Consider the following 229,661-nt stretch of genomic DNA (forward strand, 5'->3'; position numbering starts at 1 on the left):
ATGCCGACGACGGTGGCGAGGATGACGACGGAGGTGCGGTCGAGGTAGCCGGGGGTGGGGCCGCCGCGCTTGTCGGCCTCGACGTAGTAGGGGACGTCGGCGCGGGCCGGCGGGTCGAGCAGGACGGCGCGGGAGGCGAGGGCGAAGCCGTAGCCGCCCAGTTCGGTGACCTTGGGCCAGTCGAGGGTGGCGCCGGCGGGGAGCTTGACGAGCCAGCGGGTGGGCGCGTCGGTGCCGGCGTTGCGGCTGCGGTCGGCGCCGGGGAGCTTGGCGAGCTTGCTGATCAGGGTGCCGGGCCGGGCGATGATCTCGGTGGCCGTCAGTTCACCGGGGTACTCGACGACGCCGGTGATGGTGAAGGGGCTGTCCTCCAGGCCGCGGACGGCGGTCCGGTCGCCGATCTTGAGGCCGGAGCGGGTGAGGAAGTCCCGGGTGACGGCGGCTTCGCCGTCGGTGGCGGGGGCGCGGCCCTTGACCAGGTTGACGCGGCCGTTCCAGACCGGGTCGGTGAGGTCCAGTTCGGTGGTCCCGGTGCTGAGCAGGCCCTGGGAGCTGCCGGCGGCGATGTAGGGGCCCTGCCGCTCGGGTACGAGGGTGGCGCCGGGCGGGAGCAACTGCTTCGCCAGTTCGGCGGGCTCGGTGTCGAGGCTGCGCTGCTGGGCGGGGGTGTACTGGGGGGCGGCGCCGTTCTTCGCCTCGTCCTTGGCGCTCTTGGTGGTCATTCCCTTGTCGGGGTCGGGCGCCTGGAGGACGGTGGAGCCGCGTTCGACCATCTGCAGTTCGCCGGCGGCCTGGCCCATGACGCGCACGACGTGTTCGGCGGGTTCGAGGTCGGCGCTGCGGAAGACCACGTCGGCGCCGGTGACGCCGAGGACGGGCAGCGCGACCATGGCGATGACCAGGGCGCTGCGGCCCTTGGCCCGCAGGGCGTCGCGGCGGGCGATGCGCAGGGCGACCCGCCAGGCGCTGAGCTTCACTCGTCCACCTTCATGCTGTTGGTGGCGGCGCTGACGAGCAGGCTGGCGGCGTCCTGGCTGACGCTCTCGTCGACCATGCGGCCGTCGCGCAGGAAGACCACGCGGTCGGCCCAGGCGGCGTGCCGGGCCTCGTGGGTGACCATCATGGCGGCGGCGCCGGCGTCGCAGCGGGCGCGCAGGACGGCGAGGACGGCCTCGCCGGTGGTGGAGTCGAGGGCGCCGGTGGGCTCGTCGGCGAGGACGAGGCGGCGCTCGCCGATGAGGGCGCGGGCGATGGCGACGCGCTGCTGCTGGCCGCCGGACATGTCGTCGGGGAAGCGGTCGGCGAGCTCGGGGATGCCGAGCTCCTCCAGGGCGGCGAGCGCCTCGCGGCGGGCGGCGCGGGCGGAGAGGCCGTCGAGTTCGCGCGGCAGCGAGATGTTCTCGCCGGCGGTGAGGGCCGGTATCAGGTTGTAGTCCTGGAAGACGTAGCCGATGGAGCGGCGGCGGACCTGGGCGAGCCGCTTGCGGTTGAGCCCGCCGAGGGCGACGCCCTCGACGAGGACCTGGCCGGTGGTCGGGGTGTCCAGTCCACCGGCGAGGGTGAGGAGCGTCGACTTGCCGGAGCCGGACGGGCCCATGACGGCGACGAACTCGCCGGGGTGGACCTTGAGGTCGATGCCGCGCAGGGCTTGGACCTCCGCGGCGCCTTGGCCGTGGACTCGGGTGACGTTCTCCAGGTGCAGTACCGGCGTCTGCCGGGCCGGGTCGGTGTGGGACATGGTTCCCCCCTTGTGCTGGTGGTGGGCTCGGCGTCGGGTCCGGGCCGATGGTTCGGGTGGCCGCCGGGGTCAGGTGCGTCAGCGGCGGGCGGGGTCGGGTGCGTGGGCTACGGCGGGCGAGGTCAGGTGCGCGCGGTCAGGCGGGCGCGGTCAGGTGCGCGAGCGTCGGCGGGCGGGCCTGGCGGCCGTGGCGCCGCCGTCGCGGGCGGCTTCGGCGGCGCGGGCCTGTTCGGTCTCCGCGTGCTGGTGGAGCCGGGTCTCGCAGTGGTCGAGCCAGCGGATCTCGGCCTCGGTCTGGAAGATCAGCTGGTCGAGGACGAGCAGCCAGGCCAGGTCGTTGCTCGCGGAGGGCGCGATGCCGGGCCGTGACTCCCCGGCCAGCGCGCGGCCCTTGAGCCGGGTGTAGTCCTGGAGTGCCTTGATGCTGTGGCGGCGCTGGCCCTGGACGACGGCGGAGACGTCCACCCCGGGGACGGTGACGGCCATGGCGAGCTTGATGGCCAGTTCGTCGCGCGGGGGGTTGGTCCGGGGCACCGGGGTGTCGAACCAGGCCCGCAACTCGGTGCGCCCCTCCTCGGTGACGGCGTAGAACTGGTGGCCCTCGTCGTCCTCTCCGGCGGGCTCGACCAGGCCGTCCCGCTCCAGTCGGGACAGCGTGGTGTAGACCTGCCCGACGTTGAGCGGCCAGGTGGCGCCGGTGCGCGCCTCGAACTCGGTGCGCAGTTGGTAGCCGTAGCGCGGGCCCTGGTCGAGCAGGGCGAGCAGACCGTGTCGGATGGACATACTCAGTATGTATACCCGGTATGCCCTACAGGCTCAAGCCGCGCCCCCTCCCCCGGCGAGCGGGTACCGTCGTGCGGTGTGAGCCAGTTGCGCATCGCCACCTTCAACCTGCTGCACGGTCAGCCGCTCGCCCCGGACGGCGCCCCGCGGCCCTACCCCGCCGACGCCGGCGGGCCGCTGGCGGAGGCGGTGGCCGCGCTGGACGCCGACGTACTGGCCCTGCAGGAGGTGGACCGCCACCAGTCCCGCTCCGGCGGCACCGACCAGGCCGCGGTGGCCGCCAAAGCCATGGGGGCCGCCGACTGGCGGTTCGCCGCCGCCCTGCACGGGCGCCCGGCGCCGGTCGCGGGCTGGGTGCCGGAGCCCTCCGTGCCCGGCGGCCTGCGGGTGTACGGGCCCGGCGACGTCGGCGACGGCGCCCCGCCCTCGTACGGCACCGCGCTGCTGACCCGGCTGCCGGTGCGGCACTGGCGGGCCCGCCGGTTCGCCCCGGCTCCGTTCGGACTGCCGCTGCGGGTGGCCGGCCGGCGCGGGCTCACCCCGGTGCCGGACGAGCCGCGGGCGGCGCTGGCGGCCGTGCTGGAGGGCGACCACGGCCCGTTCACCGTGGTGGCGGCGCACCTGTCCTTCGTCCCCGGGTGGAACATGGCGCAGCTGGCCGGCATCCGGCGGTGGATCGCGGACCTGCCACAGCCGTACCTGGTGCTGGGCGACTTCAACCTGGTCGGCGCGGTGCCGCGCACCGTCCTCGGCGGGGCGACCGCGCTGGAGCGCACCGCGCCCCGGGCGCGGGTCCGGGTCCGGGAGCTGCGGGCGGCCCGGCGGGCCCGGCCGGCCCTGGCCGAGCCGCGCCGGCGCCGGGTGCGCGAGCCCCGCCCCCGGCTGCAGGGCTGGTACGACCTGGCCCGCACCCCGACGTACCCCTCGCACCGCCCGGCGGTGCAGTTCGACCACGTGCTGGCGGTCGGTGTGCCGCGCGCCGCGGTCGGCCCGGCGGCGGCGCCGCGCGCGGCGGTGTCGGACCACCGGCCGCTGCTGGTGGAGGTCTCGCTCTAGATCAGCGCTGGCGGGACAGGATGCCGTGCTGGTGCGGTAGTTGGGGGCCGGCGGCGGGGGCCGGCGCGTACTGGAGGAGCAGCATGGCCGCGTCGTCGCCGAGTTGGCGGCCGACGTGGCGCACCACGTCCTCGTGCAGGCGCTGCAGGACGTCCGCCGGGCGGCCGTCGGCGCAGCGCGGGAGGCGTTCGGCGAGCGGGTAGAAGGCGCCGGAGCGGTCGCGGGCCTCGATCACCCCGTCGGTGAACAGTAGGACCCGGTCGCCGGGCCGCAGTGCCACCCGGTGCACCGGCGGCCGGACGTCGGCCGGGTCGAGGACGCCCAGCGGCGGGACGGTCTCGGCGAGTTCGAGCGGCCGGACGTCCCCGCCGCGCAGCAGCAGCGGCGAGGGGTGGCCGCAGTTGACCAGTTCCGCGGTGCCGTCCGCGCCGACGCCGATCAGCACCAGGGTGACGAACTCCTCCTCCACGCCCGGGTGGTCGTTCTCGTGCAGGGCCCGGTCGAGGCTGACGGCCAGCCAGCCGGCGACCCGGTCCAGTGCGGGCTCCTGGTGCGCGGCCTCGCGGAAGGCGCCGAGGACGGCGGCGGCGGTCTCGACCGCGCCGAGGCCCTTGCCGCGGACGTCGCCGACCACGGCCCGCACCCCGTGCCGGGTGTTGACCACCTCGTACAGGTCGCCGCCGATCCTGGCGTGCGCGGCGGCGGCCTCGTAGTGGACGGCCGCCTGGACGGTGCCGACCCGCTCGGGGACGGGCCGCAGCAGCACCCGGCGGGCGATCGAGGCGACGAGCTGGGCGTCGGCCAGCGCCCGCTCCTGGCGCAGCCGAAGGGTGGCGCTGACCCAGCCGATCAGGGCGACCAGCAGGATCGCGAAGACGCTGGCGGCGTGCACGGACTGGTCGAGGGCGTCGCTGCGGAAGGCCATCAGGAAGGCCACCGCCTCGGTGAAGAGGCCGATGGCGAGCGGGTACCAGGTTCGGTGGCTGACCACGGCGGCCAGCGCGGGGACGGCGGTGAGGGCCGGTTCGACCGTCACCTCGGTGTTGCTGACGAAGTCGAGGGCGACGATCAGCGCCATGCCGATGAAGGGCAGCGCGAGCGCCGTCCTCGGCCAGGTGCCGGTCGTGCCCGGAGCGGGTCCCGGGGTCGGCCCGGTGAACCGCTCTCTGATCCATCCGGTCGCGCTCAACGTCGGTTACTCCAGCAGAAGACGCCGATGCCCGGGGGCACCTGCGGTGATGACTGAGGGTTAGGGAATGCGGGCCTCGCTGGCGGCCGGAGCACGGGGGTTGACCGGTTACCGACCCCACAATAGGCACGAAACGTGCATGGCGCACAGGTTTCGGGCGCTGCCGTGATGACTTGAATGCTCTGCGTGACTCATTCTTCACTGTTCCCGATCAGGAGCCGTTCCAACTCTTTTCGGTCGGGAAGTCCTGTCGGACGGACGATCCGCCCGCTGCGGACGTACAGGAAGGAAGCCGTGACCTGCTCCGGCGGAACGCCCGCCTGCTCGGCCCAGGCGATCCGGTAGACCGCGAGCTGCAACGGGTCGGCGGTCTCCTCGCGGTGGGTCTTCCAGTCCACCACTTCGTAGCGTGACGCGCCACCGGTTACTGACGTCACGTCACCGTCCCGGTATACCGCGTCGATCCGGCCGCGCACCACCCGCCCCCCGAGCACCAGCTGGAACGGCGCCTCCACCCGGTGCGGCCGGCGCTGGGCGTACGGGGTGCGCAGGAACGCCTCCTTGAGCCGCTCCAGGTCCTGCTCGTCCTCGATGCCGTCGTCGTCGGCGCCGGGCAGCGCGCCCGGCTCGATCAGCAGCAGCGGTTCGATCCGGGACTGCACCCAGGCGTGGAAGCGGGTGCCCCGCCGGGCGGCCGGCTGCGGCGGGCGCGGCATCGGCCGGGCCAGGTCGCGCGCGAAGCCGTCCGGGTCGGCGGCCAGGCGCAGCAGTTGGGTGGCGGACAGCGCGGCGGGCAGCGGCACGTCGCGGGCGGTGCGCCGGGAGCGCTCCAACTCGCCCAGCAGCGCGGTGAGGTCGCGGTCCCAGGAGGCCGCCTGGCGCTGGTCCTCGGCGGCCATCGGCTCGGGTTCGGGGGCGGGCGCGCCGGCCAGCCGGGCGTGCACCACCTCGGCGACCCGGCGGCGGGCCAGCTGGGCGGCCGGGTCCAGCGGAAGCGGCCAGGGGCGCTCGACGGGATCGGCCAGCGCCGGGTTCTCGGCGCCCTTCTCCGGCTGCTCGGCCCAGTGCTCGACCTCCCCGGCGCCGGGCCGCTCACAGTGCTCGCGCAGCTGCTCCAGGAAGGCGGACGGGCCGCGGACGGTCTTCTGGCTGGGCCCCCACCAGTGCCCGGAGGCCAGCAGCAGCGTGCGCGGGCGGGTGAACGCGACGTAGCCCAGGCGCAGTTCCTCGGTGCCGGAGTGCTCGGCCAGCTGCCGCTTGAACGCGGTCATGGCCTTGCCGTCCCACCCGCCGCGCACGTCGGGCAGGGTGTCCGCGTCGCCGCGCAGGGCGTGCGGGAGCACCCGTTTGCTGCTGGTCCAGCGCTCGCGCGAGGTGGTGGACGGAAACGAGCCCTTGACCAGGCCGGGGACGGCGACGACGTCCCACTCCAGGCCCTTGGACTTGTGCGCGGTGAGCACCTTCACGGTGTCCTCGCCGCCGGGCAGGCTGCTGTCCAGGCCGCGCTCGTACTCCTGGGCGGCGCGCAGGAAGCCGAGGAAGGCGGCCAGGCCGGGATCGCCGTCGAGGTCGGCGAAGGAGGCGGCGACGTCCAGGAAGGCGTGCAGGGTCTCGCGCCGCCGGGCGGCCAGCGCCTGCGGGGAGGCGGCGAGTTCGACCTCCAGGCCGGTGACGGCCAGCACCCGGTGCAGCACGTCCATCAGCGGGTCGGCGAGCGAGCGGCGCAGGTCGCGCAGCTCCTGGCCGAGGCGGGCCAGGCGGACCCTGGCCTCGGCGGAGAAGGGCAGTTCGTCGGGCTGCTCCGCGTCGAGGAAGGTCTCCACCGCGTCGGCGAGCGAGACCACCTCGGTGGGGTCGGCCTCGGCGACGGCCGCCGTCAGCGCCTCCACGCCCTCGGGCCGGTCGGTGCGCACCAGGTCGGCGGCCCGGCGCCCGAGCAGGGCGAGGTCGCGCGGGCCGATCCGCCAGCGCGGGCCGATCAGCAGGCGCACCAGCGCGGCGTTGGCGGTCGGGTCCTGGAGCACCTCGCAGACCGCCACCAGGTCGGCCACCTCGGGCAGTTGCAGCAGCCCGCCCAGGCCCACCACCTCGACCGGCACCTCGCGGGCGACCAGGGCGGCGTGGATGTCCGGGAAGGCCGCGCCGCCGCGGCACAGCACGGCGATCCGGCCGGGCGCGGTGCCGGTGCGCACCAGGTGGGCGATCGAGTCGGCGAGCCAGTCGACCTCCTCGGCGTGGGTGGGCAGCAGCGCCGCCCGCACGTAGCCGTCCTGCTCGGCGCCGGGGGCCGGGCGCAGCGCCTCGACGCCCTCGTGCATGGCCCGCAGCGGCGCGGCGAGTTCGTTGGCGAAGGCGAGCAGCCGGCCGCCGCTGCGGCGGTTCTCGCTGAGCGCGTAGCGGGCGGCGGGACTGCCGTCGGCCTTCGGGAAGTGCCGGGGGAACTCGTCGAGGTTGGCGACGGAGGCGCCGCGCCAGCCGTAGATCGCCTGGCAGGGGTCGCCGACGGCGGTGACGGGGTGGCCGGCAAAAGGATGACCGGGACCGGGGCCGGCGCCGAACAGGCCGGCCAGCATCAGCCGCTGGGCGACCGAGGTGTCCTGGTACTCGTCGAGCAGCACGACCCGGAACTGGCCGCGGAGCAGCGCGCCGACCTCGGGCCGCTGCTGGGCGAGCCGGGCGGCGGCGGCTATCTGGTCGCCGAAGTCCATCAGCCCGGCGGTGTGCTTGCGGCGCCGGTAGTCCTCGACCAGGCGCAGCAGCTCCAGCCGGGCCCGGGCGGTGGCGGGGACGGCCCGCAGGTCGTCGTTGGTGAGCTTGACGGTGGCGAGGGTGTCCAGCAGGTCCTCGTCGTGGGCGCGCAGGGTGTCCGGCTCGACCAGGTGCTCGGCGAGTTCGCCGTCCAGGGCGATCAGGTCGGCGACGAGGTTGGCGAAGGTGCCGGTGAGCGCGGGGAACGGGCCGCGGGCGGTGCGCAGCACCTTGGCGGCGAGCTGGAAGCGGGTGGCGTCGGCGAGCAGCCGCACGTCGGGTTCGATGCCGATCCGCAGGCCGTGCTCCTTGAGCAGCCGGCCGGCGAAGGCGTGGTAGGTGGAGATCTCCGGTTCGCCGAGCGGCTCCGCGCCGTCCTGCCCGGTGACGCCGGCCCGCAGCAGGGCGGTGCGCACGCGTTCGGCGAGTTCGCCGGCGGCCTTGTTGGTGAAGGTGAGGCCGAGCACCTCCTCGGGCCGGACGGCGCCGGAGCCGACCAGCCAGACCACCCGGGCGGCCATCACCGTGGTCTTGCCGGAACCGGCGCCGGCCACGATCACGGCCGGTTCCAGGGGGGCGCCGATGGCCGCCATCTGCTCCCGGTTGAACGGGATGCCCAGCAGCTCCTTGAGCTGGTCGGGATGGCTGAGCACGGCGGTCACCCCGCAACGTTAACCGGAGCGGCGGACAACCTTCACTCGACGAGTTGCGCCCCGTCCCGCTGGGCGGAGCAGCTGCGGCGGAAGGTGCAGCGGTCGCAGCCGCCGCCGGTCTGCGGGACGAAGCGCTCGGCGAGGACCCGGCCGGCCGCGTCGGCGAGCAGGTTCTCGATCCACGGCTCGCCCTCCGGCGGGTCCTGCCGCTGCACCTTGGGGGCGTCCTGGGCGGCCTTGGCGGCGGGCTCGCGCAGGTGGACGAGTTCGGCGCCGCCGGTGGCCGGGGGGCGGTCGGCGAAGCCGGGCAGTTCGTTGAGGGCCCCGGCGCGGACGGCGAGCTGGTAGACGGCGAGCTGCTTGTGCTCGGGCAGCGACTTGTCGGTGGGGATCTGCTTGCCGGTCTTGAAGTCGACGACGTAGGCGCGCCCGGCCGCGTCCTTCTCGACCCGGTCCATCGAGCCGCGGATGCGCACCGAGACGCCGCCGGCGTCGAGGGTGACGTCGAAGCCGTGCTCGGTGGCGACGAGGTCGCGGCCGCGTTCCAGCACGTGCCAGTTGAGGAAGCGCTCCAGGGCGGCGCGGGCCTGGGTCTTCTCCTGGTGGGACTTCCAGGGCGCGTCGAAGGCCAGCGCGTCCCAGACGGTGTCCAGGCGTTCCATCAGGACGGCGAGGTCGGCGGGGGTGCGCCCGGAGCCGACCTCGTCGGCGAGCGCGTGCACGACGTTGCCGAAGCCCTGGGCGGCGGAGCCGGCCGCGCGGGCCTTGACCTCCTTGTCCAGGAACCACTGCAGCGAGCAGTTCTCCAGTTGTTCCAGGCCGCTGCCGGACAGCCGCACCGGCAGGTCGGCGCTGCGCAGCGGGTCGGGGGCGGCGGTGGCGTCGGCCAGGCCCCACCAGCGGTCGGGGCGGGCGGCGGGCACCAGCGGCTGGCCCTCGTCGTCGGTGGCGGTGGCGAGCAGGGCGAGCCGTTCGGCGGCGGCCCGGCGCAGTTCGGGCGAGCGGGCCGGGTCGACGGTGACGGCCCGCAGTTCGGCGACCAGTGCGGCGACGGACAGCGGGCGGCGCGGGCGGTGGGTGACGTCCTCGACGACGACGGGCGGGGTGCGGCGCACGACCCTGCCGGTCCGCGGGTCGACGTCCTCGCGGTAGAGCTCGCGCAGGAAGCGGGAGGGCTCGTCGCCGTCGTCGGCGGGGGCCTTGACGGCGGTGACGATCAGCCGTTCCCGGGCGCGGGTCGCGGCGACGTAGAAGAGCCGGCGCTCCTCGCCGAGCAGGGCGCCCGGGGAGAGCGGTTCGGCGAGGCCGTCGCGGCCGATCCGGTCGGCCTCCAGCAGGGAGCCGCGGCGGCGCAGGTCGGGCCAGAGGCCGTCCTGGACGCCGGCGACGACGACCAGGCGCCATTCCAGGCCCTTGGAGCGGTGGGCGGTCATCAGCCGGACGGCCTCGGGGCGCACGGCCCGGACGGTGAGGGTGTCGGCGGCGATGTCCTGGGCGTCGAGCTCGGCGAGCAGGTCGAGGGCGCCGCGGTGGCCGGTGACCTGCTCCTCGGCGCGGGCTGCGGTCTCGAACAGGGCGCACAGCGCGTCGAGGTCGCGGTCGGCGTTGCGGCCGGCGGCGCCGCCGCGCAGGGCGGCCCGTTCCAGGCGTTCGCGCCAGCGGCGGCTGCCGTCCCACAGCTCCCAGAGCGCCTCCTCGGCGGTGCAGCCGCCGGCGAGGCGTTCGCGGACCTTGCGCAGCAGGGTGCCGAGGTCGCGGGCCCGGCGGGCGTGGGCGGGGTCGAGGGCGATCAGCCGCTCGGGTTCGGCGAGGGCCTCGCGCAGCAGGTCGCCGGCCGGGCGGGGGGCGGCCGGGTCCCCGTCGGCGCGCAGGGCGGCGCGTTCCTCCTCGCGCAGGGCGCGGCCGAGGCGGCGCAGGTCGGAGCCGTCGAGGCCGCCGAGCGGGCCGGTGAGCAGGGCGTGGGCCAGGTCGGTGGTGAGCGGGTCGGGTGTGTCGGGGTCGCCGTGCCGGTCGCGGGCGGCCTGCTCGGCGCAGACCCGCAGGGCGAGCAGCAGGTGGGCGACGGCCGGCTCCTCGCGCAGCGGCAGGTCGTCGCCGTCGATCTCCAGCGGGACGCCGGCCGCGCTGAGCGCCCGCCGCACGCCGGGGATGGAGCGGGCGCCGGCCCGGACCAGGACGGCCATCTCGCCCCAGGGCACGCCGTCCTCCAGGTGGGCGCGGCGCAGCAGGTCGGCGATCGAGTCGAGTTCGGCGCCGGGGGTGGGGTAGGTGTAGACCTCGGCCCGGCCGCCCTCGCGGGAGGGCAGCAGCGCGCGGTGCTGGGCGAGCTTGTCGGCGGGCAGCCGGCCCATCGGCATCCGCCGGGCGAGCTCCCGGGAGGCGGCGAGCAGGACGGCGCCGGAGCGGCGGGAGACGCGCAGCACCTTGACGTCGGCGGGTTCGCCGTCGGCCCGGCGGAAGGTCTGCGGGAAGTCGAGGATGCCGTTGATGTCGGCGCCGCGGAAGGCGTAGATCGACTGGTCGGGGTCGCCGACCGCGACGAGTTCGCGGCCGCCGCCGGCCAGCTGGCGCAGCAGCCGGACCTGGGAGGGGTCGGTGTCCTGGTACTCGTCGACGAACACCACCTCGTAGCGCCGCCGCAGTTGTTCGGCGACCTCGGGGCGTTCGGCGAGCAGGACGGCCCGGTGGACGAGTTCGGCGTAGTCGAGGACGCCGCGCAGGTCGAGCACGTCGAGGTAGTCGGCGAGGAAGTGCGCGGCGGCGGCCCAGTCGGGGCGCTGGACGCCCTGGGCGAAGCGCTCCAGTTCGGCTTCGCCCAGGCCCAGCTCGCGGCTGCGGGCGAGGACGGCGCGGACCTCGTCGGCGAAGCCGCGGGTGGTCAGGCAGGCCCGCAGGTCGAGCGGCCAGTGGATCCGGGAGCTGCCGAGCTTCGCGTCCTCGGCGCCGCCGGCCAGCAGTTCGCGGACCATGACGTCCTGCTCGGGGCCGGAGAGCAGCCGCAGCGGTTCGGCGTAGTCCTGCGGGTCCTGGTGGGCGCGCAGCAGGGCGTAGCTGAAGGAGTGGAAGGTGGTGGCCTGGGGGGCGGCCGAGGAGGAGCCGAGCCGGGCGGACATCCGGTCGCGCAGTTCCGTCGCGGCCTTGCGGCTGAAGGTGAGGACGAGGATGCGCTCGGGGTCGGTGCCGTGCTCGATCCGCCGGGCGACGGCCTCGACCAGGGTGGTGGTCTTGCCCGTCCCGGGGCCGGCGAGCACCAGCAGCGGCCCGCCGCCGTGCTCGACCACGGCGCGCTGGTACTCGTCCAGCACGGGTGGGGCGGGCTGGACGAGCGGGCTGCGCACGAGCCGGTACGGGGAACTCACGGAGGCGGATCCTGGGGTTGTGCTGGAGGCGTGGCCGGGCGGGCCCGCCGGGGCCCGCCCGTATCGAGCCTACGATCCTGCCCCGTCATTCCCGTCCGCGCGGCGGTTTCGCGGCATCCCCGGTCCGCGGCGACCTCACTCCGCGTTCCGCGGCGGCCTCATGGCGTGGCGCCCGGCTCCCGCCCGTCCCAGCGGGCCCGCCGCAGGTCGACCCGGGGCGGGTCGGCGAGTTCGCGCAGCGGGGTGCCCTCCTCGCCGTAGTGGGCGAGGGCGCGGTGCTCGTGTCCGGGCAGGAAGCGGCCGTCGGCGCGGATGACCCGCCACCAGGGGACCGAGCCGCCGTACAGGGCCATCACCCGGCCGACCTGCCGGGGGCCGCCCTGGCCGAGGTACTCGGCAACGTCCCCGTAGGTCATCACCCTGCCGGGTGGAATCCGCTCGGTCAGGTCGAGCACCAGTTCGGCGAAGGGTGGCAGGGTGTCCGGGAGGCCGTCGTCTGTTACGTCCGTCACCTGCGGCATTCTTCCTCACGGGGGCGCACCCGCGGCCCCGTACGAACGATCCGCCGCGCCCGATCCGGCCCCTGTCCAGCACGGGGCGCCGAGGCATGCCACCATCTTCGGGGCGGTGAGTGGTGATACGAGGACAAGACCAGATGACCGGGACGGCTGACGTGGGTGTGGACGAGGACTCCGACGAGTCCGCCGCCGCCGTGCCCTCGGCTCCCGGTGATGGGCCCGCGACCGGGCCGACACCGGAAGTCTCCCTGATCAAGGACCTGACGATCAAGACCCCCGCGCCCGCCGAGGCCTCCGAAGAACCCGCCGAACCCGCCGAAGCCCCCGGGGAACCGGCCGCCGAAGCCCCCGGGGATCCGGCCGCCGCCGCGCCGCCGGCCCGGCGCCCGCTGCCCGACTACCACGACCCGCTGGGCGACACCCCGCACCTGGACGTCGACGAGCCCCTGCTCGCCGCCCGGGCGCACCGCCCGTCCGACCTGATCCGCTTCCTGGCCGGCGTCCTCGGCATAGTCGCCGTCTTCGTGCTGGCGGGCATCGCCACCTCGACCACCACCGGCATCGAACAGGACATCGCCACCAACGCGCCGCACTTCTCCGCGGTGCTCTCCACGATCACCGGCCTGCTCTCCAGCGTCGCGGTGCTCGCCGTACCGCTGGCCTTCGCGGTCGAGCGGCTGATCAAACGCGACGGCCTGCGGGTCGCCGACGGCGTGCTCGCCTCGGTGCTCGCCTACGGCGTCTCGCTGGGCATCGACTGGTGGGTGGCCGAAGGCGCCTCCGACCACATCCGGGACGCGCTGACCAGGCTGCCGATGGACAGCAACGGCACCCTCACCGACCCGGTGCACGGCTACCTCGCCCCGGTGATCGCCTACATGACCGCGGTCGGCATGTCGAGCCGCCCCCGGTGGCGGGTCGCCCTGTGGGTGGTGGTGGTCTTCAGCGGGATCACCGAACTGCTCGGCGGCTACACCACCCCGCTGTCGCTGCTGCTCACCGTCCTGATCGGCTGGTCCGTCGCGTACGGCACGCTGTACGCGATCGGCTCCCCGAACATCCGGCCCACCGGCCAGCACCTGATGATCGGCCTGCGCAAGGTCGGCTTCACCCCGGAGAGCGCCCACCGCGCCCCGGACGCACCCGGCGGCACCCGCCGCTACTACGTCACCCAGCAGAGCGGCCCGCCGCTGGACGTCCACATCATCGACCGCGAGCAGCAGGCCTCCGGCTTCTTCTACCGGGCCTGGCGGCGGCTGCGGCTGCGCTCGGTGGCGGTGCGCCGCAGCCCGCAGTCGCTGCGCCAGGCGCTGGAGCAGGAGGCCCTGATCGCCTACGCGGCGGCCGCCTCGGGCGCCCGCGCGCCGCAGCTGGTCGCCACCTCCGAGCTGGGTCCGGACGCCGCGATCCTGGTCTACGGCAAGGTCGAGGGCCGCATCCTGGACGAGCTCTCCGACGAGGAGGTCACCGACCAGGTGATGGCCTCGCTCTGGGAGTCGGTGGCGGCCCTGCACGAGCGCCGGATCGCCCACCGCCGGCTGACCGGCGAGTCGCTGCTGGTGGTGGACGAGAGGACGGCCTGCCTGGTCAACCTCTCCGGCGGCGACATCGCCGCCACCGACCTGACGCTGCGCATCGACGTCGCCCAGCTGGTCACCACCTTCGCGCTGCGGATCGGCCCGGAGCGGGCCGTCGCCACCGCCAACGCGGTGCTCGGCGCCGACCGGGTCGCCCAGGCGCTGCCGCTGCTCCAGCCGGTCGGGATGAGCCGCTCCACCAGGGTCGACCTCTCGCGGCTCACCAAGGAGCGCAAGACCGTCGCCCGGGCCAGGGCGCTGGAGCAGGTCGCGGCCGGCGAGCGCACCCAGCAGCAGGCCGAGGAGGACATCGCGGTGGCCGGCGAGGACCTGCTGAGCCGCATCCGCGGCCAGATCCTCCAGATCGCCCCCGAGGCACCGATGGAGCCGGCCAAGCTGGAGCGGCTGAAGCCGAAGAGCCTGATCATGGTGATCGCGCTCACCTTCGCCGCCTACCTGGCGCTGACCACCATCAAGCCGGCCCAGCTCAAGCTCTCCCAAATGGACTGGGTCTGGGCGGCGGCGGCCCTGCTGGCGGCCGCGTTCAGCTACGTCGCCGCCGCGATGAGCCTGACCGGCTTCGTCCCGGAGAAGCTGCCGTTCCGGCGCACCGTCGCGGCCCAGCTGGCCGGCTCCTTCGTCAAGCTGGTCGCGCCCGCCGCGATCGGCGGCATCGCGCTCAACACCCGCTACCTGCAGAAGGCCGGGATCCGCTCCGGCCAGGCGGTGGCCTCGGTCGGCGCCTCCCAGCTGGCCGGCCTGGCCGGGCACCTGCTGCTGCTGTTCAGCTTCGGCCTGATCACCGGCAGCCAGACCAACGGCGACCTGTCCGCCTCCCGCGCGGTGATCATCGGCGTGCTGACCGCCGCCGTGCTCGCCCTGGTGGTGGCGGCGGTCGCGCCGCTGCGCCGGTTCGTGCTGGGCCGGCTGCGCTCGCTGTTCTTCGGCGTGGTGCCGCGGATGCTCGACCTGATGCAGACGCCCAGCAAGCTGGTCACCGGCTTCGGCGGCATCCTGCTGCTGACCCTGTCCTTCACCGCCTGCCTGGACGCCTCGGTGCAGGCCTTCGGCGGCGACGTCAGCTTCTCGGCGGTGGCGGTGGTCTTCCTGACCGCCAACGCGGCCGGCTCGGCGATCCCCACCCCGGGCGGCATCGGCCCGGTCGAGGTCGCCCTGATCGGCGCCCTGACGGTCGCGGACGTGTCGCCGGCGGTCGCCACCCCGGCGGTCTTCCTCTACCGGGCGCTCACCTTCTGGCTGCCGGTGCTGCCGGGCTGGATCTCCTACAACATGCTGCAGCGCCGCGGCGCGCTCTGACGTCCACCGGATACGCGGAAGGGCCCGCCGAGGCGGGCCCTTCCGGTACGTTCCGGCGTCTACGTTCCGGCGTCCTAGTAGACGGGCTTGTGCGGCTCGATCTGGTTGACCCAGCCGAGCACGCCGCCGCCCAGGTGGACGGCGTTGGCGAAGCCGGCCGCCTTGACCACGGCCAGCACCTCCGCCGAGCGCACGCCCGACTTGCAGTGCAGCACGATCTTGCGGTCCTGCGGCAGCTTCTCCAGGGCGTCGCCCATGAGGAACTCGTTCTTCGGGATCAGCACCGCGCCGGGGATGTTGACGATCTCGTACTCGCCGGGCTCGCGGACGTCGATCAGGAAGATGTCCTCCTCGTCGTCCTGCCACTGCTTGAGCTGCGCCGAGGTGACGGTCGAGCCCGCGGCGGCGGCCTGCGCCTCCTCCGACACGACGCCGCAGAAGGCCTCGTAGTCGATCAGCTCGGTGACCGTCGGGTGCTCGGAGCAGACGGCGCAGTCCGGGTCCTTGCGGACCTTCACCTGGCGGTAGTTCATCTCCAGGGCGTCGTAGATCATCAGCCGGCCGACCAGCGGGTCGCCCACGCCGGCCAGCAGCTTGATCGCCTCGGTGACCTGGATCGAGCCGATGGACGCGCACAGCACGCCCAGCACGCCGCCCTCGGCGCAGGAGGGGACCATGCCCGCCGGCGGGGCCTCCGGGTAGAGGCAGCGGTAGCAGGGGCCGTGCTCGGCCCAGAACACGCTGGCCTGGCCGTCGAAGCGGTAGATCGAGCCCCACACGTACGGCTTGCCGAGCAGCACCGCGGCGTCGTTCACCAGGTAGCGGGTGGCGAAGTTGTCGGTGCCGTCCACGATCAGGTCGTAGCCGGCGAAGATCTCCATGACGTTGGAGTTGTCGAGGCGCTCCTCGTGGAGGATCACGTCGACGTAGGGGTTGATCTCCTTGACCGAGTCCCGCGCCGACTCCGCCTTGGAGCGGCCCACGTCCGACTGGCCGTGGATGATCTGGCGCTGCAGGTTCGACTCGTCGACCACGTCGAACTCGACGATGCCCAGCGTGCCGACACCGGCCGCGGCCAGGTACATCAGCGCGGGCGAGCCCAGGCCGCCGGCGCCGACGCACAGCACCTTGGCGTTCTTCAGCCGCTTCTGCCCGGCCATGCCCACGTCGGGGATGATCAGGTGGCGGGAGTACCTGCGGACCTCGTCAACGGTGAGCTCGTCAGCCGGCTCGACCAGGGGTGGCAACGACACGGGGACTCCGATGGGTGTCTGGTTCAGGTGGCCTGGGCCAGCCTCATGGTGGTTGCTGCGCCGCCACGCGGGTGGCTCCTAGGCCAACAGTGTCACGCCCCTCCGGTATTCCGAGACAGCTCGTCCGATGGGCGAGACAGCCGGCGTCGGATCGTGGGACCGCCCGCCGGAGCCCGGAAAAGCGCCCCAGGCCTGTGCCGACAGGCCCGGGGCGCCCCCGGTGACCGCTCAGACCCGGCAGGCCGTCTCCAGCCAGACGTCCCCGAGCGACTCCTCCAGCGGCACCTGTGTCCGCCAGCCGAGACGGTCCCGGGCGGTGCGCACGTCCGCCTGCCGCCACGGCACCGGCTCCCCCGTCGCGACCCGGCCCTCCGGCCGGTGGCCCTCCACCCGGTGGCCCGGCAGGTGGTGGCCGGGCAGGTGGTCGCCGACCGGGCCGCCGGCCTGCGCGGGCAGCAGGACCTGCCGGTTCTCCTCGACGATCGCCCCCTCGAAGCCGGACGCCCGGACCAGCAGCTGGGCCGCGTCCCGGGCCCGGACGGCGTGCCCACTGCCGATGTTGACCACCCCGGTGGCGGCCGACACCGCCGCCGCCTGGATCGCCCGCGCGACGTCCCGCACGTCCACGAAATCCCGGTATCCGGACAGGTCCGGCATCCGCACCTGGGCCTCGTCCCGCTCCAGGGCCCGCCGCAGCCCCTCCGCGAGCCGCCCGAACAGCGAGGCGGTCGGCGCCCCCGGGCCCACCACGTCGAACACCCGCAGCACCGCCGCGTCCAGGCCCGACGCCAGCACCAGCTCCGTCCCGGCCAGCTTGGACACCCCGTACGGGCCGACCGGCCGCGGCTCGGCCTGCTCCGACACCGGCACCCCGCCCGGCACCGGGCCGTACTCGGCGGCCGAGCCGACGTGCACCAGCCGGGCCGGCTCCCGGCTGCGCCGGATCGCCTCGCAGACGGTGGCGACGGCCAGCGTGTTCGACCGGATCAGGGTGCGCGAGCTGCCGTAGGTGGCGCCCGCGCAGTTGATCACCACCTGCGGCGCGACCGCGTCCAGGAACCGGGCCAGCGCGCCCGGGCTTCCGGTGGTCAGGTCGAAGCGGATGTCGGCCGAGTCGCGCCGGCCGAGCACCGTCACCTGCAACTCCTGGTCCATGAGCAGACGATCGGTGACCCGGCGGCCGATGAAACCGTCGGCGCCCAGCAGCAGCACCCTCATCGGGGGCGTCCTTCCACGAAGCGAGGTCGGGGACGACCTGGCGGACTGAAATCAAGAGCGGACTGAGTGAGAGCAACGAGAAGGGGGCGGCACCCGGGGCCGCACCGGCGGGCGGGGCTCAGCGGTGCGAACCGGCCCGGCCGAGCACGGCCCAGGCGTACGCCAGCAGCACCGCGGCGACCGCGCCGCCGCCGAGCAGCCCGGCCGTCGGCCCGGAGCGGCCCAGGGCGAGCAGCCCGAGCACCACGGCGGGCCCGGCCAGCGCCCCCGCCGCCGCGGCCGTCGTCCGGCCGCAGCGGGCCAGCAGCGCGGGCAGCACCAGCAGCAGGCCCAGCACGCCCTGCGCCGCCCACTGCGCGGCGCCGGCCCGTTCGGCCGCCAGGTGCAGCAGGCCCCCGCCGTGGCCCGGCCCGGGGCGCGGCGCGAGGACGGTCAGCACCGCCAACGCGGCGAAGGTCAGCACCGCGAGCACCGCCAGGTGCAGGGCGACCGCCACCGGGAGCACCGGCCGCATCCGGGACCGGAACTCGGCCAGCGTGGCCGCCGCGCCGAGATGGCCGCGGCCGACCTGCCGGTACCAGCGGGCCGCCCGCTCGGCCGACCCGGCCGACACCGCCCCGGCCAGCACCAGCGCGGCGGTCAGCCGCCGGTCCCCGTCCGCCGCGGTCAGCGGGAGCAGCAGCAGCGCGGCCAGGCCCAGCCCGTACCCCAGCGCCGCCGGGCGCCACCGGGAGCCGGCCCGCCGCGGCGCCCGCGCCGGGCCCAGCCCGTCCACCGCGCGGCAGGGGCCGGTGCACGGCGGCCCGGGCTCGGCGGCGGGGTCCGCGGCCAGGGCGGGCACCAGCACCAGCGGGACGGCGGCCGGCAGCAGCACCGGCCAGCGGGCGCCGAGCGCGACCACGGCCGCGCAGGGCAGCGCGGCCAGCGCGGCGGCGGTCAGCGTCGCCCGGGTCGCGGCGGCGCACTCCCGGCCCGGCGGCGGCTCCGGCGGGGGCGGGCGGCGGGGCACCCGCGCGTACAGCTCCTCGGCGAGCGAGAACAGGTCGGCGTGCCGGCAGCGTGCGGCGGCCTGCGGGCCGAGCCCGGCCTCCTCCAGTCCGGCGGCGATCTCCAGCGGGTCGACGGCCCGCTCGCACAGCGCCCGGTGCTCGGCCATCACCTCGCGCACCGGATCCCCCACCGGGCTCCCGGGGCCGCCCGGCGCCGCGCCGCCCGCCATCAGACGGCCTCCGCGAGGGCGCCGGGGCGCTCTTGCGCGCCGGCGTCGCCGCCCTCGTCCTCCGACCGCTCGGACCCGGCCGGCCCGGCGCCGTGGCGGCCGTCGGGGCCGTCCGCCGCGTCCGGGGCGCCCTGGCCGTCCGGGCCGTCCGGCGCGCGGCGGCCGTCGGCGAGCCAGTACTCGGCGGGCCGGGCGAACGGGCGCGGCGGCTCCCCCGCCGCGCCGCCGGCCCCACCGCCGGGGAAGGCCGGGTACTGCGAGACCAGTTCCAGGTAGATCTCCCGGAAGGCGCCGATCACCGGCTCCACGGCGAAGCGTTCCTGCGCCCGCAGCCGCCCGGCCAGCCCGAGCCGGGCGCGCCGCTCCTCGTCGCGCAGCAGCGCCAGGCAGGCGCCGGCCAGCGCGCGCGGGTCCCGGGCGGGCACCAGCAGCCCGGTCGGCCCGACCACCTCGCGGGCCACCCCGACGTCGGTGGACACCACCGCCCGGCCGCTGAGCATCGCGTCCGCGAGCAGCCGGGGGCTGCGCTGGGACAGCGCGGAGAAGACGGCCAGCGTGCCGCCCTCCCAGACCTCGGCGAGCGAGCCGGGCCGCCCGGCGAAGTCCACCGCCGCGGCCAGTCCGAGCCGCTCGGCCAGCGCCGCGCAGTGCGCCCGGTAGCCGGGCGCGGCCTCCTCGCCGTGGATCACCAGCCGGGCCCGCGGCAGGTCGGCGTGCACCTGCGCGAAGGCGTGCAGCATCAGTTCGGTGTCCCGCCCCGGCTCCAGCGCGCCCGCCCACACCAGGGTCGGCGCGGCGGGCTCGGGCCCGGCCGCCGGGCGGACCACTGCGGGCGTCCCCTCGTACACCACCCGGGTGCGCGCCGGGTCGGCCCCGCAGCGGCGCTGCCACTGCTGGTCGTGGGCGCTGCCGGGGGTCAGGACGGCCGCCTGCCGGTAGGTCTCCTCGGTGAGCGCCCGGAAGTACGCCAGCAGCAGCGCCCGGACCGGCCACCGGTACGGCGCCTCGCGGTAGCCCAGGTACTGCTCGCGCAGGTGCAGGCCGTGCTCGGTGACCACGAACGGCACCCCGTGCAGGTACCGGGCGACGAGTGCGGGCAGCGCCGCGGGGCCGCCGCCGACCACGTGGCACAGGTCGGCGCCGCCGAGGCCGTCGGGCCCGGTGCCGTACCAGGGCGCGGACAGCGGCCGCAGGCACTGCTCCAGCAGGTCCGCCGCGACCAGCACGTCGCGGACCAGCGGCTGCCCGGCCGAGGTCTCCGCGCCCGGCAGCCGCCAGACCCGCTCCAGGGTGCGCCGGGCGTGCGCGGAGGCGAGGAAGGCGGGCAGCGTGCCGTCCTCCCGGGCGAGGACGGCCAGCCGGTACAGCCCGGCCCCGAAGCCGGCCCGCTTCCCCGGCAGCACCAGGGCTCTGACCAGGTCCTCGTACGCCCGGGCGTACTGGCGTCTGCGCAGCGCGCCGGGCACCCGGCCGCCCGGCCGGCGCCCCCACAGCGCCAGCTCGCGTGCCCCGCGCCAGGCGGGGGACGGCCGCTCGGCGGCGCCCTGGCCGGCCTGGCCGGTCAGCAGGTACAGCCCGAACTCGTGCTCCGGCAGGCCCGCGGCCAGCCGGTCGCACCAGCCTCCGGCGCCGCGCCGGGAATGTGGGCGGGCACCCTCGGTGAGCAGGGCGATGCGCACGGGAGACCTCCAGGGCAGAGCGGATCACGGGCGGGCGGATCACGGGCGGGCGGGATCGGCGGATGGCTTGAGCGGCTTGAGTGGTCACCGGGGCGGCCCCGCACGGCGGCGGGGACGGTCCGGGGGCGAGGAGTGCGGTCGGCCGGGTACGACACCGCGACGCTCCCCCGGGGCGGGGCACCACCGAGCGGTGGTGCGGCCGTCCGGCCCGACGGTCCGGCCGCGCCCCTCCCGCGATCCGTTCCCCCGGGCGCACGCCCGTTCCGGCGGGCCGGGCCCGACCCGCCGGGCCCCCTGGGTGCGGCCGCCCCCGGATTTCCCCGGCGTCCGCGGCCTCCCCCACACCTGTTCGGTCCGACAGCAGAAAGGTAGGACCGGGCCCGGGCAATCCATCGGTCACATGCCTGGTTGCCACCTGAACGAGTGAACGAGCGTGACCTCCCCCGAACCGGGCCGTTACCGCGCGGTCCGCGCGATCGGGCGCCGGTCGCCGACCTCCCCGCTCATGACGGACGATGGGAGTGACCTTGTTCGCCGCCGCGAGGGGTCCCCGGGTCCGCGATGCCCGGCCCGTGCTCCGCGCTCGGTGACACCGCCGGTGCGGTGCGTCACGAGGTTCGGATTCCGGCGGCCGGAACGGCCGTTCCGGCCCCTGTCACACCCCTGCCGACGCCGAGGTCAGCGCCGTATTGTGGGCTCCTGACAAGGAGGCCGAGGTCCTTTTCTCACTCCCGCCGAACGCGGAAGCGGTTACCGAAAAGTAGAATCGGCCCTCTTGCCAGCCCCGAACAACCGAAGTGAGGAGCGCCGTGACGGCCATCCAGGAGGCGCAGGAGCGCCCGCGCGGTGCCCGCCTGCCGCGAAGCGCCCGCCGTGAACAACTGCTCGGTGCCGCCCAGGAGGTGTTCGTCGCGCAGGGTTACCACGCGGCCGCCATGGACGACATCGCCGACCGCGCCGGGGTCAGCAAGCCGGTGCTGTACCAGCACTTCCCCGGGAAGCTGGAGCTGTACCTGGCACTGCTGGACAAGCACTGCGACGCCCTGGTCGAGTCGACCCGCGACGCACTGTCGACGACCACCGACAACAAGCTCCGGGTGGCCGCGACGATGGAGGCGTACTTCAACTACGTCTCCAGCGAGTCCGGCGCGTTCCGCCTGGTCTTCGAGTCGGACCTGACCAACGAGCCGGCCGTGCGCGAGCGGGTCGAGCGGGCCTCCGAGGCGAGCGCGACGCTGGTCAGCAAGGTGATCCAGGAGGACACCGACCTGCCCGAGGCGGAGTCCAAGCTGCTCGCCGCCGGGGTCTGCGGCCTGGCCCAGATCACCGCCCGGTACTGGCTGTCGCAGGGCCTGGACATCCCCCGCGACGAGGCGGTGCGGCTGGTCGCCAGCCTGGCCTGGCGCGGGCTGAAGGGCTTCCCGATGCACCCCGTCTCAGAGGGCGGGGAGGCCCTCTAGCAGGGGTGATCCACCGATCTTCGCCGTCGCGGTGATCCCGTGCTCTATGGTGAAGCCGTACGGCGCGGTCGTCGCGAACGCTTGTCCCAGGCGGTCGGGGTGTCCGCGCGTGGAGGCTGCAACCCCGGAGGGACGGAAGCCGTGGAGGTCAAGATCGGCGTGCAGAACACGCCGCGCGAGATCGTGATCGAGAGCACGCAGAGTGCCGATGAGATCCAGAGCGCGATCGCCAAGGCGCTGGAGGGTTCGGAGAAGCTCTTCGCGCTGACCGACGAGCACGGCCGCCGCGTCATCGTCCCGGCCGAGCGCCTGGCGTACGTGGAGATCGGCGAGCAGGCCGCCCGCAAGGTCGGCTTCGGCACCGCCTGAGGCGTCGTCCGAGCTGCTCACCCGGTGCCCCGCTCCCCCAGGGAGCGGGGCACCGTTGCGTGTACGGCCGGGTCGGCCGGGGTACGGCGACAGTGCGGCCGCCGGCGCCGCGCGCCCGTCCCCGGGGAGGCAGTTTTGCTGGTCGAGTCGATCGCCTTCGCCCTCGTCGGCCTGGCCGCGGGCCTGGCCGCACTGCTGGCGCGGCCCGCGTACTTCCGGGCGGCCCGCACCCTGACCCTGGGCACCGCCCTGGCGGCGGCACTGCTCGGCGGGACGGTGGCGCACTTCTGCCTGGACGGGCGCTACCCGGCGGCGTCGATCGCGGCCGCCGCGCTGACCTCGGCGGTGCTGACCACGACGCTGGCCCGGCCGGACCTCGCCGCCGGGCGGGCCCCGGCGCACCGGCACCACCCGCACCGGGCCGGTGTCCACCGCACGCGGCGCCACCGGCCGGCCTGACCTCTAGCTGGCCAGGCCCAGAGCGGCCATCCGCCGGGTGTGCGCCTCGGTGATCCGGTTGAACATCTTGCCGACCTCGACCAGGTCGAAGCCCTGCACCTGGACGCCGCCGACCAGCAGGTTGGACAGCGCGTCCCGCTCGGCGACCACCCGCTGGGCCTGGCTGAGCGCCTCACCCATCAGCCGCCGGCCCCACAGCGCGAGCCGGCCGCCGGAACGCGGGTCGGCCTCGATGGCCTGACGCACCTTGTCCACCGCGAACTGGGCGTGCCCGGTGTCGGACATGACGCCGAGCACCAGGTCGCGGGTGTCGTCGTCGAGCCGGACGGCGACCTCGCGGTAGAAGTCGGTCGCGATGGCGTCGCCGACGTAGGCCTTGACCAGGCCCTCCAGCCAGTCCGAGGGCGCGGTCATCCGGTGGAACAGCTCCAGCGGCTCGACGAACGGGCGCATCGCCTCCTGCGGGTCGGCACCGATCTCGGCGAGCCGGTCGTGCAGGCGCTGGTAGTGCTGGAACTCGGCGGAGGCCATCCGGGCCAGGGCCGCCTTGTCGGCGAGGTCCGGCGCCAGCTTGGCGTCCTCGGCGAGCCGCTCGAAGGCACTCAGCTCGCCGTAGGCGAGCGCGCCGAGCAGATCCAGCACCGCCGCCCGGTAGCCGGGGTCGGCCGAGCACGCGGCCCAGTCCCCGATCGAGCCGGCCGCGGCGTCCTGCGTCTCACCATGGGTCTCCATGACCCGCCACCTTAGTCCCGCCGGCCCGGGGGACCCACCCTGGCCGACCGTCGGCCGGTCGCCCGGGTGACCGGCCGGAACACCGCTTCCGGCCCGGGTCGGAAGGGGCAATGTCAGACGCGTCACGTGTTCGAGTCGTCGCCTGACTGTATGGTGGTACGGAGCCCCGTCGTGTTCGCACGGTGTCACCGCCGTCTCGGTGTCCCGCGCAAGCCCGCTCCGAAGCGGCACCGTCCATCCGGACGTGTCCGCACCGGAGCCACGGGTACTCACGTACGCGGATGCCCGGTCGGAGAGCCGATCGGCTCCGACCATGGCTTGGACTTCAAGCCTTGGCACCGCATCAGTGGCCGAGCGAGGGCCGCCGAGACCGCGCCCCCTGGCGAAGGTCCCGCGCAGGTCCCTCATGGGAATCCTCCCCGACGCCGCCGGCGACGCGCCCCGCACAGGGCAGCGCGCACCGGCCGGCCGCAGGGACCGGCGCGGTTGTGCGTCCGCTCAGCTGCATCAGGGCCGCCAGGCCCGTACGCAGCCGTGCGGCTGCCCGCCCGCCGCTCGCTCTCGGCCCCTTTCACACGGAAGAGGCAGCACCCTGTCCACCACCGCTGAACCCATCAAGACGACGTTCCGGGATCTGGGAATCCTCCCGGAGACCGCCGAGGCGCTCGAGTCCGTCGGCATCGTCCACCCCTTCCCCATCCAGGAGATGACCCTCCCGGTCGCGCTGACCGGCCACGACGTCATCGGCCAGGCCAAGACCGGCACCGGCAAGACCCTCGGCTTCGGCCTCCCGCTGATCGAGCGGTGCGTCGTGCGCGCCGACGTGGACGCCGGCCGGGCGACCGAGGAGCAGCTCTCCGACGGCCCGCAGGCGCTCATCGTCGTCCCGACCCGCGAGCTCTGCACCCAGGTCACCAACGACCTGCAGACCGCCGGCAAGGTCCGCGACGTGCGCGTCCTGGCCGTCTACGGCGGCCGCGCGTACGAGCCGCAGGTCGAGGCGCTCGCCAAGGGCGTCGACATCGTGGTCGGCACCCCGGGCCGTCTGCTGGACCTGGCCGGGCAGAAGAAGCTGAACCTGTCCAAGGTCCGCTCGCTGGTCCTGGACGAGGCCGACGAGATGCTCGACCTCGGCTTCCTGCCGGACGTCGAGAAGATCATCACCATGCTGCCGGCCAAGCGGCAGACCCTGCTGTTCTCGGCCACCATGCCGGGTCAGGTCATCAGCCTCGCCCGCCGGTACATGAGCCAGCCCACCCACATCCGGGCCGCCGCCCCGGACGACACCGGCACCACCGTCGCCAACATCGAGCAGCACATCTTCCGCGCGCACTCGCTGGACAAGGTCGAGCTCGTCTCGCGCATCCTCCAGGCCGACGGCCGCGGGCTGGCGATGATCTTCTGCCGGACCAAGCGCACCGCCGCCGACGTCGCCGACCAGCTGACCCAGCGCGGCTTCGCGGCCGGCGCCGTCCACGGCGACCTCGGCCAGGGCGCCCGCGAGCAGGCGCTGCGCGCGTTCCGCAACGGCAAGGTCGACGTGCTGGTCTGCACCGACGTCGCCGCCCGCGGCATCGACGTCGAGGGCGTCACGCACGTGGTCAACTACCAGTGCCCCGAGGACGAGAAGACCTACCTGCACCGGATCGGCCGCACCGGCCGGGCCGGCGCCTCGGGCACCGCCGTCACCCTGGTCGACTGGGACGACATCCCGCGCTGGCAGCTGATCAACAAGGCGCTGGAGCTCACCTTCAACGACCCGGAGGAGACCTACTCCACCTCGCCGCACCTGTACGAGCTGCTGAAGATCGCGCCGGGCACCAAGGGTGTGCTGCCGCGTTCGGAGCGGACCCGGGCCGGGCTCGGCGCGGAGGAGGTCGAGGACCTCGGCGAGACCGGCGGGCGCGGTGCGCGCACCGCCCGGGCCAAGGGCCCGCGCAGCGGCGCCGGCCGCACCGGCGCCCCTGAGGCCGCCGTGGCGACCGAGGAGAAGCCGCGCCGCACCCGTGAGCGCCGCCGCACCCGCGGGGGCTCCACGGTCGCCGAGGGCGAGGCCGGGAGCGTCGTCGAGGCCGCCGCGGCCCCGGCCGTCGAGGGCACCGAGGGCGAGGCGGCCCCGCGCCGCCGTCGCCGCCGTTCGCGCGGCGCCGCCGCCGGCGAGGCCGCTGTGGTGGCCGAGGCCGTCGCGGTGACCGAGGCGGCCGTGGCGGCTCCGGTCGCCGAGGCCCCGGCCGAGGTTCCGGCCGCGGTGGCCGTCGTGGCCGCCGCCGAGGCCGTCGTCGAGGCCGTCGTCGAGGAGAAGCCGGCCGCCCGCACCCGGACGCGCACCCGCAAGCCGAAGGCGGAGGCCGTCGAGGCCGTCGTCGAGGCGCCGGCCGAGGCACCCGCCGCCGAGGTCGTCGTCGAGACCGCCGTCGCGAAGAAGCCGGCCACCCGGACGCGCACCCGCAAGCCCAAGGCAGAGGCCGTCGAGGCCGTCGCCGAGGCACCGGCCGCCGAGGCCGCCGTCGCGGAGAAGCCGGCCACCCGGACGCGCACCCGCAAGCCCAAGGCCGAGGCCGCGACCGCCCCGGCGGCTCCGGAGGCTGCGGCCGCCGACGCCGCGACCGAGGTCCCGGCCCCGCGCAAGCGCACCCGGGCCCGCAAGGCCGCCGCCGCGCCGGAGACCACCCCGGAGAGCTGACGCACCCCGCCCCGGAGGGGGCGGGCCGGGCCCCTGGTGGCCTGGCCCGCCCCCTCCGGCGTTCCGGCGTTCCGGCGTTCCGGCGTTCCGGCGTTCCGGCGCAGGCTGGATAGGGTCGGGGTTACCGGCCAGTCGCCCGCAGGAGAGCAGCCCATGAGCACGCCGCCGTTCCTCACCCTTCCCCGCTGCGCCCGCGCGCTGCGGCTGTCGACCAGCCGCGGCGGGTTCGCCGCGCTGCGGGCCGAGCCGGACGGGCCGGTGCGCGGCTCGGCACTGCTGGTGCCGGGCTTCACCGGCAGCAAGGAGGACTTCATCGCCCTGCTGGAGCCGCTGGCGGCGGCGGGCTACCGGGTGACCGCCGTCGACCAGCGCGGCCAGTACGAGACCGGCGGCCCGGACGACCCGGCCGCGTACGCCGTCGAGGCGCTCGGCGCGGACGTCCGGGCGCTCACCGAGGCCGTGGCCGCCGACGGCGGCGGGCCGCCGCACCTGCTGGGGCACTCCTTCGGCGGCCAGGTGGTCCGGGAGGCGGTGCTGGCCGCGGCCGCGGACGGCCCGTCGCCGTGGCGCTCGCTGACCCTGATGTCCACCGGCCCGGGCGCGATCGATCCGGCCGAGGCGGCCCGCACCAAGCTGCTGCTGGACGTGCTGCCGGTCATGAGCCTGGAGGAGATCTGGCAGGTCATGCGGCAGATGGAGGAGGGCAGCGGGGACCAGAAGCAGCGCCCGGAGCCGGCCGTCGCGGAGTTCCTGTACCGCCGCTGGCTGGCCAACGTGCCGCTGTCGCTGAGTGTCACCGGTGGTCATCTGGTCGCCGCGCCGGACCGGGTGGCCGAGCTGGCCGCCGCCACCGCCGGCCTGCCGGTGCTGGTGCTGTCCGGGGTGCGGGACTACGCCTGGCCGGTGCCGGAGCAGACCCGGATGGCGGAGCGCCTGGGGGCCCGCCGGGTGGTCGTCGAGGACGCCGGCCACTCCCCCAACGCCGAACGCCCGGCCGCCACGGCCGGGGCGCTGGCCGCGTTCTGGGCCTGAACCGGGCCGATCCGGAGAGTGGTCTGAACCACTTCTCGAAGTTCGACCGTCTTCAACACAGGACAAAAGTCGTTAGTTACGGTAATCTTTGATTCTGTCCGGGAATCATCGCCGGCCTCCGCGTCGGCGCGAATCAGCCGAAACCTGGACTTCACGGGCGGGCAACGACCCGGAAGCACCACCACGTCACCGTGGTTCACGAGGCACCAGACGCACCGGGCAAGCAGGGGGAGCCCTTGCCGCAGCAGACCGCCGCACGTACGAACCGAGCGATCCGGCCGCACCGCCGGACCCGTAGGACCCCTCAAGGGCTGGTATCCACCCAGCCGCAATCGCCCCGACCGACGGGGCAGGAACAGGAGACGCCCATGACGAAGACCATGCGCTTCGAGATCGTTCGACTGGACGACGCCAACGGCTCCGCCGCCGACCGCCTGATAGCCGACGCCGAGACCGTCCGCGAGTTCGTCCAGGCCGCCGCCCGCACCGGTGAGCGCCTGCTCATCCGCCCGTGCCCGACCGTCTGACCACGCGCGGCGCCTCCGACCGGGAGCCCTCACCCGCCGCCGACGAGCCGGGAGCGTCCGATCCGGACGTTCCGATACCCGACTGACGCCCTGTCACCGCAATCGCCGATGACGGGGCGTCAGTGTGTCCGGGCCCTGCGCCCGTCGACGTTTGCCGCCGCCCGCCACGGGACATCCCCCAACGGGAACCGCCCGTGCCGCGCCGCCCCACCCCGCGCCGAACGGGCCCCGCCACCGACAGGTGCCGCCGAGCCCTCCGTACGGGTGATCGTCCTTGACGCGGCGGTCCGGAGGGAGGAGCGTTGTCGCCTATGAGGGGCGAGCCAAGCTGCCCGAGGTGCGCCGGTCGGGTCCGCGCCCCCGGTCTGTTCTCAGACACCTGGCAGTGCGACCGGCACGGAGCCGTGCACCCGATGCAGCCCGTACTGCCACCGAGCGTCGAAGCCCTGGGCGTCGCCGTCGCCCGCTCGCAGGTCCCCGTCTGGCTGCCCTGGCCGCTCCCGGTCGGCTGGCTCTACACCGGCATCGCCCACGTCGGCGACGACGTCTCCGGCGCCCGGGCCACCGCCGTCGCCTGCTCCGGACCGGCCCCGCTCGGCGGCTTCGGCGAGCTGGTGCTCGTCGCCGAGGAGCTGGGGGTCGGCCTCGGCGCCCGCTACGCCGGGATGCCCGGACCCGATCCGGGCGACTCCGTCGGCCTCTACAAGCCCGCCGACGCCAAGCTGCTGGCCGCCGGCCGGCCCACCCCGATGTTCCACATCCCGGACGCCCCGGCCGACCGCGCGGTGTTCGTCGGCGAGGCCCGCGGCCTCTGGCTCTGGGCGGTCGCCTGGCCCGAGCAGTCCGCCCTGGTGATGTACGACGAACTCGTCCTCACCGACCTGCGCGAGGCCGGCGCCGAACTGGACCTGCTCCCCTGCGGGGCCCTCTCCCCCCGCCTGCTGGGATAAGTCCCGTCCGGCCGGGGCCTGGCGCCCTGTCCTATCCTGGGCGGCACCCCGAGCCCCCAGGAGTCCGCCCCGTGCGCATCGACCTGCACGCCCACAGCAACGCCTCCGACGGCACCGACAGCCCGGCCGAACTGGTCGCGGCGGCCGTGGCCGCGGGCCTCGACGTCGTGGCACTCACCGACCACGACACCGTCGCGGGCCACGCCGAGGCCGCCGGGGCGGTGCGCGCGCTGCCGGCCGGCAGCCGACTGACCGTCGTCCCGGGCGCCGAACTGTCCTGCGTGGTGGGCGGCGTCAGCATGCACCTGCTGGCGTACCTGTTCGACCCGGACGAGCCGGAGTTCGCGCGCGAGCGGGAGCTGGTGCGCACCGACCGGTTCCGGCGCGGGCGGGCGGTCGTCGAGCGCTGCCGCGAACTCGGCGCGGACATCAGCTGGGAGCAGGTGCAGCGGATCGCCGGGGCCGGCTCGGTCGGGCGCCCGCACATCGCCAGCGCGCTGGTCGAGGCGGGCGTGGTGGCCACCGTCTCGGACGCCTTCACCGCCGAGTGGCTGGCCAACGGCGCCCGGGCGGACGTCCGCAAGCACGAGACCGACCCGATCGAGGCGGTCCGGCTGGTCCGGGCCGCCGGCGGGGTGCCGGTGTTCGCCCACCCCGGCGCGGTCAAGCGCGGGCGGACCGTCCCGGACCAGGTGATCGCCGACCTCGCGGCGGCCGGGCTGGCGGCGCTGGAGGTCGACCACACCGACCACGACGAGGAGACCCGGGTGCGGCTGCGCGGCCTGGCCGGCGAACTGGGGCTGCTGGTCACCGGCTCCAGCGACTACCACGGCAGCCGCAAGACCGTCCGGCTCGGCGAGCACACCACCGATCCCGCGGTGTACGAGGCCCTGCTGGCGCAGGCCACCGGCGCGAAGCCGATCGGCGGCTGAGGGCCGCACGCCGGGGTGCGGGGGCGCGGCGGGAGCGCGGGGCCAGGACGGGAGACCCGCGGCCTGAGCCCCGGTCAGTCCAGCCGGACGCCGCGGCGGTCCGGGTCGCGCAGGTCGGCACCCTGGTCCAGCCAGCGCTCCTGGAGCGCGGCCGCGCCGTGCACCCGCTTCCAGCCGGCCTCGTTGGGCGTCATCGGCAGCAGCGGCAGGAAGCGGACCGGGTCGGCCGGCTCGTCCAGCTCCAGGTCCGGCACCAGGCCGCCCGGCTCGGCGGCCAGCACCGAGGTGAACGGCGCGCCGTCCCACAGCGGGGCGCCGAGGTCCAGCGAGCCGCCGGGGGCCACCACCAGTCCCTCGACCTGCGGGGTCGCGGCCAGGGTGGCCAGGCTGCGCAGCACGCTGTCGCGCCCGCCGCGGACGGTCAGCACCAGTTCGGCGCGCGGGCCGCGCAGTTGGTCGGCCACCGGTGCGGTCGGGTCGGCCATCGGCGCGGCGGCCATGCCGAGCGTCGCGTACCGGACCAGGCCGTCCGCATCCGGGCCGAAACGCAGCACCTCGATCCGGTCGGTGCCGAGGAAGGTGACCGCGGCGCGGCCGCTCGGCTCGCCGAAGGTGGTGATCAGCCGGGCCTCGACGGCGGCCAGCACCGCTTCCCGGGAGAGCGCCGGGGAGCTGCCGCCGTGGGGTTCGCCGAAGAGCGGGAAGTCGTGCGCCATGCCGGTGAGCGTAACCCCCGGGGGCGGGCCGGCCGTGTGCGGGCGGCCCGGGCAAAGCCTCGGGAAAGCCCGGGGCGCCGATGGTCGGTCAGATGTTAGGGTGAGCGACTGGCCACCGGGAATCCTCAGGTTCCCGGGGCGGCGGCACGAAGGAGGTGGTTGCGGTGGATACCGGCCGACCATGCAGTACCGGCAGCTCTACCCGGCCCCGACTTCCCCGTACCCCTCGCCACGCAGGCTGAACCGGCTGATCCAGCCGAGGTAGCCCGGGCAGGCCGGACGCGGACGAACCGGCCGGGAGAGCACCCTCACCCCCCTTCACCGGTGTTCTTCGCCGTCGCACCACGGCCGCCCGCTCCTCCCCCGCCTTCCGACCGGGGGGACCCCTACGCCGCTGTGCGGCGGCTCCTGTTCCAGGGAGCCTGCCATGTCGATGATCAACAGCCTGCGCGCCGCCGTCCGCACCAACCGCCGCCGCTCCGCGGTCGGCGCGTACGACGCCGTCCCGGTGGGCGCCGGCTCGGCGGTCGTCGACTGCGCGGTGTACCAGCACGGCAAGCGCCACGGCGAGACCTGCAGCCCCCGCGAGGCCGCCCGCCGGATCAAGGCCGCACACCAACTCCCGGACGGGGACGGCTCGTTCAGCTGGATCGGGCTGCACGAGCCGACCGAGGCCGAGTTCGAGGGCATCGCCCAGCGCTTCGGCCTGCACCCGCTCGCAGTCGAGGACGCGGTGCACGCGCACCAGCGGCCCAAGGTCGAGCGCTACGACGACGTGCTGTTCGCCGTCTTCAAGACCATCCGCTACGTCGAGCACGACCAGCTCACCCCGACCAGCGAGGTGGTGGAGACCGGCGAGCTGATGGTCTTCGCCGGGCGGGACTTCGTGATCACCGTCCGGCACGGCGGCCACGGCTCGCTGCAGGAGCTGCGGCACCGGCTGGAGGCCGACGCGGACGAGTCCGGACTGCTCGCCAAGGGCCCGTCCGCGGTGCTGCACGCGATCGCCGACCACGTCGTGGACAACTACCTGCTGGTCTCCGAGCGGCTGCAGAACGACGTGGACGAGATCGAGTACGGCGTCTTCTCGGCCAAGGGCGGGCGCAGCGCCGACGTCGGCCGGGTGTACCAACTCAAGCGCGAGGTACTGGAGTTCAAGCGGGCCGTGGTGCCGCTGCTGCGCCCGATGCAGCAGTTGTCCGAGCCGCTGCAGCGCCTCGTCGACCCGGACATCCAGAAGTACTTCCGGGACGTCGCCGACCACCTGGCCCGGGTCACCGAGCAGGTGCACGGCTTCGACGAACTGCTGAACTCGCTGCTCCAGGCCAACCTGGCGCAGGTCTCGGTGGCGCAGAACGAGGACATGCGCAAGATCACCGCCTGGGCGGCGATCTTCGCCGTGCCCACCATGATCACCGGCGTGTACGGCATGAACTTCGAGTACATGCCCGAGCTGCACCACAAGTACGGCTATCCGATGGTGCTCGGCGCCATCATGCTGATCTGCGTCGGGATGTACCGGGGCTTCCGCCGCAACGGCTGGCTGTAGCCGCCCGTGGCGCCCGCCGACCGCTACCGCCGGCCGCCGCGGGCGACCAGGACCAGGCCCACCAGGATCAGCACCACCGCCGGATACGCCGCCACCGGGGGCCACTGGCCGAGCCACAGGGCGGCGATCAGGGCCGCGCCCGGCGTCTCCAGCAGGATCGCGGTGGAGGTGATCGACGGGCCGAGGCTGCGCACCACGCGGTTGCTCAGCGAGTGGCCGAGCAGTTGGGCGGCGACCATCAGCAGCACGATCTGCCACCACACCCCGGCCGGCCAGCCGGCCAGCGGCGTCCCGGCGACCAGGCAGATCGCCAGCAGGCCCACCGCCGTGGTGGCGTAGCAGACCAGCGTGTACGCGGTGGTGCTGACGGTCTTGCGGACCTCCGCGCCCAGCAGCATGTACCCGGCGGCGGCCAGGCCCGCGCCGAGGGCGAGCGCGTCGCCGAGCAGCGCGCGCGGGGAGAGCGAGAGGTCGACGCCGGTCAGCACCAGCACGCCGGCGAAGGCCACGCCCGTACCGAGCCAGACCATCCGGGGGGCGCGGACGCCGAGCAGTCGCATCAGCAGGATGGTCCACAGCGGGGTGGTGGTGACCAGGGCGGTCGCCGAGGCCACCGAGGTCATCCGCAGGCTGGGCATCCAGAGCGCGAAGTGCACGGCGAGCAGTACGCCCGCCGCGATCGCGAGCAGCAGCGCCCGCCGGCCGATCCCGCGCAGTTCGGCGCGGTGGCGCAGCAGCGCGTACGGGCCGAGGACGCCGACCGACATGACGTTGCGCCAGAACGCGATCGCCAGCGCGGGCGCGGCGGTGGCGCTGATCAGCGGGCCGGACAGCGAGATGCCGGCGATGGAGACGGCGAGTAGCAGCAGGTCGGCGGTGGGGAGCGGGTGCGCCGGCTCGGTGGCGGTGGCGGCTGGTGCGGGTGCGGTCGCGGGCCGGGCGGCGGGCACGGCGCTCCTCTGCTGGTCACGTGGGCTGGGGCGAGGCGGGGGCCGGACTGAACCGGGCCGGGGCTGGACCGGCCCGGGCCGGGCTGGACCAGGCCGGGGCTGGGCGCTCCTACGGTAAGGCCCGTGGCAAGCCGATGGAACTGTCGCCCGACGGCTGAGACAACTCGTGGACGGCGGAGGTCGTACCCTGGGCGCCATGGACCGTACGCCCGCCGCCGCGACCGCCGACGACCTCCTCGACCAGGCCCTGCTGGAGGAGGCCGCGAAGAAGTCCGGCCTCCTCTGGGTCCGCGCGGACGGCCAGGAGCAGGCCCGCCCGCTCTGGCACGCCTGGCACGACGGCGCCGTGGTGGTGGTCGGCGAGGGCGGCGAGCAGCCGCTGCACGGCCTGACCGCCGGATCCGGCGCGGTGGTGACCGTCCGCAGCAAGGACAAGGGCGGCCGGCTGACCGGCTGGAGCGCCCGGGTCTCGGAGCTGGCCCCGGGCGGCGAGGCCTGGCTGGGCGCCGTCGAGGAGCTCAAGGGCAAGCGGCTGAACGCGCCCGACACCGACACCATCACCGACCGCTGGGCCCGCGAGTGCCGGGTGCTGCGCCTGGAGCCCGCCGGAGCGCTGACCGAGCGTCCGGGCGCGATGCCGGACGGCTCGCACGCCGCCCAGCCGATGCCCACCGCGGCCACCACCCGCCGCCCCGTCCCGGCCGGTCTGCCCAAACTGCTGTTCAAGCGCCGCTAAAGATTCACGCCCGGGACTCCTCGGCTGTGTACCGTGCCTCGTCGGGCCGGGCTCGCGACACGCGGGTAGCCTTGCCCGCAGGTGCGCCCCGGCGTACCCGGCACGGCGTCGAACGAGTAGAGGGAGTTCATGGCAGGGCCAGGCACCCGGGTCTTCATCTCCCACCTCTCCGCCCTCGCCGTCTTCGACCCGAACGGCGACCAGGTCGGCCGGGTCCGTGACGTCGTCGTCTCGCTGCGGCTCGGCGGCCGCCCGCCGCGGGTCCTGGGCCTGGTGGTCGAGGTGGTCGGCCGGCGCCGGATCTTCCTGCCGATGACCCGGGTGACCAGCCTGGAGTCCGGCCAGGTGCTCGCCACCGGCGTGATCAACCTGCGGCGCTTCGAGCAGCGCCCGTCCGAGACCCTGGTGCTCGCCGAGCTGCTGGACCGCACCGTCACCTGGTCCAAGACCGGTGAGGACGTCACCGTGCTGGACGTCGGGATGGTGCAGACCCGGATGCGCGAGTGGGAGATCAGCAAGGTCTTCGTCCAGGTCGGCCGGGCCGGCCGGCTGCGCAAGGGCAAGGGCGAGCGGCTCACCCTGGACTGGCAGGACGTCACCGGCTTCACGCTGCCCGAGCAGGACCAGGGCGCCGCCAACCTGCTCGCCACCTTCGACCAGCTGCGCGCCGCCGACCTCGCCAGCGTCATGCACCACCTGTCCGCCAAGCGCCGCGCCGAGGTGGCCGCCGCGCTCGACGACGAGCGGCTCGCCGACGTCCTGGAGGAACTGCCCGAGGACGACCAGGTCGAGATCATCGGCAAGCTCAAGGACGAACGCGCCGCCGACGTCCTGGAGGCGATGGACCCGGACGACGCCGCCGACCTGCTCTCCGAACTGCCCGACGACGAGGCCGAGCGGCTGCTCCAGCTGATGGAGCCGGACGAGGCCGAGCCCGTCCGCCGCCTGCTGTCGTACGAGGAGAACACCGCCGGCGGTCTGATGACCACCGAGCCGGTCGTGCTGGAGCCGGACGCGACCGTGGCCGAGGCGCTCGCCCGCATCCGGGTCTCCGACCACAAGCCCGCGCTCGCCGCGCAGGTGTACGTCTGCCGGCCGCCGAACGAGACCCCGACCGGCAAGTACCTGGGCACCGTGCACTTCCAGCGGCTGCTGCGCGAGCCGCCGTACGTGCTGGTCGGCTCGCTGGTCGACGACGACCTGGACCCGCTGCCGCCGGACACCCCGCTGTCGCTGATCACCAGCTACCTGGCGACCTACAACCTGGTGTCCGCGCCGGTCGTCGACGAGGCCGACCACCTGCTCGGCGCGGTGACCGTCGACGACGTGCTCGACCACCTGCTGCCGGAGGACTGGCGCGAGTCCGTCCTGCACGGCCACGACGACACGGACGGCACGAGGGAAGAGGTGCACGGTGGACGCTGACCGCAAGGGGCGGCGGGACGAGTCCCCCCGCCAACGCATCCAGAGCGAACTGCGGGAACTGCGCCAGCTGCGCGAACTGCGCGGCCGGGAGGGCGGCCGGGAGCGGCGCGCCGAGATCTCCGTGGCCGGCCCGGCCCGCACCCGGCTCGACCAGCCCCGCACCGCCCGGCCCGGGCTGATCTCGCTGCCCGCCTACGACCCGGAGGCGTTCGGCAAGCTCTCCGAACGGATCGCGCGGTTCCTGGGCACCGGCCGCTTCATCGTCTGGATGACGGTGGTGATCATCATCTGGGTGGCCTGGAACACCCTGCTGCCGGAGAACGTGCGCTTCGACAGCTACCCCTTCATCTTCCTCACCCTGGTGCTGTCCCTCCAGGCCTCCTACGCGGCCCCGCTGATCCTGCTCGCGCAGAACCGCCAGGACAACCGGGACCGGGTCAACATGGAGCAGGACCGGGCCCGCAGCGACCGCAACATCGCGGACACCGAGTACCTGACCCGCGAGGTCGCGGCACTGCGGCACGGGCTCGGCGAGGTCGCCACCCGAGACTTCATCCGCTCCGAACTCCAGTCCCTGCTCAAGGAGATCGAGGAGCGCCGGGAGCCCTCCGGGACGCTGTGACCGGCGGCACGCTACCGGCGGGTTAGGGGATCCCCCGAGCGCCGTACCATCAAGGCATGGCCAACGAGACAGAGGTCGCGGCCGGCGTCACGGAGGAGTCCGTACGCCAGGCGCTGGCGACCGTCAACGACCCGGAGATCAACCGCCCGATCACCGAGATCGGCATGGTGAAATCGGTCGGGATCGCCGAGGACGGCGCGGTGCGCGTCGCGGTCTACCTGACCGTCTCCGGCTGCCCGATGCGCGACACCATCGTCACCCGGGTCCGCGAAGCGGTCGGCCGCGTGCCCGGTGTGACCGGCGTCGAGGTCGAGCTCGACGTGATGAGCGACGAGCAGCGCAAGGAGCTCTCCCAGCTGCTGCGCGGCGGCGCCCCCGAGCGGGAGATCCCGTTCGCCAAGCCGGGCACGCTGACCCGGGTCTACGCCGTCGCCTCCGGCAAGGGCGGCGTCGGCAAGTCCTCCGTCACGGTCAACCTGGCCGCCGCGATGGCCGCCGACGGCCTGAAGGTCGCCGTCGTGGACGCCGACATCTACGGCCACAGCGTGCCCCGCATGCTCGGCGTCGAGGGCCGGCCCACCCAGGTCCAGGACATGATCATGCCGCCGCAGTCGCACGGCGTGAAGGTCATCTCGATCGGCATGTTCACCCCGGGCAACGCCCCGGTGGTCTGGCGCGGCCCGATGCTGCACCGCGCGCTCCAGCAGTTCCTCGCCGACGTCTACTGGGGCGACCTGGACGTCCTGCTGCTGGACCTGCCGCCCGGCACCGGCGACATCGCGATCTCGGTGGCCCAGCTGGTCCCCAACGCGGAGATCCTGATCGTCACCACCCCGCAGATGGCCGCCGCCGAGGTGGCCGAGCGGGCCGGCACCATCGCGGTGCAGACCCACCAGAAGATCGTCGGCGTGATCGAGAACATGTCCGGCATGCCGTGCCCGCACTGCGACGAGATGATCGACGTCTTCGGCACCGGCGGCGGCCAGACCGTCGCGGACGCGCTCACCCGCACCGTCGGCGCGACCGTCCCGGTGCTCGGCTCGATCCCGATCGACGTGCGCCTGCGCGAGGGCGGCGACGACGGCCGCCCGGTCGTGCTCGCCGCCCCCGACTCCCCGGCCGGCGCCGCCCTGCGCGCCGTCGCCGGCAAGCTCGGCGGCCGCCAGCGCGGCCTCTCCGGGCTCTCCCTCGGGCTGACCCCGAAGAACAAGTTCTGACGACGCGTCGCCGAAGGGGCCGGGTGGTTCGACCACCCGGCCCCTTCGGCGTGCTCGGCGTCCTCGCGCCCTACGGGCGGGTGTAGGCGGTCAGGTCGGGGGCGGTGGCGAAGCCGGCGCCGTAGGCGCTGACGCCGCGGCCGTAGGCACCGAGCAGGACGCCGGGGGCCTCGCCGGCGAGCACCCAGCCGTACTCGGACTCGCGGTAGCGGAAGGGCTGCGGCAGGCCGTTCACCGGGAGGCTGAGGGTGGACCAGCCGGGGCCGGCCAGGTCGTCGGCGAGGTCCCACGCGAGGGTGCTCTGCTGGTCCAGCCAGTCCTGGCGCAGCGCGCGGTCGAGCTGGCCGGGCCAGGTCGAGGCGAGCAGGCCCGAGCCTGCCAGCCAGGCGGCGGAGGAGGCGGAGGTCGCCTCCAGGGTGCCGGTGTTGTCGGCGCTGCGGCGGCTGTCCCGGCGGGCCACCGTGACCACGACCGCGAACCTGCGCATGTCGCGCGGCTCGTACTGCCTGGCCGGCTCCTCGCCGTGGCCGAGGCTGCCGTAGTCGACGCTGCCGGGCGCCCCGGCCCGGGGGCCGCCGGCGCCGGCCTGCATCAGGTAGCGGCGGCCGGTCCAGCCGTCGTCCAGGCCGTACCAGGGGAAGTCGGCGGACAGGTAGGGCACCAGCGGGTCCGCCGGGCCGGCCTGTCCGCCGACCACCGGTCCGCCGGCCGTGGCCGTCGTCCCCACCGCCTGACTCGTCGCGTCCATCCCCGGGCCTCCTCAAACACACGTTTGCCTGCCGTGGCGCGCTCCCATCGTGGCGTACCGCGGCGTTCCCGGGAGCCGTTCCTGGTCCGCGACAGCGCGGAATGTGACGGACGGCTCAGCGGGAACAATCAGCACAATAGCGGCGCACACGCCGCCGCCCCGCTCAGCCGGGCGGCCGGGCGGGGCGGTGGCGTGGTCGTACGGGGCGTGACCGGGGGCCGGTCAGGTCGCGTCGGGGTCGAACGGGGGCCGCTCGCCGGGCTGCAACGGCGCCCCGGTGGAGGCCGCCACCGGGGCGGCGGCCTTCTCGAAGCTCACGCTGCCGTTGCGGCCGTTCACCGGCGCCGCCGGCTTGTCGTCCAGGACGGAGCGGATGTCGAGCGAGTCCTTCATCTCCTTGAGGCCCAGCGGGTCCTCTTCGTCGCCCAGGAGCTGCTTGCGGACGAAGGTCTTGGGGTTCAGGTCCTCGAACTCGAAGTCCTTGAACTCGGGGCCCAGCTCGCTGCGGATGTCCTCCTTCGCGTTGTCGGCGAAGGAACGGACCTTCCGGATGAAGCCCATGGTGTCCTGGATCAACTTCGGGAGCTTGTCGGGGCCGAAGATGATGATCGCCATCACGGCCAGGGTCAGGATCTCCAGCCCGCCTACATCGCTGAACACCTAAGCTCCCTAGCTCGTCGGACGACGGTCCCTACAGGGTAATGGCCATCGGCGGGTCCATGGTCCACGCTGCGATGAAGCCGTGGTAAAGACCTGCCGATGGCCGAGATCGTCGCGACCGGGGCGCGAGCGGCGCTCCAGGCCCGGACAGGGCCTAGCGGGTCTGCTGGCGCAGTGCGGGCAGGCCGCCCGAGTTTCGCTCCGCGGCCGGCGGCGGCGTCGCGTCGCGGGTCGCGGCGACGGGGTGGGCCGGGAAGTCCACCGGGATCTGCGCGGTCATCGGGACCAGGCCCCCGCCGCGGCCCGTGCCGCCGCTGTTGCCGACCGTGCTGACCGGGTTGCCGTGCTGGTCCTCGCTCTGCGCGCTGAGGCCGCCGACCCCGCCGAGCGTGACCGCGGCGACCGAGAAGGCGCCCGCGGCAGCGAAGACGAAGCGGCGCCCGCGCGGCGCGGCGGAGCGTACGGAGGCGGCGGCCGGGCGGGGCCGGGCGGGGCTCTCGGGGCGGGCCGCGGCCTCGGGGCGGCCGTTGCGCCGGCCCATCAGGGGCCGCAGCACCGCGCTGCCGCGCCCGAACGCCCGCGGGTCGACCCCGGGCACCGGGGTGTCGGCGCCGAGCGCGCCCGTGCCGAAGGAGGCGCCGGCGCCGCGGCCGAAGGAGCCGCCGGTGAGCCGGCTGCCGCCGAGCGTGCCGCCGGCCGCGACCCCGCCGCCGGGCAGGTCGTCGTCGTCACCGCGGCTGCCGCGCCCGACGGGCCAGTCGGCGTCCGCCGGATCGTCCGCCGGCAGGGCCCCGACGGCCATCAGCCGGGCCATCAGGCCGGAGGACGGGCCGGGGGTGCCGGTGCGGGTCAGCAGGTGCTTGACGGCCCGGCCCGCGTCGACCTCGGCGAGGCACTGCGGGCAGGTCGCCAGGTGGGCCTGGACGCGATCGCGCGAGTCGTGGCCGAGTTCGCCGTCCAGGAACGCGGAGAGGCGCTCACCGAGGTGGTGCTCCTCGGCGGCCGGCTCGGCGGGGCGCACCGGCACCGCGCGCAACGCCGTCTCGCCCGGCAGCGGGAGCGCGGGCAGGACGGGCTCGCCCGGTTCGTCGCCGCCGCGGCGGCCGGGCAGGGCCCAGCCCCGCCTGGCCGCCGACCGGCCGGACGGGTCCGGCTGGCCCGGCCCGGACCGGCCGGTTCCGCTCACGATCGCCTCCGTCCGCGCACACCCGGCGCGAGCGCGCCCTCGACGGCGGCGCCGACCGGCACCGGCTCCTCCGAGCCGCCGCGGCGCTCGCGCCCGGGGGCCGAGCCGGGGGCACGGTGCTTGAGCGCGGCGCGCAGGTGCGAGCGGCCACGGTGGATGCGGCTGCGGACGGTGCCGAGCTTGACGCCCAGCGTGGCGGCGATCTCCTCGTAGGACAGTCCCTCGATGTCGCAGAGCACCACGGCGGCGCGGAACTCCGGGGCGAGGGTGTCCAGGGCGTGCTGCACGTCGGCGTCGAAGTGGGTGTCGCTGAAGTGCTGGGCCGGGCTGGGCTCGCGGGAGGCGAGCCGCTCGGCCGCGTCCTCGCCGAGCGCGTCGAAGCGGATGCGCTGGCGGCGGCGGACCATGTCCAGGAACAGGTTGGTGGTGATCCGGTGCAGCCAGCCCTCGAACGTGCCGGGGGTGTAGGTGGACAGCGAACGGAACACCCGGACGAAGACCTCCTGGGTGAGGTCCTCGGCGTCGTGCTGGTTGCCCGTCAGGCGGTACGCGAGGCGGTAGACCCGGGCGCTGTGCGCCTCGACGATCTCCTCCCAGGAGGGCGGAGTCCAGGTCTGCGCGTCGGGGCCCTCGGTGAAGGTCGCGAGGGCGGGGGCCTCGGTGGTACCGGCGGCCGGCGTTGCGGCGGCGGGCTGGTCCAGGTCGGAGTGCGCAGGCTGGTTCATCACGGGCTTCGGCGTACGGGCCGACGCGGTGCAGCGGGAGTGCCGCCGCACGGGGACGTCGCCCTCGGCCACACCTCCTCGGTCGGCTCTTCTGCCCAGCAGGGCCACCACCATATCCACCTCACCCGTCAAGCCCGGATAAAAGTGCCCGGGAGGTCTCCCGTACCCGGTCCTTCGTGACAACGGCCCGCCGCCGTACGCGGTTCCCGGTCGGCCAGTAATCTGTGCCAGGAAATATCGACTTCCCTCGGCACCGGGCCGTAACCCGGGGCTCCGAAAGAGGCAGCCATCAGCGAGTTCGGGCCCGAGCGTGTGGCCCTCGCCGACACCTACGTCGGCGAGGACGCGGTGCTGACCTACGCCCGGGCGCAGTCCGCGCGCACCGGGATACGGGCGATCGGGCCCAGCGGCGGGGCGTGCCTGCGGCTGCTGGCCGCGGCACTGGACGCCAAGGCGGTGGCCGAGATCGGCACCGGGACGGGCGTCTCCGGGGTCTACCTGCTGCGAGGCATGCGGCCGGACGGCGTGCTCACCACGGTGGACTCCGAACCGGTGCGCCAGCAGCTGGCCCGCGAGGCGTACCACGCGGCCGGGTTCGCGGCCAACCGCTCGCGGTTCATACCGGGCCGGGCGCTGGAGGTGCTGCCCCGGCTCGCCGACGGCCAGTACGACCTGGTGTTCTGCGACGGCGACCCGGCCGAGTCCCGGGAGTACCTGCTGGAGTCGCTGCGGCTGCTGCGGCCGGGCGGGATGGTCTGCTTCGAGGGGGTGTTCCAGGAGGGCCGGCTGGCCGAGCCGGAGCTGCAGGACCCCCAGACGGGCGCGGTGCGCGACCTGGTCCGGGACGTCCGGGAGAGCGAGGCGCTGCTGCCGGCGCTGCTGCCGGTCTCGGACGGGCTGCTCTGCGCCATCAAACGGTAGGACCGTCGAGCGGCAGGGCCGTCAGGCAGTGGGACCGTCAGGTGGCGGTCCCGCCGCCTCAGGCCGCGGCCGCCGGGCGCCTGACGCGCCGGGCCCTTGAACGCCGCAGGGCCCCAAACGCCGCGGGGCCCGGGCCGACATGACGTCGTACCCGGGCCCGGCAGCACATCTCCAGGAGATGACGAGCACCCGCTGCGGTCAGCCGCAGGCCTTCTTCAGGGCCTCGCCGAGGGCGTCGGCCTCGTCAGGTGTGAGCTCCACCACAAGGCGTCCGCCGCCTTCGAGCGGAACGCGCATGATGATGCCCCGTCCCTCTTTGGTGACTTCGAGCGGGCCGTCACCCGTCCGCGGCTTCATGGCCGCCATGCTCGTTCCCCTTCCTGCAACCGCTCAGCTACGCACCGGCAGTCCGTCCACCGCCGGTATCGAACGCATTGATCGGAAGCCATTATCCCGCATGCCACGGGCTGATGACCAACATCACTCTCGGTGCAACATCGGCCGGACCGCCCCCAAGCGCCGCAATTGCCGTCATAAGCCCCGGCGTGGCGGCGGTGCGCGGGCCGTCGAAAGGTGCGATACCTCACACTCCCCACCCGGCCGTCCGCTCCGGCATCCTGGCACTCGACCGACACCGAGCCGACCACCGGGGAGCCCTCGCCCATGTCCGATTCCGTGCTGTACGAGCTGGACGGCGGCCTGGCCGTCATCACCATCAACCGCCCGGAGGCGATGAACGCCCTCGACGTAGCGACCAAGATCGCACTGCGGGACGCCGTGGCCGCCGCGGCCGCGGACCCGGCGGCGCGGGCGGTGCTGCTGACCGGGGCCGGCGAGCGCGCGTTCTGCGTCGGGCAGGACCTGAACGAGCACCTGACGATGCTGAAGCGGGCCGACGAGACCGGCGAGGGCGCGCTGCGCACCGTCGCCGAGCACTACAACCCGCTGGTGCGGGCGCTGGCCGGGATGCGCAAGCCGACCGTCGCCGCGGTCGGCGGGGTGGCGGCCGGCGCGGGCGCCTCGCTGGCCTTCGCCTGCGACTTCCGGGTCCTCTCCGACCGGGCCGGCTTCAACACCGCCTTCGCCGGGATCGCCCTGACCGCCGACTCGGGCGCCTCCTGGACGCTGCCCCGGCTGGTCGGGCACGCCAGGGCCACGGAGCTGCTGATGCTGCCCCGGACGGTCAAGGCCGCCGAGGCGCTGGAGCTGGGCCTGGCCACCAGGGTGGTGCCGGCCGAGGAGCTCGCCGCCACCGCGCGGGCCTTCGCCCAGGAGCTGGCCGCAGGCCCCACGGTGGCCTACGGCGCCATCAAGGAGTCGCTGGCGTACGGCGCCTCGCACTCGCTGGACGAACTGCTCGACAAGGAGGACGAGCTGCAGACCCTGGCCGGCGAGAGCGAGGACCACCGGATCGCGGTCCGCGCCTTCATCGCCAAGGAGAAGCCGCAGTACCTGGGCCGCTAGGGCTTTCTGCCCGACCGGTCAGACCGGGCGCGCGGTGCGGACGTGGCAGTCCGCCAGGTGGTCGTCGACCAGGCCGCAGGCCTGCATCAGGGCGTAGGCGGTGGTCGGGCCGACGAAGCGGAAACCCTCCTTCTTCAGGGCCTTCGCGAGCGCGGTCGACTCGGGCGTGACGGCCGGCACCTCCCCCATCGTGCGGGGGGCCGGCCGGTCCGGGGCTGCGGCGAACTGCCAGATCAGCGCGTCCAGCCCGCCGTCCAGGTCGCGGGCGACCCTGGCGTTGGCGATGGCGGCCTGGATCTTGGCCCGGTTGCGGATGATGCCGGTGTCGGCGAGCAGCCGCTCCACGTCCGCCTCGCCGAACTCGGCGACCTCGGCGATTCCGAAGCCGGCGAACGCGGCCCGGAAGCCCTCCCGGCGGCGCAGGATGGTCAGCCAGGACAGCCCGGACTGGAACGCCTCCAGGCAGACCCGCTCGAACAGGGCGTCGTCGCCGTGCACCGGACGGCCCCACTCGGTGTCGTGGTACGCCCGGTAGTCGTCGGTCGACTCGCCCCAGGCGCAGCGGCGCAGGCCGTCCGCGCCGAGCACCGCGCCCTCGGTGAGGGCGGTCACCGGTCGTTCACCGGTTTCGCGTCCTCGGGCCGCTCCTGCTCGGGCCGCTCCTTGGTGAGCGCGACGGCCGGCTCGACCACCTTCGCGAACTCCTCCAGGCCGGGCAGCGGTTCGGCGCCGGCGTCCGGGCCGTCGGTCGCCTCGACCGCGCCGCGCAGGTGGCCGGCGGCCTCCAGTTCGGCGATCCGCGAGTCGCGGTAGGCGAGTTCGGCGCCGAGGCGGTCCAGGACGTCGTCGACCTCGTCCATCCGGTAGCCGCGGACGGCCATCGGCAGCCGCAGGTCGTCGACGTCCGCCTTGCTCAGCGGACGGTCCTGCGGCAGCCGGGCCGCGAGGCGGTCCTGCACCGCCTCCGGCATCGAGCCGCCCCCGCCGAGCGCCACCAGCGCGGCGCCGCCGACCACCACGGCCATGGCGACCACGATCACCCAGAACACGAGCTGTCCTCCCGAACTCCCGGCCGGCCTGCTGCGAAGTGCCCCCGACCAAACTGATCATGACAGCATGGTCCCTGTGAGGCCGGGGGCCATCATCGCACCCGCAGCAGCTGTGGAGGAGACATCGGTGGCACTGCGCCTGGGACCGCGGGAATTCGGTGACGACGAGCTGGTGATCATGGCGATCGTCAACCGGACGCCGGACTCGTTCTTCGACAAGGGGGCGACCTTCGCGGACGAGGCCGCGTTCGCCGCCGCCGACCGCGCGATGGCTGAGGGCGCGGCGATCCTGGACATCGGCGGGGTGAAGGCCGGGCCCGGTGACGAGGTCACGGTGGAGGAGGAGCTGCGGCGCACCGTGCCCTTCGTGGCCGAGTTGCGCAAGCGCCACCCGGAGGCCGTGATCAGCGTCGACACCTGGCGGCACGAGGTCGGCGAGGCGGTCTGCGAGGTGGGCGCCGACCTGCTGAACGACGCCTGGGGCGGGGTGGACCCGAAGCTCGCCGAGGTGGCCGCGCGCCACGACGTCGGGCTGGTCTGCACGCACGCGGGCGGCGCCGAGCCGCGCACCCGGCCGCACCGGGTCGGCTACCAGGACGTGATGGCGGACATCCTGCGGGTGACCGTCGGGCTGGCCGAGCGGGCGGTGGAGCTGGGCGTGCGGCGGGACGCGGTGATCATCGACCCGGGGCACGACTTCGGCAAGAACACCCGGCACTCGCTGGAGGCCACCCGGCGGCTGCCGGAGATGACCGCGACCGGCTTCCCGGTGCTGGTCTCGCTGTCCAACAAGGACTTCGTCGGCGAAACGCTGGACCGGCCGGTGAACGAGCGGCTGCTCGGCACCCTGGCCACCACCGCGGTCTCGGCCTGGCTGGGCGCACAGGTCTACCGGGTCCACCAGGTCGCGGAGACCCGCCAGGTGCTGGACATGGTCGCCTCGATCCGGGGCACCCGCCCCCCGGCGGTCGCCCGCCGGGGGCTGGCGTAGGCGGCCCGGAGGGCCCAGGACCTAGATCTGGTTGGTCGGCCGGCGGGTGTCGGCGAGGATCTTCATGACCTCGTCGATCTCGTCGGTGATGTGGAACAGCTCCAGGTCGTGCGGGGCCGCCTTGCCCTGCGCGACCAGGGTGTTCTTCAGCCACTCGTAGAGGCCGCCCCAGTACGCGCTGCCGAAGAGGATCACCGGGAAGCGGGTGACCTTCTTCGTCTGCACCAGGGTGAGCGCCTCGAACAGCTCGTCCAGCGTGCCGAGCCCGCCGGGCAGGACCACGAAGCCCTGGGCGTACTTCACGAACATCGTCTTGCGGACGAAGAAGTAACGGAAGTTCAGCCCGAGGTCGACGAACTCGTTGAGGCCCTGCTCGAAGGGCAGCTCGATGCCGAGGCCGACGCTGAGGCCGCCAGCCTCGGAGGCGCCGCGGTTGGCGGCCTCCATGGCACCCGGGCCGCCGCCGGTGATCACCGCGTAGCCGGCCTCGGCGAGGGCCCGGCCGATGGCCACGCCGGCCTCGTACTCGGGCGAGTCGGCCGGGGTCCGGGCGGAGCCGAAGACGCTGATCGCGGGCGGGAGTTCGGCGAGGGCGCCGAAGCCCTCGACGAACTCGGAGGTGATCCGCAGCACCCGCCACGGATCGGTGTGCAGCCAGTCGGTCGGGCCGGTGGTGTCCAGCAGCCGCTGGTCCGTGGTGCTCGTGCCGACCTGGTCCCGGCGCACCAGCACCGGGCCCTTCTGCTTCTCGGGCCAGGCCTTCTTCTTCCGCGGCACGCCGACCTGCTCGGGGCCGTGTCCGTAGTGCTTCTCGTCTCCTGTGCCTGTCATGACGAAACCCTACGTCCGGTGATCCCGGTTTTCAGGCAACAGGGGAAGGTCGGTTGGGCGACCGGAAGATGGCGCTCAGCCGATGATCGGCCGGTCGGACCGGCCGATCATCGGAGCGGCACCTCAGCTGGTCAGCCAGGTCCTCAGCCGGTCCTCGGTCTCCGCGATGGCGCTCAGCGAGCAGTGCTCCTCCCGCTTGTGCGCGAGGTTCGGGTCACCGGGGCCGTAGTTGACCGCCGGAACGCCCAGCGCGCTGAACCGGGCGACGTCGGTCCAGCCGAACTTGGCCCGGGCCTGGCCGCCGGTGGCCTCCAGGAAGGCCTGGGCGGCCGGCTGGGCGAGCCCGGGCAGCGCGCCCGGGGCGAAGTCGGTGACGGTCAGCTCGAAGCCGTCGAAGACCTCGCGCACGTGCTTCTCCGCCTCCGCCTCGCTGCGGTCCGGCGCGTAGCGGAAGTTGACCGTCACGACGCACTCGTCCGGGATGACGTTGCCGGCCACGCCGCCGTCGATCCGGACGGCGTTCAGGCCCTCCCGGTACTCCAGTCCGTCGATCTCCACCCGGCGCGGCCGGTAGTCCGCGAGCCGGGTGAGCACCTCGGCGGCGTGGTGGATGGCGTTGTCGCCGAGCCAGCTGCGGGCCGCGTGCGCGCGCACGCCGGTGAGCCGGATCTGCGCCCGCAGGGTGCCCTGGCAGCCGCCCTCGACGACCGCGCCGCTCGGCTCCATCAGCACCGCGAAGTCGGCGGTCAGCCAGTCCGGGTGCTCCCTGGCGAGGTGGCCGAGGCCGTTGCGGTGGGCCTCCACCTCCTCGCAGTCGTAGAACACGAAGGTGAGGTCGCGGTTGGGCTCGGTCAGGGTGGCGGCGAGCCGCAGCTGGACGGCGACGCCGGACTTCATGTCCGAGGTGCCGCAGCCGTAGAGCAGGTCCCCCTCGACGTGGGAGGGCACGTTGTCGGCGATCGGCACGGTGTCCAGGTGGCCGGCGAGCAGGACGCGCTCGGGGCGGCCGAGGGTGGTGCGGGCGACCACGTTGTTGCCGTACCGGTCCACGGTCAGGTGCGGGTAGCCGCGCAGCGCGGTCTCCACGGCGTCGGCGAGCGCCTGCTCGTCGCCGCTCACCGACGGGAAGTCGACGAGCCGGGCGGTCAGCGCGCCGCCGTCGAGGGTGAGGTCCAGGGGCGTCGGGTTCGGGCTGCTCATGGCGCCAGCCTAGTCCGCGGGGTGTGCGCCCCGCGTGGCGCTTGCGTGACGCGGGACGCGGCGGCCCGCCCCGGAGCGAGCGGGCGGGTAACCGCAACCGGGTGGCGCCGCACACCCGTCCGAGTGGGTACGGTGTCGGATCAAGAAGCAAGGCGCGAGAGGGGCGACGGTGGCCAGGAGAAAGAGCGGCGAGGAGCTGGGCGAGGAGTTGGCGCCCCCCCGCCGCGGTCCACTGCGCGCGCTGTTGCTCGTGATCGTCGGCCTGCTCGGCCTCGCGCTGGTCGCGGGACTGGCCGTGGTCGGCATCTGGTGGTTCGGCTTCAAGCAGGGCGAGCCCGAGGGCTGCACGGTGAAGACCGCGGCCGGCAGCGGCACGCTGGAGCTCCCGCAGGCGGCCAACGCCGCGACGATCGCCGCGGTGGCGCGCTCGCGCGGACTGCCGGACCGGGCGACGGCGATCTCGCTGGCCACCGCGATGCAGGAGTCCAAGCTGCGCAACCTCGCGGGCGGCGACCGGGACTCGATCGGCCTCTTCCAGCAGCGGCCCTCGATGGGCTGGGGCACGGCGCAGCAGATCGGGGACCCGGTCTACGCGACCAACAAGTTCCTGGACGGCCTGGTCAAGGTGCCCGGCTACACCCGGCTGCCGCTGACCGACGCGGCCCAGGCCGTGCAGAAGAGCGGCTACCCGCAGGCGTACGCCAAGCACGAGACCAAGGCGACGCTGCTCACCTCGGCGCTGGCCGGCCGGGAGCCCGGTTCGTTCTCCTGCGTGGTGCGCGATTACGCCAAGCCGGATCCGGCCGACTCGTCCTCCCCCACGGCGAGTGCCTCCGTCTCCCCGGCCGCCTCCCAGCCCACCGCCGCGGACCGGGCCCAGGTGCTGTCCGACCGGGTGCGCCGCGAGTTCGGCCGCACCGTGACCCCGGCCACCGGGTACGCCTCGACCATCAAGGGCGCCGAGAACGCGGTCTCGCTCACCCCGGACCCGTCCGCCGCCGCGCTGACCTCCTCGGCCGACGGAGCCGACGGCGGGATCACCGCCGAGCGGGCGAGCGGCTGGGAGGTCGCCCACTGGGCGGTCGCCCAGGCCCAGCAGCTGGGCATCGCGACGGTCGCCTACGACGGGAAGATCTGGCGCAAGGCCAAGTCGGAGGACGGCTGGCAGTCGCAGACCTCCGGGACGTCGACCAAGCTCGTTCAGGTCACCCTCGCCACGTCCGACAAGGGCTGACGAACCGACGTTCGGGTGGCCGCCGGACGGGTGAACCCGGTCAACCGCGGTGGACCGGGAGCCCGCCGTGGCGGCCCCGCTGGAGAACCGTCACTCCCCTTGCCCGGGGCCGGGTCCACGGGGGCCGTACGGGCCCGCCAGGCACCGTCACGCCGGTCCTACGATCCGATGGTCGGTCAGACACTTTCCTGATCCAGGCCGAAACCTTCTGGCTCCTCAAGCGGTAACACCGTCAGTCCGCCCGGCGGACGTGACGGACCCAGACCCTCCGAGGAGCCCCATGTCTCACCCCCTCACGCGACGGATCGCCAGCGCCGCGCTGCTCGTGGCGGCCGGCGCGACCCCGCTGGTCGCGGCCGGCTCCGCGTCCGCCCTGGGCGGCGACGCCCTGCTGCCCAAGAGCGACCTGGTCGCGCCGCTGGGCCAGCTGACCAACACCGACACCGGTTCCACCCTCCAGCACACCACCCACCAACTGGGCCAGGCCGCCGGCAGCACCGGCGCCGCCACCGTCGCCGCGGGCGTACCGGCCTCCGCCGACGCCGCCGGCAACATCGTCGCCCACCAGCTCCCCGAGGCGAACGAGAAGGCCAGCTCGCTGACCGCCCCGGTCGACCAGACCGCCGCCACCACCGGCCAGCTCTCCGCCGTCACCCCGAAGGTCGCCTCCGCACTGGCCGGCAAGCTCGGCGAGGCCGTCACCGGCAAGGGCGTCGGCACCCGCAGCGCCGCGGCCAGCCCGGTCGGCGGGCTCGCCCAGACCGGCTCCATCGCCAAGGGCCTGCCCGGCGCCGACAAGCTCGCCGGCGCCGTCCCCGGCACCAACGCCGTCACCGACGCGCTGCCGCTCGGCTCCGTCGCACGCGCGCTGCCCGCCCTGCCCGCCACCGACGTCCTGGGCCTGGCCGAGCACGGCTCGGCCAACCGCCTCGGCGGCGCCGACCTCGGCCCGAACAACCCGCTGTCCGGCCTCACCGGCGCGCTCGGCCCGATCGGCGGCCTGCTGGGCGGCGTGAACGGCGGCAGCATCAGCGGCCTGCCGCTGTAACCCGCCCCGGGTACGGCGAAGGGGCCGGTGTTCCGTTCGGAACACCGGCCCCTTCGGCGTCGGTCAGCGGGCCGCGTTCAGCCGCTCCACGGCCGCGGCCACCCGCTCGTCGGTCGCGGTGAACGCGACCCGGACGAAGCGCTCGCCGGCCGGCCCGTAGAAGTCACCGGGCGCCACCAGGATGCCCAGTGCGGCCAGCTCGGCCACGGTCTCCCAGCACGGGCGGTCCTGCGTCACCCACAGGTAGAGGCTCGCCTGCGAGTGCTCGACCCGGAAGCCGTACGCCTCCAGCGCCGCCCGCAGCGCCGAGCGCCGGGCCGCGTACCGCTCCCGCTGCTCCGCCACGTGCGCGTCGTCCGACAGCGCCGCGATCGTCGCCGCCTGGACCGGCGCCGGCACGATCATGCCGCCGTGCTTGCGGACCTCCAGCAGCTCCCTGACCACCACCGGGTCACCCGCCACGAAGGAGGCGCGGTAGCCGGCCAGGTTGGAGCGCTTGGAGAGCGAGTGGACGGCCAGCAGGCCCTCGTGGCCCTCACCGCAGACGTCCGGGTGCAGGACCGAGACCGGCTCGGCGGACCAGCCCAGCTCCAGGTAGCACTCGTCGCTGACCAGCAGCGCCCCGTGCTCCCGGGCCCAGGCGACCGCCCGGCGCAGCTCGTCCCCGCCGAGCACCCGGCCGGTCGGGTTGGACGGCGAGTTCACCCAGAGCAGGCGCACCCGCGAACCGTCCAGCTCGTCCACCGAGTCGTACTCGACCGGCTCCGCGCCGCACAGCCGCGCGCCCACCTCGTACGTCGGGTAGGCCAGCCGCGGGTAGGCGACCTGGTCGCCCGGGCCGAGGCCGAGCTGGGTCGGCAGCCAGGCCACCAGCTCCTTGGAGCCGACGGTCGGCAGCACGGCCTGCGGGCCGATCTCGGCGCCGCAGCGGCGGTGCAGCCAGCCGGCGATCGCCTCGCGCAGCTCCACCGGGCCCCACACCGTCGGGTAGCCCGGCGTGTCGGTGGCGGCGGCCAGCGCCTTCTGGATCACCTCGGGGACCGGGTCCACCGGGGTGCCCACCGAGAAGTCGCAGAGACCGCCCGGGTGGGCCAGCGCGGTCGCCTTGTACGGCTCCAGCTTGTCCCAGGGGAAGACCGGCAGGAGGTCGGAAACGCGGCGCGCCGCCCCCGGGTGACCCGGGAACGGCGCGCGCGTGCTGTTGGTGTTCACAGCTCAGATGCCACCGATCGTCAGTGGTCGGCGTTCTGCGGCGGCAGAGCGGCGATGAAGGGGTGGTCGCGCTCGATCAGACCCAGCTTCGAGGCGCCACCGGGCGAACCCAGATCGTCGAAGAACTCGACGTTCGCCTTGTAGTAGTCCTTCCACTCCTCCGGGGTGTCGTCCTCGTAGAAGATCGCCTCGACCGGGCAGACCGGCTCGCAAGCGCCACAGTCGACACACTCATCCGGGTGGATGTAGAGCGATCGCTCGCCCTCGTAGATGCAGTCAACCGGGCACTCTTCGATGCACGCCTTGTCCTTCACGTCGACACAAGGCTGCGCGATGACGTAGGTCACGCTGTCGTTCCTCCTCGGAAGGGCCGTGGCGGCCCGTTCTGTTCTGCTCGCGTGCGCGGTGAGCGCGGCGTCGTCGATGCCCGCCCCTAGTATCGCGGGTCGGAGACCGCAAATGCACAGGAGGTGCCCAGATGACGGCAGGCGGCCCGGCCCAGGACCGTCCGGAGGTCCGGATAGATCGCTCTGACGTGGGACGACGCGTGTCCGTCCGCCGCCTCTCGGGGTTCGTGGACGACCGTCCGGTGTTCCGGGATTCGATCGGCGTGCTCACATCGTGGGACGATCATGGACTGACGGTCGCCCCGCGGACCGGCGACCCCGTCTCCTTCGCCGAGAAGCTGCTGGTCGCGGGCAAGGTCGTGCCGCTCTTCCCGGCCCGGCGCGCGCCGCTGCCCGCCGCCACGCCCGTCGAGCTCCAGCGGATCGCGGCCCGCGGCTGGCCCGCCGTCGAACAGGAGCCGCTCGGCGCGTGGACGCTGCGCGCCTCGGCCGGGTTCACCCGGCGCGCCAACTCCGTCCAGGCGCTCGGCGACCCCGGACTGCCGCTGCCCGACGCGCTCGCCGCCGTCCGCCGCTGGTACGCGGCGCGCGGCCTTCCCGCGTACGTCGAGGTGATCACCCCGGGCTCGCCGGACGAGCTGCGGGCCGAGCTCGACCGGCTGGGAGCCGGCTACGCGCCCACCCTGGTGCGCACCGCCCCGCTGGCCGGGCTCGCCCGGGTCGGCTCCGGGCCCGAGCGGGTCCGGCTCGCCCGCACCGCCGACCCGGCCTGGCTCTCGCTCTACCGCCGGGTCGGCGAGGACGAGGCGCTGGAGCAGGCCGCCCGGCAGGTGCTGCACGGCGGGCCGTCGGTCTGGTTCGCCACCGCGCCGGGCGCCCCCGGACAGCCGCCGCTGGCGATCGGACGCTGCGTCATCGACGGGCCCTGGGCCTGCTTCGGCGCGATCGAGGTCGCGCCGTACGCCCGGCGGGCCGGGCTGGCCACGACCGTCATGGCGGTGCTCGCCGCCCGGGCCGCCGAGGAGGGGGCGACCGGCGGGTACCTCCAGGTCGAGGCGGACAACACCGGGGCGATCGCGCTCTATGACGGACTCGGCTTCACGACCAGTCACACTTACCACTACGCCCTTCTCCCCCAGGGGTAGCACCGCCCGCCCGCACCGCCGCCCCGCCCGCCCGCCCGCCGCTCCTCGCCCGCCTTTGCCCGCCCGCCGTACGAAAGCCGTCGCCGTCACCGTGACCGAGCAGAGCAGAGACCGCTTCCGGACCGCCGCCCGCGCCGAGCATCCCGACCCGGTGCTGCTCTGCCTGCTCGCCGCCGCCGAACACGGCCCGGTCCTCGACCCGGACGACCCCGGGGAACCGCCCAGCGTGGACGCCCTGCTCGCCGCCTGCGAGGCCGCCCTCGACCGGCACGCGAGCGCCGTCCGGCTCGCCGTCGCCGAACGCGCCCCCGCCGGCCCGGAGGAGACCGCCGCCCTGCTCGCCGCCGTCCTCGGCGGGCGGGAACGCTTCCACGGGCGGCAGTCCGACTACCGGCGGCTCGAATCCTCGCTGCTGCCCGACGTGCTGCGGCGGCGGCGCGGACTGCCGATCATGCTGTCCCTGGTGTGGATGGCGGTCGGGCGGCGGGCCGGGCTCGCCGTCCACGGCATCGCGCTGCCCGGCCACGTCATCGTCGCCGTCGGCGGCCCGGCCGGCGGCGACGAGTACGTGCTCGCCGACCCCTTCCACGGCGGGCGGCTGCTCGACCCGGACGACGCCGAACGCCTGGTCCGCGGCGCCGGGCAGGAGTTCAGCCCCGACCTGCTCACCCCCGCCCAGCCGCTCGACCTCGTGCTGCGCGTGCTCGGCAACATCCGCGCCTGGGCCGCCGACCGCCCCGAACACGCCCGCACCCAGCTCTGGGCCACCGAACTCGCCCTCCTACTGCCCCGCCACCCCGCCCAGCTCCGCCTCGAACGCGCCGAACTCCTCGTCCGCACCGGCGACTTCCTCGGCGGCTCGGCCGAGATGGACGCCTTCGCGCAGATCCTCGACACCTTCGACCCCGACACCGCCGCCAAGGTCCGCCAGGAGGCCCGGGCCGCCCGGCACCGGCTCAACTGACGACCGCCCGAGAACGCGCTCGGAGCTGGCTGGGGGCGCGCTCGGAGCCGGCCGGGGGCGCGCTCAGAGCCAGCCCTTCTCCCGGGCGATCCGCACCGCCTCGGTGCGGTTGCGGGCCTCGGTCTTCTGGATCGCCATCGACAGGTAGTTGCGGACCGTCCCCTCCGACAGGTGCAGCCGCCGCGCGATGTCCGCGTTCACCGCCCCGTCCGCCGCCGCGCCCAGCACGTCCCGCTCGCGCGCCGTCAGCGGGTTCGCCCCCTCCGCCAGCGCGGCCGCCGCCAGCACCGGATCGATCACCCGCTCCCCGCGCAGCACCCGGCGGATCGCCTCCGCCAGCTCCGAGGCCGGCGCGTCCTTCACCAGGAACGCGTCCGCCCCCGACTCCATCGCCCGCCGCAGGTACCCCGGCCGACCGAAGGTCGTCGCGATCACCACCCTCGTCCCCGGCGCGTTCCGGCGCAGCTCGGCGGCCGCCTCGATACCCGTCATCCCCGGCATCTCGATGTCCAGCACAGCCACCTGCACCTCGTGCGCCAGCACCGCCGCCACCACCTCGTCCCCGCGCCCCACCTGCGCGACGACGTCGATGTCCCCCTCCAGCCCGAGCAGCGCCGCCAGCGCCTCCCGGACCATCCCCTGGTCCTCGGCGAGCAGCACGCGGATCAGGGCCCCGTTCTGAATGTCGCTCATGCCCACGACCTTAGAGGGGCGCCGGAGAGGCTGCGGGCGGTATTCGCCTGGCTCGCCGAAGCCCTGCGGGCCAGACTGGCCGCATGCTGAACCTGGAGCGCCTCCGCCCGGACCACGCCGACGCCCTGCTGGCCTTCGAGCGCGCCAACCGCGCCTGGTTCGCGCGGACCGTTCCGGACCGCGGCGACGCCTACTTCGCCGAGTTCCCGGCCCGCCACGCCGCCCTGCTCGCCGAACAGGACTCCGGTGTCTGCCGGTTCCACGTCGTCCTCGACGCGGCCGGCGCCGTCCTCGGCCGCGTCAACCTCGTCGACATCGCCGACGGCACCGCCGAACTCGGCTACCGCGTCGGCGAACACGCGGTCGGCCGGGGCGTCGCCACCACCGCCGTCGCCCACCTCTGCCGGCTGGCCTCCTCGGACTACGCCCTCACGTCGCTGACCGCCGTCACCACCCTCGACAACCTCGCCTCCCAAGCCGTCCTCACCCGCAACGGCTTCACGGTCGTCGCCGAACTCACCCTCGACGACCGCCCCGGCCTCCGGTTCAGCCGCTCCCTCACCGACGGCCGGCCCTCGGAGTAGGAAGTCGGCCCGGCCGACTTCCCACTCCGGATGCGGGTCAGAGCCAGCGCTGGGCGGCCTCGACACTGTCGGAGCCACTGGTGTTGAAGGCGATGGCGGCCTGCGGGGCGTGGCGGCGGACGAGGTTGACGACGAGCTCGAAGAAGGGCAGGGCGGGTTCGGGCTTGCGGATGCCGCCGCCGATGACGACGACGTCCCAGTCCCGGCCGGCGAGGGCGGCGGTGATCGCGGGCCCGGCCGTCTCGTCGGGAGCGACCAGGGCCATCGCCGCGTCGATGCCGTGGTCGGCGAAGCGGGCGAGTTCGGCGTCGAGAACGGCCCGCAGGCCGTCGCCGTCCATGCCGGGGACGGTGTGCGGGTCGAAGCCGAGGATGAGTGCGGTAGCCATGCCGGGGAGGACGGTCAACCCGACCGGCCGGGTTCCGTGCCGGCCGGCGCGGTGACCGTCCGCAGCGGGACGAGGGCCCGGAGCCGGAAGCCCCGGCCCCGCTCGCCCGGCCCGGCCTCCAGCCGCCCGCCGACCAGGGCCAACCGCTCCTCCAGGCCCGAAATCCCGTTGCCCGGCTGGGACTTGCCCGGTCCGCGCCCGTTGTCGGCGATCTCCAGGACGGCGTAGCGCTCGCCGCCGCCCTCCCAGCTCTCGTCGGCCGTGACGGTGCAGACGGTGGCGCCCTCGCCGTGCCGGACGATGTTGGTGACGGCCTCGCGCAGGGCCCAAGCCAGCGCGCCCGCCTCCTCGTCGGCGAGCCCCGGCCAGGTGTCGGCCAGTTCCGGCGCGGCCTCCAGCCGGACCTGTGCGGCGGCCAGCGCGGTGCGGGCGGCGGCGAGTTCGACCGGCAGGGTGGGGCGGCGGAAGCCGGTCACCGCCTCCCGGACGTCGATCAGCGACTGCCGGGCGACCTGCTCGATGTCGGCGACCTGCGCCCGCGCCGCCTCGTCCTTGCCGGCGTCCATGAACCGCCCGGCCAGTTCGCTCTTCAGCGTGATCAGCGACAGCGAGTGCCCGAGCAGGTCGTGCAGGTCGCGGGAGAGGCGCAGCCGTTCCTCGGACGCGGCCAGGTGGGCGACGGCGGCGCGGGCCTCGCGCAGCTCCTTCATGGTGGCGACCAGCCGCTGCATGCCGGTCATCGCGGCGCCGGCGAGGAAGGAGGTGAGGGCCAGGGTGGGGATGGTGTCGCCGCCGGCGTGGCTCAGCACGCCGACGGTGGCGGTGAGCACGGCCATGGCGGCGACGCCGGGCAGCGCGTAGCGCACCGGCAGGACCACGGCGACGCACACCGAGGCGTAGGTGAAGAGGGTCAGGAAGGACTCGCCGAGGACGAAGGCCGACACGGTCGCGAGCACGACCATCGTCGCGACGATCAGCCGACAGGCCCGGGGCCGCATCCCGACCATCGAGCGGAAGATCACCAGCAGGATGTAGCCGCCGACGAAGACCGCCAGGCAGAGCCAGCCGAACACCCGGGCGGCCGTCCCGTGCCCGCCGTGCAGGAGGTTGCCCACCGGGTAGGCCAGGTAGATCGTCCACAGCAGCATCCAGCTGACCTTGACCAGCAGTTGCCGCCTGTTCTCGATCGGCGAGCCCGGGACGGTCATGAACGACGTGCGCGCCGGACCCGCCTCCGGCTGCTCGTCGGATCGGCGGGTCTGGCGCGGCTCGGTCATGTCGGTCATCATGCCTGGCGGGTGTCGCGGCGGTACAGCGCCGCCGCGGCGACGACGAACACCACGAGGAAGGCGGCCAGTCCGGCGACCGCGCCGGTGTCCAGGGAGTGCCCGGGCCGGGTGAACGCGGCCAGTTGGTTGTACAGGTACACCGGGTTGAACCGGGCGAACTTCTCCAGCGAGCCGCTCACCGGGAACCACGTCCCGCCGAACAGCGCCATCACCATGTAGGTGATCATCACGATGGTCTGCACCGAGTCCGGCGCCGCCGCGTACCCGAGCGCCACCCCGAGTGCCGCGAACACGAAGCTGCCCAGCCACAGCGCCGCCGCCAGACCGGCCCACTGCGCCGCGCCGAGCGACACGCCCTGGACCGCGCCGAGCGCGAAGACCACCAGGATCGCCGGCAGCGTGGTCACCGAGCTCGCGGCGATCTTGCCGAGGGTGTACGCCCGGCCGGGCAGCGCGGTGAGCCGCAGTTGGCGCACCCAGCCGCTCTTGCGCTCCAGCGAGATCCGCTGCGCGCTGCCGGTGAGCACCGCGCCGACCGCGCCGAAGGTGGCCATCGAGACCATGAAGTAGGTCTTCACCGACAGGCCGCCGGCCAGTGGGGAGGAGCCGTAGGCGTGGGTGAAGAAGAAGTACATCAGCGCCGGGAAGGCGATGGTGAAGACCAGGTAGCGCCGGTTGCGGAAGGTCCGCAGGATCTCCAGCCGGATCAGGGTGGTCATCGCACGGTCTCCTTCGCGTCCTCGTGCCGGTCCTGCGCGCCGGTGATCGTCAGGAAGGCCTGTTCCAGGCCGAGGCCGGTGACTTCCAGCCCGCGCGGGTACAGGCCCGCCCGGTAGAGCCCGGCGACGCTGGCGTCGGCGTCCGCGGTGCGGATCCGGACGGTCCGCACGCCCGGCACCCGGGCGGTGACGTCCAGGGACTGCACGCCCGGCAGCAGGCGTAGCACGTTTTCGTCGAACTCCCCGTCCACGTCGTGGAGTTCGAAGGCGACTCGGCGGGCTCCGGCGCGCGCCTTGATCTCGGCGGAGCTGCCGTCGGCGATCAGCCGGCCCCGGTGCAGGACGAGGACGCGGTCGGCGATCGAGTCCGCCTCCTCCAGGTAGTGGGTGGCGAACAGCACCGTGCGCCCGGCGTCGGCCTGTGCCCGCATGCTCGCCCAGAACGCCTGCCGGACGGTGACGTCCATGCCGGTGGTGGGCTCGTCCAGCACGATCAGGTCGCTGTCGCCCGCGATCGCGAGTGCGAAGCGGACCCGCTGCTCCTGGCCGCCGGACAGCTTGTCGGCCCGGCGCTCGGCCAGTTCGGTGATCCCGGCGTCGGCCAGCACCTCCTTGACCGGCCGGCCGCGCGGGTGCACGGCGCGGGCGAGCTCGACCAGCTCGCGGACCTTGGCGTCGGCCATCAGCCCGCCGCTCTGCAGCATCGCGCCGACCCGGCCGGCCACGATCGCCTCCCGCGGGGTGCCGCCGAACAGCGTGACGCTGCCCTGGTCGGGCTGGCGCAGGCCGAGCAGCAGGTCCAGGCTGCTGGACTTGCCGGCGCCGTTCGGGCCGAGCAGGGCGACGGTCTCGCCCGGGCGCAGCACGAGGTTGAGGTCGTCCACGGCGCGCACCCGCCCGTAGCTCTTACCGACGCCGCGGAAGGCGGCCACTTCGGTGCTCATCGCCCTGCTCTTCTCTCCTGGTGGTGTCGCGCCCGTGGTCGCGATCGGTGTCGCGATCGGTGTCGTTCGCACCACCTCAGAGTCCCGTGCTGGCGGGGTACGGCGGCAGTGTCCGCCGTCGTGCCTTCGGTATGACGGATGTCATGGCTGCGGCCGGTACCCGGGTCAGGGGTACCGGCCGCACAACCGCAGGTCAGGCCAGTTGTCAGAGGCCCAGCGCGCGCTTCACGAAGTCGACCTGGAGCAGCAGCAGGTTCTCCGCGACCTCCTCCTGCGGCGTCATGTGCGTGACGCCGGACAGCGGCAGCACGGTGTGCGGGCGGCCGGCCGCGAGCAGCGCGGAGGACAGCCGCAGGGTGTGCGCGGCGACCACGTTGTCGTCCGCCAGGCCGTGGATGATCATCAGCGGCCGCTCCAGCCCGGCGGCGTAGCCGGTCAGCGAGTTGGCCGCGTACACCTCGGGCCGCTCGGCCGGGTGGCCGAGGTAGCGCTCGGTGTAGTGGGTGTCGTACAGCTCCCAGTCGGTCACCGGGGCGCCGGCGACGGCCGCGTGGAAGACGTCGGGGCGGCGCAGCACGGCGAGCGCGGAGAGGTAGCCGCCGTACGACCAGCCGCGGATGGCGACCCGGCCGAGGTCCAGCGGGAACTCCTCGGCGAGTGCCTGCAACGCGTCGGCCTGGTCGTCGAGGGTGGCCCCGGCGAAGTCGAAGGCGATGGACTTCTCCCAGGCCGGGTTGCGCCCGGGGGTGCCGCGCCCGTCGGCGACGACCACGGCGAAGCCCTGGTCGGCGAACCACTGCGAGTTGAGGTGCGGGTTGTGCGCCTGGACGACGCGCTGGCCGTGCGGGCCGCCGTACGGGTCCATCAGGACGGGCAGCAGGCCGTCCCGCTCGCGGTCGTAGCCGGTGGGCAGGAAGACGGCGGACGGGATGCGGCGCTCGCCGGCGAAGCGGAACACCGGGCGGGCGGTGATGACCGGGGTCTCGGCGTAGGAGGCGATGGTGGCGACGTCGTCGACGACCACGCCTTCGGGCAGGTCGCGGGCGACCTGGACGAGGGTGCCGGGCAGGTCGGGCTCGGCGGTGGCGCGCACGGTGATCCCGCCCGCGTGCACGGCGCTGGTGACGGAGGTGAACGGACGGCCGTTGGAAGACTCCCAGCCGAGCCGCTTGCCGTCGTGGCTGATCCGGCCGACGGCGATCCAGCCGGGCTCGGGGTCGGTCTCCGCGGCGCCGCCGGAGGCGGTGAACAGCACCTCGGCGTCGGTGACGGCGACCACCGAGCGCAGGTGCAGGTCGGCCCCGGTGACGGCCTGGTCGCCGATCACCAGCGCCCGCACGCCGCCCTCGTCGGAGATCCGGACCAGCTTGCCGTCCGGGGTCCAGGACGGGACGCCCTGGAACAGCTCCAGCCAGACGTCGTCGCGCTCCTCGAACAGCACCTCGGTGGCGCCGGTGGCCACGTCGAGGCCGAGGATCAGCTGGCTGCGCTGGTCGCGGGCCTGGACGAGCAGCAGCGGCACGCCGCCCGCGGACCAGTGCACCCGGGCGAGGTACGGGTAGGCCGTGCGGTCCCAGACCACCTCGGTGCGGCCGCCGTCCAGGTCGAGCACCCAGAGGCCGACCTCGGCGTCGGCGGTGCCGGCGGCCGGGTAGGCGACCTCGGCGGGCTCGCGCTGCGGGTTGGCCGGGTCGGCGATCCACCAGCGGCGCACCGGGGTGTCGTCGGCGCGCTCGACCAGCAGCCGGTCGCCGTCGGGGGACCACCAGAAGCCCCGGTCGCGGCTCATCTCCTCCTGGGCGATGAACTCGGCCTGCCCCCAGGTGACGTTCGGGCCGTCGGGCTCGGCGAGCACCCGGTCGGCGGTGCCGTCGGCGCGGGTGAGGCGCAGTTCGCCGGCGGTGTTGGCGTAGGCGACGTGGCTGCCGTCCGGGGAGAGCCGCGGGTCCAGCAGCGGGCCCTGGGCGGGCAGTTCGGCGGTGGCGCCGGTGGCCAGGTCGGCGGTGAACAGCCGGCCGGAGAGGGCGAAGGCGGCCAGTCGGCCGGCCGCGTCCAGGGCGTAGCCGACGATGCCGGCCGAGCCTTCGCGGCTGCGCTCGCGGCGGGCCTTCTCGGCGGGCGAGAGGTCCTCCTCGCCGCCGCCGAGCAGCACGGCCGGGTCGGCGGCGATCCGCTCCTCGCCGGTGGCGGTGTCGAGGGTCCAGAGCAGGTTGGCCCGGTCGCCGCCCGACCGGGAGCGCAGGAAGACGACCCGCGAGCCGTCCGGTGCGACGGAGAAGGAGCGGGGCGCGCCGACGGTGTAGCGCAGGGTCCGCGCGTACTGCCGGGGGAAGGTGTCCGCAGGGGTGTGGGAGGTCATGGCACCAGACCCTACGATGCCGTACTCCCACTGCCGGGCGCCTGGTGATCACTCGTTCGGAGCATCGTTCCCGAGTGCGCCCCAAAGGCGCCCATACCCCCTCCGACCGGCCCATGCGCCCCACGAGTGCCTCCGTACCCCGGCGCGTGGAGACTCACCGAATGTAATGCTCCCCTTACCCATCGGGTATGACTGGTCGGGCGGGTGATCGTCGGGCCCGTCCCGGCCCCGGTCGCCCGACCGCAAGTCCCGTACGGTCCCACCGTCACCCTCCCCAGGGGGTGGCGCACCCGAGAAGGGGTGTGAGCCGACATGGCTTTGTCCGTCTCCGCAGCCATGCTGATGCTGGTCATCGTGGTGGTGCTGATCCGCCGCTCCGGGCTGAAGCTCGCGCACGCGATCATCTGCGCGCTGCTCGGCTTCTACCTGGCGTCCAGCTCGATCGCGCCGTCGATCAGCCAGGTCACCAGCAACCTCGCCGGGATGATCAACGGCCTGAAGCTCTGACCCCGCCACGGCGGTCGTTAGGCTTCCTCCCATGACCGCGACTACCGGCCGCCGCCTGCTCCTGGTGCACGCCCACCCCGACGACGAGTCGATCGGCAACGGCGCCACCATGGCCCGGTACGCCGCCGAGGGCGCCCAGGTCACCCTGGTGACCTGCACCCTCGGCGAGGGCGGCGAGGTGATCCCGCCCGGGCTGGCCCATCTGACGGCCGATCGGGAAGGAACCCTCGGCGCGTACCGGATCGGCGAGCTGACCGCGGCCATGCGCGCGCTCGGCGTCACCGACCTCCGCTTCCTCGGCGGCCCGGGCCGCTACCGCGACTCCGGGATGATGGGCCTGCCCGACAACGACGTGCCCGGCTGCTTCTGGCAGGCCGACGTCGACGAGGCGGCTGGCCACCTGGTCGCGGTGGTCCGCGAGGTCCGGCCGCAGGTGCTGGTCACCTACGACGAGAACGGCGGCTACGGGCACCCGGACCACATCCAGGCGCACCGGGTCGCAATGCGCGCGTACGAGCTGGCCGCCGATCCGGCGCACCGCCCGGAGCTGGGCCCGGCCTGGCGGATCGCCAAGGTCTACTGGAACCGGATGCCCCGCTCGGTGATCGAGGCCGGGCTCGCCGAGACCGCCGCCCGGGCGCCCTTCCCCGGGACGGCCCGGCCGGCCGACGTTCCCGGGGTGGTGGCCGACGAGGTGGTCACCACCGTGCTGGACGGCTCCGCCTACGCCGGGCGCAAGGCCGCCGCGATGGCCGCGCACGCCACTCAGATCACCGTGGACGGCGCCTTCTTCGCGCTCTCCAACGACCTCGGCCAGCCGCTGGTCACCACCGAGTACTACCAGCTGGTACGCGGCCAGGCCGGGCCGGAGCGGCCCGAGGACGACCTGTTCGCCGGCCTGTCGCCCGCCGCCGACCCGCTGCCCACCACCGCCACCGCCACCGCCGAGGAGAGCGTCCGATGACCGAGCCCGCCGCCGCCCGGCCGCCGCGCCGCCCGTTCCCGGCGGCCGTCCTCGGCACCCGCGAGGAGCGGCTGGCCGAGCCTCAGCCCCCGCGCGGCGCCCGGATCACGGCCTACGCCCTGTTCTTCCTGCTGGGTGTCGCGGTGTCGGTCTGCGGATCCTTTGTGCAGGCCTTGTGGCCGCCCGTGGGGGTCCTGCTGGCGCTCGCCGCGACCGGCGCCACCTTCTACGGCGGCCTGCGGGTCACCGGCACCCGGCTGGGCGCGGCGCTGCCCGCGGCCGGCTGGTTCATGGCGATGCTGCTGGTGATCGTGCCCCGGCCGGAGGGCGACAACGTGCTGTGGTCCAACGCCACCTCGCTCGGCTGGCTGTTCGGCGGCTCGGTCCTGGGCGTGATCTGCGCCACCCTGCCGACCCGTAGCGGCTGGTTCCCGGGCGTGCCCGGCCCGCCGCGCTGAACCCGCCCGCGGGGCACGTACGGCACCGCGCACGACGCGCAGTCAGGAGCGCACGGCCGTACTCTCATACCGGAGGAACCGGACGTATCAGGATCTGTCCGAAGCCGTTCGTCGCTCTGTTCTTCCCAGTATGGTGGTCCCGCAGAACGCCGTACCCGACCGCCGCCCGCCCAGGCCCGGCGACCACGAACCGCGGTCGCGCCGCACGGCCCGCCCGCGAACCCGGAGCAGAGCAGCATTGAGCAGCCGCGAATCTGACAACGCCCACCCGACGCCCCGGCGTACGGGTCCGGACGCCTACCCGTCGGGCACCCCGCCCTACGGCACACCGGGACTCCCGGGCGGCGACCGGGCCGGTGCCGCCCAGGGCGCCGCGTCGGGCGGCGAGGACGACGGCCCGAAGACCGAGACCACCCTGACGACCCGGGTCCGGATCAACATCCCCGGGTCGCGTCCGATCCCGCCGGTCGTGGTCCGCAGCACCGTCAAGAACGAGGACGGCCCGGGCGAAGAGGCCCCGGCGGCCGCCCCCGAGCCGGGCGGCCCGCGGCACCGGTCCGCACCCTCCTCCCCCGTCCTCGGGGTGATGGAGGGCGGCGCCCGCACGGCCACCCCGCCGGAGCTGCCGCCGGAGTGGCAGGTCCCGCCGATCCCGCCGGCGACGTCCGAGGCCGAGTCCACCGGCGCCTGGTTCCGGCCGCGGCAGAAGAAGGCCGAGCCGGCGCCGACCGCCGTACCGGCCGGTGCCCCGAACACCCCTGGCGCGCCGGAGGCCCCGGCCGCGCCCGCCGCCGCCGAGCCCCGGCCGACGGCCTCCCCGGCCCCCGGCGCCCGCCCGAACGGTGCCCGCCCCGCCCAGGGCGCGGCCCGTCCGAACGGCCGACCGGTGCCCGCCCAGGCCCCGAACGGCTCGCCCGCCGCGCCGTTCCCCGCCGGCCCCGGTGCACAGGCCCCGGCGGAGGAGCCCGGCGTGTACGAGGCCGCCTCCCCCTTCGCGCCGCCCACCGCCGACCCGTTCGCCCCGATGGCGCCCACGGCCGGAGCCCGCGGCCGGCGCGACGACCGCCCGCAGCAGGGCGCCCAGCAGAACGGCGGCCAGCAGAACGGCGGCCAGCAGAACGGCAGGCAGCGCAACGGCCGGCAGCCCGACGGACGGCCGCAGCAGGGCCCGCGCCCGGGCGCCCGCCCGCAGGGCCCGGCGACCGGCGCGACGGACCCGGAGGACACCTCGGTCGACGGCTTCGAGCCGATCCGCGAGGGCACCCCGCCGCCCGCCGCCATACCGGGCCTGCCGCAGAACGGCGCCGCGCACGGCGGCGAAGCCCGCCCGCAGCCCGGCCTGTTCGCCTCGGCCCCGGCCGGTGCCGACCCGTTCGCCGCCCAGCGCCCCGCCGGGCCGGGCCAGGACGCCTTCGCCCACCCGGCCCCCGGCGGGCTCTTCCCCGGCGCCCCCGGGCACCCGCAGCAGCAGCCCGGACCGGACCCGGAGGCCACCGAGCTCACCCCGCTGCCGACCCCCGCCCCGGGCCCCCGGCCCGCACCGCAGCCGGCCAAGACCGAGTCCGCGCCCGCGCCCGCGCCCGCCAAGGGCAAGGGCAAGGCCAAGCCGAAGGCCAGCGCCGGCAAGAAGCTGGTCAAGCTGGGCGTGTACGGCGTCGGCTTCGTGCTGTTCCTCGGCGCCGCCGCGTACGGCACCGGTCTGATGCTCAACCAGTCCGACATCCCCAAGGGCACCGTGGTGCTCGGCACCGACATCGGCGGCAACAGCCGCGACCAGGCGATCCACCAGCTCGACGAGACCGTCGGCAAGACCGGCCAGCAGCCGCTCAAGCTGAAGGTCGGCGACCAGGCGCTGAACCTCGACCCGACCGTCGCCGGGCTGAGCTTCGACACCACGGGCACCGTGGACGGCCTCGCCCAGCACAGCTACAGCCCGGTCGACGTCATCAAGTCGCTGAAGGGCGGCACCAAGGCGGTCGCACCGGACGTCAAGGTGGACCGGGCCAAGCTCAAGGCCGCCCTGGACACCCTGGCCTCCGGCTCGGGCCAGGGCCTTCAGGAGGGCTACGTCAAGTTCGCCGAGAACGGCGACCCGGTCGTGGTGCCCGGCCGGGCCGGCCAGGCCGTCGACTCGGCGAGCGCCCTCGACGTGGTCGAGCAGGCCTACCGCGACCGCGCCGCCGGCAAGCCCGACCAGCCGATCGCGCTCGCCGTCACGGCCGCCCAGCCCAAGGTCTCCCCGCAGGCCCTGCAAGCCGCCGCGGACAGCCTCGGCAAGTCCGCGCTCAACGGCAACGTGTACGTCCTGGCCGGCACCAAGAAGTGGATCTTCGGCAAGGTGGTCGCCGCCAAGACGCTCACGCTCGTCCCGGACGCCTCCGGCAAGATCGTGCCCAAGTGGGACCTCGACGCGCTGAACGGCCAGCTGGGCAGCGTGTTCGACAAGGTGAAGGTCAAGAAGAACGGCCAGACCGCCGCGATCACCCCGCAGGACGTCGCGGACGCCGTCACCTCGCTGCTCGACAAGACCGGCGAGAAGGACCGCACCTTCAAGTTCACCGTCGCCTGAGCAACGACCGCACCGATCGGGGGGCGGGCCGGCATCCGGCCCGCCCCTCGACAACTCCCCCTCCCGGTCAGCAAGATGTGACGCCACACCTTCCGCCACACCTTCCGCCACAGCCACCTCGGGGAGCACGCCGATGAGCCGCCGCCTCCAGCACCGGACGGCCCTGCTCGCCGGTCTCACCGCCCTGTCGCTCTCACTGACGCTCTGTTCGTGCGCCTCCGGCCAGGGCGGCGCCGCCGCGGACGGGCCGTCCGCCACCGGGGCCCCCAAGCTCACCTCGATCGACGTCAACCCGCGCGAGCGCTCCCAGCTGCGCCAGGGCGGCACCCTGCACCTGGCGATCGCCCAGTTCTCCCGCCAGTGGTCGCCGATCCAGACCGACGGCAGCGAGTCCTCGACGATCAGCGTCAGCAAGCCGCTGCTGCCGACCTTCTTCCGCTCCGACGCGGCCGGCACCCAGACCGTCAACCCGGCCTACCTGCAAGACGCCCACGCGGAGCTGCGGGACGGCCGGCAGGTCGTCGTCTGGACGCTCAACCCGAAGGCCCACTGGTCCGACGGCACCCCGATCACCTGGCGCGACCTCGAAGCCAACTGGCGCGCGCTGAACGGGAAGGACCCGGCCTACCGGCCCGCCAGCAACACCGGCTTCGAACAGGTCTCCTCGGTCGAGCGGGGCAAGGACGACTTCCAGGCGGTGATGACCTTCGACCGGCCGTTCTCCGAGTGGCAGTCGATGTTCAACGGCGCCGCCAACGCCCCGCTGCTGCCCGCGAGCCGGCTCGCCACCCCGGAGCTGTTCAACTCCGCCTACCTGGACGCGATCCCGGTCACCGCCGGCCCGTTCAAGGTCGAACGGCTGGACCGCGCCGCCCAGACCATCACCCTGGTCGCCGACCCCGCCTGGTGGGGCGACAAGCCGATGCTGGACCGGATCGTCTTCCACGCCATGCTGCCCAACGCCATGGCCCCCGCCTTCGCCAAGGGCGAGATCGACCTCTTCAACAACGGCCCGGACGTCGCCGGCTACCAGACCATCAAGAGCACCAAGGGCGCCGCCGTCCGCCGGGCCGGCGGGCCCGACTTCCGCCAGCTCACCCTCAACGCCCGCACCCCGGCGCTCAGCGACGCGACCGTCCGCCAGGCCATCTTCCAGGCCATCAACCGGGACGCCGTCATCCGCTCCGACCTGAACGGCCTGGACTGGCCCGCCGCCCCGCTCAACAACCACCTGCTGGTCGCCAACCAGAACGCCTACCGGGACAACTCCCTCGGCCTCAGCCGCTACGACCCCGCCGAGGCCGCCCGCAAGCTGGACGCGGCCGGCTGGCGGCTCGACGGCGACGTCCGCAAGCGCAACGGCCGCGAGCTGAACCTGCGGATGGTCATCCCGGCCGGCGTCACCCAGGCGCAGAGCGAGGCCGACAGCGCCACCAGGACGCTCAAGGACATCGGCATCAAGGTCACCACGGTCACCGCCGCCGCCAACGAGTTCTTCGACAAGTACGTCAACCGCGGCGACTTCGACATCACCGCCTATTCGCTGCTCGGCACGCCCTTCCCGGCCAGCGGCAACCGCGCCGACTTCGTCCAGAACGGCGGCACCAACCACGTCGGCGCGGGCAGCCCGGCGGTGGACGCCGCCCTCGACCGGGCCGCCGCCGCACCCGACGCGGCCACCGCCTCCGAGGCGATCAACCAGGCCGACGGCGAGCTGTGGAAGGTGGCCGGCGTGCTGCCGCTCTACCAGCGCCCGCAGCTGTACGGCGCCCGCGCCAACCTCGCCAACATCGGCGCCCAGGGGCTGTCCGACATCGTCTGGGAGAACGTCGGCTTCGAGCGGTAGGCGGCGGCGACGCCCCGGCGCCCTCAGCCGTGCAGGGTCTCCCGCCAGAAGTGGCAGGCGCTGCGACGGCCCGGCAGTTCGGCGCCCTCGGCGTCCACCACCGGTACCAGCGGCGGGAGTTCGCTCAGGCAGCGGTCCTGCACCCGGTTGCAGCGCGGGTTGAACGCGCAGCCCTGCGGGACCTCCAGGAGGCTGGGCGGCAGGCCCTTGATGGCGTGGAGGTTCTGCCCCTTCTGGTCCAGCCGGGGGATCGAGTCGAGCAGGCCCCGGGTGTACGGGTGGGCGGGGCGCGCGTACAGGTCGCGCACCGGGGCCGTCTCGACGATCCGGCCCGCGTACATCACCGCGATCGTGTCCGCGACGTCGGCGACCACGCCGAGGTCGTGGGTGATCAGGATCAGCCCCATGTGGAACTCGTGCTGCAACTCGGCCAGCAGGTCCATCACCTGGGCCTGCACGGTGACGTCCAGCGCGGTGGTCGGCTCGTCCGCGATGATCAGGTCCGGCTCCATGGAGAGCGCCATGGCGATCATGATGCGCTGGCGCATGCCGCCGGAGAACTGGTGCGGGTAGTCGCCGACGCGCTGCCTGGCCGCCGGGATCCGCACCCGGTCCATCAGCTCGATGGCCCTCTCCCTGGCCTCCTTGCGGCTGGCGCCGCGGTGCACCTGGAACATCTCGCCGAGCTGGTAGCCCACGCTGAGCACCGGGTTGAGCGAGGACAGCGCGTCCTGGAAGATCATCGCGATCTTCTGGCCCCGGACGAACCGCCGGGCCTTGGAGCCCATGGTCAGCAGGTCCTCGCCGCGGTAGAGGATCCGCCCGCCGGTGATCCGCCCGGGCGGCACGTCCAGGATGCCCATGATCGCCTGCGCGGTCACCGACTTGCCCGAACCGGACTCGCCCAGCACCGCCAGCGTCTCCCCGGCCGACACCGAGTAGCTCACCCCGTTGACGGCCCTGGCCACGCCGTCCCGGGTACGGAACTCGACGTGCAGGTCGTCGACCTCCAGCAGCGGGGTCCCGGGCACCAGGTCCTCCCGACCGCCGCCGATCACCTCCACCATGTCCATCCGAGCAGCCCTCCCCCAGCGCGGCAGCGAGCACCTATACGCGCAGAGCAACTATCAACGACCCGACCCCACTTGCGGAATTGCGCGGCACGTCTCTTTTCCATCACAAGAAAGGGCGCACCCCCGGTGCGGGGGCGCGCCCTGGATCCCGCGAGCCGCTAACCGGGCCCGGCATCCCCCTGCCCAGCCTCGCGCTCCGCAGCGCCCTGCCCGACCTCGCGCTCCGCCGCGCCCTGCCCGATCTCGCGCTCCGCCGCACTCTGCCCAATCTCGCGCTCCGCAGCGAAGTGACACGCCGAGTCGTGCCGGGCCGCCCCGCCCAGCCAGGACGGCGAGGCGAGCAGCGGGATCTCGGCCGCGCAGCGGTCCTGCGCCTTCCAGCAGCGGGTGCGGAAGCGGCAGCCGGACGGCGGGTTGGCCGGCGAGGGCACGTCCCCGGTGAGCACGATCCGGTCCCGCGACTCCCGGGCCGTCGGGTCCGGCACGGGGACGGCGGAGAGCAGCGCCTGGGTGTACGGGTGGGTGGCGTGGTCGTAGATCTCGGCATCGCTGCCGATCTCGACCATCTTGCCGAGGTACATCACGCCTACGCGGTCGGAGATGTGCCGGACGATGGAGAGGTCGTGCGCGATGAACATGTACGAGAGGTTGAACTCGCCCTGCAGCTTGTCCAGCAGGTTGATCACCTGCGCCTGGACGGACACGTCCAGCGCGGAGACCGGCTCGTCGCAGATGATGATCTCGGGCTTGAGCGCGAGACCGCGGGCGATGCCGATGCGTTGGCGTTGCCCGCCGGAGAACTGGTGCGGGTAGCGGTTGATGTACTCCGGGTTGAGCCCGACCACGTCCAGCAGGTCCTGGACGGCCTTGCGGCGGTCGCCCTTGGGCGCCACCTCGGGGTGGATCTCGAACGGCTCCCCGATGATGTCGCCGACCGTCATGCGCGGGTTCAGCGAGGTGTACGGGTCCTGGAACACCATCTGGATGTTGCGGCGGACGGCCTTCAGCGCCGCCCCGGACAGCCGGGAGATCTCCTCTCCCTTGTAGCGGACCGATCCCCCGGTGGCCGGCTCCAGGTTCATCAGCACCTTGGCCAGCGTGGACTTGCCGCAGCCGGACTCGCCGACGACGCCCAGCGTCTCGCCCTGCCTCAGGTCGAAGGAGACCCCGTCGACGGCCTTCACGGCGCCGACCTGCTTCCTGAACAGCACGCCCTTGGTCAGCGGGAAGTGCTTGACCAGGTCCCGGACTTCGAGGATCGGCTCGCCGCGCGGCACCTCCTGGGCGAAGGCGTCCTTCTCCGGCACCGCGGCGCCCAGTGCGCTGGACCCGTTAGCGGCCATGGAGGGTCTCCTTCCAGAAGAAGCAGGCGCTGCCCCGCCCGGCCAGCGGGGCGCCGTCGTCCTCGGCGACCGGGTACAGCTCCGGCACCTCGGCCCGGCAGCGGTCCTGCGCCCGCGGGCAGCGCGGGTTGAAGGCGCAGCCCTGGGGGATCCGCAGCAGGTTGGGCGGCAGGCCCTTGATGGCGTAGAGCTCCTGGCCCTTCTGGTCCAGCCGCGGGATGGAGTCCAGCAGGCCGCGGGTGTACGGGTGCGCGGGGCGCGCGTACAGGTCGTGCACCGGGGCGGTCTCGACGATCCGGCCGGCGTACATCACGGCGATCTTGTCGGCGACGTCGGCGACCACGCCGAGGTCGTGGGTGATCAGGATCAGGCCCATGTGGAACTCCGCCTGGAGCTCCGCGAGCAGGTCCATCACCTGGGCCTGCACGGTGACGTCCAGCGCGGTGGTGGGCTCGTCCGCGATGATCAGGTCCGGTTCCAGGGCCAGCGCCATGGCGATCATGATGCGCTGGCGCATGCCGCCGGAGAACTGGTGCGGGTAGTCGTTCACCCGCTGCTTGGCCGCCGGGATGCGCACCCGCTCCATCAGCTCGACGGCCTTCTCCTTGGCCTCCTTGCGGGACGCCCCCCGGTGGGCCCGGAACATCTCGCCGAGCTGGAAGCCCACCGTCAGCACGGGGTTGAGCGAGGACAGCGCGTCCTGGAAGATCATCGCGATCTTCTGGCCGCGGATCCTGCGCCGCTCCTCGTTGCCCATCTTCAGCATGTCCCGGCCGCGGAAGCGGATCTCCCCGCGCGGGATCCGGGCCGGCGGCATGTCCAGGATGCCCATGATCGCCTGCGCGGTCACCGACTTGCCCGAACCGGACTCGCCCAGCACCGCGAGCGTCTCCCCCGCCCGGACGCTGTAGTCGACCCCGTTGACCGCCTTGGCCACGCCGTCCCGGGTGACGAACTCGACGTGCAGGTCGCGGACGTCGAGCAGCGGCCCCTCGTACGACGCGGCCCGCTCGGACCTGGTGGCGTCCACGGCTGTACTCACGTTGCGCTCCCCTCGCTCAGCGAAGCTTCGGGTCGAGGGCGTCGCGCACCGCGTCGCCCAGCATGATGAAGGCCAGCACGGTGACGGAGAGCGCCACCGCCGGGAAGAACAGCACGTACGGCGCCGTCCGGATCACCTTCTGGGCGGAGGAGATGTCGATGCCCCAGGAGATGGTCGGGTCCTGCAGACCGATGCCGAGGAAGCTCAGCGTCGCCTCGGTGGCGATGTAGCCGCCGAGCGCGATGGTGGCGACGACGATCACGGGGGCGATGGCGTTCGGCAGGATGTGCCGGAACATCAGCCGCCCCGTCCCGGCGCCGAGCGCCCGGCCGGCCACCACGTAGTCGGACTGTTTGACGGTCAGCACGGCGCCGCGCATGACGCGGGCGATCTGGGTCCAGCCGAGGAAGGCCAGCGCGATGACCACGCTCCACACCGTGCGGGTGGTGAAGGCGTTCAGCAGCACCAGGGCGCCGAGCAGCAGCGGGAGGCCGAAGAAGATGTCGGTGATCCGGGAGATCACCGCGTCGACGGCGCCGCCAAAATAGCCGGCGACCATGCCGGCCAGTCCGCCGAGCACGGTGACCGCCAGGGTCACGCAGATGCCGACGGTGATCGAGGCCCGGGCGCCGTACACCACCCGGGCGTAGATCGACCGGCCCTGCCCGTCGTAGCCGAACCAGCCGGCGCCGAAGAAGTCCGTCCAGTCCGGCCGTCTGAGGTAGTCGTGGATCAGGTCGGCCTTGCGCGGGTCGGCGTCGGTGAACGCCCAGGGGAAGATCGCCATGACGACCAGCAGCAGGATCAGCACGGCGGAGATCAGGAAGATCGGCCGCCGGCGCAGGTCCCGCCAGGCGTCGCCCCAGAGGCTGCGGGCCTCCTCCCGCTTGGCCGGGTCGGGCTCGACCAGGGTCTCCTGCTCGACCGCCATGCCCTGCTCCCCGGCGTAGTCGAGGTGTGAGACCCCGGGCTTGGGGTGCGGCTCGTAGGAGTTCTCGTCGTGGATGTCAGGCATAGCGGATCCTCGGGTCCAGGACCGCGTAGAGCAGGTCGACGAGCAGGCTGGCGACGAGGTAGACGATCACCAGGACGGTCACGATGCCGACCACGGTGGGGCCTTCCTTCTGGTTGATCGCCCGGTACAGGACGTTGCCGACGCCCTGCACGTTGAAGATGCCCTCGGTGACGATCGCCCCGCCCATCAGGGCGCCGAGGTCGGTGCCGAGGAAGGTGACCACCGGGATCAGCGAGTTGCGCAGCAGGTGGCGGGAGATGACGGTCCGCCGGGGCAGGCCCTTGGCGACCGCCGTGCGGATGTAGTCGGCCCGCAGGTTCTCGCCGATGGACGTCCGGGTGAGCCGGGCGACGTACGCGAGCGAGAGCGAGCCCAGCACGATCGCGGGCAGGATCAGCTGGGAGAGGTCGGTGGAGTCCTGCACCGTCGGGGTGACCCAGCCGAGGTTGGTGGCGAAGATCGTCTGCGCGATGTAGGCCAGCACGAAGACCGGGATCGAGATCACCACCAGGGTGAGGATCAGCACCAGGGTGTCCTGGATGCTGCCGCGCCGGAGGCCGGAGGCCATGCCGAGGGCGAGGCCGAGGACCACTTCGAAGACGAAGGCCATCAGCGCGAGCCGGATGGTGACCGGGAAGGCGGTCGCCATGATCTCGGAGACGGGACGGCCGGTGAAGCTCGTCCCGAAGTCCCCCTGGAAGAGGTTCCCCATGTAGTGCAGGTACTGCTTCCAGACCGGCTGGTCCAGGAAGTACTTGTGCTTGATGCTGGCCACGATGGCCGGGTCGGCGGCCTTCTCGCCGAACAGCGCCGACACCGGGTCGCCCGGCAGCGTGTAGACCATCAGGAAGATCAGCAGCGTGGTGCCAAAGAACACCGGGATCATCTGCAGCACCCGCCGCAGCACGTAACTGCCCATCCGAGCCTCCTTCCTAGACGTGCCCTGGGTGCACGGCCGGCCGGGGACGGTCGGCCGGGAGGGCCGGGCCCCGTCCTCCGTGCGGGAAGGGCGGGGCCGGCGCGAGGGGTCGGGGGATCAGCCCTTGACCTCGACCTGGGTCCAGGCCGGGTTGCCGAAGGAGTCGAACTTCACGTTCTGCACCTTGGTCGAGTAACCCGAGTTGGTGCGGTAGTACCAGAGCGGGATGGCCGGCATCCCGCTCGGCAGCACCGCCTCGGCCTGCTGGTAGCCGGTCACCGTGTCGGCGACGCTGGCGGCCTCGTCGGCCTTGGTGGCCGCCTGGTCGAACTGCGGGTTGCTGTAGCCGAAGTCGTTGGACGCGGCGCCGGTGCGGTACACGTCGGACAGGAAGTTGGCGTTCAGCGGGTAGTCCTGCACCCAGCCGGTGCGGAAGGCGCCGTTGACCTGGTGCCCGGTGATCGCGGCGCGCGCGGTCTTGAAGTCGGGCTTCGGGTCGCCGAGGCACTCGACGCCGGTGCTCTGCCGGATCGAGTTGCAGACCGCGTCGACCCACTCCTTGTGGCCGCCGTCGGAGTTGTAGGTGATCAGCAGCTTGTTGCCGGGGACGCCGCCGCCGTCGCTGATCAGCTGCTTGGCCTTCGCCGGATCGAACTTGCAGAAGTCGCCGCAGGCGCCGTCCTTGTAGCCCTCGACGCCCTCGGCCACCCAGGCGGTGGCCGGCTTGCGGGAGTTCTGCAGCACCGTCTTGGTGATGGTGTCGCGGTCGATCGCCATGGACAGGCCCTGGCGCACCTTGGCCTTGTCGGGCGCGGCCCAGTCGGCCTGGTAGAGGGTGAAGCCGATGTTCTGGATGGCGCCCTGCGGGGCGTCGATCGCCCGGTCGCCGAGGTCGCTCTTGTACGTCGCCAGCGCGGACGGCGGCACCTGGTCCATCACGTCCAGGTTGCTGGACTGGAGGTCGGCGTAGGCGGCCTCGGACGTGGTGTACATCTTGAAGACGATGCCGCCGTTCTTCGGCTTGTCGACGCCCTGGTAGTCCGGGAAGGCCTTGGTGACGACCTCGGAGTTGTGGTTCCAACTGACGAACTGGTAGGGGCCGTTGCCCACCGGCTTCTGCCCGTACCCGGTCGGGTCGTTGAAGAAGGCGTCCGGCAGCGGGGAGAAGGCGATGTAGCCGAGCTTGTACTCGAAGTACGAGACCTTGTTGCTGAGCTTGACGGTGAAGTGCAGGTCGTCGACCACGGTCAGGCCGGACATCTTGGTCGCGGTCGGCTGGCCGCTGACGGGGTGGACGTTCTGGTAGCCCTCGATGTCGGAGAACCAGGAGCTGTTGATCTGGTTGTTGCTGGTGGTCGCGCTCCAGTTCCAGGAGTCCACGAAGTTCTTGGCGTGCACCGGCGTGCCGTCGTGGAACTTCCAGCCGTCCTTCAGCGTGACGTCGAAGGTCTGGGAGTCACTGGTGTCGATCTTGTCGGCGACCTGCATCCGGATCTTGGCGGTGGCGGGGTCGTAGTCGACCAGCCCCTTGAAGAGGTTCTGGATGATGCGACCACCGCCGACCTCGTTCGCGTTGGCGGGCTGCAGCGGGTTCTGCGGCTCACTGCTCTGGTAGCTGAAGCTCTTGCTGCTGTCCGGCGAGCTGTTGCTGCTTGCGCCGCCGCCGCTGCACCCGGTGGCCACCAGGGCCACGGATGTCGCAGCGGCGAGGACCCAGCGAGCACGGGCGGCTACGGGCATGGTGGTCCCTCCTCGTGGTGTGTGTCGCATCACACCCCATGAGAAGCGCGCCCGGTCGACGGCGCGAGTCGAATGCACCCGGACGGGTGCGTTGAGCGCCCCGTGAGTTGACGGAACGACGGAAGGGCCCGCGGCGCGAAGCCACGGGCCCTTCCGGGGATGCCACGGGGAGTCAGGCGGCGGCCGGCTCCCGGACCTCGGCGAAGTGACAGGCCGAGTCGTGCGCGGCCGGGCCCTTCAGCACCGAGGGCACCGCGAGCAGCGGGATCTCCTCGGCGCAGCGGTCCTCCGCCTTCCAGCAGCGGGTGCGGAAGCGGCAGCCGGACGGCGGGTTGGCCGGCGAGGGGATGTCACCGGTCAGGATGATCCGATCGCGGTTCTCGCGCGCCGTCGGGTCCGGCACCGGCACCGCGGAGAGCAGCGCCTGGGTGTACGGGTGGGTGGCGTTCTCGTAGATCTGCTCGTCGGTGCCGATCTCGACCATCTTGCCGAGGTACATCACGCCGACGCGGTCGGAGATGTGCCGGACGATGGAGAGGTCGTGCGCGATGAACATGTACGACAGGCCGAAGTCGCCCTGCAGCTTCTCCAGCAGGTTGATCACCTGCGCCTGGACGGACACGTCCAGGGCGGAGACCGGCTCGTCGCAGATGATGATCTCGGGCTTGAGCGCGAGACCGCGGGCGATGCCGATGCGCTGGCGCTGGCCGCCGGAGAACTGGTGCGGGTACCGGTTGATGTACTCCGGGTTCAGACCCACGACGTCCAGCAGGTCCTGGACGGCCTTGCGGCGGTCGCCCTTGGGCGCCACCTCGGGGTGGATCTCGAACGGCTCCCCGATGATGTCGCCGACCGTCATGCGCGGGTTCAGCGAGGTGTACGGGTCCTGGAACACCATCTGGATGTTCCGGCGGACGGCCTTGAGGGCCTGGCCGGACAGCTTGGAGATGTCCTCGCCCTTGAACAGCACCTGGCCGGAGGTGGCCCGCTCCAGGTTCATCAGCACCTTGGCCAGCGTGGACTTGCCACAGCCGGACTCGCCGACGATGCCGAGCGTCTCGCCCTTCGCCAGCTCGAAGGAGATGCCGTCGACCGCCTTGACCGCGCCGACCTGCTTCTTGAAGAGGATGCCCTGGCTCAGCGGGTAGTGCTTGACCAGGTCCCTGACCTCCAGGATGGGCTCAGCCATGGAGGGTCTCCTTCCAGAGGTGGCACGCGCTGCGGCGGCCGGTGAGCTCCTTGCCGTCCTTGTCCGCCACCTGGTGCAGCGCCGGGATCTCCGTGCGGCACAGGTCGGTGGCGACGTCACAGCGGGGGTTGAACGCGCAGCCGGCCGGGACCTTCAGCAGGTTCGGGGGCAGGCCCTTGATCGCGTACAGCTCCTGGCCCTTCTGGTCCAGGCGCGGGATGGAGCGGAGCAGGCCCTTGGTGTACGGGTGCGCCGGGTTGGCGTACAGGTCGTGCACCGGGGCGGTCTCGACGATCCGGCCGGCGTACATCACGGCGATCTTGTCCGCGACGTCGGCGACCACGCCGAGGTCGTGGGTGATCAGGATCAGGCCCATGTTGTACTCGGCCTGGAGCTCCGCGAGCAGGTCCATCACCTGGGCCTGGACGGTGACGTCCAGGGCGGTGGTGGGCTCGTCCGCGATGATCAGGTCGGGCTGCATGGAGAGCGCCATGGCGATCATGATGCGCTGGCGCATGCCGCCGGAGAACTGGTGCGGGTAGTCGCCGACGCGCTGCCTGGCGGCCGGGATGCGCACCCGGTCCATCAGCTCGATGGCCTTCTCCTTGGCGTCCTTCTTGGAAGCGCCCTGGTGCACCCGGAACATCTCGCCGAGCTGGTAGCCCACGCTGAGCACGGGGTTGAGCGAGGACAGCGCGTCCTGGAAGATCATCGCGATCTTCTGGCCGCGGATCCTGCGCCGCTCCTCGTTGCCCATCTTGAGCATGTCCTGGCCGCGGTACAGGATCTCGCCCTGCGTCACCTTGCCGGGCGGCATGTCCAGGATGCCCATGATGGTCTGGGCGGTCACGGACTTGCCGGAGCCGGACTCTCCGAGCACGGCGAGCGTCTCGCCCGCCGCGACGGAGTAGTTGACGCCGTTCACGGCCTTCGCGATGCCGTCCCGGGTGTGGAACTCCACGTGGAGGTTCTTGACCTCCAGCAGCGGGGTGCCAACTTCGAGTCGGCCGCTCTTCTGGTTGTTGTTCTCGATCACGGTGGTCATCGGGTCGTCACCTCTTCTCTCAGCGGAGCTTCGGGTCGAGGGCGTCGCGCACCGCGTCGCCGAGCATGATGAAGGCCAGAACCGTGAGGCTCAGCATTCCGGCGGGGAAGAACAGGGCGAACGGAGCGGTCCGGATCACCTTCTGGGCGGTGTTGATGTCGATGCCCCAGGAGATGGTCGGGTCCTGCAGACCGATGCCGAGGAAGCTCAGCGTCGCCTCGGTGGCGATGTAGCCGCCGAGCGCGATGGTGGCGACGACGATCACGGGGGCGACCGCGTTCGGCAGGATGTGCTTCCACAGGATCCGGCTGGTGCCGGCGCCGAGCGCCTTGGCCGCCGTCACGAAGTCGGCCTGCTTGATGGTGATGACCGAACCGCGCATGACACGGGTCATCTGGGTCCAGCCCAGGGCGACCAGTGCGAACACCACGCTCCAGATGGTGCGCGAGGTGAAGGCGTTGAGGATCACCAGGGCGCCGAGCAGCAGCGGGATGCCGAAGAAGATGTCGGTGACCCGGGAGATGATCGTGTCGACCCAGCCACCGAAGTAGCCGGCCAGCATGCCGGTGATGCTGCCGAGGATGGTCACACCCGCGGTGACGCAGATGCCGACGACGACCGAGGCACGGGCCCCGTAGATCACCCGGGCGTAGATGCTGCGGCCCTGGAGGTCGTAGCCGAACCAGTCGGCCTGGAAGAAGTGGCTGTAGTTCGGCTTCGTCAGGTAGTGCGCGCGCAGGTCGCCTGCGCGCGGGTCCGCCGAAGTGAACAGCCCGGGGGCGATCGCGATGACGATCAGCAGCAGGATCAGCAGCGCGGAGATCACGAAGATCGGCTTGCGGCGCAGGTCGTGCCAGGCGTCGGAGCCGAGGCTGCGGGCCTTCTCGGGCTTGGCCGCCGCGGTGTCGGCGGCGCGCTGGGCCGGGATCTCCTCGGCCGTCTTCTTCTCGGTCAGGTCAGGCATAACGGATCCTCGGGTCCAGGACCGCGTAAAGCAGGTCGACGATCAGGCCGGCGGCCAGGTACACGAGCACCAGGAAGGCCACGAAGCCGGAGACGGTCGTGCCCTCCTTCAGGTTGATCGCGTGGAAGAGCGCGTTACCGACACCCTTGACGTTGAAGATGCCCTCGGTGACGATCGCGCCGCCCATCAGGGCGCCGAGGTCGGTGCCGAGGAAGGTGACCACCGGGATCATCGAGTTGCGGAGCAGGTGGGTGCCGATCACCTTGCGCCGCGGCAGGCCCTTGGCCACCGCGGTGCGGACGTAGTCGGCCTTGATGTTCTCGGCTATGGAAGTACGGGTGAGGCGCGCCACGTACGCCAGCGACAGCGAGCCGAGCACGATGGCCGGCAGCATCAGCTGGGTGATGTCGTTCGAGTCCTGGACGGTCGGCGTGACCCACTTCAGGTCGTCCGCGAAGACCGTCTGGAAGATGAAGCCGAGCACCGGAACCGGGATCGAGATCAGCAGCAGGGTCATGACCAGGGTGCCCTTGTCGAACGCCTTGCCCCGGCGAAGACCGGCGAACAGGCCGACAGAGACGCCCAGCACGATCTCGATGATGAAGGCCAGCAGCGCCAGCCGGACCGTGACCGGCAGCGCCTCGGTGATCACATCGAGCACCGGCCGTCCGGCCAGGGTGGTTCCGAAGTCACCGGTGAGCAGTTTCCCCATGTAATCGACGTACTGCTCGTACCACGGCTTGTCGAAGCCCATCTGGTGGGTCAGTGCGGCGAGCTGGGCCGGGTCCGGCGCCTTGTCGCCCCACATCGCGGCCACCGGGTCACCCGGCAGCAAGTGCACCATGACAAAGATGAGCAAGGTCGTTCCGAAGAAGACCGGGATCATCTGGAGCAGTCGCCTCGCGACAAAGCGCCCCATCGTGCCTCCATGTATGACTCTGCCGGGCCCGTCATCCCGGCCAGAGATAAGTCGGCGTGCCAACGGCCGGTGCCAGTCCTCGCCCTTGTGGGGATGGACGGGCACCGGCCGTTGTCACCGGGTCAGGCGGTGCCGACCGATTACTTCTTCTTGACCTCGACGTCGGTGTAGACCGGGTTGCCGAAGGAGTCGAACTTCACGTTCTGGACGTTGTTGGACCAGCCGGAGCTGGTCTTGTAGTACCAGAGCGGGATGGCCGGCATGTCCTTGGCCAGGACGGCCTCGGCCTGCTGGTAGAGCTCCGCGGTCTTCTCGACCGAGGTGGCCGCGTCGGCCTCCTTGGAGAGCTTGTCGAACTCCGGGCTGGAGTAGCCGGCGTCGTTCGCGGCGGCACCGGTGCCGTAGACGTCGCGCAGGAAGTTCGCGTTCAGCGGGTAGTCCTGCACCCAGCCGGTACGCATCATGCTCGACACCTGACGCTTGGTCACCAGGTCGCGCGAGGTCTTGAAGTCGGGCTTCGGGTCACCGAGGCACTCGACGCCGGTGGCCTGGCGGATCGAGTTGCAGACCGCGTCGACCCACTCCTTGTGACCGCCATCGGAGTTGTACAGGATGGTGATCTTGTTACCGGGGACACCGTTGCCCTCGGCGATGAGCTGCTTGGCCTTCGCCGGGTCGTACTTGCAGGCGTCGCCGCAGCTGCCGGCCTTGAAGCCCATGACGCCGGGCGCCACGAACGCGTCGGCGGGCTGACGCGTGCCGTTCAGCACGGTCTTGGTGATGGTGTCACGGTCGATGGCCATCGACAGGCCCTGGCGGACCTTGGCCTTCTCCGGAGCGTTCCACTCGGCGTTGTACAGCGCGAAGGAGATGTTCTGGATGGCGCCCTGCGGCTGGTCGACCGCGCGCTTGCCCAGGTCGTCCTTGTACTTGGGCAGGTCGGTCGAGTCGACCTGGTCCAGGACGTCGAGGGTGTCCGACATCAGGTCCTTGTACGCGGCCTCACCGGAGGTGTAGTTCCGGAAGACGATGCCGCCGTTCTTGGCCTTGTTGACGCCCGCGTACTTGTCGTAGGCGGCCAGGGTGATGGCCTTGTTGTGCTCCCACGAGACGAACTTGTACGGGCCGTTGCCGACCGGCTTCTGGCCGTAGCCCGCCGGGTCGGAGAAGAACCCGGTCGGCAGCGGGTAGAAGGCCGAGTAGCCGAGCTTGTACGTGAAGTACGAGACCGGGCTGGTCAGCTCGATGGTGAAGTGCGTGTCGTCGACGACCTTCAGACCGGACATGGTGTCGGCGGTCGGGTCACCCTTCTCCGGGTGAACGGCGTCGTAGCCGACGATGTCGGAGAACCAGTCCGAGTTGATCTGGTTGTTCTTGGTGTTCGCCGACCAGTTCCAGGAGTCCACGAAGGACTTGGCCGTCACCGGGGTGCCGTCGTGGAAAGTCCAACCGGACTTCAGCGTGACGGTGTAGCTCTTGGAGTCAGTGGTCTCGATCTTGTCGGCCACCTGGTTACGCAGGGCGCCGGTGGCGGGGTCGTAGTCGACAAGGCCCTGGAAGAGCTGCTTGACGATGCGGCCGCCCTGGTTCTCCATGGCGTTGGCCGGCTGCAGCGGACGCTGCGGCTCGCCGCTCTGGTAGCTGAACACGCCCTGGGCGTTGACCGCAGCGCCATCGGAGCTGCTCCCACCGGTGGAACCGCCACTGCTACAAGCAGTCGCGGCGAGGGCGACCGCAACAGCTGCGACAACCCACTTGGCCTGGCTCCCACCACGCATCGGTGTGCCTCCTGAATTCGACGTTGCAACGAGGAGGGCACTGCGGACGGGTGTTACCTGGCCCGCTGTGCCGTCCGCGCTCGTGGTTTCGGCGCGCACCCCTGCGCGTCACCCTTGACCCGAGCCTGACTGCACCCACTATCCGTCACGCACGGACACGAAAGTGACCAGTGACGATCTCAATTAGGTCACATGAACAGTCGGTAAGTTTCGAAAACCGGACATAAGAGACATAGCCAGACAGGCACCAAACGGACAGTCGTCATGAATGACGAACTGTCACGTTCGCTCAGCGGACACCTGGGAGTGATGAGCGCTATTCCGTTAATACGCCCGTCGACAACTTGGAGTAGTTGAAAAAGTTCGCCCCCCTCTCCATGGGAAAGGGGGGCGAAGCATTCCGGCCAAAGGCCGGTCAAGCCGTCCGGATCACGCCTTCTTGGCGCGCGAGGCGGTGCGGCCGCGGTCCTTCGCGTCGAGGACGACCTTACGGATGCGAACCGTCTCCGGGGTCACCTCGATGCACTCGTCCTCGCGGCAGAACTCCAGCGACTGCTCCAGCGAGAGCTTGCGCGGCGGGACGATCGACTCGGCCACGTCTGCGTTCGAGGAACGCATGTTGGTGAGCTTCTTCTCCTTGGTGATGTTGACGTCCATGTCGTCGGCGCGCGAGTTCTCGCCGACGATCATGCCCTCGTACACCTCGGTGCCCGGCTCGCAGAAGAGCACGCCGCGCTCCTGGAGGTTGGTCATCGCGAAGGCGGTGACCACACCGGACCGGTCGGCGACCAGCGAACCGTTGTTACGGGTCGTCAGGGTGCCGAACCACGGCTCGTGGCCCTCGTGGATCGAGTGCGCGATGCCGGTGCCGCGGGTGCTGGTGAGGAACTCGGTCCGGAAACCGATCAGACCGCGGGACGGGACGACGAACTCCATCCGGACCCAGCCCGAGCCGTGGTTGGACATGTTGTCCATCCGGCCCTTGCGGACGCCCATGAGCTGCGTGACCGCGCCCATGTGCTCCTCCGGCACGTCCACCGTGAGGCGCTCGACCGGCTCGTGGGTCTTGCCGTTGACCTGCTTGGTGACGACCTGCGGCTTGCCGACGGTCAGCTCGAAGCCCTCGCGGCGCATGGTCTCGATCAGGATGGCCAGCGCCAGCTCACCACGGCCCTGCACCTCCCAGGCGTCCGGGCGCTCGGTCTCCAGGACGCGCAGCGAGACGTTACCGATCAGCTCGCGGTCCAGGCGATCCTTCACCTGGCGGGCGGTGACCTTGCGGTCCACCTTGCCGCTGGACTTCGCGTCCGCGCCCTTGCCGCTGCCGCCACGGCCGACCAGCGGCGAGGTGTTGGTGCCGATGGTCATCGAGATGGCCGGCTCGTCCACCGTGATCAGCGGCAGCGCGATCGGGTTCTCCGGGTCGGCGAGGGTCTCGCCGATCATGATCTCGGAGATGCCGGCGACGGCGCAGATGTCACCCGGGCCCGCCACCTCGGCCGGCTTGCGGGTGAGCGCCTCGGTCATCAGCAGCTCCGAGATGCGGACGCTGGAGATGGTGCCGTCGCGCTTGATCCAGGCCACGGTCTGGCCCTTGCGCAGCTCGCCCTGCTCGACGCGCAGCAGCGCGATGCGGCCGAGGAAGTTGTCGGCGTCGAGGTTGGTGACGTGGGCCTGGAGCGGCGCGTCGGCCTCGTACGTCGGGGCCGGGACGTGCTCCAGCAGGGTGGAGAAGAACGGCTCCAGGCTGGTGCTGTCGGCCGGGACGGTGCCGTTCTCCGGCTTGGTCAGCGAGGCGACGCCGTCACGGGCACAGGCGTAGACGATCGGGAACTCGATCTGGTCCTCGTCCGCGTCCAGGTCCAGGAACAGGTCGTAGGTCTCGTTGATGACCTCGTCGATCCGGGAGTCCGGGCGGTCCGTCTTGTTGATGCAGAGGATGACGGGCAGCCGGGCGGTGAGCGCCTTGCGGAGCACGAAGCGCGTCTGCGGCAGCGGGCCCTCGGAGGCGTCGACCAGCAGGACGACGGCGTCCACCATCGACAGACCGCGCTCGACCTCGCCACCGAAGTCGGCGTGGCCCGGGGTGTCGATGATGTTGATGGTGATCGGCGCGCCACCATCCTTCGGGTGGTACTTGACGGCGGTGTTCTTCGCGAGAATGGTGATGCCCTTCTCGCGCTCCAGGTCGTTCGAGTCCATCATCCGGTCGTCGAGGTGCTGGTGGGCGGCGAAGGCGCCGGCCTGCTTCAGCATGGCGTCGACCAGAGTGGTCTTGCCGTGGTCGACGTGGGCGACGATAGCGACGTTGCGGATGTCGTTGCGCGTGGGCATGCCTAGCTGATTCTCCTGGAATCGTGGGTTGCGGCGCCCGGCCGCGAGACGCCGACCAGCGATCCCTTTGGATCGCCGCCGCCCGTTCCGCCTGCTACTACCGGTCCACCCGCCGTGGCAACGGACATGCCTCGGCTTCCTCCTATCGTACGGGGAAGCGCCCAGGTGAGCAGAAACGGGCAGGTCGGGCGGGATCAAGATCACAGACAGGTCACCCGTTCGTCACCCGGTGTTCGCTCTCCGACCGGCTCCGACGGGCCCGGGGGAGGGGCTCAACCGCTCCACCCCACGTCCTGGAAGCGCGGCCAGCCGTACCCCCAGACCCCGGCGCCCGCGACGCCCGCCCGGACGCCGACCAGCTCGGGCCGCTGGTAGAGCGGCACCGAGTGGCCGAGCTGCCAGATCCGCACGTCCGCCTCCTGGAGCAGGCCGAGCCGGGCGGCCGGGTCGAGCTCGGCGGTGGCGCGGTCGAAGAGCCGGTCGATCTCCTCGGTTCCGCTGCGGGCGTAGTTGCTGCCGAGGTCGAGGGTGCCGTCGGCGTCGGGCCGGGGCTTGGCGTAGACGGGCCGCTGCTCGCTCGCCGGGCTGGTGCCGGCGGGCCAGGAGAACAGGGCGAGGTCGTACTCCCCGGCGGCCAACTGGTCCTGGACGAAGGTGTCGGCGGACGCCGTCACGGCCTTCACCTCGACACCGGACTCGCCGAGGTCGGCGGTGAGCGCGTCGGCGGTCCGCTTGGCGGTCGCGGAGCCGGCCGGGACGAGCAGGGTGAGGGTGAGCTCCTTGTCGTCCTTGGTGCGGGTGCCGCCGGTGTCGGGCCGCTTCCAGCCCGCCTCGTCGAACAGCCGGGCGGCGTCGGCCGGGCCGGCGGCCGCACTGTTGTCGCGGTAGCCGTCCTGGTCGCCGGCGAGCAGGTGGCTGCCCAGCGGGGCGCCGGGCAGGCCGAGCGGGGTGAGCGCGGCGTCGGCGATCCGCCGCCGGTCGACGGCGCGGGTCAGGGCGAGCCGCAGGGCCGGGTCGGCGAGCGGGCCGTGGGCGGAGTTGAGGGTGAGCTGGGTGAGCGAGGCGCCGACGGCCCGGTGCACGATGACGCCGTGCAGTCCCTCGGCCCGCCGCAGGGCCAGCGCCGCGGCCTCGGGTGCGGCGCCCGGGGGCGCGGCCTCGGCGGTCGGCGTGCCGGAGGCGGCCGGGGTGTCGGTCGGCGCGGCGGAGGCGGTGGGCGTGGCGGAGGCGGCCGGAGCGGGCGCGGGCACCGCCTGGTCCACCGCTGCGGTGAGCGGGGCGATGTCCAGCCGGTTCTGGTCGAGCGCGTCCAGCCGGCCCTCCGGCGGCGCGGCGATGAACTCGATCCGGTCGGTCTTCGGCTGGTCCCCCCACCACCGCGGGTTGCGGGCGAGGACGACCTGCCCGCCCGCGGCGTCGTACCCGGAGACGGTGTACGGCCCGGCGCTCAGGTGCTCGCCGCCGGTCAGCGCCCGGTTGAACGCGGCCGGGGTGGCCGTCTCGGCCGCCGGGTAGAGCGGGCCGAACAGCGAGCGCCATTCGGCGTACGGGCGCCGGAAGGTCACCCGGACTTCGTGCGGGTCGGCGCCCTGGGCGATCGCCTCGATGGCGTCGTACCCGGCCGGGCGGCCGCCCTGGTAGGCCGGGTCGAGGCCGGAGAGGGCGGCCCGCTGGGCGGTCAGGTCGGCCGCCGTGAGCGGGCTGCCGTCGCTCCAGACCGCGCGCGGGTTGAGCCGGTAGGTGACGACCTGCGGCTGCTTCCCGGGCGGGGTGGACTCGGCGCCGACCAGGTAGTCCGGGTCGGGGACGAGCCGGCCGTGCCCGTCGGGCCGGAACAGCGAGGGGTAGAGGGCGTGCGCGAGCAGTGCCGAGTCGGCGGTCGCCTCGCCCTGGTAGACGTTGAGCGTGGCCGGGACGCCGTCCACGGCCCAGCGCAGCTTGCCGCCGCCCCGGACGGCGGTGCGGTCGGCGGTCCGGACGTCCCCGGTGCCGGAGGTGGGGTCGGCCGAGGCCGGCGCGGGGTCGGGGGTACGGGCCGGATCCGGGCCGTCGGAGCAGCCGCCGAGGCCGGCGGCGAGCAGCAGCGCGACGGCTGCGGTGGTGAGCTGGCGGACGCGCATGGCGGCCATGGAACGCCGTCCGGGTGCCCGGGCCCGGGCCGACACGGCGGACCGCCCGCCGACTGCACCCGGACGGCCGAACCGCCGAGGGCCTCCAGCCGCCCTAGAGCCCCAGCTCGAACCAGACGATCTTGCCCTTGGGCGTCCGCCGGCTGCCCCAGCGCTCGGCCAGCAGGCTGACCAGTTGCAGGCCGCGCCCGCCCTCGTCGGTCTCCTGGGCGCGCCGCTGCCTGGGCTGGGCGTAGCCGTCGTCCCAGACCTCGCAGACCAGGCCGCGATCGCGCAGCAGCCGCAGCCGGATCTCGCCCCGGCCGTGCTTGAGCGCGTTGGTGACCAGTTCGCTGACCAGCAGCTCGGTGGTGTCCACGAGCTCCTCCAGGCCGCGGGTCAGCAGCCAGCTGCAGGCCAGCTCGCGGGCCTTGGCGACGGAGGTGGGCTCGGGCGGCAGGAACCAGTTGCCGACGGCGTCCTCGGGGAAGGCGTGCACCTTGGCCATCAGCAGGGCGATGTCGTCCTCGCCGTGGTGCGGGTTGAGCTCGCCGAGGACGTGCTCGCAGAGTTCTTCGAGGCCCTTGCCCTTGGCCGACAGCGCGGTGCGGAAGCCGCGCAGGCCCTCGTCCAGCTGGTGCTTGCGGCTCTCCACCAGGCCGTCGGTGTAGAGGCCGAGGATGGCGCCGTCCGGGAGGGTCAGCTCGACCTCCTCGAAGGGCTCGCCGCCGACGCCGAGCGGCAGACCGGGCGGGACGTCGAGCATCCGGGCGGGTTCGCCGGGGCTGAGCAGGACGGGCGGCAGGTGGCCGGCGTTGGCGATCCAGCAGCGCCGGGTGACGGCGTCGTAGACCGCGTAGACGCAGGTGGCCAGGTAGACCTCGCGGGCCTCCTCGTCGGCGGCGGAGGTGAGCCGGCCGTACGGGGTGGGCGGGCCGGCCGCCACGGTGTCGCCGCCGAGGCCGCGGGCGATCTCGTCGAGGGCGGTGAGCACCTCGCCGGGCTCCAGGTCGAGCATGGCGAGGGTGCGGACGGCGGTGCGCAGCTGGCCCATGGCGACGGCGGCGCGCAGGCCGCGCCCCATCACGTCGCCGATGACCAGGGCGGTGCGGTTGCCGGGCAGCGGGATGACGTCGAACCAGTCGCCGCCGACCTCGGTGTTGTTGTTGCTGGGCAGGTAGCGGCAGGCGATCTCCAGGCCGCTGGCGGCCGGGTTGCCCGGGGGCAGCAGGCTGCGCTGGAGGATCAGGGCGCGCTCGTGCTCGCGGCGGTAGAGCCGGGCGTTGTCGATGCAGACGGCGGCGCGGGCGACGAGTTCCTCGGCGATGGCGACGTCGCGGGCGTCGAAGGGCTCGCTGCCGATCGCACGGGAGAGCTGGACGAGGCCGAGCACCTGGTCGCGGGCGACCAGCGGGACGATCAGGGTGGAGCGCAGCAGCGGGTCGGGCCCGGGCTCGGGGACGACGCTGCGGCCGGTGCGCAGCGCCCGGGCGTGCGGGGAGCGTCGCGGGTAACAGAGGGTGCCGCCGGCCTCGGCGATGGGCAGGCCGGTGACCGAGCCGAGCACCGAGGAGGCGCCGCCGATGACGCTGGAGACGGCGACCCGGCGCAGTTCGCCGCTGCCGTCGGTGAGCACGGTGTCGCCGAGCCGGCCGGCGCTGGGCACGGTCTCGCCGGAGAGCAGCGCGGTGTACAGGTCGACGGTGGCGAGGTCGCAGAACGGCGGGACGACGACGTCGAGCAGTTCCTTGGCGGTGGTCTCCAGGTCGAGGGTGGAGCCGATGTGCGCGCTGGCCTCGTTGAGCAGGGCGAGGTTGCGGCGGACGCCGTCGGCCTCGCGCTCGGCGACGTGCCGGCTGGTGACGTCGGAGACCTGCCCGGCGAGGCCGATCGGCTGTCCGGCCGCGCCGTTGAGGCGGTACAGCGAGACGGCCCAGAGCCGGTTGCCCTCGCGGGTGGGGACGGCGCCGTGGAAGCGCAGGTCGAAGACGGGCTCGCCGGTGGCGAGGACCTTGCGCAGGGCGGCGGTGAGGCGGTCGGCCTCGGACGGCGGGAAGAGGTCGTGCGGGGTGAGGCCTTCGAGGTCGGTGGGGGCCAGGCCCATGCCGGAGGCGAAGGCGTCGTTGACCCGCTGGAGGCGCAGCCGGTCGTCGAAGAGGATGAAGCCGGTGGGTGTCTGCCCGAAGACGGCCTCGGAGGCGGCGAGGTCGGTCTCGACCCGGCGCAGTCGGCCGAGGTCGACGGCCAGGCAGGTGGCGCCGGCGGTGGGCAGGGCGCTGTCGGGCATCAGGTAGAGCTCGGCGAGGCCCTCGCCGCCGGCGGCGTCCCGGTAGGGGGCGGTGCCGACCCACTCCTCGCCGGCCAGGGCGCGTTCCAGCCGCGCGCGGCCGCGCTGCCAGAGTTCGCGGGGGACGAAGGTGGTGATCGGGTCGGCGCCGACGGCGTCGGGGGCGGGGACGCCGAAGAACTCGGCGGCGCGCTCGCTCCACTGGCTGATCCGGCCGTCGGGGCCGATGGTGAAGGTGGCGACCCGGATGTAGTCGTAGATCGACCCGGGGCCGCCCGCGCCCCACGGGTGGTCCGCGGCCCCGGGGTGGTGACCGAGGCCCACGGGGCCGGCGCCGGGCGGGTCCGCCGGTACGGGCAGGTGCGGTGAACCGGCCTGCCCGGGCACGACAGCATGACCGCTGCTGCTCGGCGCGTTCCGCGCCGGGGTGCTGTTCAACGGACCGACCCCTCCAACCCGCGACCGTCCGGATGTCGAGAAGACCGAGTATTCATCATCGAGGGGTACGTTCACACGCCCTCAACATCACAACATCAGATCGGGCGAAGGTTTTTGTCCTACCGCCCGCGCAACCACAATGCCACGTCCGCGCCCCCTTCCGGGCTGCGCGCTCCCCCCGGCCACCTGCTGGCATATGCGGTTCCGTCCTCCTCGCCCCCGCTCGGGCTCACGCCCCCGACCCGCTGCGCTCCCTATGACTCGTCGGGCTCATTACCCGGCAGCGTCTGCTCGAACCAGACCACCTTGCCGATGCCCTCGGCCCGGGCACCCCAGCGCAGTGCCAGGCGGCGGACCAGTTCCAGGCCCCGGCCGCCCTCGTCGGCCTCGGCCGCGTGCCGCTCCCGGGGCGGGTCGGGCAGCGGGTCGGAGATCTCGACCAGCAGCGTCTCGCCGAGCGTCAGCCGCACGCCGATGGGGGCGCTGGCGTACCGGACGGCGTTCGTGACCAGCTCGCTGACCAGCAGCTCCGTGGTGTCGGTGAGCTCCTCGACGCCCCACTCGGCGAGCGCGGAGCGGACCAGCCGGCGGGCCCGGGAGACGGCGGTGGGCTCGGCGGGCAGGGTCCAGCCGACCGTCGGGGTGCCGGCCTGGCCGTGGCCGAGCCGGGCCAGCAGCAGCGCGACGTCGTCCGGCTCGCGGCCCTGCTCCATGGTGCCGAGCACGGCCTCGCAGGCGGCCTGGATGGAGGCGTGCGGCTCCTGGAGCACGGTGACCAGCCGGCCGAGGCCGACGTCGAGGTCCTTGTCCCGGGACTCGACCAGGCCGTCGGTGCAGAGGGCGAGCAGGCTGCCCTCGGGGATCTTCAGTTCGACGGATTCGAACGGGACGCCGCCGACGCCGAGCGGGGCGCCGGAGGGGAGGTCGAGGATCCGGCCCGCGCCGCCGCGCAGCGGGCCGCCGGTCCGGGTCGGCTCCCCGCCCTCCTCGCCCGGCACCACCAGGACGGGCGGGATGTGCCCGGCCTTGGCGACGGTCAGTCTGGCCGTCCCCGGGTCGAACACCGCGTAGACGCAGGTGGCGAGCAGCGCCTCGTCCGGGCCCTGGGCCAGGTCGTCGGCCAGTTCGTGGACGTGCCGCAGCAGGACGTCCGGCGGCAGGTCGAGGGCGGCCAGCACCCGGACGGCGGTGCGCAGCCGGCCCATGGTGGCGGCGGCCCGCAGTCCGTGGCCCATCACGTCGCCGACCACCAGCGCGGTGCGGTCGCCGGGCAGCGGGATGACGTCGAACCAGTCGCCGCCGACCTCGGCGCCGCTGCTGCCGGGCACGTACCGGTAGGCGACCTCGACGCCGGTGGGCTGCGGGACCTGCTGCGGGAGCAGGGTGCGCTGGAGGGTGAGCGCGGCGGTGCGCTCGCGGGCGTACAGCCGGGCGTTGTCCAGCGAGCTGCCGGCCCGGTCGGCCAGCTCGACGGTGAAGGCCAGGTCGTCCCGGTCGAAGCCCTCCCGGTAGCCGCCCCGGCTTACCAGCAGCAGGCCGATCACGATGCCGCGGGCGCGCAGCGGGACGACCAGCATGGAGTGCACGCCCAGGTCGTGGGCGGCCTGCGTCTTCGGGTCGCCGGGGTACGTCACGTCGTCGAGCTGGTCCGCGCCGGAGAGCAGTTCGGGGACGCCGGTGCGCAGCACCCGGCCGCAGGCGGAGTCCTCGGCGAAGGTGATCCGGGCGCCGCGGCGGAGCATCACCTCGACCTCGGGGCCGTCCTGGACGGAGGCGGTGCCGAGCTGGAGCAGCGAGGTGCGGCGGTCGTGGCCGTGCCGGGGCAGGTCGTCGCCGTGCGCGACGGCCTGCAGCAGGATCACCGCGGAGTGGTCGGTGAGCCGGGGGACGACGGAGCTGGCGAGCTCCTGGGCGATCCTGGCGGCGTCGAGCAGGTCGCCGACCCGGGAGCCGAACTCGTTGAGCAGCGAGAGCCGGCGCCGGGCGTGCTCGACCTTGGCGACGGCGCGGTAGCGCTCGGTCACGTCCATCACGGTGCCGGAGATGCCGAGCACCCGGCCGGAGCGGTCGGTCATCCGGCTGTAGGAGATCGAGCGGTAGCCGGAGCGGGCGGTGACCGGGGAGGCCAGGGTGACGTCGATGACCGGCTCGCCGGTGGCCAGCACCTGGCGCTGGATCGCGGTGACCTCGTCGGCGGCCCGCTCGGGCAGGGTCTCGCCGGTGGTCCGGCCGACGTGGTCCTCCAAGGCGACGCCGTTCATCTCGGCCAGGGTCTGGTTGACGGCGGTGTAGCGCAGCTCGGTGTCCATGATCGCGATGCCCAGCGGGGACTGCTCGAACAGCGCGTCACGGACGGCGAGGTCGCGCTCGACGGCCCGGACGGCGGCCGCCTCGGCCATGTTGACCTGGAGGAACGGGGTGCCGTCGCCGTCCACCAGGAGGGAGATCCGGGCGTCCACCGCGATCGGCACGCCGTCCCGGTCGCGCAGTTCGGCGTTGCCGGCCCAGCGGCCGTGGCGCAGGGTGTCCTGGATCGCGGCCCGGATCCGGCCGACCTGCTCCTCGTCGGGGATCAGCTCGTCGATCCGGCGGCCGACCAGCAGCTCGTTCGGCCAGCCGAGCAGTTCCTCGGCGGCCGGGCTCCAGAGCACCACCCGGCCCGCGGTGTCCAGGATCGCGATGGCGACCTTCAGCATGTCGAGCAGGCTGCCCTCGCCCGGTACGCCGGGGCCGTACGGGGCGTCGGACGGCCCGCCGGGGAACGGTCGGGCGGGCCGGCTGCGCAGGCCGGGCTGGGGGCCCGGGTCGGAGACGGGGACGGCCAGGGCCGGCGCCGGCTGGTCGGGCCGCGGGACGTCGGGGGCATCGGCGGCGTCCCGCCGACGGCGGCCGGCCGGCGGCTGCGGGGCTGCGGGCTGGGCACCCCGGCGCAGCCGGGCGCGGGCGGCTGCGCCCCCCGCGGCGCCTGTCCGCCGTGCTCCTCCGCCGCCGTTCCCGGTACTCGACACCGACGGGGCCTCCGGCTCTGGTCGGGATCGGCGTCGCCGGCTGGGGCGGCTCACCGATGGTGACGAATAGTGCCGAAAAGTGACATACCCAGCAGAACCCAGGCTATCCCGGCCGCCGGGTCGTCTTGTCTGATTGACCTACCCCGTACCCCGCGCGTCGCACACCGGCTCAGGCCGCCCTATGCATGGAGCAACCGGGCGACGTGCGGCAGGACGTCGCGGTCGTGCTCGATCCAGTCGACGCTGTCCAGCTCGGCCGGGCCGAGCCAGCGCAGCTCGTCGTGGTCCTCCAGGGGACGGGGGTCGCCGGCCAGCAGCTCGGCCGCCCAGAAGCGCAGCTCCAGACCCGGCCGGACGCTCCACGCGCCCGGCAGCCGCTCCAGCGCCCGCGCCCGGACACCCAGTTCCTCCAGCAGCTCCCGCTCCAGCGCCTGCGCCTCGGTCTCGCCGGGTTCGGCCTTCCCGCCCGGGAACTCCCAGCGCCCCGCCACCGCCGCGGGCGCGCTGCGCCGGGCGGCGAGCACCCGGCCCCGGTGGATGAGGGCGCCGCCGACGACGATCCGGGGCTCGACGGGGTTCTCGCTGGCCTTGTCCATGGGCCCGACCTTAGGGCGTGTCCGCCCCCGCGCCGTCCGCAGCCTCGGGCTCGGGCTCGGCCTCGACCCAGTACAGCTGCTTGTGGCCGCGGGCCTCGAACTCGGCCGCCAGCCGCTCCGCCGCGAGGCGGTCGAGCCCGCCCGCGACCAGGAAGCGGTTGCCGTTGTCGTCCTGCCGCATCACCCGAAAGGCGCTCATGGCGGGGAGCGTATCCCCGGCCTGCGTGGGGGTCGGGCCGGGGATCCGCCCCCACGACGCTACGGACGGCTCGCTACCGGCAGGTACGGGCGCGGTTAACGGCGGGTAACCCGGCCGCGCCCGGCGGCTCAGAACCGTCGGCGGCTCAGACCCCTCGGCGGCTCAGACCTGGAGGTCGGGCACCTGCTCGCCGGTGGACAGGCCGAGCCCGCGCCGGATCTCGATGCTGAGCGGCACCGACTTGGTCACCAGCGCCCGGGCCCGTCGGACGTCGCCCTCCAGGTCGTCGCCGGAGGCCGCCGCGTCCCAGGCGGTCGCGGCCGCCTCCTGGGCCGCGGCCAGCTTGCGGACCGCCGGCTTGACCTCGGCCGGCCACGCCGCCGACGCCTTGTTCAGCGCCGTGGCCTCCGCGTGGGAGGCGGTGGACATCCGCCGGGCCCACGTCCGGTACTCGGACGACGCGTCCGCGAAGCCCTTGCTCGGCTGCTCCGCGTAGGCGTCGTTGAAGCCCCGGACGGCCTCCAGGTAGGCCAGCTGGGCGGGGTTCAGGCTGCCCCGGTCGGTGCGGACCGTCCCCAGGTGCTCGCCGTCGCGGTCCTCGAACGCGCAGGTGACGTAGCGGTCGCCGGACCTCCAGTTGCCCCGGGTCGGGTAGAGGTAGACGTCGTCCATGCCGTCCGGGATCGCCCACTGGTCGAGGGCGTAGTCGTCGAGCACCGTGCGGCACAGGTCGGCGGCCCGCAGGCGGACCGTCGCCTCGCCCGGGTAGGACGGGCCGTCGCTCGCCGGGATCCGGGCGGTGCCGGCCACCTCGCCGTGGTGCGGGGCCGAGCACGGCACCCGGCGGACCCAGTAGAGCGTCTCGTCGCCGCCCTCGGGGTCGGCCCGGCTGCCGTTCTCGGGGGTGTTGTAGCAGTCCCCGGACTTCAGCGCGGCCCACGGGACGGATCCGGCCGGGGCCTTCGTGGACTGGTCGAACCTGCCGCCCCCGGGGAACTCGAAGGTCGAACCGGCCACGGCGAGCGACAGCAGCACCGTGCCGACCACGCCGAGCACCAGGCCGGTCACCGCCATGCCGAAGCCGCGCTCCTTGCGGCGGTTGATCTGGACCAGCGCGATGATGCCGAACACCAGGGCCACCGGCGCCACCACGACCAGGCCGGTCACCAGGGCGGCGACCGCGAAACCGTTGGTGACGGGGGCGGGCCGGGGGTAGGGGAAGCCGGGCTGGAGGCCGGACTGTGCGGCGGGCGGCACCGATGCCCAGCCGCCGGCGGGCAGCGGCGGGGGCGGGGGCTGCGGCGGGGCCTGCGACGGCAGGGGCGCGGCCCACGGGTTGGCAGGCACGGGCGGGGCGGTCGGCACGGGCGGGGCGGCGGGCGCGGGAGGCTCGGGCTGCGCCTGCTGCTCCGACTGCCCCGTCCGCTCGGCCTGCTTCGCCGTCGCGGCCTCGTGGGCCGGTATGCGGGGATCGGCCGCGGGCGGCTCGGACGCAGGCTTGGACACGTGGACTCCCCCGGCCCGCCGGTACGGGCATCGACTCGGCAGCTCGACTCGTCGGCTCGCCCCCTCCAGCAGCGGGCCGGACGGGCCCGAACGGCCCCGGTACGAGCGGACGCGCGACTTTACCCGATCTTTCCGAACGCCCGCGCGACCGTTTCCCCCACCCCGTCGCCTCGCCGCCATCTGCGGGGCCGCCCCGACCCGGCCCCGATCTCGATCTCGACCCTGCCCCCGGTCAGCCGCGCGCCAGGATCTCGCCGTGCAGCATGGAGAACCAGCCGTCCCCGGCGGCACTCCACTCCTGCCAGCCGGCCGCGATCCGCGCCAGTTCGGCCCGGTCCGCGAAGCCCCGCTCCACCGCCGTCCGGCCGATGGCGGAGCCGGTCACCCGGTCCGCCCACATCCCGCCCCACCAGGCGCGCTGCTCGGGCGTCGCGTACGTCCAGGTGGTGGCGGTCGCGGCGATGTCGGTGAAGCCCGCCGCCCGCGCCCAGGACAGCAGCCGCCGCCCGGCGTCCGGCTCGCCGCCGTTGGCGCGGGCGATCCGCTCGTACAGTTCCAGCCAGCGGTCCAGCGCGGGCGCCTCGGGGAACCAGGTCATCGACGCGTAGTCGACGTCCCGGGCCGCGACCACACCGCCCGGCGCCGCGACCCGGCGCATCTCGCGCAGCGCGGCCACCGGGTCGGCCACGTGCTGCAGCACCTGGTGGGCGTGCACCACATCGAACTCACCTTCCTGGTGTGGCAGTTCGTGGACATCGGCGATCTCGAACACGACATTGGACAGGCCCCGGCCGGCCACGTACGCGGCGGCCTGCTCCAGCACCTCGCCGGAGGTGTCCACGGCCACCACGCGACCGCCCGGGCCGACCAGCTCGGCCAGGTCGGCGGTGATCGTGCCGGGTCCGCAGCCGATGTCCAGCAGCGCCTGCCCAGGGCGCAGTTCGGGCAGCAGGTAGGCGGCCGAGTCGGCGGCCGTCCGGGAGCGGTGCGAGCGCAGCACGGCCTCCTGGTAGCCGTGGGTGTAGACGGTGGCGGGCTGCCGTCCGGTCATGGTGTCCCCCTGGGGCGTGGTCGGTTTCCGCGACGCCTCCGACGCTAGCGGACGTTCCGGATGCCGAGAAGATTCGTCTCACCTGTCGATCACCCCGCGACTGCACCACACCCGGCGGCCGTACCGTGGGGGCGCACCCGAGAGAACGGTCCCCCCGCCCATGCCCGGCCAGCGCCCCTTCGTCCTGCTGAGCGCCGCGATGTCCCTCGACGGCCACCTCGACGACGCCTCCCCCGACCGCCTGCTGCTCTCCAACCGGGCCGACTTCGACCGGGTCGACGCCGAGCGCGCGGCCGCCGACGCCGTCCTGGTCGGCGGCAACACGCTGCGCGCCGACAATCCGCGCCTGCTGGTCAACGACCCAGCACGCCGGGCCGCCCGGCTCGCGGACGGCCGCGCCGAGTACCCGCTGAAGGTGACGCTCAGTGCGAGCGGCGCGCTCGACGCCGGCCTGCGCTTCTGGCACACCGGCGGCGCCCGGCTCGCCTACACCACGGACGCCGGCGCGACCGTGCTGCGGCCCCGCCTGGACGGGCTGGCCGAAGTGGTCGCGCTCGGCGGCGCGGTGGACCTCGGCGCGGTGCTGGACGACCTGGGCGCGCGCGGGGTGCGCCGACTGATGGTCGAGGGCGGCGGCGGCGTGCACACCCAGTTCCTGGCCCAGGGCCTGGCGGACGAGCTCCAGCTGGCGGTCGCCCCGCTGCTGGTCGGCCAGGCCGAGGCGCCGAGGTTCGTCCGCCCGGCCGCGTTCCCGGGTGGCCCGGCCCGGCGGATGCGCCTGCTGGAGGCACGTACGGTGGACGACGTCGTCCTGCTCAGGTACGCCCCGAAGGAGCCCGCCCCGTGACCGGAGCCCGTCCCGCGACCGCCGACCTCGACCACCTGCGCCGGGCCGTCGAACTCTCCCGCCGCTGCCCGCCGTCCGCGACGGCCTTCTCGGTCGGCGCGGTGATCGTCGGCGCCGACGGCGAGGTCCTGGCGGAGGGCTACAGCCGGGAGGGCGACGCGCACGACCACGCCGAGGAGGCGGCCCTCGGCAAGCTCCCGGCCGGCGACCCGCGGCTGCGCGGGGCGACCGTCTACAGCTCGCTCGAACCGTGCGGACAGCGCGCCTCGCGGCCGGCGCCGTGCTCCCGGCTGCTGATCGCGGCGGGCGTGCCGCGGGTGGTGGTGGCCTGGCGCGAGCCGGACCTGTTCGTCGCCGACTGCCAGGGCACGGCCCTGCTGGCGGCGGCCGGGGTCGAGGTGGTGGAGCTGCCGGAGCTCGCCGAGGCGGCCCGCGCGGTCAACGCCCACCTGCTCGGCTGATCTTTTGTATCATCGGGGAACAAAGAGCTCGTCCTTCCTTGCCCGAGGAGCAGCCCCATGCCCACCGCACCCCTCCAGCTGACCGCTCGCGCCCTCCTCCTGGACATGGACGGCACCCTGGTCAACTCCGACGCCGTGGTCGAGCGCTGCTGGCACCGCTGGGCCGAGCAGCACGGCCTCGACCCCGTCGCCGCACTGGCCGTCGCCCACGGCCGCCAGGGCCACGCGACGATGGCCGAACTGCTGCCCGACCGCCCGGTGGAACTCAACCTCGCCGACAACCGGCGGATGCTCGCCGCCGAGCGCGCCGACACCGACGGCGTCGTCCCGATCCCCGGCGCCGCCGCCTTCCTCGCCGCCCTGAACGGCCTGCCGCACGCCCTGGTCACCTCCGCCGACGAACCGCTCGCCCGCATCCGGATGGGCGCCGCCGACCTGCCGATGCCGCCCGTCCTGGTGACCGCCGAGTCCGTCGGCGCCAGCAAGCCCGACCCGGAGGGCTTCCTCAAGGGCGCCGCCGCCCTCGGCTTCGCCCCCGCCGACTGCCTCGCCTTCGAGGACTCCGACGCCGGCATCACGGCCGCCCGCGCCGCTGGCATCCGCGTCATCGGCATCGGCCCCCGCGCCACCGCCCACCGACCCGACGCCCACGCCGCCACCCTCGACAACATCACCGTGACCACCACACCGGACGGCGTCATCACCGTCAGCATCCACCCCTGACCGAACCCGCCGCCCGGCCACCCCGCTCGGATCCCGCACCGGAACATCCAACACGGGCATGACGAAGGGGTCGGCTCCCGCAGGACCCGACCCCTTCCGACCCGCACACCTGGACAACCAGGTCAGGTGCAGCACACACCTGGCTACACGTTGAAGCGGAACTCCACCACGTCGCCGTCCTGCATGATGTATTCCTTGCCCTCGATGCGGGCCTTGCCCTTGGAGCGGGCCTCGGCGATGGAGCCGGTCTCGACCAGGTCGGCGAAGGAGATCACCTCGGCCTTGATGAAGCCCTTCTGGAAGTCGGTGTGGATGACTCCGGCGGCCTCGGGGGCGGTGGCGCCCTTCTTGATGGTCCAGGCGCGGGTTTCCTTGGGGCCTGCGGTGAGGTAGGTCTGCAGGCCAAGGGTGTCGAAGCCGACCCGGGCGAGGGTGGCGAGGCCGGGCTCCTCCTGGCCCATCGACTGGAGCAGCTCCAGGGCCTCGTCGTCGTCGAGCTCGATCAGCTCGGACTCGATCTTGGCGTTGAGGAAGATCGCCTCGGCCGGGGCGACCAGCTCGCGCTGGACGTTCTTGAAGTCCTCGTCGGCCAGCTCGGCCTCGTCCACGTTGAAGACGTAGAGGAAGGGCTTGGCGGTCAGCAGGTGGAGGTCGCGGATCGGGGTGGTGTCGAAGCCGGCCTCGAAGAGGGTCTTGCCGGTCTCCAGGACCGCCTGCGCGGCCTCGGCGGCGGCCAGCACGGGGGCGGTCTCCTTCTTCAGGCGCGCCTCCTTCTGGAGCCGCGGCAGGACCTTCTCGACGGTCTGGAGGTCGGCCAGGATCAGCTCGGTGTGGATGGTCTCGATGTCGTCCTTGGGCGACACCTTGCCGTCCACGTGCACCACGTCCGGGTCGGTGAAGGCGCGCACGACCTGGCAGATCGCGTCCGACTCGCGGATGTTGGCGAGGAACTTGTTGCCCAGTCCCTCGCCCTCGCTGGCGCCGCGCACGATGCCGGCGATGTCGACGAAGTCGACGGTGGCCGGGAGGATCCGCTGGGAGCCGAAGATCTCGGCGAGCTTGGCCAGCCGCGCGTCCGGGACGCCGACGACGCCGACGTTCGGCTCGATGGTGGCGAACGGGTAGTTGGCCGCCAGCACGTCGTTCTTGGTCAGGGCGTTGAACAGGGTCGACTTGCCGACGTTCGGCAGGCCGACGATTCCGATCGTGAGCGACATGAAGCGCAGTCCCGTGGGCTTGGAGGAGTTGGGTCGGCACCGTGCGGGCCGACCCCCAAGTCTACGGGCAGCACCTCACGCCCCGGTCGCCGCCGGGAGGGGCTCCGGGAACTCCGGCCGGGTGCCGGGGTGGCTGGGCCGGACAGGTCAGGCCGCTGAACGACGATCACATCAGCACTCCGCCAGGAGACACGGGACAAGACCTGAACGGTCCATTACACAGTGTGGCGATGATCGGACCGTACGTTGGGCGGGTGGAGCAGAGCATCCGTACCCAGCCGCCAGGGCCCAGACGCCGACCGCCGAACGGCGCGGCCGGGGCCGCCGTCCCCGGGCCCGGCCGGGCTCCCGAGACCGTCGGAGCCCCCGCAGCCCCCGCCGCCGCCCCCGCCGCCCGGCTACGCCCGGTAGCCGGGCCGCCCGCCGCCGCCCGCCCGGCCACCCCCAGGCTGCGGTTGCGGCTGCCGCTGCCCGGACGCTCCGAGGCCCCGCTGTACGGGCGGCGCCGGACCGGACGGCCGACCCGGCTGACCGCCATCGGCACGGGCGTGGCCGCCGTGCTGGCGACGCTCGCCGTCGCGGGCCTGGACCGGCTGCTGTTCGACGGCCTCGGCTGGCTGTTCGGCCTCGGCTACCTGGTCGTCTGCTTCCAGCTGGCCGTCCGGGTGCGCTACGTCGACCTGCTGGCCGCACCGATCAGCGGGCCGATCGCCTTCGCGCTGGCGCTGCTGCTGCTCGGGCCGGTCACCTCCTCGGGCGTCACCGCCCAGGTGGTGGCGCTGGCGACCGGGCTGGCGCTGCGGGCCGGCTGGCTGTTCTCCGGCACCGGGCTGGCCGCGCTGATCGTGCTCGCCCGGTTCGTGGCCCAGCGCCGGATCCAGCGCTCCCGCTGAGCGGCGCCTCGGGCGGGCGGCCTCAGCCCGCCGCCCGGGCCGCCGCCATGGCGGCGCCGACGATGCCCGCGTCGTTGCGCAGCTCGGCCGGCACCACCCGCGCCTCCCGCTCCCGCAGCAGCGGCAGGAACTTCTCGTGCTTGCGGCTCACCCCGCCGCCGATCACGACCAGTTGCGGCGAGAACAGCATCTCGACCAGGTCCAGGTACTCGTCGACCCGCCCGGCCCACTGCTCCCAGGTCAGCCCGTGCCGTTCCTTGGCGGCCGAGGAGGCCCGGCGCTCGGCGTCCTTGCCGCGCAGTTCCAGGTGGCCCAGTTCGGTGTTGGGCACCAGCACGCCGTCGACGAAGAGCGCGCTGCCGATGCCGGTGCCGAAGGTGAGCACCAGCGCCACGCCCGACTGGTCGCGCCCGGCGCCGTGCACGGTCTCGGCGAGCCCGGCCGCGTCGGCGTCGTTGAGCACGGTCGCGGGCAGGTCGAGCGCCTCGCGGAACAGGCCCGCGGCGTCCAGGCCGATCCAGCCCTTGTCCACGTTGGCGGCGGTTCTGGTCCGGCCACCGACCACCACGCCGGGGAAGGTGAGCCCGACCGGGCCCTGGTGGTCGAACTGGCGGACCACCTCGCAGACGGCGGCGACCACGGCCTCGGGGGCGGACGGCTGCGGGGTGAGCACCTTGTACCGCTCCTGGGCCAGCACGCCCCGGGCGAGGTCGACCGGGGCGCCCTTGATGCCCGAACCGCCGATGTCCACGCCGAATACCGCCGTCATCACGTCCACCCTCCGCCGGGGCCGCGGACCGCTTGTCCACAGCCTGTGCACAAAACTACGAGAGGGCACGGGCGGACGCACAGCAGAAAACCCGGCAACCCCGAGGGGGGTGCCGGGCTCTGCGCGAAGGGCCTGGGAGCCGTCCGGGAGCGGTCCCAGGCTCGGCCCTACAGCTTGCCCGCCGCCTCGGCGCGCAGGTCGCGGCGCAGTTCCTTGGGCAGCGAGAAGATCAGGTGCTCCTCGGCGGTCTTGACCGTCTCGACCGTGTCGTAGCCGCGCGCGGCCAGCCACTCCAGCACGCCCTCGACCAGGATCTCCGGGACGGAGGCGCCGCTGGTCAGACCGACCGTGCCGACGCCCTCCAGCCAGGCCTCCTGGACCTCCTCGGCGAAGTCCACCAGGTGGGCGGCCTTGGCGCCGTACTCCAGGCCGACCTCGACCAGACGGACGGAGTTGGACGAGTTCTTGGAACCGACCACGATCAGCAGGTCGGTCTCGGGGGCCATCTGCTTAACCGCGACCTGGCGGTTCTGGGTGGCGTAGCAGATGTCGTCGCTGGGCGGGCTGACCAGCGCCGGGAAGCGCTTCTTCAGCTCGCCGACGGTGGCCATGGTCTCGTCCACCGACAGGGTGGTCTGGGACAGCCAGACGACCCTGGACTCGTCCCGGACCCGCACGTTGGCGACGTCCTCGGCGCCGTCCACCAGGTGGATCCGGTCCGGGGCCTCGCCCATCGTCCCGACGACCTCCTCGTGGCCCTCGTGACCCACCAGCAGGATGTCGAAGCCCTCGTCGGCGAAGCGCACGGCCTCCTTGTGCACCTTGGTGACCAGCGGGCAGGTGGCGTCGATGGTGGCCAGCCGGCCGGCCTTCGCCTCGTCGTGGACGGCCGGCGCGACGCCGTGCGCGGAGAAGACCACGATCGAGCCCTCAGGCACCTCCTCCGTCTCGTCGACGAAGATCGCGCCCTTCTTCTCCAGGGTCTGCACCACGTACTTGTTGTGGACGATCTGCTTGCGAACGTAGATGGGCGCCCCGTACTGCTCCAGGGCCTTCTCCACGGCGATCACGGCGCGGTCGACACCCGCGCAGTAGCCCCGGGGGGCGGCGAGCAGGACACGGCGCGGCGCGGTGTTGGACATGGCTCCATCGTACGGGCGGCGCCGAGCCGCGCCGACGGGAGGCGCTTTCCGGACAGACCCGGTCGTCGGTGCTCAAATGTGGTGTCTATGAGCTCTGCGAACGGGCAAACGGAACCGGGCGGCCTGCGCCGCAGCCTGAGCGTCCGCGACCTGATGGTCTACGGCCTGCTGTTCATCGCTCCGATGGCACCGGTCGGCGTGTTCGGCGTCCTGGACGCCAGGAGCCACGGCGCCGTCGCCACCGTCTACCTGGCCGCGACTGTCGCGATGGGCTTCACCGCCTTCTCGTACGCCCAGATGGTGCGCGCGGTGCCGCAGACCGGCTCGGTGTTCGCCTACGCGCGGGCCGGGCTGGGCGAGGGGCCCGGGTTCATCGCCGGCTGGATGGCGATGCTCGACTACCTGCTGATCCCGGCGGTCGCCTACCTGTTCTCCGGGATCGCACTGAACTCGCTGGTGCCCGGGGTCTCCCGCTGGGTCTGGACGGCGCTCGCGGTGGTGCTGACCACCGCGCTCAACCTGATCGGCGTACGGACGGCGGCCGTGGTCGGCTTCGCGGTGCTCGCCCTGGAGATCGCGGTGCTGGCGGTGTTCGTCGCCGCGGCCGTGGTGGCCCTGGTCCAAGGCGGCGCCCGGCGCGGCTGGGACACCCCGTTCACCGCCGTCGGCGCCTTCTCGCTGACCGCGGTGATCTCGGCCGTGTCCGTCGCGGTGCTCTCCTACCTGGGCTTCGACGCGATCGCCACCTTCGTCGAGGAGGCGGTCGGCGCCTCGGCGGCGGTGGCCCGGGCCGTGCTCTGGTGCCTGGCACTGGCCGGGGTGCTGTTCGTCACCCAGACCTACCTGGCGGCACTGCTGGAGCCGCTGGGCCCGCAGCAGCTGGCGGCCGACCCGGCGGCGCAGGGCTCGGCCTTCTACGACACGGTGGAGAGCGGGGTCGGGCACTGGCTGCACGTCCTGGTGGCAGCCAGCAAGGCGATCGGCGCGGCCTTCGCGGCGCTGGCCGGGCAGGCGGCGGCCGGGCGGCTGGTCTACGCGATGGGCCGGGAGGGACGGCTGCCGCGCGTCCTCGGCACGGTCGACCCGGCCACCGCGGTGCCGCGCCGGGCGCTGCTGGCGGCCGCGGTGATCACGATGGCCGCGGCGGTCTGGGCGGCCAACCGGGACGACGGGCTCGACCAGCTGACCTCGGTGGTCAACGTGGGCGCGCTGACCGCCTTCGCGCTGCTGCACGCCTCGGTGATCGGCTGGTACACGGTGCGGCACGACTCCCGGGACCGGGTGCGGCACCTGATCGTCCCGGCCCTGGGGATCGCGGTGATCGCCGCGGTGGTCTACGAGGCCTCGACGACCGCGCAGCTCGTCGGGCTGATCTGGCTGGCGGTCGGGCTGGTGGTGCTGGGCGTCCAGGGCTCCCCCGCTCCGGGCGGCCCTGTCGGCCGACGCCGCTAGGGGCGGTGTCGGCCGGCGCCGCTAGCCTCATACGCATGGCCAACACCAGCTCCCCCGAAGCCCCGATCCCGGTCGGCAAGGTCTCCGCGCTGATCGGCGGCTGGATCGACCGGCTCGGCGCGGTCTGGGTGGAGGGGCAGATCACCCAGCTCAGCCGCCGGCCGGGGGCGGGCGTGGTGTTCCTGACCCTGCGCGACCCGCAGGCGGACGTGTCGCTCACGGTGACCTGCTTCCGCTCGGTGTTCGACCAGGTCGCGGACGTGGTGCAGGAGGGCGCGCGGGTCGTCGTGCACGCCAAGCCGGAGTGGTACGCGGCGCGCGGGCAGCTGTCGCTGCGGGCCTCGGAGATCCGGCCGGTCGGGCTGGGCGAGCTGCTGGCCCGGCTGGAGCAGCTGAAGCGGCGGCTCGCCGGGGAGGGCCTGTTCGCGGCCGAGCGCAAGCGCCCGCTGCCGTTCCTGCCGCAGTGCGTCGGGCTGGTCACCGGGCGCGGCTCGGCGGCCGAGCGGGACGTGCTGGAGAACGCCCGGCGGCGCTGGCCGGCCGTCCGCTTCGAGGTGCGCAACGTCCCGGTGCAGGGGGTCAGCGCGGTGGAGCGGGTGAGCGCGGCCGTCCGGGAGCTGGACGAGCACCCCGAGGTGGACGTGATCATCGTGGCCCGCGGCGGCGGCAGCGTCGAGGACCTGCTGCCGTTCTCGGACGAGGGGCTGGTGCGGCTGGTCGCGGCCGCCCGTACGCCGGTGGTCAGCGCGATCGGCCACGAGCCGGACCAGCCGCTGCTGGACTTCGTCGCCGACCTGCGCGCCTCCACCCCGACCGATGCCGCCAAACGGGTGGTTCCGGACGTCGGCGAGGAGCTGGCCAAGGTCCGCCTGCTGCGGGACCGTGCCCGGCGGCACGTCCTCGGCCGGGTCGAGCGCGAGCAGCACGGGCTGGACGGCGTGCGCAGCCGCCCCGCGCTGGCCGCCCCGCACCGGATGCTGGACGGGCGCGGCCAGGAGGTCACCGCGCTGCTGGAGCGGGCCCGGCGCACCCTGCGGCACCGGCTGGACCACGCGCAGAGCGACCTCGGGCACACCCTCGCCCGGGTGGTCGCGCTGTCCCCGGCGGCCACCCTGGAGCGCGGCTACGCGGTGCTCCAGCGGACGGACGGCACGGTGGTGACCGACCCGGCGCAGGTCACGGCCGGCGAGGGGCTGCACGCCCGGGTCGCGGGCGGGGCCTTCGACGTCGCGGTGGCGGACGGTCAGGGCTCGTAGGAACGCCCGGCGCCGCAGTGGACGACGGTCAGGCCTCGTAGGAACGCTGCCGGGAGAGCGCGATGGAGTGCTCGCCGAAGCCGAGGCTGCGGTAGAGCGCCTCGCCGCCACTGCTGGCGTGCAGGTCGATCCGGCCGACCCGCTGGTCGTCGAACCAGTCCAGCAGCGCCTCGGTGCAGGCCCGGGCGTAACCGCGCAGCCGGTGGCCGGGGTCGGTGCAGATGTTGAAGACGAAGCCGAACCGGCCGTTCGGGTTTCCCGGCGCGGGCAGCCGGTGCTCCAGCGTGCCGACCGCGCAGGCGGCGAGCCGGCCGGGCCGTCGCGGATCGTCCACCACGAAGGACGGCATGGTCAGTTCCCCGGCCGGGACGGCGAGGCGCTCGCGCAGCATCCGCTCGGCGGTGGTCTGCCAGGGCCCCGGCCCGGTCAGGCCGGCCATGCTGGGCATCGCTTCGAACATCAGGTCGCGCAGCCGGACGAGCTCGGGGGCGTCGGCCGGGGCGGCGGGTCGGACCGTGATCATGCGGCGGAGGGTAGCGCCGCCGGCCGGCCGGACGCATCCGATTTCGCCCCGCCGCCTCACCCGCTGCTTTCGCCTCGATGCTTTCACCCCGCCGAGGCCGTTCCGGCTTTCGCCCCGCCGCGGCCGTTCCGTCGGTGCTGCGCCGGCTCTGTCGGCTCCAGCCCCTACGCTGGCACGCATGGCAGAGCAGCAGGAGCAGCAGGACGCGGCGGCACCGACCCCGGACGACGCGCTGGGCTACGAGCACGCCCGGGACGCGCTGCTGGAGGTGGTCCGGCAGCTGGAGAACGGCGGGACGTCGCTGGAGGAGTCGCTGGCGCTGTGGGAGCGCGGCGAGCAGCTGGCGAAGGTGTGCCAGCGCTGGCTGGACGGCGCCCGGGCCCGGCTGGACGCGGCGCTGGCCGCCGAGGAGGACGGGGCCGCGGGCGGGGAGTGACGCGGCTCACAGCAGGCCGGGGAATCGTTGAATCTTCACCCATGTTGAGATGGTGTGACCGGCCACGGCCGGTCAATCCGACGAACCCCCTCCCGCATGAGGTGCAGACAAGCATGACCACCGACGCCCTGGTACTCGACGCCGCCGCTCAGGACCTGCTGTTCCGCGAGGCCCGCACCGCGAACACCTTCACCGACGAGCCGGTGACCGAGGAGCAGGTCCAGGCCATCTACGAGCTGGTCAAGTACGGCCCGACCGCCTTCAACCAGCAGCCGCTGCGCGTCGTCCTGGTCCGCTCGACCGAGGGCCGCGAGCGCCTCGTCCAGCACCTGGCGGACGGCAACAAGGCCAAGACCAGCACCGCCCCGCTGGTCGCCATCCTCGCCGCGGACAACGAGTTCCACGAGGAGCTGCCGACCCAGTTCCCGCACTTCCCGCAGGCCAAGGACGTGTTCTTCTCCGAGCGCACCGTCCGTGAGCGCTCCGCCTCGCTGAACGGCGCGCTGCAGGCCGCCTACTTCATCATCGGCGTGCGCGCCGCCGGCCTGGCCGCCGGCCCGATGACCGGCTACGACGCCGAGGGCATCAACAAGGAGTTCTTCGGCGACGGCGAGCACTCGGTGCTGGCCGTGGTCAACATCGGCAAGCCGGGCGACGAGGCGTGGTTCCCGCGCTCGCCGCGCCTGGCGTACGACCAGGTCGTCACCACGGTCTGATCCGCCGCATACGGAAAGGGCCCGCACCGGTTCGTCCGGTGCGGGCCCTTTCCGTATGCGCACGGGGGCGTTCGGGGTCGTACGGGCGCGTCCGCGGGGCGTCCGCGGGGGCGTACGGAGCCGTTCCCCTGGGAGCGGCCCAGGGGGACGGGCTACTTGAGCGCCTGGGCCAGCTCGGCCAGTTCCTCGTAGGAGGCGGTGCCGGTGAGCACGGTGGTCGCGTCACCGGTCTGCACGGTCAGGGCGCGGGACTTCTCGCCCTGGACCCGCTCCCAGGTGCGCCCGGCGACCTCGGAGGTGCCGTCCGGCTTGCCGCCCGCGATCTTGTCGGCCAGCAGCGCGTCGCGCGGGACGTCGCTCTGCTCGACCGCCGCGTACTGGCCGGACGGCGTGACGAAGCCCAGGTGCCAGGCATTGCCCTTGCCCTTGCTGATCGCGGCCGGCTGGTAGCCGACCGAGGTGGCCCGCCACTGGTCGGACAGCCCGTCCGGGGAGAGCAGCGGGTACGGCGCGCCGCGCTTCGCGGAGGCCGCCGCCACCTTGTACTCGACCACGTGCACCGGGTCGCTGTTCGCGTCGTGCGGAAGGAACAGGTACCCGATCCAGACCACGGCGCCGACCGCCAGCATCGACAGGACCATGTCCCGTACGGTCTCCCGGCCCCTCATGCGTTTGCTCTCTCCAGCCACCCCCACATGGTGACTCATCCCTACGGCGGTACGGCCACCCGGGGTGCCCGCGTACGGGTGAAGCGGGACGAACCGACCAGGTCGGGCGCCGGGTGGCGACCCGCGCCACAGACAGTCATCCCATAGGCAGATACGATCGCAGGACCCTCACCACGGCGTTCGACCAGGCAGTAGTCGGGCGCTTACTGGCCGTCGCGTACAGAGAGGTAACGACGATGACCACGCAGTACCCGAACCACCTTCCCAGCGCCCTGGAGGTCGCGCCCGAGGCTCCGGACCGGAACCTCGCGCTCGAACTCGTCCGGGTCACCGAGGCGGCCGCGATGGCCGCCGGCCGGTGGGTCGGCCGTGGCGACAAGAACGGCGCGGACGGCGCCGCCGTCAAGGCGATGCGCACCCTCGTCTCGACCGTCTCGATGAACGGCGTAGTCGTCATCGGGGAGGGCGAGAAGGACGAAGCCCCGATGCTCTACAACGGCGAGCGGGTCGGCGACGGCACCGGCGCCGAGTGCGACGTCGCGGTCGACCCGGTCGACGGCACCACGCTCACCGCCAAGGGCATGAACAACGCCGTCGCCGTCCTGGCCGTCGCCGACCGCGGCACCATGTTCGACCCCAGCGCCGTGTTCTACATGGACAAGCTGGTGGCCGGCCCCGAGGCCGCCGAGTTCGTCGACATCACCGCCCCCGCGGCCGTCAACATCCGCCGGGTCGCCAAGGCCAAGGGCAGCGCCGTCGAGGACGTCACGGTCGTCGTCCTCGACCGCCCGCGCCACGACGGCCTGGTCCGGGAGATCCGCGAGGCGGGCGCCCGGATCAAGTTCATCTCCGACGGCGACGTGGCCGGCGCCATCATGGCCGCCCGCGAGGGCACCGGCGTCGACCTGCTGATGGGCATCGGCGGCACCCCCGAGGGCATCATCGCGGCCTGCGCCATGAAGTGCATGGGCGGCGTCATCCAGGGCCGGCTGTGGCCCAAGGACGACGCCGAGCGGCAGAAGGCCCTCGACGCCGGCCACGACCTGGACCGGGTGCTCACCACCGACGACCTGGTCAGCGGCGAGAACGTGTTCTTCGTCGCCACCGGCATCACCGACGGCGAGCTGCTGCGCGGCGTGCACTACCGCCAGGAGACCGCCACCACCAGCTCGCTGGTGATGCGTTCCAAGAGCGGCACGATCCGCGAGATCAACTCCGTCCACAAGCTGTCGAAGCTGCGGGCCTACAGCGCGATCGACTTCGACCGCGCCAACTGACACCGGGCAAGCGCGCCCGCGGCCTCGGCGGAATCCCCCTCCGCCGAGGCCGCGGCGCGTCCGGCCCGGGGCACACCCGGAGCCCCGTCAGCCCGCTATCCGCCGCTGCCCCGCGACCACCCTGGTCGCCTCGCGCAGCTCCGACTCCCGGCGGCGGCGCCGGGCCAGCACCACCCGCCGCTCGGCGGCCGTCAGCCCGCCCCAGACCCCGTACGGCTCCGGCTGCGCCAGCGCGTGCTCGCGGCACTCCAGCAGCACCGGACACCGGGCGCACACCTGCTTCGCCTGCTCCTCGCGCGACAACCGGGCCGCCGTCGGCTCCTTCGAGGGCGCGAAGAACAGCCCCACCTCGTCCCGCCGGCAGGCCGCGCCGGTGTGCCAGGGGCTGTCCTCGCCCGAGGACGCGCCCTGGGCGACGGTCTGGGAGCCCTGGCCGCCCGGGGGGTGCGGCTGCGGACTGCGCTCCAGCAACTGCGCGGCGGCGACGGGCGAGGTGGTGCGGGACTCGATCGGATGCAGCACGGCCGTACTCCTGACGAGACTCTCGGACACGGGGAAGCTCGCTCCCCTGCCCGGCTGCGAGCCCCCGCTGTCCAACCCCGAGTCGGCCGCTGGGCCGCCTCCGGTGCGCAGCCGTACAAGAAGCGATGTGCGGAAGGAACTACCCCGCCCGCCCGCGATTCATGCACACTGCACGCAATCGACTACGGAGCGCACCGGAGACAACGCAGAACGCCCGGCCGAGAGTTGATCCCCGGCCAGGCGTTCGACCCGCCAACCCCGGCTACTCGGTGCCGAGTTGCTTGCGCACCCACTCCTTGAGCTTCTTGCCCCGGCGCGGCTTGGCCTCGCAACCGCCGAACACCGCGACGCCCTTGACCCGGACCACCGGCGCGTACGGGTCCGCCGCCGTCTGCTCCTTGACGTCGAATCCGCCGAAGATGCCGACGCCACCGCCGTGCAGGCTCACGTTCTCCGGCACCCGGATCTCGACGCCGCCGAACAGCGCCGTCACCTCGATCTCCACCTCGGGCGACTCGAACACGGCGTCGGTCAGGTCGATCTCCACCCCGCCGAACGCCGCGAACGCCTTCAGGTGCGACCCCACCCGCCAGCGGCCCTTGCGGGACGAGCCGCCGAAGATCGCCACCATCGACGGCGACTCCTGGCGCGCGGGCGGCAGCGCCGGCGTCACCGCACGCGGCGCCGGGGCCTCCAGCGGCGGCTTCTCGAACGACAGCGGCCGGTGGCCCGGCAGGTCCCTGGTCAGCGGCACCAGATCGCCGAAGGTCTTGGCGGCGTACGCGGCCCCGATCCGGTCCGCGTGCTCGTCCGCGTCCAGCCGGCCCTCGGCGTAGGCGTCCCGCAGCAGTTCCGCGATCCGCTCGCGGTCGGCGTCCGACACCCGCATCTCCGCCTGCGCCACCGGGGCGTGCGACGGCTGGGTCTTCTGCTCCGGCAGCGGCCGGAGTTGCGGCTGCGGCTCGGGCCGGGTCTCGGGCTTGGTCATCGGTACGGGCGCCGGCACGGACGGCTGCCCCGGATCGTCCTGCGACGGCGAGTTGTCCACGGCCCAAGACTAGTCGCTCGTACGTGCGCCCGAGTGAGCCCGGTCACGCAGGCTGCCCTGTCCGCGTGCGACGCGGAGCCGGGTCCTACCCTTGAGGGTGCTTCGCCGACGCAGCCGGACCACTGGAAACCTAAGGACCGCCCCCATGGCTCCCACGCCAGACTTCGAGTACAGCGACCTGCTCCCCCTGGGCGCTGACCCGACCCCGTACCGCAAGCTGACCTCCGAGGGTGTCTCCACCTTCGAGGCCGGCGGTCGCACCTTCCTCCAGGTCGAGCCCGAGGCGCTGCGGCTGCTCACCGCCGAGGCGATGCACGACATCTCGCACTACCTGCGCCCCGCCCACCTCGCCCAGCTGCGCCGCATCCTGGACGACCCGGAGGCCAGCCCGAACGACCGCTTCGTCGCGCTCGACCTGCTGAAGAACGTCAACATCTCGGCCGGCGGCATCCTACCGATGTGCCAGGACACCGGCACCGCCATCGTCATGGGCAAGCGCGGCCAGAACGTGCTCACCGAGGGCGGCGACGAGTCGGCCATCGCGCGCGGCGTCTTCGACGCGTACACCAAGCTCAACCTGCGCTACTCCCAGATGGCCCCGGTGACCATGTGGGACGAGAAGAACACCGGCAACAACCTGCCGGCCCAGATCGAGCTGTACGCCACCGACGGCGGCGCGTACAAGTTCCTCTTCATGGCCAAGGGCGGCGGCTCCGCCAACAAGTCGTACCTGTACCAGGAGACCAAGGCCATCCTGAACGAGGCGAGCATGCTCTCGTTCCTGGAGCAGAAGATCCGCTCCCTCGGCACCGCCGCCTGCCCGCCGTACCACCTGGCGATCGTGATCGGCGGCACCAGCGCCGAGTTCGCGCTCAAGACCGCCAAGTACGCCTCCGCGCACTACCTGGACAACCTGCCGACCTCCGGCGACGCCAAGACCGGCCACGGCTTCCGCGACCTGGAGCTGGAGGCGAAGGTCACCGAGCTGACCCAGAAGATCGGCATCGGCGCCCAGTTCGGCGGCAAGTACTTCTGCCACGACGTGCGGGTCGTCCGCCTGCCGCGCCACGGCGCCTCGCTGCCGGTCGCCATGGCCGTCTCCTGCTCCGCCGACCGCCAGGCGCTCGGCAAGATCACCGCCGAGGGCGTCTTCCTGGAGCAGCTGGAGACCGACCCGGCCAAGTACCTGCCGGACACCACCGACGAGCACCTGGACGACGACGTCGTGCGCGTCGACCTCGACCAGCCGATGTCCGCGATCCGCGCCGAGCTGTCCAAGTACCCGGTCAAGACCCGGCTCTCGCTCACCGGCACCCTGGTCGTCGCCCGCGACATCGCCCACGCCAAGATCAAGGAACGCCTGGACGCCGGCGAGGGCATGCCCAAGTACCTCCAGGACCACCCCGTCTACTACGCCGGCCCGGCCAAGACCCCCGAGGGCTACGCCTCCGGCTCCTTCGGCCCCACCACCGCCGGCCGGATGGACTCCTACGTCGACCAGTTCCAGGCCGCCGGCGGCTCCATGGTCATGCTCGCCAAGGGCAACCGCAGCAAGCAGGTCACCGACGCCTGCGCCGCCCACGGCGGCTTCTACCTCGGCTCCATCGGCGGCCCGGCCGCCCGCCTCGCCCAGGACTGCATCAAGAAGGTCGAGGTCCTGGAGTACGCCGAGCTCGGCATGGAGGCCGTCTGGCGCATCGAGGTCGAGGACTTCCCGGCCTTCATCGTGGTCGACGACAAGGGCAACGACTTCTTCCGCGAGACCACCGAGGGCCCGCTGATCACCAGCCTCCGGGTCCGCTCCAAGGAGTAACCGCCCCGGCCTCCCCAGCCGCCCCCGCCTCCTCAACCGCCCCGGCCGCGTTCGTCGCGACCGGGGCGGTTCTGCATGGACGCAATACACTGGCAGGTGGTACTCAGGACTCGTACCATGGCGGTACCGAGAACCGGTACGAACATGGAGGGCATGGCGATGGCGATCAGTGCGAGCGAGGCACGCACCCAGCTCTTCCCGTTGATCAAGAAGGTCAATGACGACCACGCCCCGATAAGGATCACCTCCAGAAGCGGGGACGCGGTCCTCATGTCGGCCGAGGACTACGACGCGTGGCAGGAGACGATCTATCTCCTGCGCTCTCCCGCCAACGCCCAGCGGCTCATGGCGGCCGTCGCCCGCGACAAGGCCGGCCACCCCGGCGTCACCAGGACCCTGGAGGAGTTGGAAGCCCTGGCGGGTGAGGTGTGAGGAGTGTCCACTTCGACCCGGACGCCTGGGAGGACTTCCTGTTCTGGCTCGGATCGAACCGGAAGATGGCCCAGCGGATCACCCGCCTGGTCGGCGAGATCCAGCGCGACCCCTTCAGCGGGATCGGCAAGCCCGAGCCACTGAAGGGCGACCTGGCCGGCTACTGGTCACGCCGGACGGACGACGAGCACCGCCTGGTGTACCGGGCCGACGAGAAGGAAGTGATGATCCTCAAGGCCCGCTACCACTACCAGTAGCGACGCACCCCGCCCCGGCCGCGTTCGTCGCGACCGGGGCGGCCGCGTTGCGCGTGCTCACGCGTCGAAGTCGTACTCCAGGACGTAGGAGGCGGCGTCGAGGATCATCTCGTTGAGCTCGACGACCTGGCCCTCGTCGGCGAAGGCGGTGCGGCAGATCAGGATGACCGGGGTGCCCGCCGACAGCTCCAGGCGGGCCGCCTCCTCCGCGCCGGGCATCCGGGAGCGGACCTCCTCGCGGAAGTGGACGGGCTTCGCGCCGATCTCGGCCAGCCGGGCGTAGGTGCCGCCCGGACCGGTGTCCTCGCGGGTGATGGCCGTGCCGGCGACCAGGCCGGCCGGCAGGTAGGAGGTCGACAGCAGCACCGGCTTGCCGTCCAGCACGAAGCGGCGGTGCCGTACGCACATCGACGCGCCCGGATCCACTCCCAGCACCCGGGCGACGTGCTCCGGCGCGCCCCGTTCGGTGACGGACACCTGGTCGACCACCAGCAGGCGGTTGTCGATGTCCGCCGACCATATCGACCGGCCCGAGCCCCACTGCCCCTGCGCCAGCCGCTGGATCCCGCGCCGGCGCAGCGGCCGGAAGTCCCGGACGAAGACCCCCGCGCCCCGGCGCGCCTCGGCGATGCCCTCGCTCTGCAGCACGCCGAGCGCCTGGCGGGCGGTCATCCGGGCCACACCGTACTCGTCCATGAGGTCGTTCTCGCCCGGCAGCCGGTCACCCGCGCGGTACCGGCCGTCGTCGATGGCCGCCTTCAGCGTGTCGGCGATCCGTTGGTACTTGGGCTGTTTGTCGCCACTGCTGCCGGTCATCGCCGCTCCCTCTCCCTCGGACAAATCGTAGGCGCGACCGCGGCGGACGGTAAGCGGCTACGACTGTTGACATCTCTAGAGATATTAGCTTCTCTAGAGATGCTGGGTAGTCGCCGAGCACCACACACACGGACAGCGACCAGGGCGCGGCCCCCACCCGGCGCCGCACCCGCACCAGAACAGCGAGGAGCAGTGCGGTGAGCACCCGTCAGCGCGACTCCGCGGCCTACCGGCCGCACGTGGGTGAACTCGTCCTCGACCGGAGGACCGGACGCACCGGCATCTACATGGACACCATCGGCGGGGAGCACTACCTGCGCCCCGAGGGCGGCGGCCTCGAATGGACCGCCGAACCCGGACGGGTCTCGCCCGTTCCCGGGCCCCGCGATTCAGCCGAATACGATCTTCCGCGCTAATTGCGGCAAAAAGCACGCAAACAGCAGCATTCCCACCCGCAATCCCCCCGAGTGAATCCGGAATTCCGGAACGCCCCGCACCCACCGTCGGGCACGTTACGGATATCGCCGGTCACCATGAGTGCACCACGGGCTGGATTCGGCCACCGGGCGGGCACCGGTGCCGAATGGGGCACGCCCAAAACCCACAGCGCCCCCGTGCCCGGACCGGGACACGAGGGGCACGGGGCCTACGGCCGGACCGGCTTACGGGTGGCCGGAGATCATGCCTTCCGGCTCGTACCGCTTGCCCGGCCCGCCCGTGGCCGGCGCGACGGGCTCCACCACGTGCGCGGCCTCGTCCCCGAACAGGTCGTTCTCGATCGCCGCCTTCTGCGCGTCGGACGGCGCGGTGTACTCGGTCGTGTTCGAGGACGCGGCCACCGCGTCCTCGACAGCCTTGCCCGCCTCCACAGCGACGGCCGGGGCATCCGTCGTCGCCGCGTTCTCGGGCGCCGACGCCACCGGGGTCTCGCTCTGGTCGTTGGCCATTGGGCGGCCGCCTTTCGGTCATCAAATGTGTCTCGCCCGACCTCCGTGGCACGGGCGTGCGGACAGTATCGTAGGGTTGATTAAATGTCCGATAAACACCGTGCGGCTTGCGCTGCCGTCCGGCAGAGTCGGGCGTCCGCCTAAGCTGAAGCACCACGGCGGACCGCCGAGCGCCCTTTCACGGAATCGACACCACAGGCCATCGGGGGACTTTCATGGAGTTTCGGGAGACGCCGCAGACCTCTGCGCTGCGCTTCCAAGTCCTCGGTCCGGTCCAGGCCTGGCTCGACGGCAAGCCCCTTTCCCTCGGATCCCCCCAGCAACAGGCAGTTCTGACCACCCTTCTGCTGCATTCCGGACGCCCGGTCACCACACAGGACCTGGTCGACGCGCTCTGGGGCGAGCGACACCCGGCCCAGGCGGTGGCGGCGCTGCGCACCTACGTCTCCCGCCTGCGCTCCGTCATCGAGCCCCGGCGGGAGGTGCGCCGGCCCTCCGAGCTGCTGATCTCGGTCGCCGACGGCTACGCGCTGCGCATCCCGGGCGAGGCCCTCGACCTGACGGTCTTCGAACGGCTCTCCGCCGAGGCCGCGGCCGCCCGGGCCGCGGGCGACAAGCACGAGGCGCACCGGCTGCTGGCACGGGCGCTGGACCTGTTCAGCGGCCGGCCGCTCACCGGCATCCCCGGCCCCTACGCCGACACCCAGCGGCTGCGGCTCGCCGAACGACAGGTGGCCGCCGCCGAGGAGCTGTGCGCCGTCGCCCTCGACATCGGCCTGCACGCCGAGATCGTCGGCGAGCTGAACAGCCTGACGGCCGAACACCCGCTGCGCGAGCGCCTGAGCGAGCTGCTGATGCTGGCGCTGTACCGCTGCGGGCGCCAGGCCGAGGCGCTCGGCGTCTACACCGACACCCGCAAGCTGCTGATCGAGGAACTCGGGGTCGAACCCGGTGCCGGCCTGTCCGCGATGCACGCCCGCATCCTGGCGGCGGACCCGACGCTCGCCCTCCCGGCCGTACCGGCCCCGGTGAGCCGCGAGGACGGTCCGGCCGCTCCCCCGGCGCCCGCCCAACTCCCGGCCGACGTATCGGACTTCAGTGGCCGCACCGACCTGGTGAGCGACCTCTCGACGGTCCTGATGAACGCCACCGGCCAGGCCGTGGTGGTGACTTCACTGGCCGGTATCGGCGGGGTCGGGAAGACCACCCTCGCCGTCCACGTCGCCCACCGCGTCCGCGGCGAGTTCCCGGACGGGCAGCTGTACGTCGACCTGCGCGGCGCCGGCACCTCGCCGGCCGACCCGGTGGCCGTCCTGGGCGACTTCCTGCACGCGCTCGGCGTCACCGACAGCCCCGACTCCCTCGAACAGCGCGCCGCCCTCTACCGGTCGCTGCTCGCCAGCCGGCGGATGCTCATCCTGCTCGACAACGCGCGCGACGCCGAGCAGATCCGGCCGCTGATCCCCGGCGTCTCCGGCTGCGCCGTGCTCGCCACCAGCCGCTCCCGGCTGGCCGGCATCCCGGGTGCGCAATTGTTCGACGTCGAGGAGCTGACCCCGAACGAAGCGCTGGCGCTGTTCTCGGCCATCGTCGGCGAGCAGCGGGTCGCCGCCGAACCGGAGGCGGCCATGCAGGTGGTCACCGCCTGCGGGTTCCTGCCGCTCGCCGTCCGCATCGCCGCCGCCCGGCTGGCCAGCCGTCCGCGCTGGAGCGTCTCCGACCTGGCCAGACGGTTAGCCGACCAGCGGCGGCGACTGGACGAACTCCAACTCGGCAACCTCGCCGTGGAGACCACCATCGGACTCGGCTACGGCCAGCTCTCGGCGGACGAGGCCCGCGCCTTTCGGCTGCTCGCCCTGATCGACTCCCCCGACATCCCGCTGCCCGCCGCCGCGGCGCTGCTCGGCGCGAACGAGTACACCGCCGAGGACCTCGCCGAAGCGCTGGTCGAGGCGAACATGCTGGAGTGCTTCACCCCCGGCCGCTACCGCTACCACGACCTGCTCCGGCTCTACGCCCAGCGGCAGAACGAGCGGATCGGCGACACCACGGAGCAGGAGCGGGCGGTGCTGCGCCTGCTCGACCTGCTGATCCCGACCGTCCGCAACGCGGCCCAGGTGATCGAGCCCGACGACCAGCTCCCGGAACCGCTCAACCCCCTGGGCTCGTCAGGCCTGGACCTGCCGACGAGCCAGGACGCCCGGCAGTGGCTGCGGACGGAGATCACCTTCCTGCTCAGCGCCGTCGAGGCGGCCGTGCGAGGACCGGACTTCGTGCTGCGCCCGGCCGTCGACCTGCTGATCGTCCTGAACAGCCTGGTCACGGATCCCACGCACGGCTCCCGGATGCGCCGGTTCCTGGTGACCGCCGAGCGCAACGCCGCCGCCTACGGAGACGCTGCCGCCCTGGCCCGGGTGCACTTCGCCTTCGGCACGCTGCAGTCGATCACCAATGACTTCCAGGGCGCCGAACAGTCGCTCCGCAAGAGCCTGAGCCTTCAGCGCTCCGACGACATGACGATCCTGCGGTCGGCGGCGAGCAACGACCTGGGGATCATCCTCAGCCTGACGAACCGCCCCGCCGAGGCCATCCCGCTCTTCGAGCAGGCCCTGGGCATCAGCCGGGTGGTCCGCGTTCCGATCAACGAAGCCCGGCTGCTCGGCAACATGGCGCGGGCACAGCTCAAGCTGGGAGACACCGAGACCGCTGTCCGCTCGGTCATCGAGGCGGTGGCGACGGCCCGGACGTCGAGCAACGGCCCCTGCCTCGCCGACACCCTGTACCAGACCGGTGTGGTGCTCGCCTCCACCGACGAGCCGAGGGCGGCGGTGGGCTACCTGCGAGAGGCCCACCAGCTGTTCCAGGCCCAGCAGAATCCACTCTGGGAGGGCTACACCCTCGCCCGCCTGGCCTCCGCCCTGCTCGCCGCCGGACAGCACGCCGAGGCGGCCGAGGCGGCCGGCGAGTCGCTCGTGATCGCCCAGGAACTGGACGCCGCCTACTGCCAGGGCCTCGCGAACGCCACCCTCGGCGAGGCGCTACTGGCGCTGGCGCAGCCCGCCCGCGCGCTCGCCTGCCTGCGCGAGGCGCACGCGATCTTCACGCGGCTCGGTGTGCCGGAGGCCTCCCCCGTGGCGGACCTCATTTCCCAACAGCACACCGAGCCTCCCCCATCTTCCCCAGCGCCGTAGGTCTCCGCCCCCCGGCAGAGCCCCTACCCCCGTTGTGCGCGTCGGCGCCCCCGCAGCCCCCCGGCTGCGGGAGCGCCCTCAACGCTTCCCCGGCGCTGGACTCCACTCTGCACTCCGGCGATTGACGTTCGATAAACGCCCGACGGTCGGCCCTCGGCCCGGCGAAACCGCAGGTCAGCCGTTCCACCACGGCGCGCCATGCGGCGCGCGGAGCCCGCGCGCACCACCCCCGCCCGCACCGTCGTGCTTCCGCAACCCCGTCCACACCGGCCCAAGCATGACGAGTTGGCTGGAAAGGGACCCCATGGCGCAGAGATCACGCATATTCTCAGATGCCAGTACACACACGAGTGTCTGCCGGCAACGTGTGGGCCGGCGAGGCAGGACGGGCGCCGGGGCGGACGGCATCCCGCTCCCGTGCGGCCGCGTGCAGCCGGCCGGAGGCCACGGGTGGAAGGGTGCCTCTCAATCGTGACGACCGGACAGATATCCGACTCGTTCCCCGTCGACGAGGACGCGGGAGACGACGGGCCCGACGTGCGGCGGCGCCGGGCGGCGCGTGCCCTGCAAGCCGTCGCCTTCGACACCATCGGTGCCGGGTACGGCGAGGCGTTCCCGGCCAAGGACGGGCAGCTGGCCTGCGGACGGCAGCTGCTGGCCGAGCTCGAACCCGGCGCGCGGGTGCTGGACGTGGGCTGCGGCACCGGGGACCCGACGGTCCGGCAGCTGGTCGCGGGCGGGCTGCGGGTGACTGGGATAGACCTCTCGGACGTGATGCTCTCGCTGGCCCGGCAGGCCCGGTTCCCGGGCGAACACCCGCCGGAGTTCCATCGGATCGACCTGTTCGATCTGGCCACCGAGCGCGCCGGGCAGGTCTGGAACGCCCCCGGACTGGGACCGCTGGGCAAGGACGGGTTCGCCGCCGTCACCGCGTTCTTCTCGCTGATCCTGCTGCCGCAGGACGAGATCCCGACCGTGCTCGCACGGCTGCGCGAACTCCTCCGGCCGGGCGGACTGCTGGCGCTCGGTATGGTCGAGGCGGATCTGGATCACGTTCCGCTTCCGTTCCTTGGCAGAGAGCTGCGGATCAGTGGGTACCTGAGGGAGGATCTGGAGCGGGTTCTCGTCACGGCGGGCTTCACCGTCGAGGAGTGCTCGGGGCATCCGTACGCGCCGGCCAGCACCACGCTGCCGCCGGAGGAACAGCTGTTCCTGTGCTGTCGACGCGTCGGCTGACCCACCGGACGGCAGCAGGGCCCGCCAGCAGGACACCGCAGACCACCACAGAGACCACACCGAATCCAGGACAGGCAGCCGTGCGCGACCAGCTCAAGACCGAGGGCGGACAGCCGCCTGCCGTCCCGGGCCAGCGCGGCCTGCCCCTGGCACCAGCTTCAGCACCGGTGCCAGCACCGGCACCGGCACACCAACCGACCGCGCGCCCGGAGCGCGAGGACGTGGCCGGCCGGCTCGGCTACCTCGACCTGGCCACCCGGCGGATCAACAGCGCGCTCGACCTGTCCGCGACGCTGCGCAACATCGGCCGGGTGCTCGTCCCCACGCTGGCCGACGCCGCCGTGGTCCACCTGCGCGATCCGCTGCCCAACGTCGAGCGCGAGCCCGGCTTCCCGGACGAGCTGCGGATCCACCACAGCACCGGCACCCGGATCGGGCGGCGCGGCCGGCCCAGCGGAGCAGACGACCGGCACCGCTCCCGGTACGGCTCCCGCTCCACCGCCGACACCGGCCCCGCCACCCCGGTGACCCGCGGCGGGGCGCTCGCGCACGCCCTGCTGAGCCGCCGCCCCGCCGAGTCCGCGGTGCTCGGCTCGCCCGGCGCCGAACGCACCGAGGCACTGCTGCGCGAGCTGTACGGCACCCGCGGGCTGGCCCGGCTGGCCGCGGGCACGTCGGTGCTGGCCCTGCCGCTGCGCGGCCGCAAGGCCGTGCTCGGCCTGCTGGTGCTGATCCGCCGCCCTCCTGAACGCACCGGCCGGCCCGCCTTCGACGCCGCCGACACCGCGACCGCCGCGCACCTCGCCACCCAGGCGGGGCTGGCGGTGGACACCGCCCTGCGGTACGCCCGCGAGTGGGAGATAGCCAACGAACTCCAGCGCAGCATGCTGCCGTTGCGCCTGCCGCAGCCGCACGGCGTGCGCCTCGCCCAGCGCTACCTGCCGGGCGAGCGCGGCGCGCAGGTCGGCGGCGACTGGTACGACGCCGTGCCACTGCCCGGCAACCGGGTCGCCCTGATCGTCGGCGACGTGATGGGCCACTCGCTCACCTCGGCCGCCATCATGGGCCAACTGCGCACCAGCGCCCAGACCCTGGCCGCCCTCGACCTGCCCCCGCACGAGGTGCTCTACCACCTGGACGAGCAGGCCCAACGGCTCGGCCGCGAACAGCACCTGGCGACCTGCGTGTACGCGGTGTACGACCCGATCGCCAACCGGGTGGTACTGGCCAACGCCGGGCACGTCCCGCCCGTCCTGGTCCGGCCGGACGGCACCGCCGAGTTGGTGGAACTGGACTCCGGGGCCCCGATCGGGGTCGGCGGGGTGGACTTCAACTCGGTCGAGCTGCCCGCCCCGCCCGGCTCGGCCCTGCTGCTGTTCACCGACGGCCTGGTGGAGACCCGCAGCCGCCCGATCAGCGACGGCCTGGAGGTGCTCCGCGCCCGGATCGCCGCCGCCCGCTGGCAGTCCCCCGAACAGTTGTGCCAGGAGGCGCTGCGGATCCTGCCGCCCGGCGACCGCGGCGACGACATCGCCCTGCTGGGCGCGTGCTTCGACGGCATCCCGGCCGGGGACGTCGCGCACTGGTACCTCCAGCCGCGCAACGAGACGCCCGGCCGGGCCCGCCGGCTGGCCGCCCACACACTGCGCCGCTGGGGGCTCGGCGAGCTCAGCGAGGCGACCGAGCTGATGATCAGCGAGCTGGTGACCAACGCCGTCCAGCACGCGACCCGCCCGGTCACCCTGAGCCTGGTGCGCACCACCCGGCTGCGCTGCGAGGTCGGCGACGACAGCCCGCTGCTGCCGCGGCCGCGCCGTACCGGGCCGGAGGACGAACGCGGTCGCGGCCTGCAGATAGTGGCCCGGTGCGCGGACCGCTGGGGCGCCACCCGGCTGGGCACCGGCAAGGTCGTCTGGTTCGAGCAGCGACTGCCCCAGCCGCCCGTCGAGCCGCGGCTGCCGTAACCGCCCGGCCGCTCGTCGAGCCACGGCTGCCGCGGCTCAACGGGTGGCTGCGGGCGCCCGGGAGCGGTTCAGACCCCGGCGGACTCCTTCGCCGGCTGCTCCGCCGGCTCCAGCCGCGCGATCAGCTGCTCGCCCTCCATGTCGACCCGCGGTACGACCTTCTCCAGCCGCTTCGGGAACCACCAGGCGGCCTTGCCGAACAGCGCCATCGCGGCCGGCACCAGCGCCATCCGCACCACGAAGGCGTCCACCAGCACGCCCACCGCGAGGGCGAAGCCGATCGGCTGCACGATCGGGTCGTGGCCGAAGACGAACGAGCCGAACACCGACACCATGATCAGCGCCGCCGCCGTGACCACCCGGGCGCCGCCGCGCACCCCGGCCACCACGGCGTCCCGCGGCGCCTTCCCGTGGACGTACTGCTCCTTCATCCCGGAGACCAGGAACAGCTCGTAGTCCATCGCCAGCCCGAACAGCACGCCGATCAGCAGGATCGGCACGAAGCTCACCACCGGCCCGACCTTCGGCACGTCGATCAGGCCGTCCAGCCAGCCCCACTGGTAGACCGCGACCACCGCGCCGAGCGAGGCGGTGATGCTGAGCAGGAAGCCGGCCACCGCCTTGAGCGGGACGAGCACCGAGCGGAACGCCAGCGCCAGCAGCACCACCGCGATGCCGACGATCACCGCGAGGAACGGCGGCAGTGCCTGGCCGAGCTTGGTGGAGACGTCGATGTTGGCGGCGGTGGTGCCGGTGACGGCGATGTCCGCGCCGGTCGAGGTCTTGAGCGGCGCGCGCTGGTCGCGGATCTCGTTGACCAGTGTCCTGGTGCCGGCGTCGTCCGGTCCGGTCTGCGGGATGACGGTGAGCAGGGCGGTGCGACCGGCCTGGTCGACGGCCGGGGGCAGCAGTGTCCGCACGCCCGGCAGGGTCTGCAGCCTGGCCGCCACCCCCTGCACCGCCTGCTCCGGCTGCGGCGCGCCCCCGGCGTCCACGACGACCACCAGCGGCGCGTTGAAGCCCGGCCCGAAGCTCTCGCCGACCAGGTCGTAGGCCTTGCGCGCATCGGTGCCGGCGGCCTGCGAACCGCCGCCCGGCAGGCCGAGCTGGAGGCTGGCTGCGGGCACCGCGAGCAGGCCCAGTCCGGCCAGTCCGACGAGCAGCACGGCCAGCGGGCGGCGGACCACGAAGCGGCCCCAACGCTCGCCCAGGGTGGTGCGGCCGCCGGTGCGCAGCGCCCGCTTCCAGACCGGCAGCCGGTCGATGGCGCGGCCGGCGAAGCCGAGCAGCGCGGGCAGCAGCGTGATCGCGACCAGGACGGCCACCACGACGGCGCCGGAGGCGGCCAGGCCCATCACGGTCAGGAAGGGGACGCCGGCGACGGCGAGCCCGGCGAGCGCCACGACGACGGTGAGGCCGGCGAAGACGACGGCGCTGCCGGCGGTGGCGGTGGCGCGGGCGGCGGCCTCGTCCGGCTCCAGGCCCTCGTCCAGGTGGCGGCGGTGCCGGGAGAGGATGAACAGCGCGTAGTCGATGCCGACGGCGAGACCGACCATCAGGGCCAGCACCGGCGCGGTGGTGATGATCTCGAACGAGCCGGACAGCGCCATGATCGCGGCCATCGCCACGCCGACCCCGACCAGGGCGGTCAGCAGCGGCAGCCCGGCGGCGACCAACGAGCCGAGGGTGATCACCAGGACCACCCCGGCGATGGCCAGACCGATCGCCTCGCCGCCGTCGACCTGCGCCATCCGGTTGTACGCGTCGCCGCCGAAGGCGACGTCCAACCCGGCCGCGCGGGCCGGTTCGGCGGCGGCCTTGACGGCCTCGCGCTGCTGGTCGGTGACGTCGGCGAGCTTGTGGTCGAAGGAGACCAGGGCGATAGCGACCCGGCCGTCCGGTGAGACGGCGTGGGTGGCGTACGGGTCGGGCACCGCGGCCACGCCGGGGACGGCGGCGATCCGGGCGACCGTCTCGCTGACCGCCCTGCCCGCCTCGGGCGTGGTGGCGCCGCCGGGCGCGGGGGCCGCGAAGACGACCTGGGCGGAGCCGTGGCCCTGCTCCGGGAAGGTGTCCTTGATCCGGTCCAGGGTGGTCTGCGCCTCGGTGCCCGGCACCTTGAACTCGTCGCTGGTCTTGCCGGCGAAGGCACCCGCGGCCCCGCCGACCGCGATCAGCACGGCGATCCAGACCGCCAGCACCGCCCGCCGTCTCCGGAAGCAGTAGCGGCCCAGTCGGTAGAGGTACGTGGCCATGGGTGACCCCTCGGTCAGATCGTCGGGCAGGCAGGTGCCTGAACAGGTCGCGGCCCACCGTACGCGCAACATTGTCAGGCGACAAAGTTAGCCGACAGAATCGAGCGACGGAATCGCTCGACGCAGTTGTCCGACCATGGCGATACCCTGGCTGGATGGCTCATGTCCCCGCCTCCGAACGCCGACCGCAACTGGTCCAGGCCGCCCTCGACCTGATGACCCGGGAGGGGGTCGCCGCCGGCAGCACCCGGGCGATCGCGGCCGAGCTGGGCGTGGCGCAGGCGACGGTGCACTACACCTTCGGCACCAAGAAGGACCTCTACCGGGCCGTCGTCGAGCAGCTGACCGCCGAGTTCATCGGCCACGTCCGCGCCGCCTACCCGGGCGACGGCTCCTTCGGCGAGCAGGTCGCCACACTGGTCCACGCGCTCTGGGAGAGCTCGACCGGCACGGACGGGCGCTGCCTGCTGCTGAGCGAGTTCGCGGCGCTGGCGATGCGCGACCCGGACCTCCAGGAGATCATGCGGGCGCTCCAGCACGGGATCGAGCGCACCGCGGCGGAGATGCTCACCACCCTCGCCGAGGCGCACGGCCTCGAACTGGCCACGCCCGCCGAGGAGATCGCCGTCCACTTCCTCACCGGCTTCGACGGCCTCACCGACCGCTACCTGGCCCTGCGCGCGCCCGGCGAGCAGCCCGACCACGGCACCCTGCGGGCCCTGGACCTGCTGGTGGCCACCACGGTCGGACTCTGCCTCGGCGCCCCGGCGAAGCCGTAACCCCGTAAGGCCGCAGGCCGCTAGGAGGCGATCCGGACCGGGAGTTCGGCCAGCACCTCGCGCAGCGCGGCCGCGAAGCGCTCGTACTCGGCGCTGCGGGCCGAGCCCGGGCGGGTGGCCAGCCCGATCCGGCGGCCGGGGGTCGGGGCGGCGAAGCGGACGGCGGCCAGCCGGTCGGTGCGGCCGGCCTCGACGTCCAGCGCGGTGGCGGGCAGCAGCGTCACCCCGAGGCCGCCGGCGACCAGCTGGACCAGGGTGGACAGGCCGGCCGCGCGGGTGGTGGAGCCCCCGGGATCGGCGCCGACCTCACGGCAGATGTCGAGGGCCTGGTCGCGCAGGCAGTGGCCCTCCTCCAGCAGCAGCACGTCCAGGTCGAGCAGCACGTCGCGCGGGACGTCGATCCGCCCGGCGAGCGGGTGGTCGGGCGGGGTGACCAGGACGAAGTCCTCGTCGAACAGCGGGATGTCGCGGGTCGGCGAGGTGCCGCCGGCCGGGAGCGCGAGCAGCAGGACGTCCAGCCGCCCGGCGGCCAGCCCCTCCAGCAGCGCGGGGGTGCGCTCCTCGTGGACGTGCAGTTCCAGCTCCGGGAAGCGGTCGCGGACCAGCCGCAGCACGGTGGGCAGCAGGTAGGGCGCGACGGTCGGGATGACGCCGAGGTGCAGCGGCCCGGTGAACGGGCGGCGGGCGGCCTCGACCTCCTCGGTGAGGGCTTGCAGCGAGGCGAGCACCCGGCGTGCGTGCTCGCGCACGCGCTCACCCAGGGGGGTGATAATCACCCTGCGCGTCGTACGCTCGACCAGCTGCGCGCCCAGCGACTCCTCCAGTGCCGCGACCGCCCCGGACAGGGCCGGCTGGCTGGTCCCGGTGGCGGCGGCCGCCTCCCGGAAGTGCCGGTGCTCGGCGACCGCGAGGAAGGCCTTGAGCTGGGCGACGGTCGGCGCCCGGGGGCTGCGGACTGTGGCGCTCGCCACAGCGGCCTCGGGTTTGGCGGCGGCGCCCCTGCGGGGGCGGGGCCGCGACGTGGGCGGTTCGATACTGATAGCCATCTCCGATCAGACACATCAAGTGTAGCTATTTCCCTGATCAGTCCACGATGTGGAACCGTAGGAGGTGTCCGGAATCCGGACAAAACTCCCCTCAGTCTCACTTCAGGAGAAGCGAACGTGCTCACGATCGGTGACAAGTTCCCCGAGTTCGAACTCAACGCCTGCGTCGACCTGGACGCCGCGAACGCCTTCGCCGAGATCAACCACAAGTCCTACGAGGGCAAGTGGAAGATCGTCTTCTTCTGGCCGATGGACTTCACCTTCGTCTGCCCGACCGAGATCGCCGCGTTCGGCAAGCTGAACGACGAGTTCGCGGACCGCGACGCCCAGATCCTCGGCGTCTCCGGCGACTCCGAGTTCGTGCACCACGCCTGGCGCAAGGACCACAAGGACCTGCGCGACCTGCCCTTCCCGATGCTGGCCGACGTCAAGCACGACCTGATGCGCGCCTGCGGCGTCGAGGGCGCCGACGGCACCGCCCAGCGCGCGGTGTTCATCGTCGACCCGAACAACGAGATCCAGTTCGTCATGGTGACCGCCGGCTCCGTCGGCCGTAACCCCAAGGAGGTCCTGCGGGTGCTGGACGCCCTGCAGACCGACGAGCTGTGCCCGTGCAACTGGACCAAGGGCGAGGACACCCTCGACGCCCAGGCCCTGCTGGCGGGCTGACCCATGGCCCTCGACGACCTGAAGGCCGCCCTCCCGGACTACGCCAAGGACCTCAAGCTCAACCTGGGCTCGGTCATCGGCAACTCCGACCTCCCCGCCCAGCAGCTCTGGGGCACCGTGCTGTCCTGCGCGATGGCCACCCGCAGCGCCGCCGTGCTGCGTGAGCTGGAGCCCGAGGCCAAGGCCAACCTCTCCCCGGAGGCGTACACCGCCGCCAAGGGCGCGGCCGCGATCATGGGGATGAACAACGTCTACTACCGGACGCTGCACCTGCTCTCCGACAAGGAGTACAGCACGATGCGGGCCGGTCTGCGGATGAACATCATCGGCACCCCGGGCGTCGAGAAGGTCGACTTCGAGCTCTGGTGCTTCGCCGTCTCGGCCATCAACGGCTGCGGCCAGTGCCTCGACTCGCACGAGGCCGTGCTGCGCAAGGCCGGTGTCGAGCGCGAGGTCGTCCAGGCCTCGATGAAGATCGCCGCCGTCCTCCAGGCCGTGGCGGGCGTCCTCGACTCCGAGGCCGCCCTCGCCGCCGCCGGCGCCTGACGGACCCCGCACCAACGCCGACGGGCCCTCCCGGACACCACGTCCGGGAGGGCCCGTCGGCGTTGTGCTTCGGCCTCAGCCGTCCGCGGCCGGGGCTGCGGAGGTGCGGCCCGCGGCCTCGCGGGCGGCCTCCATGGCGGTGAAGACGGCCTGGCCGGCCTCGTTGCGGCGGCGCAGGTGGGTGATCACGGTGTTGGTGACGGCGATCAGCGGGACGGCCACCACCGCACCGCCGATGCCGCCGATGATGCCGCCGGCCGCGACGCCGAGGACGACGCCCAGCGGGTGCACCCGGACGGCCCGGCCGAGGATCAGCGGCTGCAGGATGTGGCTCTCTATCTGCATCACCGCGACCAGCACGATCAGCACCATCAGCGCCGTCCACGGCCCCTCGGTGACCAGGGCGATCAGCATCGCGACCGTGCCGGTGACGAGTGCGCCGACCAGCGGGACGAAGGCGCCCAGGAAGATGATCACGGCCAGCGGCATCGCCATCGGCACGCCCAGCAGGTCGATGCCGATGCCGATGCAGACCGCGTCGATGAAGGCCACGCAGACGGTGCCGCGCACGTACGCGGTGAGCGTCGCCCAGGCCTTCGGGCCGGCGCCGGCCATGGCGAAGCGGGAGTGCCGGGGCAGTCCGCGCAGCGCCCAGTTCCAGATCCGCGCGCCGTCGTAGAGGAAGAAGAAGGTGGTGAAGAAGGCCAGCGCCACGGCGGTCAGCACCTCGACGGCGATCTGCGCGCCGGTCAGGCTGGCCGAGGTGATCTGGTCGGTGTTGGTGGTGATCGCCTTGCCGATCTGGTCGGCGTAGTCGTTGATCTGCTGCTGGGTCAGGTGCAGCGGCCCGGTGCTCAGCCAGTCCCGCAGCTGGTCGACGCCGTCCTTCACCTTGCTGGTGACCGTCGACAGGTTGGTGGACACCTGCCAGACCACGAACCAGCCGACCAGCCCGATTCCGGCCAGACCGCTCAGGAACACCCCGCCCGCCGCCAGCGAGCGCGGCACCCCGTGCCGACGCAGCCAGGAGACCGTCGGCTCCAGCAGCGCGGAGATCAGCAGCGAGGCCAGCACCGCGAAGGCGACCAGCCGCAGCATGTCGACGATGTAGAAGACGACGTAGAGCGCGCCGCCGAGCAGCAGCAGCCGCCAGGTCGACTCGGCGGCCACCCGCAGCCCCCAGGGCACGGCCTCGGCCGGGGTGGCGGGCCGGCCGGGGTGGTAATCCCGCGCCAGGCCGGGCGGTGCCACCGGCGAGGGGGCCGCCGGGGCGGCGGCCGGCACCGCGGCGGGTTCGACCCGCGGGGCCGGCACCGGATCGGGCGCCTCGGCCAGTGCGGGGACGGCGAGCTCGTGCGGATCGGCCGCCATCGCGGCGCGCCGGCGCCGTTCGATCACGGCGGCCGCGCTCGCCACCACGGCCATGCCCTTGGCCACGGCCTTGAAGGCCTTTCCGCCCCGCGCCATCCTCGCTACCACCGCTCCCCTGCTGAGCCGCCGTGCCCGGCGGTACGCCGTGGGTCCCGCCACGGCCGTCAGGGATGACGCTACCCGGCGGCGGCCCGGCCAGTCCGGCCCCCGCCAGGTTCGGCTCGAACAACCTCGCCATCAAACCGGGGCAAAACGCCAGGTTTCAGATGGTTTCGGACCGAGATCGCTGGGGAGGAGTCGGGACGAGGCCCCCAGGGGAGAGCGAGGCCTCGGACCACGGACCAACTGTCGGCGGACCGGCCGGTGCGGGAAGCGACCAGGACCCCTTCCCGCGCCCCGCGTCCGCACCGGGCCCGCACCGCCCGCAGGCGCACTGGTCAGCGCAGCCCGGGCGGCGCGGCCCGACCCGGCTCCCGGTGGGCGGGAACGCGAAGGCCCCCGGTCGCTCGTCGGGCGAGACGAGCGGCCGGGGGCCGTACGGGAGTCCACCGCCGGACGGTGGCTGCTCCTAGTACCAGTTGTGGGACTGCCAGAACGACCAGGCGCCACAGGGGCTGCCGTAGCGGCTGTTCATGTAGCCCAGGCCCCACTTGATCTGGGTGGCCGGGTTGGTGCGCCAGTCGGCACCGGCCGAGGCCATCTTGGTGCCGGGCAGCGCCTGGACCAGGCCGTACGCGCCGGAGCTCCGGTTGGTCGCGGTGTAGTCCCAGCCGCTCTCGCGCTTCACGATCTGGCTGAAGCACTGGAACTGGGTGTCGTCACCGACGACCTGCCGGGCGATGTCCTGGACGGATCCGGGGCTGGTCGAGACCGGCGGGGCGCTGTTGTCGGTGGCGGCCATCGCCGAACGCGCCTTGGAACGGTTGGCAGCGGCCTCGTCGGCCTTGCGCTTGTCCTCGGCGGCCTTGGCAGCCTTGTCCGCGTCGGCCTTGGCCTGGGCATCGGCCTTCGCCTGGGCGTCCGCGGCGGCCTTCTGGCGCGCGGCCTCCTCGGCGGCCTTCTGCTCGGCGGCGGCCTTGGCCGCGGCGTCGGCGGAGGCCTGCTGGGCGGATGCCTGCTGGCCGATGTTGTCACTGATGGTCTGCGCCTGGGCGCCAGAGGGGACTTCGGCAAGCAGGGTCGCGCCCGCGACGTCGACCGTCTGCGTCGTCTTGCCCTCGCTGCCCGAGGCCACACCCACGACGGCACCGACAGCGGTGACGGCGGTGGCGGAGGCCACAGCGACTCCCCGGACCGAGATCCGAGTCACATGGATTCCTTCCAGCATCGCCCACGCGTGACCGTGCGGGCGCAACATGCCCCTTGGCACTGACCTCCGCAGGTGCTCTGGTCACGGGAGGTGCTGGCCCGGCGTCCGGCCGAGGTGAGGCGACCGGGCGTTGGAATCGGGCGGCGTACGGCTCATCGGTCTTCAATTATGCGTCCACCGACCGGAGTTGGTGGACCATCCGGGGCCGGACTCGTGGAGTCCGGAAGCCCTGCCACGCCGTACGCGGGGCCTGACAGAACCCTCACCATGCCGCACCGGACGCTGTCGACGCAATTCCCGTTCGCGTGGCGCACGTCACATTCACCGCACGGGAGTTCTTCGGACGGAAAGCACTCGATGTGATGAAAGGGATGAGGGCCCGCCCCGTCAGGAGCGGGCCCCACATCAAGAGTTGACCGTATTGTCCGACTATGTCCTGGTCAGGGACGGATCACGGGTGGATGTCCTCCAGCATCTCCGTGACCAGCGCCGCGATCGGCGAACGCTCCGAGCGGGTGAGCGTGATGTGCGCGAAGAGCGGATGCCCCTTCAGCTTCTCCACCACCGCCACCACGCCGTCGTACCGGCCCACCCGGAGGTTGTCGCGCTGCGCCACGTCGTGGGTGAGCACCACCCGCGAACCCTGGCCGATCCGGGACAGCACCGTCAGCAGGACGTTCCGCTCCAGCGACTGGGCCTCGTCCACGATCACGAAGGCGTCGTGCAGCGAACGACCCCGGATGTGGGTCAGCGGCAGCACCTCCAGCATCCCGCGGGAGATCACCTCCTCGATCACGTCCGGGGTGGTGACGGCGGAGAGGGTGTCGAAGACCGCCTGCGCCCAGGGGCTCATCTTCTCCGTCTCGGAGCCCGGCAGGTAGCCGAGCTCCTGCCCGCCGACCGCGTACAGCGGCCGGAAGACCATCACCTTGCGGTGCTGCCCCCGCTCCAGCACCGCCTCCAGCCCCGCGCACAGCGCCAGCGCGGACTTGCCGGTGCCCGCCCGGCCGCCCATCGAGACGATGCCGACGTCCGGATCGAGCAGCAGGTCCAGCGCCACCCGCTGCTCGGCGCTGCGCCCGCGCAGTCCGAACGCCTCGCGCTCGCCGCGCACCAGCCGGACCCGGCCGTCGCCGGTCACCCGGCCGAGCGCCCGGCCGCGCTCCGAGGTGAGCACCAGCCCGGTGTGCACCGGCAGCTCGTCCGCCCCCTCGACGTCCACCGCGGCGTCGTGGCCGGCCGCGAACAGCGCGTCCACCTGCTCCGCCGGGACGTGCAGCTCGGACATCCCCGTCCAGCCGGAGGTGATGGCGAGCTCGGCCCGGTACTCCTCGGCGAGCAGGCCCACCGAGCTGGCCTTGATCCGCAGCGGCAGGTCCTTGGAGACGACCGTGACGTCGTACCCCTCAGCCTGGAGGTTGCGGGCGACCGCGAGGATCCGCGAGTCCGCCTCGCCGCCGCCGACCCGGTAGCCGGCCGGCAGTATCGACAGGTCGGAGTGGTTGAGCTCGACCCTGATGGTGCCGCCGAGCTCGCCGACCGGGATCGGCTCGTCGAGCCGGCCGTGGCGGATGCGGTAGTCGTCGAGCAGTCGCAGCGCCTGGCGGGCGAAGTAGCCCAGCTCCGGGTGGTGCCGCTTGGCCTCCAGCTCGGTGACGACCACCACCGGCAGGACGACCTCGTGCTCCTCGAAGCGGGTCATGGCGAGCGGGTCCGCCAGGAGCACGCTGGTGTCGAGAACGTACGTGCGCCGGTCTGGCGTCCGGCGGCTCTTGGAACTGACCACTAGGCCTCCAGAGCGGATGACCCTGCGTCATCCGCGGCAAGCCGGCCCCCGCTGCCCCGGTGGCCTCGGGACCGGACTGCCTGGAGTATTCCCAGGCGAGGGGCGGTGCATTCGCGCCCCCGGCGAACTGACGGATCATTGCCGGTGAACGTTTGGCCTCACCAGGGCTCCGGGTAGGCCAGCCCTACGGCGGTCACTTCACCCGTTCAGAGGCCCAGTCGCCGGTTGCGCTGCTCGAACGCCCGCAGCGCCCGCAGGAAGTCGACCTTGCGGAAGGCCGGCCAGTACGCCTCGCAGAAGTAGAACTCGCTGTGCGCGCTCTGCCAGAGCAGGAAACCGGACAGGCGCTGCTCGCCCGAGGTGCGGATGATCAGGTCCGGGTCGGGCTGGTTGCGGGTGTAGAGGTGCTCGGCGATGTGCTCGACGTCGAGGATCTCGGCCAGTTCCTCGATCGAGGTGCCGCGCCCGGCGTGCTCCTGGAGCAGCGAGCGGACGGCGTCGGCGATCTCGTGCCGGCCCCCGTAGCCGACCGCGACGTTGACCGTGATGCCGTCGATGTCGGCGGTCTCCTCGGCGGCCCGCTTGAGCACGTCGGCGGTGTGCTGCGGGAGCAGGTCCAGCGCGCCGACCGGGTGGACCTTCCAGCGGCGGGCGGCGGCCAGCCCGGTGACGGCGTCCTCGATGATGCCCAGCAGCGGGACGAGCTCGTCGGCGGGGCGGTCGAGGTTGTCGGTGGAGAGCATCCAGAGGGTGACGACCTTGACGTGGGTCTCGTCGCACCAGCCGAGGAACTCGCTGATCTTGTCGGCGCCGCGCTGGTGGCCGTACACGGTGGTGCCCCCGGCGGCCTTCGCCCAGCGGCGGTTGCCGTCCAGGATCACGCCGATGTGGTGCGGGGTGCGGGCGAGGTGGACCTCGACCCGGCGGCCGTAGAGCCCGTACATCCCGCCCAGCAGGGTACGCAGACCCGGCGTCCGTTCGGCGACATCGCGCAGACCCATGATTCCCGGCCCCTCCGTGCTCGTTCAGCTGGTGCGTCAACGCCCCGGCGCAGCCTACTCCGGCGGGCAGGCACACGGTAAAGCCGCAGGTAGCGGTCTGGTCACGGTCCTGTACGGAGTCCGTCCCGGCGGGCGTGTCGCGGGCCTTCCCCGGCAGCTCCGACGGCGGACACGGAACGGTCTCCGAATCCTTAAAGAATCCGTAAGCCGACTGTCCAATGCTTGACGACCGGCAATGGTCTAGTCCAGCTTTTGATCCAAGGCGGAACGAACCCCACGGTCCCGCCCCACCCCCACGCACCACCGTGCACCGAACCATGCACCGACGCGGTCGCCCACCCCCACGTACGACGACCCCACGCACCACGACGGACCTCCCCTCCCCCACACGCGGCCGCCGCGCCCCCCACCGCGGCGGCCGCTCCCTCCCCAGGAGCGTCACCCCATGGCCCGTACGCTGAACCAGCCCGCGCACAAGCGCCGGCGCAGCCCCCTCCCGGCCGTCGCGGCCGGCGCCACCGCCCTCGCCCTGGCCGGCGGCGGCCTGGCCCTCTTCGCCGGCGGCGCCAGCGCGGCCGTCGGCAACCTGGTCACCAACGGCGGCTTCGACAGCGGGCTGGGCGGCTGGAACTGCGCCGGCGCGGCGACCACCGTCTCCTCCCCGGTCCACTCCGGCACCGGCGCACTGCAGGCCACCCCGGGCGCCGGCGACACCGCCGAGTGCACCCAGACCATCAGCGTGCTGCCCAACACCAGCTACACGCTGAGCGCCTGGGTCCAGGGCCCGTACGTCTACCTCGGCGCGCGCGGCACCGGCGGCACCGACCCGTCCAACTGGTCGAACCAGAACAGCTGGAACCAGCTGTCCTCCACCTTCACCACCGGCGCGAACGCCACCAGCGTCACCGTCTACCTGCACGGCTGGTACGGCCAGAGCGCCTACCTCGCCGACGACGTGAGCCTGATCGGCCCCGGCGGCCCGTCCACCCCGAGCCCGACCGCCACCGCCACCCCGTCGCCGACCGCCACGCCCACCGCGACCTCCTCCCCCACCGCGACCGGCACGCCGACGGCCACCGCCACCCCGACCGCGACGCCCACCCAGACCGCCACGCCGACCCCCACGGCCACCGCGACCTCCACCACCCCGCCCGCCACCGGCCTGCCCGCGCACGCGGTCACCGGCTACTGGCAGAACTTCGACAACGGCTCGACCCCGCAGCGCCTCGGCGACGTGCAGAGCGCCTACGACATCATCGCGGTGTCCTTCGCCGACTCCGTGCCCACCCAGACCGGCGCGATCAGCTTCACCCTCGACCCCGGCCTGTCCAAGGCCCTCGGCGGCTACAGCGACGCGCAGTTCCGCGCCGACATCAAGGCCAAGCAGGCGGCCGGCAAGAAGGTCGTCCTCTCCATCGGCGGCCAGAACGGCGCGATCACCGTCGGCGACGCCACCGCCGGCAACAACTTCGCCAACAGCGCCTACGCGATCATCAAGGACTACGGCTTCGACGGCATCGACGTCGACCTGGAGAACGGCGTCCAGGCCGGCCCGCTCGGCAACGCGCTGCACACCCTCCAGGCCAAGGTCGGCCCCGGCTTCATCCTGACCATGGCGCCCGAGACGATCGGGATGTACAGCACCGCCGGCGCCTACTTCCAGCTGGCGCTGAACACCAAGGACATCCTCACCGTCGTCAACACCCAGTTCTACAACTCGGGCGGCATGAACGGCTGCGACGGCAAGGTCTACAACCAGGGCACCATCGACTTCATCACCTCGCAGGTCTGCACCCACATCCAGGGCGGCCTGCGGCCCGACCAGGTCGGCATCGGCGTCCCCGCCTCCGCCAAGGCGGCCGGCGGCGGCTACGTCTCGCCGACCGTGGTGAACAACGCGCTGGACTGCCTGGCCACCGGCAACAACTGCGGCAGCTTCGTCCCGCCGGCCAAGTGGCCGACCATCCGCGGCGCGATGACCTGGTCCACCAACTGGGACGCCAACAACGGCAACGCGTTCTCCAACGCGGTCGGCCCGTTCGTCCACAAGATGCCGTAACCCCCCACCGCCAATCCCCCACCGGCGCGCCGCTCCTTGAGGGTGGGGCCTGCGCGCCGGCGGCGGGGCCCGCCGTACCCGACCCGGTACGGCGGGCCCTCCCGCGTCCGGGCCGGTCCGGGCGCCACCGGGCCCGGGCGCTACCGGGCCAGCACCGCCAGCAGCGCGCCGAGCAGCAGGAACGGTCCGACCGGGAGGTCGAGCCCGCGCACCGGGCGCCGGCGGGCCAGCGCGACGGCGGCCCGCAGGATCGCCCAGAGCCCGGCGAGCACCACCGCGGCGAACAGCCCGCCGACCGCCACCGGCCAGCCGTACCAGCCGAGCAGCCCGCCCAGCGCGAACCCCAGCGGGGAATCACCCGGGCCCAACGCGCCGATCCAGACCGCCAGTTCGAGCAGCGCCCCGACCGCGAGGGCCACCAGCAGGCAGCGCAGCAGCACCCCCGGGCGCCCCGCCACCAGCGCCGCCACCGACAGCAGGGCGGCCACCCCGCCGGCCAGCGGCAGGGTCAGCCGGTACGGCAGCCGGCGCACCCTGGCGTCGACGAAGCCGAGTACCACGCCGAGCCCGGCCGCCCAGCCCAGCGCCGCGACCGACGGCCCGTCCGCCGCGTACGCCAGCCCGGCGGCGACCACGGCCGCCACCAGCTCCACCGACCAGGCCCCCGCGCCCAACCGCTCCCGGCAGCCCGGACAGCGCCCGGTGGGCGGCAGCAGCCGCACCTCGCGCCCGCACAACGGGCAGGCACCGCACCAGGGTTCGCCCTCCGGCACGGCGAACCGGGCGACCAGCCCGCGCAGCAGCGGAGCCACCAGAAATCCGGCCAGCACCGCACCGACTGCGGCTACCATCACCGGCGCACCCCCTTTTCGATCAACGCCCGCACGTCCGTGCGGCACCCGGGGACCGGGCGGGGCGCACCGACCACATCATCCAACGGGGGAACGACCATGACGAAGACCCAGTCCATCCGGAGAATCGCGGCCGGCCTACCGGCGGCGGCCCTCGTCCTGGCGCTGTCGGCCTGCGGGCCGGACAACGCCGACCCGGCGGCCGCCCCGAGCGCCCCGACCGCGCCGCCCACCGGCGCCGCCACGGCTCCCGGCGCCCCGACCGGCGCCGCGGCCCCCACCACCCCGGGCGCCCCGGCGGCCCCGACCACCCCGGCCGGACCGCAGCCGTCCGTCACCGCCGGCGGCAACAACGTCACCCAGGTCAGCTACGACCGCCCGCTGCCGCTCGGCAGCGCCGGCCGCTACGTCGGCAAGAGCTCGGTGGTGGACGCCGCCGCGGTCTCGATCGTCAAGGGCACCGCCGCGGAGATCGCCCCGTTCAACCTCCCGTCGACGACCACCAGCGGCAAGACGCCGTACTACGTCACCGTCTCCTTCACCAACCGCACCGGCGCCCCGCTGGCCGAGGACGCCTACATGATGCGGGTCTGGATGAAGCCCAAGGACCACTCGGCGGGCGCGCTGCCGGCCGCGACCCTGCAGAAGGCGATCCCGCAGTGCGACACCCGGTCGCTGGTCACGCTCGCGGACGGGCAGTCCGTCAAGCTGTGTGCCGTCTATCTCGTCCCGAACGAGGCCCCGCCCAGCTTCCTCACGTACGGGAACATCCTGGACACCGCGCCCCTGGTTTGGAAGGTCGGCTGACAGCCCCGCCTGCCGATCCAAGGAGGCCGCTCCGGGCGGTCCGGTGCGCGTCCCGGGACGCGCACCGGAGTGCCCGGAGGTACCCCTAAAGTAGGCAGGCATGCAGGTCATCCAGTCCAGCAAGCTCGCCAATGTCTGCTACGACATCCGCGGCCCGGTACTCGACGAGGCGATGCGGCTGGAGGAACAGGGCCACCGCATCCTCAAGCTCAACACCGGCAACCCCGCCGTCTTCGGCTTCGAGGCACCGCCGGAGATCCTCCAGGACATCCTGCGCAACCTCTCGACCGCGCACGGGTACGGCGACTCCAAGGGCCTGCTCGCCGCCCGCCGCGCGGTGGTCATGCACTACGAGGACCGCGGCCTGCACGGGCTGAGCGTCGAGGACGTCTTCCTCGGCAACGGCGTCTCCGAGCTGATCCAGCTGGCCATGACCGCCCTGCTGGACGACGGCGACGAGGTGCTCGTCCCGGCGCCCGACTACCCGTTGTGGACCGCCTCGGTCTCGCTGGCCGGCGGCACCGCGGTGCACTACCGCTGCGACGAGCAGGCCGAGTGGTACCCGGACCTCGCCGACATCGAGGCCAAGGTCACCGACCGGACCCGGGCCATCGTGGTGATCAACCCGAACAACCCGACCGGCGCGGTCTACCCGCGCGAGGTGCTGGAGGGCATCGTCGAGATCGCCCGCCGGCACCGGCTGGTGGTCTACGCGGACGAGATCTACGACAAGATCCTCTACGACGACGCCGAGCACATCCCGCTGGCCACCCTGGCGCCCGACCTCTTCTGCGTCACCTTCAACGGCCTGTCCAAGGCGTACCGGGTCGCGGGCTTCCGCTCCGGCTGGATGGTGCTCTCCGGCGACCGGCAGCGGGCCCACAGCTACATCGAGGGCCTGGCCGTGCTGGCCTCGATGCGGCTGTGCGCCAACATGCCCGCCCAGCACGCGGTGGCCGCCGCGCTCGGAGGGCGGCAGTCGATCCGCGACCTGGTGCTGCCCGGCGGGCGGCTGCTCGCCTCGCGCGACGCGGCGTACCGGCTGCTCAACGAGATCCCGGGGGTCAGCTGCGTCAAGCCCAAGGGCGCGCTGTACGCGTTCCCGCGGCTGGACCCGAAGGTCTACAAGATCAAGGACGACGCCCAGATGGTGCTGGACCTGCTGCGCTCCCAGCGCATCCTGCTGGTCCAGGGCACCGGCTTCAACTGGCCCGAGCCGGACCACTTCCGGCTGGTCACGCTGCCCCGGGCGGAGGAGATCACCGACGCGGTGACCCGGATCGGCGACTTCCTGAACGGCTACACCCAGCCGTAGCGCTGGAACAGCTGCACCCAGCCGCGACCCCCGCGCCCGGCGCGCGGGGAAAGCACTACGGCCGGAGTCCCGGCCCGGGCGGTCTCCTTGGTCGGGGAAAGACCGTCCGGGGGAACTCCGGCCGTCCTGTCACTCGGCGGGCGCGCGGTTCGTGCCGCGCGACCGCCTCTCGCTCTGCTGAGGCTCAGGCTCAGCCGAGACGCGCGACGAGGCTCCGGTACTCGTCCCACAGCTCCTTCGGGGTGTGGTCGCCGAACAGCTCCAGGTGGGCCGGCACCAGCGCGGCCTCCTGGCGCCAGATGTCGGCGTCCACGGTGAAGAGCAGGTCGAGGTCCTCCTTGGACAGCTTCAGGTCGCCGAGGTCGAAGCCGTCGACGGTCGGCAGCACGCCGATCGGGGTCTCGACGCCCTCGCCGGTGCCCTCCAGGCGCTCGACGATCCACTTGAGGACGCGGCTGTTCTCGCCGTAGCCCGGCCAGACGAACGCGCCCTCGGCGTTCTTGCGGAACCAGTTGACGTAGTAGATCTTCGGCAGCTTCTCGGCGTCCGCCTGGGCGCCGACCTTCAGCCAGTGGGCGAAGTAGTCGCCCATGTTGTAGCCGCAGAACGGCAGCATCGCGAACGGGTCGCGGCGCAGCTCGCCGACGGTGCCCTCGGCGGCGGCGGTCTTCTCGGACGCGATGTTGGCGCCGAGGAAGACGCCGTGCTGCCAGGTGAAGGACTCGGTCACCAGCGGGACGGCGGTGGCGCGGCGGCCGCCGAACAGGATCGCCGAGATCGGCACGCCCGACTGGTCCTCCCACTCGGGGGCGATGGTCGGGCACTGCGCGGCCGGGACGGCGAAGCGGGCGTTCGGGTGGGCGGCCGGGGTGCCGGACTCGGGGGTCCAGTCGTTGCCGCGCCAGTCGGTGAGGTGCGCCGGGGGCTCCTCGGTCAGGCCCTCCCACCACACGTCGCCGTCGTCGGTCAGCGCGACATTGGTGAAGACCGTGTTGCCCCACAGGGTGTCGATGGCGTTGGCGTTGGTGTCCACGCCGGTGCCGGGGGCGACGCCGAAGAAACCGGCCTCGGGGTTGATCGCGTAGAGCTGGCCGTCGGCGCCGAAGCGCATCCAGGCGATGTCGTCGCCGATCGTCTCGACCTTCCAGCCCGGGACGGTCGGCTGGAGCATGGCCAGGTTGGTCTTGCCGCAGGCCGACGGGAAGGCGGCGGCGACGTACTTGACCTCGCCGGACGGCGGGGTGAGCTTCAGGATCAGCATGTGCTCGGCCAGCCAGCCCTCGTCACGGGCCATGGTCGAGGCGATGCGCAGTGCGTAGCACTTCTTGCCGAGCAGGGCGTTGCCGCCGTAGCCGGAGCCGAAGGACCAGATCTCCCGGGTCTCCGGGAAGTGCGAGATGTACTTGGTGCTGTTGCACGGCCACGGCACGTCCGCCTGGGCCTCGGCCAGCGGGGCGCCGACGGTGTGCACGGCCTTGACGAAGTCGCCGTCCTCGCCGAGCTGGTCCAGCACCGCCTTGCCCATGCGGGTCATCACGCGCATCGACACGGCGACGTAGGCGGAGTCGGTGATCTCGACGCCGTACGCGGCCAGCGGGGAACCGACCGGGCCCATCGAGAAGGGCACGACGTACATCGTGCGGCCCTTCATCGCGCCGCGGAACAGTCCCTTCTCGCCCTGGAAGACCTCCCGCATCTCGGCCGGGGCCTTCCAGTTGTTGGTCGGACCGGCGTCCTTCTCCTGCTCGGAGCAGATGTAGGTGCGGTCCTCCACGCGCGCCACGTCCGTCGGGTCCGAGGCGGCGTAGTAGGAGTTGGGGCGCTTTTCCTCGTTGAGCTTCTTGAAGGTGCCCTGAGCCACCAGCAGGTCCGCGAGGCGCTGGTACTCCTCGTCGGAGCCGTCGCACCACTCGATGCGGTCCGGCTGGGTGAGCTCGGCGATCTCGTTCACCCACGCGAGCAGGCGCTGGTGGCGGGTGGGCGCGGAGGCGCTGAGAGCAGAGATCTCGTACGACACGATCGCTCCGTTTCACACCATCTCGGCGAGGAGGTGGCGTAGCGGGGGTCTGAGGGTGCTTGCAGCGTAGCTCCGGCTTCGACGCCAAACTGAGGCACAGCGTCGAAATTGACTCATCTTTTACTACAGTAAGTACGATTACCGGCCAGTAATAGGTCGTCCACATCCCGGCCCGGACGCCCCCGCAGGCACCTCGAACACTCCAAAACGTCCAAGAGTGATGATCGCCACTTTCCTACGCGTCAGTAACCTACGGCCCCGTAGGTAGCGGGTAGCATGCTGCGCATGACTGCTGAGCTCGTCGAGAGCACGGAGAACGAGGGCGCGGAGAACGAGGCCTCGGGACGCAAGCCGAAGTGGCGCGGCTGGCTGCACGCCGGGATGTTCCCCGCCACCGTCGCCGCCGGGATCGTGCTGATCTGCCTGGCCGACTCCACCCCCGCCAAGATCGCCTGCGCGATCTACTCGATCAGCGCCTGGCTGCTGTTCGGGGTCAGCGCGGTCTACCACCGCTTCGACTGGGGCCCGCGCGGGGACGCCGTGCTGCGGCGGCTGGACCACGCGAACATCTTCCTGATCATCGCGGGCACCTACACGCCGTTCACGATCCTGCTGCTCAAGGGCGCCGACCAGCAGGTGCTGCTCTGGGTGGCCTGGGGCGGCGCGCTGGCCGGAATAGCGTTCCGGGTGTTCTGGGTCGGCGCGCCGCGCTGGCTGTACACGCCGGTGTACATCGCGCTCGGCTGGGCCGCCGCCTTCTTCCTGCCGGACTTCCTGCACGCCGGCGGCGTCGCCGTCCTGGTACTGATGATCGTCGGCGGAGTGCTCTACAGCATCGGCGGCGTGGTGTACGGGCTCAAGCGGCCCAATCCGTCACCGCGCTGGTTCGGCTTCCACGAGGTGTTCCACGCCTTCACCCTGGGCGCGTTCATCGTGCAGTACGTCGGGGTCTCACTGGTGGCGTACAGCGCGGCCGGCTGAACCCGGCGCGCCACGGCGGGCGGCCGCGCGGTCCACGGACCGGGCGACCGCCCGTTCCGCTGTCCAGGGGCGCTCGTACGGCGCCCGGCCCTGCGGGCGGCGCGAGTACGGCGGGTGGTCCGCCGCGCCGGCCTCCGGCCACGGCTCCACCGCCGGCCCGGCGGTGCGGCCACGCGCCTGCCGGGCGTCCAGCGCCTCGCGGGCCCGGCGGCAGCGCTCGCAGTGCGCGGCGTCCGGGGTGACGGCCGACGGCCGGTGCCCCCGCGGGGCGGCCGGCCGGTGCAGCGCCCGCCAACGGCGACCCACGTAGACCATGAGCAGCAGCACCTCGACCCCGGCGACGACCAGGACCAGCATCGCCCCGTTGATCAGATAGGCCGCGACCACGGCGAGCGCGGACGCCACCACCACCGCCGCACCCCACACCTGGGCGCTCGACTCCCTACCGGCCATTCGACTCCCCTTTCCCGGCGCCGGGCTCGTGGTCGGCTCCGGCCGCCCCACCCCTTCTCCGCTCTCGGCACGCGTCAGTCAGCACTGACCGATTGCCACATGGTATCTACCGTCCGTCACCCGGAGCTGCCCCCGGGCGGCGAACGACAGATCAACGTTGCGTCAATTCCTTGTGCGGAAGCATTACTTCCAGGACACACCACGCAGCGCGCCCGCTCGGCTACAGGTTGACGCGCCGGGGCCGCACGCAGCACGGCGGGGCCCGGCTGTATCAGCCGGACCCCGCCGCATGTCTCGCATGGCGTACGTGTCGTGCACGTCGCACACGTCGTGCATGTCGTGCACGTCGTGCATGTCTTACCCGAGAGGCCCTACCCCCGTCGGACACCCGCCCTGCGCCGCACGGCCGCACCCGCGCCCACGAGCGCGGTGACGCCCAGGGCCGCGGCCGCCGTCACGGCCGGCAGCGCCGAACCGCCGCCCGCCGCCCGCTCCTGGTCGGCCGCCAGCTGGTAGCCGCCGCCCTTGCCCTCCCGGTCGTACGCCGAGCCGGGCAGCTTGTCCCCGTACCGCTGGTGCACCAGCTTCTGGTACGCGGCCAGCGACACCCCGCCCGCGCCCACCGAGCGCCGGGCCTCGTCGTCCAGCGGCAGCACCCGGCCGTCGCGCAGCACGTACCAGGCGTTCACCTGCGGCTCGCGGAACGCCGTACCGCCCCCGCCGCCGGCCGCCTTCGCCGCGTAGTCGCTCTCGTCACCACCGGAGGCGATGTTGACCACCCGCCAGGAGTCACCCTGCCGGATCGTCCACACCGAGGCCGTCTGCCCGTCCGCCGCGACCACCTTGCTCGCGGTGAACTCGGCCTTCGCCACCGGCGCACCCGGGGCGCCGGCCACGAAACCCGCGTCCAGGGTGTACACCGGCACGGTGTCGCCGGCCAGCCGCGGCGCGGCCGCGCTCGCCGCCTGCGCCTCCTGCGCCGCGCCGATGGTCAGCTGCTGGGTCGGCGGGACGCCCTTGCGGGCGAAGAAGTGGCCCACCTTGTCGAGGACGGCCTGGTCCTGGACCACGCCACGGGCGTTCGCCAGGTCCGCGGCGGGCACCGGCACCGGGGCGCCGGCCGGCCCGTCCGCGTGCGCGGCCGGGGCCAACGCCAGCCCGAGGCCGGCAGCGAGCAGGGCGGTGACGGCGGCCCGACGGGCCTTTCCGAGGTCAGTCATGGTCGCCCTCACGCGCCGATCCGGTACAGGGAGTGGGTCCACGAGAACGTGTTGTTGTTCACGTAGTAGTTGTAGTCCGCCCAGTTGTAGCGGTAGTTGGACGGCCACGGGTCGCCCCAGTACACCCAGTTGCTGCTGGTGTCGTAGCCGTAGACGACGTGCATGTGCCCGCCGCCGGAACTCCACTGGATCCGGGTCTCGATCGGCCGGTTCGCGTCCACCTCGGCCTGCACGGTGCTGTAGCGCAGGTAGCCGGTGACGTACGAACCCGGGTTGATGCCGGCCCAGTCCAGCCCGTTCTGCACATCGGCCAGCGAAGCCTGGCTGTTGGGGCAGCTGGAGTTGGCCGAACGGCCGAACGCGGCGTTGCAGAACTGGTTCTGGCTGTAGTTGTAGCCGAACCAGGTGGCGATGGTGTTCCCGCTCGCCGCCCAGCACCAGTTGGTCTGCTGTTGCTGCTGCATGGTGATGTTGAGCTTCTTGAACGTGCCGGCCAGATCGGCCGTGCTGCCGGGCGCGGCAGCCTGGCGAACCTGCGCCTGGGCGCGGTCCTGGACGGGAGCGAGGTCCTGGGCGGGGGCGGCGAGCGCCGGAGCGGCCGCCACCGCGGTCAGCGCCGGGCCCAGCACGCCGAGGGCGAGCAGCGAGACCGCGCGGCGCAGCCGTATCCGTGGAACTGGCATGGGGGAAATGCCTCCTTGCACAAGCGGAGCGAGGTGCTGTGTGGGGGCGCGGTCCGGATCGCGCCATGAGCATCCCGCCACCCTCGGAGGCCGGTCAACGACCCTAAGGACCACCACAGTTCAGGTGTGAACGACCGGTCACAGGTGTGAACGCCACCCCGAAAACCCCCGCGTGGCACACCAGGACCGGTGACAAACCGCCGCCCTGATGTGAATATTCACGGTCAAACACGGTCTGCCCGCACCCGTCCCCCAGGAGGCCGTCATCCACCGCACCGACCAGGCCGACCTCACCGCCGCCCTCCGAACCGGCCCCTTCCACCTCGCCCTGCGCACCGCCATCGCCACCCGCGGCCTCACCCTCCACCGCATCCGACGCCACCTCGCCCTGCGCGGCGTCCACGTCGGCCTCACCAGCCTCAGCTACTGGCAACAAGGCCGCCGCCGCCCCGAACGCCCCGAATCCCTCCGCGCCGTCACCGCCCTCGAAGACGTCCTCGACCTCCCCGAACACTCCCTCACCCGCCTGCTCGGCCCCCGCCGCGCCGCCGACACCACCCCCGCCGGCCCGCCCGTACGCCCCTACCGCGACCTCATCTCCCCCGCCACCGCCGTCGACGACCTGCTCGCCACCATCGCCGGCCCCCGCGACACCGGCCTGCACACCATCACCCACATCGAACGCATCCGCCTCGGCCCCGACCGCCAACTCGCCCGCCGCGACTCCCAACACGCCCTCCGCGCCCACCGCGACGGCATCGACCGCTACCTCGCCCTCTACCAGGGCGACCCCGGCAGCGACATCACCCGCGTCGGCGTCCGCGCCGAAGAGAACTGCCGCCCCGGCCGCATCCGCCGCGACCAGACCCACCACCTGCTCGTCGCCGAACTCCTCCTCGACCGCCGCCTACGCGCCGGCGACACCCACCTCCTCGGCTACGGCTTCGACGACACCCCCTCCCCCGACCCCAGCTGCGAATACGTCCGCGGCTTCAACTCCGGCGCTGGCCAGTACGTCCTCCAGATCACCTTCCACCCCGCCGCCCTCCCCGTCCGCTGCCACCGCTTCGCCCTCCACTCCCCGGGCGAAGCCCCCTACGAGACGGAGGAACTGACCCTGGACGGCCACCACTGCGTCCACCTGGTCGCAACGGCACTGCGACCGTGCCTACTGGGAATCAGGTGGGACTGGGAGTGACGGGGGGCGGCGTCAGTGCGACCAGTACGGGTCGTCGACCACATCGACCTTGGCGTCGAGCGATGTTCGGACGAGCGGGGGCACGGGCTTGTACTCATGGGCGGTCTGGTACAGCACCCCATAAGCCGCTGCCCTGAACGTCACCAAGTAGGTCGAGTCCTGCTGTGGCCTCGCGTAGAACGTCAGGAACGTCTCACCGTCGAGCTGTCCGATTCCCCTCAGGGACTGGACCTCTTCAGAGGGGGCCGACCGGTCGGCCCCTCGGCTCCCGAGTGCGTTCCAGGCCTGAGTCACCTGGTCCATCAGGGTCGGCAGTTTCGCCCGTGAGATCACGGTCCTACTGATGACGACCTCCGTGACAACCGACCCCATGCTCGGCTCGCCGTCCCAGAGGTCGTCCTCCCGCTGCACCTCGAACTCGGCCCCCGCGTGGGTGAGTGAGGGTGAAATACCGTCCATGGTGACGCGCAGCACATGGTCGATCCGGCTCTTCGCCTCGCCCGTACCCACCCGGCCCGATCGATCGGCCAACGCCAATGGCCCGTACCCGTTGGCGAACAGCACCGCGCCGAGGGCCACCGCGACGACGAACGACAGCACGATCGAGCCGATCACCTTCCAGCGGGTCGTCATCGGCCCTCCGTCAGGTGAACGTCGTCGGCCTTGCCCGTCACGATCGACGCGATGTTGCCCAGCGAGGGGCCGCCGGTCTCCGGGGCCAGGTACTTGGTGTGCATCCCGAAGTCCTCCCAGCTCCACGACTTGCTCCAGCCGTCGACTGTGAAGCGCTTGGCCCCGAAGGACTCGCTCGCCGGGTCTCTCCCGTACCAAAGGTCGTGCGGGTCGGCCCCGATCAACCCGCCGAAGGGCCAGGGCGCCGTCGCGGCGGTTGCCGAGGGGATTTGGGTGACCGGGTCATTGCCGGCCGCGCCCGCCCACACATGCCCGGCGGGCATCCCCAGGTCCGAGGCATGCGTCACGCCGACACCGGGACTACCGATGATCACCACGTCGTCCGGCAGCGTGTAGTTCCCCTGGTGGGCGGCCATCTTCGTGGCCTGTCCGACGAGGAGCGAGCCGTAACTGTGCCCCATCGAGGTGATGTGCGGGCCCTGGCCGCTCGTATTGGTCGCCCGGAGCCCGGTGACGAACCTCGCGTAATCGGGTGCACCCTTGACCGCCCGCTCGGGCGTGGCCGCTTTGATGTCGATGTCCGGCGGGTCGTAGCCGAGCCAGATGATGGAGGCCGCCGATCCACCGGGCTTGATCTTCTTGTTGGCCTCTCGCCAGACGTTCAAGGCGTTTTCCGCCTCGTTGGTGCCGGGCGTGGTGTCCGGCTTCGCCGGGCCGAGCGAGCCGGGAGTGGTGGTGATTCCTGGCACGTAGGAGGAGATGTCGGTGGCGGTATCGGGGTTTCCGAAGGAAAGGATCGCGCGGCCCTGGCCTTCGGTGCCGATGCCGATCAGGTAGGTGCGCGGCCGACCGTCCGTCGCCTTGGAGTCCTGGTAGAGGCGGTCCCGGATGGGCCTGAGCTTCTTGTACTCCGCCTCTTCCTCCTTCGTCCGGTTCCTGCCTTCGAGTTCCTTCACTCGCTTCTCCAGGTACGTCTGGTTAACGCCGTCCCGCACCTCCACCGGGACCCCGTCCAGGTTTCCGATGTTCTCCGGGTGGTGGTCGATGTACCACTGCCGGCCCACCGGGTCGAGGCCGTTCCACCAGTTGTTGACCTCCGTCGGGGGCGCCCCCACGGCGGGCATGTCCCTGAGGTACGGGGAGCCCGGGCTGTTCGCCGCCTTCTGGTCGGCCTCGGCGACGGCGAGGGTCAGCCCCGACTTGCTGGTGGCGTGCTGGGTGAAGCCCTTGAGCAGCCCCGCCAGGGTCTGGTCGGCCGCACTCGCCTCCGTGATGGCGGCATTGATCCGCTTGGCGACGTCCTCGGCCGCCGTCTTCTGTTTCGTCTCCCAGGTGGCGTCCACGGGGCCGGTCGCCGGGGGCCAGCTCACCGTCCCGGTGTCGCTGACCGTCAGTCCCTTGGCGGTGGCGTCGACGAGGGCCTGCCGGAGTTTCGACTGGGCGAGCCCGAAGAGGTCCGCGTGGTCCCGTAGGGTCTGGCCGATGGCGGCCAGTTCGGTTTCGGCGGCGTGCAGTTGGCTGGTGGTGCCGTCCAGTGAGTGGAAGGCGGCGTCGGCCGCCGGGCCGGTCCAGCCGGATCCGTGGACCCGGTCGGCGGTACCGCTCTTCCAGTCGGCGGTGTGCTGCGTGTACGCCTTGTGCAGCGCGTCGTAGGCGTCCGCCGCCGTGTGCAGGTCCTCCGGCTTGGCGTTCTTCAGGCTCGCGAGATCGAGGCGGTTCTCTCCCGCTTGCCGATCCGTGTCAACCATGAGTGCACCCCCCAGTACTCGCCGCTACCATAGCCCACGACCGACATCGGACGTCCGGGGGGACATCGTGCCGAGCGACCCAGGATTCACCGTCAAACCAGGCGAGTTGACCGCGGCCGGGAACAGCGCGCTGGCCGTCGCCGGGAAAGTGCCCGACGAGACCGCGAAGTTGGCCGAGCCGAGCGCCAAGGCGGCCGGGAGTCTGGCGGGTTGGCAGAGCGGGGCGGCGTTGCAGGGGTGCGGTGCGGCCTGGAAGGCGCTGTTGGACGGCCTGGCCGGTGACATGAAGTCGGCCGGCGGCAATCTGCTGACCTGCGCGCAGACGTATGTGAACGCGGACCATCTGCCGGCACCCGTCGCGGCTTCGGCCGCCGACCCCTTCAACACGAAGGTGGTCGGCGGCCGTCCGGTCGACTACGCGTAACGTCCGTCCTGCGTCGTGAAGTCCAGGGTCAGGCAGTCCTCGACCGGCCGGTAGCCGATCTGCTGGTAGATGGAGTTGCTGGTCGGGTTGGCGAGGTCGGTGTAGAGCAGGACCTCGGCCGCCCCCTGGGCGAGGGCGTGTGCGGAGGCGGCGGCGGTGACGGCGCTGGCGTAGCCGCGTCCGCGCTGGTCGGTCGGGGTGTAGACGGGGCCGATGCGGGACATGCCGGCGATCACCGGGCTGCTGCCGGCCAGGGCGACGGGGCGGCGGCCGTCCTCCCACAGGTGGAGGCCGCCGGTGGCGATCCGGTCGTCGACGGCCTGGGGGATGTTGGGCAGGTCGACCCCGGCTTCGACGAGGAACTCCTCGTACCAGCGGATCGCCAGTTCGCGGTCGGCCGGTGTGGCGGGTCGGTGGTGGCCGGCGGGCGGGCGGGGCGGGTCGGTCAACTCGCCGAGCCGGTAGAGCCGTTCGTTGAAGCGGACGGACTGGTCGGCGCCGGTGACGGCGGTCCAGGCCGCGGCGAAGGCCCTGACCGCGTCCGCACCTCCGCCGACGCCGGACACCTCGGTGAACTCGCTCCCGGCGGCGGCCAGTTCGACCGCCAGCTCGGCTGCCGCCGCCGGTGTGCAGGAGAGCCGGGGGCTGAACGGCGGCGTCTGGAGGAAGGCTCCTTCGACCGGGCCGCCGTCCACCGGGCGCCACCAGCCGAAGACCGGTGGCCGCTGCCCGAACACGTCCAGGCCGCGTTCGGCCAGCCGGTGGACGACCGTGAGCAGGACGGTGCTCTCGGCCGGGCGGGCGGCGAGGAATTCTTCCGCGTGGCGCCGGAAGTCGTCGAACGAGCTGCTCAAGGTCCAGGTCATGGCCCATTCTGGCCCGGCCGCGCCCCTCCCACCAGCGGATTATTCGACGACGACGCCCAGCCGCTCGCCGAGGACTGCCGGGTCGGTGGTCGGCGCTTCGCAGGCGAAGTGCCGGCAGACGTAGGCGGCGGGCGCTCCGCCGACCAGCGGCCGGTCCGCCAGCAGCGGCACCTCCGCGCCACCGTCCTCCGCTGAACCATCCGCCGGGCTCTCCACCGGGCGCGCCGGCGAACCATCCGCCGGGCCCGCCGGCGAGCCCACCGCGACGACCGCCCCGGGCGCGGTGCCGAGTAGTGCGGCCCGGCGCAGTGCGGCGGTGGCCGGGTCGTCGGCCGGGCCGACGACGGCGACTTCGCGCGGCCCGTCGAGCAGCGCCTCGGCGACGGCGAGGCCCCAGCCGATGAACCGGGGGGCCCGGGACGCGAGCGAGCCGACGATGCCGAGGGCCCGTTCGGCGGCCGTCCGGTGCCGGTCGGAGCCGGTGTAGGCGGCGTAGGTGAGCAGGGCGCCGGCGGCGGCGGTCCAGCCGGACGGGGTGGCGTTGTCGGTGGGGTCCTGGGGGCGCCGGATGAGTTCCTCGGCGTCGTCGGCGGTGTCGTAGAGCGCGCCGGAGGCCTCGTCGGTGAAGTGCTTGAGCACGGTGTCGAGGAGTCCGCCGGCCAGTTGCAGCCAGGCGGCGTCGCCGGTGACGGCGTACAGGGCCAGGAAGCCCTCGGCGGTGTCGGCGTAGTCCTCCAGGACGCCCGCGTTGGTGCCGGCCCGGCCGTCGCGGGAGGTGCGCAGCAGTCGACCGTCGGGGGTGAGGTGGACGGCGAGCAGCAGGTCGGCGGCGCGTTCGGCGGCCTCGACGAGGTCGGGGCGCTCCAGGAGGGCGCCGGTCTCGGCGAGGGCGGCGATGGCGAGGCCGTTCCAGGCGGCGACGACCTTGTCGTCGCGGGCGGGGGCGGGCCGCCGGGTGCGGGCCTCGAACAGCCGGGCGCGGATGGTCTCGTACTCGGCGAAGTCCTCGGGTTCGACGAGGAGTTGGAGGACGGAAGTGCCGTGTTCGAAGGTGCCGCCGGCGGTGACGGTGAACAGCCGGGCGGCGGTGGCCGCGTCGGCGGGGCCGAGCAGGTCGACCAACTGGCCTGGCTCCCACACGTAGTAGGCGCCTTCGGTGGACTTCCCGGTCTCCTCGTCGAGGCTGTCGGCGTCCAGCGCGGATGCGAACGCGCCTTCGGGGGTGCGCAGTTCGCGCAGCAGGAAGTCGGCGGTGGTCAGCGCGGTCCGGCGGGCCAGCGGGGATCCGGTGGCCCGCCACAGGTGCAGGTAGGCACGCAGCAGCAGGGCGTTGTCGTACAGCATCTTCTCGAAGTGCGGCACGACCCAGCCGGCGTCGACCGCGTACCGGGCGAAGCCGCCGCCGAGTTGGTCGTGGATGCCGCCTCGGGCCATCGCCTCGCCGGTGCGGACGGCCATCTCCAGGGCCGCCTCGGAGCCGGTGCGGGCGTGGTGGCGCAGCAGGAACTCGACGACCATGGCCGGCGGGAACTTGGGCGCGCCCCCGAAGCCGCCGTGCCGGTCGTCGAACTCCCGGCTGAGGGTGACCAGCGCCTGGTGCAGGTCGGCGCCGGCGGGCGGGTGGTGGGCACCGGCCGAGTAGACGGCGGCGCGCTCGGCGAGGTCGGCCCGGATCCGCCCGGCGACCTCCGCGACCTCCTGCCGCCGGCCCCGCCAGGCGGCGTCGACGCCTTCCAGCACCTGCCGGAAGGACGGCATCCCGTGCCGGGGCTCGGGCGGGAAGTAGGTGCCGAAGTAGAACGGCTCCTTGTCGGGCGTGAGGAACACCGTCATCGGCCAGCCGCCCTGCCCGGTGGCGGCCTGCACGGCCTCCATGTAGACGGCGTCGACGTCGGGCCGCTCCTCCCGGTCCACCTTGACGGCGACGAACCGCTCGTTCAGGTAACCGGCGACCCCGGCATCCTCGAAGCTCTCGTGGGCCATCACATGACACCAGTGGCACGCCGCATACCCGACGCTGAGCAGCACCGGCACCCCGCGGCGCTGCGCCTCCGCGAAGGCCTCCGGCCCCCAGGGCCACCAGTCGACCGGGTTCTCGGCATGCTGCAGCAGGTACGGCGAGGTCGCGTCCGCGAGACGGTTCGGCATGCCCCCCATCCTCGCGCATCGGGGGCCGGGCGCCGGGACGCCGGCTGCGGCGAGCCGGGCCCCGCGCGCGCCCGCGCGCTACTCCTTGGGGGCTTCCGGCTCCTCCGCGAAGTCGACCTTCTTGAACTGCCGGTTCATGGACTTGGCCAGGAACCAGGTGGCCACGCCGAGGGCGGCGAAGACGACGAAGCCGAGGAGTCCGGGGGTGACCTTGGCGTCGTCGACGGCGAGGTCGGCGGCGAGGTTGACGAGGTTCACGGGGGCGCTCATATCTCTATGGTGGCCCGGCTCACGGGGAGCCGGGCCATCGGGGGGTGGTTCAGTCGCGCGTGTCGGCGGCCTCGACGGCCAGGGTGGGGGTGCGCAGGCCGGCGAACAGGTCGTCCTCCGGCAGGTCCACGTCGATCAGGGTACGGGCGAGTTCGTAGTCCTCGGTGGGCCAGACCTCGCGCTGGACGTCCAGCGGGACGCGGAACCACGGCCCGTCGGGGTCGATCTGGGTGGCGTGGGCGATCAGGGCGCGGTCGCGGGTCTCGAACCAGTCGCCGCAGCTCACCCGGGTGGTGATCTCGCGCTCCTGGCGGCCGCTCTTCTCCCAGCCCGCGATCCACTCGCCGTACGGCGAGTCGTGGCCGTGCTCGGTGAGGTACTGGTGCAGGGCGCGGATGCGGCCCATCGGGAAGCCGTGGTTGTAGTAGACCTTCAGCGGCTGCCAGGGCTCGCCGGCCTCCGGGTAGGCGTCCGGGTCTCCGGCGGCGTCGAAGGCCAGCATGGTGATCTTGTGGGTCATGATGTGGTCGGGGTGCGGGTAGCCGCCGTTCTCGTCGTAGGTCGTGATGACCTGCGGCTTGAACTCCCGGATCAGCCGGACCAGCGGTTCGGCCGCCTCCTTCACGTCCTCCAGGGCGAAGCAGCCCTCGGGCAGCGGGGGCAGCGGGTCGCCCTCGGGCAGGCCGGAGTCGACGAAGCCGAGCCAGGCCTGCTTGACGCCCAGGATCGCCCGGGCCTCGTCCATCTCCTTGCGGCGCACCTCGTGGATGTTCTCCTCGATGTACGGGTCCCCCTGGAGCTTGGGGTTGAGAACCGACCCGCGTTCGCCCCCGGTGCAGGTGGCCACGAGCACGTCCACTCCCTGCTCGACGTACATGGCCATGGTGGCCGCGCCCTTGCTGGACTCGTCGTCCGGGTGGGCGTGCACCGCCATCAGTCGCAACTGCTCAGTCAACGCCTTGCGTTCCTTCCACATATCGGGCGTTCCGCGAAGTCCGGTCCGCCCACCGTACGAGCCGCTCACGTCGGGGCCGCGTCGCCGCGGGACCGGCCGCGGACGTACCCCGGCCCGGTCGAGCCCCGCCCCCGCCGGACCGGCCGCGGGCGTGCCCCTCCTATAGTGACGGACTGGAGGAGCGTCGCATTCCCCCGCACCACTCGCGCGGCCCCTCCCGTCAGGAGAGGACTGGGTCCGATGAACGCGAGCACCACCACCCCGCAGCTGCCCGAGGGGCGCTACGGCCGGCGCGGCGACCGCGATTCGGACCGCCGCCTGAAGGTGGCCGGCGCGGTCTGCGGCGTGCTGGGCCTGGGCCTGGTGGCCTGGCTGGGCGGCTCCTACCTGCTGCGCGAGACCACGATCAACGGCTCGGTACCGACCTTCCAGGCGGTCTCGGACTCCGAGGTCGAGCTGCACCTGGCGGTGCGCAAGAGCGGCGGGACGGCCGGCAGCTGCACGGTCCGCTCGCAGGGGTCGGACGGCTCGGTGGTCGGGGTGGCCGACTTCCCGGTGCCGGCCGGCGGCTCCAGCTACGACGCCGTGGTCACGCTGCGGACCACCGCCCGCGGCACCACCGCCGAACTGCTGGGCTGCACGCCGGCGAAGAAGTAGGCCCGCGAAGAAGCGCGAAGGAGTCCGTCCGGCCGCCTGCGCAGGCGGCCCGCCCGCCGAGTCGCACCGGCACCGCGCCCCGCTCACCGGTACTCTGCCGGGCACCACCGGTACTCTGCCGGACACCGGCGCATAACCGATCGGGAGAACGGGCATCCGTAGGAAGTCCCGCACCCGGCCCGGCACGCACCACCGCCGTACACCGTGGCGCATTCGCTGTACACCGTGGCGCAACGCCGACGTCAATGGCGCGCAAACGACCCTTCTGCTTGTCGGCAGGACTTGTTAGGCTCGTGGTTTCGCCCCTTCCGCACCGGATGGTACGGGAGCGGGCGTTGCTTTGTAGTTACGACCGATATCACCACCAACCCTGCTGACGACTCACACCCGCAGCACAGCCCCAGCACCTACGAGGAGCACCCGTGACCCAGACCAGTGAGAACGTGACCTGGCTCACTCAGGCCGGCTACGACCAGCTGAAGGCCGAGCTGGATCACCTGACCGGGCCCTGGCGCATCGAGATCGCCCAGAAGATCGAGGCGGCGCGCGAGGAGGGGGACCTCAAGGAGAACGCCGGCTATCACGCGGCCAAGGAGGAGCAGGGCAAGTACGAGCTGCGCATCCGCCAGCTGACCCAGCTGCTGGAGCGTGCCAAGGTCGGCGAGGCGCCGGCCGACTCGGGTGTGGTGGCCCCGGGCATGGTCGTCACGGTCGCCTTCGACGGCGACGAGGACGACACCATGGAGTTCCTGCTCGCCTCGCGCGAGGTCGCCGGCTCCGACACCATGGACGTCTACTCGCCGCAGTCGCCGCTGGGCCGCGCGATCGACGGCAAGCAGATCGGCGACGAGGCGACCTACGAGCTGCCGAACGGCAAGCCCGCCATGGTGAAGATCGTCAAGGTCGTGCCGCACGCCGGCTGACCAAGCCTGATCCGGTCTGATCTGGCCTGACCCGGCCTGACCAGACCTGACCAGACCGACCGACCGACGAGGGCGGCCGCGGAGTCCCTGGACTCCGCGGCCGCCCTCGCGGCGTACCGGGCGCGGTTCAGCCCACGGCCGAGCGGTACTTGCGCACCGACAGCCAGGAGAACACCGCGGTGATCAGCACCGACCACAGCACCGACACCAGCGCGGCGTGCTGCATCGGCCAGGTGGCGTCCACCGGGCCGACCTGGTTGCCGAACAGGTCTCGGCAGGCCTGCACGGTGGCGCTGAACGGGTTCCAGTACGCGACCGTCTGCAGCCAGCCCGGCATCGAGCTGACCGGCACGAAGGCGTTGGAGACGAAGGTCAGCGGGAACAGCCAGATCAGGCCGGCCGAGGTGGCCGCCTCGGGGCTGCGCACCGAGAGGCCGATCAGCGCGCCGATCCAGGAGAACGCGTAGCCGAGCAGGAGCAGCAGGCCGAAGGCGCCGAGCGCGTTGAGCACGCCGTCGTGGATCCGCCAGCCGACCAGCAGCGCGACCAGGGCCAGCACGATCACGGTGAACGCGGTCTGGCACAGGTCGGCGAGGGTGCGGCCGACCAGCACCGCCGAGCGGGCCATCGGCAGCGAGCGGAAGCGGTCCACCAGGCCCTTGGTCATGTCCTCCGCGATCCCGGCGGAGGCGCCGGCGACGGCGAAGGTGACGGTCTGGGCGAAGATGCCGGCCATCAGGAACTGGATGTACGAGTCGGAGCTGGAGCTCGCCCCGGGGATCTTGATCGCCCCGCCCATCACGTACGAGAACAGCAGCACGAACATGACCGGCTGCATCAGCCCGAAGACCACGATCTCGGGGATCCTGGTCATCCGGCGCAGGTTGCGCTTGGCGACCACCCAGGAGTCGTGCAGGGTGGCGGCGATGCCGCGGCGCTGCCTGGGCATCGCCTCGCCGATGGCGTGCTCGGTGGCGGTGCTCATCTCAGCGCTCCGTTCCGGCCGCGACGGCCTGCTTGTCCGGTCCCTGGCCGTCGGAGCCGTCCGGCCCCTCGGCGGACGGCCCCTCGGCGGGCGGCCCCTCGGCGGACGGCCCGCCCTTGCCCCGGCCGCCCCGGCCGCGGCCGCCGGAGCCGCTCTCCTCCTCCACCGTCTCGGCGACGTGGCCGGTGAGGGTGAGGAACACGTCGTCCAGGGTCGGGCGGCGCAGGCCGATGTCGTCGATCTCGATGCCGCGGGCGTCGAGTTCGCGGATGACGTCGGCGAGCACCCGGGCGCCGCCGCTGACCGGCACGGTGATCCGGCGGGTGTTCTTCTCCACCGCCGGCTCGCCCAGCGCGTACCCGGACAGCGCCGCGACCGCGTCGGCGACCAGGCCCGGCTCGTGCACCACGACCTCTATCCGCTCGCCGCCGATCTGGGCCTTGAGCTGGTCGGCGGTGCCGCGGGCGATCACCCGGCCGTGGTCGACGACGGCGATGTCGTGCGCCAGCCGGTCGGCCTCCTCCAGGTACTGGGTGGTGAGCAGCAGCGTGGTGCCCTGCTCGACCAGGGTCTCGATGACCTCCCAGAGCGCGAGCCGGTTGCGCGGGTCGAGGCCGGTGGTCGGCTCGTCGAGGAACATCACCGGCGGCCGGACGACCAGCGCGGCGGCGAGGTCGAGGCGGCGGCGCATGCCGCCGGAGTAGGTCTTGGCGGTGCGGTCCTTGGCCTCGGTGAGGTTGAACCACTCCAGCAGCTCCAGCGCCCTCACCTTCGCCTGACGGGCGCTCATCTGGTAGAGCTCGCCGACCATCTGGAGGTTCTCGAAGCCGGTGAGGTACTCGTCGACCGCCGCGTACTGGCCGGACAGGCCGATCAGGCTGCGGACCTTGTTGGGGTGCTTGAGCACGTCGACGCCGGCGACCACCGCGCGGCCCGAGTCGGGGCGCAGCAGGGTGGCGAGGACCCGCACGGTGGTGGTCTTGCCGGCGCCGTTCGGGCCGAGCAGCCCGAGCACCGTGCCCTCGGGGACGTCGAGGCTGACGCCGTCCAGGGCTCGTACGTCGCCGAAGGTCTTGACCAGGTTCTCGGCTTGGATGGCTGGCGCCATGGCCTGCCTCATCTCCTCGGACGAATATGGGCGATCTGTCACACTCTGCCCCTTTTTCGGGCATGCGGGCGACTCGGTTTTCGCCTACCAGGACACAGAACGCGATGTATCGCGAGTCTGGCAGCACGCGATATATCGCGTCAAGGCACAGGGCTCCGCCATCGTGACAGGGACCACTGACATCCACCGAGATCCGCCGAGATCCACCGAGGCCCGCCCCGCACCGTCCGGCGCCCGAGACACCCGGCCCCCCAAGCGCCTGCGGCACCTTCCGAACTCAGCTGGAAACGACGTACCCCGCGTCCCGCAGCTCGCCGACCACGGCCGCGCAGTGCTCCGGCCCCTTGGTCTCCAGGTGCAGGTCCACCTCGACCTCGGTCAGCCCCAGCCGCGGGTCGATCCGCACGTGCGCGACGTCCAGCACGTTGGCGTCCAGCCTGGTCAGCACCCCCAGCAGGTCGGCCAGCGAGCCCGGCTTGTCCGCCAGCCGCACCCGCAGCGACAGGTACCGGCCAGCCGCCGCCAGCCCGTGCCGCAGCACCCGCTGCATCAGCTGCGGGTCGATGTTGCCGCCGGACAGCACGGCCACCACCGGTCCCTCGAAGGAGTCCGGCTGCTCCAGCAGCGCCGCGATCGGGGCCGCCCCGGCCGGTTCGACCACCAGTTTCAACCGCTCCAGGCCGAGCAGCAGGGCCCGCGACAGCGCGTCCTCGGAGACCGTCCGGACGCCGTCCGCCAGCGAGTTGATCACCTCGAACGGGATGTCCCCGGGCCGGCCGACCATGATCCCGTCGGCCATCGTGGCGTAGTGCTCCAGTGACACCGGCCGCCCGGCCGCCAGCGAGGGCGGGTACGCGGCCGCGCCCGCCGCCTGCACCCCCACCACCCGGACGTCCGGCCGCAGCGGCTTGACCGCCGCCGCGATCCCGGCCAGCAGGCCGCCGCCGCCCACCCCGACCAGGATGGTCCGCACCTCGGGGCACTGCTCCAGGATCTCCAGTCCGACGGTGGCCTGGCCGGTGACCACGTCCCAGTGGTCGAAGGGGTGGATGAACACCGCGCCGGTCGCCTCCGAGTACCGCTGCGCGGCCTGCAACGCCTCGTCCACCGTGGCGCCGTGCAACCGCACCTGCGCGCCGTACTCCCGGGTCGCCGCGACCTTGGGCAGCGGCGCCGCGACCGGCATGAACACGGTCGAGTGCACCCCCAGCAGCGCGGCCGCCAGCGCCACCCCCTGCGCGTGGTTGCCCGCGCTCGCCGCCACCACCCCGCCGGCCCGCTGCACCGGCGAGAGCCCGGCGATCCGCACGTACGCGCCGCGCAGCTTGAACGAACCGGTGCGCTGGAGGTTCTCGCACTTCAGGTGGACCGGCGCGCCGATCAGCCCGGACAGGTACCGGCTGCCCTCCATCGGCGTCACCCGGGCGATTCCGGCGAGCATCTTCTGGGCGCCGCGGACGTCGTCGAGGGTGACCGGCCAGTTGTGCATAACGCCAGCCTACGGTGGTCGACACCGGCAATCCGGGACGTCGGGGCTGTTCCCGGGCCCGCTCCGCCCGCGTACGCTGCTGCTTCTGAGCCTCCCTCACCGCACGACGATCGTGAGCCGCGATGACGACGACCTCGCCCCAGGCCACCGACCGCACCGACCCCGTGCACGCCCGACTCCAGTACCAGCTGGCGGTGTTCGCCCGCCGGATGGACCAGGTCCGGACCACCGGCGGCGGTCTCGGCGCGCTGGACCGGGCCGCCTACCTGCTGCTCGACCGCCTGGAGCGGCACGGGCCCGCCAACGTCAAGGCGCTGGCCGAGTCGCTCGGCGTCGACTCCTCCACGGTGACCCGGCAGGTCGCCCCGCTGGTCGCGGGCGGGCTGGTCGGCCGGGTCCAGGACCCGGCCGACCGCCGCGCCGTACGCCTCGCGCTGACCCCGGTCGGCTCCGGCCGACTGGCCGAAGTCCGCGACGGGCGGGCCGAGTTGACCCGCCGCCTGACGGCCGACTGGCCGCCCGAGGAGCAGCAGGCGTTCTGCGCCCTGCTGGCCCGCTTCAACCACGCGATGGAGTCGTACACGGCGGACCAGCAGGGCCAGTGACCGCCGACGGCCGGAGGCCGTCCCTCGCGCCCGGACCGATCGGCCGTCGACGCACAGCCGAACGGGTGCATTAACACGATTTTCAGATGACAACACCAGTGAGTCGCGATGCTCGGCCCTCCAGCCCGGAACACTCCGAGGGCCCCATTGGGTCCACATGGTGAGAGGACTGAGGTGAAGCCCAGTCAGAACCCGGTGACCACCGTCACCTGGAGACGCCGACTCGGCAGGACGGTGGGTTCCGTCCTGGCCCTGACGCTCGTGCCCTTCGGCATGTCACTCGTCGCACCACCGGCCGCGTACGCGGCCGGTCTCCCGGGCGGCCTCGGGCCGTGCCTGGGCGCGGACTGTCCCGCGACGTTCCCCCCGGTCAACAACGGTCCCTTCGCAGGCCGCGACGCCGGAATCAACATCTTCGTCGGCGGCGACTTCAACGTCGGCGGTTCCGCCGCGGAGGCCGAGGGGCACGTGGTGACCCTCGGCAACTTCGACCTGAACAAAGCCCCGGGAGCCAGCTCCGTCTACAACATCGGCATCGTCGGCGTCGGCTCACGGGTCCCCCCGCCGGACGGCGCCGACTTCCTCACCGCCGGAGGCAACGTCACGGTGGCCCCGGGGCAGAGGCTCCTGGCGGAGGGCGGCGTCGTCCGCTACGCGGGCACGGCCACGGGCACCATCGTCGGTACGAAGGTCCAGGAAGCGCAGGCCGTGGCCGCCTACACGCCACTGCGCGGTCAGCTGCAGACGGCGAGCGAGTGCTACGCCGGGGTCGGCACACCCCGCCCCGCCACCGGAACCGCGGTCAACCAGGGGTTCCAGACCCTGTTCACCGGTGACGGCACCTCCGCACTCCAGGTCTTCAACGTCGACTTCGACATCGCCGGGAACGGAGGCTCCACCCAGGGCATCGCGTTCGCCGGCATCCCCACGAACGCGACGGTGCTCGTCAACCTCGTGGGCGGCGCCCGCACCATCAACACCTACAGCGGGAGCCTCCAGGACACCGACCCCTGGAACCGGCTGCGCGAGCGCCTCCTGTGGAACTTCCCCGCCGCGACGTCCGTCACGCTCAAGGGATCGGGGCAGTTCCAGGGCAGTGTGCTGGTCGGCAACCCGGCCAGCACCGCCACCATGAGCCTGCCCGGTCTGAACGGACGGTTCTTCACCACCGGTTCGCTGCTGCAGAACTCCGGCTCGGGGATGACCGGGACCGAGTTCCACGCCTACCCCTTCAACGGCGATCTTCCGGCGTGCGGAAGTCCCGCTCCCACCGCCTCGACCAGCGTGACGAAGGTCGACTCCGTCACGGGGCAGCCCCTGGCGGGGGCCACCTTCCAGCTGTGGCGTGAGACCAACGGCGTCCCCGGCCTCCAGACCTCGGGGGCCACCCCGGACACCGAGGTGGGCGCCCCCTGCACCACCGGGGCGAACGGCGTCTGCTCCACCACCGGTCTCCCGCTCGGCACCTACTACTGGCAGGAGACCGCCGCACCCCCCGGCTACGACCTGCCGCAGCCCGCGGTGACGACCGTGGTCCTCGACACGAACGGGCAGAACGTCCCGGTCACCGTCCAGGACACCAAGTCCCCGATCGTCGAGACCGGGTCCACAAGCGTGACCAAGGTCGACTCCGCCACCGGGCAACCGCTGGTCGGCGCGACCTTCCAGCTGTGGCACGAGACCAACGGCGTCCCCGGTCTCCAGACCACCAGCGCCAACCCCGACACCCCCGTCGGCTCCCCCTGCACCACCGGGGCGAACGGCGTCTGCTCCACGGCCGGCCTCCCGCTCGGCACCTACTACTGGCAGGAAACCGCCGCACCCCCCGGTTACGACCTGCCGGAGCTCAACGTCACCACCGTCGTCCTCAACACCAACGGACAGAACGTCCCGATCACCGTCCAGGACACCAAAGCCACCGCTCCGACCGCGTCCACCAGCGTGACCAAGGTCGACTCCGCCACCGGGCAGCCCCTGGCCGGCGCGACCTTCCAGCTGTGGCACGAGACCAACGGCGTCCCCGGCCTCCAAACCACCGGAACCAACCCCGACACCCCCGTCGGATCCCCCTGCACCACCGGAGCGAACGGCACCTGCTCCGCAACCGGCCTCCCCCTCGGCACCTACTACTGGCAAGAAGTATCGGCGCCCAACGGCTACGACCTGCCGGAACTCAACGTCACCACCGTCGTCCTCAACACCAACGGACAGAACGTCCCGATCACCGTCCAGGACACCAAGACCATCGCCCCGACCGGCTCCACTACGGTCACCAAGGTCGACTCCGCCACCGGGCAGCCACTGGCCGGCGCCACCTTCCAGCTGTGGCACGAGACCAACGGCGTCCCCGGCCTCCAGACCACCGGCCCCAACCCCGACACTCCCGTCGGCTCCCCCTGCACCACCGGAGCGAACGGCGTCTGCTCCGCAACCGGCCTCCCCCTGGGCACCTACTACTGGCAGGAGACTGCCGCACCCCCCGGCTACAACCTGCCGCAGCCCGCGGTGACGACCGTGGTCCTCGACACCGACGGACAGAGCATCCCCGTCACCGTCCAGGACACCAAGACCACCACCCCGACCGGCTCCACCACGGTCACCAAGGTCGACTCCGCCACCGGACAACCACTGGCCGGCGCCACCTTCCAGCTCTGGCACGAGACCAACGGCGTCCCCGGCCTCCAAACCACCGGAACCAACCCCGACACCCCCGTCGGCTCCCCCTGCACCACCGGGGCGAACGGCACCTGCTCCGCGGACAACCTTCCGTTCGGCACCTACTACTGGCAGGAGACCACCGCTCCCCCCGGCTACGAACTGCCCCAGACCGCGGTGACCACGGTCGAACTGACTGCGGACTGCCCGTGTGTGACGATCACGGTCGAGGACAAGAAGTGCCCGCCGAAGCCGTGTCCGCGCCCGCCACACTCATGGGCCTCGGCGGACTCATGGACCACGTGGGGCGAATGGAACCTCTGGGACCTGGTGCGCGGCAAGCCCGACCCGAACGAGGATTGCACGCCCGCGTCCCCCACCTCCTGGAAGCGCTCCTGAAGGACCGCTCCGGCGCGAGCGCGTGAGGGCATGACGCAATGGACCGGCCGGAGGAGCCCACAGGGGCTCCTCCGGCCGAGTGCGCCGGCAGCGCGTCAGGTGACCATCGCGGTCCCCGGACTGCTCACCGAGGCCGGAGATCTTCGACAGGCTCCGGACTTCTGGGCGCGTCCTAGCCCAGCGCCTGCTTGAGGTCGGCGAGCAGGTCGTCGATCGACTCGATGCCGACCGAGACGCGCACCAGGTCGGCGGGCACCTCCAGCGCCGAACCGGCCACCGAGGCGTGGGTCATCCGGCCCGGGTGCTCGATCAGCGACTCCACGCCGCCGAGCGACTCGCCGAGCGTGAACAGCTGCGCGCGGTTGCAGACCTCGACCGCCGCCTCCTCGCCGCCCTGGACCCGGAACGAGACCATGCCGCCGAAGGCCTTCATCTGCTTGGCGGCGATCTCGTGGCCGGGGTGCTCGGGCAGGCCCGGGTACAGCACCTGGCTGACCTTCGGGTGGCTCGCCAGCAGCTCGGCGACCTTCTCCGCGTTGGCGCTGTGCCGGTCCATCCGGACGCCCAGCGTCTTGATGCCGCGCAGCACCAGCCAGGCGTCGAACGGCCCGGAGACGGCGCCCATCGCGTTCTGGTGGTACGCCACCTCCTCGCCCAGGCTCGCGTCGGCCAGCACCAGCGCACCGCCGACCACGTCCGAGTGGCCGCCCATGTACTTGGTGGTCGAGTGCACGACCGCGTCCGCGCCGAGCGCGATCGGCTGCTGCAGGTACGGGCTGGCGAAGGTGTTGTCGACCACCAGCAGCGCGCCGGCGCCGTGCGCGACCTCGGCGAGCGCGGCCAGGTCGGTGATGCCCAGCAGCGGGTTGGACGGGGTCTCCACCCAGACCGCGCGGGTGTTGGGGCGCAGCGCGGCGCGGACGGTCGCCAGGTCCTGGGTGTTGGCGACGGAGAACTCGACGCCCCAGCGGGTCAGCACCTTGGCGAACAGCCGGAAGGTGCCGCCGTAGGCGTCGTTGGGGATCACGATGTGGTCGCCCGGCTTGAGGATGGTGCGCAGCAGGGTGTCCTCGGCGGCCAGGCCGGAGGCGAAGGCGAGGCCACGGGCGCCGCCTTCCAGTGCCGCGAGGCACTCCTCCAGCGCGGTGCGGGTCGGGTTGGCGCTGCGGCTGTACTCGTAGCCGCCCCGCAGGCCGCCCACCCCGTCCTGCTTGTAGGTGGACACCTGGTAGATCGGCGTGACGACGGCCCCGGTCTGGGGGTCTGCTTCCTGACCCGCGTGGATGGCGAGGGTCTCGAAGCCCTGGGGAAGCTGGTGCTCGGTCATGGGTCGAGCCTAGTGGCCGTACGGGCCGGTGCCCTCCGGAACGTCCCAGCCCGCCGTGAACCGGGCCGGCCGTGGACCGGGGCGGCGGCGGAATCCGGGCGGCGCCGGAATCCGGGGGCGGCCCGCCGCGTTGAATCCTGCGCAACCCTCCCTACCCAGCTGGAGCAGGCCGTGCTGTTCAACCGCCACAAGACCTCGCTCGTTCCCGCCGACCAGGCGCTGCCCGGCCGGGAGTCGCCGGGCTTCGCGCTGCGCGAGCCGCACACCGTGCTCGGCCACCCGCTCACCGGGCCGTACCCGGACGGCCTGGAGGTGGCCGACTTCGGGCTGGGCTGCTTCTGGGGCGCCGAGCGGACGTTCTGGCGCCTGCCCGGCGTCTGGACGACGCTGGTCGGTTACCAGGGCGGCTACACCCCCCACCCGACGTACGAGGAGGTGTGCAGCGGGCTGACCGGGCACACCGAGGCGGTCCGGGTGGTGTTCGACCCCTCGCTGGTCTCCTACGAGCGGCTGCTGAAGACCTTCTGGGAGGCGCACGACCCGACCCAGGGCAACCGCCAGGGCAACGACGTCGGCACCCAGTACCGCTCCGCCGTCTACACCCACTCCCCCGTCCAGGCCGCCGCCGCGGCCGCCGGCCGGGACGCCTTCCAGCCGGCCCTGACCGCGCTCGGCTACGGCCCGATCACCACCGAGATCGCCCCGGCGGGCCCGTTCTACCCGGCCGAGCCGTACCACCAGCAGTACCTGTCCGACGCCAAGAACCCGAACGGCTACTGCGGCCTCGGCGGCACCGGCGCCTCCTGCCCGATCGGCGTGGCCCGCACGCAGGGCTGACCGTCCGTGACCGTTCCGGCGGGCCGGCCACCCGAGGTGACCGCCCGCCGGTCGGGGCGCAGACTGGAAGGGCCAGCAGACGGGCCTGCCTCCTCCTCTCGCTGGACGGCCGGGCCGTCCGTGGGGAGAGGAGTGCGCCATGTCCGGTCTCGTCCGCATGAGCTTCGACGCCCCCGAGGAGGTCCGCCCCTTCGAGGAGGGCACGGGGGAACTGCGTCTGGTCAACCTGGACGCCGGCCCGGTGGGCCGGGCCGTGTTCCACCCGGGTTGGCAGTGGTCCAAGCACGTGAAGCCGATCGCCAAGACCGACAGCTGCCTGGCCGCCCACACGGGGTACGTGGTCTCGGGCCGGATGAGGATCGTCATGGACGACGGTCAGGAGACCGAGTTCGGCCCGGGCGACCTGATGATCTGCCCGCCCGGGCACGATGCCTGGATCGTCGGCGACGAGCCGTGCGTGATCGTCGACTGGCAGGGTTTCGCCGACTACGCCAAGCGCTGACCCGCGCTGACCGGCGGCTCCCGGCGTCAGACGGCGCTGCCGGCCTTCCAGGCGGCCCAGCCGAGGTTCCAGCCGTTCAGGCCGTTGTCCGGCGCGACGGTCTTGTCACCGGAGTTCACGACCTCGACCACGTCGCCGACCATGGAGCTCTTGTAGAACTTGTAGCCGTCCGTGCTGCCGTCCTGCGCGCCCTTGGCGTCCTGGAGGCCGATGCAGCCGTGGCTGGTGTTCTGGCCGCCGAAGATCGACGACGAGGACCAGTAGTTGCCGTGGATGAAGGTGCCCGAGGTGGTGAGCCGCTGGGCGTGCGGCACGTCCGCGATGTCGTACTCGCTGCCGAGGTTGACGGTCTGCGAGTTCATCCGGGTCTGCTGGAACTGCTCGGAGATCACCATCTTGCCGCCCCAGGTGCGGTGCTCGGGCGACCCGCCGGAGATCTTGTAGACGGCGCTGACCTGGCCGTCGGTGGTGACGGTGAGCTTCTTGGCGGCGAGGTCGGCGACGCTGGTCTGGGCGCGGCCGATGGTGAAGCGGACGTCCTTGGACTGGGTGCCGTAGACGCCCTTGGCGCCCTCGACGTCCTTGAGCCGGAGCTTGAGGGTGACCTTGGTGCCCTTGGCCCAGTACTCCTGCGGCCGGAAGTCGAGGCGGGTGCTGGAGAACCAGTACCCGACGATCTCGACACCCGGCTCGGCTATCACGGTGATCGCCTGCTGGACGGCCTTGCGGTCGGTGATCGGCTTGCTGAAGGTGATCGAGACGGGCATGCCGACGCCGACGACCGAGCCGTCCTCGGGCGTGAAGTAGCCGACGAAGGTGTTGGCCGGGGTGGCCGTGGTGAAGGTGGCGTTGGCGTCCGCCTCCAGCTTGTCCTTGTCGAGGGCGGTGGCGGCCACGGTGTACTTGGTGCCGCTGGCGGGGGCGGCGGCCGAGGTCCAGCTGGCGCCGTCGGAGGCGAGCTGGCCGGCCAGTTCCTTGCCCGTGGAGTCGGTGACCTTGACGGTGCCCAGGGTGCCGTTGCTGACGGTGACCTTGACCGGCTCGCTGAAGCTGGCGGAGGCGGCACCGTCCGCAGGGGTGACGGTGATGACGGCGGTCGAGGTCTTCGGCGCGCTGCTGGTCCCGCCGGAGCCGCTGCCCGCGCCCGGGGTTCCAGCGGAACCGCCCGAACCGCCCGAACCGCCCGAGCCGTTGGCGTCGGCGCTCTTGGTGTCGTTGCAGGCCGCGAGCAGCAGGACCGGCGCCCCGATCAGACCCGCGAGCACTCCGCGCCGGCTCCAGTTGCCTCCGCCTGCCCGCCCCTGACCGTCCCGTGCCGTCACGTCGCGTCTCCCTGCTGATCATCCCGGGCATTTACGGATACAGAAACGCAATCCGCCCGTGCACGGTTCCACCTCCGAAGGGTAAGCGATCGTATGAGATGACCCAACTTCCCGGTGAACAGGGAAAAAACGCCCGGCCTGCGGGGCAGACCGGGCGTTCACGAGCGGTGACGAGCTCGCGGGGCGAGGCCGCTACTCGGCGGACTCGTCCACCACGTACTCGTCCCAACCCTCGTTCTCGGGGTCGAACTCGGTCTGCGCCGACTCCCAGGTCGCCGAGGCCAGTTCGACACCCGGCACGTCGCCGAGCAGCGCCACCGGGTCGATGAAGTGGGCGAGCGAACCCGACGGGTCCACCTCGATGGCGTCGACGGACTGGGCGCGCTCGTCGTCGTCGAGGTACTCGTCCTCGGTCACCTGCTTCAGGGCGGCCGCCTTGAGCGCGCCCTCGTCGGTGATCTCCGCGATGAGCTCGATCTTGAGCCGGACGTAGCGCGGCTCGTCCTGGGTGGTTTCAGTGCTGGTCATGCGTGTGAGCGTACGGGAAGGGCCGGTCCCTCGGAGAAGGACCGGCCCTGCCGTTCTCCGCCTCGGTTCCCCCACCCGGGAACCGCGGAGACGCGCCGTGCGGCGCGCAGTACCGCGGGAGCCGCCGCACCCTGTCGACCGGCCGCAGCCGGACAGGGGCGGGACGACGGCACCTCCCGCGGAGGCCCCTCTCCCCCGTTGCCGGGTTGGAGGGCGGACACGGCGGGCCGGGTCAGGACCGCCCGACGTGTCCGGAGCCGACCGCGTCCGCCGGGGAGCCGCTCCCGGACGGTTGCCGTCGTCTCGCTCGGCGTCTTGCCGTTGACCACCACGATGCCGGACGGTTGTTAACCGCGTGCTGCGGGCAGGTGACGCCGGTGTACCACTTCGCCCGTGGGCGAACCGCGGGCAAAACGTGGGCGAAACCTCGTCCGCCCCGCCGACCGGAGCCGGTGGCGGGGTCGGGGTCGGTCAGGGCCCGCCGGGGCCGGTCAGGGCCGGCGCCGGACGGGTCAGTGCGCGGCGCGGCCGGCGAGGAAGCCCAGCAGGTCCTGGCGGGTGACGATGCCCTGCGGCTTGCCGTCCACCAGCACCACCGCGGCGTCGGCCTTCTCCAGCACGGTCATCAGGTTGGTGACCGTCTCGCCCGCACCGACGACCGGCAGCGGCTTGGACATCACCCGGTCCAGCGTGTCGGTCAGCTCGATCTCCTTCGCGAAGACGCCCTCCAGCAGCAGCTTCTCCGCCACCGAGCCGATCACCTCGCCGGCCATGATGTCGGGGTGCCCGGCCCCCGGGGAGACCACCGGCATCTGCGAGACGCCGTACTCGCGCAGCACCCGGACCGCCTCGGCGACCGTCTCGTTCGGGTGCATGTGGACGAACTGCGGGATGCCCTCGTGCTCGATGGCGTCCTTGCGGGCCAGCACCTCGCCGATGTGCGCCTCGTCGGTGGCCGAGGGCAGGAAGCCGTAGTCGGCCATCCAGTCGTCGTTGAAGATCTTGGACAGGTAGCCGCGGCCGCCGTCCGGCAGCAGCACCACCACGACGTCGTCCGGGCCCAGGCCCTTGGCCACCTCCAGCGCGGCCACCACGGCCATGCCGCAGGAGCCGCCGACCAGCAGGCCCTCCTCCTTGGCCAGGCGGCGGGTCATCTGGAAGGAGTCCTTGTCGGAGACGGCGACGATGCCGTCGGCGACGTCACGGTCGTAGGCGGTCGGCCAGAAGTCCTCGCCCACGCCCTCGACCAGGTACGGCCGGCCGGTGCCGCCCGAGTAGACCGAGCCCTCCGGGTCGGCGCCGATCACCTTGACCTTGCCGCCCGAGACCTCCTTCAGGTAGTTGCCGGTGCCGGAGATGGTGCCGCCGGTGCCGACGCCCGCCACGAAGTGGGTGATCCGGCCCTCGGTCTGCTCCCACAGCTCCGGACCGGTGGAGTGGTAGTGCGAGGCCGGGTTGTCCGGGTTGGAGTACTGGTCCGGCTTCCAGGCGTTCGGGGTCTCCCGGACGAGCCGGTCGGAGACGTTGTAGTACGAGTCCGGGTGCTCGGGGGCCACGGCGGTGGGACAGACGACCACCTCGGCGCCGTACGCGCGCAGGGTGTTGATCTTGTCGGTGGACACCTTGTCCGGACAGACGAAGATGCACTTGTAGCCCTTCTGCTGGGCCACGATCGCCAGGCCGACACCGGTGTTGCCGGAGGTCGGCTCGACGATGGTGCCGCCCGGCTTCAGGGCGCCCGAGGCCTCGGCGGCCTCGATCATGCGCATCGCGATGCGGTCCTTCACCGAGCCGCCGGGGTTGAAGTACTCGACCTTCGCCAGCACTGTCGCGCTGATGCCCTCGGTGACCTTGTTCAGCTTGACCAGCGGCGTGTTGCCGACGAGGTCGATGATCGAGTTGTGGTACCGCACGGGGGTCCTCCCGGTTGTGGGCATGCGAGTGCTTTCGGTACTGCAAAGCCTAGGCCGTGCCGCCCGCCCCAGCCCGCCCTTCCGCCCCACCCGCCCCTCGCCCCGCCCCGGCCCCGCGCGGCGGCCCCGCCACCCGCCCCCTCCCCCCAATGGCCCAGCCCCGCAGGTAGCCCCGGCCCCCGCGCGGGTAGGAGGGGGGTGCAGGCATCGCCATGGCCCCGGAGGGGGCGGCACCAGGACGCGAAGGGGGCATCGGATGCCAGGGGCACAGGACTCGCGGGCCCGGGTGGCCCGCCGGATCGCCACCGCGGCGGCGTACGGCGGCGGCGGGCTCGGCCTGCTGGGCGTGGGACTGGTGGGCGTGCTGCTCACCGAGAGCAAGCTGGCGATCCAGGCCATCGGCGTGCTGGAGGGCGATCCGCCCAAGGCCGACGGCGTCTACGGCGAGGCCTTCGCCGACAGCTCCGCCGCCACGCAGCCGCCGCTGGTGCTGGCCGTCCTCGGCGACTCCACCGGCGCCGGCCTCGGTGTGCTGCGGGCCCGGGAGACCCCGGGCGCGCTGCTGGCCGCGGGCCTGGCCTCGGTGGCCGAGCGCCCGGTCCGGCTGGTCAACGTGGCCCGCTCCGGCGGCCGTTCCGCCCACCTCTCGGGCCAGCTGGAGCAGGCGCTGCCGCACCACCCGGACGTCGCCGTGCTCATGATCGGCGCCAACGACGTGACCCGGCACAGCCCGGCCCAGCTGGCCGTCCGCCAGCTCGGCGAGGCCGTCGCGGCGCTGCGGGCGAACGGCTGCGAGGTGGTGGTCGGCACCTGCCCGGACCTCGGGACGATCAAGCCGGTGCACCCGCCGCTGCGCTGGGTGGCCCGCCGGCTGAGCCGCCAGCTGGCGGCCGCGCAGACCATCGCGGTCGTGGAGGCCGGCGGCCGGACGGTCTCGCTGGGCTCGCTGCTGGGCCCGGAGTTCGCGGCGCGCCCGGAGATGTTCGCCGCCGACCGCTACCACCCGTCCGCCCAGGGCTACGCGACGGCCGCGATGGCCGTGCTGCCCTCGGTGTGCGCCGCGCTCGGCCTCTGGCCGGAGGAGGAGCGCCCGGCCGCACCCGTGCCGGGCGGGACGGTGCTGCCGGTGGCGATGGCCGCCGCCGCCGCGGCCGGGCGTTCGGGCACCGAGGTCGCGGCCGTCGAGACGGAGGGCGCCGGCCGCCGCTGGGCGTTGCTGCGCCACCGGCTGCGGGTCGGGCTGCCCGGCTCGTGGACACCCGAGGAGACCCGGGAAGGGGCCGTTCCAGAGGCCGGCGACACGTCGGCCAGCTCACACGCCGGGACGGGTGACGCCTGATCTACCAGGCGGTAACTTTCCTCCCGGACGCCAGTCCGCCGTCACCCAGCGAGGAGCCCGCCATGCCCGAAGCCGTCATCGTCAGCGCCACCCGTTCGCCGATCGGCCGGGCCTTCAAGGGCTCGCTCAAGGACGTCCGCCCCGACGACCTGACCGCCCACGTCATCCAGGCCGCGCTGGCCAAGGTCCCGCAGCTCGACCCGCGCGAGATCGACGACCTGATGCTCGGCTGCGGTCTGCCCGGCGGCGAGCAGGGCCACAACCTGGCCCGCATCGTGGCCGTCCAGATGGGCATGGACTACCTGCCCGGCGCCACCATCACCCGCTACTGCTCGTCCTCGCTGCAGACCACGCGGATGGCACTGCACGCGATCAGGGCCGGCGAGGGCGACGTCTTCCTCTCGGCCGGCGTGGAGACCGTCTCGCGCAGCGTGAACGGGACCTCGGACGGCATGCCGGGCACCACGAACCCGGTCTTCGACGAGGCCCAGGCCCGCACCGCCAAGCGCGCCGAGGAGGGCGGCGGGGAGTGGCACGACCCGCGCGAGGACGGCCTGCTGCCGGACGCCTACATCGCGATGGGCCAGACCGCCGAGAACCTGGCCGCGCTCAAGGGGATCACCCGCGCCGAGCAGGACGAGTTCGGCGTCCGCTCGCAGAACCTCGCCGAGGCCGCCATCAAGGCCGGCTTCTGGGAGCGCGAGATCACCCCTGTGACGCTCCCGGACGGCACCGTGGTGAGCAAGGACGACGGCCCGCGCGCCGGCGTCACGCTGGAGGGCGTCTCCGGCCTGAAGCCGGTGTTCCGACCGGACGGCACCGTGACCGCCGGTAACTGCTGCCCGCTGAACGACGGCGCCGCCGCGCTGGTCATCATGTCCGACACCAAGGCCCGGGAGCTGGGCATCACCCCGCTCGCCCGGGTGGTCTCCACCGGCGTCAGCGCGCTCTCCCCCGAGATCATGGGCTACGGCCCGGTCGAGGCCTCCCGGCAGGCGCTGCGGCGGGCCGGCCTGACCATCGACGACATCGACCTGGTCGAGATCAACGAGGCCTTCGCCGCCCAGGTGATCCCGTCCTACCGGGATCTCGGCATCGACCTGGACAAGCTGAACGTCAACGGCGGCGCGATCGCCGTCGGCCACCCGTTCGGCATGACCGGCGCCCGGATCACCACCACCCTGATCAACTCGCTGCAGTGGCACGACAAGCAGTTCGGCCTGGAGACCATGTGCGTCGGCGGCGGCCAGGGCATGGCGATGGTGATCGAGCGCCTCAGCTGACCCGCCGGGCCACCCCGAAAGGGTCTGGACCACCCATTTGGAGTGACCGTGAGTAATTGAGGGCCGGATCACATCGCGAGGTCGATCCGGCCCTCTTTTCGCTCGTTTTCGGCCCGGAAATCGACACTGCGGAGCGGATCAACTCCACTGCGTAGAACGGTGTTACCTAACAATTTGGGGACAAGAGCGAAAGTCCCCCACAAATTAGACATTCGCCACTGCGGCAACAGCCCCGGATGCGGCAGTGTGGACACGTAACCCCGTTCCGCTCCTCGCTAGGAGTACGTTCCGTGAGCGCCGTCTACACCATCCTGCTGCTGATCCTGATCACCGTGTCGACCGCCGTACTGCTCCACCTCCGGGGACTCTCCCGCCGGCTGGACGCGCAGGCCGCGGCCCAGGCCGCACCCGCCCCGGTGGACCAGGCCGCGATACGCCAGGCCGTCACCGAGGCACTCGCCGCCGACCGCGAGCGGGAGATCACCGAGGCCCGGGCGTTCTGGGCCGAGCAGGAGGCCCGCGCGGCCGAGGACGCGCCACTGTTCGACTCCCCGTACACCGGCGCGTTCGCCAGCACCGACGAGTGGCCGCTGTTCTTCCCCCGCCCCACCGGCCCGCAGGACGCCGTCGACAACGCCGGCACCATGGACCCGGAGTTCGGCGAGGCGCTGCGCTCCGCGCTGGAGGACCTGATCAACGAGGGCCCCGCCGAGCCCGGTCCCGAGGGCGGCTCGTCGCCGTTCCCCGGCCAGGGCTCCGGCACCTCCTCCGCCGGCTCCACCGCCGCCTCCACCGGCTCCGCCGAGCCCACCGGGGACGCCCGCGCCCGCCGCGAGGCCGACCTGCTGGCCACCGGCCTGGAGGCCGGGCTGCTGGACGCCGACCAGGCCGTCGAGGACGCCCCGGTCGCCGCACCCGACCCGCGCCGCCACCCCTCCCACCCCGACTTCGTGCCCAGCCAGGCGCCGTCCCGCGAGTGGACCGACACCCGGCTGGCCACCCTCGCCGACGAGGCCGTCGCCCTGATCGACGTCCGCCCGGGCCCGCTGGGCACCCTGGACGTGTACGCCTTCGCCGACGGCACCACGCTCTGCGTGGCCCCGGGCGACCGGGAGGCCGCCTACCGGCTGATCGACGCGGTCCGTGCCGGTGAGCACGTCCGACTGCTCGGCGGCTCGCGCTTCTCCGGCTCGTACTCGCTGACCTTCTCCACCGACGAGGAGGCCGTCTACGTCCTCGCCGACCGGGTGGTCGCCAGCATCTGACGCCGCCCCAGCAGCGCGGCAGCACGGCACACACAGCGCAGCACACCGAAGGCCGGCCGGGTCAAGGGGTTACCGACCCGGCCGGCCTTCGGCGTGTCCGGACAGGGCCTAGCCGCAGAGCGCCGCCGTCGCGCGCACCACGGCCACCGCTTCGGCCAGCACCTCCGCGGCCGCCACCGGCCCGTCCGCCAGGGCGACCGCGGCGCCCTCCGGCAGGGCCGTCAGCGCGGCCGCCAGGTCGTGCCCGGCGACGGCCAGTTGGTCGCCCACCGCGAACGCCCCGGCCTCCGGGAACTCCCGCTCCGGCCCGCCCTCCGCCGCCAGCGCGAGGGCCGCCAGCCGCCGGGCCAACGCCAGTGCGGCCGCCGCCCGGGACTCGTGCCCGGGCACGGCGCCCAGCAGTTTGCTCTGCGGCAGCGAGCGGAAACGATCCGCCAGGGAGTCGACGGCTTCGACCAGGAGCTGTACGTCATGCATGACAGGGAGCCTAAACGCCGCCGGGCCCCCGGAGCGTTTCGCTCCGGGGGCCCGGCGGCAGTGGGTACGGCGGGACCGCGATTAGTCGTCGCCGCGCAGGATCGCGATCAGGCGCAGCATCTCGACGTAGATCCAGACCAGCGACAGGGTGAGCCCGAAGGCGGCCCGCCAGGCCTCCTTCTGCGGCGCGCCCTGGGCGATGCCCTCCTCGATCGCCGCGAAGTCCAGCGACAGGAAGAAGGCGCCGAGGGCGATGCCGATCAGGCCGACCACGATGCCCAGCGGTCCGGAGCGCAGACCGAGGTCGGCGCCGAACGCCATCGCGATCATGTTGACCAGCATCAGCAGCACGAAGCCCATGGCGATCGCGATGCCGATCCGGGTGTAGCGCGCGGTGACCCGGATCCGGCCGCTCTTGTAGGCGAACAGCATCGCCGCGAAGACCGCCGCCGTACCCAGCACCGCCTGGATCGCGATGCCCTCGAAGACGGTGTTGAGCACGTGCGTGACCGCGCCGAGCGCGAAACCCTCAAGAGCCGCGTAGGTCAGGATCAGCGGCGGGCTGACGCTGCGCTTGAAGGAGACCACCAGGCCGACGACCATGGCCACCAGGCTGGCGCCGATCGCGAAGCCGAAGTTCTCGAACGGCAGCACGAACCAGGCCACCGCGCCGGCGGCGACCAGGGTCAGCAGCGTCATCGCGGTGCGCGCGACCACGTCGTCGAGCGTCATCCGCCCGGTGGCGGCGGGGCCGGCCGACGGCCCGTTGTACATCTCGTACAGCTGCTCGTCGGTCAGCGGGCCCTGCGCCTGCGGCTGCTGGGCGTAAGGGGTCCCCGCGTAGGGGTTGTTGCCGTACTGGCCCCCGGCCTGCGTGGTGGTACCGAACCCCGCGTAGCCGGGCTCGCGGGTGAAGGACCCCTCCCGCGAGAAGACCGGGTTGCTGCTTCTCATTGCACATTCCCTCCGTGGCGGCACTGCACCGCCCAGCCACCAGGGTAATGGCTTGGCAAAAATATCGGGATACGCCGCGAGGAGGATCACTGAACGACTCCCGGCGGGGACGCCGTCGGCGCCCCCCCGAGTCGAGCGGTGCCCGGAGCCGGACTCGAACCGGCACGGCCTCGCGGCCAAGCAGTTTTAAGCTGCCCGTGTCTGCGTTCCACCATCCGGGCGTCCTGTGGACGGGCCGCTCCATCGGCCGGAGAAGAAACGCTCCACCCCCGGTGCGGGCCACCCCAGAGCCTAGTCGCCCGCCTCACTCTTTCGCATGTTCCCAGCCAGGGAAGTTGTCATGTTTCCTTGCGATCTGACGAACAGTCCGCAATTCGGCCACGAAGTGCACGAGTTCCGGCCACCGACCCGCGCTCAGGGTCGGCGTCATACCCCAGGAGGAGGGCGTCACCTGGCCGTACGCCCAGCGGCGGTCAGGCCAACCGTCCGGCGGAGCGATGAGAACTCATGATCACGCGGCGGAGCATGGAGGTACGGCCGGGCGCCCCTGGCGGCCCGGCCGTCCAGGCGCCCAGCGCGTCTCCCGCAGCCCGCGACCACCAAGGAGCACCCCCGTGACCACGTCGACCGCAACCGCCGTCCGGACCGGCCTGGCGGCCGCCCGCGCCACCGGCCTCAACAAGGTCTACGGGGACGGGGAGACCCGCGTCGTGGCCCTCGACAACGTCAGCGTCGACTTCCCGCAGGGCCAGTACACCGCCATCATGGGCCCCTCCGGCTCCGGCAAGTCCACCCTCATGCACTGCATGGCCGGCCTCGACACCATCAGCTCCGGCTCCACCACCATCGGCGACACCGAGCTCGTCGGCCTCAAGGACAAGCAGCTCACCCAGATCCGCCGCGACCACATCGGCTTCATCTTCCAGGCCTTCAACCTGCTCCCCACCCTGACCGCCCTGGAGAACATCACCCTCCCGATGGACATCGCCGGCCGCAAGGTCGACAAGGCCTGGCTCGACCGCGTCGTCGACACCGTCGGCCTCTCCGGCCGCCTCAGCCACCGCCCCTCCCAGCTCTCCGGCGGCCAGCAGCAACGCGTCGCCTGCGCCCGCGCCCTCGCCGGCAAGCCCGACATCATCTTCGCCGACGAACCCACCGGAAACCTCGACTCCCGCTCCGGCGCCGAAATCCTCTCCTTCCTGCGCAACTCCGTCCGCGAACTCGGCCAGACCGTCGTCATGGTCACCCACGACCCCGTCGCCGCCTCCTACGCCGACCGCGTCGTCTTCCTCGCCGACGGCCGCATCGTCGACGAACTCCACCACCCCACCGCCGACACCGTCCTGGACCGCATGCGCCGCTTCGACGCCAAGGGCCGCACCAGCTAGAGCATCCCGCCAGCCAGGGCCAGCCAGCCCAGCCGCCGCCCCTACGCGAAACCCAGGACACCCCATGTACCGCACCGCACTGCGCAACGTGCTGGCCCACAAGGGCCGACTCCTCATGACGGCGCTGGCCGTCATGCTCGGCACCGCCTTCGTCGCCGGCACCATGGTCTTCTCCGACACCTTCGGCAAGGCCATGCGGGACAACAACTCCAAGAGCTACTCGGACGTCTCGGTCCAGGTCGTGGACTACTCGGCCGGCTCCCGCGCCAGCGCCAAGCAGAAGAGCGAGAGCGGCAACGCCTCGCTCACCGACGCCACCGTCCAGCAGTTGGCCGCCCTGCCGGGCACCGCCAACGCCCGCGGCGTGGTCAGCGGCTTCACCGGGGTCGCCGACCGGAGCGGCAACCTGATCGGCCAGTTCTGGGCCGCCAAGGGCGCCAACTTCGCCCCGGCCGCGGACGGCAAGGACCCGCGCTACCCGATGGCCGAGGGTCAGGGCCCGAAGAACGGCAAGGAGATCGCCCTCGACCGCAAGACCGCCGACAAGGCCGGCTACAAGATCGGCGACACCGTCCGGATCGCCATCAACGGCCCGGTGGTCGAGGCGAAGCTCACCGGCGTCTTCACCACCGACGACCCGGTGGTGAACAGCGGCGGCACCCTCACCCTGTTCGACCGCGCCACCGCCCAGCAGCTGCTGCTGGAGCCCGGCCACTTCAGCAGCATCGTGCTCACCGCCAAGCCCGGCACCAGCGAGGACGCGCTGCTCGCCCAGGTCCAGCCCAAGGTGCCGTCCGGCCAGCACTTCGACGTCGAGACGGGCGCCAAGCTCAAGGCCGACGAGCAGGCGATGATCACCAAGACCACCGACAGCATGCGCACCATGCTGCTGGTCTTCGCCGGGATATCGCTCTTCGTCGGCATCTTCATCATCGCCAACACCTTCACCATGCTGGTCGCCCAGCGCACCAAGGAACTCGCGCTGCTGCGGGCGATCGGCGCCAGCCGCAAGCAGGTCACCCGCTCGGTGCTGGCCGAGGCCCTGGCGATCGGCACCGTCGCGGCGCTGGCCGGGCTGCTCGCCGGCATCGGGATCGGCGCCGGCATGCAGGCCCTGATGAGCCAGCTGAACGAGAACATGCCGCACGGCACGCTGGTCATCAAGCCGCTCACCATCGCGGTGACCCTGGCCGTCGGCGTCCTGGTGACGGTGCTGTCCGCCCTGCTGCCGGCCGTGCGCGCCTCCCGGATCGCCCCGGTGGCGGCGATGAGCAGCGGCGACCAGCCGACCAGCCAGAAGAGCCTGCTGGTCCGCAACGCGATCGGCTCGGCGCTCACCGCCGGCGGCCTCGCGCTGATCGGCTTCGGCGCCTCCACCGGCAACGACAGCGGCCGCCTGCCGGTCGGCCTCGGCGCCCTGCTCGCCCTGATCGGCGTGTTCGTCCTGCTGCCGCTGCTCTCCCGCCCGGTGGTCGCACTGATCGGCCCGCTGCTGCGCGGGCTCGGCGGCACCCCGGGCAAGCTCGCCCAGCAGAACGCGGTCCGCAACCCGCGCCGCACCGCGTCCACCGCCGCCGCGCTCACCATCGGCCTGACCCTGGTCAGCGGCCTCACCGTGATCGGTGCCTCGGTCGGCGGCGCGATCGACAAGGCCGTCACCAGCTCGATGAAGTCCGACTACATGGTCTCGGGCGCCAACCACATGAGCCTGTCCGAGCAGGTGCCCGGTGAGATCGCCAAGGCCCCCGGGGTGGCCGCCTCCTCCGCGGTGACGACCGCCAGGTGGGAGCTCGACGGCACCGGCGTGGCGATCACCGGCATGGACGCCGGCTCCTTCGACCAGCTCGCCGAGGTCAAGCTGACCAGCGGCGCCACCGCCGCCCTCGGCCAGGGCAAGGTCCTGGTGGACCAGGAGCTCGCCACGAAGCTCCACGTCACCGCCGGCTCGACGATGGCGGTCTCCTACCCGGACCAGTCCACCGGTCAGCTCACCGTCGGCGGCGTGTACGAGAAGGGCGGCATGCTCGGCTCGGCCCTGCTGGCCAACAGCGAGGTCGCCAAGCACGAGGCGAAGCCCTACATCACCGACGTCCTGGTCAAGGGCAAGGACGGCGCCACCGCCGCGCTCAAGCAGTCCCTCAAGGACGCCACCGGCGCCAACCCGGTGATCGACGTCAAGTCCAAGCAGGACGTCCGCGACGACTTCAGCCAGACCATCACCTTCGCGCTGAACCTGATGTACGGCCTGCTGGCGATGTCCGTGCTGGTCGCGATCCTGGGCGTGATCAACACGCTGGCGATGTCGGTCTTCGAGCGCAAGCGCGAGATCGGGATGCTGCGGGCGATCGGCCTTGACCGCCGGGGCATCAAGCGGATGGTCCGCCTGGAGTCCGTGGTGATCTCGCTGTTCGGCGCCGGCATCGGCCTGCTGCTCGGCTGCTTCATCGCCTGGGCGATCAACGGCACCCTGAAGTCCAGCCTGAGCGGCCTGACCACCGTCCTGCCGTTCGGCCAGCTGGCGCTGTTCCTGGCCCTGGCCGGGGTGGTCGGCCTGGTCGCCGCGATCTGGCCCGCCCGCCGGGCGTCCAAGCTGGACATCCTGGAGAGCATCAAGACCGACTGACCGCCCCTCACGGGCCCGCCCAGCGGGCGGACGACGAGAAAGGGCCCCTGCCGGAGGGTTTCGGCAGGGGCCCTTCTACTTCTGTACTCCGCCCGGTCGCACGGCCGGCTGAGCACCACGGAGGTCGTGGTCCGGCGACACTGCCGGGCGGAGGGCCTCCGACTCATACCCCGGTGCTCCCACACCGGGGTCGCAGTCGCTTACTTGCTGGCGAGTTCCTTCTCGGCGGCCGGCTTGGCGGCCTCCACGGGCTTCGTGGGCGCCGTGACCTCCTGGATCGGCAGGCGCGGCTGCTCCATCTGGGAGAGGCCGACCATCTCGCGCTTCAGGAACATGGCCAGCGTCCAGTCGGTGAAGACCCGGACCTTGCGGTTCATGGTCGGGACCATGGCGCCGTGGTACGCGCGGTGGAACCACCAGGCCAGGCGGCCCTTCAGCTTGACCTTGCCGAAGAGGATCGCGACGCCCTTGTGCAGGCCCAGGCCGGCGACCGCACCGAGGTTCTTGTGCTCGTAGTTCTTCTGCGGGAAGCCCCGCATGCCCGAGATGACGTTGTCACCGAGGACGGCGGCCTGGCGCACGGCGTGCTGCGCGTTCGGCGGGCACCAGGCGCCCTCGCCGGAGGCGAGGTCCGGGACCTGGGCGTTGTCGCCGGCGGACCAGACGTAGTCGAAGCCCTGGACCTGGAGGGTCGGCGCGGTGTCGACGTGGCCGCGCGGGCCCAGCGGCAGGCCGAAGTTGGCCAGCACCGGGTTCGGCTTCACGCCGGCCGTCCACACGATGGTGGAGGCGTCCATCTCCAGGCCGTTCTTCAGCACCACGTGCTGGTCGACGCAGGAGTCCATCGAGGTCTCGATGTAGACCTCGATCTTCCGCTCCTCGAGCTTCTCCTTGGTCCACAGACCGAGGTCCGGGCCCATCTCCGGGAGGATGCGGTTGGCCGCCTCCACCAGGACGAAGCGCATGTCGTCACGGCTGACGGTCTTGTAGATCTTGGCGGCGTCGCGCGCCATGTCCTCGACCTCGGCGATCGTCTCGACACCGGCGAAACCGCCGCCGATGACGACGAAGGTCAGGGCCTTGCGGCGGACCTCCTCGTCGGCGGTGGACTCGGCCTTGTCGAGCTGGGCCATGACGTGGTTGCGGAGGCTGATGGCCTCCTCCACCGTCTTCATGCCGATGCCGTGCTCCGCCAGACCCGGGATCGGGAAGGTGCGGGAGACCGAGCCGGTCGCGACGACCAGGTACTCGAAGGGCAGCTCGTAGCTGTCGCCGGCCGCGGGCTGGATGGTGGCGACCTTGCGGGCGTGGTCCACACCGGTGACCGCACCGGTGAGCACCTCCGCCTTCTTGAGGGCGCTGCGCAGCGGCGCGACGAGGTTGCGGGGCGCGACGTTGCCGCCGGCCGCCTCGGGGAGGAAGGGCAGGTACGTCATGTACGACCGCGGGTCCACGACCGTGACGGTCGCTTCGCCGTAACGCATCTTCTTGAGGATGCGCATCGCGGCATACAGGCCGACGTAACCACCGCCGACAATGAGGATGCGAGGACGCTCCGTGGTGCTCATATCCGAAAGTATCCAGCACCGTCCGGAGCAGCCTTCGTGAGCCCGGTCACAAGCTTCTGGACACCCCGTGCTACACTGCGCGGCCGCAAATCCGGGCCCAGCACGTCGGCTCACGGCCTTGGGCGCCCCCTCGTGGGCACACGCCGGAATACCACCCTGCTGAGCAGCAACGATCCGTACGGCGCCCGGGTTCCCGCTCGTGATTTCGATTTTCAAACCTCAACCGAGGCTTGACCTGCGATCCAGGGGTCGTCACGGCGAGCAGACCTTCGGTCCCACATTTCGGACGTAGCGGGCGAGCGGGTGCGACGAATGACTGGATCGCCATGTGAAGAAATTCACGAACTTTCCCGCACCGGTCCGGGCGCGCCCCGGCCCCGGACCCCCGAAAGGGGTGCCGGGGCCGGTCGGGTAAGGCCCGCAGGAGGTCAGGAGGCCATACTCCAGGCGATGCCGTCCAGGATGTCGTGCTCGCTCACGACCACCTCGGCCGCGCCCGTCCGCTCCATGATCTCCAGCAGCTCCAGCGCGCCGGCCGCGATCACGTCCACCCGGCCCGGGTGCATCGACGGGATGGCCGCGCGCTCGGCGTGGGTGGCACCCAGCAGCTCACGGGCGATCCCGGCGACCCGCTCCCGGCCGATCCGCGAGTGGTGGATCGCCGCCGAGTCGTAGGCCGGCAGGTCCTGGGCGATCGCGGACACCGTGGTGACCGTCCCGGCCAGGCCCACCAGGGTGGCCGCGCCGCGCAGCGGGACGACCTCCTCGGCCTTGTCCAGCTCGGCCCGCACGTGCGCCCGGGCCGTCTCGATCTGCTCCGGCGAGGGCAGCTCGGCGCCGCCGAAGTGCCGCTCGGTGAGCCGGACGCAGCCGATGTCCACCGAGCGCGCCGCCTGCACGTCCGCACCGCCCAGCACGAACTCGGTCGAGCCGCCGCCGAGGTCGAACACCAGGTACGGCGCCGGGAACTGGCCGCCGGTCAGCTCCTTGGTGGCGCCCACGAAGGACAGGTGCGCCTCCTCCTCGCCGCTCACCACCTCGGGCTCGACGCCCAGGATCGCGCGCACGCCCTCGACGTACTCGTCGCTGTTCTCGGCGTCCCGCGAGGCGCTGGTGGCGACGAAGCGGGTGCGCTCCGGGCCGACCCCGAACCCGGCGATGACCTCCCGGTACTCGCGGCAGGCCGCGAAGGTGCGGGCCAGCGCGTCCGGGTGCAGCCGGCCGGTCTGGTCCACGCCCTGGCCCAACCGGTTGATGATCATGCGGCGGTCGAGGTCGGTGATCTCCCCGGTGGCCGGGTCCAGGTCGGCGACCAGCAGCCGGATCGAGTTGGTGCCGCAGTCGATCGCGGCCACCCGGGTCATGCTCACGCGGACTCCCCGGGGTCGGACTCCTCGGCGGCCCGCTTCTTCGCGGCGCGCTCGGCGGCCTTCTGCTGCTTGGCCTCGATCACGGCCTGGTGGTCCTGCTCCTTGGCCCGGTTGCGGGCGACCCGCCCACCGGCGGCCTCGACCTCGGCCGGGGAGACGCAGGGGCCCTTGGCCCACCAGTCCTCCAGCAGGCCGATCGCCTCGTCGCCGAGCGGGTTGACGCCCTCGCCGGCCGCCAGCGAGTGGCCGACCAGCACGTGCAGGCACTTCACCCGGTCCGGCATGCCGCCGGCGCTCGGGAAGCCCTCCAGCACCTCGATGGCGTCGCGCCGGGCGATGTAGTCCTCGTGCGCCTTCTGGTAGGCGGCGGCCAGCTCCGGGTCCTCGGCGAGCCGGGCGGTCTGCTCCTTCATCACGCCGTCCGCCTCCAGGGTGCCGATCAGCGAGGCGGCCTTGGGGCAGGTCAGGTAGTACAGCGTCGGGAACGGCGTGCCGTCCGGCAGTCGGGGGGCCGTCTCCACGACGTCCGGGTTGCCGCAGGGGCAGCGGTGCGCCACGCCGCGCAGGCCGCGCGGCACCCGGCCGAGCTGGGCGGCGATGGCGGCGACGTCGGCGTCGGAGACGGCGGGGTGGTTCTCAGTGGTCATGGGGGGAGGTGTCTCCAGCGGGGGACGGTGGGAGCGGACGGGGGGAGGCGGGGGCGGCGGCGTCGGTGGTGTCGGCGGCGTCGACCGAGTCCCAGATGCTGGCGTACCAGGGCTTGGCGGCCCGCGCCGAGCCGCCGGACGCGCCGTCGGAGGCGGCCGAGCCGGCGGCGGCAGCGGAACCGGTGGCGGACGCCGAGGGCCGGGCGGCGGCCGGACCGGCCGGATCCACCGCGATGTACGGGGTCTCCCCCGGCATCGCGTAGTGCAGCCGGGCGCGGGCCTGCGCCTTGACGTACTCGGGGTCCTGCCAGCGGGCCTTCTCCCGGCGCAGCTGCTCGACCTGCTGGCGGGAGCGGTCGGCCTTCGCCTGCTGGGCGGAGATCTCGGCGCGCTGGGAGATGAACTGCCGCGTCGGGTAGGCGAGGATCGCCACCAGCGAGCAGAGCACCAGGACGAGGACGGTCGCCCGGCTCGTGAAGCGAGGCCGGGCCGCCAAGCCCGGGATCCTCCAGCCTGCCATCTCCCGTTCCCCTCCTGGTCGCGACGGTGCCCCGCCGTCCACCCTACGGGGTGAACGGCGGGGCACCGGTCAGGCGTGCTCACCGGTCGGCGGAGCGACCGTGCTCGCCGCTCCGAGGAGCGGCTGTGCTTGCTACTCCGCGGAGCGGCTGTGCTTGCTATTCCGCGGAACGGAAACGCGGGAAGGCGCCGCGGCCGGCGTACTCGGCGGCGTCGTCGAGGATCTCCTCGATGCGAAGCAGCTGGTTGTACTTGGCGACGCGCTCGGAGCGGGCCGGGGCGCCGGTCTTGATCTGGCCGCAGTTCGTGGCGACGGCCAGGTCGGCGATGGTGACGTCCTCGGTCTCGCCGGAGCGGTGCGACATCATGCAGCGGTAGCCGTTGCGCTGGGCCAGCTCGACGGCGTCCAGGGTCTCGGTCAGCGAGCCGATCTGGTTCACCTTCACCAGCAGCGCGTTGGCGGTGCCGGTCTCGATGCCCCTGGCCAGGCGGGCCGGGTTGGTGACGAACAGGTCGTCGCCGACCAGCTGGACCTTGTCGCCCAGCTTGACGGTCATGGCCTTCCAGCCGTCCCAGTCCGACTCGTCCAGCGGGTCCTCGATGGAGACCAGCGGGTAGGAGTCGACCAGCTCGGCGTAGTACTCGATGAGCTCGGCGGCGGAGATGGCCTTGCCCTCGAACTGGTAGGCGCCGTCCTCGTAGAACTCGGACGCGGCGACGTCCAGGGCGAGCGCGATGTCGCGGCCGGGCACGTAGCCGGCCTTCTGGATGGCCTCGGTGATGAGGTCCAGGGCCTCGCGGTTGCTGTCCAGGTTCGGCGCGAAGCCGCCCTCGTCGCCGAGGCCGGTGGACAGGCCGCGCTCCTTCAGCACGCCCTTGAGGGTGTGGTAGACCTCGACGCCCCAGCGGACGGCCTCGGAGAAGGACTCCGCGCCGATCGGGGCGATCATGAACTCCTGGATGTCGACGTTGGAGTCCGCGTGCGAACCGCCGTTGAGGATGTTCATCATCGGAACGGGCAGCACGTGCGCGTTCGGGCCGCCCAGGTAGCGGAACAGCGGCAGGTCGCTGGCCTCGGAGGCGGCGTGCGCCACGGCCAGCGAGACGCCCAGGATCGCGTTGGCGCCGAGCGAGGACTTGTCCGGGGTGGCGTCCAGGTCGAGCATGGCCTGGTCGATCAGGCGCTGCTCGGTGGCGTCGTAGCCGACGAGCTCCGGGCCGATCTGCTCGATGACGGCCAGGACGGCCTTCTCCACGCCCTTGCCGAAGTAGCGGTTCTTGTCACCGTCGCGCAGCTCCAGCGCCTCGAAGGCGCCGGTGGAGGCACCCGACGGGACAGCGGCACGACCGGTGCTGCCGTCGTCGAGGCCGACCTCGACCTCGACCGTGGGGTTGCCACGCGAGTCGAGAATCTCACGGGCTACGACGACATCGATGGACGGCACGAGGCATCTCCTTGCGGAAGCAGGGTCCGGCTGACGTTGGGTGCTGCCGGCGGGACGATTGCGGAGTCGTTACGACCAGAGCCTAACCGCCCCGGCCCCCGGGGCCGCGCTGGCCTCGGTCCCGTCTCAGCGTGTGGCCCCGCTACCCACCAGTAGTTCACCTGCTTGCCCGATCGAAGCGGGCGAATACGGGGGAATGCGGGCGAAGGGGGACGGCGCCCGTCCCCCTTCGCCCGCAGGGCGCGGGCCGCTCAGGGCCCGGGCCGCTCAGCCGAGGTGCAGCACCTGGCCGGGCATGATCAGGTTGGGGTTGCCGCCGACGGTGCCGCGGTTGCCGTCGTACACCGACTGCCAGCCGCCGGACACGCCCTGGGCGGCGGCGATCGTCGACAGCGTGTCGCCGGCCCGGACGGTGTAGTCGTGACCGCCCTGCGCGGCGGCGGGCTGCGCGGCCGGGGCGGACTGTGCGGGCTGCGCGGCGCGGGGCGCGTACTGCGGCTGGGCGGCGGGCTGGCCCGCGTACTGCTGGTAGACGCTCTGGTGGCTGGTCCAGTACCAGGCGCCGTTGTTCTGGTACCAGTACACCTTCGCGTCGGCGTCCCAGCCGGCCTTGCCGGAGAAGCCCTGGGTCTGCGGCTGCGTCTGCTGCGGGGCCTGCTGGACGGGCTGCTGGGCGGCCGGCTTCGGGGCGGCCTGCTGGACCGGCTGCCGGGCGGGCTTCGGGGTCTGCGCCTGCTGGGTCGGCTTGGCGGCGGGCTGCTTGGCGGGCTTGGCATCCGTGGAGGTGTCCACGGAGGCCGGGGCGCCGCCCTTGCTCAGACCGGCCTTCTGGGAGCAGACGGGCCAGGCGCCCGGGCCCTGCGAGGCCAGCACCTTCTCGGCGACCGAGATCTGCTGCGCCTTGCTGGCCTGGTTGGCCTGCGGGGCGTAGGAGGTGCCGCCGTACGCCTTCCAGGTGCTGGACGTGAACTGCAGGCCGCCGGAGAAGCCGTTGCCGGTGTTGATGCTCCAGTTGCCGCCGCTCTCGCACTGGGCGACGGCGTCCCAGGTGGAGGCCGGGGCGGCGGAGGCGCCGGTGGCGGTGAGGAGCGGCATCGCGAGTCCGACGCCGGCCACACCGGCGACGGCGATGGCCTTCTCGGTCTGGGTGCGACGACGGTGGCGGCCAGTTCCAACGAACAGCATGACGAGGTCCCTCTCCGCACGCCTGCGAGGTGAGCTGTCGGGTTCGGACCGGGAGGTGGCCCGGCCGCCGAAAGCGGAAACGATTCCGCTCGGGCGGCTTCACCCCAAGCCGTTGGGGAACGGCAACAAACCTGGTTCCCCCGCCCCTGCCCAGGGTCTGGTCGGTTTCCCGTGACGCGGCGGGCAGGATTCGGCGTTCCGCGCACGAGGTCCGCAGCTGCGAACTCCAGGGAGAGTAGACAGATCATCAGACCAATAACAAGCTCATATCACCGATATCACACACAAATTACGGCGCGTGGTCAATCGCCCACCAACGGCGGCGGTATGTCCGGATTAATGCGGGTTCAGACCTGGCTCCACGACGAGCTGGAGACGTGCCGTCAGCGTGTCGGAGCGTCGGCCGGCGTGACCGGCGCGTGCGGAGAGCGGGCCTCCGGAGTGAATTCGACCGGGAGTTCCCGCAGGCCACGCATGATCAGGCCGCCCCGCCAGCGCAGGTTCTCCGGGTTTTCCGCGAGCCGCAGGTCCGGCAGCCGGGAAAGCAGCGTGGTCAGTGCGCTCCGCCCCTCCAGGCGGGCCAGCGGAGCGCCGATGCAGTAGTGGATCCCGTGGCCGAAACCCAGGTGCGGATTGTCCGTGCGGGCCAGGTCCAGGGTGTTCTCGTCCGCGAACCTGGCCGGATCGCGATCCGCCGCGGCCAGCACCACCAGCACCGGATCGCCCACCGGGATGTCCACCCCGCCGATCGACAGCGGCCGCGTCGCGAAGCGCCACGTCGCCATCTCCACCGGCCCGTCGTAGCGCAGGAGTTCCTCGATCCCGGTGTCCAGCAGCGCCGTCTCGCCGCGCACCACCGACTCCTGCAGCAGCCTGCGCTGCTCCGGGTTGCGCAGCAGCGCGTACGTGCCGTTGCCGATCAGGTTGACGGTCGTCTCGAACCCCGCAAACAGGAGGATGAACGCCATCGCGGCGGCCTCGTTCTCGTTCAGGTGCTCGCCGTGGTCGCTCGCCCGGATCAGGCCCGAGATCAGGTCCTCGCCCGGATCCGCCCGCTTGCGGTGGATCAGCTCCAGCAGGTACGCCCGCATCCGCTTCACCGCCCGCCCCACGCCGCCGCGTTGGCCGCCGCCGTGCCGGATCATCATCCCGGCCCAGTCCCGGAAGTCGTCCTGGTCCTCGGCCGGCACGCCCAGCAGGTCGCAGATCGCGTAGATGGGGAGCGGGAACGCGAACTCGTGGATCAGGTCCGCCGAACCGCGCTGCGCGAAGCCGTCGATCAGCCGGTCCGTGAGCTGCTGCACCCGCGGCTCGAACTCCGCCACCCGGCGCGGCGTGAACGCCTTCGACACCAGCCGGCGCAGCCGGGTGTGGTCCGGCGGGTCGATGTTCAGCAGATGCGTCATCAAGTCCGCCTGGCGCTCCCCCGGAATTCCCACCCGCCCGGTGCGGTGCGCCTGCTCGCTGTGGTGCGCCGGGTTCTTCGACAGCCTGCTGTCCGCCAGCGCCTGCCGCGCGTCCGCGTAGCGGGTCACCAACCAGGCCTCCACCCCGCTCGGCAGCGTCGTGCGGTGCACCGGGGCGTGCTCGCGCAACCAGGCGTATGCGGGGTACGGATCGGTGGCGAACTCCCAGGTGAAGAGCTGCGGGGCGGCGGGGTCGGGCTGCACTGGCATGCGTCGACCGTATCCGGTGGGTCGGGGCCGCACCGCCTCCGGCGACCCCGACCGGCGGAGCCGGATCGTCGACACCCGGCGGACGGCCCGCCAACGCTCCGTGGACGCCTCGTGGACGGTCCGTGGACAGCTCTTGGACAGCTCTTGGCCGGGCGGCGGGCGTGACCCTGGTCACCTGAGGGGTAATCCCTGTTGCGGAGGGTCAGGACCTGCCTACGATCCTCCGCAGAAATCGTGGGCGCCGGTGCGGTGTCGCCCACAGGGAGGAGCAGACCATGCGGGTCAGCGGGTCAGTCGTCGTCATCGCGGTACTCGACGGCGGATCGGGAGCCGAGCTCGCCCGCCGGTTCGCCGCCGCCGGAGCCGCCGGAGTGCTGATCGCCGACCAGCGGGCCGGCGTCGCCGAGGACCTCGCCACCGAACTCGACCGGCCGGGCTGCCCCGTCGTCGGCGTCGGCGGCGACATCCGCCGCCCCAGCGACATCGCCGCCCTCGTCGACACCGCCGAGAAGCACCTCGGCCCCATCGACCTGTTCTGCGTCGCCGGCCCCGACGGAGAGCGGATCGTCTCCCTCGCCGAACTGCCCGCCCGCCTCGACCTCGAACGCCTCGCCGAACTCCTCGCCCTCGTCGGCGAGGCCATCGGCGAAGTCGTCCCCCGGCAGCGGCGGCCGATCGAGAACACCGCCACGGCCGCCTGAGGCCCCGCCCGGGCCCGCTACTCGCCGACCGGCTTGAGGCCCTCGGCCGCGCGCACCGCGTCCCGGTAACCGCGCGCGGCCGAGCGCAGCGCCGCGTCCACGTCCACCCCGGCGTCGTGCGCCCGCTGGGCCACCGCCAGCAGCAGCCGGCCCGCCGACTGCGCCGTCAGCTCCGCCGGCAGCGCGTACGGCTCGTCCGGCACGCCCGCGAAGCCCGCCCGGCGCACCCGAGACACCAGCTTCGCCGCGTACGCCAGCGACGGCAGCCCGGCCGGCACGCCGTCCAGCACCGACTCCCGGTCCGCCTTCTCGGCCGCCTTCAGCTGCTCCCAGTTCGCCTCCACCTCGGCGGCGCCCTCCGCCTCGACGTCCCCGAACACGTGCGGGTGCCGGTACATCAGCTTCTCGACGATGTCACCGGCCACGTCGTCGATCGAGAACGCCTCCTCCGGGTGCTCCTCGGCGATCCGGGAGTGGAAGAACACCTGGAGCAGCACGTCGCCCAACTCCTCGCGCAGCGTCTCCCGGTCCCCCTCCTCGATCGCCTCGACCAGCTCGTACGCCTCCTCGACCAGGTACTTCACCAGGCTCTCGTGCGTCTGCTCGGCGTCCCACGGGCAACCGCCCGGCGAGCGCAGCCGGTCCATCACCGACACCAGGTCCAGCAGCCGCGCCCCCGGCAGGTCGTACGACCCCGGCAGCACCTCGATCTCCGGCACCTCACCGGCGTGCTCCACCGCCAGCCGCGCCAGCGCGTCCGTCAGCCCCGGATCCCCGTCCGGGCTGCCCAGCCACACCGTCGGCCCGGCCCCGCCCGGCTGCCCGGTCAGCAGCCGCGCCAGCGCCGGCGCCGACCCCGCCGCCACGACCTCGACCTCCACCCCGGCCTGCCGCACCGCCGCCACCTGCGGATGCCCCGCGTCCGCCGCCAGCACCCGTCCTGCCGACCGCAGTGCCTCCCACGCCGGCCACGCCAGCAATCCGGGGGCCACCCGGTGGGTGGTCGTCAGCAGGATCAGCTTCGCGTCCGGAACATTCGTCGTCACACCCCGAACCTACCCGCCGCCCGCCCGGGGCGGGGACGGGGCGGACGGTGGGGCGGGCGGGGGCTACTTCTTCGACCCCGTCAGGTCGTCGAACATCGCCGACAGGAACTCGCTGCACCAGCCCAGCAGCTCCCGCCCGACCAGCGGCTTGCCGCCGATCCGCCCGGTGCTCGGCCGCGGCACCAGCAGCTGCTGGGCGGCCGCCTTGACCTGGCTGCGCGGGTAGAGCCGGTTCAGCCGCAGCTGCTGGGACTCCCGCAGCTCCACCGGCCCGAACCGGACGTTGGCCCCCTGGAGGGTGATGTCCGCGATGCCGCACCGCCGGGCGTACAGCCGCAGCGCCGCGACCAGCAGCAGGTTCTCCACCGGCTCGGGCAGCTTGCCGTAGCGGTCGACGAGCTCGTCCCGGACCTGCTGGATGTCCGCCTCCGAGTTGACCGCCGCGATCGAGCGGTACGCCTGCAGCCGCAGCCGCTCGCCGGGCGCGTAGTCGTGCGGCACGTGCGCGTCGACCGGCAGCTCGATCTTCACCTCCAGCGGCTCCTCCTCCGGCTCGCCGCCGTTCGCCAGCGACTCGCGGAACTCGGCCACCGCCTCGCCGACCATCCGCATGTAGAGGTCGAAGCCGACGCCCGCGATGTGCCCGGACTGCTCGCCGCCGAGCAGGTTGCCGGCGCCGCGGATCTCCAGGTCCTTCATCGCCACGTACATGCCGGCGCCCATCTCGGTGTGCTGGGCGATGGTGGCCAGGCGCTCGTGCGCGGTCTCGGTGAGCGGCTTCTCCGGCGGGTACAGCATGTACGCGTAGCCGCGCTCGCGGCCCCGGCCGACCCGGCCGCGCAGCTGGTGCAGCTGGGAGAGGCCGAAGGTGTCCCCGCGCTCGACGATCAGGGTGTTGGCGTTGGAGATGTCGATGCCGGACTCCACGATCGTGGTCGACACCAGGACGTCGAACTCCTTCTCCCAGAAGTCGACGACGACCTTCTCCAGCTGGTTCTCCCCCATCTGCCCGTGCGCGGTGGCGATCCGCGCCTCGGGGACGAGGTCCTTGAGCCGGGCGGCCGCCTTGTCGATCGACTCCACCCGGTTGTGGATGTAGAACACCTGGCCCTCGCGCAGGAGTTCGCGACGGATCGCGGCCGAGATCTGCTTCTCGTCGTAGGGGCCGACGAAGGTCAGCACCGGGTGCCGCTCCTCCGGCGGGGTGGTGATGGTGGACATCTCGCGGATGCCGGTGACGGCCATCTCCAGGGTGCGCGGGATCGGCGTCGCGGACATGGTGAGCACGTCGACGTTGGCGCGCAGCTTCTTCAGCTGCTCCTTGTGCTCGACGCCGAAACGCTGCTCCTCGTCGACGATGACCAGGCCGAGGTCCTTGAACCTGGTCTCGGAGGAGAACAGCCGGTGGGTACCGATGACGACGTCCACCGAGCCCTCGAACAGGCCCTCCAGCACGGCCTTGGCCTCGCTGTCGCTCTGGAACCGGGAGAGCGCCTTCACCGACACCGGGAAGTTGGCGTACCGCTCGGCGAAGGTGGAGAAGTGCTGCTGCACCAGCAGCGTGGTCGGCACCAGCACCGCCACCTGCTTGCCGTCCTGCACCGCCTTGAACGCGGCGCGCACCGCGATCTCGGTCTTGCCGTAGCCGACGTCGCCGCAGATCAGCCGGTCCATCGGGACGGACTTCTCCATGTCGGACTTGACCTCGGCGATGGTGGTCAGCTGGTCCGGCGTCTCCGCGTACGGGAAGGCGTCCTCCAGCTCGCGCTGCCAGGGGGTGTCCGGGCCGAAGGTGTGGCCGGGGGCGGCCATCCGGGCCGAGTACAGCTTGATCAGGTCGGCGGCGATCTCCTTGACCGCCTTCTTGGCCCGCTGCTTGGTCTTCGCCCAGTCCGCGCCGCCGAGCCGGTGCAGCGTCGGGGCCTCGCCGCCGACGTACTTGGTGACCTGGTCGAGCTGGTCGGTCGGCACGAACAGCCGGTCGCCGGGGTGGCCGCGCTTGGCCGGGGCGTACTCCAGCACCAGGTACTCGCGGGTGGCGCCCTGGACGGTGCGCTGCACCATCTCGACGTACCGGCCGACGCCGTGCGCCTCGTGGACGACGTAGTCGCCGGCGGCCAGGGCCAGCGGGTCGATCGCGTTGCGGCGCCGGGACGGCATCCGGCGCATGTCCTTGGTGGAGGACTTCTGGCCGGACAGGTCGGTCTCGGTGATGACCGTGAGTTTCAGGGCCTCGTCGACGAAGCCGTGCTCGATCGAGCCGCAGGAGACGTAGACGACGTCCCGGGTGGGCGCCTCGGCGAGGTCGGCGACCAGCCGGGCCGGGATGCCCTCGTTGCCGAGCACCTCGGCGAGCCGGGAGGCGGGCCCGTGGCCCTCCGTCACCATCACGACCCGCCAGTCGGCGGCCAGCCGCTCCTTGGCGTCGGCGATCGCCCGGGCGGTGTCGCCCCGGTAGGCCTCGACGGCGTGCATGCCGAGGGTGAGCGTGTTGGCGTCGCCGTGCCAGTCAGCGGCTCCGCCGCGGGCAAGCACCTCGTCCACGGTGGACTCGCTGGTCGCGAACGGGCTGACCGACCACCAGGGCAGGCCGATCTCGGCGGCGTGCTCGCGCACCTCGGCGAGCGAGCGCAGCGAGGCGGCGGAGACGTCGATGGTCTCCAGGTCGATCGGCCGGTCCCCGCCGGCCGCGGCCGCCACCCAGGAGGCGTGCAGGAACTCCTGGCTGGTCGCCACCAGGTCGGCGGCCCGGGTGCGGACCCGCTCGGGGTCGCAGACCACGGCGACCGAGCCGAGCGGCAGCACGTCCATCAGCAGTTCCATGTCGTCCACCAGGACGGGCGCCAGCGACTCCATGCCCTCGACCGCGATGCCCTCGGCGATCTTGTCCAGGATCTCGGCCAGCCCGGGGTGCGCGGCGGCCAGCTCGGCGGCCCGCGCCCGCACCTCGTCGGTGAGCAGCAGCTCACGGCAGGGCGGCGCCCACAGGCCGTGCTGGGCGATCTCCAGCGAGCGCTGGTCGGCGACCTTGAAGTAGCGGATCTCCTCGACGTCGTCGCCCCAGAACTCCACCCGCAGCGGGTGCTCCTCGGTCGGCGGGAAGACGTCCAGGATGCCGCCGCGGACGGCGAACTCGCCGCGCTTCTCGACCAGTTCGACGCGCGCGTAGGCGGCGGCGGAGAGCCGCCGGGCGACCTCCTCCAGGTCGTGCGACTCGCCGCGCTGGACGGCCACCGGCTCCAGCTCGGCCAGCCCCTTGACCTGCGGCTGGAGCACCGAGCGGACCGGCGCGACGACCACCTGCACCGGGCCGGCCGCCGGGTCGTCCGCCCGCGGGTGCACGATCCGGCGCAGCACGGCCAGCCGGCGCCCGACGGTGTCCGAGCGGGGCGACAGCCGCTCGTGCGGCAGGGTCTCCCAGGCCGGGTACTCGGCGACCGCGTCCGGCGGCAGCAGCGAGCGCAGCGAGGCGGCGAGGTCCTCGGCCTCCCGGCCGGTCGCGGTGACGGCGAGCACCGGACGGCCCCGCTCGCCGGCGGCCTGGCCGGCCAGCGCGCGGGCGAGCGCGGCGATGGCGAACGGCCGGGCGGCGGGCGGTCCGACCAGGTCCAGGTGGCGGCGGCCGCCGGCCGCGGCTCCGGTGGCGGTCGCCGCCTCGATGGCCTCGGCGAGCGCCGAGTCCCGCGCGACGACATCGAGCAGTCCGGTCAGACTCATCAGGGTCTCTTCTTCGTCCCGTGGCTGGTGCTGCCTCCGGGCGGCAGAGGCCTGCCGGGGCAACGCGAACGGCCCGGCACGCCGAGCGGCCGGGGGTATCCAGCCTACGCCGCGGCACGGACGCACACGCGGCGTACGGCCCGGCGGGGCCGGGCGGGAACGAACCACCGTCCGGGGCGACGAACGGCCCCGGACGGAGCCCGTGACCGGACCGCGACCGGACCGCGGACGAACCACTGGACGGAACACCGGACCGGCCGGTGGACGAACCGTCCGGCCCCTGGTCAGATTCGGCTCCGCGATCTGCCACGAACTGGACATACTCCTGTCACTGCCTGTCCATGGAGATCGCGCACCATGGTGAATGTGCCCGCCGCACCCAACCGTGGGGGATGGCTGTGGCGGCACTGTCGCACCCCCGATGGGGGTCGGAGGTGCGAGGCCGGGCGACCCTGGGTGGGGGCGCCCGCCCAAGCGCCGGGAACCGTGGCGCCCTTTCCTGGAGGGCGCCACGGGTCTCGGCCTCACTCGTGGTCGCCGCCCTGCCGGACCGCGTTCCGGCCCGCCGCCGCCACCAGGCGTGCGGCGACTACCGGCGCGACAGGTCGACGCCGTACCGCTCCTCTTCGATTCGCCGCCCCGGCCGGCTACCGGCGCCGGCCGATCGACCGCAACGCGAAGGCCCTGACCGCCCCAGCGGGAGCGGTCAGGGCCCAGGACGCGAAGCTCACCCGGCTGATCGCGGGCGAGCCGCCGGCGCGGCGGTCAGCGACGCCGGTAGCTCACCGTGTTCGGGGTGGCGTAGCCGGCGCCGTCGTCCACGATGACGATCTTCGGGATGATCCGGGTCTCGTCCTGCGGCTCCTTCTCGGCGCCTTCGCCGTCGCCGTCGGCCTCCCCCGACCGGGGCGGTCCGACCGGCTTCGGCGGCGCCGCGGCCGGCACGACCGGACCGGTCGCCACCGCCCCGGCGGGCGCGCCGGACGCACCGGACGCGCCGGAACCGCTCGCGGCCCCGGCGACGGAGGCCCCGCCCACGACCGGCATCCGCAGCCCGGCCGCCGGCTTCTCCCGCGCGGCCGGCGCGGTCGGCGCGGCCGACGCGGCCGACGCGACGGCCTTCCGCAGGTCGGCCACCTCGATCTCGCCGGTGTCCGCCTCCGAGTCCACCGGCGCCGCGTCCACCGGCCCCGCGTCGGCGACCGCGTCCGCGACCCGCCGGGCGTCCGCCGGCCCGGCGACCGCCGCCGCCAGCCGCTCCGGCTCGATGGCGCCGACCGCCGCGCCGGTGAGCGAGGCCAGCGTGGCCTTGATGTGGTCCAGGTGCTTCTGCACGGTCTCCAGACGGCCGTCGAACTCGCTCTGCTCGCGTTCGCTCGCCGCGTTGATCCGCTCGGCCTCCCGGCGGGCCTGCTCGATCAGCTGGTCGGCCTTGGCCTGGGCGTCGGTCTCCAGCTGCTTGATCCGGCCGAGCACGGTCTCCCGGTGCTGCTCGGCCTCCTTGACCCGGCGCTCGGCGGTCGCGGAGACCTGGGCGTCCTCGGCGTCGGCCTTGGTCTGGGCCTGGGCGAAGGTCTCGTCGGCCTTGCGGCGCAGCTCGGCGAGCGTGGCCTCGGCCTGCTCGCCGGCCTCGGCGGCGGCCACCCGCACCTTGGCGGCGTAGGAGGTGGCGGCGTCCCGGTCGCTGCGGCTCTCCCGGTCGGCCTCGGCCCGGATGCCCTCGGCCTCGGCGCGGGTGCGTTCGTCGGTGCGCCGGGCGGCCTGGTCGGCCTCGGAGCGGGTGGTGGTGGCGTACTCCTTGGCGGCGTGGCCGAGGGCCTGGCCGGCCTCGTAGACCTCGTCCCGGAGGTCCTCGGAGAAGCGCTCGGCCTTCTCCCGGACGGCGCGCGCCTCGTTCTGGGCCATCACCGCCAATCCGGCGGCCTGCTCGCTGAGCACCTCGTAGTCGGGCTCCGGAGCGTCCTCGGCGGCCCGGCGGATGTCGGCCAGCCGGGCCTCCATCTGCCGGAGCCCGGAGCCGAGGACGCTCAGCCGCTCCCACGCCTCGTCGCGCTGCGCGGTGAGGGCGGTGAGGGCTCGGTCGACCTGCTCGGGCGCGTAACCGCGCCGGGCAGAGGTGAAGCCGTACTCGGGGACGGCGTCGCTCATGGGCTCTTCCCCTCATGTCGCGGGCTGCGGAGCCCATGATCGGACGGAACGGACGGATCCGGAACCGGTTCGGCGGCCGGGGCCGAAATCGGACGCCTGGCGGACCGGAATACGTCGAGGACTGGACGAATAGACCCATCCTCTTGACCTATTTTGCGCAGATCTGGGCGAAACCCCAACGAGGCACAGCCACGACGGCATGCCGGAGGGGTCGTTCCAAACACCGGAACGACCCCTCCCCACCTGCGAGGATCCGCGACAACCCGCTACAGCAGGCCGTCCCAGAACTGCTCCAGCAGCACGGCCCACCACGTGTCCGCGGTCTGCAGGGCCGCCGGGTCGATCGCGGCGAGCTGCGCCTGGAAGTCGGTCGTCCAGCGACCGGCCTGGTCCGGGGTCAGCCCGTACCGCAGCCGCCACATCCGGCCCAGCAGGGCCATCGCGCGGACGAACTCCGGTACACCCGTGTTGACGAACCGGGGAGGCTGGCCGGTTCCGTCGACGTCCACGGCGACCACGTTCGCGGTGCCGTACTGGACGCAGAGCTGGCGGCCGTAGTCGTTGCCGAGCACCAGGTAGCCGCCGAAGTCCGGGGCCGCGGGCAGACCGCGCTCGGCGGCCAGCTCGGCGAGCGTCGGGATCGGCCGGCCCTCCTGCGCCTGCGCCCAGAAGAACGGGCCGAAGTCGCGCGGCAGCCCCGCCCACACCAGGGACTGCGACACCGGCTCGGGCACGCCCTGGCGGGAGACCGCGCGCTGCTCGTAGCGGAACACGTTCTGACCGAAGGCCGCCCCGAGCTCCTGGGCGAGCTGCTGCGGCGGGAGCGGCGGCAGCGGCTGGACCGTCCCCGGCGCGGGCAGCGGCACCCGGGACGGGCGGACCCGCTGGGCCCCGGAGGCCAGCTGGTGCAGCTCGTCCAGGTGGTCGAGCAGCTCGGCCATGCCGGCCTGCCGGGACGCGTGGTCGCGGCCGTAGGCGGCGGTGTGGGTGAGCCGGACGTTCGGCCAGGACGCGGCGATCATGCGGTTGCAGTAGCCGCCCGGCAGGTCGCACGACTCCAGCTCGGTGTAGAGCTCCAGCACCTGCTCCGGCGGCACGTTCAGCCGCCGCAGGTCCTGGAGGATCTTCCACTCCGGGTGCGGGGTGCCGGGCTCGCTGCGGTGCAGCAGCTTCTGCTCGGAGCCGTCCGGGCCCCGGTAGCTGAGCGCGGCGAAGTAGCCGGGGCCGACCGTCGGCACCCCCGGCGGGACGGCAGCGCCCTGCGGCACGCCGGGCACCGGCGCCGGCGGGACGGCCGGGGCCGCGCCGCCCGCGTTCGGGTAGCCGTACCCGGGCGCGGGCGCGGCGGGGGCCGCCGGACCACCGGGCGGCGGCGGGACGGCGGGGCCGCCGGACGGCGGGGTGCCCGGGTCGGCCGGCACGGCGCCCAGCAGCGCCGGGTCGATCGCGCCGGCCAGCTGGGTCGCCTCGTACGCCACGCCGGCGGCGGGCGCGGCCGGCGGAACCGGGGCGGGCACCGGGGCGACGGCCCCGCGCAGGCCCGCCGGAGGCGGAGGCGGCGGGGTCGAACCGGCCGCGCGGCCGCCGGGGCCGGCGGCGGGCGCGCCGGCACCCGGGGTGTGCCGCAGCCCCGCGGGCGGGGGCGGCGGCGGGGCGGAGCCCGGGTTGCGGCCGAGCGCGACGCCGTGCGCGCCCGGAGCGGACGCGCCACCGCGCAGCGCGGCCGGAGGAGGAGGCGGCGGGGCCGACCCCGGGTTGCGGCCGAGCCCGGCCTGCGGCGCCGGGGCCGGCGCCGGAGCAGCGGGCGGACCGCCCGGGCCGGGCAGGCCGCCGGGCGCGGCGAGCATGGTCGGCGCGTGCTCCACCGGCGCGGCCGCGGCGGGGGGCGCGACCGGCTGCGGGGCGGCGGCGGGCGGGGCCAGGACGGTCGGCGGCTGCTCCACCCCGCCGGGCGGCCCGGACGGCGCACCCGGCAGGCCCATCAGCCCCGGCACGGCGTCCGGCGACGCGAGCAACGTCGGCGCCGGCTCGACGGCCGCGGGCGGCACGGGCGCCTGGGCGGCGGGCGGCGGGACCGGCGGCATGCCGTAGCCGCCCTCCGGCGGCATCAGCATGGTCGCGGCCTCGGCCCCGGCCGGCGCGGGCGCGTCGGGCAGGTCGGAGCCGGTGGTCCGCAGCCCCTCGGGCATCAGGACAGTGGCCGCCTCGGCCCCGACCGGCGGCACCGGCACGGGGGCCGGGGCCTGCGGCGGGACGGCGAAACCAGCAGGACCGGCAGAACCGGACGGCACGGCGGGCACGGGCGGCACGGCGGGCGCCGCAGCGACCGGCTCGGCCACCGGAACAGCCGGAGCCACCGGAGCAGCCGGAGCCGGAGCCACCTGGCCGCCCAGCCGCTCCGCCTCCGCCGCGATCGCTGCGGCCCCCGCCTCCTGCAGCCACTGCGGCGGGCTGAGCAGGAAGGACGTCGCCTCGACCGGCCCGGGCGCGGGCTTCGCCGCCCCCGCCGGGTTGGCCGCGACCGGCCGCCCGTACGCCTCCTCGTACTGCCGGACCACCTCGTTGACGGGCAGCGCGGGCCAGAGCGTGGTCGCGCCGGAGTCCCGGGCGATCACCAGTCGCGCCTCGCCGGCCGACCCGTCCCCCGCACCCGACGGCCCCGCCGGCCCGTCCCCGGGTGCCACCGCCCAGCAGACGAAGCCCAGGTCGAACTCCCGGACCCGTACCTCGCGCTGCTGCGGCTGCGGCACCCCGCCGTTGATCCACTCCTCGGCGAGCTCCTGCGCCTGCGCGTACGTCACCACGCCCGGTTCACCCCTGTCCCCATCCTCGTCGTCCCCGCTCGTTGCACCGCCGCGGCCACGTCAGTCCACCGGGACGGCCCGGGCGAACCCGCCGTCCACCATCAGCTCCGCGACCGTCTCCAGCTCCGGCGGGCTGCCGGCCAGCCGCAGCAGGAACGCGTCGAAGTCCTCGCCGCAGGGCAGCAGCAGCCGGGCGCAGCGGTCCTCCGGGGCCTCCGGCGCGCCGGTGTCGCGGGCGTCGTCGTACAGGTGGAACCAGACCGAGCCGGCCCGGTCGCCGCGCACCTTGAGCGCGACGATGCCGCCCTGCGCGTAGGCGACGCCCAGGTAGTCCTTGGTGAGGTGGTCGCGCAGGCACTTGTTGGCGTACACGACGTCCTGGGTGCCGTACTCCTCGCTGAGGGTGAGGAAGGGCTGGTCGAGCAGCATGCCGAGCTCGGTGTCCAGCGCCACCCCGACCGGGGCGCGGCCGCCGCCCAGCTTGAGGAAGGTGCGGTAGGCGCCGGGCAGCCGGTAGCCGAGGCGCTCCTCGGCGCGCTGCACCAGGTCCTCGGGGACGCCGATCGGGTCGCCGCCGTCCTTGGCCAGCGAGAAGTGCACGGGCCGGCGCTCCTGCAACGGGCGGGTGCCGCGGCGGGTGTGGTCGGCGGCGGAGGTGGCCAGGCCGGCGTGGTGCCGCAGCAGCGCCTTGACCTCCACCGGGACGAGCTCCATCCGCCGCCAGCCGGGGGCGGCCCGGCCGACCGCGTGGTGCCAGGTCCAGCCGGGCGGGGTGGCGACGGCGGTGTCCAGGTCGGCCCAGAGCGGGTGGCCCTGGGTGAACAGCGCGGCGTTGGCCGACACGTAGTCGGTCAACCGCAGCTCGTCCACGCCGAAGCCGTCCGGCGGGTCGGCGACCTCGGCCGCGGCGGCGGCGTACGAGCCGAAGTCCGGGTAGCCGTACTCGTCCACCCGGACCCCGGCGGGGTGTCGCTCCGCGCGGACCGGGTCCGGGAACTGCACCACCTGACCTGCGTACGCCGCGTTCGGTGCGGCGGCGACGCCGGGCCGACCTGTCGTCATCTGGGAGCCCCCACTGGCTGCTGCAAATTCTCGAAGCGCTTGCTGGACACCAGCGTAGGGGGTCGTCTCCGGGCCCGGGCCCCCGCCCGGGAGAAGAAGGGGAACCGTCAGGGCCGCTGCCCGAGCGCCCCGGCCAGCACCCCGGCGACCCTGGCCTGCTGCGCCTCGGTGAGGTGCGGGTGCAGCGGCAGGCTGAGCAGTTCGCGGGCGGCCCGTTCGGCGACCGGGAACGCCCCCGCGCGGTGGCCGAGGTGACGGAACGCGGGCTGGAGGTGGACCGGGACGGGGTAGTGCACCCCGGTGCCGATCCCGGCGGCGCGCAGCGCGGCGAGGACGCCGTCGCGGTCCCGGCCGGAGCCGATCCGCACCGCGTACAGGTGCCAGACGTGCTCGTTGCCGGGCGCGGTGCGCGGCAGGGTCAGGCCGTCGAGACCGCCGAGCAGGGCGTCGTAGCGGGCGGCGGCGGCCCGGCGGGCGGCGTTCCAGGCGGGCAGCCGGCGCAGCTTGGCCCGCAGCACGACGGCCTGCAGCGCGTCCATCCGGGAGTTGAAGCCGAACCGCTCGTGCCGGTACTTCTCGCGCGCGCCGTGGTCGCCGATCAGCCGGACGGCGGCGGCGAGTTCGTCGTCGTCGGTGAGCACCGCCCCGGCGTCGCCGTAGCCCCCGAGGTTCTTGCCCGGGTAGAAGCTGGTGGCCGCGATCCGCCCGTAGCCGGCGCGCCCGTGCTGCCGGGCGCCCTGGGACTGCGCCGCGTCCTCCACCACCGGCCGTCCGTCGGCCAGTTCCAGCAGCGGCCCCATCGGGGCGAGCTGGCCGTTCAAGTGGACGGGCAGCAGTGCGACCGCGCCGGGCAGCGCCTCGGCGGCCCGCTCGGGGTCGATCAGCAGGTGCGCCGGGTCGGCGTCGACCAGCACCGGGCGCAGCCCGGCCCGCTGCACGGCCTCGGCGGTGGCGACGAAGGTGTTGGCGGGCAGCACGACCCCGCCGCCGGGCGGCAGGTCGAGGGCACGCAGGGCGAGTTCGAGGGCGTCGGTGCCGTTGCCGGCGCCCACGCAGTGCCGGGCGCCGGTGAAGTCGGCGTACTCCCGCTCGAAGCCGTCCACTTCGGGGCCCTTGACGTAGCCGCCGGAGGCGAGCACCCGGTCGAAGCCGGCCCGGACCTCGGCCGCGACCTCGGCGTGCGCGGCCGCCAGGTCGACCAACGGGATCGAGTCGGCCGGCGGGATCGGGCCGACCGGCGGGATGCCGGCGCTCACCGGGCGCCCGCCCGGTCCCCGGACCCCACCGGGACGGTGGCACCGCCGAGTTCGAGGCTGAGCGAGGCCGCCTCCAGCAGCTGGAGCACCCGCACCCCGGCCCGGCCGTCGGTGAGCGGGGCCCGGCGCTCGGTGATCGCGGCGGCGAACTCGGCCATCACGTTGCGCAGCGCCTCCTGCTCGACCAGTGCGGGCGCGACCATCTCGCCGACCCGGTAGGAGATCAGCGCCCGGTGCCGGATCGCGTCGGTCAGCTGGTCGGGCGGGGTGAGGTCGACGCCGCGGTCGTGCACGGCCAGCCGGGCCTGCGGGTTGAGGTCGTCCCAGACCAGGGTGCGCCGGGAGCCGCCGATCAGCGTGGTGCGGACCTTCGTCGGGGAGAGCCAGTTGACGTGGCAGTGGGCCAGCGCGCCGTTGCTCAGCCGGACCGTCAGGTACGCCACGCAGGCCCGGCCGGCGCCGATCGGGTCGGCGCCCTGGGCGGACACCCCGACCGGTTCGACGCCGGGCGGCAGCACGAAGTCGAGGATCGACAGGTCGTGCGGGGCGAGGTCCCACAGCACGTCCACGTCGGGCTGCACCAGGCCGAGGTTGATCCGCACCGAGTCGAAGAACTGGATGTCGCCGATCTCGCCGCCGTGCACCAGCTCGCGGATCCGGCGCACCACCGGGGTGTAGCAGAAGGTGTGGTCGCACATCAGCACCAGCCCGCTGCGCTCGGCCAGGTCGACCAGTTCGGCGGCCTCGGCGGCCGAGGTGGTGATCGGCTTCTCCACCAGCACGTGCTTGCCGGCCTCCAGCGCGGCCCGCACCAGCCGGTAGTGCGCGGCCGCGGGCGTGGCCACCGCGACCGCCCCGACCCGCTCGTCGTCGAGCACCCGCCGGTAGGAGCCGGTCGCCCGGACGGTGCTGTACTCCCCCAGCACGGCACGGGCCTTGGCCTCGTCCAGGTCGCACAGCCAGTGCAGCCGCAGCGCCGGGGTGTCCTGCGCGTTGCGGACCAGCTTCGGGCCCCAGTAGCCGGCCCCGACCACCGCGAGGCCCACCGGGCGTTCCGGTGCCGGCCGGGGCGGTTCGCCCGGCGTGGGCACGTGCCCACCGGGCGCCTGGTTGGCGGCCTGCGCGTCCCAGGCCCCCGACCGCTGCCGCGGCCCGTTCCGACCGGGCTGCTCCGACGTCATCCACGAGCCCCTTCGCTCCGCCGCCGGGGCGGGCTCGGGCCCACCCCGACGGCCCCAACGTCCGGCGCGGGCACCGGGTCCGGCCCCGTCCGCGCGTCCGCGGGCGGTCGGCCGGATCCCCTTCGGCCTCGCTGCCGGAACGGTACCGGCCGTGCCCCCGGCCCGGAGGTGGTTTCGGGAAATCAGCGGACAAGTCGTGACGACGGTGTGCGGATCCGGCCCCGGTCCGGCGAGGATCGGGTGACGGCCCGGCCGGTCCCGCACGGTCGTTCGTCCGCCCCCGCACCCCGGTTGTGCGGATGTCGGTGTCGTTTGACAGGCTTGCCCCGGACCGTCCCACCGGTCCTTCCGTCAGCGGGAACAGAGGAGGAGGACGACGCATGACCACCGGTGAGCCCGCGGGCCCGCCCGTGCTGCGCCACCACCGCGACAGCCTGCTGCCCGCCGTCGCCGCCGCGCTGTCACTCAAGGGCGGCGAGGTGCACACCCTGGCCGGGGACAAGGACGCCCGACGGCCGGTCCTGCACCCGCTGGTCGGCGAGTTCCTGGACACGCTGCCCGTCGAGGCGCGCGAGCGGTTCACCGGCCGCTGCCCGGAGGCCGTCCTGCTCTCCCAGCACCTGGTCGCGGTCGACGGCCGGCGCTCCAAGCGCGCCGCCCGCAAGCCGATGACCCTGCACGAGGCCCGCAAGGCGCTCAAGGGCTCCCGGATGACGACCGTTCGCATCCGGGAGGAGGGCGACCCGGCGCACGGCACCCACGCCCCGCCGTGCCGTTCCTGCGCGCCGATGCTGGAGCACTTCACCGTGCAGAGCGTCGCCGTCGGGCCGCCCGCGCCCTGACCGCGCCCTCGTACGCCCCCTGTCCCCGAGCCCTGGAGTCCGCCCTGAACCCGCCCAGCCCGCCCCCGCCACCGCCGGCCACCCTGTCCGCCGCCCCCGCCGGGCGGGCCCGCCCGCGCTTCCCCGCCGACGTCGCCGCCGAGCTCAAGGCGGCCGGCTGGCACCCCGGCCGCTGGCAGATACGGCAGGCCGAGGAGTGGGCCGACGCCCTGGTCGGGTACGGCGGGCCGTCCGGTCTGCGGCACGCGGTGTTCCCGGCGGCGGTGGAGGCCTGGGCCGAGTTCGGCGGCCTCGCCTTCGACCTGGCCGGCCCGGGCCGCCAGCTGGCCCGCACCCCGTTCCTGATCGACCCGCTGTGCGGGCTGCACCAGCCGCGCACCCTGCTCGACCTCGGCCGCGCCCTGGGCAGCCAGCTCGCCCCGCTCGGCGAGGAGGCGTACGGGCAGGCGCTGCTGGCCGTCGACGAGGAGGGCCGGGTCTACAGCCTGGACCACACCGGCGAGTGGTTCCTCGGGCACGGCATCGACCAGGCCGTCACCACCCTGATCCTGGGCACCGCCCCGGAGCGGCTGCGCACCGCCGACGGTTCCTGACGGCGGTCCGGCGGGCCCTGGGTCAGGCGGCCGACACGCGCTCGGCCGGACAGGGCCTGACCGGCCGGGCCTGGCGGCGCGTCACCGCAGCCGTTCGGCCCGGACCGCCAGCCGGGACGGCAGCACCGCCTCGACCCGGAACCCGCCGTCCGCCTCCGGCCCGGAGGAGAAGGTGCCGCCCAGCGCGATCACCCGCTCCCGCATCCCGACCAGCCCGTTGCCACCGCTGGGCAGCTTCGCCGCGCCCCCGCCGCCGCCCGGGCAGGCGTTCACCACGCTCACCCGCACCCCGTTGGGCGCGTACGCGAGCAGGACGGACACCTGTGCGCCGCCCGCGTGCTTGTGCGCATTGGTCAGGCCCTCCTGGACGACCCGGTAGGCGGTCTGCTCGGCCTCGCCGGTGAACTCCTGCCGGCTGCCGCTGACGGTCAGCGTCACCGCCATGCCGGCCGCCCGGGACTGGTCGACCAGCCGGGGCAGCCCGGCCAGCGAGTCGGGCTCCGGCTGGCGCTCGTCGTCCATCCGCAGCACGCCGAGGATCTCCCGCAGCTCGTTCAGCGCCTGCCGTCCGACCTCGCCCATCAGCTTGGCGCTCTGCGCGGCCTTCTCCGGGTCCTTGGCGACGATCCGCTCCAGCGCCCCGGCGTGCACCACCATCAGGGACACCCGGTGCGCCACCACGTCGTGCATCTCCCGGGCGATCCGGGTGCGCTCCTCCAGCCGGGCCCGGCGGGCGCGCTCCTGGGCCTGCTCGGCCAGCAGGTCCAGTTCGGTCTCCAGGCCGTGCGCGCGGTCCTTGAGCGAGTCGATCAGCCGCCGCCGCGCGCCCACGTACAGTCCGGTGACCACCGGCGGGACGGTCAGGCCGACGGAGACCAGCACCGCGATCAGCACCTGGCCCCAGAGCGGCGGCTGCTCCACCGCCGTGTCGCCGGGCGTCAGCATCGACACCATCATCACGGCGACGGTCTCGGCGAAGGCCAGTGCGGACAGCGCCACCACCCGCCAGCGCCGGGTGGGCCACTCCCAGGTCGCCGCCAGCGTGTACAGCGACACCACCAGCAGCAGGACGCCGAGCATCCCCGGCATCGCCACCAGGGTCACCAGCACCGGTACGGCCGGCCAGCGGCGGCGCAGCACCAGCGAACCGCCCGCCACCACGCCGAGCAGCGAGATGCCGGCCATCCCGGCGGCGTCCAGGTGCACCCGGCCGGAGAGGAAGGCGATCGTGCTGAGCGCGCACTCCAGCGCGGCGAGCACCGCCAGCCCGATGTCCAGGAAGGCGCTGCGCGGCCGCTCCCACCACCAGAACGGCCGGACCGGCGCGCGCTCCCCAGGCGACTTGCTCATGGTTGACACCCTAAGCGGCAACCCCCTCCCCTCCCCACCGGGATTGCCCCCGACACCTCGCCGGACCCTCAAGTGGTCCAGACCACATGCGGCCTGCGGCGTCACTGTCCGCCATCCGGCCACCTCGCGGACAGCGACCGCCCCGACACCTATGCTGGTCGCGTCGGACAGCGCGGTCCGCACGCGTCACACCCGCCACACGCGGGCGGACCTGTGACGATGAGCCGTTGCCGAACCCCACCACCACAGGGAGCCAGCCGTGACCGCTCCGGTCCCCACCCCGGCGGACAGCCCCACTGTCCACGCCACCGGCCCAGTTGCCGACAACGCGGCCCTGCGGGCGGACATCCGCCGCCTCGGCGACCTGCTCGGCGAGACGCTCGTCCGACAGGAAGGCCCCCAGCTGCTGGGCCTGGTCGAACAGGTCCGCCTGCTCAGCCGCACCGACGGCGAGGCCACCGCCGAACTCCTCTCCGACATCGACCTGGACACCGCCGCCAAGCTGGTCCGGGCCTTCTCCACCTACTTCCACCTCGCCAACGTCACCGAACAGGTGCACCGCGGCCGCGAGTTCGCCACCCGCCGCGCCCGGGAGGGCTCGCTGCTCGCCCAGACCGCCGACCAGCTCGCCGAGGCCGACCCCAAGCACCTCGAAAACACGCTGGCCCACCTCGCGGTCCGCCCGGTCTTCACCGCCCACCCCACCGAGGCCGCCCGCCGCAGCGTCCTCAACAAGCTGCGCCGCATCGGCGAACTCCTCGACCGCATCCACCGCGAGGAGATCGCCGCCGGCCTCTCCCAGGCCGACCCGGCCCGCACCAGCAGCGCCCGCCGCCAGGCCGACCGCCGCCTCGCCGAGGTCATCGACCTGCTCTGGCAGACCGACGAGCTGCGCATCGCCCGCCCCGAGCCCACCGACGAGGCCCGCAACGCCGTCTACTACCTGGACGAGCTCTACCGCGACGCCGTCCCCCAGGTCCTGGAGGAACTGCACGAGGAGCTCGGCCGGGTCGGCCTGACCCTGCCCGACGGCGTCCGCCCGCTCACCTTCGGCACCTGGATCGGCGGCGACCGCGACGGCAACCCCAACGTGACCCCGCAGGTCACCTGGGACGTCCTCAACCTCCAGCACGAGTACGGCATCAAGGACGCCCTGGCCGCCGTCGACGACCTGCGCAGCACCCTCTCCACCTCCGAGCGGCTGGCCGGCGCCTCGGTCGAACTGCTCGCCTCGCTCAACACCGACCTGCACCAGCTCCCCGAGCTCAGCCCCCGCTACAAGCGGATGAACGCCGAGGAGCCCTACCGCCTCAAGGCCACCTGCGTCCGGCTCAAGCTGGAGAACACCCGCGAGCGGCTCGCCCAGGGCACCCCGCACGTCGAGGGCCGCGACTACCTCGGCACCCGCGAGCTGATCACCGACCTGCGGCTCATCCAGGACTCCCTGCGCGCCCACCGCGGCGAGCTGATCGCCGACGGCCGCCTCGCCCGCGCCATCCGCACCATCGAGGCCTTCGGCCTCCAGCTCGCCACCATGGACGTCCGCGAGCACGCCGAGGCCCACCACCACGCCCTCGGCCAGCTCTTCGACCGCCTCGGCGAGGAGGCCTGGCGCTACGCCGACATGCCCCGCGAGTACCGGCAGAAGCTGCTCGCCAAGGAGCTCCGCTCGCGCCGCCCGCTCGCCCCCACCCCGGCCCCGCTGGACGCCGCCGGCACCAAGACCCTCGGCGTCTTCAACACCATCCGCGAGGGCTTCGAGCGCTTCGGCGACGAGATCGTCGAGAGCTACATCATCTCCATGTGCCAGGGCGCCGACGACGTCTTCGCCGCCACCGTCCTGGCCCGCGAGGCCGGCCTGATCGACCTGCACGGCGGCATCGCCAAGATCGGCATCGTGCCGCTGCTGGAGACCACCGAGGAACTCCAGAAGGCCGACCTCATCCTCGACGAGATGCTGTCCGACCCCTCCTACCGGCTGCTCGTCTCGCTGCGCGGCGACGTCCAGGAGGTCATGCTCGGCTACTCCGACTCCTCCAAGTTCGGCGGCATCACCACCTCCCAGTGGGAGATCCACCGCGCCCAGCGCCGGCTGCGCGACGTCGCCCACCGCTACGGCATCCGGCTGCGCCTGTTCCACGGCCGCGGCGGCACCGTCGGCCGCGGCGGCGGCCCCTCCCACGAGGCCATCCTGGCCCAGCCCTGGGGCACCCTGGAGGGCGAGATCAAGGTCACCGAGCAGGGCGAGGTCATCTCCGACAAGTACCTGCTCCCCTCCCTCGCCCGGGAGAACCTGGAACTGACCATCTCCGCCACCCTCTCCGCCTCCGCGCTGCACACCGCCCCGCGCCAGGCCCCCGAGGAACTGGCCCGCTGGGACGCCGCGATGGACCAGGTCTCCGCGGCCGCCCACACCGCCTACCGCGCCCTGGTCGAGCAGGACGACCTGCCGAAGTACTTCTTCGCCGCCACCCCGGTCGACCAGCTCGCCTCGCTGCACCTCGGCTCCCGCCCGTCCCGCCGCCCCGACTCCGGCGCCGGCCTCGACGGCCTGCGGGCCATCCCGTGGGTCTTCGGCTGGACCCAGTCCCGCCAGATCGTCCCCGGCTGGTACGGCGTCGGCTCCGGCCTCGCCGCCGCCCGCGCGGCCGGCCTCGGCGGCGTGCTCGACGAGATGCACGGCCAGTGGCACTTCTTCCGCAACTTCCTGTCCAACGTCGCCATGACGCTGGCCAAGACCGACCTGCGGATCGCCCGCCACTACGTCGAGCAGCTGGTGCCCGCCGAACTGCACCACGTCTTCGACCAGATCGTCGCCGAGCACGACCTCACCCTGCGCGAGGTACTCCGACTCACCGGCGAGGGCGCGCTGCTGGAGCACAACCCGGTGCTCAAGCAGACCTTCACCGTCCGCGACGCCTACCTCGACCCGATCTCCTACCTCCAGGTCGCGCTGCTGCGCCGCCAGCGCGAGGAGGTCGCCACCGGTCGCCACGAGGACCCGCTGCGGGCCCGCGCGCTGCTGCTGACCGTCAACGGCATCGCCGCCGGCCTGCGCAACACCGGCTGACGCCACCGCGCGTACGGGACGGGGCCGCCGTCCGCCCTCCGGGGTGGGCGGCGGCCCCGTCCCGTACCGGAAGGACCCGGGGCACGCGAAAGGGCCGGCGCCCTTGGGCACCGGCCCGGTGTCGTGTCACCGCGCGGACGGCTAGGTCCCGGACACGGCCTACTCGCCCGGCTCGCCCGCGCGCCGGCGCTTCAGCCACAGCGCGGCGCCGCCGGCCGCGACCACCAGGCCGCCGCCAACCGCCAGCAGCCCTGCGTCCGTACCCATCGAGTCACCGAGCAGCGGCCCGAACTGCGCCGCCGCGGGCTCCGGGGAACCCCCCGGATCCGGCTCGGCCACCGCGTCCGCGTGCGCCACCGCACCGCCCGAGAGCAGCACCCCGGCCGCCCCCAGCGCACCGGCCGTGCCGACCCGCCGTCCGAACTGCTTCAGTCGGACCACCCGGAGCCGCCGCAATCGGCGGACCGGACGAAAACCCCGCATCGAGAACTCCCCAGGACTCGTTCGCGTACCAGGCCGACGCTATCCGATCCCGCACAGGCTTCTCACACGGATTCAGGTTTGGACCGGCAAGCGTTGTACGACTGTTGCGTAACACCACTCCCGGACTTGATGGAGCGTCAGGAGTTGTAGGTGCCCTGCGCCCGCTCCAGCCCCTCGGACAGCAGCGCCTCCACCGCGTCCGCCGAGCGGTCCACGAACCACTCCAGTTCCTTGCGCTCGGCGCCGGAGAAGTCCTTCAGCACGAAGTCCGCGACCTCCATCCGGCCCGGCGGCCGACCGATCCCGCACCGCACCCGGTAGTAGTCCGGCCCCAGCGACTTGGTGATCGACTTCAGCCCGTTGTGGCCGTTGTCCCCGCCGCCCAGCTTGAGGCGCAGCGCCGCGTAGTCGATGTCCAGCTCGTCGTGGACGGCGACCAGCGCCGAGGCCGGCGCCTTGTAGAAGTCCCGCAGCGCCGTCACCGGGCCGCCGGAGAGGTTCATGAACGACATCGGCTTGGCCAGCACCACCCGGCGGCCGGACAGCCGCCCTTCGGCCACCTGCGCCCGGCTCTTGTGCGCCTTGAACTTCGCGCCCATCCGCTGCGCCAGCAGGTCCACCACCATGAACCCGATGTTGTGCCGGTTCCGGGCGTACTGCTCGCCCGGGTTGCCCAGCCCCACCACCAGCCAGGGGCCCTCGTACTCGTCCGCCATGCCCTCTCTCCTCCTGTGCGCGCTCTACGTCATCTTCCCGGACACACCGCTGCCCCGGCCGCTCCGAGGGGAGCGACCGGGGCAGCGGTCACAGCTGGTGGGGCGAGGCTCAGGCCTCGGTGCCCTCGGCCTCGGCGGCCTCGTCCTCGGCCGGGGCGGCCTGGGCGCCGATGACCTGCAGCACGACGGCGTCGGCGTCGACGGCCAGGGTGACGCCGGCCGGCAGGACGATGTCCTTGGCGAGGACGGAGGCACCGGACTCCAGGCCCTCGACCGAGACGGTGACCGACTCGGGCAGGTGGGTGGCCTCGGCCTCGATCGGCAGCGCGTTGAGGACGTGCTCCAGCAGGTTGCCGCCGGGGGCCAGCTCGCCCTCGGTCAGGACCGGGATCTCGACGGTGACCTTCTCGCCGCGCTTGACCAGCAGCAGGTCGACGTGCTCGATGGTGCGCTTGATGGCCTCGCGCTGGACGGCCTTGGGCAGCACGTACTCGTCCTTGCCCTCGATCGGCACGACCAGCAGGGCGTTCGGGGTCTTGAGCGCCATCATCAGGTCGTGGCTCGGCAGGTTCAGGTGAACCGGGGCGTGGCCGTGGCCGTAGACGACACCGGGGACGAAGCCGGCGCGGCGGGCGCGACGGGCGGCACCCTTGCCGAACTCGGAACGGGTCTCAGCGGCGATGCGGATCTCGGACACGACTGCACTCCTCGGGAAGACTGGCGCGGGGGTGCAGGCAACGCGAAAAACCGCCGGGACCACACCCTCAGTACGTTCGGGGGTCACTCGGCGGTAACGGCCTCTGCCGGCGGACGGGAATCCGGTACCGGCAGCGCGTCGATCACGGAGCGGGCACCCGGCAAGCAGGCACACGGCATCCCTCGCCGAGCAGTTTCACGAGTCTAACCGCATGAACGGCCTCCCGTGAAATCGGCGGCGGCCCCGGTCCGATCCGGACCGGGGCCGCCGCCGTCGGGCTTCGTCAGTGCACGCCCTCGAAGAGGCTCGTGACCGAACCCTCCTCGAACACCTCGCGGATCGCGGCCGCGATCGAGGGGGCGATGGACAGCGTGGTGATCTTGTCCAGCTGGATCTGCCCCGGGGTCGGCAGCGTGTTGGTGAACACGAACTCGCTGACCCGCGAGTTCTTCAGCCGGTCCGCGGCCGGGCCGGAGAGCACGCCGTGGGTGGCCGCCACCAGGACGTCCGCCGCACCGTTGTCGAACAGCGCGTCAGCCGCGGCGCAGATCGTGCCGGCGGTGTCGATCATGTCGTCGACCAGGACGCAGACCCGGTCCTTGACGTCACCGACGACCTCGGCCGACAGGATGGTGTTGGCCTGGGTCATGTCACGGCGCTTGTGGATGATCGCCAGCGGCGCGTCCAGCCGGTCGCACCACTGGTCGGCCACCTTCACCCGGCCGGCGTCCGGCGACACGATGGTCAGCTTGGAGCGGTCCACCCTCCCGCCCACGTAGTCCGCCAGCATCGGCAGCGCGAACAGGTGGTCCACCGGGCCGTCGAAGAAGCCCTGGATCTGCGCGGTGTGCAGGTCCACGGCCATCAGCCGGTCGGCGCCCGCCTGGCGCAGCAGGTCGGCGACCAGGCGCGCCGAGATGGGCTCGCGGCCCAGGTGCTTCTTGTCCTGGCGGGCGTACCCGTAGAACGGCAGGATCGCGGTGATGCTCTTGGCGGAGGCCCGCTTCAGCGCATCGATCATGATCAGCTGTTCCATGATCCACTGGTTGATGGGAGCCGTGTGGCTCTGCATCACGAAGCAGTCCGCGCCGCGGGCGGAGTCCAGGAAGCGGACGTAGATCTCGCCGTTGGCGAAGTCCAGGGCCTTGGTCGGGACGAGCTCGGTCCCGAGCGCCTCGGCCACCTCCCTCGCCAGTTCCGGGTGGGCACGGCCGGAGAAGAGCTTGAGTTTCTTCTCACCCGACGTCGTGATCCCGCTCACTGCACCGTCTCCTCGCGTTGCTGACGCTGAACCCCGTCGTCCCGTGCGGGCAGGCGCAGCCGGCTCGCACGAGGGGTCGGGGGAATTGTCGGTACGCCTGGACACGGGCCGTAAGCCCAGTGGCGCACGTATGTCCCCAAGGTTACGCGCCCACGCAGAAACCGTCCGCCCCGGGACCGCCCTCGGGCTCCCGCCCGCCCCGTCAGGCGTCCGCGGCCCCGTCCGTCGCAACCTTCGCGGCCTGCGCGGAGGTGGTCCCCGGGCGCTTGCGCTCCACCCAGCCCTCGATGTTGCGCTGGTGCGCCCGGCTCACTCCGAGCGCGCCCGGCGGGACGTCGGTGGTGATGACCGAACCGGCCGCGGTGTAGGCGCCGTCCCCGATCGTCACCGGGGCGATGAACATGTTGTCGGAGCCCGTGCGGCAGTGCGCACCGATCACCGTGCGGTGCTTGTTGACGCCGTCGTAGTTCACGGTGACGGAGGCCGCGCCGACGTTGGTGCCCTCGCCGATCGTGGTGTCCCCGATGTAGGAGAGGTGCGGCACCTTGGCGCCCTCGCCCAGCTCGGAGTTCTTCACCTCGACGTAGGTGCCGACCTTCGCCTTACGGGCCAGCCTGGCCCCCGGCCGCAGGTAGGCGTACGGGCCGGCGGTGGCCAGCTCGCCCACCTCGGCGCGGTCCGCCGTGGTGTTGCTCACACGGGCGCCGGCGCCGATCAGGGTGTCGGTCAGGGTCGAGTTCGGGCCGACCTCGCAGCCCTCGCCCAGGTGGGTGGCGCCCTGCAGCTGGGTGTTCGGCAGCACGAGGGCGTCCGGCTCGTACGTCACCTGCACGTCGATCCAGGTGGTCGCCGGGTCCACCACGGTGACGCCGGCCCGCATCGCCCGCTCCAGCAGGCGGTCGTTCAGCAGCCGACGGGCCTGCGCGAGCTGCACCCGGTCGTTGATGCCCAGGATGTCCCGGTGGTCCTCCGCGACCACGGCGCCCACCCGGTGCCCGGCGGTGCGCAGGATCTCCAGGGTGTCGGTGAGGTATTCCTCGCCCTGCGAGTTGTCCGTGGTGAGCTCGGCCAGCGCCTCGACCAGCAGCTTGGCGTCGAAGGCGAAGACGCCCGAGTTGATCTCGGCGATCGAGCGCTGGACGGCGGTGGCGTCCCGCTCCTCGACGATCGCGGCGACGGTGCCGTCCTCGTCCCGCAGGATCCGGCCGTAGCCGAAGGGCTCGGGGACGACGGCGGTCAGCACGGTGACCCCGTTGTCCTGGGCGGTGTGGGCCTTCGCCAGGCGGCGCAGCGTGTCCCCGGTCAGCAGCGGGGAGTCCCCGGCGGTGACGATCACCGTGCCGTCCAGCACCACGCCGTCGGCGGCCAGCGCCTCCAGCGCCGTACGCACCGCGTGCCCGGTGCCCTTCTGGTCCTCCTGCACCACCGGGCGGGCCGCCGGGTAGTGCGCCGCGAGGTGCTCCTGGACCTGGTCCCGCTGGTGTCCGACCACCACGACGAGCTGCTCCGGCGTCAGTTCGCGGGCCGCCGAGACGGCATGACCCACCAGCGACCGGCCGCAGACCTCGTGCAGCACCTTGGGCAGCTTGTTCGACTTCATCCGGGTCCCGCCACCGGCGGCGAGCACGACAACGGCGGCAAGCGAATTGGCACCCATGCGGGGAGGCTCCTCGGTCGGTTCACAGAGCGGGCAGAACGGGCCCGGACCGGACCGAGGCCGGTCGCCATTCGCACAGTCCGCCGAGCAGCACCGACAATACCGGCGGTTCGGCGGTACGCCCGAACCTGAGGCGTGCAGAGGCTCCGCCGCTAGGATTCGAACCCAGACAAAGGCCTCCAAAGGGCCCTGTGCTGCCATTACACCACGGCGGATGGTTGCTCAGACCCTACCCGAGTCGACCCGGCCATGGGTATCAACTGCCGCGATCCGCAGGCCCCGATCCGCCGGAAACGGTCGAACAAGCCGGGCCGCCGGTTCATCCATCCAGTCGGGTGAATTCACTCAAGCGCCGTGCGGCGGCGTGTTCCCTTCGCCACGGAGCGCAACCTACGATGCCGTAGGTTACGCCAACGTAGCCTCCGCTCCTCCCTCCCGCACAGAGATGCCGCAAAGGGACGCCCATGACCACCAAGGCCGGCGAGCCGAGCGCGGGGAACGCCGCGCTTCCCACCGAATCCCCCGATCCCACCGACACCGCCGCCACCCGGCTGTCCGCCACCCGCGGCGGGGAGAAGCAGGGCCTCGCCGAACGGCTCGCGCTCGGGCTGTTCATCCTCCTGCCGTTCACCGCGCTGCTGGCCGCCGTGCCGGTGGCCTGGGGGTGGGGACTGGGGTGGACGGACGCGGCGATCACCGTCTCCATGTACTTCCTCACCTGCCACGGCATCACCGTCGGCTACCACCGCTACTTCACCCACAGCGCGTTCAAGGCCAACCGCCCGATGCGGCTCGCCCTCGCGATCGCCGGCAGCCTGGCGGTCGAGGGCCCGCTGGTGCGCTGGGTGGCCGACCACCGCAAGCACCACCGGTTCAGCGACAAGGACGGCGACCCGCACTCGCCGTGGCGCTACGGAGAGAGCCTCCCCGCCCTGCTCAAGGGCCTGTGGTGGGCGCACATGGGCTGGATGTTCGACGAGGAGCAGACCCCGCAGCTCACGTACGCGCCGGACCTCGTCCGCGATCCGGCCATACGGCGGATCTCCCGGCTGTTCTGGCTCTGGACCATGATCTCGCTGCTGCTCCCCCCGCTGGTCGGCGGGCTGGTGACGCTGTCCTGGTCGGGCGCGCTGTCCGCCTTCTTCTGGGGATCGCTGGTCCGGGTGGCCCTGCTGCACCACGTCACCTGGTCGATCAACTCGATCTGCCACGCCGTCGGCCGCCGCCCGTTCCGCTCCCGGGACCGCTCGGGCAACGTCTGGTGGCTGGCGGTGCTCTCCTGCGGCGAGTCCTGGCACAACCTGCACCACGCGGACCCGACGGCCGCCCGACACGGGGTGCTGCGCGGGCAGATCGACTCCTCGGCCCGGCTGATCCGCTGGTTCGAGCTGGCCGGCTGGGTCCGGGACGTCCGTTGGCCGGACGCACAACGGATCGCCGCCCGCCGCGCCGCATGAGTCGTCGCTTCCAGCATGATGTAGGGGTGAACGGGAGCAGCGCAGACAGCACAGGCGGCCACCAGAGCACGCGGACGGACGCGGCGCCCGACGCGGCGCCGGCCCGTCCGCGAACCGCTGCACCGGCGGGCGGGGGCGCCTCGGGAGGTGCGCCCGCCCCGGCGCCGCGCCGCCGGGGCGGGCGGGTCCGGATGACCGGCAAGCAACGGCGGGAGCAGCTGCTGGAGATCGGGCGGACGGTGTTCGCGGAGCGCGGCTACGACGGCACCTCGGTGGAGGAGATCGCCGAGCGGGCCGGGGTGTCGAAGCCGGTGGTGTACGAGCACTTCGGCGGCAAGGAGGGGCTGTACGCGGTGGTGGTGGACCGCGAGATGCAGCTGCTGCTGGACATGGTCACGGGGGCGCTGACCGGCGGGCACTCGCGGGAGCTGCTGGAGCAGGCCGCGTTCGCGCTGATGGACTACATCGACACCTCGACGGACGGCTTCCGGATCCTGGTCCGGGACTCCCCGGTGGCCCAGTCGACCGGCACCTTCGCGTCACTGATCAGCGACATCGCGACGCAGGTGGAGGACATCCTCGGCCTGGAGTTCAAGTCCCGGGGCTTCGACGCGCGACTGGCCCCGATGTACTCGCAGATGCTGGTCGGCATGGTGGCACTGACCGGGCAGTGGTGGCTGGAGGTCCGCAAGCCGGACAAGGCGCAGGTCGCGGCGCACCTGGTGAACCTGGCCTGGCACGGGCTGGAGGGCCTGGAGCGGCACCCGAGGCTGGTCGGCGGGCGCAAGGACTGACCTGCGGGCGGAAGGACCGACGGCCCTCCCGCCTCTCATCAGGCCCGCCCGCCCCGCATCAGACCCTGGTCCCGACGGCGAAGATCCGCCGGAACGGGAAGACGGTGCCGTGCGGTCCGGCCGGGTAGGCCTCGCGCAGGAGCGCCCCGTACTCGGCGAGGAAGGCGGCTTGGCGGCCGGGGTCGGTCAGCCGGGTGAGGACGGGGCGCAGGGCGGTGCCCTTGACCCAGGCGAGGACCGGGTCCGGGCCCGGGAGCAGGGTGCGGTAGGTGGTCTCCCAGACGTCGGGCGTGCAGCCGGCGGCGGTGAGGGCGTCCAGGTAGCGCTCGGGCGGGTGGACGCCGGCCCTGGCGTCCTCGTCGCCGAGGAGGCCGCGCCAGCGGGGGCTGCGCCGGAGTTCGGCGAGCAGGGTGTGGCTGGGGGCGTCGAAGTTGCCGGGGACCTGGAAGGCGACGGTACCGCCGGGCCGCAGGGCGCCGGCCCAGCGCGGGACGAGGCCGAGGTGGCCGTCGATCCACTGCAGCGTGGCGTTGGAGACGATCAGGTCGGGTCCGGCCGGGGCCGGGTCGTAGTCGCGCGCGTCGGCGAGCAGGTAGTCGGCGGTGGGCTCACCGTCGGTGCGGGCGGTGGCGAGCATCGGGGCGGAGTTGTCGACGCCGGTGAGGCGGGCGTGCGGCCAGCGTGCGCGCAGCACGGCGGTGGAGTTGCCGGGGCCGCAGCCGATGTCGAGGATCACGGGATCGCCCGGGTTCGGGAGGGCGGGGACGCGGGCGAGCAGGTCGCGCAGCGGACGGGTGCGTTCGTCCGCGAAGCGCAGGTACTGCGCCGGGTCCCAGACGGGACTGGTCATGGTCCACCTCGCAAGTATCTCGACATCAAGATATCCCAGGTAGCCTTGCTGGCACATTTCTCGACGTCAAGAGACTTCACATCGACACATCCACCGATACACTGATCGTCATGGAGGACGAGGTCGACAGGCTGGTCGCAGCGTGGCGCCGAGAGCGCCCCGACCTCGACGTGGAGCCGCTGGAGGTACTCAGCCGGGTCAGCAGGCTCGCCCGGCACCTCGACCGCGCCCGCCGCACCGCCTTCGCCGAGCACGGGCTGGAGCCCTGGGAGTTCGACGTCCTGACCGCCCTGCGCCGGGCCGGCTCCCCCTACCAGCTCTCCCCCGGCCAGCTGCTCACCCAGACCCTGGTCACCTCCGGCACCATGACCAACCGCATCGACCGCCTCACCGGCAAGGGCCTGGTCAAGCGCCTGCCCGACCCGGACGACCGGCGCGGCGTGCTCGTCCGGCTCACCGACGACGGCCGCGACCGCGCCGACCAGGCACTCGCCGGACTGCTCGCGCACGAACGCGAACTGCTCGCCCAGCTCAGCTCCGGCCAGCAGGGCGAACTCGCCGCGCTCCTGCGGCAGCTGGTCGCCCCCTTCGACAACATCCCGGGCTGATCCGGGCCCCGGAGCTCACGTCCGGTCCACCGCGGTCACGATGGACGGCGGCGCCGGCAGGGCCGGCTCGGCCGGGCTGACCCCGGCCCGGCGGGCCACCGCCACCGCGGCCAGCGTGGAGTGCACCCCGAGCTTGCCGAGCACGTTCTGCATGTGCGTCCGGACGGTGTGCGGCGACAGGTAGAGCCGCTCCGCGACCGCCTGCCGACCCAGGCCCGCCACCATGCAGCGCAGGATCTGCTTCTCCCGCGGGGTCAGGGTGTCGACCAGCCGCTCGCTCTCGGTGCGGTCCCGCCGGGCGGTGGTCAGCTCGCGGATCACCCCGGTCAGCAGCGCGGGCGGCAGGTGCGTCTCGTCCCGCAGCACCCCCCGGACCACCGCGAGCAGCCGGGCCAGCGAACTCTCCTTGGCCACCCAGCCGGTGGCACCCGCGTGCAGGGCCCGGGCGGCGCGGTGCGGATCGTCGGCGGCGGCCAGCACGACCGCCCGCAGCCCCGGATGGGCGCGGCGGACCCGGGCGAGCAGGGTGATGCCGTCCGGTGCCGGAGGCGCGGTCCTGAGCTGGTCGGCCCGGTACGCGTCGGAGCGGGCCGACTCCGCGCCGCGCCCACCCGGGCGCAGCAGGTCCACCGAGCGCCCGCCGGACGGCACCACCGGCGGGCCGACCGGGTGGCGGGGCGGCGGCACCGCCGGGGCCAGCCGCCGCCGGGCCGCGTCGGCCGCGTCCGGGCCGGGCCGGCTCCGGGCACCCGCCGAAGCGACGCCCTCGGCCCCCAGGTCGGCATCGATCAGAACCACGTCGAAGGCCCGCCCCTCGACGGCGGCACGCTCCAGCGCCCGCTCGGCGGCGGCCCCGCTGCCGGCCGCCCCCACCTCCACGTCGGGCTCGGCGGCGAGCGCCGCGGCCAGGGCCTCGGCGAAGATCCGGTGGTCGTCGACCACCAGGACGCGGATCCGCCCCATCGTCACTACCCCCCTGCTCAGACCGGCCCGAGCCCGGGGGCGGGGACCGGCCCCGGCACCCGCGGTCCGGGCCCGTCACTCCGCCCGCCCACCGGTGGCCGGTGAGGCCGAAAAAGGGCGCCGGCCCCCACCGGTACCGCACTCAGCGTACGGGCCGGGAAACCCCCTCGTGGCGGTTTGGTGAAGTTTCGTCAGGAGGTGCGCGAGTGGCGGGATTTCACGCCATCACCGGTCGAAGCGGGCAACGCCGAGGCGCCGCCCCCAACCTCCGGGAGCGGCGCCTGCGGGGTCCTGCGGCCTACTGGCCGTGCTTCTCCAGGGCGAACTTCCAGGCGTCGGCGACGATGTCGTCCAGGTTCGGGCGGCGCGGCGTCCAGCCCAGCGCCTCGTGGGCGCGGGCCGCCGAGGCCACCAGCACGGCCGGGTCGCCGGCCCGGCGGCCGGCCGCCTGCACCGGGATCTCCCGGCCGGTGACGCGCCGGACCGACTCGATCACCTCGCGCACCGAGAAGCCGCTGCCGTTGCCCAGGTTGCAGATCAGGTGCTCGCCCGGCTTGGCCGCGTCCAGCGCCAGCAGGTGCGCGTCGGCCAGGTCCGCGACGTGGATGTAGTCGCGGATGCAGGTGCCGTCCGGGGTCGGGTAGTCCTCGCCGTACACCGCGATGTGCGGGCGCTGACCCAGCGCCGCCTGGAACACCAGCGGGATCAGGTGCGACTCGGGGTCGTGGCGCTCCCCGTACGCGCCGTACGCACCAGCCACGTTGAAGTAGCGCAGCGAGACGGCGGCCAGCCCGTGCGCGACGGCCTCGCTGGTGATCAGGTGGTCCACGGCGAGCTTGGTGGCGCCGTAGGCGTTGGTCGGCGAGGTGCGGGCGGTCTCCGCGATCGGCACGACCTCCGGCTCGCCGTAGACGGCGGCGGTGGACGAGAACACCAGCTTGCGCACACCCGCCGCGCGCATCGCCGCGACCAGCTCCAGCGACCCCGCCACGTTGTTGCGCCAGTACTTCTCCGGGTCCACGACCGACTCGCCGACCTGCGAGGAGGCGGCGAAGTGCAGCACGCCGTCGAAGGAACCGTCCAGCACCCGGCCGGCCTCCTGGACCCGACCCTCGACGAACTCGGCACCGACCGGGACGCCCTCACGGAAACCGGTGGAGAGATCGTCCAGGACGGTCACCTGGTGCCCCGCCTCCAGCAGGTGGGCGGCCACCACGCTGCCGACGTAGCCGGCGCCACCCGTGACCAGGTACTTACTCATGATGAGACCTCCAGCGGGCGACGGTCCGCCGGATCAGCGGCGGCCGTCGATGACGTGTGTACGACTGAGGCTATTCTCCCTGCCCGCCGGAGTGCCCAGGACCACGTGAACGGGCCACCCGGGAGCCGGTTTCACGAAACCCGAGCCCCCCTCAGCCGCCGGCCATCCGCTCCAGCAGCCCGGTACGGGCCGCCACCGCGGCCGCCTCCAGCCGGGTCCGCGCCCCGAGCTTCATCAGCACCCGCTGGACGTGCGTCCGGGCGGTGCTCGCGGCGATCCGCATCCCGGCGGCGATCGCCGCCGTGTCCTCCCCGTCCGCGATCCGGGCCAGCACCTGCACCTCACGACGGGTCAGCAACCGCAGCAGCCGCACCGCCTCGTCGTCCGGCTCGGCGACCGGCCGCAGCAACTGGTCGAAGGCCCCGCGCAGCACGTCCACGGCCACCGCCGCCTCGCCCGCCCGAGCCCGCCCGATCGCCCGCTCGACCACCCCGATCCGCTCGTCGCTCGGCACGTACCCCGCCGCCCCGGCCGCGAACGCCCCCGCCACACCGCGCAGTTCACCCACCGGCCCGAGCACGATCACGGCCACCTCGGGGCGCTCCCGGCGAATCCGGCGCAGCCCGTCGAAAGCCGCCGGCTCACTCGGCGCGGCCACCCCCAGCAGACACACCTCCGGCCGCCGGCCGACCACCAGATCAGCCGCGACCCCGGCCGGGCAGCCGACCGCGAGCACCCGGTGGCCGCGCAGCTGCAACGCCGTGGCCAGCGCCTCGGCCAACAGCCGGTGATCGTCGACCACCACGAGTCGAACGCCCATGACGCCCTCCCGGTCGGGGTTCGGCTCGCGCCCGCACCCCATGGGCGGGCGGCCGATGACGCACCATCACAGCGCATTCCGTACCCGACCCGCTAGGCCGCCGCGTTCGGCCGCCGCACTGGGCCGCCGTCTTGGACCGGACGGCCTGATCGGGGAACAGCAAAAGGCCCTCGCCATGAAGCGAGGGCCTTCGAATGGAGCCCCCATGCGGAATCGAACCGCAGACCTTCTCCTTACCATGGAGACGCTCTACCGACTGAGCTATAGGGGCTTGCCGGGCTTTCACCGGGCCGGTCGAACAAGGAAGACATTACACGGCTGGCAGCCCGGAAGGGAAATCGGCTCCGCGACCCCGGCGCATGCCGGACCGACCCCCGGCGGGCGGGCACCCGGCCCTCGGCACGGGCCCGGTCGGCCTTCGGTACGGGGCTGGTCAGCCCTTGGCGCGGGCCCGGCCAGCCTTCGGCGCGCGCATGGTCAGCCTTCGGCGTGCGTCTCGTCGAACTCCTCACGGGCGGCCAGCATCTGCCCGGTTCGCTGCTCCGTCCAGCGGCCGAGCGGCGCCAGCAGCACGGCCAGCTCCCGGCCGAGCGGCAGCAGGTCGTAGACCACCCGCGGCGGCGTCTCCGGGAACACGGTGCGGCGCACCAGTCCGCTGCGCTCCAGGCTGCGCAGCGACTGGGTGAGCATCTTGCGACTGACCCCGCCGACGCCACGCTGCAGTTCGGAGAACCGCTGCTGCCCGCAGGCGGCGAGGCTCATCAGGATCAACATCGACCACTTGTCGGCCAGTTCGGCGAACATCGCGCGGCTGGGACAGAGCTGGGCGAAGACGTCGAGCTCCTGCTCCCGGTCCTGCCCGCCCTCCCGCTCCTGCCCCTGCCGCCCGGTGCCGCTCTCCACCCGGGCCGCTTCCTCCGTCGTCATGCCGTCCAGGGTAGCCCCGCGGTCTCCAATCCACCCTTGGTAACCAATGGAGACTTGGTCTATATTGGAGACCAGGCCGGCGGGTCGAGGTGCGACAGCACGCCCCGCCGTCGCTCCTCGGCTTGTCCCTGCCTTGCCTTACCTTGCCTTGCCTTGCCCTGCCTTGCCCCTGCCCGCACCCGTTCCCGTACAGGAGTGCCCCCGTATGACCGCCATCCGCCCGACCGTCGCCCTCGCCTACCACTCCGGCTACGGCCACACCGCCGTCATCGCCGAGGCCGTCGCCCGCGGCGCCGCCGCCGCCGGCGCCGAGGTCGTCTCGATCGCCGTCGACACCATCACCGACGAGCAGTGGGCCCAGCTCGACGCCGCCGACGCGATCGTCTTCGGCTCCCCCACCTACATGGGCACCGCCTCCGGCGCCTTCCACGTCTTCGCCGAGGCCACCAGCAAGCGCTGGTTCTCCGACGCCTGGCGGGACAAGGTCGCCGCCGGCTTCACCAACTCCGCCTCCAAGAGCGGCGACAAGGCCGGCACCCTCGGCTTCTTCCAGACCCTCGCCGCCCAGCACGCCATGAGCTGGGTCAACCTCGGCCTCAAGCCCGGCTGGAACGCCACCACCGCCACCGAGAACGACCTCAACCGCCTCGGCTTCTTCAACGGCGCCGCCGCCTCCAGCCCGTCCGACGCCGGCCCCGAGGCCGTGCACAAGGCCGACATCGCGACCGCCGAGTACCTCGGCGAGCGGGTCGCCCAACACACCGCCGTCGTGCTGGCCGGCCGCGCCGCCCTCGCCGGCTGACCGCACCGCACGGTCGGCACCTACGCCGCCGGGTCCGCCCCCAGGAGGGGCACCCGGCGGCGTCCGCCGTCCACCGCCCCCAACTCCGCGCCGCCGGTCTCCGGCAGCAGCCACAGGCAGCCCAGCGCCACCACGCCCAACCCCACCAGGTACCAGCCGACCGGCTCCGCCGTCCCGTACGCCTCCGTCAGCCGCGTCGCCACCAGCGGCGTCGTCGCCCCGCCCACCACGCCGCCCAGGTTGTACGTCAACGCGGCACCCGTGTACCGCACCCGGGTCGGGAACAACTCCGGCAGGAACGCCGCCACCGGCCCCATCAGGCACCCCAGCACCACCAGCGCACCCGCCAGCGCCACGAACATCAACGGCCGGCGCACCGTCTCCAGCAACGGGAACAGCACCAGCGACCACCCCGCCGCCAGACCCGTCGCCCAGCACAGCGTCCGCCGCCGCCCCCACCCGTCACTGCGCGACGCGCTCACCCACACCGTCACGCCCATGCCCAGCGCGCCCACCAGCAGCATCACCAACACCAGCGAACTCGCCACCCCGAGCCCGGACGTCGCGTACGCCAACGCGTACGTCGTGGTCAGGTAGAACAGCGCGTACCCCACGGTGATCGCCCCACAGCCCAGCAGCACCGTGCGCCAGTGCCCGCGCAACACCTCCACCACCGGCGCCCGGTCCCTCGGCTCGTCCGGCCGGAACAGCGGCGTCTCCTCCAACCGCAGCCGCACGAACAGCCCCACCGCCACCAGCCCCAACGACGCCAGGAACGGCACCCGCCAGCCCCACTCCCGGAACGCCCGCCCGTCCAGGCCGAGTTGGACCGCCAGGAACACCCCGTTCGCCAACACGAACCCGCTCGTCGGCCCCAACTGCAGGAACGCCCCGTACCGCCCCCGCCGCCCGGCCGGCGCGTTCTCCGCGATCAGCAGCGCCGCCCCGCCCCACTCCCCGCCCAACCCCACGCCCTGACACACCCGCAACACCACCAGGGCCACCGGCGCCCACCACCCCCACGACCCGAACCCCGGCAACACCCCCACCGCCGCCGTAGACAGCCCCATCAACAACAGCGACACCACCAGCGTCGCCTTCCGCCCCACCCGGTCCCCGAAATGCCCGAACACCACCGCCCCCAGCGGCCGGGCCAAGAACGCCACCGCATACACCGAGAACGCCGCCAACAGCGCCCCCACCGTGCCCAGTTCAGGAAAGAACACCGACCCGAACACCAAGGCCGCCGCCGTCCCGTACAAAAAGAAGTCGTAGAACTCGATCGCCGTACCGATCAGCGCCGCAGCCGCCGCACGCCTCAACTGCCCCGCCCGCCGGGCTTCCTCCGCATCCATACCACCACCCTGGACACCAGCCCGCCCCGCCACCAGCCCCCACCCGAGTGACCCCCGCGCACACCCCCACTCCACGCGCCCCCGGCTCAACACCCGAGGCGCACACCAGCGCAGGCGCCCAGATCACCGCACGTAAGGGTCCTCCCCCGGCGGCACCACAGGCCGCCCACCCGCCTTCCGCCGCCGCAACACGACGAACACCACACCGGCGACCAGCACCAACCCACCCACCACACCGGCCACAACCGGCAACGCACCACCCGAACCAGAGGACTTCTCCGCCCTCGGCTCCACCGACGGCGCCCCCACGGCCACATCACTCGGACTCGGAGCCGCCGAACTCGGCGAGGGCGCCGAAGTAGAAGTAGCCGACGGGCTCGCAGGCGCGGACGGGCTGGCCGAAGGCACAGTCTCCGCCGCCGGAACCGGAGACACGTCCGCCGGGCCAGGATCACCAGGGTCCGCCAGAGCGACCCGAGGCCGCACTACGCCATAGCCGACATCGTTGTTGCGGACGGATCCATCAGTCGGCTTCCCGGCCGTATTGATCAACACCCGCAGAACCTGATTCGCCGACCAATCCTTGTGAATAGACCAGATCAATGCAGCCGAGGCGGACACCAATGCAGCAGAATCCGAGGTGCCATGACTCTTGCAATAGCCCGTTTTCCCCGTGCAAGCCTCGATCATATCCATGCCAGGAGCTGCAAGGATCACCTGCGACCCCTGCTGCGACTCCGACGTCGCAATGACGTCGCGACCGACCGCCCCAACTCCAACAACATTGGGGAGCGCACCCGGATATTCAACAAGATTTCCCGACTGGGCAGAATTCCCGACACTGGAAACTACCAGCGATCCCTTCGCTCGCGCCCAAGCCAGGATGGTATTCAGCTTCGCAACATCTTCAGGGTGAGTCGCGACAGCGGAAGTGCCCTGAGAAATGTTAATGACCTTGACACCTTGATCGACTGCATAGGTGACGGCCTGGCCAATCTGTCCAAGGAAATCGGCCGAAATCACCGCCCCATCGGATCCGTTGGAAATCTTCAACGGTAGGATCTTAGCTCCAGGAGCAAGGCCGTAAGCGCCTTTCCCGCCGTCGGATTTTCCGGACCCAGCAATGAGGCTGGCCATCTGCGTACCATGCCCCTCCGCATAGGATCCAACGCCACCGGGGCTTCCACTGAAATCCTTACCCGGAATAAACTGCCCCACCAAATCCGGGTGATCCAACTTGAATCCGCCGTCGATCACTGCGACGGTAACGCTCTCCCCCTTGGAGGTCTTCCACATCTCCGATGCATGCATGGCATCCAAATGCCATTGATCCTCGCGGATCGAATCGCCTGCGATCGCCAGTGGTGCCGCCGGACCGGCCATGACGCCCGTCACCAGAAGCGCCGCAGCGAACATTCGCCAACGTGCGCGTGCGCTCGTCCGCCCCATCGCAACTCCTCGTCAATCTCTCCGTCGACCGGGGAGCGTGCCCCGAACAGGTCTGCCCGGCCACCGGGAGAGCCCAGTGACCGGGCAGTCGTTGCCGTCCTACTCAATCACGTCCGGGTTGCTGTGCGGCGTACCGCTGGTCCAGGTCTCCTCGTCCTCGTAGAGGTAGTCGGCCCGCTTGCGGCGATCGCGCTCGTTCCGCCCGGAGTGACCCGCCGTTCCAGGGGCCATCATGCCGTTCTGCCCGGAGCGGGCTTCGCCCTCAACGGCTCCCGCAGCAGCAGCCCGGTTGCGCAGGCCCGTACCACCCGGCGTGAACTCCCCGCCGGCAGCCGGTCCCTTGCGGCCGCCGACCGCCCCTCCTCCAGTCGAGGTCAGGCCCCGGCCCCGCGAACTGCCGCCCGAACCAACGGCTCCGGAACCACCACCCATCCCCGGATGCATGCCGCCCACACCGCCCGCGCTGCCGGCCGCTCCCGCCCGCCCCGCCTGGGCCTCGCGCGCGCCGAAGACCGTCCCGCTGGGCAGACCCTGGCTACCACCGGACTTCCCCGGCACCGAGCCGCCGCCGAACGGAGCCGTACGGGCGGGGATCGAGCCCCCTCCCTTGCCGGAGACGGATCCGCCACCACCCTTGGCCGGGATCGAGCCGCCGCCGCCCCCGGCCGGGAAACCGGTCACCGGGCCGCCACCCGGACCACCCGGATATCCCTGGGTACCACCGGGGCCACCCGGGTATCCGGGAATCCCACTCGGACCGTCAGGCGGGAGATTTCCACCACCACTGGGGCCGAGCGGGCCGGTCTGACCTGGCAAGGTCGGCACGGTCGGCAGGCTGTCAAGGCCGGTACCGGGACGGTGGACGGGTTCCGACGGCACAAAGGGATGCGTCGAGGAGCCCGGGTCCACCGGTGTCGGCGGCACCTGGCCACCGTTTCGCGACGGAATTGGGTCAGTGTGGCCTGGTACGAGCGGGCCTTGCGAACTCGATCCCGGGTTGCGGGGTACGGTCGAGCCGCCACCGTAAGTTCCACCTTGCGGGCTGTAACTCCCTCTGGCAGTAACGCCGCTGCCCGTACGAGGACTGCGGACGGAACCGCCGTAGCCGCCGTAGCCACCACCCTTTGGGTAATCCGACACATCGTCTCGGCTCTTACTCGCATCCGGCGTACCCGGCAGAGCCACGTCCCCGAGCCCGGCCAGCTTCGTCGTCGCCGCCTCGTACGCCTGCCCCAGCTTCTCCATCTGGTGGATGGCTTCCTGGTGGGCCTTGTAGACCCGCTGGGAGGCGGCCACAGCCTCCGTTTCGGTGACCCAGGAACAGTTCTGCTTCTTCATCATGGCGTCGACGGTGGCGGTGGTCGGCCCGGTCGGGGTGAAGTTGGCGCTCGTGAGCGCCATCTGGTTGGGCACCCCCTGGGTCGAGCGCGCCTTGACGATGTCGACATCGTCGTGTGGCACGTCCGGCACGGCCACCTTGGCGGTGCTGAGTGCCTCGCCGGCCTGGTGCATGGCGTCGCCGGCGGTTGTGGAGTAGTCACCGAGCAACGCGGCGGACTGCTGCAGGTTGCCTGCCCAGGTCTTGAAGCTCTCGGCGGCCGGCCCTTCCCAGCTGACGTTGCCGATGTGCGATTTGAGTGCCGCGCCGAGTTCCTTCAGGACGCGGCCGGCCGACTTCAGCTGGGTGCCGCGACTCAGCACCGTCGTGGGGTCGGTGCTCTGGACCATCTTCTTGAGCTGGGCGTGTCCGACGCCCTCGAAGTTCGTTCCGTCTGCCACTACTTACTCCCCGTTTCCCCGTGAGCGCCCTCGCCGACCACCATCAGAAGCCCTCGCCGCCGGCCCGCGCCGGCGTGGTGCCGCCCGCGTTCTTCGCGACGGCGTTCTGCGCGGCCGTCGTGTCGTCCTCGTTGGCCGAGTAGTTGCCCGCCGTCGCTGCGACCGCGGTCTTCATCGCCTCGATCTGCGACACGAAGTCCTTGTGCAGCTTGACGAGCTGGGTGTGCACCTTGTCGTAGGCCGCGGTCAGGGCCGTTGCTTCGGCGAACTCCGCGCTGGCGAAGCTTCCGCCGGTCAGTTTCTGTTCCTGGAGTTTGTACGGGGCCGCCGGGGAGCCTTCCATGGCCTGGAGCAGGGCTTCGATCTTCTTGGCGAACGCGGTGAGTGTGTCGAGCTCGACCTTGACGTCCTTCTTGCCGAAGGCGGACACCAGGTCGGCGGCGCTGACGTTCGTCTGCACGGTGCTGACGAGGGGGCCGAACCCCATCATGTGGCTGAGCATAAATGGCGTGATGTCACCGGACGTGTCCGGACTGGCCCCCGTGTTCGGTGGAACCTCTCCTGCCATAGCAGTTCACCTCTCCCCCGTACGGGCGGTGGTTCGGGGTAACCCCGGGGCCGCCGCTCCGCAACATACCGTCAACTTCTCGGTCGTACAGTGCTGGTCGGTGCACCGCCCGCCCTGGGGGCGGTTTCCGCCTCCGCAATCGTAGCCACCGCCTCTGTCGGGCTGGCAGGGCCCTTGGCCCGCCTGTGCGGGATCGGTACGAACTTGACACGTGCGGCCCTCGGGGGTGCCGTGCCGGGCCCCGGTAGACTGGCGTCGCCCGGTTGGACCGGGTACGCCCCCATCTGCCGCGCAATGTCGCACAGCAGCGTCCCCTGGCCGCAGAACGGACGTGACCTGATGCCTGCAGACGAGTCCGCCCCCTCCTGGTGGGCCCGTGCCGCCCGTCCTTCCCGGCCGCCGTTGCCGCTGGCACTGATGGCCCGCGCGGCGGTGGGCATGGCGGTGCCGCTGGCCGCAGGGCTGCTGGCGCACCGGCTGGATCTGGGGGTGTTCGCCGGTCTGGGCGCGATGCACGCGACGATGAACGACCGCGCGGAGCCGGGTGGCCTGCGGGTGCCCCGGATCGCGTCGGCGGTGCTGGCTTCGGCACTCGGCATGCTGATCGGCACTTCCCTCCAGCACGTGCACGTTTCGGCGGTCGCGCTCGGTGCGGCGCTCACGTTCACGGCGTTCGCGTCCGGCGCGCTGAGTGCGACGGGCCCGCGGGGTTCTGCGGCGGGGATGCTGCTGCTGGTGTCGGCGGCGTTGGGCAGCGGGATGCCGTTGCCGGATCCGTGGTGGGCGGCGGCGCCGATGATGCTGGCGGGTGCCGCGTTCGTGGTGGTGCTGGGTCTGCCGGGGGGCGCGCACCGCCGCCCCGCCTCGGATCCGCGCAACCGTGCGCTGGCGGCCGCATACGAGGCGTTCGGCCAGACGCTGGCCGATCTGGGCACGCCGCAGGGCGCGGCTTCGCGCCAGGTGTTGACGGCCCGGTTGAACCAGTTGCAGGACCTCCTCCCGCGACCGCACCGCCCGGGGTCGGAGTCCGCCCGTACGGTTCGGCTGCGCCGGATGTACGAGGCGGCGTTGGCCGCCACCGAGGCGGCGACGGGCCTGTTGTGGGCGTGGCGGCCGGTGCCGCCCGAGGTCGCGGAGGTGCCGCTCCGGTTGGCGGACGCGGTCCGGCGGGGCGGCGGCGAGGTCACCGTTCCGCAGTGGCAGCCGGACACGCCGTCCCGGCAGGCCCTGGACGTGGCGCTGCGCGCGGCGGCCGACACCGTGGCCGGCCGGGAGGCGGAGGTCGCTACCGCCCCGGCACCGCCGCCCGATCCGTGGCGGCTGCGGGTGCGGCTGCTGTCGCGCGGTTCGGTCCGGTACGGGCTGCGGGTGGCGTTGTGCATCGCGGTCGGTTCGGCGGTGACGGCCAGCTACCCGCTCAGCAAGAGCTACTGGGTGCCGATGACGATCGCCTTCGTGTTGAAGCCGGATCTCGGTTCGGTGTTCCTGCGGGCGGTGAGCCGCTCGATCGGCACGGTGCTCGGGGTGGCGGTCACGGCGGCCGTGGTGTCGCTCACGACCGACGCGTGGGTACTGACGGCGATCGCCGCGTTCTGCGTGGCCCTGTTGCCGTACGTGACGGCGGCGCACTACGGGCTGAACACGGTGGCGATGACGCCGATGGCGTTGATCCTGCTCCAGTTGGGCGGGCAGAGCAGCGCGGCCGAGTTCTGGCCGCGGGTGCTGGACACGGTGCTCGCGAGCGCGATCGTGCTGCTCTTCGGCTATCTGCTGTGGCCGGAGCGTCCGCGGCACCGGATCGAGCCCCGGCTGGTGGACGCGGCCACCGCGCTGCGGGCCTATCTGGACGCGGTCACCGGGGACGCGGGCCGGGCCGAGGTGTGGCTGCGCCGCACGGCGTACCGGGCGTTGGAGGACGCCCGCCAGGAGGTGCGGCAGGGGCTGGCCGAGCCGCCGCCGACGGGGCGGCTGGCGGAGCAGTGGCTGCCGGCGACGGCGGCGTTGGAGCGGCTGGGCGGCGCGGTGGCGGCGTTCGCGGCGCAGCTGCGGTACGGCGGCCGGGTGCCGGATCCGGCGGAGGTGGGGCGGGTGCGCCGGGCGCTGGACGAGCTGACGGCCGCGGCCCGCGAGCACCGCCCGCCGACCGGGGCGGCGGCCCGCCCGACGGCGCCGCACGACCCGGCGCGCAGTGCGCTGGGCCGTGCGGCGGACGAGCTGGAGGCCCTGCTGGCCCGGTAGGGCCCGAACGGGATCCCGGCACCGGCCAGGACTCCGACCAGAACTCCGACCAGGACTCAGACCTGCTCGGCCAGCTCCAGCCAGCTCAGCTCCAGCTCCTCCTTCTCCTCCCGGACGGCGCGCAGCTGCGCGTCCAGCTCCGCGACCTTGGAGAAGTCGGCGGCGTGCTCGGCGAGTTGGGCGTGCAGCTTGGACTCCTTCTGGTCCAGCTTGGCGATCTGCCGCTCCATCTTCTGCATCTCCTTCTTCGCCGCCCGCAGGTCGCCGCCCGACAGGGCCGACGCGGCGGTCCCGGCGTCCGGGCCGCCCGCTGCCGCGGCCGAAGCAGCCGAGGCGGTCGGAGCACCCGAGGCGGCCGAAGCGGCGGCGGCGATCGAGGCGGCCATCCGCGCCCGCCGCTCCAGGTACTCGTCGACGCCGCCCGGCAGCATCCGCATCTTCTGGTCGCCGAGCAGCGCGTGGACGACGTCGGTGGTCCGCTCGATGAAGAACCGGTCGTGGCTGATGACGATCATCGAGCCGGGCCAGCCGTCGAGCAGGTCCTCCAGCTGGTTGAGGGTCTCGATGTCGAGGTCGTTGGTGGGCTCGTCGAGGAAGAGCACGTTGGGCTCGTCCATCAGCAGGCGCAGCAGCTGGAGCCGCCGCCGCTCGCCGCCGGACAGGTCGCCGACGGGCGTCCACTGCTTGTCCTTGCCGAAGCCGAACTGCTCGCACAGCTGGCCGGCGCTCATCTCCCGGCCCTTGCCGAGGTCGACGCGCGAGCGGACCTGTTCGACGGCCTGGAGCACCCGGATGGCCGGGTCCAGTTCGACGACCTCCTGCGACAGGTAGGCGAGCCGGACCGTCTTGCCGACCTTGATCAGACCCGATGCGGGCTGCACGTCGCCCTCGGAGGCGTACGCGTCGCGCAGGGCACGCAGCAGCGAGGTCTTGCCGGCGCCGTTGACGCCGAGCAGGCCGATCCGCTCGCCGGGGCCGAGCTGCCAGGTGAGGTTCTCCAGCAGCAGCTTGGGGCCGGCCTTGACGGTGACGCCTTCCAGGTCGAAGACGGTCCTGCCCAGTCGCGCGTTGGCGAACTTCATCAGCTCGGACCGGTCCCGGGGCTCCGGCACGTCGGCGATCAGGGCGTTGGCGGCCTCGATCCGGTAGCGCGGCTTGGAGGTGCGGGCGGGGGCGCCGCGGCGCAGCCAGGCGAGTTCCTTGCGGGCGAGGTTCTGGCGCTTCTGCTCCTCGACGGCCTCGATCCGGGAGCGCTCGGCGCGGGCAAAGACGTAGTCGGAGTAGCCGCCCTCGTACTCGTGCACGGCGCCGCCCTGGACGTCCCACATCCGGGTGCTGACCTGGTCGAGGAACCAGCGGTCGTGGGTGACGCAGACCAGCGCGGAGCGGCGCTTCTGCAGGTGCTGGGCGAGCCAGTTGATGCCCTCGACGTCGAGGTGGTTGGTGGGCTCGTCGAGGACGATCAGGTCGGGCGAGCCGAGGAGCAGCTTGGCGAGGGCGATCCGGCGGCGCTCGCCGCCGGAGAGCGGGCCGATGACGGTGTCGAGGCCGTCGGCGAAGCCGGGCAGGTCGAGGCCGCCGAAGAGGCCTTCGACGATGTCGCGGATGCGGGCGTCGCCGAGCCACTCGTGGTCGGCCCGGTCGGCGATCACCTCGTGCCGGATGGTGGCCGTCGGGTCGAGCGAGTCGTGCTGGGTGAGGACGGCCAGCTGGAGGCCGCCGTTCCAGGTGATCCGGCCGCTGTCGACCTCCTCCAGCTTGGCGAGCATCCGGATCAGGGTGGTCTTGCCGTCGCCGTTGCGTCCGACGACGCCGATCCGGTCGCCTTCGCTGACACCGAGGCTGACTCCGTCCAGGAGGGCGCGGGTGCCGTAGACCTTCGTGACGGACTCGATGGTGGCGAGGTTGACGGCCACGTCTGCTGCGCTCCTGGGATTGGCGGTCTCGGGGCGGCCCGCCGGTCGCGGCCGGGCACCCCTGTCGGGGACGCCCCGATCTCCCCAGCCTAATGGGCCCGCCGAAGCGCCCTCACCGCCCGCAGTGGCGGGGGCCCGAACCGGCGGGCCCCGTACCGGCGAAGCCCTTAGAAACGTTGGCGGGGTCCCTACGGCACGAGCGCCGCCCCCGGCACCGGCCCGTACGTGGCGTGCGCGGTCCGGCAGGTGCCGGAGGCCCGCAGCGCCTCGGCGACGGCGGCGGCCGCGTCGGCGTCCTTGACGAGGAACGCGCAGGTCGGCCCCGAGCCGGAGACGAGGGCGCCGAGCGCGCCGGCCTCGGTGCCGGCCCGCAGGGTGGCGGCGAGCGCGGGGCGCAGCGAGAGGGCGGCGGGCTGGAGGTCGTTGGCGAGGGCGGCGGCCAGGGCGACGGCATCGCCCTGGGCGAGGGCGGCGAGCAGCGCGGGGTCGGCGTCGGGGGTGCGGACGTCGGTGTCGCTGGAGCCGGTGCCGGCTTCCTCGCGCAGGCGGTCGCACTCGCGGAAGACGGCGGGGGTGGAGAGGCCGCCGTCGGCGACCGCGAACACCCAGTGGAAGGTGCCGTCGACGGTGAGCGGCTGCAGGATCTCGCCCCGGCCGAGGCCCAGCGCGACGCCGCCGAGCAGGGCGAACGGCACGTCGGAGCCGAGTTCGGCGGCCAGTTCCAGGAGGGTGTCGAGGGGGGTGTCGAGCTGCCAGAGCGCGTCGCAGGCGACCAGCGCGGCGGCCCCGTCGGCACTGCCGCCGGCCATGCCGCCGGCGACCGGGATGGCCTTGGCGATGTGCAGGTGCACGCCGGGTTCGGCGATGCCGTGGTGGGCGGCGAGCAGGCGGGCGGCGCGGGCGGCGAGGTTGCTGTCGTCGAGCGGTACGACGTGGGCGTCCGGCCCGGTGCAGGAGAGCGTGACACCCTCCCCTGCCGTGGCGGTGACCTCGTCGCCGAGGGCGACGGCGAAGAACACGTTGGCCAGGTCGTGGAACCCGTCGGCGCGCAGTCCGCCCACCCCGAGCTGGGCGTTGACCTTCGCCGGAACCCGCACGGTGATCACTGGGAGTCCGCCTCCGGCTCGTGCTCGGCGATCTCCGGCTTGTGCTCGGCGATCTCGGGCTTGTGCTCGGCAATCTGCGGCTTGTGCTCGGCGATCGCGGCGAACTGCTCCACCGTGAGCATCTCGCCGCGCAGCTTGTGGTCGATCCCGGCGGCCGCGAGCGCCTGCTCGGCCCCGGCGGCGGAGCCGGCCCAGCCGGCCAGCGCGGCGCGCAGGGTCTTGCGCCGCTGGGCGAACGCGGCGTCGACGACGGCGAACACCTCCCTGCGGCTGGCGGTGGTCTTCGGCGGCTCGCGGCGGATCAGCGAGACCAGCCCGGAGTCGACGTTGGGGGCGGGCCAGAACACGTTCCGGCCGATGGCGCCGGACCGCTTCACGTCGGCGTACCAGTTGGCCTTGACGGACGGGACGCCGTACACCTTGTTGCCGGGCTTGGCGGCGAGCCGGTCGGCGACCTCGGCCTGCACCATCACCAGGGTGCGCTCGATGCTGGGGAAGGTCGCCAGCATGTGCAGCAGGACGGGCACGGCCACGTTGTACGGCAGGTTGGCGACCAGCGCGGTCGGCGCCGGCCCGGGCAGCTCGGTGACCTCCATGGCGTCGCTGAACACCAGGTCGAAGCTGTCGACCTTGCCGGGCATCCGGGCCGCGACGGTCGCTGGCAGGTGCTGTGCCAGCACCGGGTCGATCTCCACCGCCGTGACGTGCGCGGCCACCTCCAGCAGCGCCAGCGTCAGCGACCCGAGTCCGGGCCCGACCTCGACCACCGCGTCCTCGGCCGTCACCCCGCCTGCCCGGACGATCCGCCGCACGGTGTTGCCGTCGATGACGAAGTTCTGCCCGCGCTGCTTGGTCGGCTTCACGCCGAACGCGGCCGCCAGCTCCCGAATGTCGGCGGCGCCCAGCAGGTGGCTGTCAGGGGTGGGGTCGGTGGTGCTCACGCGCCAAGGATACGGGCGCGCGGGGCCCTCAGAGTTCGACGACCTCGGCGAGGTCGATCTCGACGGGGTACGGCACCGAGGTGCGGAGCACGCCTTCGTGCTGGGCGACGGGCAGGTAGACGCCCTTCTCCTCGTCCCGGTGGAACTCGTGCACGATCGGCAGGTTGTCGAGGCCACGCTCGACCCGCCAGTAGTACGGGATCTTCTTCTCGGCGTACTGGCCGGGCTTGCGGAAACGGTCGTTGGCCCGGGTGCCGTGGGATACGACCTCGACGGCCAGCACCAGGGATTCCGGCGGCAGGCACTCCAGTTCGAAGACGTCGAGACCGGTCTTGTCGAAGACCACCACGTCCGGCTTGGCCGTGTTGCTCTCGTCCAGGAGGACGCAACGCTCGACGTTTGCCGCGTACGGCGCGACGCGTGCGCTTCGAAGAGCCGTGTACAGCTCGTCGCGCACCTGGTCGTGCCACTGATTCGTCTGCCCCCGGACCACGATGACTCCGTCCACCAGATCCCATTCGAACGGCAGGTCGAATTTCTGAGCCTGCTCGTACGTCCAGCCCTGGGACGGCGGATGTGTCCAGTCGATGCGGTCCTCGACGGGTTCGTCGATCGGCTCGGCGGTCATCGCCACCTCCCTCACTGCACTCATGCTAGTCAGCCTAAGAAGCAGCCGGGAGTGCCGAATCGTTCCGCCGGAATCCGACTTTCGTTCGACCGGCTCAGTACCCGAAGGCCCGGGCCGTGTTCTCCGCGATCGCCGTGGACAGCTCGTCCTCGTGCAGCCCCAGCGTGTCGGCCATCGAGCGGACGGTGACCGGGATGAGGTACGGGGCGTTGGGCCGGCCGCGGTAGGGGTGGGGGGTGAGGAAGGGTGCGTCGGTCTCGACCAGGACGCGGTCGAGGGGGGTGGCGGCGAGGGCGTCGCGCAGCGGCTGGTTGGCCTTGAAGGTGACCGGGCCGGCGAAGGACAGGTACCAGCCGTGTTCGGCACAGACCTTGGCCATCTCGGCGTCGCCGGAGTAGCAGTGGAAGACCGTCCGCTCGGGGGCGCCTTCCGCCAGCAGGACGGCGATGACGTCCTCGTGGGCGTCGCGGTCGTGGATGACCAGGGCCTTGTCGTGCCGTTTGGCCATCTCGATGTGGCGGCGGAACGACTCCTTCTGGATCTCGACGCCCTCGGGGCCGGTGCGGAAGTAGTCGAGGCCGGTCTCGCCGACGGCGCGGACCTGCGGGAGGGCGGCGAGCCGGTCGATCTCGGCGAGGGCCTCCTCCAGCGCGGCCTCGCCGCCCGCCTTCCGCTGCTGGCCGGACCAGCCGTCCGCGTCGCCGAGGAAGATCCGCGGCGCCTCGTTGGGGTGCAGGGCGACGGCCGCGTGCACCTGCTCGTACTGGGCCGCCAGTTCGGCGGCCCAGCGCGAGCCGGGCACGTCGCAGCCCACCTGGACGACCGTGGTGACCCCGACCGAGGCGGCCCGGGCCAGTCCCTCGGCCGGGGTGCCGGCCTGCATGTCGAGGTGGGTGTGCGAGTCGGCCACCGCCACGGCCAGGGGTTGCGGCAGCGGCGGCGGGGTCGACCGGGCGTCGTCCTTGGCAGACATCAGGAGGCGGGCTTCTCTTCGAGGCGCGGGAACAGGATCTCGCCCTTGGTGACGGTGCTGCCGGCGGGCAGCCGGCCCCAGTCGGCGGTGGTGGCGATGGTCTGCGCGGCGAGCGCGCCGAGGCCGGCCTCGGCGCCGAGCGAGGTCCACAGCTTCTCGGCGGTGGACGGCATCACCGGGTTGAGCATGACGGCGGTGCCGCGCAGCGCCTCGGCGGCGGTGTAGAGGATGGTGGCGAGGCGGGCGCGGCCCTGCTCCGAGTCGTCCTTGGCCACCTTCCACGGCTCCTGCTCGGTGAGGTAGCCGTTGACCTGCTTGACGAACTCGAAGATCGCCGCGAGGCCGCCGGCGAAGTCCAGCTCCTCGCCGATCTTCCGGTCGGCGGTGGCGAGGGCCGTGGCGAGGCCGTCCGCGATGGCCTGCTCGGCGTCACCGGGGGCGGCGGCGGCCGGCAGCGCGCCGTCGAAGTACTTGCCGACCATGGCGGCGACCCGGGAGGCCAGGTTGCCGAAGTCGTTGGCGAGTTCGGAGGTGTACCGGGCGGTGAAGTCCTCCCAGGAGAACGAGCCGTCGGTGCCGAAGGGGATCGCCCGCAGGAAGTAGTAGCGGTAGGCGTCCACGCCGAAGTGCGAGGTGAGGTCGGTGGGCGAGATGCCGGTCAGGTTGGACTTGGACATCTTCTCGCCGCCGACCATCAGCCAGCCGTTGGCGACGACCCGCTTGGGCAGCGGCAGGCCCGCGGCCATCAGCATGGCGGGCCAGATCACCGCGTGGAAGCGCAGGATGTCCTTGCCCACCAGGTGGACGGAGGCCGGCCACAGTTCGGCGAAGCGCTCCGGGTCGCTGCCGTAGCCGGCCGCGGTGATGTAGTTCTGCAGCGCGTCCACCCACACGTACAGGACGTGATTCTCGTCCCAGGGCAGCGGGACGCCCCAGTTGAAGGTGGAGCGGGAGATCGAGAGGTCCTTCAGGTCCTGCTCGACGAAGCGCAGCACCTCGTTGCGGGCCGAGGCTGGCTGGATGAAGTCCGGGTTGGCGGCGTAGAACTCCAGCAGCTTCGGGCCGTAGGCGGAGAGGCGGAAGAAGTAGTTCTCCTCCTCCAGCCATTCGACCGGCCGCTTGTGCACGGAGCAGAGCTTCTCGTCCTCGGTGGCGCCGTCGAGCAGTTCGGCCGGGAGCTTGAACTCCTCGCAGCCGACGCAGTACGGGCCGGAGTAGCCGCCCTTGTAGATCTCGTCCTTGTCGTACAGGTCCTGGACGAACTCCTGCACGCGGTCGGTGTGGCGCTGCTGGGTGGTGCGGATGAAGTCGTCGTTGGCGATCTCCAGGTGCTCCCAGAGCGGCTTCCAGGCCTCTTCGACCAGCTTGTCGCACCACTCCTGCGGGCTGACGCCGTTGGCCTCGGCGGTCCGCATGATCTTCTGACCGTGCTCGTCGGTACCGGTCAGGTACCACACCTTCTCACCGCGCTGGCGGTGCCAGCGGGTGAGGACGTCGCCCGCCACGGTGGTGTACGCGTGGCCCAGGTGCGGGCGATCGTTGACGTAGTAGATCGGGGTGGAAACGTAGTACGCCGGGGCGGTCGCCCCGGTGGTGCTGTGGTCTGCAGTGGCCGCCATGGTCGGAAAGCTTAGTCGGGCCCACCCGCAGCCCTCGACCGGATAACCGCATGACCGGCGACGGCGGGGGCCGCCCGCCGCGCTGCTCGCGGCGGGCGGCCCCCGGTGCGCCCCCGCGTGCGCTCCCGGTGTCGGCGGTCAGCCCAGCAGCCGCGACCAGAACCGGGCCCAGCGTCCGCGCGGCTTCACGGGGGCGGACACCGGGGGCGCCCCGGCCGGCTCGGCGTGCGCCGGGTAGCCGGGAGCGTGGTGCCAGGACTGGTCGGCGGTGGCGACCCGGCCCTCGCGCATGATCCGGACGGTGTGTCCGCCACACCCCGGGCAGGTCGGCTTGAGCAGCGGGGACGGTACCCGGACACCGTTGGCGTGGTATTCGAACACGACGTGCCCGTCCTTGCCGGCGTGGTGCTCGATGTCGTACGCCTGCTCCCAGCCGTACCCGCATCGCAGGCAGGCGAAGGAGTAGGCCTCCCGCACGGTCTCGACGGGAGTGTGCGGCCGTCCGGCCAGGCCGGGGGCGCTCAGCGCGTTGCCACCGAGGGGGCTACCGATCATCTCGCTCATAGCCGTCTCCCAGCGCCCGCCGGGCGCTCGCCCGGCTGGGTCTTTCCATTCCAGGAAATGCCCTGACGGCCTCGGCCGATGCCCTGCTTGTGAAGAGTTGGACGCGGGTTGGGAACTCCTATACGAAAGGCCTGGATCGTTCCGGAAACCGCGACCGAATCTTCAGCTCCGTGGGCGTTTACCGGGGCCTTCCCTCAAAGGTACGACTCCCCCGGAGTCACGCAACCCCCGGAATTCACCCCTCTTTCAGGGCCCCGTCCCGGCCGCCGCCGGGCCCGCTTCCGGCGCTACTTCCCGGCCCCCTTCGCGGCCCCGCCCCCGGCCTCGTTCTTCGCCTCGTTCTTGGCCTCGTTCTTGGCCGCCACCACCGCGTCGAACACCTCCCGCTTCGGCAGCGCGAGCTCCGCCGCGACGGCCGCGATGGCCTCCTTGCGGCGCTCCCCGGCCTCCTCCCGGACGGCCACCAGCCGGGCCAGCTCGGCGGGGGTGAGCTCCTGCGGCGCCGCCGGCGGGGCGCCCGCGACGACGACGGTGATCTCGCCCCTGACGCCTTCGGCGGCCCAGGCCGCCAGGTCGCCGAGGGGCCCGCGCTTCACCTCCTCGTACGTCTTGGTGAGCTCGCGGCAGACGGCGGCGGGCCGGTCGGCGCCGAACGCCTCGGCCATCGCGGCGAGCGCCTCGGCGATCCGGTGCGGCGCCTCGAAGAAGACCATGGTGCGCGGCTCGGCCGCGATCGAGGCGAGCTGCCGGGCCCGGTCGCCGGTCTTGCGCGGCAGGAAGCCCTCGAAGGTGAAGCGGTCGACGGGCAGGCCGGACAGCGCGAGCGCGGTGAGCACGGCGGACGGCCCGGGCACCGCGGTGACCTTGACGTCGGCCTCGACGGCGGCGGCGACCAGCCGGTAGCCGGGGTCCGAGACGGACGGCATGCCGGCGTCGGTGACCAGCAGCACCCGGGCGCCGCCGAGCAGTGCCTCGACCAGTTCGGGGGTGCGGCCGACCTCGTTGCCCTCGAAGTAGGAGACCACCCGCCCGGCCGGGGTCACCCCGAGCGCCTGGGTGAGCCGGCGCAGCCGCCGGGTGTCCTCGGCCGCGATCACGTCCGCCGTGGCCAGTTCGGTGAGCAGCCGGGGCGGGGCGTCCGAGACGTCGCCGATGGGGGTGCCTGCGAGAACGAGTACTCCTGTCACGGGCCCCATCCTTGCAGCTACCGCGGCCCGGGGGCTTTTGGTGACGATTCGGGCAGCTTCCGAGGGAGCGGTCACGTGTGCGAGAAGCGCCCCTACGATGTGGCGGATGAACGGCGACACGGCGGCTCGCACGCCCACTGGTACAGACCACACCGCGCAGGATGGCGGCGACGTGGCCGGCCTGCCGTCCTCCGCCGTCCCGGCTCCGCGGCCCGCCGACCAGGCCGGGAGCCCCGCGCAGCACGACCGACCCGACCAACCCGGCAGCCCCGATCAAGCCGGCAGCGCCGCGCGGAGCTGGCGCGAGCGGCTGGCCGGGTTCGGCTACGCCGGCCGCCCGGTGGCCCCGCTGGCCGAGCGCCTGGCCCCGCCGATGCCGGACGGCCCCGGGGTGACCCCGGCGGTGGTGCCCCCGTCGCCGCTGCTGCTGCGGCTGGGCGTGTCCGTGCCGCCGGCCGTGTGGTCGTGGCTGTGCCGCTGGTCCGGCTGGCTGGGCCCGATCGCGGTGGCGGTGTTCGCCGGGATCCTGCGCTTCACCAACCTCGGCCAGCCGCACGCGATCATCTTCGACGAGACGTACTACGCCAAGGACGCCTACGCGCTCTGGCACGGCGGCTACGAGATCAACTGGCCGGACGGCGCCAACGAGCAGATCATGACGCCCGGCGCGGCCGTCCCGTACCGCTCGACGGCGTCCTACGTGGTCCATCCGCCGGTGGGCAAGTGGATCATCGGCGCCGGCGAGATGCTGTTCGGCATGAACCCCTTCGGCTGGCGGTTCGCGGTGGCCCTGCTCGGCACGCTGTCGGTGCTGATGGTGGCCAGGATCGCCCGCCGGCTGTTCCGCTCGACCCTGCTGGGCTGCGTGGCCGGCCTGCTGCTCTCGGTGGACGGCCTGCACCTGGTGCTCAGCCGCGCCGCGCTGCTGGACCTGGTGGTGATGTTCTGGATCCTCGCCGCCTTCGGTTTCCTGCTGCTGGACCGCGACCGCACCCGGGCCCGGCTGGCCGACCGGCTCGGCG

Annotated in this window: 194 protein-coding genes, 3 tRNA genes, 1 pseudogene and 1 riboswitch (2 of these 199 only partly in view); of the genes and pseudogenes, 73 read left to right on the top strand and 125 right to left on the bottom strand. The window is 73.0% G+C overall.

All coding sequences use genetic code 11. From position 1 onward, the window contains the following. The 3 genes from A6F73_RS12765 to A6F73_RS12775 all read right to left on the bottom strand — a co-directional run. A protein-coding gene (locus A6F73_RS12765; protein ID WP_063347907.1) for an ABC transporter permease crosses the window boundary here: on the bottom strand, positions 1–977 show its 5' portion. 1,903 nt of this gene lie to the left of the window's left edge; only the first 977 of its 2,880 coding nucleotides appear in the window; its start codon is at positions 975–977; its stop codon lies beyond the left edge, outside the window. Continuing rightward, entirely contained in the window at positions 974–1,738 is a 765-nt protein-coding gene (locus tag A6F73_RS12770) for an ABC transporter ATP-binding protein (RefSeq protein WP_063347908.1), read from the bottom strand. Before A6F73_RS12770 ends, A6F73_RS12765 begins: the two co-directional genes overlap by 4 nt. Before the next feature lie 150 nt (positions 1,739–1,888). Beyond that, complete coding sequence (locus A6F73_RS12775) at positions 1,889–2,521, bottom strand: PadR family transcriptional regulator (protein WP_063347909.1); 633 nt, start codon at positions 2,519–2,521, stop codon at positions 1,889–1,891. Positions 2,522–2,599: 78 nt separating this feature from the next. Between A6F73_RS12775 and A6F73_RS12780 the strand changes: the two genes are divergently transcribed. Next, positions 2,600–3,577 carry an endonuclease/exonuclease/phosphatase family protein gene (locus tag A6F73_RS12780; RefSeq protein WP_063347910.1) on the top strand — a complete coding sequence of 326 codons (978 nt, stop codon included), beginning with the start codon at positions 2,600–2,602 and terminating at the stop codon, positions 3,575–3,577. A 1-nt stretch (position 3,578) separates the two neighbouring features. Here the strand turns inward: A6F73_RS12780 and A6F73_RS12785 are convergent, their stop codons facing one another. The 4 genes from A6F73_RS12785 to A6F73_RS12800 all read right to left on the bottom strand — a co-directional run bounded on the left by A6F73_RS12785 (position 3,579) and on the right by A6F73_RS12800 (position 12,038). After that, positions 3,579–4,766, bottom strand: a complete 1,188-nt coding sequence (locus tag A6F73_RS12785; protein ID WP_079135641.1) for a PP2C family protein-serine/threonine phosphatase — start codon at positions 4,764–4,766, stop codon at positions 3,579–3,581. Positions 4,767–4,957: 191 nt separating this feature from the next. Further along, on the bottom strand, positions 4,958–8,176 hold the full coding sequence (locus A6F73_RS12790; protein WP_063347911.1) for an ATP-dependent DNA helicase: 3,219 nt from the start codon (positions 8,174–8,176) through the stop codon (positions 4,958–4,960). Positions 8,177–8,208: 32 nt separating this feature from the next. After that, positions 8,209–11,526, bottom strand: a complete 3,318-nt coding sequence (locus tag A6F73_RS12795; RefSeq protein WP_063347912.1) for an ATP-dependent DNA helicase — start codon at positions 11,524–11,526, stop codon at positions 8,209–8,211. A 158-nt stretch (positions 11,527–11,684) separates the two neighbouring features. Further along, positions 11,685–12,038 (bottom strand): MGMT family protein, encoded by a 354-nt coding sequence (locus A6F73_RS12800; RefSeq protein WP_244293374.1) that lies wholly within the window; start codon positions 12,036–12,038, stop codon positions 11,685–11,687. A gap of 143 nt (positions 12,039–12,181) precedes the next feature. On the opposite strand from A6F73_RS12800, the gene A6F73_RS12805 reads away from it, so the two are divergent. Continuing rightward, positions 12,182–14,938, top strand: coding sequence for a lysylphosphatidylglycerol synthase transmembrane domain-containing protein (locus A6F73_RS12805; protein WP_244293375.1), 2,757 nt, complete (start codon positions 12,182–12,184; stop codon positions 14,936–14,938). 74 nt (positions 14,939–15,012) lie between these two features. Here the strand turns inward: A6F73_RS12805 and moeZ are convergent, their stop codons facing one another. The 4 genes from moeZ to A6F73_RS12825 all read right to left on the bottom strand — a co-directional run bounded on the left by moeZ (position 15,013) and on the right by A6F73_RS12825 (position 20,307). Further along, a complete protein-coding gene (gene moeZ, locus A6F73_RS12810) occupies positions 15,013–16,191 on the bottom strand; it encodes an adenylyltransferase/sulfurtransferase MoeZ (RefSeq protein ID WP_063347914.1) in 1,179 nt (392 codons plus the stop codon). A 228-nt stretch (positions 16,192–16,419) separates the two neighbouring features. Next, positions 16,420–17,409, bottom strand: a complete 990-nt coding sequence (locus A6F73_RS12815) for an NAD-dependent epimerase/dehydratase family protein (RefSeq protein ID WP_063347915.1) — start codon at positions 17,407–17,409, stop codon at positions 16,420–16,422. 118 nt (positions 17,410–17,527) lie between these two features. After that, complete coding sequence (locus A6F73_RS12820) at positions 17,528–18,628, bottom strand: hypothetical protein (RefSeq protein WP_063347916.1); 1,101 nt, start codon at positions 18,626–18,628, stop codon at positions 17,528–17,530. Continuing rightward, on the bottom strand, positions 18,628–20,307 hold the full coding sequence (locus A6F73_RS12825; protein ID WP_063347917.1) for a DUF3492 domain-containing protein: 1,680 nt from the start codon (positions 20,305–20,307) through the stop codon (positions 18,628–18,630). Before A6F73_RS12825 ends, A6F73_RS12820 begins: the two co-directional genes overlap by 1 nt. A gap of 809 nt (positions 20,308–21,116) precedes the next feature. On the opposite strand from A6F73_RS12825, the gene A6F73_RS12830 reads away from it, so the two are divergent. The 3 genes from A6F73_RS12830 to A6F73_RS12840 all read left to right on the top strand — a co-directional run bounded on the left by A6F73_RS12830 (position 21,117) and on the right by A6F73_RS12840 (position 22,595). Beyond that, positions 21,117–21,767: a TetR/AcrR family transcriptional regulator gene (locus A6F73_RS12830; RefSeq protein WP_063347918.1), complete on the top strand. Its 651-nt coding sequence runs from the start codon at positions 21,117–21,119 to the stop codon at positions 21,765–21,767. 141 nt (positions 21,768–21,908) lie between these two features. Then, positions 21,909–22,136, top strand: a complete 228-nt coding sequence (locus tag A6F73_RS12835; RefSeq protein ID WP_063347919.1) for a DUF3107 domain-containing protein — start codon at positions 21,909–21,911, stop codon at positions 22,134–22,136. 135 nt (positions 22,137–22,271) lie between these two features. Beyond that, positions 22,272–22,595 carry a hypothetical protein gene (locus A6F73_RS12840; protein ID WP_063347920.1) on the top strand — a complete coding sequence of 108 codons (324 nt, stop codon included), beginning with the start codon at positions 22,272–22,274 and terminating at the stop codon, positions 22,593–22,595. Between the two features lie 3 nt (positions 22,596–22,598). Here the strand turns inward: A6F73_RS12840 and A6F73_RS12845 are convergent, their stop codons facing one another. Continuing rightward, entirely contained in the window at positions 22,599–23,327 is a 729-nt protein-coding gene (locus A6F73_RS12845) for a ferritin-like fold-containing protein (RefSeq protein WP_063347921.1), read from the bottom strand. Between the two features lie 706 nt (positions 23,328–24,033). Between A6F73_RS12845 and A6F73_RS12850 the strand changes: the two genes are divergently transcribed. From A6F73_RS12850 to A6F73_RS12865, 5 genes are all read left to right on the top strand, one after another. After that, the gene (locus tag A6F73_RS12850; protein WP_244293376.1) at positions 24,034–26,010 is read left to right on the top strand and encodes a DEAD/DEAH box helicase; all 1,977 of its coding nucleotides are present in this window, start codon (positions 24,034–24,036) and stop codon (positions 26,008–26,010) included. A 153-nt stretch (positions 26,011–26,163) separates the two neighbouring features. Continuing rightward, positions 26,164–27,042 carry an alpha/beta fold hydrolase gene (locus A6F73_RS12855; RefSeq protein ID WP_063347922.1) on the top strand — a complete coding sequence of 293 codons (879 nt, stop codon included), beginning with the start codon at positions 26,164–26,166 and terminating at the stop codon, positions 27,040–27,042. 368 nt (positions 27,043–27,410) lie between these two features. Continuing rightward, positions 27,411–27,569: a hypothetical protein gene (locus tag A6F73_RS41415; RefSeq protein WP_159398440.1), complete on the top strand. Its 159-nt coding sequence runs from the start codon at positions 27,411–27,413 to the stop codon at positions 27,567–27,569. A gap of 311 nt (positions 27,570–27,880) precedes the next feature. Then, complete coding sequence (locus A6F73_RS12860; protein ID WP_063347923.1) at positions 27,881–28,519, top strand: DUF6758 family protein; 639 nt, start codon at positions 27,881–27,883, stop codon at positions 28,517–28,519. A 71-nt stretch (positions 28,520–28,590) separates the two neighbouring features. Further along, entirely contained in the window at positions 28,591–29,451 is an 861-nt protein-coding gene (locus A6F73_RS12865) for a PHP domain-containing protein (RefSeq protein WP_063347924.1), read from the top strand. A 74-nt stretch (positions 29,452–29,525) separates the two neighbouring features. Here the strand turns inward: A6F73_RS12865 and A6F73_RS12870 are convergent, their stop codons facing one another. Continuing rightward, positions 29,526–30,167 (bottom strand): suppressor of fused domain protein, encoded by a 642-nt coding sequence (locus A6F73_RS12870; protein WP_079135643.1) that lies wholly within the window; start codon positions 30,165–30,167, stop codon positions 29,526–29,528. Positions 30,168–30,594: 427 nt separating this feature from the next. On the opposite strand from A6F73_RS12870, the gene corA reads away from it, so the two are divergent. Continuing rightward, a complete protein-coding gene (gene corA / locus A6F73_RS12875) occupies positions 30,595–31,716 on the top strand; it encodes a magnesium/cobalt transporter CorA (protein ID WP_063347925.1) in 1,122 nt (373 codons plus the stop codon). A 23-nt stretch (positions 31,717–31,739) separates the two neighbouring features. Here corA and A6F73_RS12880 read toward each other — a convergent pair whose 3' ends face one another. Further along, entirely contained in the window at positions 31,740–32,585 is an 846-nt protein-coding gene (locus A6F73_RS12880; RefSeq protein WP_244293620.1) for a DMT family transporter, read from the bottom strand. 277 nt (positions 32,586–32,862) lie between these two features. On the opposite strand from A6F73_RS12880, the gene A6F73_RS12885 reads away from it, so the two are divergent. From A6F73_RS12885 to A6F73_RS12900, 4 genes are all read left to right on the top strand, one after another. Further along, positions 32,863–33,402, top strand: coding sequence for a hypothetical protein (locus tag A6F73_RS12885; protein WP_063347927.1), 540 nt, complete (start codon positions 32,863–32,865; stop codon positions 33,400–33,402). A gap of 129 nt (positions 33,403–33,531) precedes the next feature. Next, the gene (locus A6F73_RS12890) at positions 33,532–34,827 is read left to right on the top strand and encodes a CBS domain-containing protein (protein ID WP_063347928.1); all 1,296 of its coding nucleotides are present in this window, start codon (positions 33,532–33,534) and stop codon (positions 34,825–34,827) included. Between the two features lie 115 nt (positions 34,828–34,942). Beyond that, positions 34,943–35,449, top strand: a complete 507-nt coding sequence (locus A6F73_RS12895) for a DUF1003 domain-containing protein (protein WP_063351159.1) — start codon at positions 34,943–34,945, stop codon at positions 35,447–35,449. Between the two features lie 56 nt (positions 35,450–35,505). After that, positions 35,506–36,666: an Mrp/NBP35 family ATP-binding protein gene (locus tag A6F73_RS12900; RefSeq protein ID WP_063347929.1), complete on the top strand. Its 1,161-nt coding sequence runs from the start codon at positions 35,506–35,508 to the stop codon at positions 36,664–36,666. Positions 36,667–36,736: 70 nt separating this feature from the next. Here the strand turns inward: A6F73_RS12900 and A6F73_RS12905 are convergent, their stop codons facing one another. From A6F73_RS12905 to sigE, 4 genes are all read right to left on the bottom strand, one after another. Next, positions 36,737–37,414, bottom strand: a complete 678-nt coding sequence (locus A6F73_RS12905) for a hypothetical protein (RefSeq protein WP_063347930.1) — start codon at positions 37,412–37,414, stop codon at positions 36,737–36,739. 222 nt (positions 37,415–37,636) lie between these two features. Further along, positions 37,637–38,074: a sec-independent translocase gene (locus A6F73_RS12910; protein WP_063347931.1), complete on the bottom strand. Its 438-nt coding sequence runs from the start codon at positions 38,072–38,074 to the stop codon at positions 37,637–37,639. 154 nt (positions 38,075–38,228) lie between these two features. After that, complete coding sequence (locus A6F73_RS12915) at positions 38,229–39,260, bottom strand: zf-HC2 domain-containing protein (RefSeq protein ID WP_063347932.1); 1,032 nt, start codon at positions 39,258–39,260, stop codon at positions 38,229–38,231. Next, on the bottom strand, positions 39,257–40,099 hold the full coding sequence (sigE, locus tag A6F73_RS12920) for an RNA polymerase sigma factor SigE (RefSeq protein ID WP_244293621.1): 843 nt from the start codon (positions 40,097–40,099) through the stop codon (positions 39,257–39,259). The genes A6F73_RS12915 and sigE overlap by 4 nt, the downstream gene beginning before the upstream one ends. Positions 40,100–40,297: 198 nt before the next feature. Here sigE and A6F73_RS12925 point away from each other — a divergent pair, with 198 nt between their 5' ends. Beyond that, on the top strand, positions 40,298–40,906 hold the full coding sequence (locus tag A6F73_RS12925) for a class I SAM-dependent methyltransferase (RefSeq protein WP_244293377.1): 609 nt from the start codon (positions 40,298–40,300) through the stop codon (positions 40,904–40,906). A 198-nt stretch (positions 40,907–41,104) separates the two neighbouring features. Here the strand turns inward: A6F73_RS12925 and A6F73_RS39295 are convergent, their stop codons facing one another. Next, positions 41,105–41,272, bottom strand: coding sequence for a DUF3117 domain-containing protein (locus tag A6F73_RS39295; protein WP_014137929.1), 168 nt, complete (start codon positions 41,270–41,272; stop codon positions 41,105–41,107). 297 nt (positions 41,273–41,569) lie between these two features. Between A6F73_RS39295 and A6F73_RS12930 the strand changes: the two genes are divergently transcribed. Then, positions 41,570–42,370 carry an enoyl-CoA hydratase-related protein gene (locus tag A6F73_RS12930; RefSeq protein WP_063347934.1) on the top strand — a complete coding sequence of 267 codons (801 nt, stop codon included), beginning with the start codon at positions 41,570–41,572 and terminating at the stop codon, positions 42,368–42,370. Positions 42,371–42,388: 18 nt separating this feature from the next. On the opposite strand, the gene A6F73_RS12935 is transcribed toward A6F73_RS12930, so the two are convergent. Both A6F73_RS12935 and A6F73_RS12940 read right to left on the bottom strand, forming a co-directional pair. After that, positions 42,389–42,982, bottom strand: a complete 594-nt coding sequence (locus A6F73_RS12935) for a DNA-3-methyladenine glycosylase I (protein ID WP_063347935.1) — start codon at positions 42,980–42,982, stop codon at positions 42,389–42,391. Continuing rightward, entirely contained in the window at positions 42,979–43,419 is a 441-nt protein-coding gene (locus A6F73_RS12940) for a DivIVA domain-containing protein (RefSeq protein WP_063347936.1), read from the bottom strand. The genes A6F73_RS12935 and A6F73_RS12940 overlap by 4 nt, the downstream gene beginning before the upstream one ends. 178 nt (positions 43,420–43,597) lie before the next feature. Between A6F73_RS12940 and folP the strand changes: the two genes are divergently transcribed. Next, positions 43,598–44,410 carry a dihydropteroate synthase gene (folP, locus tag A6F73_RS12945; RefSeq protein ID WP_063351161.1) on the top strand — a complete coding sequence of 271 codons (813 nt, stop codon included), beginning with the start codon at positions 43,598–43,600 and terminating at the stop codon, positions 44,408–44,410. Positions 44,411–44,431: 21 nt separating this feature from the next. Here folP and A6F73_RS12950 read toward each other — a convergent pair whose 3' ends face one another. Both A6F73_RS12950 and dapE read right to left on the bottom strand, forming a co-directional pair. Continuing rightward, on the bottom strand, positions 44,432–45,241 hold the full coding sequence (locus tag A6F73_RS12950; protein WP_063347937.1) for a TIGR00730 family Rossman fold protein: 810 nt from the start codon (positions 45,239–45,241) through the stop codon (positions 44,432–44,434). Between the two features lie 123 nt (positions 45,242–45,364). Further along, positions 45,365–46,441 carry a succinyl-diaminopimelate desuccinylase gene (gene dapE, locus A6F73_RS12955; protein ID WP_063347938.1) on the bottom strand — a complete coding sequence of 359 codons (1,077 nt, stop codon included), beginning with the start codon at positions 46,439–46,441 and terminating at the stop codon, positions 45,365–45,367. A 169-nt stretch (positions 46,442–46,610) separates the two neighbouring features. Here dapE and A6F73_RS12960 point away from each other — a divergent pair, with 169 nt between their 5' ends. After that, positions 46,611–47,675, top strand: a complete 1,065-nt coding sequence (locus A6F73_RS12960) for a hypothetical protein (RefSeq protein WP_159398441.1) — start codon at positions 46,611–46,613, stop codon at positions 47,673–47,675. 280 nt (positions 47,676–47,955) lie between these two features. Next, complete coding sequence (locus A6F73_RS12965; RefSeq protein WP_063347939.1) at positions 47,956–48,723, top strand: hypothetical protein; 768 nt, start codon at positions 47,956–47,958, stop codon at positions 48,721–48,723. 63 nt (positions 48,724–48,786) lie between these two features. On the opposite strand, the gene dapC is transcribed toward A6F73_RS12965, so the two are convergent. Then, positions 48,787–49,935 carry a succinyldiaminopimelate transaminase gene (dapC, locus tag A6F73_RS12970; RefSeq protein ID WP_063347940.1) on the bottom strand — a complete coding sequence of 383 codons (1,149 nt, stop codon included), beginning with the start codon at positions 49,933–49,935 and terminating at the stop codon, positions 48,787–48,789. Between the two features lie 20 nt (positions 49,936–49,955). After that, the gene (gene fdxA, locus A6F73_RS12975) at positions 49,956–50,282 is read right to left on the bottom strand and encodes a ferredoxin (protein ID WP_030061559.1); all 327 of its coding nucleotides are present in this window, start codon (positions 50,280–50,282) and stop codon (positions 49,956–49,958) included. A 131-nt stretch (positions 50,283–50,413) separates the two neighbouring features. On the opposite strand from fdxA, the gene A6F73_RS12980 reads away from it, so the two are divergent. Both A6F73_RS12980 and A6F73_RS12985 read left to right on the top strand, forming a co-directional pair. Continuing rightward, positions 50,414–51,427, top strand: coding sequence for a GNAT family N-acetyltransferase (locus tag A6F73_RS12980; RefSeq protein WP_079135644.1), 1,014 nt, complete (start codon positions 50,414–50,416; stop codon positions 51,425–51,427). 91 nt (positions 51,428–51,518) lie between these two features. Further along, positions 51,519–52,391 (top strand): transglutaminase-like domain-containing protein, encoded by an 873-nt coding sequence (locus tag A6F73_RS12985; protein WP_063347942.1) that lies wholly within the window; start codon positions 51,519–51,521, stop codon positions 52,389–52,391. 63 nt (positions 52,392–52,454) lie between these two features. Here the strand turns inward: A6F73_RS12985 and A6F73_RS12990 are convergent, their stop codons facing one another. Further along, positions 52,455–53,084, bottom strand: a complete 630-nt coding sequence (locus A6F73_RS12990) for a response regulator transcription factor (protein WP_063347943.1) — start codon at positions 53,082–53,084, stop codon at positions 52,455–52,457. 83 nt (positions 53,085–53,167) lie between these two features. Here A6F73_RS12990 and A6F73_RS12995 point away from each other — a divergent pair, with 83 nt between their 5' ends. Beyond that, positions 53,168–53,668 (top strand): GNAT family N-acetyltransferase, encoded by a 501-nt coding sequence (locus tag A6F73_RS12995; RefSeq protein ID WP_063347944.1) that lies wholly within the window; start codon positions 53,168–53,170, stop codon positions 53,666–53,668. A gap of 37 nt (positions 53,669–53,705) precedes the next feature. Here the strand turns inward: A6F73_RS12995 and A6F73_RS13000 are convergent, their stop codons facing one another. The 5 genes from A6F73_RS13000 to A6F73_RS13020 form a co-directional block, all read right to left on the bottom strand. After that, positions 53,706–54,056 (bottom strand): hypothetical protein, encoded by a 351-nt coding sequence (locus tag A6F73_RS13000; protein ID WP_063347945.1) that lies wholly within the window; start codon positions 54,054–54,056, stop codon positions 53,706–53,708. Between the two features lie 14 nt (positions 54,057–54,070). Further along, positions 54,071–55,333: a histidine kinase gene (locus tag A6F73_RS13005; RefSeq protein WP_244293378.1), complete on the bottom strand. Its 1,263-nt coding sequence runs from the start codon at positions 55,331–55,333 to the stop codon at positions 54,071–54,073. 8 nt (positions 55,334–55,341) lie between these two features. Further along, the gene (locus tag A6F73_RS13010; RefSeq protein WP_063347946.1) at positions 55,342–56,064 is read right to left on the bottom strand and encodes an ABC transporter permease; all 723 of its coding nucleotides are present in this window, start codon (positions 56,062–56,064) and stop codon (positions 55,342–55,344) included. Beyond that, positions 56,061–57,008: an ABC transporter ATP-binding protein gene (locus tag A6F73_RS13015; RefSeq protein WP_063347947.1), complete on the bottom strand. Its 948-nt coding sequence runs from the start codon at positions 57,006–57,008 to the stop codon at positions 56,061–56,063. Before A6F73_RS13015 ends, A6F73_RS13010 begins: the two co-directional genes overlap by 4 nt. A gap of 205 nt (positions 57,009–57,213) precedes the next feature. Continuing rightward, positions 57,214–59,367 carry a prolyl oligopeptidase family serine peptidase gene (locus tag A6F73_RS13020; protein WP_063347948.1) on the bottom strand — a complete coding sequence of 718 codons (2,154 nt, stop codon included), beginning with the start codon at positions 59,365–59,367 and terminating at the stop codon, positions 57,214–57,216. Between the two features lie 312 nt (positions 59,368–59,679). On the opposite strand from A6F73_RS13020, the gene A6F73_RS13025 reads away from it, so the two are divergent. The 5 genes from A6F73_RS13025 (at position 59,680) to A6F73_RS13045 (ending at position 65,711) form a co-directional block, all read left to right on the top strand. After that, complete coding sequence (locus A6F73_RS13025) at positions 59,680–59,874, top strand: DUF2304 family protein (RefSeq protein WP_063347949.1); 195 nt, start codon at positions 59,680–59,682, stop codon at positions 59,872–59,874. 31 nt (positions 59,875–59,905) lie between these two features. Next, positions 59,906–60,838: an N-acetyl-1-D-myo-inositol-2-amino-2-deoxy-alpha-D-glucopyranoside deacetylase gene (gene mshB / locus A6F73_RS13030; RefSeq protein WP_063347950.1), complete on the top strand. Its 933-nt coding sequence runs from the start codon at positions 59,906–59,908 to the stop codon at positions 60,836–60,838. Then, positions 60,835–61,296: a DUF6113 family protein gene (locus A6F73_RS13035; RefSeq protein ID WP_244293379.1), complete on the top strand. Its 462-nt coding sequence runs from the start codon at positions 60,835–60,837 to the stop codon at positions 61,294–61,296. Before mshB ends, A6F73_RS13035 begins: the two co-directional genes overlap by 4 nt. Before the next feature lie 238 nt (positions 61,297–61,534). After that, the gene (locus A6F73_RS13040; protein ID WP_063347951.1) at positions 61,535–63,865 is read left to right on the top strand and encodes a peptidoglycan binding domain-containing protein; all 2,331 of its coding nucleotides are present in this window, start codon (positions 61,535–61,537) and stop codon (positions 63,863–63,865) included. 133 nt (positions 63,866–63,998) lie between these two features. Then, the gene (locus tag A6F73_RS13045) at positions 63,999–65,711 is read left to right on the top strand and encodes an ABC transporter family substrate-binding protein (protein ID WP_063347952.1); all 1,713 of its coding nucleotides are present in this window, start codon (positions 63,999–64,001) and stop codon (positions 65,709–65,711) included. Positions 65,712–65,734: 23 nt separating this feature from the next. Here A6F73_RS13045 and A6F73_RS13050 read toward each other — a convergent pair whose 3' ends face one another. From A6F73_RS13050 to A6F73_RS13140, 19 genes are all read right to left on the bottom strand, one after another. Further along, on the bottom strand, positions 65,735–66,784 hold the full coding sequence (locus A6F73_RS13050; RefSeq protein ID WP_063347953.1) for an ABC transporter ATP-binding protein: 1,050 nt from the start codon (positions 66,782–66,784) through the stop codon (positions 65,735–65,737). Positions 66,785–66,942: 158 nt separating this feature from the next. Then, the gene (locus A6F73_RS13055) at positions 66,943–68,127 is read right to left on the bottom strand and encodes a dipeptide ABC transporter ATP-binding protein (RefSeq protein WP_079135646.1); all 1,185 of its coding nucleotides are present in this window, start codon (positions 68,125–68,127) and stop codon (positions 66,943–66,945) included. Next, on the bottom strand, positions 68,117–69,169 hold the full coding sequence (locus tag A6F73_RS13060; protein WP_063347954.1) for an ABC transporter ATP-binding protein: 1,053 nt from the start codon (positions 69,167–69,169) through the stop codon (positions 68,117–68,119). The genes A6F73_RS13055 and A6F73_RS13060 overlap by 11 nt, the downstream gene beginning before the upstream one ends. Positions 69,170–69,185: 16 nt before the next feature. Continuing rightward, positions 69,186–70,100, bottom strand: coding sequence for an ABC transporter permease (locus A6F73_RS13065; RefSeq protein WP_063351165.1), 915 nt, complete (start codon positions 70,098–70,100; stop codon positions 69,186–69,188). A 76-nt stretch (positions 70,101–70,176) separates the two neighbouring features. Further along, positions 70,177–71,103: an ABC transporter permease gene (locus A6F73_RS13070; protein WP_063347955.1), complete on the bottom strand. Its 927-nt coding sequence runs from the start codon at positions 71,101–71,103 to the stop codon at positions 70,177–70,179. A 117-nt stretch (positions 71,104–71,220) separates the two neighbouring features. Next, positions 71,221–72,843, bottom strand: a complete 1,623-nt coding sequence (locus tag A6F73_RS13075) for an ABC transporter substrate-binding protein (protein ID WP_063347956.1) — start codon at positions 72,841–72,843, stop codon at positions 71,221–71,223. Between the two features lie 172 nt (positions 72,844–73,015). Then, positions 73,016–74,032 carry a dipeptide ABC transporter ATP-binding protein gene (locus A6F73_RS13080; RefSeq protein ID WP_063347957.1) on the bottom strand — a complete coding sequence of 339 codons (1,017 nt, stop codon included), beginning with the start codon at positions 74,030–74,032 and terminating at the stop codon, positions 73,016–73,018. Further along, positions 74,025–75,077 carry an ABC transporter ATP-binding protein gene (locus tag A6F73_RS13085; RefSeq protein WP_063347958.1) on the bottom strand — a complete coding sequence of 351 codons (1,053 nt, stop codon included), beginning with the start codon at positions 75,075–75,077 and terminating at the stop codon, positions 74,025–74,027. The genes A6F73_RS13080 and A6F73_RS13085 overlap by 8 nt, the downstream gene beginning before the upstream one ends. 19 nt (positions 75,078–75,096) lie before the next feature. Then, positions 75,097–76,041 (bottom strand): ABC transporter permease, encoded by a 945-nt coding sequence (locus A6F73_RS13090; RefSeq protein WP_063347959.1) that lies wholly within the window; start codon positions 76,039–76,041, stop codon positions 75,097–75,099. Then, positions 76,034–76,960 (bottom strand): ABC transporter permease, encoded by a 927-nt coding sequence (locus A6F73_RS13095; protein ID WP_063347960.1) that lies wholly within the window; start codon positions 76,958–76,960, stop codon positions 76,034–76,036. Before A6F73_RS13095 ends, A6F73_RS13090 begins: the two co-directional genes overlap by 8 nt. A 140-nt stretch (positions 76,961–77,100) precedes the next feature. Next, a complete protein-coding gene (locus A6F73_RS13100; protein WP_063347961.1) occupies positions 77,101–78,738 on the bottom strand; it encodes an ABC transporter substrate-binding protein in 1,638 nt (545 codons plus the stop codon). A 429-nt stretch (positions 78,739–79,167) separates the two neighbouring features. Beyond that, positions 79,168–81,072 (bottom strand): translational GTPase TypA, encoded by a 1,905-nt coding sequence (gene typA, locus A6F73_RS13105; protein ID WP_063347962.1) that lies wholly within the window; start codon positions 81,070–81,072, stop codon positions 79,168–79,170. A gap of 272 nt (positions 81,073–81,344) precedes the next feature. Next, entirely contained in the window at positions 81,345–83,192 is a 1,848-nt protein-coding gene (locus A6F73_RS13110; protein ID WP_159398442.1) for an ABC transporter family substrate-binding protein, read from the bottom strand. 103 nt (positions 83,193–83,295) lie between these two features. Then, a complete protein-coding gene (locus tag A6F73_RS13115; RefSeq protein ID WP_063351166.1) occupies positions 83,296–85,791 on the bottom strand; it encodes a SpoIIE family protein phosphatase in 2,496 nt (831 codons plus the stop codon). A gap of 368 nt (positions 85,792–86,159) precedes the next feature. Further along, entirely contained in the window at positions 86,160–88,913 is a 2,754-nt protein-coding gene (locus A6F73_RS13120) for a SpoIIE family protein phosphatase (protein WP_244293380.1), read from the bottom strand. A gap of 179 nt (positions 88,914–89,092) precedes the next feature. Further along, positions 89,093–89,509, bottom strand: coding sequence for an NUDIX domain-containing protein (locus tag A6F73_RS13125; protein WP_063347964.1), 417 nt, complete (start codon positions 89,507–89,509; stop codon positions 89,093–89,095). Between the two features lie 10 nt (positions 89,510–89,519). Further along, a complete protein-coding gene (locus tag A6F73_RS13130) occupies positions 89,520–89,708 on the bottom strand; it encodes a hypothetical protein (protein ID WP_063347965.1) in 189 nt (62 codons plus the stop codon). Positions 89,709–89,870: 162 nt separating this feature from the next. After that, positions 89,871–91,214, bottom strand: coding sequence for a DUF4190 domain-containing protein (locus A6F73_RS13135; protein WP_063347966.1), 1,344 nt, complete (start codon positions 91,212–91,214; stop codon positions 89,871–89,873). Positions 91,215–91,446: 232 nt separating this feature from the next. Continuing rightward, the gene (locus A6F73_RS13140; protein ID WP_063347967.1) at positions 91,447–92,265 is read right to left on the bottom strand and encodes a methyltransferase domain-containing protein; all 819 of its coding nucleotides are present in this window, start codon (positions 92,263–92,265) and stop codon (positions 91,447–91,449) included. A 160-nt stretch (positions 92,266–92,425) separates the two neighbouring features. Between A6F73_RS13140 and A6F73_RS43080 the strand changes: the two are divergent. Together A6F73_RS43080 and A6F73_RS13155 are read left to right on the top strand one after the other, a co-directional pair. Beyond that, positions 92,426–93,573: pseudogene (locus A6F73_RS43080) on the top strand (dihydrofolate reductase family protein). 57 nt (positions 93,574–93,630) lie between these two features. Next, complete coding sequence (locus A6F73_RS13155; protein WP_063347970.1) at positions 93,631–94,296, top strand: HAD-IA family hydrolase; 666 nt, start codon at positions 93,631–93,633, stop codon at positions 94,294–94,296. 143 nt (positions 94,297–94,439) lie between these two features. Here A6F73_RS13155 and ychF read toward each other — a convergent pair whose 3' ends face one another. Continuing rightward, complete coding sequence (gene ychF / locus A6F73_RS13160) at positions 94,440–95,513, bottom strand: redox-regulated ATPase YchF (RefSeq protein ID WP_063347971.1); 1,074 nt, start codon at positions 95,511–95,513, stop codon at positions 94,440–94,442. A 254-nt stretch (positions 95,514–95,767) separates the two neighbouring features. Between ychF and A6F73_RS13165 the strand changes: the two genes are divergently transcribed. Continuing rightward, positions 95,768–96,406: a DUF6542 domain-containing protein gene (locus A6F73_RS13165; protein ID WP_159398443.1), complete on the top strand. Its 639-nt coding sequence runs from the start codon at positions 95,768–95,770 to the stop codon at positions 96,404–96,406. 22 nt (positions 96,407–96,428) lie between these two features. On the opposite strand, the gene ppgK is transcribed toward A6F73_RS13165, so the two are convergent. Both ppgK and A6F73_RS13175 read right to left on the bottom strand, forming a co-directional pair. Further along, complete coding sequence (gene ppgK, locus A6F73_RS13170; RefSeq protein ID WP_063347972.1) at positions 96,429–97,175, bottom strand: polyphosphate--glucose phosphotransferase; 747 nt, start codon at positions 97,173–97,175, stop codon at positions 96,429–96,431. 167 nt (positions 97,176–97,342) lie between these two features. Then, entirely contained in the window at positions 97,343–98,317 is a 975-nt protein-coding gene (locus tag A6F73_RS13175) for a 4-hydroxy-3-methylbut-2-enyl diphosphate reductase (RefSeq protein WP_063347973.1), read from the bottom strand. Positions 98,318–98,404: 87 nt separating this feature from the next. Here A6F73_RS13175 and A6F73_RS13180 point away from each other — a divergent pair, with 87 nt between their 5' ends. Then, entirely contained in the window at positions 98,405–99,769 is a 1,365-nt protein-coding gene (locus A6F73_RS13180; protein WP_063347974.1) for an APC family permease, read from the top strand. Positions 99,770–99,804: 35 nt separating this feature from the next. Continuing rightward, positions 99,805–101,025: an exodeoxyribonuclease VII large subunit gene (xseA, locus tag A6F73_RS13185; protein WP_063347975.1), complete on the top strand. Its 1,221-nt coding sequence runs from the start codon at positions 99,805–99,807 to the stop codon at positions 101,023–101,025. A gap of 28 nt (positions 101,026–101,053) precedes the next feature. Here xseA and A6F73_RS13190 read toward each other — a convergent pair whose 3' ends face one another. After that, positions 101,054–101,548, bottom strand: a complete 495-nt coding sequence (locus A6F73_RS13190; protein WP_063351169.1) for a GNAT family N-acetyltransferase — start codon at positions 101,546–101,548, stop codon at positions 101,054–101,056. A gap of 178 nt (positions 101,549–101,726) precedes the next feature. Here A6F73_RS13190 and A6F73_RS13195 point away from each other — a divergent pair, with 178 nt between their 5' ends. Next, positions 101,727–101,984 (top strand): exodeoxyribonuclease VII small subunit, encoded by a 258-nt coding sequence (locus tag A6F73_RS13195; RefSeq protein ID WP_063347976.1) that lies wholly within the window; start codon positions 101,727–101,729, stop codon positions 101,982–101,984. A 113-nt stretch (positions 101,985–102,097) separates the two neighbouring features. Next, positions 102,098–102,700, top strand: a complete 603-nt coding sequence (locus A6F73_RS13200) for a malonic semialdehyde reductase (protein WP_063347977.1) — start codon at positions 102,098–102,100, stop codon at positions 102,698–102,700. Positions 102,701–102,852: 152 nt separating this feature from the next. Here A6F73_RS13200 and A6F73_RS13205 read toward each other — a convergent pair whose 3' ends face one another. After that, positions 102,853–103,368, bottom strand: coding sequence for a DUF4245 domain-containing protein (locus A6F73_RS13205; RefSeq protein ID WP_063347978.1), 516 nt, complete (start codon positions 103,366–103,368; stop codon positions 102,853–102,855). A 236-nt stretch (positions 103,369–103,604) separates the two neighbouring features. Here A6F73_RS13205 and glpX point away from each other — a divergent pair, with 236 nt between their 5' ends. After that, positions 103,605–104,645, top strand: a complete 1,041-nt coding sequence (glpX, locus tag A6F73_RS13210; RefSeq protein WP_063347979.1) for a class II fructose-bisphosphatase — start codon at positions 103,605–103,607, stop codon at positions 104,643–104,645. 87 nt (positions 104,646–104,732) lie between these two features. On the opposite strand, the gene A6F73_RS13215 is transcribed toward glpX, so the two are convergent. Both A6F73_RS13215 and A6F73_RS13220 read right to left on the bottom strand, forming a co-directional pair. Continuing rightward, positions 104,733–105,113, bottom strand: a complete 381-nt coding sequence (locus A6F73_RS13215) for a WhiB family transcriptional regulator (protein WP_063351170.1) — start codon at positions 105,111–105,113, stop codon at positions 104,733–104,735. Between the two features lie 316 nt (positions 105,114–105,429). Then, on the bottom strand, positions 105,430–106,215 hold the full coding sequence (locus A6F73_RS13220) for a DUF1707 domain-containing protein (RefSeq protein WP_244293381.1): 786 nt from the start codon (positions 106,213–106,215) through the stop codon (positions 105,430–105,432). A 145-nt stretch (positions 106,216–106,360) separates the two neighbouring features. Here A6F73_RS13220 and A6F73_RS13225 point away from each other — a divergent pair, with 145 nt between their 5' ends. The 3 genes from A6F73_RS13225 (at position 106,361) to A6F73_RS13235 (ending at position 108,717) form a co-directional block, all read left to right on the top strand. Further along, positions 106,361–108,028, top strand: coding sequence for a fumarate hydratase (locus A6F73_RS13225; protein WP_063347981.1), 1,668 nt, complete (start codon positions 106,361–106,363; stop codon positions 108,026–108,028). A gap of 159 nt (positions 108,029–108,187) precedes the next feature. After that, positions 108,188–108,460: a type II toxin-antitoxin system prevent-host-death family antitoxin gene (locus tag A6F73_RS13230; RefSeq protein ID WP_063351171.1), complete on the top strand. Its 273-nt coding sequence runs from the start codon at positions 108,188–108,190 to the stop codon at positions 108,458–108,460. Next, positions 108,457–108,717, top strand: coding sequence for a Txe/YoeB family addiction module toxin (locus tag A6F73_RS13235; RefSeq protein ID WP_063347982.1), 261 nt, complete (start codon positions 108,457–108,459; stop codon positions 108,715–108,717). The genes A6F73_RS13230 and A6F73_RS13235 overlap by 4 nt, the downstream gene beginning before the upstream one ends. Before the next feature lie 57 nt (positions 108,718–108,774). Here the strand turns inward: A6F73_RS13235 and A6F73_RS13240 are convergent, their stop codons facing one another. Beyond that, a complete protein-coding gene (locus tag A6F73_RS13240; RefSeq protein WP_063347983.1) occupies positions 108,775–109,533 on the bottom strand; it encodes a GntR family transcriptional regulator in 759 nt (252 codons plus the stop codon). A 197-nt stretch (positions 109,534–109,730) separates the two neighbouring features. Between A6F73_RS13240 and A6F73_RS13245 the strand changes: the two genes are divergently transcribed. Beyond that, positions 109,731–109,949 (top strand): hypothetical protein, encoded by a 219-nt coding sequence (locus A6F73_RS13245; RefSeq protein ID WP_063347984.1) that lies wholly within the window; start codon positions 109,731–109,733, stop codon positions 109,947–109,949. Positions 109,950–110,195: 246 nt separating this feature from the next. Here A6F73_RS13245 and A6F73_RS13250 read toward each other — a convergent pair whose 3' ends face one another. Further along, a complete protein-coding gene (locus A6F73_RS13250; RefSeq protein ID WP_063347985.1) occupies positions 110,196–110,480 on the bottom strand; it encodes a hypothetical protein in 285 nt (94 codons plus the stop codon). A 215-nt stretch (positions 110,481–110,695) separates the two neighbouring features. On the opposite strand from A6F73_RS13250, the gene A6F73_RS13255 reads away from it, so the two are divergent. The 3 genes from A6F73_RS13255 (at position 110,696) to A6F73_RS13265 (ending at position 116,871) form a co-directional block, all read left to right on the top strand. Then, positions 110,696–113,671, top strand: coding sequence for a BTAD domain-containing putative transcriptional regulator (locus A6F73_RS13255; protein WP_079135649.1), 2,976 nt, complete (start codon positions 110,696–110,698; stop codon positions 113,669–113,671). 471 nt (positions 113,672–114,142) lie between these two features. Next, on the top strand, positions 114,143–114,907 hold the full coding sequence (locus tag A6F73_RS13260) for a class I SAM-dependent methyltransferase (RefSeq protein WP_079135650.1): 765 nt from the start codon (positions 114,143–114,145) through the stop codon (positions 114,905–114,907). A gap of 80 nt (positions 114,908–114,987) precedes the next feature. Continuing rightward, positions 114,988–116,871 carry an ATP-binding SpoIIE family protein phosphatase gene (locus A6F73_RS13265; RefSeq protein WP_063347987.1) on the top strand — a complete coding sequence of 628 codons (1,884 nt, stop codon included), beginning with the start codon at positions 114,988–114,990 and terminating at the stop codon, positions 116,869–116,871. A 68-nt stretch (positions 116,872–116,939) separates the two neighbouring features. Here the strand turns inward: A6F73_RS13265 and A6F73_RS13270 are convergent, their stop codons facing one another. Then, positions 116,940–119,126 carry an MMPL family transporter gene (locus A6F73_RS13270; protein WP_063347988.1) on the bottom strand — a complete coding sequence of 729 codons (2,187 nt, stop codon included), beginning with the start codon at positions 119,124–119,126 and terminating at the stop codon, positions 116,940–116,942. A 155-nt stretch (positions 119,127–119,281) separates the two neighbouring features. Here A6F73_RS13270 and A6F73_RS13275 point away from each other — a divergent pair, with 155 nt between their 5' ends. After that, a complete protein-coding gene (locus A6F73_RS13275; RefSeq protein WP_063347989.1) occupies positions 119,282–119,905 on the top strand; it encodes a TetR family transcriptional regulator in 624 nt (207 codons plus the stop codon). 20 nt (positions 119,906–119,925) lie between these two features. Here the strand turns inward: A6F73_RS13275 and A6F73_RS13280 are convergent, their stop codons facing one another. Continuing rightward, on the bottom strand, positions 119,926–120,876 hold the full coding sequence (locus A6F73_RS13280; protein ID WP_063347990.1) for a LysR substrate-binding domain-containing protein: 951 nt from the start codon (positions 120,874–120,876) through the stop codon (positions 119,926–119,928). A 192-nt stretch (positions 120,877–121,068) separates the two neighbouring features. On the opposite strand from A6F73_RS13280, the gene A6F73_RS13285 reads away from it, so the two are divergent. Both A6F73_RS13285 and A6F73_RS13290 read left to right on the top strand, forming a co-directional pair. Next, positions 121,069–121,620, top strand: a complete 552-nt coding sequence (locus tag A6F73_RS13285; RefSeq protein ID WP_063347991.1) for a peroxiredoxin — start codon at positions 121,069–121,071, stop codon at positions 121,618–121,620. 3 nt (positions 121,621–121,623) lie between these two features. Next, positions 121,624–122,166, top strand: a complete 543-nt coding sequence (locus A6F73_RS13290) for an alkyl hydroperoxide reductase (RefSeq protein WP_063347992.1) — start codon at positions 121,624–121,626, stop codon at positions 122,164–122,166. A gap of 75 nt (positions 122,167–122,241) precedes the next feature. Here the strand turns inward: A6F73_RS13290 and A6F73_RS13295 are convergent, their stop codons facing one another. The 4 genes from A6F73_RS13295 to A6F73_RS13310 form a co-directional block, all read right to left on the bottom strand. Next, positions 122,242–123,633 (bottom strand): AI-2E family transporter, encoded by a 1,392-nt coding sequence (locus A6F73_RS13295; protein ID WP_079135652.1) that lies wholly within the window; start codon positions 123,631–123,633, stop codon positions 122,242–122,244. Between the two features lie 472 nt (positions 123,634–124,105). Further along, positions 124,106–124,864 (bottom strand): transglycosylase SLT domain-containing protein, encoded by a 759-nt coding sequence (locus A6F73_RS13300; RefSeq protein WP_208869075.1) that lies wholly within the window; start codon positions 124,862–124,864, stop codon positions 124,106–124,108. 433 nt (positions 124,865–125,297) lie between these two features. Beyond that, positions 125,298–126,632, bottom strand: coding sequence for a PhoH family protein (locus A6F73_RS13305; protein WP_063347994.1), 1,335 nt, complete (start codon positions 126,630–126,632; stop codon positions 125,298–125,300). A gap of 206 nt (positions 126,633–126,838) precedes the next feature. Further along, positions 126,839–127,633 (bottom strand): isoprenyl transferase, encoded by a 795-nt coding sequence (locus A6F73_RS13310; protein WP_208869076.1) that lies wholly within the window; start codon positions 127,631–127,633, stop codon positions 126,839–126,841. A gap of 445 nt (positions 127,634–128,078) precedes the next feature. Between A6F73_RS13310 and A6F73_RS13315 the strand changes: the two genes are divergently transcribed. Next, positions 128,079–129,692, top strand: coding sequence for a glycosyl hydrolase family 18 protein (locus A6F73_RS13315; RefSeq protein ID WP_063347995.1), 1,614 nt, complete (start codon positions 128,079–128,081; stop codon positions 129,690–129,692). Positions 129,693–129,832: 140 nt separating this feature from the next. Here A6F73_RS13315 and A6F73_RS13320 read toward each other — a convergent pair whose 3' ends face one another. Further along, complete coding sequence (locus A6F73_RS13320; RefSeq protein ID WP_159398444.1) at positions 129,833–130,546, bottom strand: prepilin peptidase; 714 nt, start codon at positions 130,544–130,546, stop codon at positions 129,833–129,835. A 96-nt stretch (positions 130,547–130,642) separates the two neighbouring features. Between A6F73_RS13320 and A6F73_RS13325 the strand changes: the two genes are divergently transcribed. After that, positions 130,643–131,350, top strand: a complete 708-nt coding sequence (locus A6F73_RS13325; protein WP_063347997.1) for a hypothetical protein — start codon at positions 130,643–130,645, stop codon at positions 131,348–131,350. Positions 131,351–131,450: 100 nt separating this feature from the next. Beyond that, complete coding sequence (locus A6F73_RS13330; protein ID WP_063347998.1) at positions 131,451–132,665, top strand: pyridoxal phosphate-dependent aminotransferase; 1,215 nt, start codon at positions 131,451–131,453, stop codon at positions 132,663–132,665. Positions 132,666–132,855: 190 nt separating this feature from the next. On the opposite strand, the gene A6F73_RS13335 is transcribed toward A6F73_RS13330, so the two are convergent. Continuing rightward, positions 132,856–134,682, bottom strand: a complete 1,827-nt coding sequence (locus A6F73_RS13335; protein ID WP_063347999.1) for a phosphoenolpyruvate carboxykinase (GTP) — start codon at positions 134,680–134,682, stop codon at positions 132,856–132,858. 285 nt (positions 134,683–134,967) lie between these two features. Between A6F73_RS13335 and A6F73_RS13340 the strand changes: the two genes are divergently transcribed. Further along, positions 134,968–135,663 (top strand): hemolysin III family protein, encoded by a 696-nt coding sequence (locus A6F73_RS13340; RefSeq protein ID WP_063351175.1) that lies wholly within the window; start codon positions 134,968–134,970, stop codon positions 135,661–135,663. On the opposite strand, the gene A6F73_RS13345 is transcribed toward A6F73_RS13340, so the two are convergent. The 3 genes from A6F73_RS13345 to A6F73_RS13355 all read right to left on the bottom strand — a co-directional run bounded on the left by A6F73_RS13345 (position 135,634) and on the right by A6F73_RS13355 (position 138,019). Further along, positions 135,634–136,116, bottom strand: coding sequence for a hypothetical protein (locus A6F73_RS13345; protein WP_159398445.1), 483 nt, complete (start codon positions 136,114–136,116; stop codon positions 135,634–135,636). The two genes, A6F73_RS13340 and A6F73_RS13345, sit on opposite strands and share 30 nt — an antisense overlap. Positions 136,117–136,487: 371 nt before the next feature. Further along, positions 136,488–137,336: a hypothetical protein gene (locus A6F73_RS41420; RefSeq protein WP_063348001.1), complete on the bottom strand. Its 849-nt coding sequence runs from the start codon at positions 137,334–137,336 to the stop codon at positions 136,488–136,490. Between the two features lie 8 nt (positions 137,337–137,344). Next, a complete protein-coding gene (locus tag A6F73_RS13355; RefSeq protein WP_063348002.1) occupies positions 137,345–138,019 on the bottom strand; it encodes a papain-like cysteine protease family protein in 675 nt (224 codons plus the stop codon). Between the two features lie 265 nt (positions 138,020–138,284). On the opposite strand from A6F73_RS13355, the gene A6F73_RS43085 reads away from it, so the two are divergent. Beyond that, positions 138,285–139,217: a hypothetical protein gene (locus tag A6F73_RS43085; protein WP_079136260.1), complete on the top strand. Its 933-nt coding sequence runs from the start codon at positions 138,285–138,287 to the stop codon at positions 139,215–139,217. 12 nt (positions 139,218–139,229) lie between these two features. Here the strand turns inward: A6F73_RS43085 and A6F73_RS13370 are convergent, their stop codons facing one another. Both A6F73_RS13370 and A6F73_RS13375 read right to left on the bottom strand, forming a co-directional pair. After that, a complete protein-coding gene (locus A6F73_RS13370; protein WP_063348005.1) occupies positions 139,230–139,850 on the bottom strand; it encodes a hypothetical protein in 621 nt (206 codons plus the stop codon). Beyond that, positions 139,847–141,598 carry an alpha/beta hydrolase gene (locus A6F73_RS13375; protein WP_063348006.1) on the bottom strand — a complete coding sequence of 584 codons (1,752 nt, stop codon included), beginning with the start codon at positions 141,596–141,598 and terminating at the stop codon, positions 139,847–139,849. Before A6F73_RS13375 ends, A6F73_RS13370 begins: the two co-directional genes overlap by 4 nt. A gap of 67 nt (positions 141,599–141,665) precedes the next feature. Here A6F73_RS13375 and A6F73_RS13380 point away from each other — a divergent pair, with 67 nt between their 5' ends. Continuing rightward, positions 141,666–142,022 carry a hypothetical protein gene (locus tag A6F73_RS13380; protein ID WP_159398447.1) on the top strand — a complete coding sequence of 119 codons (357 nt, stop codon included), beginning with the start codon at positions 141,666–141,668 and terminating at the stop codon, positions 142,020–142,022. Here A6F73_RS13380 and A6F73_RS13385 read toward each other — a convergent pair. From A6F73_RS13385 to mca, 4 genes are all read right to left on the bottom strand, one after another. After that, positions 142,013–142,888: a GNAT family N-acetyltransferase gene (locus tag A6F73_RS13385; RefSeq protein ID WP_063348008.1), complete on the bottom strand. Its 876-nt coding sequence runs from the start codon at positions 142,886–142,888 to the stop codon at positions 142,013–142,015. The genes A6F73_RS13380 and A6F73_RS13385 overlap by 10 nt on opposite strands. A 39-nt stretch (positions 142,889–142,927) precedes the next feature. Continuing rightward, a complete protein-coding gene (locus A6F73_RS13390) occupies positions 142,928–145,036 on the bottom strand; it encodes a thioredoxin domain-containing protein (RefSeq protein ID WP_063348009.1) in 2,109 nt (702 codons plus the stop codon). Between the two features lie 78 nt (positions 145,037–145,114). Continuing rightward, the gene (locus tag A6F73_RS13395) at positions 145,115–145,306 is read right to left on the bottom strand and encodes a hypothetical protein (protein WP_063348010.1); all 192 of its coding nucleotides are present in this window, start codon (positions 145,304–145,306) and stop codon (positions 145,115–145,117) included. 49 nt (positions 145,307–145,355) lie between these two features. After that, the gene (gene mca / locus A6F73_RS13400) at positions 145,356–146,261 is read right to left on the bottom strand and encodes a mycothiol conjugate amidase Mca (RefSeq protein ID WP_063351176.1); all 906 of its coding nucleotides are present in this window, start codon (positions 146,259–146,261) and stop codon (positions 145,356–145,358) included. 240 nt (positions 146,262–146,501) lie between these two features. On the opposite strand from mca, the gene A6F73_RS13405 reads away from it, so the two are divergent. Together A6F73_RS13405 and greA are read left to right on the top strand one after the other, a co-directional pair. Continuing rightward, entirely contained in the window at positions 146,502–146,918 is a 417-nt protein-coding gene (locus A6F73_RS13405) for a DUF4307 domain-containing protein (RefSeq protein WP_063348011.1), read from the top strand. 422 nt (positions 146,919–147,340) lie between these two features. Next, a complete protein-coding gene (gene greA, locus A6F73_RS13410) occupies positions 147,341–147,841 on the top strand; it encodes a transcription elongation factor GreA (protein ID WP_063348012.1) in 501 nt (166 codons plus the stop codon). 127 nt (positions 147,842–147,968) lie between these two features. Here greA and A6F73_RS13415 read toward each other — a convergent pair whose 3' ends face one another. The 3 genes from A6F73_RS13415 to ilvA form a co-directional block, all read right to left on the bottom strand. Continuing rightward, positions 147,969–148,790, bottom strand: a complete 822-nt coding sequence (locus A6F73_RS13415; RefSeq protein ID WP_244293626.1) for an ABC transporter permease — start codon at positions 148,788–148,790, stop codon at positions 147,969–147,971. A 37-nt stretch (positions 148,791–148,827) separates the two neighbouring features. Then, complete coding sequence (locus tag A6F73_RS13420; protein ID WP_079135654.1) at positions 148,828–149,934, bottom strand: ATP-binding cassette domain-containing protein; 1,107 nt, start codon at positions 149,932–149,934, stop codon at positions 148,828–148,830. A 277-nt stretch (positions 149,935–150,211) separates the two neighbouring features. Next, positions 150,212–151,423 carry a threonine ammonia-lyase gene (gene ilvA, locus A6F73_RS13425; protein WP_063348014.1) on the bottom strand — a complete coding sequence of 404 codons (1,212 nt, stop codon included), beginning with the start codon at positions 151,421–151,423 and terminating at the stop codon, positions 150,212–150,214. A gap of 122 nt (positions 151,424–151,545) precedes the next feature. Here ilvA and A6F73_RS13430 point away from each other — a divergent pair, with 122 nt between their 5' ends. Continuing rightward, positions 151,546–152,028, top strand: a complete 483-nt coding sequence (locus tag A6F73_RS13430) for a MarR family transcriptional regulator (protein WP_063348015.1) — start codon at positions 151,546–151,548, stop codon at positions 152,026–152,028. Between the two features lie 174 nt (positions 152,029–152,202). Continuing rightward, positions 152,203–155,082: a SpaA isopeptide-forming pilin-related protein gene (locus A6F73_RS42515; RefSeq protein ID WP_063348016.1), complete on the top strand. Its 2,880-nt coding sequence runs from the start codon at positions 152,203–152,205 to the stop codon at positions 155,080–155,082. A 172-nt stretch (positions 155,083–155,254) separates the two neighbouring features. On the opposite strand, the gene A6F73_RS13440 is transcribed toward A6F73_RS42515, so the two are convergent. Continuing rightward, positions 155,255–156,409 carry a cystathionine gamma-synthase gene (locus tag A6F73_RS13440; protein ID WP_063348017.1) on the bottom strand — a complete coding sequence of 385 codons (1,155 nt, stop codon included), beginning with the start codon at positions 156,407–156,409 and terminating at the stop codon, positions 155,255–155,257. 171 nt (positions 156,410–156,580) lie between these two features. On the opposite strand from A6F73_RS13440, the gene msrA reads away from it, so the two are divergent. Both msrA and A6F73_RS13450 read left to right on the top strand, forming a co-directional pair. After that, a complete protein-coding gene (gene msrA, locus A6F73_RS13445; RefSeq protein WP_063348018.1) occupies positions 156,581–157,246 on the top strand; it encodes a peptide-methionine (S)-S-oxide reductase MsrA in 666 nt (221 codons plus the stop codon). Positions 157,247–157,385: 139 nt separating this feature from the next. After that, entirely contained in the window at positions 157,386–157,748 is a 363-nt protein-coding gene (locus A6F73_RS13450) for a cupin domain-containing protein (RefSeq protein WP_063348019.1), read from the top strand. Between the two features lie 26 nt (positions 157,749–157,774). Here A6F73_RS13450 and A6F73_RS13455 read toward each other — a convergent pair whose 3' ends face one another. The 3 genes from A6F73_RS13455 to A6F73_RS13465 form a co-directional block, all read right to left on the bottom strand. Next, on the bottom strand, positions 157,775–159,070 hold the full coding sequence (locus A6F73_RS13455) for an Ig-like domain-containing protein (RefSeq protein ID WP_063348020.1): 1,296 nt from the start codon (positions 159,068–159,070) through the stop codon (positions 157,775–157,777). Positions 159,071–159,262: 192 nt separating this feature from the next. Beyond that, positions 159,263–159,598: a hypothetical protein gene (locus A6F73_RS13460; RefSeq protein ID WP_063348021.1), complete on the bottom strand. Its 336-nt coding sequence runs from the start codon at positions 159,596–159,598 to the stop codon at positions 159,263–159,265. A gap of 512 nt (positions 159,599–160,110) precedes the next feature. Continuing rightward, positions 160,111–161,511, bottom strand: a complete 1,401-nt coding sequence (locus tag A6F73_RS13465; RefSeq protein WP_063348022.1) for a cystathionine beta-synthase — start codon at positions 161,509–161,511, stop codon at positions 160,111–160,113. Between the two features lie 256 nt (positions 161,512–161,767). Here A6F73_RS13465 and A6F73_RS13470 point away from each other — a divergent pair, with 256 nt between their 5' ends. The 3 genes from A6F73_RS13470 (at position 161,768) to A6F73_RS13480 (ending at position 165,398) form a co-directional block, all read left to right on the top strand. After that, positions 161,768–162,850: an SGNH/GDSL hydrolase family protein gene (locus A6F73_RS13470; protein ID WP_063348023.1), complete on the top strand. Its 1,083-nt coding sequence runs from the start codon at positions 161,768–161,770 to the stop codon at positions 162,848–162,850. A gap of 62 nt (positions 162,851–162,912) precedes the next feature. Beyond that, a complete protein-coding gene (locus A6F73_RS13475; protein WP_063348024.1) occupies positions 162,913–164,133 on the top strand; it encodes an acetyl-CoA C-acetyltransferase in 1,221 nt (406 codons plus the stop codon). Between the two features lie 290 nt (positions 164,134–164,423). Beyond that, positions 164,424–165,398, top strand: a complete 975-nt coding sequence (locus tag A6F73_RS13480) for a hypothetical protein (protein ID WP_079135655.1) — start codon at positions 164,424–164,426, stop codon at positions 165,396–165,398. 108 nt (positions 165,399–165,506) lie between these two features. Here the strand turns inward: A6F73_RS13480 and A6F73_RS13485 are convergent, their stop codons facing one another. The 3 genes from A6F73_RS13485 to A6F73_RS13495 all read right to left on the bottom strand — a co-directional run bounded on the left by A6F73_RS13485 (position 165,507) and on the right by A6F73_RS13495 (position 167,050). Next, positions 165,507–165,875 (bottom strand): hypothetical protein, encoded by a 369-nt coding sequence (locus tag A6F73_RS13485; RefSeq protein WP_063348026.1) that lies wholly within the window; start codon positions 165,873–165,875, stop codon positions 165,507–165,509. Positions 165,876–165,956: 81 nt separating this feature from the next. Next, entirely contained in the window at positions 165,957–166,829 is an 873-nt protein-coding gene (locus A6F73_RS13490; RefSeq protein WP_063348027.1) for a Bax inhibitor-1/YccA family protein, read from the bottom strand. Between the two features lie 139 nt (positions 166,830–166,968). Beyond that, positions 166,969–167,050, bottom strand: a tRNA-Leu gene (locus A6F73_RS13495). Positions 167,051–167,443: 393 nt separating this feature from the next. Between A6F73_RS13495 and A6F73_RS13500 the strand changes: the two genes are divergently transcribed. Beyond that, positions 167,444–168,217, top strand: coding sequence for an ABC transporter ATP-binding protein (locus A6F73_RS13500; RefSeq protein WP_063348028.1), 774 nt, complete (start codon positions 167,444–167,446; stop codon positions 168,215–168,217). A 64-nt stretch (positions 168,218–168,281) separates the two neighbouring features. Then, positions 168,282–170,840, top strand: coding sequence for an ABC transporter permease (locus A6F73_RS13505; protein WP_063348029.1), 2,559 nt, complete (start codon positions 168,282–168,284; stop codon positions 170,838–170,840). A 200-nt stretch (positions 170,841–171,040) separates the two neighbouring features. Here the strand turns inward: A6F73_RS13505 and A6F73_RS13510 are convergent, their stop codons facing one another. The 7 genes from A6F73_RS13510 to A6F73_RS13540 all read right to left on the bottom strand — a co-directional run bounded on the left by A6F73_RS13510 (position 171,041) and on the right by A6F73_RS13540 (position 179,250). Beyond that, positions 171,041–172,408, bottom strand: coding sequence for an NAD(P)/FAD-dependent oxidoreductase (locus A6F73_RS13510; RefSeq protein ID WP_063348030.1), 1,368 nt, complete (start codon positions 172,406–172,408; stop codon positions 171,041–171,043). Positions 172,409–172,836: 428 nt separating this feature from the next. Further along, a complete protein-coding gene (locus tag A6F73_RS13515; RefSeq protein ID WP_063348031.1) occupies positions 172,837–173,772 on the bottom strand; it encodes a Ppx/GppA phosphatase family protein in 936 nt (311 codons plus the stop codon). 2 nt (positions 173,773–173,774) lie between these two features. Beyond that, positions 173,775–174,443, bottom strand: a complete 669-nt coding sequence (locus tag A6F73_RS13520; protein ID WP_079136261.1) for a DUF501 domain-containing protein — start codon at positions 174,441–174,443, stop codon at positions 173,775–173,777. Beyond that, positions 174,415–174,921 carry a septum formation initiator family protein gene (locus tag A6F73_RS13525; RefSeq protein ID WP_063348033.1) on the bottom strand — a complete coding sequence of 169 codons (507 nt, stop codon included), beginning with the start codon at positions 174,919–174,921 and terminating at the stop codon, positions 174,415–174,417. Before A6F73_RS13525 ends, A6F73_RS13520 begins: the two co-directional genes overlap by 29 nt. A 181-nt stretch (positions 174,922–175,102) precedes the next feature. Then, positions 175,103–176,389 (bottom strand): phosphopyruvate hydratase, encoded by a 1,287-nt coding sequence (eno, locus tag A6F73_RS13530; protein ID WP_063348034.1) that lies wholly within the window; start codon positions 176,387–176,389, stop codon positions 175,103–175,105. 267 nt (positions 176,390–176,656) lie between these two features. Next, a complete protein-coding gene (locus A6F73_RS44000) occupies positions 176,657–177,574 on the bottom strand; it encodes a transglycosylase family protein (RefSeq protein ID WP_063348035.1) in 918 nt (305 codons plus the stop codon). Between the two features lie 5 nt (positions 177,575–177,579). Next, a riboswitch (cyclic di-AMP (ydaO/yuaA leader) is annotated at positions 177,580–177,747 on the bottom strand. A gap of 210 nt (positions 177,748–177,957) precedes the next feature. Then, positions 177,958–179,250, bottom strand: a complete 1,293-nt coding sequence (locus A6F73_RS13540) for a cytochrome P450 (RefSeq protein ID WP_063348036.1) — start codon at positions 179,248–179,250, stop codon at positions 177,958–177,960. A 275-nt stretch (positions 179,251–179,525) separates the two neighbouring features. Between A6F73_RS13540 and A6F73_RS13545 the strand changes: the two genes are divergently transcribed. After that, entirely contained in the window at positions 179,526–179,951 is a 426-nt protein-coding gene (locus tag A6F73_RS13545) for an SDR family NAD(P)-dependent oxidoreductase (RefSeq protein ID WP_063348037.1), read from the top strand. A 17-nt stretch (positions 179,952–179,968) separates the two neighbouring features. On the opposite strand, the gene A6F73_RS13550 is transcribed toward A6F73_RS13545, so the two are convergent. From A6F73_RS13550 to A6F73_RS13580, 7 genes are all read right to left on the bottom strand, one after another. After that, complete coding sequence (locus A6F73_RS13550) at positions 179,969–180,997, bottom strand: MazG family protein (RefSeq protein ID WP_063348038.1); 1,029 nt, start codon at positions 180,995–180,997, stop codon at positions 179,969–179,971. Between the two features lie 63 nt (positions 180,998–181,060). Next, complete coding sequence (mfd, locus tag A6F73_RS13555; RefSeq protein ID WP_063348039.1) at positions 181,061–184,714, bottom strand: transcription-repair coupling factor; 3,654 nt, start codon at positions 184,712–184,714, stop codon at positions 181,061–181,063. A gap of 765 nt (positions 184,715–185,479) precedes the next feature. Continuing rightward, the gene (locus tag A6F73_RS13560) at positions 185,480–186,862 is read right to left on the bottom strand and encodes a hypothetical protein (RefSeq protein ID WP_063348040.1); all 1,383 of its coding nucleotides are present in this window, start codon (positions 186,860–186,862) and stop codon (positions 185,480–185,482) included. Between the two features lie 266 nt (positions 186,863–187,128). Beyond that, positions 187,129–189,666 (bottom strand): SUKH-4 family immunity protein, encoded by a 2,538-nt coding sequence (locus A6F73_RS13565; protein ID WP_063348041.1) that lies wholly within the window; start codon positions 189,664–189,666, stop codon positions 187,129–187,131. A gap of 60 nt (positions 189,667–189,726) precedes the next feature. Then, positions 189,727–190,728: an SMI1/KNR4 family protein gene (locus A6F73_RS13570; protein WP_063348042.1), complete on the bottom strand. Its 1,002-nt coding sequence runs from the start codon at positions 190,726–190,728 to the stop codon at positions 189,727–189,729. Positions 190,729–190,835: 107 nt separating this feature from the next. Next, a complete protein-coding gene (locus tag A6F73_RS13575) occupies positions 190,836–191,984 on the bottom strand; it encodes a DegT/DnrJ/EryC1/StrS family aminotransferase (protein WP_244293382.1) in 1,149 nt (382 codons plus the stop codon). Next, the gene (locus A6F73_RS13580; RefSeq protein WP_079135658.1) at positions 191,981–193,165 is read right to left on the bottom strand and encodes a Gfo/Idh/MocA family oxidoreductase; all 1,185 of its coding nucleotides are present in this window, start codon (positions 193,163–193,165) and stop codon (positions 191,981–191,983) included. Before A6F73_RS13580 ends, A6F73_RS13575 begins: the two co-directional genes overlap by 4 nt. Before the next feature lie 380 nt (positions 193,166–193,545). Between A6F73_RS13580 and A6F73_RS13585 the strand changes: the two genes are divergently transcribed. Together A6F73_RS13585 and A6F73_RS13590 are read left to right on the top strand one after the other, a co-directional pair. After that, positions 193,546–194,007: a YwqJ-related putative deaminase gene (locus A6F73_RS13585; protein ID WP_063348043.1), complete on the top strand. Its 462-nt coding sequence runs from the start codon at positions 193,546–193,548 to the stop codon at positions 194,005–194,007. Between the two features lie 83 nt (positions 194,008–194,090). Continuing rightward, complete coding sequence (locus tag A6F73_RS13590; RefSeq protein WP_063351179.1) at positions 194,091–194,600, top strand: SUKH-3 domain-containing protein; 510 nt, start codon at positions 194,091–194,093, stop codon at positions 194,598–194,600. An 81-nt stretch (positions 194,601–194,681) separates the two neighbouring features. On the opposite strand, the gene A6F73_RS13595 is transcribed toward A6F73_RS13590, so the two are convergent. Beyond that, a complete protein-coding gene (locus tag A6F73_RS13595) occupies positions 194,682–195,950 on the bottom strand; it encodes a histidine kinase (RefSeq protein WP_063348044.1) in 1,269 nt (422 codons plus the stop codon). Between the two features lie 334 nt (positions 195,951–196,284). Here A6F73_RS13595 and ppc point away from each other — a divergent pair, with 334 nt between their 5' ends. Next, on the top strand, positions 196,285–199,020 hold the full coding sequence (gene ppc / locus A6F73_RS13600) for a phosphoenolpyruvate carboxylase (RefSeq protein ID WP_063351180.1): 2,736 nt from the start codon (positions 196,285–196,287) through the stop codon (positions 199,018–199,020). A 159-nt stretch (positions 199,021–199,179) separates the two neighbouring features. On the opposite strand, the gene A6F73_RS13605 is transcribed toward ppc, so the two are convergent. From A6F73_RS13605 to A6F73_RS13630, 6 genes are all read right to left on the bottom strand, one after another. Further along, positions 199,180–199,503: a hypothetical protein gene (locus tag A6F73_RS13605; protein ID WP_159398448.1), complete on the bottom strand. Its 324-nt coding sequence runs from the start codon at positions 199,501–199,503 to the stop codon at positions 199,180–199,182. Between the two features lie 137 nt (positions 199,504–199,640). Next, positions 199,641–200,219, bottom strand: coding sequence for an aminoacyl-tRNA hydrolase (pth, locus tag A6F73_RS13610; protein ID WP_063348046.1), 579 nt, complete (start codon positions 200,217–200,219; stop codon positions 199,641–199,643). Between the two features lie 109 nt (positions 200,220–200,328). Further along, on the bottom strand, positions 200,329–200,916 hold the full coding sequence (locus A6F73_RS13615) for a 50S ribosomal protein L25/general stress protein Ctc (protein ID WP_063348047.1): 588 nt from the start codon (positions 200,914–200,916) through the stop codon (positions 200,329–200,331). Positions 200,917–201,199: 283 nt separating this feature from the next. Next, positions 201,200–202,177, bottom strand: a complete 978-nt coding sequence (locus A6F73_RS13620) for a ribose-phosphate diphosphokinase (RefSeq protein ID WP_063348048.1) — start codon at positions 202,175–202,177, stop codon at positions 201,200–201,202. 202 nt (positions 202,178–202,379) lie between these two features. Beyond that, complete coding sequence (gene glmU / locus A6F73_RS13625; RefSeq protein ID WP_063348049.1) at positions 202,380–203,834, bottom strand: bifunctional UDP-N-acetylglucosamine diphosphorylase/glucosamine-1-phosphate N-acetyltransferase GlmU; 1,455 nt, start codon at positions 203,832–203,834, stop codon at positions 202,380–202,382. Positions 203,835–203,978: 144 nt separating this feature from the next. Then, positions 203,979–204,049: transfer RNA gene (locus A6F73_RS13630), tRNA-Gln, on the bottom strand. Between the two features lie 249 nt (positions 204,050–204,298). Between A6F73_RS13630 and A6F73_RS13635 the strand changes: the two genes are divergently transcribed. Together A6F73_RS13635 and A6F73_RS13640 are read left to right on the top strand one after the other, a co-directional pair. Continuing rightward, a complete protein-coding gene (locus A6F73_RS13635) occupies positions 204,299–205,291 on the top strand; it encodes an acyl-CoA desaturase (RefSeq protein ID WP_063348050.1) in 993 nt (330 codons plus the stop codon). Positions 205,292–205,482: 191 nt separating this feature from the next. Further along, positions 205,483–206,085, top strand: coding sequence for a TetR/AcrR family transcriptional regulator (locus A6F73_RS13640; RefSeq protein ID WP_063348051.1), 603 nt, complete (start codon positions 205,483–205,485; stop codon positions 206,083–206,085). Positions 206,086–206,143: 58 nt separating this feature from the next. Here A6F73_RS13640 and A6F73_RS13645 read toward each other — a convergent pair whose 3' ends face one another. Continuing rightward, the gene (locus A6F73_RS13645) at positions 206,144–206,935 is read right to left on the bottom strand and encodes a methyltransferase domain-containing protein (RefSeq protein WP_063348052.1); all 792 of its coding nucleotides are present in this window, start codon (positions 206,933–206,935) and stop codon (positions 206,144–206,146) included. Between the two features lie 110 nt (positions 206,936–207,045). Between A6F73_RS13645 and A6F73_RS13650 the strand changes: the two genes are divergently transcribed. Beyond that, positions 207,046–207,543, top strand: a complete 498-nt coding sequence (locus A6F73_RS13650; RefSeq protein ID WP_063348053.1) for a MarR family transcriptional regulator — start codon at positions 207,046–207,048, stop codon at positions 207,541–207,543. A 15-nt stretch (positions 207,544–207,558) separates the two neighbouring features. Here the strand turns inward: A6F73_RS13650 and A6F73_RS13655 are convergent, their stop codons facing one another. The 5 genes from A6F73_RS13655 to A6F73_RS13675 form a co-directional block, all read right to left on the bottom strand. Beyond that, positions 207,559–208,506 (bottom strand): response regulator transcription factor, encoded by a 948-nt coding sequence (locus A6F73_RS13655; protein ID WP_063348054.1) that lies wholly within the window; start codon positions 208,504–208,506, stop codon positions 207,559–207,561. 298 nt (positions 208,507–208,804) lie between these two features. Beyond that, positions 208,805–209,767 carry a UDP-glucose 4-epimerase GalE gene (galE, locus tag A6F73_RS13660; protein WP_063348055.1) on the bottom strand — a complete coding sequence of 321 codons (963 nt, stop codon included), beginning with the start codon at positions 209,765–209,767 and terminating at the stop codon, positions 208,805–208,807. A 151-nt stretch (positions 209,768–209,918) separates the two neighbouring features. Further along, positions 209,919–210,587, bottom strand: coding sequence for a LuxR C-terminal-related transcriptional regulator (locus A6F73_RS13665; RefSeq protein ID WP_063348056.1), 669 nt, complete (start codon positions 210,585–210,587; stop codon positions 209,919–209,921). Positions 210,588–210,782: 195 nt separating this feature from the next. After that, a tRNA-Thr gene (locus tag A6F73_RS13670) sits at positions 210,783–210,858 on the bottom strand. 206 nt (positions 210,859–211,064) lie between these two features. Further along, on the bottom strand, positions 211,065–211,514 hold the full coding sequence (locus tag A6F73_RS13675) for a helix-turn-helix domain-containing protein (RefSeq protein ID WP_079135662.1): 450 nt from the start codon (positions 211,512–211,514) through the stop codon (positions 211,065–211,067). A gap of 205 nt (positions 211,515–211,719) precedes the next feature. Here A6F73_RS13675 and A6F73_RS13680 point away from each other — a divergent pair, with 205 nt between their 5' ends. Continuing rightward, positions 211,720–212,316, top strand: a complete 597-nt coding sequence (locus A6F73_RS13680) for a flavodoxin family protein (RefSeq protein WP_063348057.1) — start codon at positions 211,720–211,722, stop codon at positions 212,314–212,316. Positions 212,317–212,336: 20 nt separating this feature from the next. On the opposite strand, the gene A6F73_RS13685 is transcribed toward A6F73_RS13680, so the two are convergent. From A6F73_RS13685 to A6F73_RS13695, 4 genes are all read right to left on the bottom strand, one after another. Then, positions 212,337–213,671, bottom strand: a complete 1,335-nt coding sequence (locus A6F73_RS13685) for an MFS transporter (RefSeq protein WP_063348058.1) — start codon at positions 213,669–213,671, stop codon at positions 212,337–212,339. 123 nt (positions 213,672–213,794) lie between these two features. After that, positions 213,795–215,120: a S8 family serine peptidase gene (locus tag A6F73_RS39315; protein ID WP_079135663.1), complete on the bottom strand. Its 1,326-nt coding sequence runs from the start codon at positions 215,118–215,120 to the stop codon at positions 213,795–213,797. Positions 215,121–215,219: 99 nt separating this feature from the next. Then, positions 215,220–216,899, bottom strand: coding sequence for a hypothetical protein (locus tag A6F73_RS41445; protein ID WP_159398449.1), 1,680 nt, complete (start codon positions 216,897–216,899; stop codon positions 215,220–215,222). A 43-nt stretch (positions 216,900–216,942) separates the two neighbouring features. Continuing rightward, complete coding sequence (locus A6F73_RS13695; protein WP_159398450.1) at positions 216,943–217,389, bottom strand: hypothetical protein; 447 nt, start codon at positions 217,387–217,389, stop codon at positions 216,943–216,945. Positions 217,390–217,806: 417 nt separating this feature from the next. On the opposite strand from A6F73_RS13695, the gene A6F73_RS44005 reads away from it, so the two are divergent. Next, a complete protein-coding gene (locus A6F73_RS44005) occupies positions 217,807–219,705 on the top strand; it encodes an FUSC family protein (protein ID WP_159398451.1) in 1,899 nt (632 codons plus the stop codon). A gap of 56 nt (positions 219,706–219,761) precedes the next feature. On the opposite strand, the gene A6F73_RS13705 is transcribed toward A6F73_RS44005, so the two are convergent. The 8 genes from A6F73_RS13705 to rsmI all read right to left on the bottom strand — a co-directional run bounded on the left by A6F73_RS13705 (position 219,762) and on the right by rsmI (position 228,639). After that, the gene (locus A6F73_RS13705; RefSeq protein ID WP_063348062.1) at positions 219,762–221,621 is read right to left on the bottom strand and encodes an ABC-F family ATP-binding cassette domain-containing protein; all 1,860 of its coding nucleotides are present in this window, start codon (positions 221,619–221,621) and stop codon (positions 219,762–219,764) included. A 188-nt stretch (positions 221,622–221,809) separates the two neighbouring features. After that, positions 221,810–222,727 carry a 4-(cytidine 5'-diphospho)-2-C-methyl-D-erythritol kinase gene (locus tag A6F73_RS13710; protein ID WP_063348063.1) on the bottom strand — a complete coding sequence of 306 codons (918 nt, stop codon included), beginning with the start codon at positions 222,725–222,727 and terminating at the stop codon, positions 221,810–221,812. Next, a complete protein-coding gene (gene rsmA, locus A6F73_RS13715; protein WP_063348064.1) occupies positions 222,724–223,668 on the bottom strand; it encodes a 16S rRNA (adenine(1518)-N(6)/adenine(1519)-N(6))-dimethyltransferase RsmA in 945 nt (314 codons plus the stop codon). The genes A6F73_RS13710 and rsmA overlap by 4 nt, the downstream gene beginning before the upstream one ends. Before the next feature lie 28 nt (positions 223,669–223,696). Further along, on the bottom strand, positions 223,697–224,320 hold the full coding sequence (locus A6F73_RS13720) for a Uma2 family endonuclease (RefSeq protein WP_244293383.1): 624 nt from the start codon (positions 224,318–224,320) through the stop codon (positions 223,697–223,699). A gap of 70 nt (positions 224,321–224,390) precedes the next feature. After that, on the bottom strand, positions 224,391–225,269 hold the full coding sequence (locus tag A6F73_RS13725; protein ID WP_063348066.1) for a TatD family hydrolase: 879 nt from the start codon (positions 225,267–225,269) through the stop codon (positions 224,391–224,393). Beyond that, positions 225,269–226,888 (bottom strand): methionine--tRNA ligase, encoded by a 1,620-nt coding sequence (metG, locus tag A6F73_RS13730; RefSeq protein ID WP_063348067.1) that lies wholly within the window; start codon positions 226,886–226,888, stop codon positions 225,269–225,271. Before metG ends, A6F73_RS13725 begins: the two co-directional genes overlap by 1 nt. A gap of 138 nt (positions 226,889–227,026) precedes the next feature. After that, entirely contained in the window at positions 227,027–227,452 is a 426-nt protein-coding gene (locus A6F73_RS13735; protein WP_107452880.1) for a hypothetical protein, read from the bottom strand. A 287-nt stretch (positions 227,453–227,739) separates the two neighbouring features. Beyond that, positions 227,740–228,639, bottom strand: a complete 900-nt coding sequence (rsmI, locus tag A6F73_RS13740) for a 16S rRNA (cytidine(1402)-2'-O)-methyltransferase (RefSeq protein ID WP_208869078.1) — start codon at positions 228,637–228,639, stop codon at positions 227,740–227,742. A 106-nt stretch (positions 228,640–228,745) separates the two neighbouring features. On the opposite strand from rsmI, the gene A6F73_RS13745 reads away from it, so the two are divergent. After that, a protein-coding gene (locus A6F73_RS13745; protein ID WP_079135665.1) for a phospholipid carrier-dependent glycosyltransferase crosses the window boundary here: on the top strand, positions 228,746–229,661 show its 5' portion. The gene runs 953 nt beyond the window's last position; only the first 916 of its 1,869 coding nucleotides appear in the window; the start codon lies at positions 228,746–228,748; the stop codon falls past the right edge of the window.

The sequence above is a fragment of the Streptomyces sp. MJM8645 genome, assembly GCF_001625365.1.
GTDB lineage: Bacteria > Actinomycetota > Actinomycetes > Streptomycetales > Streptomycetaceae > Kitasatospora.

Bases quoted from the DNA above. Each gene is read 5' to 3' on its own strand.
- A6F73_RS13175 (WP_063347973.1), bottom strand. From the start codon at position 98,317: ATGTCCAACACCGCGCCGCGCCGTGTCCTGCTCGCCGCCCCCCGGGGC.
- A6F73_RS12930 (WP_063347934.1), top strand. From the start codon at position 41,570: ATGTCCGATTCCGTGCTGTACGAGCTGGACGGCGGCCTGGCCGTCATC.
- A6F73_RS12770 (WP_063347908.1), bottom strand. From the start codon at position 1,738: ATGTCCCACACCGACCCGGCCCGGCAGACGCCGGTACTGCACCTGGAG.
- A6F73_RS13395 (WP_063348010.1), bottom strand. From the start codon at position 145,306: ATGAGCGCCCCCGTGAACCTCGTCAACCTCGCCGCCGACCTCGCCGTC.
- A6F73_RS12995 (WP_063347944.1), top strand. From the start codon at position 53,168: ATGCTGAACCTGGAGCGCCTCCGCCCGGACCACGCCGACGCCCTGCTG.
- mfd (WP_063348039.1), bottom strand. From the start codon at position 184,714: ATGAGTCTGACCGGACTGCTCGATGTCGTCGCGCGGGACTCGGCGCTC.
- A6F73_RS13415 (WP_244293626.1), bottom strand. From the start codon at position 148,790: ATGCCCAGGCAGCGCCGCGGCATCGCCGCCACCCTGCACGACTCCTGG.
- A6F73_RS13230 (WP_063351171.1), top strand. From the start codon at position 108,188: ATGGCGATCAGTGCGAGCGAGGCACGCACCCAGCTCTTCCCGTTGATC.
- A6F73_RS12905 (WP_063347930.1), bottom strand. From the start codon at position 37,414: ATGGACGCGACGAGTCAGGCGGTGGGGACGACGGCCACGGCCGGCGGA.
- A6F73_RS13090 (WP_063347959.1), bottom strand. From the start codon at position 76,041: ATGCCTGACCTGACCGAGAAGAAGACGGCCGAGGAGATCCCGGCCCAG.
- A6F73_RS13725 (WP_063348066.1), bottom strand. From the start codon at position 225,269: ATGTCTGCCAAGGACGACGCCCGGTCGACCCCGCCGCCGCTGCCGCAA.
- A6F73_RS13255 (WP_079135649.1), top strand. From the start codon at position 110,696: ATGGAGTTTCGGGAGACGCCGCAGACCTCTGCGCTGCGCTTCCAAGTC.
- A6F73_RS12815 (WP_063347915.1), bottom strand. From the start codon at position 17,409: ATGAGGGTGCTGCTGCTGGGCGCCGACGGTTTCATCGGCCGCCGGGTC.
- A6F73_RS13110 (WP_159398442.1), bottom strand. From the start codon at position 83,192: ATGCGCGTCCGCCAGCTCACCACCGCAGCCGTCGCGCTGCTGCTCGCC.
- A6F73_RS12885 (WP_063347927.1), top strand. From the start codon at position 32,863: ATGGACCGTACGCCCGCCGCCGCGACCGCCGACGACCTCCTCGACCAG.
- A6F73_RS13390 (WP_063348009.1), bottom strand. From the start codon at position 145,036: ATGCCGAACCGTCTCGCGGACGCGACCTCGCCGTACCTGCTGCAGCAT.
- A6F73_RS13720 (WP_244293383.1), bottom strand. From the start codon at position 224,320: ATGAGTGCAGTGAGGGAGGTGGCGATGACCGCCGAGCCGATCGACGAA.
- A6F73_RS13275 (WP_063347989.1), top strand. From the start codon at position 119,282: ATGGCTCATGTCCCCGCCTCCGAACGCCGACCGCAACTGGTCCAGGCC.
- A6F73_RS13050 (WP_063347953.1), bottom strand. From the start codon at position 66,784: ATGGACATGGTGGAGGTGATCGGCGGCGGTCGGGAGGACCTGGTGCCC.
- A6F73_RS13595 (WP_063348044.1), bottom strand. From the start codon at position 195,950: ATGAGCAAGTCGCCTGGGGAGCGCGCGCCGGTCCGGCCGTTCTGGTGG.
- A6F73_RS13205 (WP_063347978.1), bottom strand. From the start codon at position 103,368: ATGAGGGGCCGGGAGACCGTACGGGACATGGTCCTGTCGATGCTGGCG.
- A6F73_RS13580 (WP_079135658.1), bottom strand. From the start codon at position 193,165: ATGACGTCGGAGCAGCCCGGTCGGAACGGGCCGCGGCAGCGGTCGGGG.
- A6F73_RS13330 (WP_063347998.1), top strand. From the start codon at position 131,451: ATGCAGGTCATCCAGTCCAGCAAGCTCGCCAATGTCTGCTACGACATC.
- A6F73_RS13000 (WP_063347945.1), bottom strand. From the start codon at position 54,056: ATGGCTACCGCACTCATCCTCGGCTTCGACCCGCACACCGTCCCCGGC.
- ychF (WP_063347971.1), bottom strand. From the start codon at position 95,513: ATGTCGCTCACGATCGGAATCGTCGGCCTGCCGAACGTCGGCAAGTCG.
- A6F73_RS44005 (WP_159398451.1), top strand. From the start codon at position 217,807: ATGCCTGCAGACGAGTCCGCCCCCTCCTGGTGGGCCCGTGCCGCCCGT.
- A6F73_RS13635 (WP_063348050.1), top strand. From the start codon at position 204,299: ATGACCACCAAGGCCGGCGAGCCGAGCGCGGGGAACGCCGCGCTTCCC.
- A6F73_RS13680 (WP_063348057.1), top strand. From the start codon at position 211,720: ATGACCGCCATCCGCCCGACCGTCGCCCTCGCCTACCACTCCGGCTAC.
- A6F73_RS13340 (WP_063351175.1), top strand. From the start codon at position 134,968: ATGACTGCTGAGCTCGTCGAGAGCACGGAGAACGAGGGCGCGGAGAAC.
- A6F73_RS13010 (WP_063347946.1), bottom strand. From the start codon at position 56,064: ATGACCACCCTGATCCGGCTGGAGATCCTGCGGACCTTCCGCAACCGG.
- A6F73_RS13545 (WP_063348037.1), top strand. From the start codon at position 179,526: ATGCGGGTCAGCGGGTCAGTCGTCGTCATCGCGGTACTCGACGGCGGA.
- A6F73_RS13510 (WP_063348030.1), bottom strand. From the start codon at position 172,408: ATGAGCACCACGGAGCGTCCTCGCATCCTCATTGTCGGCGGTGGTTAC.
- folP (WP_063351161.1), top strand. From the start codon at position 43,598: ATGGCGATCGTCAACCGGACGCCGGACTCGTTCTTCGACAAGGGGGCG.
- A6F73_RS12805 (WP_244293375.1), top strand. From the start codon at position 12,182: ATGACCGGGACGGCTGACGTGGGTGTGGACGAGGACTCCGACGAGTCC.
- A6F73_RS13200 (WP_063347977.1), top strand. From the start codon at position 102,098: ATGACCACCGACGCCCTGGTACTCGACGCCGCCGCTCAGGACCTGCTG.
- A6F73_RS12980 (WP_079135644.1), top strand. From the start codon at position 50,414: ATGACGGCAGGCGGCCCGGCCCAGGACCGTCCGGAGGTCCGGATAGAT.
- A6F73_RS13655 (WP_063348054.1), bottom strand. From the start codon at position 208,506: ATGGGGCGGATCCGCGTCCTGGTGGTCGACGACCACCGGATCTTCGCC.
- A6F73_RS13095 (WP_063347960.1), bottom strand. From the start codon at position 76,960: ATGGGGCGCTTTGTCGCGAGGCGACTGCTCCAGATGATCCCGGTCTTC.
- A6F73_RS13650 (WP_063348053.1), top strand. From the start codon at position 207,046: ATGGAGGACGAGGTCGACAGGCTGGTCGCAGCGTGGCGCCGAGAGCGC.
- A6F73_RS12965 (WP_063347939.1), top strand. From the start codon at position 47,956: ATGTCTCACCCCCTCACGCGACGGATCGCCAGCGCCGCGCTGCTCGTG.
- A6F73_RS13665 (WP_063348056.1), bottom strand. From the start codon at position 210,587: ATGGGCGTTCGACTCGTGGTGGTCGACGATCACCGGCTGTTGGCCGAG.
- A6F73_RS13100 (WP_063347961.1), bottom strand. From the start codon at position 78,738: ATGCGTGGTGGGAGCCAGGCCAAGTGGGTTGTCGCAGCTGTTGCGGTC.
- A6F73_RS44000 (WP_063348035.1), bottom strand. From the start codon at position 177,574: ATGCTGTTCGTTGGAACTGGCCGCCACCGTCGTCGCACCCAGACCGAG.
- A6F73_RS13515 (WP_063348031.1), bottom strand. From the start codon at position 173,772: ATGACCCGGGTGGCCGCGATCGACTGCGGCACCAACTCGATCCGGCTG.
- A6F73_RS12860 (WP_063347923.1), top strand. From the start codon at position 27,881: ATGAGGGGCGAGCCAAGCTGCCCGAGGTGCGCCGGTCGGGTCCGCGCC.
- A6F73_RS13325 (WP_063347997.1), top strand. From the start codon at position 130,643: ATGACGAAGACCCAGTCCATCCGGAGAATCGCGGCCGGCCTACCGGCG.
- A6F73_RS13345 (WP_159398445.1), bottom strand. From the start codon at position 136,116: ATGGCCGGTAGGGAGTCGAGCGCCCAGGTGTGGGGTGCGGCGGTGGTG.
- A6F73_RS13370 (WP_063348005.1), bottom strand. From the start codon at position 139,850: ATGACGACCCGCTGGAAGGTGATCGGCTCGATCGTGCTGTCGTTCGTC.
- A6F73_RS13585 (WP_063348043.1), top strand. From the start codon at position 193,546: ATGACCACCGGTGAGCCCGCGGGCCCGCCCGTGCTGCGCCACCACCGC.
- A6F73_RS13310 (WP_208869076.1), bottom strand. From the start codon at position 127,633: ATGGGTCTGCGCGATGTCGCCGAACGGACGCCGGGTCTGCGTACCCTG.
- A6F73_RS12845 (WP_063347921.1), bottom strand. From the start codon at position 23,327: ATGGAGACCCATGGTGAGACGCAGGACGCCGCGGCCGGCTCGATCGGG.
- A6F73_RS13450 (WP_063348019.1), top strand. From the start codon at position 157,386: ATGTCCGGTCTCGTCCGCATGAGCTTCGACGCCCCCGAGGAGGTCCGC.
- A6F73_RS13155 (WP_063347970.1), top strand. From the start codon at position 93,631: ATGCCCACCGCACCCCTCCAGCTGACCGCTCGCGCCCTCCTCCTGGAC.
- A6F73_RS13005 (WP_244293378.1), bottom strand. From the start codon at position 55,333: ATGACCGAGCCGCGCCAGACCCGCCGATCCGACGAGCAGCCGGAGGCG.
- ppgK (WP_063347972.1), bottom strand. From the start codon at position 97,175: ATGACGGCGGTATTCGGCGTGGACATCGGCGGTTCGGGCATCAAGGGC.
- A6F73_RS13470 (WP_063348023.1), top strand. From the start codon at position 161,768: ATGCCAGGGGCACAGGACTCGCGGGCCCGGGTGGCCCGCCGGATCGCC.
- A6F73_RS13270 (WP_063347988.1), bottom strand. From the start codon at position 119,126: ATGGCCACGTACCTCTACCGACTGGGCCGCTACTGCTTCCGGAGACGG.
- A6F73_RS13045 (WP_063347952.1), top strand. From the start codon at position 63,999: ATGAGCCGCCGCCTCCAGCACCGGACGGCCCTGCTCGCCGGTCTCACC.
- A6F73_RS13025 (WP_063347949.1), top strand. From the start codon at position 59,680: ATGGCTTTGTCCGTCTCCGCAGCCATGCTGATGCTGGTCATCGTGGTG.
- A6F73_RS13475 (WP_063348024.1), top strand. From the start codon at position 162,913: ATGCCCGAAGCCGTCATCGTCAGCGCCACCCGTTCGCCGATCGGCCGG.
- A6F73_RS13020 (WP_063347948.1), bottom strand. From the start codon at position 59,367: ATGACCTCCCACACCCCTGCGGACACCTTCCCCCGGCAGTACGCGCGG.
- A6F73_RS13440 (WP_063348017.1), bottom strand. From the start codon at position 156,409: ATGACCGAGCACCAGCTTCCCCAGGGCTTCGAGACCCTCGCCATCCAC.
- A6F73_RS13685 (WP_063348058.1), bottom strand. From the start codon at position 213,671: ATGGATGCGGAGGAAGCCCGGCGGGCGGGGCAGTTGAGGCGTGCGGCG.
- A6F73_RS13460 (WP_063348021.1), bottom strand. From the start codon at position 159,598: ATGACCAGCACTGAAACCACCCAGGACGAGCCGCGCTACGTCCGGCTC.
- A6F73_RS13505 (WP_063348029.1), top strand. From the start codon at position 168,282: ATGTACCGCACCGCACTGCGCAACGTGCTGGCCCACAAGGGCCGACTC.
- A6F73_RS13295 (WP_079135652.1), bottom strand. From the start codon at position 123,633: ATGGCGCGGGGCGGAAAGGCCTTCAAGGCCGTGGCCAAGGGCATGGCC.
- A6F73_RS13540 (WP_063348036.1), bottom strand. From the start codon at position 179,250: ATGCCAGTGCAGCCCGACCCCGCCGCCCCGCAGCTCTTCACCTGGGAG.
- A6F73_RS13420 (WP_079135654.1), bottom strand. From the start codon at position 149,934: ATGGCGCCAGCCATCCAAGCCGAGAACCTGGTCAAGACCTTCGGCGAC.
- A6F73_RS39315 (WP_079135663.1), bottom strand. From the start codon at position 215,120: ATGGGGCGGACGAGCGCACGCGCACGTTGGCGAATGTTCGCTGCGGCG.
- A6F73_RS13180 (WP_063347974.1), top strand. From the start codon at position 98,405: ATGAGCTCTGCGAACGGGCAAACGGAACCGGGCGGCCTGCGCCGCAGC.
- A6F73_RS13560 (WP_063348040.1), bottom strand. From the start codon at position 186,862: ATGAGCGACGCCGTCCCCGAGTACGGCTTCACCTCTGCCCGGCGCGGT.
- A6F73_RS13645 (WP_063348052.1), bottom strand. From the start codon at position 206,935: ATGACCAGTCCCGTCTGGGACCCGGCGCAGTACCTGCGCTTCGCGGAC.
- A6F73_RS13290 (WP_063347992.1), top strand. From the start codon at position 121,624: ATGGCCCTCGACGACCTGAAGGCCGCCCTCCCGGACTACGCCAAGGAC.
- A6F73_RS13225 (WP_063347981.1), top strand. From the start codon at position 106,361: ATGGCTCCCACGCCAGACTTCGAGTACAGCGACCTGCTCCCCCTGGGC.
- A6F73_RS13485 (WP_063348026.1), bottom strand. From the start codon at position 165,875: ATGCATGACGTACAGCTCCTGGTCGAAGCCGTCGACTCCCTGGCGGAT.
- A6F73_RS12900 (WP_063347929.1), top strand. From the start codon at position 35,506: ATGGCCAACGAGACAGAGGTCGCGGCCGGCGTCACGGAGGAGTCCGTA.
- xseA (WP_063347975.1), top strand. From the start codon at position 99,805: ATGGCCAACACCAGCTCCCCCGAAGCCCCGATCCCGGTCGGCAAGGTC.
- A6F73_RS13250 (WP_063347985.1), bottom strand. From the start codon at position 110,480: ATGGCCAACGACCAGAGCGAGACCCCGGTGGCGTCGGCGCCCGAGAAC.
- A6F73_RS13195 (WP_063347976.1), top strand. From the start codon at position 101,727: ATGGCAGAGCAGCAGGAGCAGCAGGACGCGGCGGCACCGACCCCGGAC.
- A6F73_RS13055 (WP_079135646.1), bottom strand. From the start codon at position 68,127: ATGGCCGCTAACGGGTCCAGCGCACTGGGCGCCGCGGTGCCGGAGAAG.
- A6F73_RS13075 (WP_063347956.1), bottom strand. From the start codon at position 72,843: ATGCCCGTAGCCGCCCGTGCTCGCTGGGTCCTCGCCGCTGCGACATCC.
- typA (WP_063347962.1), bottom strand. From the start codon at position 81,072: ATGCCCACGCGCAACGACATCCGCAACGTCGCTATCGTCGCCCACGTC.
- A6F73_RS12890 (WP_063347928.1), top strand. From the start codon at position 33,532: ATGGCAGGGCCAGGCACCCGGGTCTTCATCTCCCACCTCTCCGCCCTC.
- mshB (WP_063347950.1), top strand. From the start codon at position 59,906: ATGACCGCGACTACCGGCCGCCGCCTGCTCCTGGTGCACGCCCACCCC.
- A6F73_RS12990 (WP_063347943.1), bottom strand. From the start codon at position 53,084: ATGAGCGACATTCAGAACGGGGCCCTGATCCGCGTGCTGCTCGCCGAG.
- A6F73_RS13125 (WP_063347964.1), bottom strand. From the start codon at position 89,509: ATGGACAAGGCCAGCGAGAACCCCGTCGAGCCCCGGATCGTCGTCGGC.
- A6F73_RS12870 (WP_079135643.1), bottom strand. From the start codon at position 30,167: ATGGCGCACGACTTCCCGCTCTTCGGCGAACCCCACGGCGGCAGCTCC.
- pth (WP_063348046.1), bottom strand. From the start codon at position 200,219: ATGGCGGACGAGTACGAGGGCCCCTGGCTGGTGGTGGGGCTGGGCAAC.
- corA (WP_063347925.1), top strand. From the start codon at position 30,595: ATGTCGATGATCAACAGCCTGCGCGCCGCCGTCCGCACCAACCGCCGC.
- A6F73_RS13375 (WP_063348006.1), bottom strand. From the start codon at position 141,598: ATGGTTGACACGGATCGGCAAGCGGGAGAGAACCGCCTCGATCTCGCG.
- A6F73_RS13070 (WP_063347955.1), bottom strand. From the start codon at position 71,103: ATGGGCAGTTACGTGCTGCGGCGGGTGCTGCAGATGATCCCGGTGTTC.
- A6F73_RS13570 (WP_063348042.1), bottom strand. From the start codon at position 190,728: ATGACGACAGGTCGGCCCGGCGTCGCCGCCGCACCGAACGCGGCGTAC.
- A6F73_RS12820 (WP_063347916.1), bottom strand. From the start codon at position 18,628: ATGGCGGGCGGCGCGGCGCCGGGCGGCCCCGGGAGCCCGGTGGGGGAT.
- A6F73_RS13315 (WP_063347995.1), top strand. From the start codon at position 128,079: ATGGCCCGTACGCTGAACCAGCCCGCGCACAAGCGCCGGCGCAGCCCC.
- A6F73_RS13675 (WP_079135662.1), bottom strand. From the start codon at position 211,514: ATGACGACGGAGGAAGCGGCCCGGGTGGAGAGCGGCACCGGGCGGCAG.
- A6F73_RS12950 (WP_063347937.1), bottom strand. From the start codon at position 45,241: ATGACAGGCACAGGAGACGAGAAGCACTACGGACACGGCCCCGAGCAG.
- A6F73_RS13240 (WP_063347983.1), bottom strand. From the start codon at position 109,533: ATGACCGGCAGCAGTGGCGACAAACAGCCCAAGTACCAACGGATCGCC.
- A6F73_RS13430 (WP_063348015.1), top strand. From the start codon at position 151,546: ATGACGACGACCTCGCCCCAGGCCACCGACCGCACCGACCCCGTGCAC.
- A6F73_RS13085 (WP_063347958.1), bottom strand. From the start codon at position 75,077: ATGACCACCGTGATCGAGAACAACAACCAGAAGAGCGGCCGACTCGAA.
- A6F73_RS13490 (WP_063348027.1), bottom strand. From the start codon at position 166,829: ATGAGAAGCAGCAACCCGGTCTTCTCGCGGGAGGGGTCCTTCACCCGC.
- galE (WP_063348055.1), bottom strand. From the start codon at position 209,767: ATGAGTAAGTACCTGGTCACGGGTGGCGCCGGCTACGTCGGCAGCGTG.
- glmU (WP_063348049.1), bottom strand. From the start codon at position 203,834: ATGGGTGCCAATTCGCTTGCCGCCGTTGTCGTGCTCGCCGCCGGTGGC.
- A6F73_RS13015 (WP_063347947.1), bottom strand. From the start codon at position 57,008: ATGAGCACCGAAGTGGCCGCCTTCCGCGGCGTCGGTAAGAGCTACGGG.
- dapE (WP_063347938.1), bottom strand. From the start codon at position 46,441: ATGAGCAGCCCGAACCCGACGCCCCTGGACCTCACCCTCGACGGCGGC.
- A6F73_RS13605 (WP_159398448.1), bottom strand. From the start codon at position 199,503: ATGCGGGGTTTTCGTCCGGTCCGCCGATTGCGGCGGCTCCGGGTGGTC.
- A6F73_RS41420 (WP_063348001.1), bottom strand. From the start codon at position 137,336: ATGACTGACCTCGGAAAGGCCCGTCGGGCCGCCGTCACCGCCCTGCTC.
- ilvA (WP_063348014.1), bottom strand. From the start codon at position 151,423: ATGCACAACTGGCCGGTCACCCTCGACGACGTCCGCGGCGCCCAGAAG.
- sigE (WP_244293621.1), bottom strand. From the start codon at position 40,099: ATGGTGGTGGCCCTGCTGGGCAGAAGAGCCGACCGAGGAGGTGTGGCC.
- A6F73_RS13385 (WP_063348008.1), bottom strand. From the start codon at position 142,888: ATGACCTGGACCTTGAGCAGCTCGTTCGACGACTTCCGGCGCCACGCG.
- A6F73_RS13355 (WP_063348002.1), bottom strand. From the start codon at position 138,019: ATGCCAGTTCCACGGATACGGCTGCGCCGCGCGGTCTCGCTGCTCGCC.
- A6F73_RS13640 (WP_063348051.1), top strand. From the start codon at position 205,483: ATGACCGGCAAGCAACGGCGGGAGCAGCTGCTGGAGATCGGGCGGACG.
- A6F73_RS13035 (WP_244293379.1), top strand. From the start codon at position 60,835: ATGACCGAGCCCGCCGCCGCCCGGCCGCCGCGCCGCCCGTTCCCGGCG.
- A6F73_RS39295 (WP_014137929.1), bottom strand. From the start codon at position 41,272: ATGGCGGCCATGAAGCCGCGGACGGGTGACGGCCCGCTCGAAGTCACC.
- A6F73_RS13130 (WP_063347965.1), bottom strand. From the start codon at position 89,708: ATGAGCGCCTTTCGGGTGATGCGGCAGGACGACAACGGCAACCGCTTC.
- A6F73_RS13735 (WP_107452880.1), bottom strand. From the start codon at position 227,452: ATGAGCGAGATGATCGGTAGCCCCCTCGGTGGCAACGCGCTGAGCGCC.
- A6F73_RS41415 (WP_159398440.1), top strand. From the start codon at position 27,411: ATGACGAAGACCATGCGCTTCGAGATCGTTCGACTGGACGACGCCAAC.
- metG (WP_063348067.1), bottom strand. From the start codon at position 226,888: ATGGCGGCCACTGCAGACCACAGCACCACCGGGGCGACCGCCCCGGCG.
- A6F73_RS12855 (WP_063347922.1), top strand. From the start codon at position 26,164: ATGAGCACGCCGCCGTTCCTCACCCTTCCCCGCTGCGCCCGCGCGCTG.
- glpX (WP_063347979.1), top strand. From the start codon at position 103,605: ATGACCACGCAGTACCCGAACCACCTTCCCAGCGCCCTGGAGGTCGCG.
- A6F73_RS13190 (WP_063351169.1), bottom strand. From the start codon at position 101,548: ATGATCACGGTCCGACCCGCCGCCCCGGCCGACGCCCCCGAGCTCGTC.
- A6F73_RS13300 (WP_208869075.1), bottom strand. From the start codon at position 124,864: ATGCTGGAAGGAATCCATGTGACTCGGATCTCGGTCCGGGGAGTCGCT.
- A6F73_RS13695 (WP_159398450.1), bottom strand. From the start codon at position 217,389: ATGATGGGGTTCGGCCCCCTCGTCAGCACCGTGCAGACGAACGTCAGC.
- A6F73_RS13405 (WP_063348011.1), top strand. From the start codon at position 146,502: ATGAACGCGAGCACCACCACCCCGCAGCTGCCCGAGGGGCGCTACGGC.
- A6F73_RS13140 (WP_063347967.1), bottom strand. From the start codon at position 92,265: ATGACCGGACGGCAGCCCGCCACCGTCTACACCCACGGCTACCAGGAG.
- A6F73_RS13065 (WP_063351165.1), bottom strand. From the start codon at position 70,100: ATGGCGGTCGAGCAGGAGACCCTGGTCGAGCCCGACCCGGCCAAGCGG.
- A6F73_RS12775 (WP_063347909.1), bottom strand. From the start codon at position 2,521: ATGTCCATCCGACACGGTCTGCTCGCCCTGCTCGACCAGGGCCCGCGC.
- A6F73_RS12850 (WP_244293376.1), top strand. From the start codon at position 24,034: ATGACCCTCCCGGTCGCGCTGACCGGCCACGACGTCATCGGCCAGGCC.
- A6F73_RS13080 (WP_063347957.1), bottom strand. From the start codon at position 74,032: ATGGCTGAGCCCATCCTGGAGGTCAGGGACCTGGTCAAGCACTACCCG.